The sequence below is a fragment of the Methanopyrus sp. SNP6 genome, assembly GCF_002201895.1.
GTDB lineage: Archaea > JAADCQ01 > Methanopyri > Methanopyrales > Methanopyraceae > Methanopyrus.
On record NZ_CP019436.1, the window covers coordinates 1208079 to 1421521 of the forward strand.

The following is a 213443-nucleotide window of genomic DNA, read 5'->3' on the forward strand; positions in this document are numbered from 1 at the left end:
CTCTGGCCCTCGTCTCTGCGTATGCGGTCTACCACGACTACGTCGAGGCCGAGAGATACGTGAATGCTGTCCGCGCCCGTATGGGTTGGTCTCCGTTACCACCCAAACTCCTTCCCTACTGCGATCGGTTCGACTTGGTCACATATCAACAGGGAGGTTTCGTGGCCATCAAGATCTTCGTTTACCCGCCTCTAACTACGGTACCGCGGATCCTCCCTAGGGTGAAACCGGGCGAGGACGAGTTGAGTGTGGTCCGCACCCTGGCGTTGTTCGTGTCCGACACAATGCAATACGATGTAGGGGCGGAACCTCCGGAATACTTACCGCCCGTACTCCGACGAACCCTCACGGAGCTGGAACTGTGGGGCAGATGGCGTGGAGCCTGTGGAACCGCCGCGTACATGTTCTCCTATTTATGCCGACTTTACGGGATCCCGACTCGCTTCGTACTGATAGAACCCGCTGATACGGGAACCGTGATTCCGGGGACGGGATCGGAGTGTGAGAGGTTCGTACTCCACGCGCAGGTTCAGGTCTGGGTTCACGGTCGTTGGATTACCGTGGACCCTTCGGTGGGATTGGTGGGGATCTCGGATCGACTTGTTCAGGGGCATCGAGTACGTCCCGACGGCACCGAGCTTTACACACCTAGGGTTAGGAGTTACACCGTCTGCACCCAAGGACCCCTGGTTTTCTGGGATACGCTCACCGGGCTGGTGGAGTCGATAGTCTAGTGCTTCCGCAGTACCTCCTCGTAGATCCTCCGGACTTTCTCGATGGTGTCTGCGTCTTCCGGACCCAGATCGTCGCGCACGCGCACCAGTCTCGGGAACCGAAGGGCGAATCCGGATGAGTACTTCGGGCTTTTCTGGATATCCTCGAACTCCACCTCGAAGACCACCTCAGGCTTGAACCTGACTTCGCGTCCCGATTCCTCTACTATCAAGTCCTCGAACATCTTAGTCAGTCGCTTGAGTGTCTCGTCGTCCACGCCTGTTCCGACCTTACCCACCTCCATTAGGTTCTCCTTGTTCTCGTCCCAGACGGCCAGCAGGTAGGAACCGATGAGCCCCTTCCGCTTGCCCTTACCCCAAATGCCGCCGATGACCACACAATCCAGTGTCTCGAGCACCGGCTTGACTTTCAACATCTTCTTGCCGCGGACGCCCGGGGTGTAGTTAGCATCCAGATCCTTCACCATGACTCCCTCGTGTCCTATCTCCAGGGCTCGATGGAACATCTCGGCCGCCTCCTTTGGGTCGTCCGTGATCACCTGTTCGACGAGCATCACCTCTCCCTCGCGCTCGCGTACTATTTCCTCGAGCCGACGTCGACGCTCTCGGAACGGAGTGTCGACCAACGATTCGCCGTCCACGTACAGGCAGTCGAAAAGGTGCAGCTCTACCGGAATCTCCTTGCGCACATCCTCGATGTCGTACTTCCGCTTGATCCTGTGTAGTAGCTCCTGGAATGGTCGCGGTTTTCCTGTCTCTGGGTTGATGGCCACGGCCTCGCCCTCCAGGATGAACTCGTCCGCGTCCACGCAGTCCTTCACGGCTTCCACGATGTCGGGGAGTGCGTGGGTCACGTCCTCGATCCTCCTGGTGTACACGCGTACTTCCTCTCCGTCCGAGTGCACTTGCACGCGGGCGCCATCCAGCTTGATCTCCACCGCGCCTTTTCCTCCAACCTCCGCGAGTGCTTCCCTCACATTCCTCGCCGCTTGCGCCAGCATCGGCTTTATCGGTCGCATGGGCCTCAAGTCGATTTCACGGAGACCTTCCTCACCACTCGTCATCGCCACTTTGGCTACCAGTCCCAGGTCGTTCGACAGCATGTGGGCCCTCTCGACTAATTTCCTGCTCACTCCGAAGGCCTGGGCAATGGCTTCCTCCACGGTGCTTTCCCGCACGCCCGTCCGCAGCTCACTCAGTGCCTGCCTAACCAGGTAGCGGGCCTCTTTCGGCTTCGCCTTGGCGAGCAACCCCATCATCAGCCTCATCTTCCGTTTGACGGCTCCCTCACCCTCGACCTCCGCTATCTTCTCGAAGGTCTCCCTCACCTCGCTCACCATGAGTGGTCTTGAATCGAGCAGCGTCGACGTCTTCCGACGCTTCAGCAGCTCCTCGGCGGCGAGTCCGAGATCGCCGAGCCGCTTGAACAACTCCGTGACCTCGGAGTCGGTAGATCCCGTGGCGGTCGCGATCACCTTCCGCATCAGCTTAGATCCGATTCCGAGGTCCCTCGGATCCCATCCGGGGAACACCTGGTTGGCCAGGAACAGCGTAACAATGTCGATGACGTTCTCCGGACACTGCCGTAGGAACTGGGCGATCAGGCTTATTTTGGCCTTCCTGGAACTGATCCGCTCCAGTTTCTCGAAGGCCTCCGCCAGAGACGAGTAGTAAACGTCATCGTCCGTCGCTTTGACTTTGAACTCAGCCCCGCTAGGACCGACCGCTTTGGTGGGCTCTTTCTTCCTCTCCTCCCTACGAGCACTCTTACGTTTCTCCGCTCCTTCCTTTTCCCTCTTCTCCTTCCTCCCACTCTTCTTCCTGAGAGGAGAGGATATGAAGAAGTCGAGTTTCCTGGATTTAGGGACGGGTCGAGTCACGTTCGTCACCCCCATTGACGGGTGATCGTCCTTTTAGGAATTACCCGTTTCCGCTGCGGAGGTAGTCGGGCATGGTGATGGTGGAGAGGGTGGTACAGGCTCTTCCGGGGATGGAACCCGAGGATTTCGAGGTCCTACGAGCCCTCGAGATGGAGATGCGCAGGCACGAGTGGGTCCCGTTCGATCGACTGCTCGAACGCACCGGCCTCGACGAAAAGGAGCTAGGCTACCGTCTGTCCAGACTCGATCGTTGGGATATGGTCGTCCGGACGCGACGGCAAACGGTCGGGTACCTAGGTTACCAACTGCGTCCCGAAGGGTACGACGCTCTCGCCCTCCGGGCGCTCGTGGACCAAGGCGTGCTGGAAGGACTCGGCCCGGAGATCGGGGTGGGAAAAGAGGCCGACGTGTATTTGGGCATCTCTCCCAAGGGCGCGCAGCTGGCCGTTAAGTTCAACCGAATCGGTCGTACCAGTTACACCAAGGTCAAACGGTACCGTGAGTACGTGAAGGACAAGCGCCATATCTCATGGCTTTACGTCAATAGGCTTACGGCCGAGCGCGAGTTCGAGGCGCTCTTACACTTGTACCCCGATGGTGTTTCCGTCCCTAGGCCCGTAGCTCAGAACAGGCACGTACTCGTGATGGAACGCTTTGAGGGACGGGAACTCGCGGAAACTCGGGTGGAGAACCCCGAGGCGGTCCTGAACCGGGTGCTCGAGGAGTACGAACACGCCCTCGAAGTCGGCGTGGTTCACGGGGACCTGAGTCAGTTCAACGTAGTCATCGAGGGCGACGAGGTGCTTCTCATCGACTGGGCGCACTGGGTCGAGGTATCCCACCCATCGGCCCGTGAGCTCATCGAACGTGACGTACGGAACATATGTGACTACTTTCGCCGGAAATACGGCGTTCACAGGCATCCGCGGGAGTTCTTCTGGAATTCCGGATGAGGAGGCCTACGGGGATCGAGGCGTGCCGATGAGAGGGTGGCCTGTTACCGACGGGCCATTACACGTCACGATGGGGGATAACGCTTCCAGATGAATTCGATAGGGTACAACACCCGGGTTGCTCTCGCAACCGTAAAAAGAGCTGGCTTGGGAAGCTCCGCCGGGGGCTCGCGCTCATGCCGATCGAGATCGACATGAATTCGTGTTTGCTGTGCGAAGCGTGCGTTGCAGCGTGCCCCACGGGTGCTATCCGCCGCGAAGATGGGGACATGAACTACTGCATCGTCTGCGGCGCCTGCGTGAAGGCCTGTCCCGTCGATGCCCTGGAGCTTGAGGACCTAGAACGCGAAGTGGATGGAGAGGGGGTAGAACTCAAAAGGATCGCCTGGAAGCCCGAGGAGTGCCACAAGGAAGATCCACCTCAGTGCGGTGAGGTGTGCCCGCAAGAGATCCTGCGGATCGAAGATGGCTACCCGGAGCTCCGCGGATTCTGCGTCATGTGTCTCAAGTGCATGGAAACGTGTCCCATCGACGCAATCGGTGTGAAGGGTGTCGTTGAGCCCAAGTCCGAGCCTCCAGAGCATCCAGAGGATGAGGATGTCTACGTACACCCCGAACGGTGCGTCGGGTGCACCTACTGCCTCCAGGTATGTCCGACCGACGCTATCGAGATGGTACCGACCGAAGTCGAGTTCTTCAAGGCCGAGGAGAACGAGTGGTCACCTGTCTACGTAGACCCGGACACGATGGAACTGAATCGGGGCCGGAAAGTGGCCAAAATCGACCCGGAGAAGTGCACTGGTTGTACACTGTGCGTCCAGGTATGTCCGTGGGGGGCCATTACGGCAGCGCGTGACGTACCGGTCCAGTCCCGCGAAGTTGAGAACGAAATCGATGATGACAAGTGCGTCGGATGCGGAGTATGTGCTGAAGTCTGCCCAGGTGACCTGATCGAGGTCGACGGTGTCGCCAAGGTACCGGAGAAGTGCCCAGCATGTAAGCTCTGTGAGCGTGCGTGTCCTGTCGACGCCATCTCAATTAACGTCTCCTACGAGCGCTCCGGTGAGATGGAGTGAGTTTTTTCACCCACCTCACCCGCTCCGCCCGGGGCGAACGTTGCGGGTAGGGACCTACCTGGTGGATGGTACCCCACGCCCCGCCGTATTCCTCGATGATGAAGTTCGTGTCTACGATCTTCCCGTGCTCGAATTCATCGAAGTAGCCCACAGTGACGGGCTGGACGGTCTTGACTATTCCGTGTACCCGCTATCGGAGCTCAGAATAGGTCCACCGGTCCCGCGGCCTCCTAAGATAATCTGCTTCGGACTCAATTACCGCGAGCACGTTAATGAGTTACGCGAGATAGGAATGGACGTCCCCGGTGAGCCCGTCATGACCATGAAGGCCCCCACCGCGGTGATCGGCCATCTGGATACTGTCAAGTTACCGAGGGAGGCGCGCAGGATCGATCATGAGCTCGAGCTGGCGGTGGTGATCGGAGAGCGATGTCGTAAAGTGTCTCCCGGGGAGGCTCGAGACGTCGTTTTCGGGTTCACTATCATCAACGACGTGACGGCCCGTGACATCGAGAAAAGAGAAGGCCAGTGGGTCCGGGCGAAGAGCTACGACACGTTCGCGCCTTTAGGACCGTGGATCGAAACCGAACTAGAGCCTGACGGACTCGAAATGAAGCTCCGTGTTAACGGTGAGGTGCGCCAGCGCGCTACCACGGACGACATGATCCGGGATCCGTACGAGCTGGTGTCGTTCACGTCCAGGGTGATGACGCTCGAGCCCGGAGATATCATCGCTACGGGAACGCCACCCGGTGTTGGTCCGATGGAACCACATGATAAGGTCGAGTTGGAGATCGAGCGCATCGGTAGGCTCGTACATTACGTAGAGTAGTGAATGGGTGGATCGTGAAACGAGTGGCGCCGCCTAGTGCTTCAGACACAGTTTCTTTACGAACAGATAAAGATCCGGGGGAGAACTCTCAAAGGCGTCGCGAGGATAGTTATGAGGGAGTATGACACTGCACGTAAGCCGGCAATCCTGTCATTCGTCATCGGGGTAACCTCTCGGTTGGGTCCGCTCATCATCCTGGGGGGTTGTAATCATGACCCGCGAGGACAGGGGGAAGCCTCCGGGCGTAGATGAGCTCGTAACGGACGTCCTCCGATCCAAGCACTGGCTGGCAGAGGTCCCGAAGGAGATAGCACCACCGAAGCGCAAGAAACGTGCTAAGGAATTGAGGATTTAGTGCACGACTCAGCGACTCATCGGTGAAGGCTCGAGCAGTCCTAACTTCACTAAATACTCAGGTTTCGATAGGTGTCTCCGTGCCACTGGAGGTGCCTCGTACGTCACTCCTTCGACCAGCTCTCGAGGTACCTCCACTTTGACCTTCGAGTCCTCCGGAGCCCGTTCCCCACAACCACACTTGAACCCTTTCCTCCGCCCTGCCGACTTCATCGACCTCCTACACCGTCCGCACACGGGATTACGGACCTCTTCCACGCGCTCCAGTCTCAGCACACGTAGCTTTTCCACGTTCACCGTGCGGGGGTGTTTCGGAGTCTCCGGTCTTAGTGCACCCGCCACACGGATCTCATCTCCGGGATGTAGTGCTGCCACGACTTCGGTGAGCGGCCGGGTCGGACGAAACGCCGCTATATCTACCATGGCGCCGTCCTCGTCCTCACACCCCACCACGACGTGACCTCCCGGTATTCGCCTGGGCTCCTCGACGACCGTGAGGTCCAGGACGATGTTAGAGTAGTCCTCGGCTTCGGCCAACCGATCTACGCGGACGAGGTGCGCATCCGTCGCTTGGTTCGACTCGAAAATCTCGTACTTCACCACCGGCTCTCGCGTCTCGATCATCTTCGGGGCGATCTTCAGTACGTCCGGTTCCACGGATCTCACTCCGTAGAGGACTGGACACGGCGTGTTGGGCGTTATGAGTACGTCGCCGTTTCTACCGTCCAAGTTGTCGAACGTCACTGGGAACGTCCTACGGTCGAACTTCCTGACCGAGTTTTCCTCCACACGCCGTTCCGTTCCCCAGTACTTCTCGGCACGGTACGCGATCCCCTCGAACGTGACCTCGTGATTCTTCCGGATGCGGGCGAAGCCCAGGGCCGCGATGGCACCGACAACACCTCGACCTCCTAGAACCACGTTGACATCGTCGTCGACACTCTCCCTTACCCTCCTAGGGTTTAAAATGCGTCGTACCGCTTCCCTATAGACGGATTCGCATACCCTCGGCGGCTCACCCTCGCAGACTACTAAACCCGGCCGGGTCTCCGGGTAACTCTTCCGGACTACCTTCTTAAGTGCACGTAGCACTACTGCCTCAATGTCGACGCTCCACGGTGCTTCCACCGGCAGGGCGACCGCCGCGTTACCTCTAGTCTTGAACGGCACGTTCGGATTCAATCGAACTAATAGCGGGCGACCGACGGGTTCTGCACCGGCTTCCGCCAGCTCCGCGCGGAGCAAGACGGCCGCGTGAGTGGTACATCCTCCGGCGGGTGAGTCGGTGTCATCGAGTGCCACCCAATCCATCGAACGTTCCACCCGGGGGTGATCATGTGGTCGTCGGTCAGAAGATGTTGGCGTCGGTCGTCGCCCACCTCCTGCCTTTCTTGGTGGGAGCCGTCGGGATTTACTTCATTCTCACGGCTTCGATGAAGGACGATGAGCACCTGCGTAGGTTAGGCTTTCTGATCATAGTGATCGGAGGCCCGACGTCGGTACTGGTGTCCATAGCGATAGTCGGGGGGTGACTGGGTGCGGGCCGAGCTCTGTGCGGACCTCGAGGAGGCTTTGAGGGCCGGAGGCCATGAAGTCGTCCGCATCGAAAGGGCTTGCTTTGACATCTTCGTGCGTACCCGCGATGGTCGCGCTTACATAGTAAAAGTGTTGATCAACGCCGACGGGCTGCGCCGGGAGATAGCCGAGGAGCTTAGACGCATCTCGCATTTCTTGGAGGCCGTGCCGGTAGTCGTGGCGCTCAAACGCCACACCGGCCCGCTGGAGAAAGGCGTGGTCTACCACCGGTACGAAGTCCCCGTGATCGACCCACTGACATTCGCCCGGCTCGTGGAAGGGGAGCCGCCGAAGGCCGTGGCGGACAGGGGAGGACAGTACGTCGTGATCAGTACCGACGAAGTGGATGAACTGGACGTATCTAGGGTGCGCCGTCGCCAGCTCCGGCGTGAGGGCGGTAGGATTACACTAGCACGAGCCGAGGAGGCCGACGTCGAGGTGATACCGGTGGAGCTCAAGATCCCCGAACACGTGGATACCGGACGCGATCGAATGACGCGGTTTGAGCGCCGCGTGGCGGAGCTCCTGGAACGAATGGGTGCCGAACGTACGGGGAAGGTTCGCAGGGCTCCCTTCAAGCTCCTGGCTAAGGACGGCGAGACCGTGCTAGCACGGGCGGAGGATGGTGGAGACTGGGAGTCCATAGCCCTCAGGGATGTGGCCAGTGCTACGGGGTCGATGTGTGTGATCGTGACTCGAGAGCGTCGCAAAGACACGTACGTACCTACGGTTGACATCGGGACCCTCGAGGAGATCAAGGACCTCGAGGACCTCAAGGAGTACCTCCAAGAGCGTGATCCGGAGGAGCGTGTGAGACAGCTCGTTGAGGAGGCCGGCATAACGTCCCCGAAGGAGATAGCGCAACGCACCGGGATCCGTAAGTCGGTGATACGAGAATTCCTGCGCAGGATGGGAGTCGCCGACGAGAGAAAAGTTTAAATATAAGTGCTTATTAGTACGCGGATGAGCGAAAAGGGGCCAGAAACGGGGGAGATCGCATATGGCGATGCTAGCAGGTGATGGGAGGCAGGTTCTGATCCTGCCGGAGGGTTACCAGCGGTTCGTCGGTCGAGATGCTCAGCGAATGAACATCATGGCCGCACGCGTGGTAGCCGAGACTGTTAGGACCACCCTAGGTCCGATGGGCATGGATAAGATGCTAGTCGACGAGATGGGCGACGTCGTGGTGACCAACGACGGTGTAACCATCCTGGAAGAGATGGACGTCGAGCACCCGGCCGCTAAGATGGTGGTGGAAGTCGCCAAGACGCAGGAGGATGAAGTTGGCGACGGTACGACCACTGCCGTCGTGCTCGCGGGTGAGCTGCTGCACAAGGCCGAGGACCTGCTACAGCAGGACATCCACCCGACCGTGATCGCACGCGGTTTCCGGATGGCCGTCGAGAAGGCCGAGGAGATCCTCGAGGAGATTGCCGAAGAGATCGACCCGGACGACGAGGAGACGCTCAAGAAGATCGCCAAGACCGCGATGACCGGTAAGGGCGTGGAGAAGGCCCGGGACTACCTGGCCGAGCTGGTCGTGAAGGCCGTCAAGCAGGTTGCAGAGGAGGAGGACGGAGAGATCGTCATCGACACGGACCACATCAAGCTGGAGAAGAAGGAAGGTGGCGGGCTCGAGGACACCGAGCTGGTCAAGGGCATGGTGATCGACAAGGAGCGAGTGCACCCAGGCATGCCGCGCCGTGTGGAGAACGCAAAGATCGCTCTGCTGAACTGCCCGATCGAGGTCAAGGAGACCGAGACCGATGCCGAGATCAGGATCACCGACCCGGAGCAGCTGCAAGCCTTCATCGAGGAAGAGGAGCGCATGCTGCAAGATATGGTAGACAAGATCGCAGAGACGGGCGCGAACGTTGTCTTCTGCCAGAAGGGTATCGATGATCTGGCCCAGCACTACCTGGCGAAGAAGGGCATCCTAGCGGTACGGCGTGTTAAGAAGTCCGACATGCAGAAGCTGGCCAGGGCGACCGGAGCCCGCATCGTGACGAACATCGACGACCTGAGCGAGGAGGACCTAGGTGAGGCTGAGGTCGTCGAGGAGAAGAAGGTCGCCGGCGACAAGATGATCTTCGTGGAGGGCTGCAAGGACCCGAAGGCCGTGACCATCCTGATCCGCGGTGGTACCGAGCACGTGGTCGACGAGGCCGAGAGAGCCATCGAAGACGCCGTCGGAGTTGTGGCGGCGGCCCTAGAGGACGGTAAGGTGGTAGCCGGCGGCGGTGCTCCGGAGGTCGAGGTGGCCAGGCAGCTGAGGGACTTCGCGGACGGTGTGGAGGGCCGCGAGCAGCTCGCCGTTGAGGCGTTCGCCGACGCACTGGAGATCATCCCGAGAACGCTGGCCGAAAACAGCGGACTCGACCCGATCGACGTGCTGGTGCAGCTGCGCGCCAAGCACGAGGAGGGTCAGGTGACCGCCGGTATCGACGTGTTCGAAGGTGAAGTCAAGGACATACTCGAGGAGGGTGTCGTCGAGCCGTTGCGAGTGAAGACCCAGGCACTGGCGAGCGCCACCGAGGCCGCGGAGATGATTCTGCGAATCGATGACGTCATCGCCGCCAGGGAGCTGAGCACGGAGGAAGAGGAGGAGGAAGAGGAGAGCGGTGGTAGCAGCGAGTTCTAAACTCCTCCCTCCCCGAAACGCGCCTCCACACCGAATCGTTTTGAATTACATAACGTTCTCGGAGGTGCGCTCAGCGGAACCCCTTGGCCGCACTCCACATTAAGAATAACATAATCAACATCATCGCCAATGCCAGTACTGCCACGATCAGCGCCATTTTCGGTGAGCTTCCCACGACGATCGGCACCGGACCGATCAAGATCACACCGCCCCACCCTCCCCTACCCGAAGCGTTCTTGATCGCTAACAGGAGGATAGCCAGTGCTGTCAGAACTATGCCCGCGAACGTTATCAGCACGCCGACTTTGAGGACGTCCTCGACACGCAGGGTTATCACCCCTCGGGGGGCGCGAGTGTGGGGTTGTTCGAGAAGTACGTCTCCAACTTGAACCGCCTTCTGATCCTCACAATGGTGTTCGCTACGATCTGCGTAGGATCTGTCCTCACCTTAGGGGTTAAAAAAGGCATTGACCTCAAAGGAGGTACCATGGTGATCCTGAGAACGGAGAAGGATCCCGATACCGTAACTGGCGAGGCTTCGAGAATCCTCGGAGTGTCCGACGTGGAAGCTATACGTTCCTCCCAGGGCGATGTGATCGTGCAGGTTCCTAAGTACCTGTCGGCAGATGACGTGAACAAACTCGCACGGGCCGTCGAAGGGGAGGTCGAGTCCGTCCAGACTGTCGGGCCGGCGTTGGGCCGTGTGTTCTGGGAGAGCGTCAAAGTAGCCGTGCCACTGGCGTTGGTCGCTGTCTCCATCGTCGTGTTCGCCATGTTCCGAAAACCGATGCTGAGTGCTGCCGTGTTGGGAGCACTGGCTTTAGACCTCGTCGACGCGCTCGGATTGATGGCGCTCACAGGCGTACCACTAACCCTAGCGAGCTTCGCGGGCCTCCTTATGATCATAGGTTACGCGGTTGATAGCAACATACTCCTCTCCATGTACACCGTGAAGCGTCGCAGGGTCAGGACGGTCGATCGGGCGATCGCGGACTCGTTTAAGACTGGTATCGTCATGGTGGCCACTACCGCAGCGGCCGCGTGCGCGCTGTTCTTACTATCTATGTCCGAAGCCATGTTCGAAATCGCCGCCGTCGTGATCTTCGGGCTAATTGCGGACGTCCTCAACACTTGGATCTTCAACGCTTGGGTCATCCGCGAGAAGATCGTGGGGAGGTGATCTTTGTCCGGGCTGAGATGGATGAAGGAGAACTGGAGACTACTCGTGATAATCGCCGTATGGGTCGTAGCGGCGACGTCCCTCGCAGTGAAAGGTGTGAACCTGGGTCTGGAGCTTAAAGGTGGCACCATGGTCATAGCCAAGACGGACCATCCGCTTAGTAAGAGAGAGATCGACCAGACCGTAACGGTGCTCGAAAGTCGTCTCTCTACCTTTGGCTTCAAGGGCATCAAGATCCAGCCGGTCGGACACGACCATATCATCGTGATGCTTCCGGGCACACCGCCCAAGGAGGCGGTCGAACTCATTACCAAGCCGGGACGTTTCGAGGCCAAATACAAGGGTAAAACGGTCATCACCGGCCAGGATATAGAGTCAGTGGAGTCTCCGAGGATAGAACGCGTCGAAGGCGGTTACCAATGGTCGGTCCCGTTCAGGCTGACGGCGGAGGGCGCCCGCAAGTTCGCGGAGGTGGCCAAGAACGCTCCGGGCCAGCCGATCGACATGTACCTAGACAACAAAAAGGTGTCAAGCCCGCGGATCTCCGAAGATCTGGCCATGGCTGCGGCATCCGGTCACATGGAGCGGGAGATCGAGATCGTAGGTGGTGCCAAGACTAAGGAGCAGGCGGAACGTGAAGCCAAGGAGATAATGGCGGTTCTACGTTCCGGTCAGCTTCCGGCGAAGCTCGTTCCAGAGGGTGTTTACTCCGTGTCCGCCACGTTGGGTCAGAACTTCCTCAAGATGGCGATGATCGCCGGAGCGATCGCGTTCGCGGCAGTGTCGGTGATCATCGCGCTGAGGTACAGGGACATCAGGATCTCTGGTCCGATACTGTTTACGGGATTCTCCGAGGTAGTCTTCCTCATAGGTCTTGCCTCGCTAACGGGTTTTACGATCGACCTGCCCGCGTTAGCGGGAATCATCCTATCGATAGGTAGCGGCGTGGACGATCTCATAGTGATCACCGACGAGATCGTCCGCGGTGAGCGTAGGAAGGAAGAGCTCGCACTCCGTCAACGGATCAAACGGGCTTTCAGCGTAGTACTGGCGTCGTTCGCGACGCTGGCGGCGGCGATGGCGGTATTGTTCGTCGCCGGTATGGGTCTTCTGAAGGGGTTCGCGATAATGACCATCGCCGGAGCGTTTTACGGTGTCGTCATCACCAGACCGGTGTACGCGGACCTACTGAAGAAGGTACTCGGAGTGGAGTAGGGGGGGATAGAAACGGATCCGATCGTGGATGTGAAGCTGGTAAGCAAGATCCTGGGAACCGTCATGAAAGTCGCCGCCGTGCTCCCGCTACTACCTCTCCCGATTTCGCTACTTTACGGGGAATTAGATTGCATCGCTCCTCTCCTCTTGACTTCCATCCTCATGTTCGTCTTCGGGATCACCCTCGAGCGGATCGCGAGGGTCGAGCGTCACGTCCGTCCGAGACATGCGATCGTCGCCGTGCCCATAATTTGGCTCGTTATTCCACTCTTCACATCGCTTCCTTACCGGTTCTGCGAACACATGTCGTGGCTAGACGCTTACTTCGAAAGCATGTCCGGATGGACTACGACAGGTCTCACCGTACTCCCTGACATCGATCACGCGCATCGTACGATCCTGTTCTGGAGAAGCCTCGAGCAGTGGGTAGGAGGATTAGGCATCGTCGTGTCGATTATCAGTATCCTCAGGTTCGAAACACCGAGCCTTCTGTACGTCGCCGAGGCCCGTGAGGAGCGGATCAGACCGAACGTCGTTAACACAGCGAGAGAGATGTGGAAGATTTACATTACGATCACCGCGGTGGGTTTCCTAGCCCTGTGGGCCGCGGGAATGAATCCCTTCGACGCGCTAAACCACTCCATGACCGCTGTTGCCACCGGAGGGTTCTCCACGCGGTCCGAGAGCGTCGCCGCGTGGCACTCACCGGCCGTTGAACTAATCACGGTTGTTCTCATGGTGCTCGGAGCCACCAGCTTCGTAACTCACTACAGGGTAGCCAAGACCTTCCGTACGTCCTCCATTGAACTTCCAGCGCGGATTATTAAGGCACTTCGACAGTACCTCCAAGATCGACAGTTCCTCACCATGATCGGTCTCGTCATCGCTGTCACCGCGTATGCGAGCTCGGTATCCGGCGACCGAGCGTGGGACATCGTCCGGTACTACGGGTACCAGGCGGTGTCCGCCATCACCTGCTGCGGATTTTCCAATGCGGACGTTCAATCGTTTCCCGAATACGTCAAGCTGGCCATAACCGTACTCATGATAATCGGAGGATCCACGGCCTCTACGGCAGGAGCCATCAAGATCCTGCGCTTCCTGATCATGGCGGAAGCCGTGAAGGCGGCCATAGCACGCAGGACTCAACCTATCCGAGGCATCGTCGTTCCTCGCATCGGCAGTAGGGTACTCTCTTATGATGAGATCTCCGACGCGTTCGCGATCGCCTCGGCGTACTTGTTCTTCCTACTCATAGGCACGCTGCTGCTCACGGCGTACGGGTACCCTCTGGTCGACGCCCTGTTCGAGGTCGCGTCGGCACAGGGCGGCGTCGGACTGTCCTCGGGGATCACGGCGCCCAATGCGCCGGCGTTCGTGAAAATCCTGCTTATCTTCCATATGTGGATAGGTAGATTGGAAGTCCTTCCGTGCCTAGCGGCCCTCTACTGGCTGGCTTTGATCCCGAAAAGGCTCGTCGTCAAGGGTAAGGACTGACCCTTCGCCCTCCAGGGTGAGGTTCTCCGGGGGCAGTGTCATGTACGTAGTTGTCGTGGGGGGCGGACGCGTCGGTAGGATACTGGCCGAGTTGCTGATAGCTCACGGTCATGACGTCGTCGTGATAGAAAAGGATAAAAGGAGAGCCAGGGAGCTCGCGCAGTCTGAACTGGACATCCTGGTCATCCAGGGAGACGCCACCGATCTCGACGTGTTGCAGGACGCCGAGATCGAGACCGCGGACGTCGTCGCGGCCGTGACCGATAAGGATGAGGTTAATCTCGCCGTATCCCTAATAGCTAAGGAGGAATTCGGTGTCGAGCGGGTCGTATCCCGTGTGACTGATGACAGGTTCGTGGACGTATTCCGACGCCTAGGAGTAGACGCAGTCGTAAACCCCGATCGCAGTGCCGCGCAACTTATAGAGAAGGCGATTACGAGGCCTAATCTCGTAGATATGATTATGTTCGGGCGCGGCGAGGCCGAGCTCTTGGAGTTCGAGGTAACCGAAGACTCTCAAGTATCCGGGAAGAAAATCTCGGAGATTCCGGCCGACTGCGTGATAGTAGCTATATATCGGGATGATGAGCTGGAGCTGCCCCGCGGCGACACGGAAATAAACCCTGGTGATCGGGTCCTCGTGCTCGCGCTACGTGACAAACTCAAGAAGGTCGAGAAGCTCTTCAAAGGCCGCGACGAAGGGGAGTGACTCACATGGCGTCCGTCGCTCAGGTTCTAGACCGCATCCGATCCGCCGAAACTGAGGCGCAGCGTAAGGTCGAGGAGGCTCGTGAGAAGGCCGAGAAGATCGTCGAGGAGGCCGAGAAGGAAGTCGAGGAAATCGTCAGGAAGGCTCGCGTGGAGGCCGAAGAGGAGGCCGAGAAGATCCTCCAGCAGGCGCTGAAGGAAGCCCGTGAGGAGGCTCGTAAAGTCCGCGAGGAGGGTGAGCGGGAGATCGAGAAACTTCGAAGTCAGGCCGAGGAGAGACTGGATGAAGCCGCAGATGCCGTCGTCGGGCTAGTTCTGGGGGAGTGAGTAGTGGCCATCGAACCTATGCGTGAGGTCTTCGTGTTCTGCTTGGACGAGAAAGTGTCGGACCTACTCAAGCGGGTTCAGCTCGAGGGTTGCCTCCATGTCGAGGATTTCTGGGAGGCTCACGGAGTCGAGAAGTTCTACGGTGTGAAGCGCCCGGAGGTACCTCGGGAACTGATGAAGCTCACCGACGTACTCACACGGCTCGCTAGGATCGAGGAATCGCTCCGTCGCATCCATGAGGAGGTTCGGTCCACCGGGTTACTCGACGCATTGAGACCGATGTTCAGTGCGGAGCGGCCCGAAACCGTGGAGTTCGAGCTCAAGCCGACCGAAGAGATCGTAGAGGACGCGAACGAGTTCCTCGAGGAACTGGAGTCCAAGGCCATGGAGAAACTGAATCGGCTGAACGAGCTCAAGGACGAGCTCGAGCGACTCAAGGAGGCGCGTTCCTTCCTGGAATATGTCGAGGAGGATTTCGACGTCTCCAATTTGGGAGAAGGACCGCGTGTGGTAGCTCGACTCTACACCGTACGGGCCGACTCTTGGGACGATCTAGTCCAGGAGCTCGACGGCGGACCCGCGTACGTGGGTAAGGTAGGGGAAACCGAAGACGGTGACCCCATAGCAGTGATAGCGTTCCCGAAGGGTAGCAGGATAGAGTCCGAAATCCGCAGGTTCGGAGCCATGGAAGAGGAGGTAGTGAACGAGGTTCTAGAAGGTCGTGAAGGTTCCGTTCAGATAGTCCACGAGGAGTTGGCTGAGGAGATCGAAGAAGTCAAAGACGAGCTCGAGCGAACGAAGCATGAACTCGCGGAATTCTACGAGGAGCATGGTACGGAGATCCGGGCGTGGGTGGAGCTTCTGGAGAACGAGCGCGAGCTGTTCGACGTGTTGCCTAAGCTCGCCATGACTGACAGAACCTACTTGATCTACGGCTGGGTGCCGGAGAAGGAAATCGACAGGTTCAAGGAGGTCGTGAAGGAGGCTACCGAGGGACTATGCGAGATAGTAGTACGAAAGCCATCGGACCTCGAGAACATGCCCGTACGCCTACGAAACCCGAGGTTCATCCAGCCTTTCGAAACCCTCGTGGAGATGTTCTCCCTGCCGAAGCCTACTGAGATCGATCCAACACCGATAGTGGCGGTATTCTTCCCGATATACTTCGGTTTCATCCTGACGGATGCCGCCTACGGAGCCATTCTCACGGCGCTGGCCGCAGCGATCCGTATCGGAGCGGGACGGGTCGACGAGAGCATCCGGAAGTTCTCCGAGATACTGCTGTACGCTGGTATCGTCACGATCATCCTAGGTGTACTTACCGGCGGTTACTTCGGGAACCTGTTAGGGATCAAGCCCCTATGGGTAGACCCGATGAGGGATCCGATCACGATACTCATCGTGGCGTTGGGCTTCGGAGTTCTCCATGTCGGTATCGGGTTGATACTCGGAATGTACATCTCCCTCAGAAAGCAGCGTGACATGAGATCCTTCATGCTCGACTACCTGTGCTGGTTCCTGATCCTTCTCGGCGGTTTGCTGGTGGCGGTAGCGTACAAGACGGGTGGTATTTACACGCCACTCGGATACGCCGGAACCGCCATCGCGGTAACGGGTTTCGCCCTCGTACTGGCCGGTCACAATCTCCTGGGTGTTCTGGACACTATCGGGTTCATGGGCGACATACTGTCCTACTCACGACTGCTAGCCGGGTGTCTGTCAACCGCCGGTATTGCGCTGGTGGTTAACCTGCTGGCTAAAATGGTCGAAGGACTCGGCGTGGCAGGGTATGTGATCGCAAGTATCATCCTCATCGGTGGACACGTGTTCAACATGGCAATGAACGGGCTTGGAGCCTTCGTGCACAGTCTACGATTGCACTACGTCGAGTTCTTCAGCAAGTTCTACGAAGGAGGTGGAAAGCCGTTCGAGCCGCTAGAACTCAAGGGTGAGCACGTAAAAATACGCGCTTGAGGGGGAAATCCGGATGGTGAGTACCGAACTCATGATCGCCGCCATCGGAGCGGGTCTGGCGGCCGGCGTCGCGGGTGTGGGTTCCGGTATCGGTCAGGGTATCGCCGCTGCCGCCGGTGCCGGGGCGGTAGCTGAAGACGAAGCGACGTTCGGTAAAGCGATCGTGTTCTCGGTGCTCCCGGAGACCCAAGCGATCTACGGACTACTCACCGCGATCCTGATCATGGTCGGAGTTGGATTGCTCGGAGCTGCGAAGGCCGTTACCGTGGGTGCCGCGCTGGCGGCCCTGGGTGCTGGTCTCGCCGTGGGACTCGCCGGCATATCCGGTATCGGTCAGGGTATCGCCGCGGCCAGCGGAATAGGGGCAGTACTCAAGGATGAATCCCTCTTCGGTCGAGCCATCGTCTACGCCGTATTGCCTGAAACCCAAGCCATCTACGGGCTGCTGGTGTCGATCATCATCATGGTCGGCTCCGGTCTGCTCGGAGGAGCCGGTGGCAAGGTCTCACTGGGAGCGGGACTGTCGGCGATCGGTGCTGGACTGGCTGTAGGGCTTGCCGGGACTTCTGGTATTGGTCAAGGTATCGCGGCTGCCAGTGGGATCGCGGGGGTCCTACGTAAGGAGGAGCTTTTCGGTAGGTTAATAGTCTTCTCGGTGCTCCCGGAGACCCAAGCGATCTACGGACTACTCACCGCGATCCTTATCGTCAACTTCGTCGGTCTGCTGGGAGGCTCCGCCAGCGTTTCAGTCGGTGCGGGTCTCGCGGCGATCGGTGCTGGACTGGCTGTAGGGCTTGCCGGGACTTCTGGTATTGGTCAAGGTATCGCGGCTGCCAGTGGGATCAAGTCCCTGATCGAGGAGGAAGGAGTGTTCGGTCGGGCGATCGTATTCTCGGTGTTGCCGGAGACTCAGGCCATTTACGGGCTGCTAGTAGCGATTTTAGCGCTGTTCTCATTGCTCAAGCCGGATCTAAGTCTAGCGGCGGGACTCGCGGCTTTAGGAATGGGTCTCGCAGTCGGAATCGCTGGTACTTCGGGTATCGGCCAAGGTATCGCGGCTGCCAGTGGGATCGCGGGGGTCCTACGTAAGGAGGAGCTTTTCGGTAGGTTAATAGTCTTCTCGGTGCTCCCGGAGACCCAAGCGATCTACGGACTACTCACCGCGATCCTGGCGATGTTCTTCTTGGGCTCCGGAAAGCCGACACTGGCCGCGGGACTAGCTGCCGTCGGCGCGGGTCTCGCCGTGGGCTTCGGAGGAACGTCTGGTATCGGTCAGGGTATCGCCGCGGCCAGCGGGATCAGGGCGATGATAGAGCGTGCCGAACTCTTCGTACGGGGGATGGTCCTCTCTGTACTCCCGGAGACGCGAGCCATCTACGGGCTGTTAGTAGCGATACTGGCGCTCTTCATGATGAAGTCGGGCTCCGTCGGTGCCGGCTTGGCGCTCATCGGAGCGGGTATGGCGGTAGGTCTCGTGGGTGTTTCTGGAATCGGTCAGGGCTTCACCGCGGCGACGGGCGCCTCCACCCTAGTGAAGAACGAGGGCTTCTTCGGTCGAGCTATCATCTTCTCGGTGCTCCCGGAGACCCAAGCGATCTACGGACTACTCACCGCGATCCTGATCATGATGTTCGCCGGAATACTTGGTGGATCGGGAGCTAACATCGGACTGGGAGCGGGCCTCGCCGCGGTCGGTGCCGGTTTGGCGGTCGGACTGGCGGGTAGCTCCGCGATCGGTCAGGGTATCGCCGCGGCGGGCGGTATAGGAACGTCCGCGGAGATGGAGGAACTCTTCGGCAGATCGGTGGTGTTCTCGATCCTGCCGGAGACACAGTCCATATACGGACTACTTATCGGCATCCTATTAGCAGTGTTCGCGATGAAGGCCGGTTCCCCGGTAGGCGCGGGACTCGCGGCTCTTGGGGCGGGATTGGCTGTCGGAATCGCCGGCTTTTCCGGTATCGGTCAGGGTATCGCCGCGGCAGCTGGTATTGGAGCATTGAAACAGGATCCGGGCTCGTTCGGTCGCTCGCTGATCTTCTCGATCCTGCCGGAGACGCGATCCATTTACGGGTTGTTAGTGGCGATACTAGTAATGGTCGGACTCGGCCTGATGGGAGGGGCTTTCAGCGGTAACGAGGCCGTCGGCCTAGCGGCCCTCGGCGCCGGTCTGGCCATCGGTTTAGCGGGTCTATCGGGAGTCGGTCAGGGAGTTACGGCCGCCACGGGTATCAGCAGCGTGGTGAAGGACCCAGGGATGTTCGGCCGTTCATTGCTATTCTCGGTGTTCCCTGAGACTCAGGCGATCTACGGACTGCTGATCGCCATCCTGATCATGATGTTCGCCGGCATACTCGGAGGACCCAAGAGCCCGGCCTTGGGTGTGGGACTCGCTACCCTCGGTGCCGGTCTAGCCGTCGGAATCGCTGGTACTTCGGGTATCGGTCAGGGTATCTCCGCGGCAGCGGGAGCTCGGGCGACCGCCGAAGATCCAGGTAACTTCGGCCGGTCCATCGTGTTCTCGATCCTGCCGGAGACACAGTCCATATACGGACTGTTAGCTGGGATCTTGGCTCTAACACCGGTGCTGACAGGGGCCGGAGCTCACCTGGCGGCCGCAGCCGGTCTGATCGGTATAGGTGCCGGTCTAGCCGTCGGAATCGCTGGTACTTCGGGTATCGGTCAGGGTATCGCAGCAGCAGGAGGTACCGGTGCACTCGCGGAACGTACGGAGATGTTCGCCAGGTCACTGATCCTGTCCATCTTACCGGAGACACGATCCATCTACGGACTGCTGATCGCCATCCTGAGCATGTCACTAGCTGGAGTGCTTGGAGGTGCTGGCAAGGTGAGCATAGCCGTAGGCTTCGCAGCCGTCGCCGCCGGAATTGCAGTAGGTTTCTCGGGACTATCCGGAGTCGGACAGGGTATCACGGCAGCCCGCGGTTCCGCCTCGATGGTGAGACGGGAGCAGGTGTTCGGAAAATCCCTTGTGTTCTCAGTGCTCCCGGAGACCCAAGCGATCTACGGACTACTCACCGCGATCCTGATCGTGTTCGCCGCCCTCGCGGCTTCCTAATCACCATACATTCTTCGCTAAGTTGGGGTGTCACACATGGGTGTAGAGGAGCTCGAGCGTAAGATCCTGGAAGATGCCGAGAAGGAGGCCGAAGAGATTCTAGAGGAGGCGAGACGAGACGCGGAACGTATCCGTGAAAAGGCGGAGCGTGAAGCCGAGGAGGTGCGTCGAGAGATTTTAGACCGTGCTCGGCGTGAAGCCGAGACCCGACGGAGACGCGAGATAGCACAGGCAAAGCTGGAGATCCGTCAGGAGAGGCTTCGGGTTAAGGAGGAGTACATCGAGAAGGCGATCGAGCTGGCCGAGGAGAAGATCAGGGAGCTGGCGGAGGAGGGTCGGAAGGAGTACCTAGAGTTCCTCAAGCGTTCCGCCATTGAGGCCGTGAACGCGATTTCCTCCGATGAAGTCGTGCTCCGAGCCAACGAGAACGATCTGATGCTGCTGGACGAGATGCTCTCGGAGATCCGTGACGAGACCGGTAAAGACGTCGAGCTGGGCGAGCCGGTGGAGGCCGTGGGTGGTGTGATCGCGGAGAGTAAGGACGGCTCCGAGGCGTACGACAACACCGTCGATGCTCGGATCCGTCGCCGACGCTCCGAGATAGTTAGACGAGTCTCGGAGACGCTCTTCGGGGGATAATCCTTGCTAGGACTGGCCGGCCTGCAAGATTATACCCTTCTTGCCGTCGGGATCATCGCGCTGGTCACGGTGCTCTCGATAATCTTGTCCATACCGATCACCGACGTCGTTTGGCGGTACGCCCCCTACGCTTACCCACTCCCAAGAGCCAAGGCCGTCGAGGCGGAGACACTATCAGATGAGGATTACGAGGAACTCAAGGACGCTCCGATGCGGGACCTGGTCACAAGGCTCGAGGAACTCGGAGTCGAGCCCGAAGCAGCCCGGTCGGTACTCGACGGGAACACGGCCCCCCTCGAGATAGAGCTCAAGCGCCGTGCCGTCGAGTCCGTAATGGGGAGGATCGTCGAGACCAGCCCGGAGGACGTTTCCGAGCTAGCACGGGCCCTGATGGCCAAGTACGAGCTAGAAGACATCAAGGCGGTACTGCGTGCGCGTCATGCGGGTGAGGAACCAAAATACCTCGTGGACGCGCCCGTACTGCTCGGGGAAGAAACCTGGCGAGAGCTAAAGGAAGCGCGTTCAGTTCCGGAGGTCGTAGACCATCTACGCGGAACTCCGTACGACTGCGGATTAGAGGAAGCCCTGCGTGAGTACGAGGAGTCGGGTCTCCTACTGCCGCTAGAGTTGGCCCTCGATAGGGCTTATTACGAGCATTTGTGGGATCTGGTGGTGAGCGAGAAGGTCGACGAGGAACTGGCCAGACTGGTCGGTCTTGAGATCGACCTATACAACGTGGAGGTTGCGCTTCGAGGTGCGATCCTGAACCTGGACCCGGAACGTGTGCTCGAGGCTATGGCGGAGGGCGGTTGGGAGCTAGCCGAGTGGAGGAAGCGGGAGCTGGCGGAAGCAGAAGATCCACTAGAGGTCGTTGAGAGACTCTCAGGGACCTCCCTCGGGTCGTACCTGGAGGAGGCCGCCGAGGAGTACTCAGAAGGACGTGGAGTCCAAGTCTTCGATGAAGCCCTCCGTAAAGCCCGCTATGAGCTAGCCCGAGAGATCGCGGGATCCGATCTCATCGGAGCACCGGCCGTAGTACATGCGGTGTACGAAAAGCAGCGTGAGGTCGATAACGTGATCTCCCTCGTCAACGCCAAGGTGGCGGACGTCGAGACCATGTTAGTGTAGGGGGAACTACCCGTGTACGTAGTGGCCGCCGTGGTGAACGGGTCTGTCGCCTCTGGGTTCAGACTCGTTGGTGTGCGAACGATCGACGCGGACCGTGAGGACCCTAAGGAGGCCGTGAAAAAGCTAGCTTCAGATCCTGAAGTCGGGGTAATCATTCTCACCGAAGATGTGGCCGAAAAGGTGAAGGAAGAAGTAGAGGAGATTCAACGGGAGAAGGTCTCTCGAGGTGAGGCTACTCCTATTTTCGTGACCGTCCCCGGACCGGAAGGCCCGACCGAGGAGTTCGAGATCGAGGAGATAGTTAAAAAGGCCGTAGGGGTGGAGATCGACCTCGAACGCATCGAGCGTTAGGGGGATCTTCCGTGTCCAACGGCGTGAAAGGCGAGATAGTTAAAATCGCGGGACCCGTCGTGGAAGCGGTGGGTTGTGAGGGCGCGAAGATGTACGAGGTGTTCCGGGTCGGCAACGAGGGTCTGATCGGTGAGGTCATCAACATCGAGGGCGACCGGGCTACCATACAGGTCTACGAGGAGACTACCGGTCTGCAGCCCGGTGAGCCCGTCAAGGGTACTGGAGAGCTCCTGTCCGTGGAGCTAGGCCCCGGACTGCTTACTCAGATCTTCGACGGAATCCAGCGTCCGCTGCCCGAGATCCGTAAGGAGGTTGGTGACTTCGTCGAGCGTGGTATCCTCGTGCCGGCCTTGGACCGGAAGAAAAAGTGGGAGTTCACTCCTAAGGTCAAGGAAGGAGAAAAAGTCGAAGGTGGCGACATCCTCGGAACCGTGCCGGAGACGGAGCTCATCGAGCACAAGATCATGGTTCCACTCGGAATATCCGGTGAGGTAATCGAGATCGCGGCCGACGGAGAGTACACCGTGGAGGATACCATCGCCGTCATCGAGGACGAGGAGGGTGAGGAGCACGAGGTCACAATGATGCAGGAGTGGCCCGTGCGGAAGCCGCGACCTTACAAGCGCAAGCTCGACCCAGAGGAGCCCCTGATCACGGGTCAGCGTGTCATTGATACGTTCTTCCCCGTAGCCAAAGGTGGAACCGCCGCCATTCCGGGGCCGTTCGGGAGCGGTAAGACGGTTACTCAGCAGCAGCTGGCGAAGTGGGCGGACGCCCATGTAGTGGTGTACATCGGATGCGGAGAGCGTGGTAACGAGATGACCGAGGTGCTTGAGGACTTCCCGGAGCTCGAGGACCCACGAACGGGTAGACCCCTGATGGAGCGTACGGTCCTGGTAGCGAACACGTCCAACATGCCGGTGGCGGCCCGTGAGGCCTGTATCTACACAGGTATCACAATGGCGGAGTACTACCGGGACATGGGATACGACGTGGCGCTCATGGCTGACTCCACGTCGCGGTGGGCTGAGGCGCTGCGTGAGATTTCGGGTCGACTGGAGGAAATGCCGGGTGAGGAAGGTTACCCGGCGTACCTAGCCTCCAGATTGGCCGAGTTCTACGAGCGTGCGGGTCGAGTCGTCTGTCTGGGTTCCGACGACAGAGTAGGTTCGGTCACCGTGGTAGGAGCTGTATCCCCACCGGGTGGCGACTTCTCGGAGCCCGTGACGCAGAACACGCTCCGTATCGTGAAGGTCTTCTGGGCGCTCGACTCTAAGCTGGCGGACCGTCGGCACTTCCCGGCGATCAACTGGTTGCAGTCGTACTCGCTGTACTTGGACGACGTAGAAAACTGGTGGCACGAGGAAGTCGGCAACGATTGGAGGGAACTACGCGACGAAGCCATGGAGATACTCCAGCGCGAATCAGAGCTGGAGGAGATCGTGCAGTTGGTAGGGCCTGACGCGCTACCGGAGAGCGAGCGCTTGATCCTGGAGGTAGCGAGGATGATCCGTGAGGATTTCCTGCAGCAGAACGCGTTCCACGAGGTTGACACGTACTGCCCGCCCGAGAAGCAGTACGAGATGCTCAAGACCATCCTACACTTCAAGGAGAGGGCCGAGGAGGCCGTGGACAAGGGAGTACCGGTGGACGAGATCCTCAAGCTCGACGTCATCGACGACATCGCCAGGATGAAGGTGATATCCAACGAGGAAGCGAAGGATAAGATACAGGAGATCCGGAAGAAGATCGACGAGCAGTTCGAGGAGCTTATAGAGGAGGCCTCGTGAACCCCCCCCTCCCACCTAGATCGTTACGGGGGTCGTAACGTGAGAGAGTTCCTCGTACTGTTCAACCACGCACCTACGTCACCCGACCGTGTACGGCTCAAGGATCTTCCCGGCTCCGGACGCTTCGATCTGGTGTGTCGCGTTACGACCCAATCTCTACTGTATTCCCACGGGGTTCGTACGGATACGGTGGTACATCTCCTACTGCGCGGTCCTAACGATCCCCCGAAAACCATCACCGTGACGGGTCGTCGTGTGCGCCGTTTGTACCCTGACGAGCGTACCACTGCGATCCATCTTCGGCGCGCCCTCGCGGCAGACCCGGACACCGAACCTCATCCCGGGATCTTCGTCCGCCGTGCGGACCTCCAGGACTTGCTCGATGAGATGAAAGGTGCCAAGCTCTACTATATGAGTGAGGACGGCCGGGATTTAGAGGAAGTGGAACCGGAGCCCGATGCCGTGTTCGTCCTCGGAGATCATGAAGGTCCTACGCCGGAGCAGGATCGACTGTTGAGACGGCGTGCCGATGCTGTGATATCGGTTGGGCCGATCCCCTATCACTCCGATCAATGCATCGTGATCTTGCACCGGTACCTGGACGTGAAACGGCCGCCTGAATACGCTCACAGCGTCTCTAACGTTATGTAATCCGTGACGTACCTCCATGCGCTTTCGCAAAACTCTGTCGGGGAAATTGCTAACAATCGGTGACCGGCACGGTAGTTTAGATACGGGGGCGCAGATGCGACACCTTTACCTCACGGCTCTCCCTGATCGCACCCTCTTCGCGGCTCTAGACGAAGAGTCCTTGCCGGAACGTACCTACCTCAGCCACCGCGGTGACAAGCTCAAGTTCTCTACGGAGAAGACCGAACTCAGCCGCGAGATCGAAGACGAGATTCTGTTGGAGGCCCGTAAGACGCTGGAGCGGAACGTGGGGAACATCTTGGGGGAGAAACCGAGGCTACTGCGCGTCGAAGAGAGAGAAGACTTACCCAAAGGACATGCGGTGGAGGTGTACGGTCGGGGAAGGACTAAGGAGGTCTTCGCTGGAAAGGTGAAGTTGGGAGAGAAGGTTCTACTGGCCTCGCACGGTACGGACTCCGAGGAGGCCAAAGAGGTCACGGAAGTCGCGGAACGTGTACTTAGTGATCTGCTCGGTCGCGTTATCGACCTCTACTACTCCTGAATCTTCTGTTCCACGGACCGCACTTTACCCTCCGCGGTTAGCTCCTTATCCCTGCGCTCGTCTATCTTGACAACGAACACGGCACGGTCCACCGCGCGCAATGCGGCCTTCCTAGCGATGCGGAGAGCCTCTAAAGTGTCCTCGAAGGTTTCCACCTCCACTACGGTGCCCATCGGGCCTACCTGCGGCTCGAATCAGGCTTCCTTCAGGGCTTTCACTACCTCGGCTATCTCATCGCTAACGCTCGGTGATCCGGTCCCGATCGGGTAGAACGAAATCTCCATTACTACCGCCACGGGTTCCGCCCCCTTAGCATCAGAATCGACGGGATCAATAAAGAATTGAAACTACCGGGCGGTCCCTAGCTATTCACCATGAGTACATCCTGGGGGCATCCGACGGCCGCCGAGCTCGCCGCGGAGTCGGATACGGTTCAGTCCCTAACACTTGACACTGGTTGACGATCCCGACCTAATGGTCATCGAGCTCACCATCGAGACCTTGGAAGAACTCGCCGATGAGGTCCGCTCGTTCGGTGCCGAGCCGCTCGTTGAGATGCCGGATCACTCGATACTGCTGGGCACCAGCGCGGATGAGATGGAGGAGATATTCCGGACGTCGGGATATGGGTTCACGGACGTCGGTCACGCTCTAACCGCGGAGGGTAGCCTTCGTACGTACTTGCAGCCCGATCTCCTCCGTTCACGACAACTCGGGCGACGGCGACAAGCACCTACAGTCCGGGACGAAATATTAGATTTCGAGGAGTTGCGAAGGGCACTGCACCAACGGGTGCTGTCCGTGGTGGGAATCCAGGAGAAGGAACGTGAGGTCGTGAAGACTGTTCGCGAGATCATTGAACGTCCTGAGGATTGAAACTATACGTGCGGGTGGCGGAGAAAATTGCCCCGCTAGATTTCAACAATTCTGCCTATGGCGTACGTGTCACGTACTGACACTATCTTCACTAGCACCTTATCACCCTTCTCCGCTTCTGGCACGAATATTACGAACCCATTAACCTTCGCGACACCATCACCTCGCTTCCCTGTATCCTCGATTTTCACCTCGTAGACGTCCCCAACATCCACGGGCTTGTCCTTCCCTTCCAAGCTTTCACACCTCCTTCACTTAGAACACATACTTCCCACGAATCCACATTACTTATAGTTTTCCCCAGTGTGTCTCCCGACGGCTCGGATGCGGACGCGGAACGTATTCCAACGTTAGCGCTCGCCATCCGCTACTTGGCAGCAATGGATGGGAAGACTCGATATGCCGATCCATTGTAGGATGAGCGGTCAGTCGGCTTTCTTGGCCAGACCGTCTAACGCTATCGCTTCACCGTCGATCAGAAGGAGTGGGTTCACGTCGAGTTCGGACCATCCTTTCCCCTTATACACCTCGTGGGCCGTGTTGACGACTTCGGCGAGGCGGTTAGGACCTATCTCGGAGAGTAATCGTTCACCTCCGGGCACTCTGCGGAGACTTCTCTCGACGTCCTCGCCGTCAACCGGTGGTCGCCGAACGATGTAGGCTCGAAGTTCTTCGACGAGTTTCCCTCCGAGACCGAGCAGTACGACGGTACCGAAGGTGTCGTCCTCCTTTATACCTAAGAAGGCCTCTATACCCTCGACGACGTTTAAATGCTCTTGAACGATGACACCGACTGCGTCGGACCAGCGCTCTAACAGTTCGGCCACACGTCGTTCGAGTCGCTTCTTGGATGGTACGGCCGTGTATATGGCACCGACACGGGCCCGATGCGTGACCCCAGGATGAAGGAGCTTGACTGTGTAGGGTGGATCGAACGGTACGTCGGATGCCTCCTCGGGGCGTTTGAGGACAGTGAATCGTGGCGTTTCGAGACCGCCCTCACGAAGTGCAGTGAGTACATCGTGCTCCAGAACGATCTCAGAGCTCACGACCTGATCAACTCCCCCATAACCTCGTTGAAGGCTTCACAGAACTGCTCTATGTCCTCCCGTGGAGCCGAAAACGCCACTCGGATGAACCCCTTACCGCGGCGTGGGCTGGTGTAGTAGCCCGTTCTCACGAAGATACCGTACTCGGAGTACAGTTTACCCACTACGGTTTTCGAGTCGATGTACCCGTACTCGGAGAAGTCGATCACGAGACAATTGGCGTGCGATGGATACACTGGTATCTTTATTCCGTCCCCTTCACACTCGCGCTTGATCAGACGCTGATTCCGCGTGACCTCCCTGAGCAGTCTCGGGATCCATCGATCACGAACTCTCAAGGCGGTGATGGCGGCTTCCTGAGCTATCATGTTTATCCCTAGCTTGCTCACCTTGTATTTAGATACCTGCTCCAGCAGTTTCTGCTCTCCGATCACAGCTCCGATCCGAAGGCCGGCGAGTCCGTACGTCTTGGAGAAACTGTACAAGTCGACGCAGCGTTCCGGGTCCATTTCACAGGCTACTGGCTGTTCCGGAGCGAAGTCCCTGTACGTACAGTCGTGTACTAGGAACGCGTCCGAGTCTTGGGCGAGCTCCACGAGACTCCGGAGCTCTCGATCGGACATGGAGCTGCCGAGCGGGTTGGAAGGGTTTATTACGAAAATGAGATCGAGCTCCCGGAGGTTGCCATCGAACTCCTCCATCACGGCGTCTGCAGTCATCTGATAGTTGAATTCCTCGGAATATATATCGACCTCCTGGACGTGAACTCCCTCCGCCATCATCATACTGTCAATAGTCTTGTACCCTGGATCCGGAGTTACGGCCACACCGTTGCTAGCGAACGCCCTGATGACGGCGTGGACGCCTTCGATAGCGCCGTTGGTTATCACAGCGTCGAAATCGTCGTCGAGTTCGAAGTACTCCAGGAGTCCCTCTCGAAGTCGACGGTCGCCCTGCGGGTGTGCGTACACGTTGTACGGTGCCTCCAGTGCGGCGCGCACCACCGCCCTGCGTACCTCCTCGGGCGGTCCCAGCCGGTTGGTGTTCTGGCCGAGCTCTATCACTTCGCCGGAATGTATCTTCCGGAATAGTTCGTCCGGTGAATCGGGAATCCAGTCGGCTGACACCGGCCTCACCCCGAGGACTTTAGACCGCCAGACTTTTGTGTAAATACCGAAAAGTATTGGGGGGTATCGGGATCGCGCCTTAGCGGCCGCGCCCGTGACATCCTGGAACTGGTGGTGAATAACTCCGGGATTACCGTCTCAGAGATCTCGAGACAGTTAGGACTCCATAGGAGTACGCTGGACCGATACATCAAGATCCTCAAAGATCTAGGACTCGTCGAGACTAAACCGGGGCGCGGGGGCGGTGTTTATCCGACCAAGGACGCCGTTCTTCTCGTGCGATCGGGTGGTAGAGTCACAATCGTCCGACGCGGCGGCGGTCATGCTAGGATATTGATCGAGGCAGAAGATCGGCCGGGATTACTCGCAGACGTCACCAACCGGTTGGCGAGCGCCGGCGTTAACATCTTAGAAACCGAGCTCAAGGTGGAGGATGGAATCGCCATCATGGAATTCGAAGCGGAGAACGTCGTTCATGAGGAAGTCCTTCAGGAACTCGATGGGCTGGAAGGTCTGATCCGCGTTGAAGTCGAACCGCGGGGGCGAAAGTAATCTGCCGCTCACCCCCTCCGAGGCGCTTCTGGAGATCTTAGGAGCGGCTAACGTCCTAGTTCCGAGATCGTACAAACCCGGGAGAGCTACAGGCCGCGCGGCGGTGAACAGGTTCGCACTGTACGCAGTCCGCAAGGGGCTAGGATTTGAGGCCGAAGAGAGACCCGTCAGAATCTACACCTCCTGGCGTGGGCTGTCGCTCGCGGTTCCCGGCGATGAGATTACCTCCGATTACCGGGCGACGCCGAGTGGTCAGGATGTACCTCCTGAAGAGCTCGCGGAAGCAGTACCGGACTACCCAGCCCGTCCACATTTCGTGGTAGACTACCGGTTCTGGGGTGAGCACTCCGACTTCGGCCGTACCAACCTGATACGTCAAACTGCCGTGACGGCTTCGACGCTCCGATTGTACCTTTCGGACCATCATATGAGCTTGGTCAACGTCACCCCCGAAGCCGAGGAGAGGTTCCTGAAGGCCTTTCCCTCCTTCGAGGGCGGGTTGTACGAGGACTGGGAGGACTTGATCGCCGAACTTAGTGTGGATAGAGTCATCCTCTTAGATCCCAACGCCGAAGAGGAACTCGACGAGAACGAAATACGGGAGGATACCGTCTTCGTACTTGGTGGGATCGTCGACGAGAATATGCGCGGATGGACTGCGAAGCTAGCTCCCGGCATCCCATGCGATGTCGAGCGACGTCGTATCACGCTCGGTGGTAGCATCGTCGGAGTTCCGGACAGGATCAACGCGCTCGTGGAGGCACTCTCTCGCGTAATCGTTGATGGTGAGTCACTGGAGCGGGCGATCCTACGGGTACAATCACCACGGTTCGCCAGACGACGTCTGAACATGGAACTGCGTAGGCTCGGCGAGCTCACAGGGGAGGAGTTGCGCCGGCTGCAAGAAGTGGTTAACCTCCCGAAGCGTGAGATACTGCTCGAGGCGCGCCGCCGGGGGATCGAGCTGAAGGTTGACCTGCAGGATGACTGAGCTCGGGTACGGAAAGGCCGAGAGATGCGAGATCGGGGACAAACCCGCCTGTAAGGTCGGCTTACGCGATGGGAAGCGGTTGATACACGACGCCCACCTGTCGCGACCCGAGCATTACTACTCCGTGTACCAGAGCTGCTGCAATTGGGAATGCTTGTTCTGTCATTCTTGGAAGTTCACGCAGCGTCCCGTAGGTACGTGGTGGAGCCCCGAGGACTTCGTCCGACACGCCCTGGAGTACCGCGAAACAGTCACAGTCTGGGAGCCGCGGAGTCGCGCCACGTCGTTCTACGCCATAGATCTGTGCCTGGGATGTGGTCAATGTGTGACGCTAGGTGAGAGGCCGGAGTGGTGTCCGGGCGAATTGGACCCGGATCAAGTAGTCCCCAGTCCCCAAGGGTGGGGGCCCGCGCGCAACATCGTGGCGTTCACGGGCGGTGACATCGTGTGTCGTCCCGAATTCTACGTTGAATCGATAAGGGGGCTCAAGTCCGAGACAGACGATCTCTGGGTTCTTCTCGAGACGAACGGGTTCGGATTGGTCCGAGAGAACGTGGAAGAGCTAGTCGCGGCTGGCTTAGACGCCGTCTGGCTCGATGTGAAGGCGTGGAAGGAAGACGTGCATCGAAAACTGACGGGGGCGACGAACCGCTATACCCTCGAGGCAATCGAGTTACTCGTCGAGCACGATGTGGTCCTCGAGGTGTGTACACTATACATTCCCGGCTACGTGGAGGCCGATCAGATCCTCAGAATCGCCGAGTACGTGGCGGACGTTGACCGGAACATTCCGTTCACGATCCTGGCATACTTCCCCGAGTACAAGCTCTCCGTGAGACCTCCAAAACGCTCTGAACTCGAGACAGCTGAGCGGTTGGCACGGGATGTGGCCGGACTGAAAAACGTGAAGATAGGCAACGAAGGCGTGGCCTTACCGGGTTAATTGGGAAACACGTCCCAGGAAGGAATAAACGTAATCCGCTCCCCGACGAATGTGGCCCCGACGAACGTGGGGGTGTTCGAAGGGATTGCCGAATCCGAGACCCGGTGTCCGTGCATCTGCAACGGGAAGTACCCGGCACCTGCGCTTACCGTGGACGGCATAGTACCCTATCGTGAGGGCATCGTGCTGGTACGACGTGGAAAGAAACCCTTCAAGGGCAAGCTGGCGCTGCCCGGAGGATTCGTGGAGTGCGGTGAAACGGTAGAAGAAGCGGTGGCTCGTGAGGTTAGGGAGGAAACGGGGCTCAAGGTCCGGCCTGTCGAGTTGGTGGGAGTGTACTCGGACCCAGAGCGTGATCCGCGAGGTCACGTCGTATCGGTGTGCTTCAAATGTGAGGTGGTAGGGGGTGAGTTACGAGCGGGCTCGGACGCGGCGGATGTGAAGGTCGTAGACCCTTCGGACTTAACTCCCGACGACCTCGCGTTCGACCACTACGATATGCTTCGGGACGCGGGGATCGTGCGTTGAGGAGGGGGTTGAAGATAGTAGCTTACGTAGCCGGCGGTCTGCTTCTGTGTACGGTGTCCGCGAACGCACTACTCGGCATACGTGAGCCCCCTAGGTTCGCCGAGATCGATAACCCGAGCTTCGGAGACCGAGTATTTCTTGCGATTTCAGGCCTGGTGGTGGGCATCATGGGAGTCAGTAGGGGCATCTGGGAACTGAGGAACGTCGAACGAGTTCGGGCGGCGCTCGGTCTCCTGAAGAAGGCCGAGCGTTACCTAGAGGAGGGTTCAGAGAGGATCCCGGCGAAGTACAACGCCGTGACCTACGCGCTGAGAGCTCTCAGATGTGTGAAAAACGCCGTCGGAATCCTGGAGGAGATTGAAGAGGAATTGGAGGGTCAGGAGAGAGAGCTGAAGGAAAAGGAGAAAGAGGAAGAAAAGTCGGAAAAAGAGTGGAAGAAGGAGAAAGTCGAGAATCGGGGTAGTTCCGATGTACGAACCGCTGAAAGAGGGGACGGAATCGGGGACGAGGATAGTGACGGTGGGTGTAGTCGTGGGGACGGAACCGCTGACAGTGGACGACGGGAAGAGGATCGTGGAGTGTCCGACAGTGGGGAAAGTGAAGGTTCTGGACGAGCGAGGTATGGAGATCGACGATCCGCCTGAGACAGGTGAGGTAGTGCGGGTCTTCGGTTCGATTACCGAGATCGGCGAGACCGTCAAGGTTGAGCCTCACGCGGTGCAGCGGCTGGGGATAGACCTGAAGTTGTGGAAGGACGTCCGGGAGGTTTTGAGGTAAGGGTTTATCTCTCACATCTTCGCGCCAGAGTGCATTGGGGTGCTCAAGTTGGTGGAGTTCAGAGCCTACCAGGAGGAGGCTAGATACTTCAAGTACGCGTTCAACGCGGCGGGTAAGGTGGTCGAAGAAGCCCCCTTGATCGTGACGGAGAACGGGATCGTGTCTAGGGCGATGGACGCCTCTCACATCGCTATGGCCGTGCTAGAGATGCCCTGGGAGATGTTCGACGAGTACGAACCCCCGAGCGACGAGCTGATGTACGGTCTCGACATGGAGGAGGTGACCCGGATAGTGCGGCGTGCGCGAGTTACGGACGAGATCACCTTGGAGGGTGAGGACGAGGATGAGGTGATAATAAAACTCGGATCCAGCGGCTACGAACGTGAGTTCAGGCTCCGGAGCATCGACGTCGATGACATTCCAGACGAGCCCGAGCTGGATTTCGCTGTCGAGGTTACCGTGGTGCCGGACTTCATCCAAGATGCCGTACGGGACGCGGATCTCGTCAGTGACACGGTCAAGGTCGGGGCGAAGGGTAACACGTTCTACTTCAAGGCAGAAGGAGAGCGTGGTCGCGTGATCCCGAAGGTCCAGGAAGGTGCGGAAGCGTTACTGACGTTCGAAGTCGAAGAGAATGTCGAAACCGCGTACCCGCTGGACTACTTGAAGGATATGATCCAGGCCGCTCAAGGTGCGGAGAGTGTTAGGATCAGGCTAGGTCAGGACATGCCTTTGGAACTGACATTCAGGATCGGCCCCGCAGGTGAAGGTAAGTTGACGTTTTACCTCGCGCCGAGAGTGGAGGAGTGAACTCTTCCTTCTTCTCGTCAGAATTCCGCATTGTCCGGGACAGGACCCTGGGCGGGGGTTAGCCCCCGTACAGGTACCTGTCGATGAGCGCTTTCGGGTACCCTACGTATGGTATTCTGAGAACTACCTTACCGCTGATCTCCTTGGGCCGGATTGGGCACCATGGGTCGGGCAACGGGTTGTTGTCTCCCTTGGTGATGACACCTTCCGGCGTTTTGGCTATCACCCTGTGGACAATAGGGATCGGTTTCCCCGGCAGTCGGTATACTATGACGTCTCCGACTTTGATGTCCCGGTACGGTACCCCAACGACCAGGAGCACGTCGCCGACGTTGTAGTACGGATACATACTCTCGGAGATCACTGTAACCACCGGATCGGGCGTACCCAGTACGAATCCGAGCCCGTACCTAAGGCCGTACCCCAGGGCCACTCCTAGGACCACGTAGAAGATCGCGGCTTTCCAGCCCCTGAGTTCTCTCACTTTCCTCCAGGCCCTCTTGACGTCCAACGCGGACCACCCCATGGACCACCGAGACGGGTCGAGAAATATCCACCGGACCGTGTGAAACCCTTACGTGCCGTTCCATTGCTGAAACTCTGCCACTTCAAACATATTTCATAACTGATATTAATCGAAGATAAGCTTAATATCTCTCCCGAAGCTTACCGAAGTGCGAGGGGTGATAACGTGGTCGAAGAAGATGTCGTCGAAATAACCTCGCGCTATCTGCGTAGGGATCCCGAAAAGATCGTCGAGATCTACGAGGCCCTCGGAATCGAGACGCTCTCGGATCTGGCCGCTGTCGATCCATCCACTATTTCGGACGCTTTCGGTGTGAAGGATAGTACAGCCAAGAAGATCGTCGCAGACGCCCGCGAGGAAGCCAGTAAGGGTATCATGGAGGCTAAGACCCTAGCGGATCTCCTGGAGGAAGAGAAGAAGCGTGACGTCATTCCCACGGGTATACAAGGTTTCGACGAGAGGATGGGTGGCGGACTGCCGACCGGCGTTATCGTCGGAATGTACGGACCGCCGGGTGCCGGTAAGTCACAGTTCGCCACTCAGGTGGCCGCGCACGCACTTAAGGAGGGAGAGTCGGTGCTCTACATCGACACCGAGAACGCCTTCCGACCGCAGCGTCTCTTAGAGATCGGAGGATTCAAAAAGGATGAACTGAAAGAGGTCTCCGATAGGTTCGTGCTGCGGCGCGTCATCGACGCTGCTGCGCTAAGACAGTACTTCGACGAGAAAGAGGGAGAGTTCATCAGCGAAGCTTACGAACTGACACCGAAGGTCGTAGTTATCGATTCCATATCACAGCCGTTCCGTCCGTACAGCGCCCGCGACAAGCTACCGGAGCGATCGCGTATGATCGCCCATATCTTGAACACACTGCTCAAGTACTGCACTGCTTACAACGCCCTCGGCATGGTTACCACCCACGTCCAGGCGAACCCGGATGCTTGGGGTAAGCGCTGGCAAGACGTGGCTCCAACGGTGCTCAAGCACATCGCCACGTATCGGTTCAGCATCGATTACAAGGGTAGGACTGAGCGGGTTATCACGCTCGAAGACGCCCCAGACAAGCCACCATTCGAGGTCGAAGTGGAGCTCACGGACCGTGGCTTAGTGGGTTAACCGCGCGATCCCCGGATGAGGATACAGCCGGGACCCCGAGGACCGATGCGGAGTGTGGCCGTAGCTGACGGGCCTTCACCTCCGCACACGCACTCTGAGCCCGTCGTGCGCTACGACTACCACTGGAAACACCTCTCGAGCCTCCTCCCTCATTCTTTCCGGATCTACCTTAGTGGACAGGTGCGTCAACACCAGTAGGTCGACTCCCGCCTTTCGAGCGACCTCGGCGGCCTCTAAGTGGGTCGAGTGCGAGTATCTCACAGCTTCCTCCTTGTTTTCGAAGCATGCCTCGTGTACCAACACCTGACAACCGCGGATGTTCTCGGGGTTGGCCGGACGACCGTCTCCCTTCACGTATACGGATATCTTACCGGGTTTCGTCAGTGAGTACGGGCGCTCACCGCGTAAAAGTACTTCACGCCGCTTCCATGTGGGTACCTTCCGTATATACTTCGGATCCGCCTTCCCGGGTATCTTCGGTGTTTCAATCCGATAGTCAACCGTAGGAACCTCGTGTTCCGACTCGTACACCAGCACCCGGAGGTCACCGATCTCCACCTCATCTCCCGGATTCACCTCCCGGTACTCAATCATCTCGAAGTCGGAAATGTCCAAAGTGGACTCAGAATCCGCGGCGGGACCGTAGACCTTCAACCTACGCCCGTGAAGAAGGTCCACGGTAGTCGCTAGGGGTAAGAGGCCCGCAACGTGATCGATGTGACAGTGGGTGAGCAGCACAGCGTCCACGTCGTAAATCGCGACACCTTGCTCCATAGCCTGACGCTGGGCGCCCTCCCCGCAGTCAATCAGGAGTTTGGTTCCGGAGAACTCCACCAACAGTCCCGGATGGTTCCGGTCCTTCGACGGGACAGCGCCGCCCGTTCCCAGAAAGTGCATCACCAGCTCACGGTCCACGACACATCCCCCGGACCTGAGGGGAGACAAATCGATGTTCTCCTCCAGAAGCAGCGATTGGTAAGTCGTCTCAAAGAAGTTCACTCCCTACAGGGCCCTACCGTCGCTTTCACTACCCGCTCGGTCTTTCCTCGAAACGCCTCGCCTTCCGTTAGTTCTCGTAAAATGAATTGGCCGCGTAATCTGCGTAGAGCCGTTTGGCTTCCTCGTGTTGAAGTTGAACTCTGAATCCCGAGCCTTGAGATACGTCGGCTCCATCCCGTAGGCGCGGAGGACCGTCAACTACCCGCCGACCACAACCCGGTGCTCGGATCCTAGGATGCCGGCCTGTACAGAATCCAGGCTTCTTGGGGGTAAGTTTCCACCATCGACGATCGATCGAACCCCGAAGTCTCGCTGGAAATAGCGTTGCGGTTTCTGCATGACGTCTACCGAAGGCAACATGAGTCCGCCGTTCGGCTGGTATTGAGGGTTGCCGTACCGATTCGGCCGGGGTCAATGGCTATGACCGAAGGGTTCGAGGCGCTACCGGACGACGTACAGAGAGTGGTGTACTCGAGGTTTAAGGAGCCCACTCCACCCCAACGCGTAGCGATACCCGAGATTATTGACGGGAAGAACGTCTTGGTAATAGCCCCTACCAGCTCCGGCAAGACCGAGACCGCGGTACTACCTGTATTCTCAATGGTACGTGAACTCGACGAGCCTGGAATCAAGGCGCTCTACATCACTCCGTTGCGGGCCCTTAACAGGGACATACTACGAAGGATTCGATGGTGGGGGGAAAAGCTGGGTCTCGAGGTCGCGGTGCGCCACGGCGACACCCCGCAGAGCGAGCGGAGGCGTCAGGCGGAGGACCCACCGGACGTACTGCTCACGACTCCCGAGACCCTCCAAGCTATACTACCGGGTAAGCGCATGCGTGAGCACCTCTCCCACGTACGTCACGTTATCGTGGATGAAGTTAACGAGCTCGCCATGGACAAGCGCGGTGTACAACTGACGCTCGGACTGGAACGACTCGCCGAAGTGGCGGGTGATTTCCAACGTATCGGCCTCTCCGCCGCAGTAGGCTCGCCCGACCGCGTGGGTAAGTTCCTCGTCGGTGATCGCGACGTCGAGGTGTTGGAGATCGAGGCCGAGCGTTACCTGGACGTTTCCGTAGCTCACCCGACTGGACCGCACGAGGTTAAGGAACGGCTGGAACTGATCCACGAGCTGGCGAAGGAACGTGACTCCGTCCTCGTGTTCACCAATACCAGACAGATGGCCGAGCTACTCGCAACTCGTCTGAAAACTGAGTATGATGACGTTGAGGTGGAGATACATCACAGCTCAATATCGAGAGAGAAGCGCATGGAGGTCGAAAAAAGGTTCAAAAAAGGTGAGATCGACATCCTCGTATGCACCAGCTCACTGGAGCTCGGTATCGACATAGGTCACGTGGACTTGGTGATCCAGTACGGCTCGCCGCGTCAAGTAACACGACTCACGCAGCGAGTGGGGCGCGCGGGCCGTCGGCGTAAACGGGCTGAAGGTCTCGTGATAACGTCGAACCCCGACGATCTTGCGGAAGCTGCAGTGATATGTCGTCGGGCTCTGAAGGGATCCTTGGAGCCCACTGATATCCCTGAAGGTTGCTTGGACGTCCTCGCCCACCAGCTCGTGGGGTTGTGCCTGGACGGGCACCAAGTCACCATAGATTACACGCTGGAGGTGTTCAGACGCGCTTACCCATACCGCCACCTCGACGCTGAGACGCTCCGAGAGGTGGCCGAGTTCCTGGACGATATCGAGGTGCTCCGGGTGCGCGGTGACCGAGTGTACCGGACGAAGGACGCCTGGAAGTACTACTACTCGAACTTGAGCATGATCCCCGACGAGCGACACTACAGAGTGGTTACGGAGAACGGTGGACACGTTAGCGTCCTCGACGAGCCGTTCGTCCTCGAGTATTTAAAACCCGGTATCAAATTCATCTGCGCCGGTAGACCGTGGATCGTGCAGGACGTGGATCATGACCGCTACGAGGTGTTGGTGACGCCGGCCGAGGCCGTGGAGGGCGCCATACCCTCATGGGTTGGCGAGGAGATCCCCGTCCCGTACGAGGTGGCGCGCGAGGTGGGGGAAGGGATCGGGCGGGTCGAGGCGGCGCTGGAGGAGGGGTTCACCGAGGCCGTCGAGGTTGCGGCCGAAACCTTCGGTCTAGGACGTCGAGAGGCTAAGGTACTAGCCGACCTAATCCGTAGACAGCGGGATCACTCATCGGTGCCGCTTCCAGGGAGGCCCGTCATCGAGGATCTGGGTGGGACCCTGGTTATCCACGTGTACGGTGGTACGAACCCCAACCGCACCCTGGAGAAGGTCCTCGGGACTCTGATCTCGGGACGTCTGGGGACGACGGTCAGGACGTACTCGACTCCGTACAAGATCGTGATCTCGGCGGAGAAGCGGGCGGGACTCGACGCGGACCTCCTAGTGGAGTGTTTGGAGACGCTGCCTTCCGACGAACGCGGGTTCCACACCCTCACGCTCAGAATCGTCGAGAAATCCGAGGTCTTCAAGCGTCGACTGGTGCACGTCCTGAAGCGCTTCGGTGCGATAGAGCCGGACGCCGACTACAGGGACGTCTCACCACGACGTCTACTGAAGGCGTTCAAGGGGACGCCCCCGTACTACGAGACGGTCTCAGAAGTCGAGCGGGATCTCGACACCTCCGTGGCGTTCCGACTGGTGAAGGAGTTGGAGGAGAAGGCGGAGATCGTTCGAGTGCGTGACCCTTCCCCGTTCGCTGAGCACGTGTTGGAGGGACTCGGAGAGGTGGGGCGCGTGACCTCAGGACTCCTAGCCGCGCAGGTCGAGACGCTCAAGCGGGATCTGGAACGACGCAAGCTGTGGCTCGGCTGCCCGAACTGCGGCTGGCGTGGTCGACGCTCCGTCGAGACCGTCAAGGAGGAGGGTCTCGAATGTCCCGACTGCGGCGCCACGTACCTAATCGCCGCCAAGACAGAGGAGGGTCTAGAAAAGCTGCTGAAGAACTCCGAGCGCGCCCGGCGGGTGGCCGATCTGCTTGAGTCATACGGTGTCAAGGCTCTGGAAGCCCTCGCGGTGCCTGGTGTCGGGCCCGAGGCCGCGGCCAAGGTGCTCCGATCGACCGGCGGACGTGAGCCACACTTCTATCGTGAGCTACTGCAGGAGCGCCTCCGTTACCTCCGCACCCGTCGGTTCTGGGACTAGATCGGTAGGTAAGAGAGCCCGAGGAACGTCAGCAGAAGGAAGAACAATCCCGCAATCCCGACGGTCCCGATGAAAGGTACCGGTATCCCTATAGGAGGTGACGGATCCTCCCCGCTCTCCACACCGTTCAGTGGTGTCCGCGTCTCGACGTCTCCCGTCACCGGTGTGTCGTAGCGGATTCGGGTCACACCGCCGAGATCCAGGAACGGTTTGGAAACCGCGACGGCGACGGGGTACCCTCCCAGAACGGCCTTCCACAGCTCTTCCGTGAACGCCACCAGGGAGTCGTCGGGTAGGCCGGTCAACAAGACGACCGTTAGGGTACGACCGCGCTTAGAGGACACGATAACCGTCAATGGAGAGATAGCGCCGGAGATTGCCGAGTACAACCTGTTCACGACCTCCACGGGCCCGAAGAACTCCAGGATTCCGGGGTGAAGGTTGGAAAGGAAGAGGCCGTAAGGGACCAGCAAAAGCTCCCCTACGTTGCTCGTGGACTCGTCGTCCACGACGAAGTATCGACTAGATCCCTCTTGAACGGCCCCTAGGACGAGTACCGCGTGGTACGCCGGAGGACGACTCAACAGCGAGACCACAGTTACCTCGAACACCTTCGAGACTGCATCCGGGCTCGCGATCGCCTGGAAGGCGTCGATGATGTCGAGGTTATCGTCGTCGTGTTCCCCCGTGGCCGAACTCTCGTACTGTAGTGGAGTCACGGGGTCTCCGTTCCACCATCCCATGGCGACACCTAAGTTATACAAGTCCACCGCGCACGCCTCCGCACACCAGATCCTGTCAACGCGCCCATCCCCGTCGATATCGGACCCAAAAGAGGTGTTCGGAGCATCGAACTCCGGGTCTAAGTAGTAATGACCGGAGATGAATCCTCCCACTCGAGCGTGAGCGGGCGTCATCGCGATGGATACTGCGATTATTAGCACTAGGGTGGGCAACATTCGTGTTCACCTCTCGGGTTCGAAGAGCGCCAGATAGGACGTTCTCATCCCCGAGAACAGCGTCCCTCGTCGGAGGACCTTTCCCTCCCCCCATACCATGCATATGCAGGATCGTCGCCAGCCGTCGAGCGCCTTGACAGCCACGGAGAAGGTCTCAGGCGTGACAGCGTTTAGCAGTATCGCGCGTCGCACGCGCTCGGCGAGGGCGAGGAGCACTTCTTCCAGCCGCTCGGAACCGGATACGACGGCGGCGTCCACCTTGCCCACGTCCTCCAGGACCTCTGGGGCCCACCCGCGTACTATCTCTATACGATCCCTCAGGCAGAAGTCCCGAACGTTCCGCTCCAACGATCGGATCGCTTCCTCGTTTCCTTCCACCGCGTACACGCGGCCCAGAGGTCCTACCGCCCGGGCCAGCTCGAGGGTTAGCGAGCCCGATCCCGCGCCGATCTCGAGGATTCTCTCGCCCGGTCGCGGTCGAAGTACGGCCAGTACCGTCGCTTTCATCACCGGCTTGGTGGGGCCTGGGACACCCTTTATGACCAAGTCAGAGGGGTCCACGACATTGAACACTGGAGCACCCACCCTATACGGAGTGGGCTTGGGCCCCGGGGATCCCGACCTGCTGACTCGTAAGGCGGTTAAGATTATAAAGAAGGTACCTGTCGTGATGGTGCCCTTCGTAGGCGCGGAGAGTCGAGCCGCCAGGATAGTGCGCGCCGTCGACCCGGAAGCCACAGTGGTTGGTTACTACGCACCGATGACCAGAGACCCGGAGGAACGTGATCGAGCGTACTCGAAGGCCGCTAAAACCCTGGCGAAACTGCTCGAGCGGTTTCACGAGGTGGCGGTCTGTAACCTCGGAGATCCTACCCTATACGCCACATTCTGGCACATCGTGGAGCGGATCCCGCTAGAGGACTTCGAGATAGAGCTGGTCCCTGGGATTCCCGCGGGACTCCTTTGTGCGGCCCGCATCGGCCGTCCCTTAGCGATGGAAAGTGATAAGGTCCTCATCTGCACTCGGGAACCGCCGGAAGACCTTGAAAGCACGGACACGGTGATACTCTATAAACCGACCCGGCGAGGCATCGAGAGGCTCCTCCGGAAGGGGTTCGAGGTCTACGCGTGCCGGGATCTGGGGTTCAAGGGAGAGCGAGTGGAGCGTGTAAGCGCGGCCGAGTTCGAGCCCAATTACCTGTGCACGATAGTCGCCCTCCGACCTTGAGGTGGCGGGGGCCGGGTTTTTACACGGTGACTACCCGAGAAGTTCGGGGGCGAGTGTTGCTCCGTACGGTGTGGGTAGATTACGCCAGGAAGGGCGAACCCGATGTCATCTTAGTAGGTCGGCGGGAGGACGGGAACCCGGCTACCCTCGTCGTTAAGGGGTTTCGTCCTTACTTCTACGCGGAGGTGGAGGATGGGTTCGATCCGTCCGAGGTGGAGCGTCTGAGTGGTGTAGTGGAGGTCGAAGAAGCCCTGTTGAAGCACCCCTACGGCGGCGACCGGGTGGAGCTCCTACGGATCGTCGCCACGCACCCTAAGGTCGTTCCCAAACTGCGCGAGCATGTCAAGAAGCTGGACGGCGTGAAGGAAATCTACGAAGCGGATATCCCCTTCGTACGCCGTGCCGCCGTCGACCTCAATCTGCCGCCCGCGTCCGAGGTCGACGTCTCTGACCTGGACAAGGGATCCTGGTCCGGACTTCCATCGTACTTCGCGGACGTCGAGGACGCCCGTGAGTTGGACCACCGCCCCTATCCGATCGAAGACCTCGTCGTCGCCAGCTTCGACCTCGAGGTGTTGGCGGAACCCGGAACGACGATTAAGGGAGCTTCGGGCCCTATCATCGCCATCAGCTTCGCGTACAGGACGCCTGATGGGGAGCGCCATAACTACGTGATTACCTGGAAGGGAGAAGACGAGTCGTTCGAAGTGGACGGAGTGGAAACCGAGGTCATCGTGTGCAGGTCGGAAGCCGCCGCGCTGCGGAGGTTCTTCGACGAGTTCCGCCGTGTCGATCCCGACGTAGTGTTCACCTACAACGGGGACGAGTTCGACCTGCCGTACCTGCAACATCGGGCCAGGAAGCTGGGTATCGACGTCTCTCCCCTGGCGCGGCCGGCGGGCAAGCGTGGGATCATACTGAAGCACGGGGGTGGCCGTTACGCCTCCGATATTTTCGGACGGGCTCACGTCGATCTGTACCACACGGCGAGGAAGAACCTCAAGCTGGAACGCTTCACGCTTGAGGAGGCCGTCAAGGACGTGCTCGGTGTGGAGAAGGGGGAGATGGAGCTAGCCGACATCAACGAGGCCTGGAAGCGCGGTGATCTGGACGAACTGATGAGGTATTCGGCCGAGGACGCTCACTACACCCTCGAGCTGGGACTCGAGCTGGCACAGGTCGAGCTGGAGCTCTCCTACCTGACACGACTGCCGCTGCCGGATGCGACTCGCTTCAGCTTCGGGCAGCTCGCGGAATGGAGGGCCATCTACAAAGCGCGCAAGGAGGATATCCTGATACCGAACAAGCCGACTCGAGACGAGTACAAGCGGCGGCGTCGCAAGGCGTACAAGGGAGCGATAGTGTTCGAGCCCGAGATAGGGCTCCACGAGAACGTGGTCTGCGTGGACTTCGCCAGTCTGTATCCCAACGTGATGGTCGCACACAACATCTCGCCCGACACGTTCGACTGCGACTGTTGTCCGCGCGTGACCGTCGAGGAGGTGGACAACCCCACGGACGCGACCGTGGCGCCGGACGTGGGTCATAAGTTCTGTAGTCGGCGTAAGGGTTTCTTCCCCCGGCTCGTGGAAAGACTCATCGAACGCCGGCGTGAACTCAAACGCCGTCTCCGGGAGCTCGACATTGAGTCGCATCCTCACGAGGCTAAGATCCTCGACGTACGACAGCAGGCGTACAAGGTCCTGGCCAACAGCTACTACGGCTACATGGGCTGGGCTAACGCGCGCTGGTACTGCCGTGAGTGTGCCGAGAGCGTCACTGCTTGGGGTCGCTACTACATCAGCGAGGTTCGAAGGATCGCGGAGGAGAAGTACGGGTTGAAGGTCGTGTACGGGGACACGGACTCGCTGTTCGTGAAGTTGCCTGACGCGGACTTGGAGGAAACCATCGATCGGGTGAAGGAGTTCCTGAAAGACGTCAACGGCCGCCTCTCCGTGGAACTGGAGCTGGAGGACGCCTACAAAAGGATCCTGTTCGTGACTAAGAAGAAGTACGCTGGGTACACCGAGGACGGGAAGATCGTTACGAAAGGTCTGGAAATGGTACGACGGGACTGGGCGCCCGTCGCCAGGGAGACGCAGCGTCGAGTCTTGAAGCGGATCTTAGCCGACAACGACCCTGAGGCGGCACTGAAGGAGATTCACGAAGTACTCGAGAGGCTGAAGTCAGGCGACGTCGACATCGAGGAGCTCGCGGTTACGTCCCAGCTCACGAAGAAGCCCTCAGAGTACGTTCAGAAGGGTCCCCACGTCAGGGCCGCGTTACGGCTCGCTCGGCATCTCGGAGTGGAGCCCGAACCGGGCACCATCGTGAGGTACGTCATCGTCCGCGGTCCAGGTAGTGTCAGCGACAAGGCGTATCCTGTGGAGCTGGTGCGGGAGGGGGAGAAGGAACCCGACGTCGATTACTACATCGAGCACCAGATACTGCCGGCCGTGGAGCGTATCATGCAGGCGATAGGTTATTCCCGCGGACAGATCGTCGGTGAGACGGCCTCGCAGAAGACGCTGGATCAGTTCTTCGGCTGACGGGATGACGAGAGCGCCCCTAAGTGATCCGTGATCGGCTTCACCCTGGCCGACCGTGGGTGTTCTCCTTGCGAGTGGCCATTCTGGACGGATACACGGACGAGCCGGCGGGTTTAGGTGTACCACCCTACCTCGGTACTCACCCTAGGTACGCTTACGGCGCAGCCCGGGCCGCGGGAGCCACTGAGGTGCGGTACGTACCCATCGAGCGGGTGAGGTCAGGTGACGTCGATCTGAACAGATTCGACGTCGTGGTAGGTATCTGCGGAGTGCACACGCCTGGGAAGTACCTCGGCGCCCGACCGGCGGACCTCTCCGAGATGCTTCGTATCCTCATCGAGGTCGATGCCGTCACAGTTCTAGGCGGACCCGCGGCTCAGTCCGGGCACGGTCGAGTCGGCGGTAAGCTACCCGAGACCGAGGTCGAGGGCGTGGATATAATCGCCAGAGGTGACGTCGAGGCCGTGGTGTACGATCTAGTTTCCGAGGGCTCGCCTGAAGCCGTCGATCCCGATCGGAGGAGATCGATCGAGGAACTCCGGGAATACTCCGTGAAGGGGGCACTCGCAGCCCGCGAGCACTTGGACTATCCGGACGCGGTGATCGCTGAGCTAGAAACGTACCGTGGTTGCCCACGTTTCATATCTGGTGGGTGCTCGTTCTGCACCGAGGTTCCTAGGTACGGTAAGCCCGATTTCAGACCGCCGGAGGACGTCGTCGAGGAGGTGAAGGCACTGTACAGAGTGGGTGTCCGCAGGTTCCGAGTCGGACGACAACCTTGCGTGTTCTCTTATATGGCAGAAGGGATCGGAGAGACCGAGCGACCCCGACCGAACCCCGAGGCATTAGGGAAGCTCTTCAGAGGAATCTGCACCGTCGCTCCCGACCTCGTGACACTCCACGTGGACAATGCGAACCCGGCAGTGATAGCGGAGCACCCCGTCGAATCCCGTGAGATCGCGAAGGTGCTCGTCCGCTATGGCACTCCCGGCAACGTCGTGGCATTCGGCGTCGAAACATTCGACGAGCGGGTGGCGAGGAAGAACAACTTGAACGTGGAGTCCAAAGAGGAGGTGTTCCGGGCCATCGAGGTAGTAACATCCGTAGGCGGGCACCGCGGCTGGAACGGGATGCCGTACCTCCTGCCGGGGCTCAACTTCGTGTGCGGTCTCATCGGTGAGGACAGGGAGCGTTACCGTCGCGACGAAGATGTCCTCCGAGAGATGGTGAAACGTGGTCTCCGGGTGCGCCGGATCAACGTCAGGAACGTTGTACCCTTCCCGGGTACGAAGATGGAAGAGCACGGTACGAAGTGGCTCGAGCGCAACAGAGAGCGAGTGACCGCGTTCAAGCGCTTCGTCCGGGAGGAGGTGGATCCCGTCCTGCTCCGCCGAGTGCTACCGAAGGGCACCGTCTTGAGGCGCCTCCGAGTGGAACCCAGAGAACCGGAGTTCGCGCGGCAGGTGGGCTCTTACCCCGTGGCTTGCAGGTTGCTCGCAGAGCGGAAACCCGGTGAATGGATAGACGGCTTGGTGGTGGGTCACAGGGCCCGTTCCGTCGAGGTGATCCCGATACCGATACGTCGAGAGGACGGTCCGGACGTCCTAGCGAAGTTACCAGGAGTTGGTGATAGGGAGGCCCTAGATGCGTTCCTAAAGGGTCGGAGACCGCGAGTTCCCTACGCCCTGCGATCCTGGTTCACGTTCTGAATCACCAATTCCACCCACGGAACTTCCACCTAAACCAGATGACCACAATCAAGGAAGTGACGAGTAATCCGATCACCCACTCCCATATCATCTTGTGTGATGGCGCCGGGAAGCTTTCCCTTACCATGGTCACAGGGTTCGACCTCCTGACGGCGTTCGACCCGGGAGTGGACTCTCCGCCCGCGTGTCTAGTCCTCACTAGTTCGTGAGTGAGCTCGGTCGTAACCCTTCCTCCGGAAGGTATCCGACCGTAAAAGACCTCACCAACCGTCGACACCACTGTCTTGCACATCGACTTAAAGTTCGATCCGACCACTGTGAGACCGATCCCTAGTGGGGATTTAGTGGACATCGACCGTTGTGATCTGGACAGGTTACGTCGTCCTACCAGTGCTCGGGATGCCCAACTTTCGATCGCTTTGGCCACATTTGTCGTCGTAATCTCCACCGAGGTGATCCAGTTCCCCACACTTCTGGTGGACTGCTCTGGCACATTATTATTGGAGTTCCTAGACGTAACTACCCTCGACGATGCTATCCCGTTAACAATCTTCGAAGCTATCCGTGGATTGTCCAGTGTGCGGTATGCCTTGACTATCTTCGGAATCATGTTCAAGACATCGTTGAGACCCAAGTATTCCGCCAAATTTCGGACGAACGGCACTGTAGACGGGTTAGGACTCGTGTGGTGGCATGTGGATGGACCGTATCGGGCCGTAACCCCAGCCCAAGTCCTGATCAGGACCTCAAGGGTGTTTCGGTCAGGTCTCCATAGACCTACACGTATCGCCTCCACTAGCCACGATAGTGTCGACTGTACCGCGGCCCATCCGTTCGGAGTGGTTGGCCTGTATCGTTCTAGAGCCGAAAGTACTGTCGACGCCACTTCTGTTAACAGCGTTTGAACCATCGGTCTGGCCTGAGCCATCGTCACCGCGATGCCGACGATATTCTGGACGCGCTTCATCACTTCGTGCCATCCCACATCCGGTCCGTGTGACATCAACGCCTTCCACCAGCTAGGGCTCAACAGTTCCGTTCTTACTTCGATCGCCAGTCGCTCCGCCAGTGTCTGGACGTGCGCGGTGGTCGGGTCGCGTGCGACTGTGAGAAACACCGTCGGCTCCTTCCCTCGGATCGACCTCACGTACGTAGCTATCCCGCCGATCCACGAATAGTAATCGTTCACGTCTATCACGTTGAACGCGTTTACTACCTGATCGATAACGACGTCAATAGTGCCGGCCAGGTACCTGAAGATCTCCACTGCCCTAACGGCTGCCTCATAACCTTCCAGATCCTCCATACGCAGCTCAGGTCCGCTCGAATTACCTAGAACTGAGAAGGCGTACGCCACTCTGGACTCGAACGTCCTCACGATACGCTCTGAGAACCTTTCGTCTACCGACCCCGCTTTCGATACTCCCAACCCCTCAGTGAGTTCGGACCAGCCCATCTCCACTAACCTGTTAACACCAGTCCCCTGGACGTCACCTGGGGGCTCCCCGAACACCCCAGTGGCCGCCAACGGCTCTGGTACCCCGGATCTCAGGAGTTCTAAGTAGTGCTTCCTCCGGTAATTGTACTCGATGGGTTCTTCGGCTCTGGAGACCAGCCGGAACGCGGCCGCCAATAGCTGAACTACTGGTTCGATAGAATCCAATACAGCAGTACACAGCGCCACCACATCTATCCTCGGCCTGTTGATCCACCTACCGTCGACTTTCACCTTCAACTCGCTAATCGGTATCAACCTGATTCCCAAAACCTTTCCACCGTCCGGGTCCCACACGGGTTCGACACCAAGTAGGTACAGGACTTCAGCTATACCGAGTCCGCCGGATGTCAGCTCGTGTGAGGCGAAGAGGATCACTGAAACCGTCTCGGGCCATCTGCCGTGTTCTCTGTAGTATCTGGCTAGCATGTCGTCTACCAGGCGCTTCGCGATCTCCCACGCCTCCGGCGTTGGGAGGGTATACGGGTTGAACGTTACACCGTTCCTACCGGTCGGGTAAGCTTTGGGATTCCACAGAGGTTCTCCGAAACCTCCCGTCGGGACATGGCCGCCCCTCAAGAAGTTGATCAGGCTGTCGAGCTCATATTCACCGGATTTGTACACATGAACGAACTCTCTGAATGCCTCGGCTATGAGTTTAATGATATTCTGGTCGTACTGATCCGTAGTCTTTAGTAGCCCTATTTCAGATAGAACTGATCGATACAATGCCAGCAAACTAGGTTTAAGCTGCTGCAGTATACTATCGGCTTTCGACAGTAATGACGCGTCATCTTTCAACTCTCCCTCGTCCTTGAGTTCAACCCACTGCAACAGAACGGATCGCATGAATGGGTCCGTCCATATCCTGAGGACGATCGATCGAAGAAGCTCGTACGTCCTCATCTTGACCTCATGATAAAAGTCCGGATCCTCGTCCGCCAACCTCCGAAACAGCTCGAGATCGGCCTTTGGGATCAACCCCGAGGTGACCGCTAAGTAGGGAGCGAATTTCGGAGCGAAAAGCAGCGCGGCTTGATCTACTGCTACTCCTGTCGGGAGATTCCCTCCTATCACGTGTAGACCGTAGAACACTTTCTCGTCCCGAAGTGCTAGCAGGTAATCGTGCAGGCCGTCGAGGAACTCCTCCAAGTGTCTTTTTACCCAAGATTCAGGGTCCTTCGGGGGACTCTCCCCGCGCTCCGCGAAGATAGACTTCACAACGTCCTCGAGGATCCCCAGGTCCCTCGTCTTCTTCAGGATCTTCTCCGCAATGAGTTCTCGCACGGTTTCGTCGTACACCGAGGAACTCACGTACTGCGACCACAACCTCTCCAGCTCCGCGTATCTGTGGAAGTCCCTGAAATATCCTGACGGTGGTGACGGATAAGTGATGATAACGGACCCGCCTCGGTACTTAGCCAACGTCCCCTCGCCAGGGTTACTTACGATGTAGAAGTACGCCTGGGGAACGTCCGGGAGCAGTAGGTACGTCCAGTCGGTGATCGTGAGCCCGCGGTCGTGACCCGGAAGGAACTCGAAAGTGCCGTGGGTTCCCACGTAAACTACGGCGTCCGCGTGGAAGACCTTACGTAGCCATTCGTACGTGGCGATGTACTGCCAGTGCGGAGGCAGTTCCCGGGAGTGGTACACTAGCTCGGGACTCCCCGACCAACCACGGACTGGCTGCAGGACTACCGCTACATTGCCGAACCTGAGGGCGGGGACGAGGTACCGGTGGCCATCCGTCATGATTCCAAGATTGTCGGTCACACTCTTCCATGTTCTCAGGAATCCCTCGATCATTTCCTCCACGGTAGCTCTGGCCGCTTCGTACCGATCGGGATCCAACCTGCGGACGATGTCTAGGTACGCGTTCAGCCGCTTTACGACGTCTTCCTCGAACCATTCTCGGACGTTTTCGGCCGGAATCAGTTGGTCACGGGAGACGGAGCATAGCACGAACGAGCGACCGTCGAACCTTATCACCACATTTCCATCACGCACCTCGATTTCTACATCACGTCCGTCGACGTTTAGAGACCACTCACCGTACCCTCCCTCGTACAGATCGAACATCCGTCGAAGCTCTCCCCTGGCCCACGGCCCTACGTTAGCGAGCAGCAGCACCGACCGACGTGGATCGTTAGGATCTATCGCTGAGGATAGCGCGTTGAACACCGCGACGAACACGTCCTCGAGGAACCGTGCCGTCTGCGAACTCTCTCTGTACTCCACGTAGAGTTCCCGAAAGAACCCAGTTCCTGGACCCAGATCGAAACCTTCGCCGGCCAGCCTGGCCAGGATCCGCGCGAGACTTCTCGGGACGTCTAAATACGCCGCTCCCAGCTCCGAGCGTCCAGGGGGGTAGCAATAAACGACGAGCGCTACCCTCTTCTCACGATCCGGCAGCAGCCTGAGTCGGAGCAGGTGTTCGATCAGCCTCCCGAGATCGTCCAGTGTCCCTGGTAACAGCACTGGCTCATCGTCCTTCCCGTTCAACCACAACACACGGTACCAGAAGGACCCCTCCATCTCGGAACCTAGCTGCACCTGGTAGGTCCACTCGAGTGAGGGTCCCGATTTATTGGTCACGTACTCCCCCAGCCCCATGCTGGCGTCCCCGGTGAACGGGAACACCACCTGAATCATCGGTACGTTCAACCTGATGACGGCGTACTCTGCCGGTTTCGGGAAGTTCAGTGTGAACGCACGAACACTGATCACGGCCTCCACGCGCTTGCCCTGCTTTTCCAGCTCGGAAAGTATCTCGAAGGGTTTCACGAACGACGACTCGCAGAAGACGGCGACGGTCCTGACTCCGTACCTCCTCGTGATGCCGTCTAACGCCTCCGTGAGCCGTAGGATCGCTTTCCTCCTAGGACTAACGGCGTCGATCCCGTGGGCGAGCACCAGAACTAGGTCGTTTGGAAGATGAGACGCGAACGCACTCAGATTCATCCCATGAAGGGTATCTATTACCCAACTCGGTAACTTCCGCTTGTATCCGAAGAGTACCACGGTCCCCTTGACTTCCCCGCGAGCCAGACGTTGTAACCAACTCCGGAAGGTCACGATGTCGGGGCGTGGAATCCCATCTATCCATCCGGTCCCAGGGACGTAAGCTGAGAGGACAGTCCTGGAGATCGTCCTAGGCGGTTCCACGGCGTCCGTCGGGAAGGATGGATTCGCTAGCCATAGTAGGAACGTCACAAGGGCGCGCGTATCTCCCGCCGCTAAACACAGCCAGATGTGCGCCGCGACGGCCACCTTGGACTTCACGGGCCGACCGCGGATGACGACCAACGCGCGCTCCGGATCGGACGTCGCAACCACGACCACGCGCTTCGTTGAAGCCAGGGTTTCTGCCAGCACGTCGAGGTCGTCTAGGGCCGCCCCCAGTGTCCTCTTAGACAACTCTCGGACGAAGGACGCTGGAACCGTACCCATACGCTGGATCACCAGTACATCTGCTGATACAACGTCCTTCGAGATCTCCTCCCAGTTTAAGTTTCCAATGCTTACCGGATTCTTCGGAATCCGATGAACGTGGACTTGGACTCCCAGCTCCTTACCTACTTCATCGGCGTTCGGTAGCGGTGTGGTACTCAGCACCGTTATCTCGAAGGCGGAAGCGGGGCCGGAATATAAAATTTGAATTAATACGATTGACATGAAGAATAACACAGCTAACGTGGTTCGTAAATGTTTTAACATTCCCTTGAGTACCCCTGAGCCGAAGTGAGGACTATCTAAATAGATAACCGTTTCGGTGGGGGTGGGAGGGTCTGCGCACGATATCGATGACGGCCCTTATCGTTGCCCTGATGGTGCCGACGTCCGCGTATGCGGTTAGTTGGGGAGAGATCATCGACAAATCGGTTAGGTTCTACTTCGAGATCGATAAGGTAAGGGAACTTGGTGTACCCGTTAAGGAGTTAAAAATGGTTCAGGAAGGCGATTCACTGTACTGGGAAGGTAAGTTCGGAAGATCTAAGTGGGAGACGTCAGGAGAGGTAATTTACGGCAACATGTCGGCCTTATCTGGGATATATCTTGGACTACTTAGCGGAGAAGTAACACCGAAGACGTGGCCCAAACCAGAACGATCTAGGTTTGAGAAAGGTATCACCACCGGACTAGCTAAGATTCTATCACTTCAACAAGAAGATGGTGGTTGGGGATGGAAAGTGGTTTTAACTGAAGGTAAAACTAGATTTCCATCTGGTAAGGGTCACGTCCTGCGTACTTCTCAGGTGTTAGTTCGAGTGTTAATACCGGCACTGAGGTTGAACATTAAGAACGTAAATTACGATGGTACTACCTACGACGTAGTTGAACACGCGCGTTCAGCTGTGAGGTTTCTGATCGACCAGCAGTTGGAAGACGGTGGATATAGCGCCAACAAAGAGTGGTCCACGACCGGAGATCCACTGTACACTGGATGGGCATTGCGTGCGCTGTGCGAGGCATACCGGTACAGGGACCTTCTTAAACTCGACGACGCGACCGTCCAACAGGTAAAAGAGGCGATCCGTAGGGCGGTTGACTGGTTACTCTCTCACCAGGAGAGAGAAGGTGAGCACGTCGGGCTGTGGAAGATGGAGTCTTCAGCCATCATGGGGTCCTCGTACGCACCACCTTCGGAAGCCCAGGTAGTGCTCGCGTTGATCGACGCTTACTCGATATCGGAGGAACTGGGGCTGAATAAGGCCGAGCTTAAGGAGTCGATAGACAGGGCGTTGGAGGCTATCGTGGACTGGGCGCTCAAATACAAGGACATTTCAGTAGTGGAGTTCGACGGGAAGAAGGTCTTAGGGTGGGCCTACTCGTCGACGCGACTGGAGAGTTGCGGTCCGTACCTCGGGTACACGGCCCTCATAGCGGCCACGCTGAAGTTGGCGCGGGAGTTAGGCCTTGGATCAAGAGCCGTAGATAAGATGAAATCAGTCGGAGTAACATTGGAGAACGAGGCGGAGTGGGTAGCTCACGAGTGGAGGGAGACTGACGGGATCGGATACTTCCCGTACCCGAACTCGGAGATGTTCAAGTACGTGACACCGTCGAGCCAGCTTTTCGGACTGATCTGCGCGGTGGCGTTCTCGCACCCCGAAGTGCTGTTGAAGCGCACTACGGCGGACGTCTGGAAGTTGGTGCCTAAAACGAAAACGTCGAAGGTTCCTGTGTGGCCGGTGTTGGCTTTGCTATTCGCACGACGACGCCGCTGACTCCTTCCTTTTATCCGCACTTCTCCCTAACAAGCGGCCGCTGGTAAAATAGGTCCGATAATTTCTCCAGTCACCGTGTTCACAAATTTGAATTACTATTTCTCACATACAGTGTAGAAGTTTAGTTGACGAAAATTCATATTATTTTAATTTAAAAAAATCTGTATGGGCTCCCGAGTCGGGGGTCAGGCATTGAGAACCCACGCGCTCATAGTCGGACTGCTGGTGGCACTGAGTCCAGTTACGGCCAGCGAAAGTCCTAAAATCGCCGTAGTGGTGCCGTATCACGGCAGTTACGATCCGCACTGGGTCTACATGGCTCACGAACTTCCAAGTAAAGTCCAGGAGATTTTGAGTGTGACCTACGACGAATACAAAATCCAAGTGTACCCAGGCAGTTTCGAAACCTACGACACGACCATGGTACAGCTTCAGGGCGGTAAGGAGTACGTCATTCATCAGGAGGAAGTGAACACGGGTGAGGAGGTTCTGAAGACAGAGCTCGGCTACGCTCTCAAGCAGGCTGAGGAGTTCACGAACTCCGGTAAGGATGGTCTGATCGTTGTGCTACCGGCTTTCGTGAATGAGGGAGGACAGCACCAATGCGTGGAAATCCCGGAAGTTATCGATATCGTGCTCGGAGATAAGGTACCTAAATGCGCGATCCACTACGAGCCATTCGGTATCACGGATTGGGACCGCAAAAACGACATCGGTATCGTACCGGAACTGTTCTTCATGAACATCCAAGAAGAGGCCGATAAGGACCTGGTAGGACCGAACGGACAGGGTGACCCCGAAGACGTGTTCTCGACGTACAAGGGCAAGAAACTCCTGGATTTCCTGAGAGACCACAAGGATGAGGTCGGTCTCCTCGAGTTAATGTTCGGTACTCTACGGATAGGTTACTGGGACGATTTCAAGGCGAACGCAATGTACGTGCTGCGTGGTGTCGCCGAGAGGCTCGGTGACTTCCTGGGGACGACAATTCCGGTAGGTGAGGTCGACTGGGCGTTGAGGAACCCGTTCGTAAAGGAGGGTAAGGCTTACTTCTTCGCGTTCCAGAACCCGGAGATCGGTCCGGAGAAGTGGGAGAAGTCGCGCTGGGAGATCCGGTACGAGCAGTTCCAGAAGTTGATGCAGAGTCTCTGCAAGCATGGCGTTAGGTACGTGATCGCGTTCCCGTACACCACAGTGACTGGTATCACAGATCGCAAGCTGTTCGAGGGTAACCCTGAGCACGGCCCCGAGGGTGACGAACCCGAGGCTTATGACTACTCGGAGGCTATTCTGCGGCACTTCGGTGCGGAGTTAGTGGCGGAGACTGTGGCCGATGTGAAGAAGTACACGTACGTACAAGGCGGTCGGAAGAAGACTCGAACGGTGTACATCAACACGAGAATTTACAGGATTCCAAAGGATAAGCTGGGCACTGACGCCGACATGTACGTGATTTACGTGAGGCGCGGTCTGTTGGATGCTCCGAATGCTGTGGAGAAAGTGGCCCGTGTGTACGCCAACTACATCGCCGTTCACCTGCCGACGTGGATGATGGAGTACGAGGCGGCGAAGCAAGGAGTTGGGAAGCACAATCAAGAAACTGGCGCTCAAAGGGAGAGGAAGAAACTTTCAGTGTATCCCTTGATGCTCGCTCTGGCGTTAGCGGTATGCCGACGGCTCGGGTGCCGCTAACGTTTCTCTCCCACGCCCACATCTAGGTAAATGTTACGAACACATTAACGATTTGACTGAGGGCGTCAAGGAGCTTCCGCGAGCTCGTAGGGATCATGATTCACCCTGACTTCCCGTCCCGGACCCGTCAGCTCCACCTCGGGTGCGTACCCTAGGGATTCCAAATCTTCGTACAGGGCCAGATGTCCTGAGAGGTCGCAGTATTCGGCCTCCAGTGCGCCCGCCACGTGAGCCGCCGCCTTTACGGAGATAGCACTTTCCACTTCCGTTAACACGATGATCTTGAACCCGAGCTCTCTAGCCTTGCGTCCAAGCAGCACCACGTCCAAGAAACCCACCTCTTGAACGCTCAAGGCTACCCCCTCGGCTGAGCTCAGCCCGTGGATGTCTCCTTCCGACGTCACACGGACGTAAGTGGGAACATCCGCATCGAACTCCTCCGGCGAGATCACGACTATCTCCGCATCGGACACGGACCGCACTTCCTCGAGGATCCGCTCGGAAGGTTTGTCCGTGAACTCTAGAAGTACGGTTTCGAAGTCCAGAGCGGACACCGAGGACAACCCCGCCGAGTCGGCGCGTACACGGACCACGGTGTACCCGACGGAGAGGTTGTCACGCGCCTCCCGAAGTGCCCCGTGCTTCCCGATCTCGTGGACAGAACACGCGGACTCGATGGTTCTCGGTTCTCCTCCCAGTAGTTCCGCGAGCGGGAGGCCTTGGGACCGGGCTTCGGCGTCCATCACGGCTATCTCGTGGGCTACGGTCGGGTCGAACCCGAAACCGGTCCCATAATGACCCTCCGATGAATAAACTCGGCACACGTAGCCGTCGACGCGACCGGCGGCACCGTTTAAGGTGACACGACGAGTCTCGATAGGTTTCAAGGCAAACCTGCCCCGCTGGGAGGGTGAGAGAGTTGAGCCGGGTTATAGTTGTCGGAGCCGGCAGTGCTGGACGGTCGGTGGCGCGGCTGCTGAACCACGCGGGGTACGACGTCGTAATCAACGATGTCCGCGATTGGGAAGACTTCACTACGGAGGAGCGCGAGTATCTTGAGATTCTAGAGCGCGAGGGCGTCGAAGTGGTTCTCGGGGGACACTATCGAGATCTCTTCGAGTCGGCCGATGCGGCTTTCGTATCTCCTGCGATACCCGAAGATGCCGAAGGTAGGAAGCTCGCGGAGCTGGTTCCTGAGAAGATCACCGTCGAAGATGTTGCCGGACTGTTGAGGGACCTGTTCCCCGTGCCCGCTATCGGGATCACCGGGACGAACGGGAAGACCACCACGACATGGGCGGTGGCACATCTCCTGGAAGCCTCCGGGTACGAGGTTTGGCGGTGCTCGTCTCTCGATAGACACCTCGTCATCGAGGCGATAGTGGAGGGCGTGGTAACGGGCGAGATCGAGGATTACGATGTGGCCGTCGTGGAGCTCCCGCATGGAACGATCAGACTGGCTGCCGGCATCGAGCTGGACGTCGGCGTGTTGACGAACGTCTCACCGGAGCACCTGGACGAGTTCGGAGGTTCCTTCGAGAGGTACGTCCGTCGAAAGCTCACGATAACCGAGATGAGCGAAGTACTGGTGGCCTGCTACGACTGCGAGGAGCTGCGGAAGCGCCTGAACGACGCAGTCTGGTACTCCGTGCGGGATCCCAACGCCGATTATTACGGGAGTAGGGAGAACGGACGCCTTGTGGTAAGAGGTCCTGATGTCTCGGTGGAGGCCGACTTCCACCTGATCGGTTACTACGTCGAGAACTGCACTGGGGCCGTCGCCGCCTGCCTAGAGTTCGGTGTCGATCCTGAGTGCCTCGTCGATGGTCTCGCCACGTTCGAGGGTGTTCCCGGACGCATGGAACTGCTTGGAGAACTCTCGGGCCGTGTCGCCTATATCGACGCGGCGCACAACCCAGACGGTCTGAAGGCGTCGCTTCCATCGTTCCGGGAGCTCGCGGACGAACGGGACAGAAGACTGCTCGTCAGCGTAGATAACCCAGACACTGTGACTGAGCGCGATAAGTTCGAATTCGGGCGGATAGTGGGGAAATACGCGGACTTTATGGCGGCCAGCGGGTACAACGAGACCCTGGAACGGCTCGACCGGTCGGCCGCCGAGGAGGTAGTGAAGGGTGCCGAGTCGGCAGGTTGCGAGGGGGTGGCTGTGGACTCGGTCCGAGAGGCCGCTGAGGAGGTGGCCACACGGTCCGAGGAGGGAGATGTACTGCTCCACGTAGGACCAGGAGTGGTGAACGCGTACGACCGGGTCAAGCGCGCCTTCCTGCGTGGTCTGACTTCGGTGCTGGGGGGACCTTCGGATGAAGCATGAGATCATACGGCAAGCTCTCATATACGCCTGCGAGGAGATGGGGGCCCTGCTCCGTCGTAGCGCCTTCTCCCCGAACATTCGCGAGCGGGAGGACTTCTCCTGCGCGATCTACGATGCGGACGGTGAGCTAATAGCCCAAGCGGAACACATTCCGGTGCATCTCGGATCGATGAGGTGGGCCGTACGAGCCGTCTTAGATGAATTCAAGCCCTCAGAGATGGAACCGGGAGACGCCTTCTTGCTCAACGACCCGTACTCCGGAGGTACCCATCTTCCCGACCTCACCATCGTAGCTCCCGCGTTCCACGACGAGCTCATGGCGTTCGCCGTGGTTCGTGCGCACCACGCCGACGTAGGTGGGAAGGTCCCAGGGAGCATGCCTCACGACGCCGAGGACGTATACTCGGAAGGGCTCCGAATCCCCCCGATCAAGGTCGCAGAGGACGGTGAGATCCGAGATGACGTGCTACGTCTCCTCGAGGCGAACTCCCGTGGCGGTGAGGAGCGACGATACGATCTCACCGCTCAGATCGCCGCGGCGTTTCGGGGATGTCGTCAGGTAAGGAGGATCATCGACGAGCACGGATGTGAGGCTTGGGAGAGGGCTTGCGAGTGGTGTAAGGACTACGCCGAGCGTCGAATGCGCGTCGCCATCGAGCGGGTTCCCGACGGAGAGTACACCGGGGAAGATTACCTGGAGGGTGATGGAATCTCGGAGGACCCTGTGCGTATATCCGTGACCGTGCTTGTGGAAGGGGATGAGGTGACCGTCGACTTCACTGGGACTGACGAGCAGACCCGGGGTCCCGTGAACGCGCCTCTGCCTGTCACGTACTCCGCGGTCTTTTTCGCTCTCAAGGCGGCTTTAGACCCGGAGACACCCGTTTCAGAGGGTACGTATAGACCGATCGAGGTGATAGCACCGCGCGGGACGGTAGTTAATCCCGAGCCACCGGCTCCGGTATGTGCGGGCAACGTTGAGACTTCTCAGCGAATAGTGGATGCCATCTTGGACGCACTACGCGAAGCAATCTCGAACTTACCGGCCCACTCGCACGGTTCCATGAACAACGTAGCTATCGGTGGGGCAGGGTTCGCGTACTACGAGACGGTGGGCGGTGGAGCCGGCGCGTCCCCGGACGGTGACGGGGAGAGCGCCGTGCACGTGTACATGACTAACACCGCGAGCACTCCGGTCGAGCACGTGGAGCGCGAGTACCCGATTCGGATCCTCGAGCACACGGTCCGGCGTGGGAGTGGAGGCGAAGGTAAGTACCGCGGTGGTGACGGTATCGTCAAGCGATACCTCGCCTTGGAGCGCTGTCGCGTGACCGTGATAGGTGACCGGACCATGCACCCGCCGCGCGGCGTCGACGGTGGGAAGCCGGGGAAGACCTCTGAGTACGAGGTCGAGCGATCGAACGGGAAGGTGGAGAGGCTCGGCCCGAAAGATTCGACCGTGCTCGAGCCCGGTGACATGTTGGTCGTGCGCACAGCTGGCGGTGGAGGTTACGGGAGCGGGGAGTGACACTGAGAATGGAGATCTCGGAGTTTCAGCGTCTGATGGACGAGCTGTACGGGGAGAAGGATCGGAGGCGCGGTCCCGAGCGGACGTTGCTCTGGCTCGTGGAGGAGGTCGGTGAGCTGGCGGAGGCCGTGCGCAAGAACGATCGACGGGCGGTGCGTGAGGAGTTGGCGGACGTGGTGGCGTGGACGTTCTCGCTGGCCAACGTTCTCGGGATTGACGTGGAGGAGATATTGAAGGAGAAGTACCCCGGTCGGTGTCCCAAGTGCGGTGAGACACCGTGTCGTTGCAGCGAGTGAAGGACGGTGTGCTGACCGCGGATGCGGGACTCGTCGGTGAGGATCTGGAGTTACTGTCCCCGATAACGATCGAAGTCGAGGATGGTAAGGTACGACGGATCGAGGAGGGACGCGAACACGGTGCGGACGACTTCGACGTCGTTCTGCCCGCACCGTTCAACGCACACGTCCACGCCGCTGACTGGGCGTTCCGACACGCTGGCCTCGGGATGCCGCTCGAGAAAGTCGTTGCTCCGCCCGACGGCCTGAAACATCGGCTACTCGAAAAGGTCGGGGAGAGGGAGCTCGAAGCCTCGATCCGGGACTTCCTCCGGACCTCGTTGAGGTTCGGGTGTCCTGGAGTCGCCGATTTTCGGGAGGGTGGTGTCGAGGGCCTGAAGCTGGGCCTTAAGGCGGCCAAGGGCTTCCCGACCTACGTTCCAATGGGCCGGCCGAAAGCCCTCGACGATCCTGAGAGGGTCGAGAAGGAACTTCGAGCCTTGTCAGAGCTGACGGAGTTCGTCGGGGTTCCAGATGTGCACTTGCCGGACGACGTGTTGGAGGCCGTGAGGGACTCCGGTCTCCGGGTGTACGTGCATGCGAACGAGAACTGGCGATCCGTCCGAAAGTGCATCCGTGAACACGGCGTCACCGAGATCGAGCGGGCCGTAGAGCTGCTCGAACCGGAGGGTATCGTCCACTGTGTGATCCTCACGGACCGCGACCGTGAGCTACTGGAGGGCCTGGATCCCGTCGTGGTACTCTGTCCAAGATCCAACGACTACTACAGGCTCGGGAACCCGGATCCCAGGCGATTTCGGGATCTTCGAGTGCTCCTAGGGACCGACAACGGGATGTCCGTGGAACCTGACCCGTGGGCGGAGGCTTACCACGCGTGGATTCGTACTGGCCTCTCACCGCTCAGGGCGCTTCGGGCGCTGACCGTTGAAGCCGCATCCGTCTTCGACCTGCCGATTTTGGAGGAAGGACGGCAACTCTCGGCGGTTGGGTTAAAGGGTCTCCCGCTCCCGGAAACCGTGCTCGAGTCCAGACAGCGTCTGGCCGCTCACGTCCTACAGTTGATCAAAACGTCGAGGGTCCACGTGCTGTTGGGGGTCGAGAGTTGACCAGATATGTCGTGCTCCTCGACGGATCCGAGGCGTCTTTCGAGGCGCTGGAGCACGCGCTGGAGGAGGCGGATGAGGTGATAGGAGTTTACTTAATCGACTGTCGGGCGTTCAAGGGACTGAACGAGGACATGGCGAGAGCGCTGGAGGAATTCATGCGGCAGGAGGCGGAGCTGATCCGGGAGACTGTCGAGAGGCGCGGTGGGGAGTTCGAGATAGTGCGAGGTGAGGGTCCCGAGGCCGTGATGGAGTACGCCAGGGAAGTGGGTGCGGATGCCGTGGTGGTAGGCGTGGGTCACATCCCAGGGTTTGAGGATATAACGTTCCGACGGGGGATCGAAGGGCACGTGAAGGACGTCCCCGTGATCCTGGTACCTTCACGTTAACTCCTTACCCATGTAAGGGCCGACGCGCTCGTATCCGAGCTTCCGGTAGTACTCGCGCGTTCCGATGGCGCTGATCACGATGATCTTGTCCGCATCCAGCTCGCTGGCGGCGAGCTCCTCCGCCTTCCTCATCAGTCGCTCGCCGAGACCACGATGTTGAACTGCGTCCGTGTCCCGCTCGCCGATAGGCACCGTCGGTCCGACTACCTTAAGCTCGCGTACGACGGCTGTCTCGGGGTCGATCTCCGGTCTGTGTGCTAGTTCCGTTGGCCTCCTGAGCCTCAAATAACCGAGTATAGCGTCTGCCTCCGGGTCCTCGTACATTAGGAAGTAATCCACACCTCCCTTCCACGCACGTTCTCTGATGATCCTGAGCTCGGCTCGCCTTGGATCCACCTCAACGCCTTGACGCATCTTGTGGCCCGCCTCTCGGCAACGGATACACCGGCACTCCCAGCCCTTCTCCTCTAGGTAATCTTGAACGAGTTGGCGTAAGTTCGTCTTCCGGATGCCGGCGGCGGCCAGATGGGCTGGAATATCACGCTGAACCCGCATGATGCGGCAATACTCCGGTACGTAGCGGTTTTTCGCCTCGGCGATGACTTTCACCGCGGTTTCCTCATCGTACGGCTCGTACTCGCCACGTTTCCACGCGTCGTACAGGGGCGTATCCTCGAAGACCATACACGGGTAAATCTTCAGCATGTCCGGCTTGAACCGGGGGTCCTTGAACAGCCGCTTGAACATCCTGAGGTCGCGTTCGGGGTTCGAGCCCGGAAGACCTGGCATAATGTGGTAACATACCTTCAGACCGGCGTCCTTGAGGATACGTGTCGCCTCGACGGTGTCTTTCACGGTGTGACCGCGGTCCACGCGCTTCAATATGAAGTCGTAGATAGTCTGGACTCCCACCTCAACCCTGGTAGCACCCAGCCTGAGCATGCGGTCTACATGCTCCTCCTTACAGTAGTCGGGCCTCGTTTCGAAGGTGATCCCCACGGGTCGACGTTCCGAAGTCTCTGCGCACTTCTGCGCTTCCTCGATCGTGAGCGCGTCCTTCCCGGTCATCGCGTTTAGACACTCCCGCACGAACCACTCCTGGTAACACAATGGTGTCGCGGGGAACGTACCTCCCATCACGATCAGCTCGATCTTGTCGGTTGGGTGGCCTGAGATCTCCAACTGCCGTATACGCGCCTCGACTTGCCTTCTCGGGTGGAACTCGTGCTCCTTAGCCCGACGGCCGGCCGGCTCCTTACCCGTGTAGCTCTGTGGCACGCCCTTCTCAGGTCCACCCGGACAGTACGCACAGCGGCCATGTGGACACGGATAAGGCTTCGCCATCACCGCGACGACGGCTACGCCCGAGATAGATCGGACTGGTTTCTTCACGACGATCTCTCGGAGCTCTTCGCGCTCCTCGGGGGTCGCGCGTTCTAGGATGTCCGCATCTGTAGGGAACTTCGAAAGACCGTATTCCCTGCAGACTTCGCGTTTGGCCTCCTGTAGCTCACCTTTCGTCCGGATCTCACCTGACAGCATCTTCTCCACGAGTTCGCGGCACGCTCTGTCAAAGGCATCGTCCTCGGACATGTCTCTCACCCCCGCGCGGTTCTACGGCACCGTAGTGGGCGCAACACATTTAATCGATCGTCGGGTGGAGTACGGCTGGCGCCCGGGTGGAACTAGTGAAATCCACCAGTGAAATCCGGCGTTTGTGGGGATCGCCGCGGCAGCTCAGCCTGGTTAGAGCGCCGCCTTGGTAAGGCGGTGGTCCCGGGTTCAAATCCCGGCCGCGGCTCCAGCTCGGTTCGTTATGAATTTTATAACGTTCACCGGAGCGGTGGGGCGCGGTTCCGTTAAGGTTGTGGGGAATCCCACGTGCTGTCTCCTGAGATGATGGTCCCTACCTCACTCGACCATAGGTGTGCGCTCTGATGCGTCCGCTGTCTATATCGTGATTTCGACGATGGCCTTGGATCCCTATCGGGGGTCGTTGTCCATGGTCCCTATCGGCTTAGGGTACAAGCTGGCGTACAAGGGCGCTAAACTGGGATTCTGGAAGTGGGGAACCACGGTGAAGACGGGGTTCTTCTCATTGGTACTCCACTCCTTGATCTTCGGACCTCTGGGTGTGGCGATTGTCATCGCCACACTCTTCCATGAATTAGGCCACTACCTGGCGTGCAAACTGCTCGACGTTCCCGCGTCTCCTCCGGTGTTCCTTCCTTTCGGAGGTGCGTTCGTTCAGCACGGGTGGACGGATCCGGATGAGGAGGTGTTCATCGCGGCGGCCGGGCCCTTCGGTGGGGCTCTGGCCGGAATCCCGCTCCTGGTAGTCTATCCAAAGGCAGCCGTGTGGAATGGGATGATACAGCTGTTTAACCTGCTTCCCATACCACCTCTGGATGGAAGTAAGGTGCTGCGTGGGCTTTGGATGCCCAGTCCGACAGCGTGGATCGGCGTGTTGACGGCGGTACTCGCCGCAGCCATCTCGATGGTATGCATCCTCATGGGTTTGCACGCGTAGTGTCCGCCCGGGGTAACCGACCCGTTCGAGGATACGTCCCGGTAAGGTTCGGATCCTCACTGTTTCCTCGATCGCACAGACCCGACATCCAGCCCTGAGGAACTGACGCTCGTCACGGTACCGTCCCTCGTCCAGAACCTCCGCCCGTATTTCCTCAAGGAGGTATCACGAGGTAGGTATCTTGAGCCTCTCACGTCCACAGAGGACGTCTGCGAGTGCCATCCTGGCCAGACCACGGGCCAAGTTCTCGACGGCCAGCTCGTCACGAACCCTGGCCATCTCACGTAGTCTCTCTACCAGCTCCGAAGCCGTACGCCTGGGTGAGTCCGAGTTCCGGTACCGCTTCGCGTAAGGGCATTCGGGCTCAACCTTCGGGAGACTAAGTCTGGACGTCACCTCGTGATACACGCGGACAGTCCGAAGCTCGCTCACAACGTACAACGGTCGCAGTAGTAGCGCGTCGTCCTCCTCCAGCAGGTCCGCCGGCGGGAAGGTGCCGGCGTCCTGCCTTCGGTTCACGCTCATCATTAGGGTCTCGATCGCGTCTTCGGCAGTATGACCGTAGACTACCACGTCATGTCGCTCCGCGAGGATTCTACGCCTGATCGCCGAGCAGATTTTGCACGGTGGCTTGTTCAGCTCCTCCGATAGCTCAGCCACATCTTCCTCGGTGTGGACCAGCTCGAACTCGTATCCAAGAGCCTTCGCCATTCGATTGATCTCCTTCCGATAAGGCCGCCAAACGTCCACTCCTCGGACTCTCACGTCCACCGTGACGAGCTTGGGGTTCACGTCCCACTCCCGGAGGAACGGCTCGAGCGCCAGGGCGCAGGTGAAGCTATCCTTCCCGCCGCTGAACCCTATCGCCAAGTCACCCTTTGGCTCGTCGAACGCCTTCTGAACGATCTTCAGCAGACCAGCCACGTTCCGGTATATCCTCATATAATCCTCACCGTAAATCGAGTCGGGAGCGAGAGGGCGTGCGTCCCACGATATCGTCAGCCCTTCCAGTTTGGTCACCTCCATTGCCCAGCCCCCCTCGAACCGCACGACCGCCCCGGAGCCAACCTCCATACGGTAATGCTCGCCATGACGGGAACGTCACCGTGCGAGAACAGTTACACTGCGGTAAAGCTGTACCGTACACGTCGGAACGCGCTCGAGAACGGAGCTCGACCTAACCACACTACCTCCTGTCGGAACGAATGGTTCTGACGTTTACAGGGCAGCCAGCGGGAAGAAAACGATGTGTCGACCGAGGGCCGTTGGTGGAAGTGCACCTCCTCCCGCAGCCGGTAGTCGGTATCGAGCGGGGCCTCCTCATCGAGTCGGTCGCCACCACCATCCCCATCATCGTTTCCGCGGCGCTCGGCAGCGGTCTCCTCGATCATCCTACCAGCCGGTCTCTCCCGCCTGCTCCTCATAGCTCCGGGATCGCCTGACGTCGGGTGGTGATACACCTTGTGGGAGGCCGAGAGGACGCTGGCCTTAGTATACCATGAGGAGTACCTACGGCACGAACAGTATCCCACGCACCCGGAGCGTCGTGAACGTCTCTCCTACACGGTGGACAGGTTCTGGGAGGAAGGATTGTTCGAGATCGAGGGGATCGATCTCGTCGAGCCCGAGCCCGTCGATCGCGAAGTGATCGAACTCGTCCACGATCCCGAGCACGTGGAGTTGATCAGGCGGATGAGCGAATCCGGTGGTGGTACGATCGACCCGGATACCGCCGTCGCTCCGGAGACTTACGATCAGGCTCTGCTAGCGGCCGGAGGCTCCGTTCTCGCCGTCGAGCTGGTCGTGCGGAAGGAGTACGACACGGCTTTCGCGATGGTCCGACCGCCGGGTCATCATGCCGGCCGCGCCAAGGCCGCAGGTTTCTGCTACTTCAACAACGTGGCGATCGCCGCCGAGTACGCGATACGCGAGCTGGGCGCGGATTCCGTCGCCATCCTGGATTGGGACGCCCACCACGGTGACGGGACTCAGGAGATCTTCTACGACCGTGATGACGTGCTCTACGTCTCGATACACCAGGACGGGCGTACCCTGTATCCCGGCACGGGCTTCCCGTACGAGGCGGGTGAGGGGCCGGGTGAGGGGTACACCGTGAACATCCCCGTGCTCCCGCGTTCCGGTGATCGGACGTACCGTGAAGCCTTCCAACGGATTGTGGAGCCCGTGGTGTGGGAGTTCGACCCCGATCTGATCTTGATCTCTGCGGGTCAGGACTGCCACTTCACGGACCCGATCACGGACCTCGCGATCACGGCCGAGGGATACCGTTGGATGATGGAACGGGCGACCGAGCTCGCGGAAGACCTTGGGGCTTTGGGGCCCGTCGCCGTGCTGGAAGGGGGTTACTCCGTCGAGGACGGGCTCCCGTACACCAACTTGGGCGTCGTGTGTGGTATGTCGGGTGTCCCGGCCGATCTGCGGGAGCCTATGGATCCACCGGAGGAGAACCCGCGGGGGCCGGAGAGGATTCGAAAGGTGGCCCGTGAGTACTCCAGGTACTGGACTTCTGTGAAGGCGTGAAACCTTCGGGTGGCTTCGAGGGCTTATGCCAGGCGGTATAACGTATCGAGCATGGCTCAGCTACAACCGGTGATGTCCGGCAGTTCGTAGTCGATCTCACGCGGTAACTCGCGCCGGCGCCGACGCTTACTCCGACGCTTCTTCGCCACATTTATCACCCCCTCGGGCGATGAGGACCGGTAGATAGGGTGAGGGGATGATCGGGACCGCCGTTGCCGAGCCAGGTCCTGGAAGTTAAGGTTGATGCTCGTAGGTTCCTTGACTATCCTTCCTCGAAAATCCAAGCGAACCGGATCGATCGGAGCGAGGATTTCGGATCGTTCCTAGGACGCCGGCTAGATACGGCACATCGACGCCCGTTCCGGGCGTTTACTTGCCCGGCTTGATCCTGAGGTCCCTATCCATCCCGCGGTTCTGGGTAGGACATAGCTTGAGTGGGGTATGGGGGTCGAGCGCCGGGGATGCCGACGGTCAATGGACTTCATCGCTCCGACTGAACATGCGGCTGATCACCACGTACATCGCCGGGAAACCTACAATCACCAGGGTCAGCGTCGAAAGCACTCCTATCCCTTGATAGAGGCCTATGTTCCTCATGATGCCTGTGTGGGATAGTAGCAACGAGAGGAAACCGATCGCCGAGGTCAGTCCGCTGAACAGTACACCGGGTCCTGCTCGCTCCATCGTACGGGTCCAAGCTTCCTCGACTCCGTGCTTCTTCCGCTCTTCCCTGTAACGTGAGGCCATGAACACGCAGTAATCCATCCCGATACCGAGGAGTATACACATCGTGGTTTGCATGGCCAGGAACGACGGCACTATCCGCAGTATGCCGCCCAGGAGTCCGATGGCCCATAGGATGCCCGAGCCGATGGCGACGAGCCCGAAAACCGGCGGTATCGGGCTTCGAAGAGCGATCGTCGGTATCGCCAACACGCCGATCGCCGACGCGATGGTGGACCGACGCATATCCTCGTTCACCTGCGCGTACATCTCAGCGAACGCCACCGGGAGACCCGTGGCCCCCACCTTCACGCCCTCGGGTGGGTGTTCGTGCCGAACCACGTCCATGATCTTCCGGCCTTGCACCTTCGGGTCCCCTGGTTTCAGTTGTACCTGAATCACCGCGACTTTCCCGTCCCCAGAAATAACCCCTTTCTCCATGTCCTCAACGTTCGGTTCGAGGGATGAGCGGATCGGCGCCGGCAGACGCTCTACGGTCTTCTCCATCCAGATCACGTCGGGTGCCCCGAACACGCGGGCGACCACGCCGGTGCTCTTCGCGTCTCGCTCCAACTTCTCCATGAAGCGGACCACCTTCGGATCCCGGATGTCCCGCGCTTCCACGACGATCGTGGCGAAGTGATGGCTCACATCCATGTGCTTCTCGAGTATATCCCGAGCTTTCAGGGACGGTAAATCGTGTCCTAGGAACTTCTCGATGTTGACCTCCGGCTTCACTCCGGCTGCTCCGTACCCGAGCAGGCCCGTGATGGCGAGCAGCGCGACGATCGCCGGGAGCGGATACTTAACCGGCACCGAGAGTGCCTTCCAGCCTTCCTCCTTCTCGGAGTTCCTCCTCCCGATCGGTACCGACTGAAGTAAGCTCGGTAGGACGAGCAGCGTCAGCGCGACGGCCGTGAGGATACCGGCTACGATACCGAACCCTATCTCCGAGACCATCCTGAACTCCGACAGGGTCAAGGCGGCGAAACCCGCGGACGCCGTGAGACCTGTGATCAGCACAGCTCGACCCGCGCGTCGAACCGCCGTAAGAATGGCCTCACTCTTAGCGCGTCTCTTGATATCGTACTCCTCATGGAAGCGTGTCAGCGTGAAGATCACGTAGTCTATACCGACACCGAGCATCAGTACCACGGTCAGCAGGACCGTCGCGTAGAACGGGGAGAACCCCATCCAGTACATGATCCCCAGAACCCACGCCACGGCGGATAGGATGATCGTGAGTCCAAGGATCGGAGCCCACCATCGCCGGAAGTCAACGTACAGAACTGCGGCGACGGCGGTGGATACGAGGGCGGTCACCTCGACTACATCCTTTAGGAAACTCCGATAGAAGTCGTAGTTGATGGCAGGAGAACCCGTGACGTCGGCGAACCTGACGGACTTCGGCTTGTCGCGCCCGAGTAATCGTCGAATGTCCGGCACGACCTTACGGTAGTCCGCGTCCGACTTCAGTCCCACTCTGATAATAGCGATCTTGCGGTCTTTACTGACGAACATCTCCTTCGACCGTTCCATTTCCGATATCAGAGGTCGAAGACCCTGGATATTGACGGCGGTCGGGAAGTTCGTCGGGCTCTCCCGGAGAACGTCCGGAGCTCCCCTGACGTCCTCGACGTAAGGTTTGGAGCGCAACCTGTCCTCTACACAGCGCATGTAATCGAGGACTGGTTTTCGGGTGACGTCGTCCGCTTCGACGACGATCAGCAGTGTCTTCGTTGAAGTGCCCAGCTCACGCTCCACAACGTGCTGCCATTTCATGGACTCGAACCGATCCGGTAAGTACTTCGTTTGATCTACCTCCACGTTCAGGTGGAGCGCTCCGTACGCCATGACAGCAGTCAGAGCCAGGAAGGACAGTATTATCGTCGTCCTGAACCTCAAGTCAATAACCCTCGGGCCGGGAGACCATACCGTACTTTCATCCCTTCACCCAGTCACCTCGGATGTATCAAGGTTAGTTACGGGGTCCGTGACGATTCGACCGAGAGGGAACGACCGTTACGCATCGTAACGTACCCCAACATCTACTCTACGGAGCTACAGTCTCGAGTCCATCTTCAATGTGGTAGTCTCCTTCCCCCTACGCAGTCACTCGGATTGCGGTTGGTGCGCGCGTCCCGCGTCTCTCAAGATGATCCCAGACTAAACCTTCTCAGGGGAGGATCGGTTGTCTCTCGTAGCGGCCAGAAATCCCAAAGATCCACAGAAATTGGGATCCTTCAAGGTGCGTCGGTGCGCGGCCTGCGGGCGGTTGATGCGGATAGAGCTGTCGGAGTGCAACTGCGTCCGCTGCAACGACCTCCGCGGTGAATCCCTGGAGGAAGGTCCTTACGTCGAGAACTCGGGCCCGTACTGCGATCGGTGCCGAGGCAAGGTCGAACCCACGAGTCGGTTGTCGGAGGTAGCCGTCGCGGTGTGCTTCCTCACGGATCTCAGGAACCACGATGTCCTGTACCGGGTGGCGAGTGCACTGACCGAGGTGGTCCAGAGACTCCGGGAAGAACGTCGGTTCGTGGCGGTGGGGACACCAGTCGACGATCTGTATTTCAACCTCCGTTGCGGGATGGAAGCCGGGATCGACTTCGGAATCCGTGCGCAGATGTCCTCGATTTTCACGCATATGGAGCCCGAGTACCTCGTGATCGCCCACAATCCCGTGCGTAAGCTGCGAGGTCGGCCACGGGAGCGCTTCAGGTACACACTCGAGAGTAACATCGAGGAGCTACGTCGCGTGATCGTCCTCGAAGACGTCGTACGTAATACCGACTTTAAGTCCGTATACCGGGACCTGGGCCGGGAGTACCCGGACGTGTTCGTTTTCGTGAGCTCCGAGTGGGTGGAAAAGCTCGTGGACGAGCTCCGGAAGTAGGGGGTGATCCCGACGCTTACCGGTCGCACGGACAACCCGGACCGGTTGATACGCGGTCTGGTGGAACTGGGTTGGACCGTCCGCGAGGAGGGTGACCGACTGATCGCGATCTCACCCGCGGGTCAGCAGGTGGAGGCGAATCGGGAGACCGGTGAACTCAGGATCACAGGACGGGGAGAGGGAACGGCGGCCCGGACCCTCGTCAAGTTAGCGGTCAAGCTCGGAGCCGAGGTCGAGCTCGAGGGACTAACCTTCGAAGACCGGCGCCCCTTAGTGTACGGCCCGGTACCCTCGCGCAGGCTCGGCGCATCTCTGGGCATCGACCTACCGCGTGGAGTGTGCACGCATGACTGTGAATACTGCAGTGTTGGGGTCCCGAGGCGCGTTTCACCTTACAAGCGGTTCACGGTAGACCCGATCACGGTCAGGGAGGAGTTGTCCGAGACACTGCGGCGCTGCGACCCTGATGCTGTTACCTTCGCCGGAGTGGGTGAGCCGACGCTCTGCGCGAACCTTCGGGAGATAGCCGAGGAGATCAGCCCGCTCGTGGAAGGTGTCGGGGCGGAGATGGTGCTTTTGACCAACTCGACTTGGGTTTCGGAGTGCGCGGACGTAGTGGACGTGGCCGTGGCTAGCCTCGATTGCGCCCGTGAGGACCTGTACCGGACGATCAACCGACCGCATCCGAACATGTCGTTGGAAGACCTAGTGGAGGAGCTGGGCCGGTGCGACCCCGGAGACGTGGTGGTCGAAGTGTTGCTATGTCGGGTAGGAAGGGTGACGAACGCTGACCCGGACCACCTGAAGGAGCTGGCGGGTCTACTCGGTTCCATCGGTCTCGAAAGGGTACAGCTCAACACCGTGGCGAGACCTCCGGCGCTGGGTAGGGCGGAGCCGGTGAGTCGTGAAGAGTTGCTCTCGGCCCGTCGGACCTTGGAGTTGTGCGGACTCGACGTCTCGGTCTACGAATAACTCAGGACGCACCACACGACGGCGGTCGTGGGTAACGACGCGATCAGCGATGATACGAACATCGTTTTAGCCATGCTTTCGGAGCGCCCCAGCGCGTAGGAGAGGAACAGCATTACGGGAGGGGTGAAGACGAGCGCGAGCCCGGTCCACGCGGCGAGCTCCGGGCGTCGGAGCAGGGTGGATCCCACGGATAGCGTGTACGCGGCCGCTACACCGGTACACGGTGAGGCGAGCCCCAGGTAGAGACCCGCCCGCCTGGCGACAGCACGCGCCTCGCCCTTGGAGGTCACTCGGATCGGAGGATGATCCTCAACCCGGGTAGACCGAGAAGCGCCAACGCCGGCACTAGCACTGGTCCCCACTCCAGCACGCGTTTTGTTAACACCTGCATTCCGGGAACCCCCGTGATTTAATCCACCTTATCGGTTACGTTAGTCGGGGATGGTCCGATTGAAGGTGGCGATCACGGGAACACCGGGTGTCGGGAAAACGACGGTGTGTAGGGCATTCCGTGAACTCGAGTTCGACGTGGTTCACTTGAACAGGGTCGCGCGGGAAATGGGCGCGATACTGGAGGAGGACGAGCAACGCCAGGTTAAGGTGGTGGACGTTCATGCGCTTAGACGGTACGTGGAGGAGTGGGAACCCGAGTCCGATCCGGCGTTTGTGGAGTCCCATTACGCTCATTTAATGCCGACGGACCTCGTAGTCGTCCTCCGACTTCATCCCTCTGAGTTGGAGCGACGATTGAAGGACAGGGGTTATCCTCCCGAAAAGATAGCGGAGAATCTGGAGGCGGAGTTCGTCGGTGTATGCTACGGGGAGGCCGTGGAGGTGAGGTCCGAAGGGTGCCTCATCCGACCGCCAGAAGACGTAGTTCAAGTGGACGTCACGGGCTTGAGCCTCGCCGAGGCGGCCGATCGAATCCTCGAAGCAGTGAACTACCGTCGAGGTGACGACGTGGACTGGCTTTCAGACGAAGAGGCGCAACGGACCGTCGAGCGTTACCTCAAGTACCGTTAAGGGGGGTGGGGACTTGCGCCGACGAGAGGTGTTGCGCCCGCTGAGAGAGGACGACAAATACCGCCATCCGGCGGTGTTGGACGAAGAGGTCAGAGTGATCGGGGACAACTTGGCCGACGTGACGGCTGAGATCGGTGCGTACGCCGAGATAGGTCCGTCGGTGGTAATCCGGAGGAAAGCCGCAATCTACGGGTTCTGTCGGGTGTTCGACTCGGACGTGGGTGAGCGAGTGAGCGTATCCCCATTCTCAGTTGTGCGCGCGGACGTTGGTAACGACGCGTTCATAGGCGACGGGTCCATGATAGGGGTGATCGGCGGGGATAGGGCCAGGTTGGGTTACGATTGTTTCGTCGGTATGAGGTGTGTTGTGTACGGCGGCGTGAAGGTGGGTGACGGAGCGATCGTAGGGGCGGGATCGGTCGTTGAGGAAGACGTTGAACCTTATACGGTCGTGATGGGGCGACCGGCCGAGTACGCTGGTGATACAGTCAGGATAAGCGCCAACACGTTCGTGGGCGGCGAGGAGACGTTGGCGGAGGTTCGAATGGTCACGAGAGGTTACGACACGGGTTGGGAGACGTTGGGGTGTACGGAGAGTCGCGGTGTGAACCTGACGGTCGTAACCTTCGACCGTGAAGTGTGGGAGAGGCTGATGGGACTGCTCGGGAGGTTCCGTGGCGAGGTGGACCACGGAACGTTTCGGTTCGAAAGTGCGGAGTACTTCGGGATCGCGGCGTCGTCTGAACGACCACCTCGTCGAGTGGTGGATAAAATCCGTGAACTGCTACTAGAGCGGGCCGAGCGGTTGGTGGCATGCATCTTGGATTGCCCTAAGGGGTACGGTAGAGACGTGGTAGTTCGGAGCGGCCGGATCAGCGATGAACGGGTGGCCGGTCCGTTACGCGCCCGCGGATCTAGGTACTACCGGCGCACCGAGGTGGGCTTACGTACCGTTTGAACCCGTGGCCGGTGCGTATTATATCTCCTCGATGTCGGACACCTGGGGGTCGTCCGATTTGAAGATAGCCGTCGTCGCCGTTCAGGGAGACGTAGAAGAGCACGAATCGATCCTGAAGGCGGCCGGTGAGCGAGTCGGCGAAGACGTCGAGGTGGTGTGGGCGAGGTACCCTGAAGATCTCGAGTACGTGGATGCCGTCGTGATTCCAGGAGGAGAGAGCACTACGATAGGACGTCTGATGGAGCGGCACGACCTGGTTAAGCCGCTGCTGGAGCTGTCGGAGTCGGATACTCCCATCTTAGGGACCTGCGCGGGGATGGTCCTCCTCGCGCGTGAGGTCGTTCCGCAAGCTCATCCAGGGGCTGAGGTGGAGATCGAGCAGCCTTTACTAGGTTTGATGGACGTTCGGGTGATCCGGAACGCGTTCGGCCGTCAGCGTGAATCGTTCGAAGCGGATGTCGAGATCGAGGGGTTCGAGGACAGGTTCCGTGCTGTCTTCATCCGGGCCCCCGCCGTGGACGAAGTTCTGTCCGACGACGTGAAAGTACTCGCGGAGTACGGGGATCACATCGTGGCAGTGGAGCAGGATCACCTGCTCGCCACGGCTTTCCACCCGGAGCTCACCGACGATCCGCGTCTTCACGCTTACTTCCTGGAGAAGGTGTGAGGGGAACTGACCTTGGCGTGCGGCATCGCCGGTATCGTGCTGCCCGAGCCGGGGCCCGTCGGCGCTATCCTTACGGAGATGCTGGACGCGCTGCAGCACCGGGGCCCCGACTCGGCAGGTTACGGTCTGTATTTGGACGTCGACACGGCGGTTTTCGTCCTCGAGCTGCCGGCCGAGGACGGGGAAATGGAGATGCTGGGTGAGGTCGAGCGAGCGCTGGAAGGGCGTCAACTGGAACGGGTAGAGCGGATCGCCGAAGACGCGAGTACACGGGTGTACCGACTGTTCGTGGAGGGATTCTCGACGGGACGACAGGGTCAGCGAGAGCTGGCGGAGGTAGTGGAGAGGATCGAGAACTCGGATATCACCGTATTGAGCGCGGGTCACGGCTTCGAGATCCTGAAGGACGTGGGTACGGCAGCAGAAGTCTCGGAGCAGTACGGGGTCGAGGCGATCGAAGGTACCCATGGGATCGGACATGTGAGGTTCTCGACGGAATCGGAGGTCGATAGATATCACGCTCACCCGTTTCAAAGTCACATGGTACCTAACATGGCAGTGGTTCATAATGGTCAAATCACCAACTACTACACGATCAGAGAGCAACTCGAAATTAAAGGATACCAGTTTAAGACCAACAACGACTCGGAGTGCATAGTGGTGTACGTAGCGGACAAGTTGCGGGATGGGTACTCGCTGGAGGAGGCGATGGAGGAGGCCATTCGTGACCTCGACGGGCCGTTCTGCTTTATTATCAGCACTCCGAACGCGATCGCGGTTGCGAGGGATCCGCTGGGGCTCCGTCCCGGTGTGATCGGATTCGGTAAGGACGGGGCCGTCGCCGTCGCCTCGGAGGAGGTCGCGCTGCGTCGGATCTTCGGCGACGAGCTCGAAGGTATCGAGCAGATCGAACCGGGCGAGTACGAGGTGTTCGAGGTGGGTGGCCGGAGTTGAAGGAGAAAATTATCGACTGTCGCGACAAGGAACCCCGAGACATCAACAGTGCGCTGAAAACCTACGCTCGAGAGTACGACCGGATCGTGCTCGAGAACCCCGGCGCCAAGCACTACATCGCGGCCGGACTGACCGAGGAGGTCGAGGTGATCATCAAAGGAAGTGTCGGCTATTACGTGGGCACGATGATCCACGGGCCGCGGATCCTCGTCGAGGGGAACGCGGGTTGGTACCCGGGCGATAACGTCACGAAGGGAGAGATCGTGATCGAGGGTCACGCGGGTGACGGAGTAGGTCAAGGAATGTACGGTGGTACCGTCGTCGTCCGTGGCGACGCAGGTTCACGAGTTGGTCAGATAATGAAGAACGGGACGGTGATCGTGGGCGGCGATGTGGAGATCATGATAGGCATGTACATGATGGGCGGAACGATCATCGTACTGGGCGACGCCGGTACGTACACCGGAGAGAGCATGCTCCGCGGCGAGATCTATGTGTTGGGTGAGGTCGAGGATCTGGGTAAGAACGCCGAAGCCGTCGATCCCGACGGCAAGGATATCGATCGCGTCTGGGAGCTCGTCCGCGCGTACGACTTCGACGTGACCCGTGACGACTTAAAAGCGTTGACGAAGATAGTACCCAGGTCGAAGCGCCCGTTCTACGGCCCCGAAGAGATGGAGGAGGGGTAAGAACCCGTGGCCACGACCGTTGTGTTGTGTAGCGGCGGGCTGGACTCCTCGGTTATCGCCAAGTGGGCGGTAGAGGAGCTTGGAGGGCGCGTGATATGTCTTTTCGTTGACTACGGGCAGCGGAACGCACCCTTCGAGCGGAAGGCTGCGGAACGTATAGCTAAGGCGGTGGGGGCTGAGTTCGAAACTGTCGGCACGTTCTGGCTGAGGCGCCTCTGCCCGGATAACCCCATGTTCGCCGGTGGACTGCCGCGTGAGGCCGGGACCGAAGACCTCTCGGCGAACTGGCTCCCGGCGAGGAACTGGAACCTCCTGGGGGTCACGGCAGCGCTCTGTGACCATCTGTACCTCAAGGGGGAAGACGACGAGTTCCACATCGTTTGGGGTATCAACGCTGAGGAGGCTGAACGGTTTCCGGACAACACCAAGGAGTTCGCCGACGCCGTAGCCGAGGCGCTGAAGCGTGGACTGCCATCGCGGCCGCGGCTCCACAGTCCGTTGGCCGAGTTGTACAAGCCAGGTATAGTGCGTCTGGGCTCGGAGCTCGGTGCCCCTATGGACCTCTCCGTAAGTTGCTACAACCCGATCTGGGAGGACGACACGCCGGTGCACTGCGGAGAGTGTGAGGCGTGTTACCACCGTAAGCGGGCCTTCGAGAGGGCTGGGATCGAAGATCCCACAGAGTATTCTGGAGTGACCTCGCCTCCCTCGAGACCATCGCCCTGATCGTGGCGATTCACATCGGCTACTGGACCGCCATCGCCTATGGGCTCGCCCACGGCCTTCCCGACCATGTTTATCGTGGTACCTGGCATGATACCGGTTGGACTGTGCCGGTTCGTGCGCAACCCCCGGCTGAATACGTCCGGTAAGCGCGCCGAGCAGCTAGTACGACGATACGACCCGTACCTGGGCGTGCTGGTTTTCGGATCTTACATCACAACACTAGCCACGATGGCGGTCGTGGGACTCGGTGGTGACCGGCGAGCCCACTCTCGGTCTTGATTCCATGCTCTGATGGGATACAGGTTAGACCAACATGACGTTAAGGGCGCTACAGCCGTGGTTAAAGTGGGGAAGAACTCCTCCGACGGTTCGATACACGTCGAGGTGCTACGAAGGGGGGAGTAACCGTCAGACGAGACGTACCCTCCATAGTAGTCGACAAGCATGCCCGGGACGCGATTCGGTCGGGAGCCCTCTCGGTTTTCGCGCCGGCCGTTCGGAGAGTCAGGGGACGGTTCCGACCCGGTGATGTGGTGAAGATCGAAACCGCGACCGGCGACTTCCTGGGCTACGCCTTCGCCCAGACTTCGGACCGCGACGTGCGTAGGGGTCGGGCCCCGGGCATCGTGGCTAGGATCTTCGATCGGAAGGGAGAGTATCCAGAACGCTCACCGGACGAGATCGTGCTGGAGCGTATCGAGAGCAGATATCGGTTCAGGAAGCAGTGGAAGATCGACGTGCATAGGAACCACATGAGAGTGGTGTTCTCGGAAGCCGACGATGTTCCCGGCCTCATCCTGGACAAGTTCAACGATATCGCAGTGTTTCAAACCACGTGTCCGGCCATCGAGAGGATTATCCTGAGGAATGCGGCCGAACTGCTGGAGGTATTGGATGTGGACACGCTCTACGAGAAGAACGATTCGAGAAAGCGGCGACAATTGGGTATGGGGGTGCGAAAGAGAGTGGTGTCCGGAGAGGAGCGGGTCGAGACCGTCGTGGAAGAGTACGGGGTGCGCTTCGCGGTCAACGTCGAGGAGGGTCAGAAGACGGGGTTCTACATCGACCAGGTGGAGAACCGCGCGAAGGTGCAGGAGCTGGTGGATGGAGGCAGGGTCCTCGACACCTTCACGTACGTGGGTGGGTTCGCGATTCACGCGGCGGTAGGTGGCGCTGAGGAGGTAATAGGTATCGACAAGTTTGACAGGGTGGTCCAGGCCGCGTACCGTAACGCCGATATCAACGATGTCCGGGACCGCGTGAAGTTCCTCGTAGGGGACGCGTTCGCCCTGCTCGAGAAATTCGAGCGGCAGGGGGAGAAGTTCGACGTCGTGGTCTTGGATCCGCCGGCGTTCGTCACGTCCAAGGAGCACCTGAACAGAGGACGTAGGGCGTACTTCGACGTGAATTACAAGGCCTTGGGGTTGGTCCGGGACGGTGGCCTCTTCGTGACCTGCTCGTGCAGCCACTTCTTAGAACCCTCCGACTTCGTGAGACTGGTTAACGAGGCGGCGGCCCGGCGAGGTGTGAAGCTCAGGATGCTCGGTCCGCTGCGAGGCCAACCCCCATGCCATCCGATAGTGCCAGGGAACCCCGACACCAGGTACCTCAAGGCAATGTTCTGTGTAGTAGAGCACTAGCCGATCGGTAGTGCGATGTAGAGAGCGAAGATGTATGTGGGCAAAGTGAACACGAGGAGCATCGGGTGGATAGCCCAATCGTGGGGACGCTCGTCGGCTGGTTTCGGGTCTTTCATCCACCTCAGTAGATCTAATAGCGTCTTCGTAACCACGAGTGTATATGCAATGACTAATACTAGTTCCACTTGATGCATATGATAGTACCATAATCGCATGAAATTGGGTGCGACTAGGTACAACTGGCGAGCCTTCTCTACAGCTAATGGTGTGGAAAAGTTCAGTAATTGAAGTGCATGGTACCATCGCACATCTTCAGGTACGAATACGGGAGCGTTACATACAGCGGCAGGAAGTCTGCTAAGTGCGAGGAGGAACGGGGCGACGTTGAGGAACCCGACACGCCATGATGGCAGTAACCAGACGGCGAATGGGAACACCCATAAGTAGATCCAGGAGATGTAGTAAGGGTTTCCTACTTTGGTAGTTAGGGCAAACCATAACATGAATAGGGCCGCAGAACCCCAAATAGAGTATTTTAAGTTAGATATCTTAATGGATTCTTGTAGGATTTCATGACGTTTCCAAAGCCACAAAGCTAGGGTTATAAACCCGAGAATTATAAGTGGCCCTGATAGCTTCCCTATGGTGAAGTGGTAGGGGTACACGTGCCATCTAGTTAGGAGTAATGGAATGTTTAGAGGAGTGAGGTCTTGAGGAAGTCTAAGCATATGAAACAGAAATGCTTGTTTCCAAAAGGCTTCCGGATCGTATAATATAAAGGGTGACCAAAGTAATGCAGTGGTGATTGAGGAAGTTAATAAAAATATCATTGCTGGGTGTGAACCGTACTTTTCCTTGAGAATTAGAGTGAATGGAATTACGAGTATTCCAGGTACATACTTGAAACTAGAAGCTAAAGCTAATGATACTCCAGCGGCGATGGGTCGACCACGGTGTATGCATATAGCAGTAAGTGCTAGGAAAAACGCGATAATAGTATCGAACTGGTAGCCCCACACGACCACACCCATAGGTACTGATATGATTCCCCACTGAGCTATCGGCCACTCGAACTCCCGAATTATTACCAGACATGTAAGTAAGTAGAATATGACTAAAAATACCTTAAGAGAAAATTGGAACGTCCATGGGTTAGAGTCTAAACCTAAGTTATGGATAAGATCGCGCGTGATTACGTAGAAGACTACGGCCATCGGTGGGTAGTGTACTTTCTCGCACTCCGGGTATACGTGTAGGAGGCCTTTAGACGTCGCGACGCGGTACCACTCCTCGAAATAGTGGACGTCGTACCAGTTCATCATCACTGGGGAGGATATCAGGAGGAAGACCGTCACAAGGAGTGAAACCGCTACCGCTAGGTACCGCTCGTGCCGCTCGTCACGGATTCGAAACAACTTCCGCCCTCCTTTATCCTTCAGAAATCATTTCCATCGCTTCTTTCGTGGCCTCCTTGACGACTTTAACCGACCGTCTGAACGCTTCCATCTCGTCCTCTTCGAGCTCTATTGGTACTATCTCTAGGACACCCTCCCGGCCCAGTCTGGCTGGGACCCCGATGCAGACGTCGCGAATGCCGTCGATCTCCCCATCCAGGTACGCGGAGACCGTCAGCACGCGGCGTTCGTCCTGCAGTATCGTCCGGACGAGGTTGGTGATCGCCTGTGCCGGCCCGAACTGTGATCCTCCCCAGGTCTCGATGATGCGCTGACCAGACTCCTTCACCTCTCTCACGGCCTCTTCCACATCGAAATCCTCCCACTCCGGCATCCTAGTAACCGGAATACCCCCGACACTCGTAGAACTGATTACCGGTACCATGGTGTCGCCGTGCTCACCGATTATGCGGGTGTGCACCTCACTCATATGCACGTTGAAGTGCTTGGCGATGAGGACTTTGAACCGCATAGAGTCAAGGTGAGTACCGAGGCCTATCACGCGATTCTTGGGTAGCCCGGAAACCTTCAGAGCTACATAAGTGAGCACGTCGACGGGGTTCGTAACCACGAGCACTATCGCTTCTGGATTCTCCTCTGCGACATTTTCCAGGTACTTCTTGATGATCGCGACGTTGTCCTTGGTGAGGTCGAGACGGGTCTGGCCGGGCTTCCTCGGGATTCCTGCCGTCATCACGATGACGTCCGCATCGACGTAGTCGTCGCGCTCGCACCCGATGATGATTTCGGCGTCTTTTTGTGCGGCCGCTAACGAGTCCAGGATATCTCGCCGGAGTCCGCGCAGCTTATCTACGCTTTTAGGTCTAGCGATGAGGGCGACCTCGTTTACGCAGTCCAGTAACGCGAGGCGGGCGGCCGCGGTCGAACCGACACGTCCGGTCGCACCGATCACTGCCACTTTAGACACTGTTCAGTCACCCCATGAGGAGAGCTAGGATAGCCTTCTGCACGTGCAATCGGTTTTCGGCCTGGTCGTAGATAACGCTCCGCTCCGAGTCCGCCACGTCGTCCGTGAGCTCGTACCCACGTTGTATGGGCATACAGTGCATTACGATCGCGTGTTCGGGGGCGTATGACATCAGTTTCTCGTTGACCTGGTACGATCGGAATACAGACAATCGTTTCTCCCGTTCGTCTTCGTCGCCCATGCTCACCCAAACGTCGGTGTACACGACATCGGCCTCGCGTACGGCTTCCTTAGGATCTCTAACTACCCGGATCTCCGACCCCGACTCCTCGGCGCGACGCTCCGCTTCCCGCCAGATTCTGTCCGGACACTCATACCCTTCGGGCACTGCGTGCACGAAATCCCAACCCAAAGTGGCACACACGAGGGCCAAGGACGAACAGACGTTGTTCCCGTCTCCGACGAAGACCACCGTGTGGGGACCCCGACCGAGCTTCTCCCGGATCGTGAATGCGTCCGTAAGAGCTTGACATGGGTGTTCGAGATCACTCAGGCCGTTGATGACGGGTACTTCCGAGTACCTGGCGAACTCCTCGATATCTTCGTGGCGGTGCGCTCGGATCATGACTCCGTCTAAGTATCTGCTCAACACGGCCGCCGTGTCCTTGATAGCCTCGCCTCGACCCAACTGCAGCTCTTGTTTCGTGTACGTGAAGGACTGCCCGCCCAACTGATGCATGGCCACCTCGAAGGAGACACGGGTGCGGGTGGAAGGCTTCTCGAAGATTAGGCCGAGCGTCTTGCCTTTCAGTACTGGTATTACCCTCTCGCCCGCTAGGTAGCGCTCCTTGAACTGTTCGGCCACGCGAAGAACAGTCTCGACTCCCTCCTGATTTAAATCCATGATGGAGAGTAAGTGGTCGATGTTGAGGCGCTTCAACCTCACTACTCCCCACGGATTCGCCCCATACGGCGCACCCGCTTCTCGACGGTCTCACGCCTCCCGATGTCCGACCGGTGCCGAATCCTTTCCCCGCTCACGCACTCACGGATCGCACTCTCCGCGGCTTCTTCCGCCCGATCGAGTTCATCGCTTATACCCACGATCGCCAGGGCGCGGGAGGAGGTCATCCGGATCTTTCCGTCCTCGTCAAGGTTCACGGAGGCGTAGTACGGGATCGCGTCGTACCTATGGATGCACTCCTCGTCCACCTCGATGACGTCTCCCTCCCCTTCCGACGACTCCGGGTACCCCTCGGGTACGACGTACTTGCACACAGTGGCCTTCTCGAGGAACTCGACCTCTCCCTCCATCGATCCTTCTGCGATCGACGCGTGAAGTGTTACGATGTCGCCTTCGGCGATCGGGAGGATGTTCATGGCCTCGGGATCTCCGTACCGGCAGTTGAACTCGATGACGACGGGACCTTCTGAGGTCAGCATGAACTGCCCGTACAGGACCCCCCGGTACGGCTCACCGGTTTCCTCCTTGATCGCTTCGACCGCGCGTTCCAGGATCTCGACGGAACGTTCGTAATCCTCCTTGGTCATGAACGGCAACAGACCGTCGGGACACGAGTACGAGCCCATTCCACCGGTGATAGGACCCTTATCACCCTCGTACGCGTGTGGATGATCCTGTACGGCCGGTGTGGGGATCACCTTTTCCCCGTCCGTGTAGGCCTGGATTGTGTACTCCTCACCCACGCACTTCTCCTCGATAATTACCTTGGGGATCCCACCGATATCTTCCTCGAAGATCTCCCTCACGTATTCCTTCGCCTCGTCGAGGTTCTTCAGCTGGTCGCCGACTACCTTCACTCCCTTACCGCCGGTTAGACCCGCCGGCTTGACGGCCACGGGTTTACCGAGCTCGTCGATGAAGTCGCAAGCCTCATCTGGATCCTCGAATATCCCGAACTCCGGACAGCCCGGGATGTCGTACTTCTCCATCAGCTCGCGCGCGAAGCCCTTATCCCACTCGATCCGAGCCGGACCCCGCTTTGGGCCGAACGTAGGGACACCTTCCTCCTCTAGGCGGTCTGCCACTCCCTCGGCCAGCGGGTCCTCCGGTCCCACCACTGCGAAGTCCACGTTCCAGTCCGCGGCGGCTCGAGCCACCGCTTCTACGTCGGTCGGATCTCCTACGATGTAGTCTTCGGCCAATCGGATGATGCCCGGGTTCCGGTTCCCCATGAACGCGTAAAGCTGTACGTCCTCGTCCGGAGCTCCGCAAAGCGCCTCTGCGATCGCGTGTTCTCGGGCGCCGCTACCCACGAGCAGTACTTTCAGCATCCCGCAGCCCCCGCAGGTCGTCGGCCGTCAGCACGCTCGAGAGCCTCACACCCCGCTCTTTAAGCGCTTCTTCCGCACCCTCCTGTCGATCGACCACGACTACGGCGTCCCGCACCTCTCCCCCCTCCTCCTCGATGGTTTCCAGGGCGTTCAATAGTGATCCCCCGGTCGTTGCGACATCGTCGACGAGTACGACCTCCTGTCCCCTCACGTCCCCTATAATCCGCTCTCCGATTCCGTACTCCTTCTTCCGCTTCCGAACTATCGCCATGGGTAGTCTGGCCTTCACTGAGAGCACCGAAACCAGCGGAACCGCTCCGAGCTCCGGTCCAGCTAGTACATCTCCATCCGGTAGGACCTCGAGGAGGGCGTCCGTGAGCGCGTCGAGAACTTTCGGGTGTGTGCAGGCCTCCTTGATATCCACGTAATAGTCGCTTCGCTTACCGGAGGAGAGCACGAAATCCCCGAACTTCAATGCCCCTACCTCCAACAACATCTCGGCGAGTCCCTCCCGATCCATCACCACGGCACCTCCTTCAGCTTCAGGAGGTATCCGATGACGTTGGTCAGCCAGTGGAGTGCCAGGGTCAGGATAGCCAGACTGACCAGTACCCAACCCGGTGGGTGCCACCGGTACACCAGGTAGTATAGTAGCACCGCCCCAGCGAAGAAGTCGAGCTGATCGAGAACTGGAGCCGGTGCCCCGCGTTCGAGCCCGATCCTGCGCTTCACGAAGCTGCCTACCGCGTCGCCGACCATTGCACCGAGTCCTAGGATAAACCCATCACCGGCCTTCCAAGGGTCCCCAACCACGAGCCCTTCTCCGAGTCCCACCACAGCTCCCGCCAAGACGCCCACGATAAAGCCACGGATCGTTACACCACCACCCAGCAGTCGGCGTCCGTCGGAAAGCTTTTTACCGAAATCGAGCGGTCTTCCACCGCCGAAAAGGCACGCGCTCAAGTTCGCGATGTACGCCGGTAGGATGAACCAGAGACCCTTTCCGAGTTCCAACCATGCCCCGCTTCCCATTTCAACCATCCCCTCGGGGGTCCGGTAGTGAGCGACACCCTGTACGAGACCGAGAGCCTCTGCCCCGAATGTCTCCGAGCTGTACCGGCGAGACTCGTTCGGACTGCTGAAGGTTCCGTGGAGATAGTTAAGAAGTGCCCGGAACACGGTGAGTTCCGCGAAGTCGTATGGTCCGATGCCGAGTTCTTCAAACGCGCCCTCGAATACGAGTTCAATGGTTCCGGAGTGGAGAACCCACAAACGGACAACGAGAATGGCTGTCCGTTCGACTGCGGTCTTTGCCCGTGCCACGAGAGTACTACCGCTCTCGGTATCATCGACGTCACGAACCGGTGTAACCTGAACTGTCCCGTATGTTTCGCCAACGCAGAGGCCAAAGGTTACGTGTACGAGCCGCCCCTCGAGCAGATCGAGGAGATGCTCGACTTACTACGCTCGGAGCGCCCCGTGCCGGCTCCAGCGGTGCAGTTCGCAGGTGGTGAGCCGCTAGTTCGCGAGGATATCGTCGAGATCGTCGCCGCCGCGGACGAGCGCGGCTTCCACGTACAGATCGCGACGAACGGTGTGGAGTTCGCCCGGAACCCGGAGCTCGCGGAGGATCTCCACGCCGCCGGACTGAACGTCGTGTACCTGCAGTTCGACGGGCTGAATCCCGAGATCTACGAGGAGATACGGGGTTCCAGAAAGATCCTCGAGTTGAAGAAAAAGGCGATCAAGATCCTCGAACGCGAAGGTATCTCCACGGTCCTCGTACCCACGCTGGCCCGCGGGATTAACGACGATCAGATTCGGCCCATGCTGGACTTCGCCCGAGAGTTCGAGGTCATCCGCGGGATCAACGTGCAGCCGATCTCGTTCACGGGTCGAACGCCGCGCGAGGAGCGGGAGCGTATGCGCATCACCATACCTGACTTCGTTAAGCTCGTCGAGGAACAGACGGACGGTCGTATACCAGCCGAAAGCTTCTACCCGGTCCCGATCGCGGCGAAGATAGCCCGGTTGATAGGACAACTCCACGGGGAGCGGAAGCCGGAGTTCTCCGCGTACCCCATCTGCGGAGTCGCCACTTATCTACTCGACGAAGGGGATTGGTACCACCCCATCACCGACTACGTCGACCCGGACGCGTTCATCGATGCGCTGGAAGAGGTCGCGGAGAAGGTGGGAGCGTTGGATCGAAAGCGGGATCGAGCGAAGGCCGCTTGGATCGTGACCAAGCACCTACGTCGCGTCTTCAAGAGCCTCACCGGCAAACGCAAGCTGGCCCGACTGGTCCTCGACGTCGTGACTAAGGGAACCTACGACGCCCTCGCGGACTTCCACTGGAACGCGCTGCTATTGGGCTGCATGCATTTCATGGACCCGTACAACTTCCAGACGGACCGTGTGCGACGGTGCGTGATCCACTACGCGACACCGGACGGACGGATCATACCGTTCTGCGCCTATAACTCCATACACCGTGAAGAGATCGAGCAGAAGTTCGGCGTGCCGCTAAAGGAGTGGAAGGAACGCAGGAACGGGTGACACGGTTGTCCCTCCGCGAGACAGCCGAAAGGTTGGTAGAGGCCGAGACAGTCGTCGCGCTCACCGGGGCCGGCGCATCGGCGGACTCCGGTATCCCAACGTTCCGAGGGAAGGATGGACTCTGGAACAAGTACGACCCTCGGGAACTGGCCACATCCGAGGCCTTCGCACGCGATCCGGAGAGGGTTTGGGAGTGGTACCTCTGGCGTCGTCGTAAGATCGCTGAGGCCGAACCTAACCCTACTCACACGGTCCTAGCGCTCATGGAGCGAGACGGCCTCCTCGAAGCCGTCATCACGCAGAACGTGGACGGACTCCACCAACGTGCCGGATCCCGTCGCGTGATAGAGCTCCACGGCAACATCTGGCGGGATGAGTGCGTATCTTGCGAATATCATCGGGTGAACGATCCAGAGCGCGGCGAGGGACTCGAGTACGACGAACTGCCACCTAAGTGCCCCGATTGCGGAGATCCGCTGCGCCCCGGCGTCGTCTGGTTCGGTGAGCCGCTGCCCCATGACGCGCTCGTGGAGGCGGAGAATCTCGCACGATCCTGTGACGTGATGCTCGTGATCGGAACCTCGGGCGAAGTCCGGCCCGCCGCCGATCTTCCGCTCGTGGCTAAATCCTGCGGAGCCACCTTGATAGAGATCAACCCGAGTGAGACCGCGCTCAGCTCCCACATGGACGTTATCATCCGAGAACGAGCAGCCTCTGCCATAAAAGCCCTATGGGGCGAGATCGAACGACTCTCGTGATTGTGCGTGGATTTTCTTCCGGTATAGACCCTATAGACCCTACCGGCAGGTTTCCATGTTCCTGCGCGATGATTTGTGCGATAACCACCTCGCAACTTCTGCTCTCAGATCGCCCGAAGACATCGAGGTCTGCCAGATGTGGGTACTTCTTGCCGGCAATCCGCTAGGACATGATTTCTTCGTGCTACGATCTACGGGAAGGAACCGCACGGAGTTCCGAGTTCTCCGTTGAACATCCGTAGTAGGGCGCGTGGGGAGACTCAGCCTCCCCCCGACGAGTCCGCCTACCTCGAGTACCGGCACGGTGGTGCGGTCCGAGGTCCTACGGAGATCCGAAGCGTCGCACAGATCCGTGGGAAGAGCTCGTTCCTCCCCGAAGGTCCGCAACGGTCGATCCTCGCCTCTACGGTGCTCCAATACTCCCTCGTGATCGCACTAAGTAAAGTCGCATTAAGTAACATGACAAGCAGGGACCCAAAGCGCTCACCCACCGCCTGCATCCGCTCATTCACTGCGGTCCGATCATCGCCGGGCCGTGTGGGACTCCACCTCGACACCCAACTCCCGCGCCACGAGCTTGAGCACGCGTTCGCCCCAGGCCAGCTTCTTCCTCTTCACGGGGTCTGCCCGGAAAACCCCCTCACCTTCACCGGGTCGGGAGTATTCAGTCGTTAGATCCCCGAAGTCCATCCCCACGGTGAGTACGCGCTCCGCGCCCAATCTCGCCGCCATGACCACCGCCCGATCTCCGTCCGTGAAACCCCCGAAGTTGTGCAGAAGATCACACGGTGGCTCGACTTGACACGTTCCCAGAATCCTGCCAAGAGTGGGTACAAGTTCCGCCATCTGGGTCATGTTATCCCCGTGGGCGTGTACGACCGTGATGGAACCGCACTCGCTGGACATCAGTAGGTACTCCTTCGGCCCGTCGAGATCCGTCACTACGACATCCGGTACGATTCCGAGCTCGAGGAGGGCTTTACAGGCGCCGTCGGCGGCGTAGACGACACTGTCCTCCAGCTCCTCGACTATCTCCGGCAGCTCAACTATCGAAGGACCTGCTCCCACCACGATTACTTCTTCTTCGACCGGCAGGTCCTCCGGGCGTAGGACGTGAGGATGGTCGTGGAGAAGCTCGCATAAGAACGAGGCGGCCAACAGGTCCTCGGACTCCTTATAACCTAGGTCCGCCCGGATTTCCTCGATTATCCCCTTCAGCGGATCCAACAGGGGGGAACCCCACGTGGTTGTGGTAGGTATCGTGGGTGCATCGGGTTACACCGGCGGTGAACTCCTTAGATTCCTCGCCCGACACCCGGAGGTGGAGGAGGTCCGCTACGCGACCTCCAGGAGGCTCGAGGGAGAACCCGTCTGGAAGGCACATCCGAACCTGCGGCGTGACTACCCCGACCTCGAGTTCTCGGATCCCGATCCAGTTGAAATCGGAGAAGACTGTGACGTCGTGTTCACAGCCGTCCCACACACCGCCGCCATGGAGATAGTCCCTGATCTACTGGAAGGAGGAGCCGTGGTGATCGATCTCAGCGCCGATTTCCGGTTCGATGATGTGGAGGTCTACGAGGAATGGTACGGCGTCGAACACTCGGCCCCGGAGCTGAACGCCAAGGCCGTTTACGGGCTGCCCGAGCTACACCGCGACGAAATACGGAGCGCGGACCTCATCGCCAACCCGGGATGCTACCCGACCGGTGCGATTCTGGCCGCCGCGCCGCTCGTCGAGAAAGGGTTAGTCGACGTCGTGATCTTCGACTCCAAGAGCGGTACCTCCGGGGCCGGTGCGAAACCTTCGGAGATCACTCACCATCCGGAGTGCGCCGAGGACTTAACGCCCTACAACCCGACGGATCACCGTCACTTGCCCGAAATACGACAGGAACTGGGGAAGTTAGGCGACGTCGAGGTTCACTTCACCCCACACCTAGCACCGCTCGTCCGGGGTATTGAGACCACGGCCCACGGTCTAGGGGACGTAGAAATCGAGTCGGAGGAGCTCCGGGAGCTCTACGCGGAATACTACGACGGTGAACCTTTCGTCCGTATCTGCGAGGTCGGTGAAACCCCGAGGCTCTGGGCCGTCCGTGGGACCAACTACTGCGACGTGGGTATCTTCGCGGTCGGTGATGGCAGGATCGTCGTAGCGTCGGCGATCGATAACCTCGCCAAGGGCGCGTCCGGTCAGGCAGTTCAGAACATGAACGTGAGGTTCGGGTTCGGGGAAACCTCTGGATTAGAGGAATCCGGGTATCACCCATGAACCCGCTCCCTCACGAGCTCATGGACCCTTCGACACCCTTCATCGTCTTCCTTCGGTACTAAGGCGAAGGCACAGCGCCCGTCACCGAGCCCCCAACACGCGTACTCGATCGCGTAGTACTCTCGGCCTTCAACGGCGGCGACCATCCCCTGAATCAGGCCACCTTCCAGCGCACACAGGTCTTACCAGTCTCCGGTGCTCCACAACACGAGATGCAGTCGTACACGACGACGTTATCGTAACCCATGTCCGCGACGAGCTCGTCCTCTTCGTCCTCCTGGACGTCAACTTGAACCTCACCGCACCCTATCCCTTGCAGGTACTCACACACGTCCTCCACGTCCGAGAACCCCATCCACCCGACGATCTCGTGTCCGAGTTGTTCCGCTCGCTTCCTGACCTCACCGTCCGCTTCGAGGTCCCAGATCGCCGACCTCACGATCAAGAACGCCGTACGATCGATCCTCCGGCTACACGTTTCCACCATCTGTAGAATTGTCTTTCAGCCTCATGCTAGCCCCGCGGAGTCCGAGGTGATCATGGTGATATCATTTACCTACGGGACGTTGCGCTCACACGCGTATCACCAGCCCGGGACCGACGTTCAGAAACTCGAAGCGTCGCCGGAACACGCGCTTCGCGACCTCACCGGAGCAGTGACAAGGACCTGTGCTCACTCCGAGTTCCTCGAGGCGGTCCGCCATTTTCTTCACCTCGACTTCGGTCGCACCTATCAAATGGAAATTCGACGAGTATCGTATGGACTTCGAGACCCCCTCCTCACGCACCACTCGACGAACTCATGGACCCCGGGGGTGCACACATCCCGTGATCAGGAGTCCGTTCGCGTACGAGCCCGCTCCGGTGGTAGTCCGTCCAGGACGTAAGCATCACGTCACCTATTCCTAACGACTCCTCCCGGACGAGCTCGTTCTTCACCCCAATTCGTTCGGGAGTCACGACCATGGTCACTTCCGACTCCACAGCCTGTAACCCACCGGTATGGTACCAATGGTCGTGGGGGATGACCACGCGGTCAAGCCTTCGGGTTCGTAGCCTAATACCTCAAGATTGTGCAATAAGAGGTCCGGATCGGGCCCCCCTGTGTCGAAGAGCACTCTGTGACGTCCCTCTACTAGTGCTGCGAAACTTGGACCCGACCGTAACTTCGGATTTAGTGGCGGTTCGTCAGACACCACTACCGTAACCTTCGACGAGCTACGCCTCCCCGTGAGCCGCTACCGATGATGGGCGCCGCTGCCCCAGGCCCCAGGATCGGAACTAGTTTTTTCCTTACCTTAGAGGGAAAGAAAAATGTCCTCCCGGCAGGAGACGCCGGGGGACAGTGAGATGAGAGAGGATGGGGGAGTTGCGTGAGGATATCGCCGAAGAGCTCAAGTTCCAGCCGAAAGATAGGAAACTGGCGTTCGCATTACTCAGTGCGTTCAGGACTGCTGCGCTGAGACACATGGGCGAATCGTGGGAACCGATCATCATGGAGGCCGGTAGACAGTTCCTTAAGATCGTCGAGATCGCGGAGGGTAAGGAAATAGAAAGTATTGAGGACGCTTTGAACGTCGCCGCGGAGTACGGACTAATCAGCGGTTTCGAGATGGACGAGGACAGCGTCACATTGGAGGGCGTGTTAGAGAGCCTCGGCTGGGACGAGCGAACGCGTCGCGGCGAGGCAGCCTGCGTAATGACCAAAGGGATCGTCTTGGAGGGACTCCGCCGAGAAGGCTTGGACGTGGTAGAGCTGGAGGAGGACCCGGACGGATACAGTGTCACGTTCCGGTGGAAGACTCGATAGGATATCCGCAGCCTATCTTTCGCCCCCCTTAACTTTACACCGTTCCGATTTCCATCTCACAGCTCGGGGGATTCACGCTGCGTGTGCTCCAAGTCGTAGGACCGAAGGACTCCGGTAAAACGTCGTTCTGTGAAGAGGCCGTGGAAGGATTACGTGGTAGTGGTTACAGGGTCGGGTACGTGAAGTCCGTGGGCGAACATCACCTGGACCTCCGGGATCGAGACACGGGTCGCGTTCCAGCGGACGTGCGGGTCGGTATGGCTAAAAAGGAAACAGTTCTGCTTCTCGATTTGGATATAGATTCCGTCCTCGGACTCCTCGCACTGTTGGGGTTCGACTACGTACTGATCGAGGGATTCAAGTCCCGTGAGCTCGGCGTCAGGGTGGGGTTCGGCGGCTACACGGAGGGCCCCACCGTACCCGCGGAGGAACTCGATACTCCACCTGCGGACGTGGTCGAACGTTACGCGGTGAAGTACACAGCCGATATCAACTGCGGGAAGTGCGGTCCGGGGTCCTGTAGTGATTTCAGGCGGGCGGTGGCACGAGGGAAAGAAGACCCGGACGGATGCGCCGTTCCGGAGGACGTCACTGTGCTCGTCGACGGGAAACCCCTAGGCCTCAATCTGTTCGTGGGTGACTTGGTTAAGAGCGTGGTGGAGGCACTGGTTGGGAATTTGAAAGGCGGAGATGGGGACGAAGTTATTGTAGCGATCCGTCGTTGAAATAGGGCTCCCGTCGGAACCGCACCCGTTTAATGCGCGCCGCCCGGACGCCAACCGACACGGATCGACTACGTGTCGGAATCGGATGACGATCGGTTGCGAACGGAGCGTTCGCGATGAAGAGGGCTGTACTCGCCGACCTCATATCTCTGCCACGAGTCGTGCGTGAGACGCACCCACGATACGACACTCCAACCGCTCGCCTGGTTCCGGAACTTCACCCCGAAACACCGTCTTCTTCGCGTGCTCGTCTCGTCCCCATCTCTCCATTACCATCGTCACCTCTACGGTCTCTCCGATCAGCTCGCGGTTCGCCTCTTCAGCCCACTCGAGGCGCTTACTGTGAAGGATCCGGCTCCTCCGTAGCTTCACATCCTCCGGTACCTGATCTTCAAACCGCGCCGCCTGGGTCCCTGGACGTCGGCAGAACCTGGAAGCGTGCAGGATATGCGGTCTGGTTCTCTCCAGGAACTCGAGGGTGTTACGGAAGGCCTCCTCAGTCTCCCCCGGGAACCCCACAATAACGTCCGTGATGAAGGAGAAGTACCCGAGTCGGCGCTCGAAGGCGCGGTACACCTCCAAGGCCTCTTCGACCGTATAGTTCCTGTTCATGCGACGCAACACTTCGTTGTCACCGCTCTGCACGGGCATGTGGATAGAGCGGTACAGCACGTCGTCTCGGCTCGCGAAGAGATCGGCGAGGTCGTCCGCGATAGGGTAAGCGTGACCGGGGTTGAACATACCCAGGCGAACCCGGGCTCCGTAGCGCGAGCAGAGATCGACCACGTCCTCCAGTAGATCGACGACGTTTGTCCCCCTGTCCAGTCCGTACGTCGCGGTGTCCTGTGCGGTGAGGTGAATCTCAACGGCCCCACGCTCTAGCTCCCGCCTCACACGCCTCAGAATGCGTTCCGGTGGAAAACTGCGGAGGTTCCCACGTGCGAGCTTCACGGCGCAGTACGCGCACTTATTCGGACAGCCTTCCGCGATCGGCACGATGGCGGCGAGGTTAGGTAGCTCACGTGGAGCGTCGGCCTTCCAATCGAGGTCATCGCGTTCGCCCAGGAATTCCACTCGATCGCCGCGCAGTACGGCTCGAACGGCTTCCGGTACTCGGTCGAGGTGTCGAGGACCTACGAGGGCGGCGTCTGGGCGAAGCTTGCGGGCGCGCTCTGGGTAGGCTTCCGGGAAGCATCCGGCTACGACGGTCGGCACACGCTCCAGCTCACACATCCTATTCACCATTCTGGCGTCTACGCTGTCCCGAACGATGCAGGTCAGGAGGACGACAACGTCCGCGTTCTCAGCGTCTTCGACAACCTCGAAACCTTCTCGGCGTAACAGCTCCCTCACCAATCTACCGTCGTCATGGTTGGCAGCACATCCGTACACTTCGACGGTGACTCTAATCACCGTTATCACCCCCAGCGTCTAGGTATTTCCGTGACGTACGAAACGAACGCGTTGTAAGCCACTACCCGGTAAGCCTCCCTGCTGATCCTTCGGTATATCCTAATCGAGAAGATCAGGGAAAGCCCGGCTGCCAAAGTGGCTCCCGTCAGGTAGCTCATCGGGAGAAAACCTTCCCCGAAGTACTTCCATACTAGCAGTTCCGTAGCCGGTACTGCAGATGTTACGAGCAGTGCCTCGAAGTCCCTACGGAAGGTGAGGAGCTGCGGGTAAGTGTAGACGATGATAGCTCCCGGCAAACTCCCGATTAAATACGTCGTCAGGACACTCACGCTTGGGAAATTGACTTTTAAGAACAACGCGCCGGTGGCCGTGAGCAGTAACGGTATCGCGTACTTCCTAGGCAACTTCACCGCCCCGAGTCCCATGAAGAACGACAGGGCGCCGAGAACGGCCATCGAGATGTACCCTAGAGTCCGATGCGCGGAGATGCCGATCGCGAGCATGATCGAAGCCGTGATCAGGCCGGCGAGCACGAGCGTCCAGGTGAGGCCCCGCCAGTACGCCTTCATGACGAACTCGCGGAGTGCGTACATCCCGTCCCAGTCCACGCGGTACAGGAGGTCTAGTTTCCCCTCCACGGAGTCCCAGAACCTGATCGCTGCCAGGGTACCGGCGAACAGTGGCATCATGCCGATGAACGACGGGGAGTCTAGCGGGAAGTACGGGAACCCGTACTTGGACCAAATCAAGAACTTGTCGAAGAACATCACCGAGTAATACGCGATTGCGGACATCATCATGAGCGAGTAGTCCGCGAACGCTGCAATGGCTATTTTTAGGCTTTTAGTCAGTAAGTTACTACGTGTGAATATGGAGATCCTAGAGACTCTACTCACGCCTTGTATGACATCTATAAAAGACAGTAACATTGTGAATACCAGTATAGCGGAGGCTATTAAATACGCCTGGTCCGCCTCTGTTATCATCAAAGAGACTATGAATGAAATCACGAAAAGGGTCCATGGTATTGCTACTCGACGAGCAATTAATTCCGGACGAGTCCAAGAAACGGCGGAATGGGCGGCCGTAAATATGTACGCTAATGCGGCCATAGGGGTCGCTATAGTGGCTGCTAGTGATATTTTTATGCTGAACAGCCGAGTTAGTTCGTCGTAAAGAACAATTGAACATACGGTACAAAGAATGGTCGATAATATCATGATTCCAGGTATGGGTATGAACGTTTCTAGAAACAGAGCGTCTAAAATCACGCGTGAAACAAGCACTTGAAAGGGGGCAGAAGTGAGAACAGCTGCGATTAGTGAAAGGCTTACTGGAGCTAGTTTCATCGATCCTAAAACTGTGAGTGTAGACAGCACGAAAATAACTCCGAGTACAGGGGAAGCTCCCAGGACGATTTTTATGAGCACAACTGAGTCACTGGTAGCTCCACCTATTGAGCGAATTATCGTTACTAGTGTGTCAGATATTGCACCCAATTCAGTCACCACCGGTGTATTTATAGTACTCCTGGAAGTAGTTATGACACATGCGCATTACATCGTACTGTTTGGCACGTTCGACGGCATGATGAGCCATATCGAACATCAACTCGGGATCGTAGAGTAGGCGTACTAGGTGCTTAGCGGCTTCGTCTGCGTCCTCGGACCGGAAGGTGCGACCGAAGTTCCTGTCAACTATGTACGGCACTGCGCCGACCTCGGAGGCTACTACCGGGCACCCACAGCTCATCGCCTCGAGGAGTGCCATCGGTAGTCCTTCCAAGCGGCTCGGTAAGAGGAAGACGTGGAATCTACGAAGCCATTTGACTACTTCATCTGGGTTGCAGGGACCGTGGAACCTCACGATGTCTTCCAGGCCGTATTCCTTCACGAGTTTCCTGCACTTCTCATAGTACGCTTTGTCTTCCACTGGACCTATCACGTGGAACACTACGTTATCTATGTGCTCGACTGTGCGGGCCGCGATCTCGATGAGTACGTCGATGCCTTTAACACGTTCGATTCTCGTGATCGTACCGACTTCGAGTATCTCCGGTTCGCTGTATTTCCTCTCCAGGTCGCCTGGGTAATACTTCCAGGTCTCTATCCCCGAGTAAATGACTTTGATTTTATCTTCAGGGGCTCCCTGTTTCAGTGCCAGCTCCGCGTGGTAATCCGAGATTTCTATTATCTCTTCGCACTGCTCATACGACGTGAACATCATCGAACGGAAGCATTCCTTGAAGAGCTCGCGTGCCGTCTTCCCGAACCCCTGCAGTCGCATGTCGAGCTCCCTAAGCAATATCCCGTGCTCGGTGATGATGAAGGGGACGCCTCGCACGGCCTTCGCCACCGAGCACAGGAATCCGCATACTCCCGAGTTCTGTGCGTGCGCAACGTCACAGTTCGGTAGTCGTCTAGCGCCGGCAGCCGCTCCCAGCACGAAGGAAACTACGTTCACGGCTACCCAGAACACGTCGCTGAACAGGTTATTCTCGCACTCGTCCTCGTACTGGGAAGCTAGGTAGTGAACGTATCGTGCGAGCTCGTACATTGTGGAGCTGGCGAGTACATTCGTGGGTGACTTGGAAGCTTTCCATAGCTCCTTCAACATCGGCTCCGAAAGCGGTTCGCCCTCCACCATCCTTTCGAAGACGATCTGGAGTGTTTTCGATACTGTAGACCACCTGAGGCAGTGTGCTGGCGTCATCCTATCGAGCCACCGGCGCAGCTTGTTCCCCTTAGGGACGATCTCCTGAATTACAACGTCCCGGACGTTCGCCGGAATTTCCACGACTGGTTCGGTCCTTCCCTGTCCCGTCATGCATAACACGTTGAACACAACGTCCGGTGAGTACTTGATGAGGCGATGGACCCAGGTAGTGACCCCGCCTAAAGCTACGGGATATGTAGCTTCAGTTACCACGGTGACGGTGGGTCGTCTGTACGCCTCGATTCTTCGAAATCCCGTCATAGTGGTTGGCCCTGAAACTAGATACGCGCCTCTTCCGTTTCTTACTGTCACCTCATAGCCCCGGCAATATGAGTTACTCCATTCCGGCGCACTTATCGCCAGGTGAGGAAACACACCCAGTACTCTATTCTTTGACTGGTGGAGGCATGGGACTATCTGGTTTCGACTACCGTTGTGTCGGGTGGAACGTCTTCGGGCCGGGCGATCACTCGACACGGTCGGATCTCGTCACCGAGGTCGACCGGCCAGTGGAACCCAGGGAGCACGTCTTCGGGGACGTCCACCACCTCGGCTTTCGTTCCCTCCTCGGCGTGGACCGGAGGTACCCGGGAGCTCACACACAGTTCGGCGCCCAACTGAGACAAGGTCAAGAGACCAGAAGTGGGGGGGACCGAAAAGGCCCTCTCCCCGTCGATGAGTACGCGCTGTCCGTCGAATCGGTAGTCCACGTCCTCCAACACGTCGACACCGTATTGAAACCTCGAAACGGCTCGGGGTACGTGCTCACGGAGATCCCCGGGTTCACCCTCCGTGAGATCCTTTAGGGTCCGTCGGAGCTCCTCGAGCGCCCCTCTGGAGGCAGGGTTCCCCTCGGGACGGCACGTGTAAACGACGTCGTATCCTCTTTCTTCCAACTCTTCTCCAACTTTCCGGTAACCGTCCGAAGCGTGGCATACTATCGGGAGATCTTCCACTATCTTCTCAATAAGCGCCGCCGAGCGCTCGATCTCCTCCCGACTCCACTCCCCGGTGACTCGGACGTCATAGTGGGCAGCTGGAAACGTCCTCTCCAGCGTCCTCGGCACGGCACCTAGTGGGCTGGTGATAATTATCTCGTCCACGGGGAAATTCCACGTTATCCGAGTGATACGTCGGTGCGTGGGCGATCGTGAGTAGGGTTTCCGGGCGGAGCACGGGAGCAGAACGACTGCCTCCGCCCAATCCGGTGGTTCGTACCGACGGACGCGATGGAGCCACTCGGTGACCTCCGGACGATCGAACGATAGGTCGGTAGCGCAGGCGATCTGGGTGTTCCGGTTCAGGTTCACGTATCGGGCAATGACACGTTTCCGATCACAGAATCGCAGGACTTCGGCGATCCTGGGGTGCCTCGCGGCCACGGACTCGACCAGTTCCCTCAAAGTGCCCTCACGGATCGCTTCGCGGAGTCTCAGCAGGCAGAACTGTAGCTGGGTCCAGTTTTCCCTGAGCAACTCTTCGCGGTCCTCCGTCTCCACGGTCTCGGTCGAGAAATCATCCAATAGCAACCGGTCCTCCAGCGTCAGACGTAGACACAGTGCGGCGTCGAAGAGGTCGAACCCGAGGTAGAATAGCACGGGTATCCATTCAGGATCCCGCACCGTCACGGCACGAACCGAGCCGCTCCGACGTATCTTGCTCACTACCTCCGCGAACTCCCGGGCATCTGGGATCGACTCGAGCCTGTACACCGTGATCGATCCGCCCGAAGGGGCTTCGGCAGGGTTCGTCCACGGGGACGGCAGATCGACCGGCGTGAGTCGTACGGAGTACGGCCGTGCCAGTTCCTCGAGCTCCTTCACGAGTTCTCGCACTTCTGGGACATTCTCCACAGCGATGGACAGTCGTTCGGGGATGAAGAAGGGGGCCGGGGTTTCTACGCCCTTTACCTCGAGGACGCGCGCGCAATCACACCGAATTACCCTGACTTTATCCGGCACCGACACTCAACACCTCCTTCATCTCGCGATCGATCTCTTCCAGGTCGCGTCGGGTCTTCTCAGCGGCCCCACGCGCCAGGTCGGGAGCCACTCCCAAGTACTTCTCGGGGTTCAACACCTCTTCCAACTCCTCTCCCTCGAACAGCTCACGGATGCGCTCTTCCTCCTTAACTACTTCCGCGAAGTCGCGTCCTTCTTCCCAAGCCCTCATCGCGAGCCGTCTCACGAGCTCGTGCGCCTCCTGTCGCCCCATTCCTCGCTTAACCAGTTCGACCATCAGCGCCTCCGCCATGTTAAGCCCATTCGTCAGCCGAAGGTTCTCCCGTATGTTTTCCTCGTAAACGCGTAATCCCTCCAAGTTGTGGATCGTCAGCCGCAGCATTTCGTCCAACAGCAGGAACTGTTCTGGGAGGATCACTCGCTCGCTCGCGGAGTTCGTGAGGTCCCGCTCGTGTTCGAGCGGCACGTTCTCGAGCGCTACCTGCACGTTCGACCGTAGTACCCTCGCCAGGCTACACACCCGCTCGGAACGGATTGGATTCCGCTTGTGTGGCATCGTCGAGGATCCGACCTGCTTCTTGGGATCGAACGGTTCCTCGACTTCCCGGATCTCCGTCCGCTGGAGATTCCTGATCTCGCGGCCGATCTTATCCAGCGTCGAACCGATCAGCGCGAGTAATGCGATCAACTCCGCGTAGCGATCACGCTGAATGACCTGGTTGGATACTGTCACCGGCCTGAGGTTCAGCAATTCCATCACCCTACGCTGCACCTCGGGACCCTTCTCGCCCAGTGCCGCCATCGTTCCGACGGCGCCGGACAGCTGCCCCACCAGTACCCGGTCCGCGCACTCCCGGAGTCGCTTCAGGTGTCTCACGATCTCCCGTGCCCAGATCGCGAACTTCATACCGAGCGTCGTGGGGACCGCGTGCTGACCGTGCGTACGACCCACCATTGGGAGGTCGGCGTACTCTTCGGCCCGCTCCGCTAGCACTTCCGCCAGACGATGCAGCCTGCGGTAGATTATCGATAGTGCCTCCCTCAGTACCAACGCGTGCGCGGTGTCTATCACGTCGTTACTGGTAGCGCCCAGGTGCACGTAGTCCCCTCCCACCTCGCACCGCTCCGAGAGCGCCTTCACTAGGGCCATCACGTCGTGTTTGATCTCCGCTTCGATCTCCTTGACGCGTTCCACGAACCGTCGTAGCTCTCCCTCGTCGCCGGTGATCTCCTCGACGACGCGTTCCACCTCATCCGCTGCCTCCTTCGGTACGAAGTCGAACACCTCGGAGAGCGCCCGTACCAGGGCCGCCTCCACCTCGAGCATCTTCGCTACTTTGTTCTCCTCCGAGAACACCCGGCGGAGCTCGTCCGACCCGTACCGTGACTCGATCGGATGAACAGGCAACTCAGAGCCCCCCTCCGGTCGGGACGGCTCTCCGCATCCATTCTCGTAGTCGACGGCAACCTACCCTTTCGTCATCGGGGGTAAGTTATCCCTTCACCGGCGCACCGAGACCTTCTGGGCGTGCACCCTACGGAAACCCAAAGATCTGGCGTACTCTTCCAGCTCGACCATGTCCTCGTACTTGGGAAGTGGCAGATCTCTACGCCGAAACTCCGGTCGATAGTCCAGGTAACACACCTGGATGTCCTCTCCCAGGCGCTCGTACAACCAATCCGTCAGCGCGAAGACCTCCTCCTTGTCGACCAGTTCGGGGTTGTACGGTATCCCGACACCTACGAAGACTCCCTCCAGGTATTCGTCCGCCAGGTACTTCAGGATCCGTAGCACCCTATCTACGTACTCGTCCGCTTCCTTCACGTCTATCCCGGCCACCTCTGCGAACGTCTCGGGACGGAACCCCTTCACGTCTATCCCTATATCCGTCATGCCCGCCTCGACAAGCTCGTCAACGTAGTCTGGGGAGAGGACCGTACCGTTCGTGTCGATGTGCACGCGGAGATCGGGCCCGCCGTACTCACGGCACTTCCTGACGAATTCCACGAGGAACTCTCGGTTCAGCGTCGGCTCCCCACCGGAGATCGCGACGCGGTTCACGCCGTACTCTCGGGCCGTCCCGAGCAGCAGTCGGGCCGCTTCCTCCGGCCGCATCCGCGCGCCCATCGCGGCTCCGAAGGCGATCGAGTGGTTCTGACATTGGGGGCATCTAAGGTTACAACCGTGCGCGAAGCACGCCGCCTCGACATAGCCCGGCTTGTCTTTCAGTTCGACCGGTGTCCCTACACCTCCTACGGGATGCGGCTGGAAACCGCTGACGACCCGGATCCTCCGGTCGACGTCCTCCGACTCGACTTCGTCACCCTCGGTGAGCTTGGAGTTACAGGCAGGAACCACCTCGCCGTTGATCCGGACAGCGCACGCGTAACAACCTCCCACACCGCACGGGGCATCTACTTCATGTCCTATCTCCCGGAGGGCCCCCTCCACCCACCGGGATTCAACATCTACTTCTTCCCCGTCCACCCGCACCGTGATCGGCTCTTCCTCGACCTCGACTAATCTGCGGGCGCCGTACGGGCAGGCCGGAACGCACGTACCACATCCGACACACTCACGGTTCCACACGGGATCACCGGCGGGGCAGTCTACAACCTGGGAGCAATAGCCGCAGTGCCTGCACCCGACCAGTCGGACCTTCCGGGCCAATCCATACCCTTGAATGATGAGGGGCGTAAGGGAAGAAGTTCGTTACGACAGTGCGTCCTCACCGCGCTCTCCGGTGCGCACGCGGACGGCGTCCTCGATCGGGATGACGAAAATCTTACCGTCACCGGGCCTACCCGTTCTCGCGTGCTCGCAGATGATGTCGATGACCTTCTCGACGTCCTCGTCGTCCACTACGATCTCGATCATCACCTTATCCAACAGATCGATCCGGTACTCTTCACCCCGGTACCGGTGTACGATTCCCCGCTGCCGACCACGACCCTTCACGTCGATCACGGTCATACCCGGGTAGCCGGCCTCATCCAACGCCTCCTTCACCTCGTCCAACTTCTCCGGCCTGATAACGGCCTGTATCATCTTCAACCCCATTCGCCTCCCCCAGTCCCTGGACCCGCAGGGGACGGTATATAAGGGAAGACAAGGCGCGGTTTACCGGACTTCGAATTCCGGATAAGGTGACGTAGAGAAGAGCGCGTCGTCCAAGCCCTCCCTTTCCGCCTTCTCTGACACTCTCAGACCCACGATCGCGTCGATCGCCTTGTAGACCATCAACGCCGTTACCGCTGAGTACGCAATACACACCAGTACGCCGGCGATCTGCGCCGTGAGGCTCACGCCACCGACACCTCCGAGCACCTTGGCACCGAAGATTCCGGCTGCGATACCTCCCCAGGCACCGCACACTCCGTGTACCGGGAACGCCGCGACCACGTCGTCGATGCCCTTCCGCTCCAACCAGCTGAACGCAGGCTTGATGATCAGTCCCGCCACGATACCGGTGATCAGGGCTCCTATGGGACTCATGACGTCGGCTCCCGCACAAACGGCCACGGCTCCCGCCAGGATACCGTTTGCAGTCCATAGCGGGTCGAACCGCGAAACCAGACCCGCCGACAGCAGGGCACCACACATCGCCAGCGTGGTGTTCGCGGCTACCAGCGAGCTGATCCACGACTCGTTCGTCGGGTCGTAGAGCACCGCCGAGCTACCCACGTTGAAACCGTACCAACCTACCACCAGCATCAGCGTACCAAGGAACACGTGTGGGATGTTGTGTCCCGGGATCGGTACCGGCTTACCGTCCTTGAACCTCCCGATCCTCGGACCAAGCAGCCATGCCGCGATCAGGGCGACGGTGCCTCCGAAGGCGTGAACCACGGTCGAACCGGCGAAGTCGTGGTACGGTTGGCCGAAGACCTTGGCGAACAAGCCGGTGTCGCCGCCCATCCAGCCGCCGCCCCAAGTCCACAGCACGAAAATCGGGTACACTACCGACGAGAGGACCAGTGATCCCAGCATGTAGGCCTTGAAGTCCATCCTTTCGGCGACGGATCCCGAGATGATTGTCACTGCCTTGTTGCAGAACGACCATTGGAACAGTGCGAACGCCAAAGCGTAAGGTAATATCGACTTCATCGGGTCGGCAGCCCATGCTTTGGCCGAGAATAGGTTCGACAGCCACCACCCGAGTCCCTTTGCGTACTCGGGGAACGCGATCACGAAACCCAGTAGCATGAACGCGATGGCTGTGATCCCCACATCTACCAGACACTTCATGAAAATCGAGGTTATGTTCTTGCTACGGATCTGACCTGATTCTAAGAACATGAAACCTACTTGCATCATTACGACGAGTACCATCGCCCAGATCAGGAAAAAGATCGCACCCGGTCCCTGAGCTCCCCACGTCGCGAGTACTCGGTATAAATCGCCCATGTCTGCCGGCAACGATCTCCCCCCAAGAATTTCCGGCTCTTCCCTCCGGATGGGCTTGACTATTGGATTTATCCTACGATCATTTACCGGAAAAATTGACCGGAAAGAGGGTGCCGGTGATGGACGTCATAGGGCTCGTCGTACACTACCTACTGGTGATCGCGAAGGTGGCACCTCTCGTATTCTTGGGGTTCTTTTTGGCTTCAATGATGATAATCCTCCGAGTACACGAAAGGTTAGGAAAACTGATGGGTAGGAGGCTAGCGAGGCTGGGATTGACCCCCGAAGCCGCTTCCGCGATGGCGGCCTCGCTCGTGAGTCCCAGCGCGGGATATCCCGTACTAGCCGAGTTCCGGCGTGAGGGTCGCCTGGACGATCGTGACGTGGTGTTGCTAGTCGTCGCCACCACGTTCCCTACTACGGTGGGTGAAATGTTCCTGAAAGGGCCGTTCTTTGCGGCCCTGGCAATACTCGGCCCGAAGCTAGGAACGGAGTACATGGGTGCGCTCTTCGTCACCGCGCTGCTCCAGACGCTCCCCGCCCTGATACTGTACGGAGTGCGCTCCGGCGACGGTCCCGACATCCGTCTGCCGTCGACGTCTCGTGACGACATCCCACCCTTCCGCGAGGCCGTGATCGAGGGGCTACGGCGTGCGGCCCGGAGGATGAAATACGTCCTACCCAGGATGATCGGGATCGGATTACCCATGGTGATCCTGGCGGAAGTCCTTCGGTCGTGGGTCCACGGAGGCCTCGGTCCGGTGGTGGCGATCACCCTCGCCAACGTCAGCCACTACACGGTCGGATACGCCACGGCGGCGGAGCTGGTCCACAGAGGAGTGCTCTCGGATAGCGAAGCGGTGGCGGCCCTGCTCATCGCGGGATGCGCCAACGTACTGGTGATATTCTTGAAGGCGTCGTTAGCGACGTACATATCGATCTTCGGCTCCAAGCTTGGTCTTCGGGCGTGGGCCGCGAACTTAGGATCCAGCATCGGAGCCCGGCTCCTAATGGCGTACGCGATACTGCGGTGGTCGTAGCTGGGGAGTCAACTTTATAGGACCGAACGCGGCGGCTCGGTCCGCCTGCGAAAGACACCGCCTGCGGTGATAGGGAAGAGATGCAAGCGGGGTGTTCTCGTGGCTGAGGAGAACGTAATCTACGTCGGCAACAAGCCCGTAACCAACTACGTCCTGGCGGTGATGACGCAGTTCAGTGAAGGCGCCGACGAAGTGAAACTCGTCGCTCGTGGTCGTGCGATCAGCCGTGCAGTCGACGTCGCTGAGTTCATCAGGAACAACGTCATGCCGGAGGTCGAAGTCAAGGACATCGAGATCGGCACCGAAGAGATCGAAACGGAAGAAGGTGATACCATCAGTGTGTCCACGATCGCCATCACCCTGGCTAAGCCGCCCGAATAACGCCCCTCCTTCCTCCTCCCATGAGAGTACCCGATTCACCTGATCTCCCATCCGTAAAGGACCTGATAACGCGAAGTCAGGTCACAATGGACGCCGATCAGCCCCTCAAGTTCACCCGAAGACCATACACGAACGCAAGGTGAACAGGTTGCCCGTCGCCGAGCGTGTCTCGACTCGGTCTTGGATGTCGCAAATGCTACGTTCGTGGACCTTCATCCTGGGGAATTAAGGTCTCGTAGGCCATGTCATCGTCCGTGATCATCTCATCCAGAATCATCTCATCAAGAGCCACTGTCTTCGACGCCACCCAGACCATGCTAGCCCACGATATCTCCGGGCTTCTTGATGGCGACCGCCTCGTCGGAACAATCAATGAGACCGACTTACCGGAGCTCGTGCGGTCCGAGGACGCGGCGCTTCACATGGTCAATGGTCCGATCACGGTGTAGGACGGTACCAGCCTGCTTCAAGCACGTCGACTCATGTTCGACGTGATGAGAACGCCGATCTCCGCACGGACCGACTATGGTCTGATCGACGCCGCCGAGCTCATCGCCCGGAAACGGGTCCTCGGGTCCGGTGATCAACTACCAGGACTGATCTCCTGCACCTATTTGGAGGTGGCCGGCTAATTCTTAACCTCCACCAACCGCCCGTCGGACGGGCTCACCCGGGATGGTCGAGCGCGCCGTCGGCATCGATGTAGGAGGAACTTTTACCGACTTGGTGGAGTACGACGGACGGGAGCTCCGTGTCCGGAAGGTCCTGTCGTCCCCCCGGCGGCCCGAACGGGGCTTCACGGAAGCTCTTAAAACCATCGAAGCGAGTCCGAGTATCATCCTCCACGCCACGACTATCGGAACCAACGCGTTTCTGGGTCAGAAGGGACTTGAGTTGCCAGAAGTTGCTCTTGTGACGACACTCGGGTTTCGCGACGCGATCGAGATAGGACGGCAGGTTCGTCCCCAGACCTACTCGTTGTCACCTCAAAAACCAGAACCGCTCGTACCTCGACGACTCAGGTTCGATGTCAAGGAGCGTACCTCACCCGACGGCGAGATTATAGTACCTGTCGACGAGGACGAGCTCCGCCGCATCGCCCGCCGCATCTCGGTCGAGGGCGTCGATGTGGTAGTTATCGCCTTTCTCCACGCCTACGCTAATCCGGCCAACGAGTGCAAGGCGAAAGAGATCTTGGAGGAGGAGCTCGATGATGTCGAGGTAGTATGTTCACACGAGGTATGTAACGAATACCGCGAGTACGAGCGGACTTCGACGACCCTCGTCAACGCGGTCTTACGGCCGATCGTCACGGAGTACGTCGAAAGGACTTGGGACGTCGTCCGCGACGCCGGTGCCTCTGAGTACTTCCTGATGCAGTCGGACGGGTACGCCGTGCCGGCCGAGCTCACCCTCCATACTCCGGCCAAGCTCATCGAGTCGGGTCCCGCCGCCGGAGTCGTCGCAGCCCGATACCTGGGTGAAACACTGGGCAGGGATCGCTTGGTCTCGTTCGACATGGGAGGAACGACGGCCAAGGCCGGTACGGTTGTTGAAGGTCGTTACGAGGTGACTAAGGAGTACGAGGTGGGTGGTGAGGTACACAGGGGTCGTAGGATTCGTGGTTCGGGGTATCCCGTTCTTCATCGCTTCATAGACCTGACGGAGTGTAGCGCCGGCGGCGGTACGATACTTTGGATCGACGAGGCCGGCGCGCTCCGGGTGGGACCGCTGAGCGCCGGAGCCGACCCGGGTCCGGTTTGCTACGGGAAGGGAGGTACGGACCCTACGATAACCGACGCCAACGTCGTCCTGGGACGACTCAACCGACGTGCCCTTCTCGGCGGCGAGATGCCCATCGACGCCGAGGCCGCCGATCGTGCGCTCTCGGAGCTCGCGGACGAGCTCGGGCTCGAGCCGGAGGAAGCCGCGTATCAGGCCCTGTGCCTCGTCGTCGAGGAGATGGCTCGGATCGTGCGTATAGTCACGGTGGAGCGCGGCCACGATCCCCGCGAGTTCTCGATGGTCGCTTTCGGTGGTGCAGGACCATTACACGCGGCGGAGCTGGCCGAGATCTTGGAGGTCGAGGAAGTAATAGTGCCCTTGCACCCTGGCGTGTTCTCGGCGTACGGACTCCTCGCGGCTGAGGTCGCCTGGGAACACGTTACCCCTGTCATGAGGACGCTCGAGGAGCTCGACGATGAGGAGTTGCGCGCGGTCGTGAGGAGCACAGCGGAGAATGCGGCTAAGCGCCTACCGAAGGAGCCGGACGACGTTCGGATCGTGGTGGAAGCGAGGTACCGCGGGCAGGCGCATGAGCTCGAGGTTCAGACGGGGCCGGACGTGACGACAGACGAGCTCGATGAAGCTTTCCACGAGCGGCATCGCGCCGTTCACGGGTTCCAACTCGATGCTCCAGTAGAGATCGTCAACGTCCGCGCCATCGCAGTGATTGAACGGAAACCACCCGAACCGAGTCCGCTCAAGAAAGGTGGGGAAGGGAACCCCGAGCGTGCACTCTCCGGAACCCGGGAGGTGTACTTCAAAGAGGAAGGTTACCTGGAAACTCCTGTGTTCGACAGAAACACCCTGAGAGCTGGTGATATCATCGAAGGACCGGCGGTAATCGAGCAGTACGATTCGACCACTCTCATACCGCCCGGCTGGGAGGCGCGTGTTCACGAGTCAGGCGCTATTCTGCTCCGCCGGATCGAGTGATACGAGAACATCCTGAACGTGCTCTCACACCCTCTCATCCATAACCATCGGATGCGTCGGAGTCCTGGTGGACCCGTGAGGTCATCCCCGCACCGCCGATGGAAACCGTTTCAGTGATGATGATCCTGGGTGAGGTGGTACTGTGCGTGATCTACGGCCACAGGGTGGCCGATGCTGTATCGGAAGTAAGTCAGTCTCTATCCTCGCATTGGCATGGACACGTGCGATCCATGGAGGACTTAGCTGTGAGGATCGTAGAGGAACTCGGGAGATCGCTCGGCTGGGAGTCGGAAGAAGTGCGACGATGGCAGGCGATCGTGCGGACCATCGGTGATCTCGCAAGGAGGGGGACTTATCTGAGCTTCCTTGATATTGTTACGCTCTCCATAACGATTCCGGATGGAGCCGCGGCCGGGATTTGAACCCGGGTAACGGGATATCCGCCGGGACTGTGCCTGGCTGCAGTCCCGCGCCCAGCCAGGCTAGGCTGCCGCGGCGACCATCCGAACCGTGGGGCCTGTCCACCTACCAGTTTTTAAGCCTTACCCTGGTGAGGGTGGCTCAACGCCGGGAGTTCTGTACAAGTATACCTCGGCCCATTGGCCCACGCGAACTCCCCCGCGTACGATCTCGAAGGCACGGACCCTGATCTCGTCGGGCTCGAAGCCGGCAGCTTCGGTGGCGAGCTCAGCCAATTCTTCGCGACTGTACACGCGACCCCGATCGACTTCGAACTTCTCCCCCGCGGGAGCGACGTGTCCGTACCCTCGCTCGGTATGTACGTAGACGACGGCTTCGCGGGCGCGACGGGCGACGGCGCAGCCGACGGCGTTGCAGACATCGTGGTAGGGAACCACTTCGCCGACGCCGGTTAGCTCGCGGAGGGCGGGCGCGAGGGCACCGGCCCAGAGGACGGGACCGTCGTACGTCTCGAACCTCCGAAGCAACTCCCGACGTAGAGTTTCGAGAGTATCCTCGGCTACCTCGTGGGGATCGCCAAGCTCGCGAAGAACGCGACGAGACTTGCATGGATCGCCGTCTGGCTCTGGATCGTGGTACCCGGCGACGACCAGGGCGTCGGTCAAGGTGGGTTCGGAACCGCCGTAGCAGGCCGGGGTGGCAGTGTCGTCTGTGATTCTCTCACCGGTGAGGACGACGTTGCCACCGTACGGGAGAGAGCGGACGTTGGCGGCTCGGACGGCGGTCAGGTACCCGAAGAGCTCGGCACCTTCCTCGATGGCCGGGCGCCCGTCACGGGCCTTTGTAATGTCGATGGTAGCACCACCTACGTCGGCGAGTAGGAAGTCATCGAGACCTGTGAGGTAAGCAGCACCTAGGACGCCGGCAGCTGGTCCTGAGTGAAGGACGTTGACAGGAACGCGGAGAGCCTCTTCGGGGGTCTGGAGTCCACCGTCACCACGAAGCACGCCGTCGACGCGACCAAGGGCTTCGAGAAATCGGCGGGTGATCCGTTTGACGCGGGCGCCGAGTACCGCCGTGGCGACGCGGCGTGGGAAGTTACCGTAAGGTAGGTGGTAGCCGGGGATCGTCTCGACGTAGGCATTTCGGTGAGCTTCGATAATCTTCCGCTCCAGATCCGCGTTACGATGGGAGTACTTCGCGACGACGGCTAGGGCGTAGCCCCTTTCTGGAGGCTCCACAGCGTCTGGGTCTGGTTCCTCGACGACTTCACCTCGATGGTCGACGTAACCGGGAAGAACGTCGGTACGGTCGGCTAAGTCGAGGAGGGGGTCGGGGTCTAGGCCAGGACCGGGGATAAGGACGAGGTGAACGGGGTCGGTACGACCGCGTGTAAGGGCGTTGATCGGAAGGGTGGTGCTAACACGTCGCTCGTCGGCGTCAAGCGTACGGAGAGCGCGGCGGATCGGTTCGAGGAGCTTACCGTCTCGCGGTACCTTGACGCGATCCTCGACTTCTCCATCCTCGAGGACGACGGCGTCAACGTGAGTGCTGCCGGTGTCGAGACCGAGGATGCGCATGCTCAGTCCCCCGGTGACGTCGGGAGTCTCGGTGCGTGACTGTGAGCGTAGTGTGCGTCTGGGCCGGTAGACTAATCATCGATCTGGAGCTGGAACTCCTCCCTGACTGTGCCGTAAGGACCCTCGTAGCGAACTACGAGCCGGTACTTGCCAGGTTCTTCCGGTGTGTGGAACTCAAACTCCACCCAATCGTCGGCCCAAACCTCGGGCTCGCTCAGGTCGATACGACCTAGCTCGGAGTTTTCGGCACCGTTAAGACTGAATTCTAGAGTACCCTCCCACAGAGGACCGCCGCCGCGAAGAGTGAGTAAATAAGGTCGAACGAACACTATTGCTGACGAACCGGCCGGGGCCGAGACTGGTGCGAAGATCTCGAGCGTCAGCGCTACTCCTCGGACGCGTGAGATGACGACGGTCGGAACGTACTTAAAACCCAGTCGAGCCATCATCCTTTCCCACTCCAGCCACGCGTCCTCCTCTGGATCGATGGGAGTCAATCCCCGGCCCCCTTCGACCCCGTTCGGGCGACGGCGCTGGCCCTTGGGCTCCGCCCTGTTTCTCCAAGAAAAAGCCTTGCGGACAGTCAAAGCGATCACAATCCGCGTTTGGTGTACAAATGGCCGCATGATGTTCGCACGGCAGTTCGCCCCACGGTAACTGGTCGTGCCCGCATGACGCTGCGAGAGTTATGGGGAACCCGTTCGGTCGACGGTGGATCTTGATCCGCAGTTGTTCGGCCCTATTCTCAGCGACACCGATGCAGTGTACCGACGGAGCACCCACGTCCGCGCAGCTTCCGAGGCCGATGAGAGGCACTGCGGGCGACGCACGTGCGATATGATCCAGTTCATACCGTGGATGTAGTCCATCACAACCCATCGACGAGGACGGCGAGCTGGACTGGAAGCGTCGAACTTTCGGCACTGGGGCTTCCGTCATCCGCGCGGACTTCCTCATTACCTCTATGGTACCACGGTCTATACCCCGCCGTTCGAAGCCAGCCGTGTTCCGACCTCGAGTATCGAGATCAAGGAGGCCGCCACGAGCTCCGATGGTCCGTTGCGCAGCGCGCTATGTACCCGAAGCTGCTCCCAGCTCGGATGCGTGCCTCTCGAACTCCTGTGGGCCGTGACGCGCGTCCCACGTGGCGACGAACATCAGCCCACGATTCAGAGGGCCCCCGAATCGGCTCAAGATGCGATGGTCGGCCCCGGATCCTCGTCGTGGACGTGCGGATCGGCACCACGAGTTCCGGATCATCCACGTCCACTAGACCGGCAGATCGGTCGGAGAATAGGAGTAAGTGCCTATGTTTCCCTTCCACGGTAGTCCTCACAAGATAGATACTTCGACTGCTAGGACGCGGGATTGGGAGTGTGACGGGATGTAGGAGGTCGAAGCGAGGTTGGCTCGCGGCCCCGGCTATGAGTAACTGGGTACGCACGCCACTCGACGCCTCAGCAATAAGGGACGTCCTCACCTGTCGGTAAGCCGACCTGTCGTCATCGGAATGTGCTTCCGCGGAAGTTACGGCTCCGGAAATTCGGGCGTGCGGGTGGATGGTTGTCATCACTCCACGATCCTGGTCGGCGCCTAGTGACCTTTCGATGCGGGGTGCGGCGCACGAGGTCGGACCGGCGCTTGGACTGAAGGTTAAAGTTCAAGTGAGTTTTAAGTGGCGTAAGCTGTCGCAGCCGCACTGTCGGTGAGGCGGTCATGTCAGCCGATCATCCTCCGAAGTGTCTCGACCGATGACCCTACCTCCTCCCCTCCACCGGCCGGGAGTTCCACACCACCCAAACCTAGCGCCGAGGCACGCTCGATAACCTCGTCCGCGTGTTCCACTCCGATGAGGTTCTGAATCCTCTTGATCCTCGAGTACAGACTCTTCTGAGCACCTTTCTCTTCCCATAGGGGGTCGTACTCCTTCGGCTCTATCTCGATCCATCCCACCCTCACCGTCGCTCCCGAGTTCAGGATGTTCCCAGCAAGCTCCGTCGGCCGTGACAGAACCTGTATAAATTCCGCGGCCCTCTCCACGGTGTCCACGAGTATGTCTGATATCCATTTCTCCATCTGCTTGTCCTCGATTTCTAGGGCGGCGATGACTTCCTCCAGGTGTCCGTTGAGAAGCTCCAGTTCCTCTACGGGGCCGAGCTCGAGGTCCTCCAGAGGCTCGACCAGCTCTTCGAGTGAGAGAATCCTGTTCGCGCACGTGTGGCAGAGGAGTGCGAAGATCGCCCAAACCCGAGCCGGTGATGCGAACCTCGGGACGATGTCCCCGTATTGAATCTCCAGCGACGAGAGCGCCTCGACGATGCATGGATCCGTATCTATCGCCTTGGCCACTAGCTCGGCGGCTTTCCCGAGGTCCTCGTCCTCCAGTAACCCCTCCGTACACGCTATGAGCGCGACTTCTACCATCAATGGACCCGCTACGGTTTCTAAGCAGGGTTTTTCGAGGTACCTGGGTACTGCCGACAGGAAGGCACGGCGTATCTCCAGTAGGTATCCGAGTGCGACGTCCGGTGTTTCTGTAACTTCCTTGAGGGCCACGTGAAGCTCGAACACACCGCTCAACGACCATCGGGTGACTCGCTCCACGGCATCGACTAGCGTATCGGGGTTATCCAGGACCTCTTCTAAAAGGAACCGAATCGGATGAACGTGATGGATTTCTTCCCCCCGAAGTACGCGGACGAGCGGTTCGTCCGAGCCGAGCGTCGAAATCATCACGCACCGAAAGAGCTCGAAGTCCTCGAGCACCTCACAGGGTTCCGATACCGCGGCGTGTAACTTCTCCAGCACCGACGGTTTCGGACGGATCGGGACCTCCCACCACCTCAACCGACATTCCCCGGTACTCCGGTCGACGTATTACAGTTAAGATTACAACAAAGATTACAACAATTAAGTTTACAGGAACGTTCGGTCGGGTGGTCGTGGTCTTAAGAGAGATATCATGTGCGGGGTAGGACGCTGGTACGATCCCTCGACTGGTGAAGTCAGCCTCTGGGGGCAGGCGCCTCCTCATTCCTTCGGCGTCGGGGACGTTCTTCATCCGTGGAGAATCACCTTGAACCGAGCAACCTCTCGAGTAGGTTCAGTAAACTAGACCACTTCTTGTAACCCGAGCTCTCGGGCGAGCTCCCAGAGGGCGGGTTAGATCTGAGCCTTACCACTTCGGACCCATCCCACAAGCGCCTCACGGACCGGTGGAACGAGATTTGGTCCCCTTGTAACCCGTGGGATGAGATAATCCGTCGAAAATCTTTCGGGCTTCACACTACAGTGCCATACACATGGTCTCGTATGCGAGTTCGGGATGGTTGGCTATCCCATAGCAATACTCGCGCATACCGAACGGTGGTTAGGCTCGGAAAGCTTTCAGGACTCTTCCGGTCGTCGACGCGCTCCCTGAACTCGGCGATCAAACCCACTGAGAGCGTCTGCATGGCCGATCTCAAGGCGACGAGTTCCCAGAACTCCGCGAGTGTCCCATCGTCCTTGAATAGACTGGCGGCCAGCCAGGGACACGATATCCCCACCAGAAACCTAGCTCTTCCGAGTCCTTCCACAACTTCCGTGCCACTTAAGCAGCATCCGGGATGAGGCCACGTCTCGCGGGTAGTCTCTCACACGGTCGTCGTCTGAAATCGGATTATCCTCCAGGCACCGTATACGGTCGTGGGAATGGTGACCTCGGAGAGCACCGGTAAGCCGTGCTCCGGACCTACTAGGTCTTCACTCAGACGTTCCCAGCGGCCGGAGATGAGCTCCCACGTGGCGGCTCCGAACGCGGTCAGGTTCATGACGGCTACCACCGTACCGGGAGCCCGCGGTCCCCATAGCGGCCGGGGCAGGACTATAGGACATAAACCGCCAATAGCCCCACTTAGGACGTATACGGAGGCACACTGAGTGGCTTCCACTACATCCAACGCTGCCGCGCCTATATCGACGCTGCGTCGCGTGGTGTAAGGTACGCGGCCGTACTCCCACCCTCATGGCGCGATATCGGTTAAGACCTTCCCTCAGTGATCCGGGGTCCTCGTTTGCAGTCCTCTAAGTGGAGCGTGTGGGTTCACTTCATTCTCCTCTTCCTGAGCTCCTCGATAGAGTCGTTGAGGAGGTCGTCAAGTGCGTCGTCACCCACTAACTCACCCGCTTCCCCCGTATCCAAATCGTACAACCGCTTGACCGCTCCGCTCGCTTCCTCCTCCATGAACTCACGAACACGCTCCACGACCGACTCGTGTACGTCCTCCTGTGGACCCGGTTCCCAGAGTGGGTCGTACTCGCTCGGTTGTATCTCGACTTCGTCCAAACGGATCACGGCACCCGCTCCTGGCATCTTCACCGCCAGCTCCTCCCATCGGGAAAGGGTGTTCGCGAGCTCCAACGCATGTTCCACGCTGTCCACTAGAATCGAGCTCACCCAGCGCAGAACCTCCTCGTCGTCGATCCTCAACCCGCCTACCACTTCGTGAAGTACTTCCCGCACCGAGTACTCTATTTCATCTATCGGCCCTGGTTTGAGCTTTTTCAGCGGTTCCACCAGTTCCTCCGGTGGGACGGCACGGTTCACGCATGTGTGACATAGCAGTGCGAAGGTCACCCAAACTCGAGTCGGCGACGCGAACCTCGGGACCAAGCTCTCGTACCGTACCCCCAACTCCGGAAGGAGCTCTAAAACCCGCTCGTCCACACCCACTCCGTCAGCCACGTACTCGGATGCTTCCTTCAGATCTTCACGTTCCAAGAGTCCTCCCGCGCACGCCATGAGCGCGACTTCTACCGATAGTGGTTCCAGCACGCCCTTCAGACCCGGGTCCTCCAGGTATTTCGTGGTCTTCCGCGCGAAGAACCGCCGTAGCTGAAGTAAATGTAGGAAGACTATTTCCGCAGGATCGACGGTGCTCCTCAGTACCTCCCAGAGCCCAGATACGTCGCTTATCGCACAGTGTATCAGCCGCTTCGCGGTTTCCGCCAGCGTACTCGGGGTATCCAATACCTTTAGGAGAAACCGGACAGGATGTGTCTCCTCGATCCCCTCACCCCTCAGCAGTCTTGCGAGACCCTCACGGGACCCGAGCGTCGAGAGCACTACCCGTCGGAAAATCTCGAAGTCCCCGAGGGCCTCGCAGGGCTTCGGCATCGCCACGTGTAGCTTCTCCAATGCGGATTCTTCCGGTTGGAACGGGTCGTTCCGATCCAACACGGTCCCCCGTAGACCTATGGTAGCACGTTCAGCTTACAAAGCTTCGAAAGCCCCGCCTCCCGAGGCTGAACTCGATCGCCGGAGACACCACCTGGAATCGGAAGAGTGGGAGTACCGGCCTCCAATCGCTGATTAGCGGTTATAGCATCGAAGTCTCGGGACAACTCGGACTTAAGACTGTTGAAACAGATTGAAAGACTTGGGTACGATCTCGGTCCCCAGGACCCGGTTCAGGAGCGGGTCGGAGACCGACTCGGAGCTAAACTCGGGAACCCCTGAACTTTTCCGTCACCTTACGGGTTCCTAATCTAGGGTGATGGGATTAACCTCCGGAAAGTACCGTCACGCCGTGAGAGAGTCACATCGTGGAGTCCAGGACCGCCGGATCATCGAAGGGTTTAACCTCCCGTGGGAGCGGCGTGTATAGGGGTCTCCGAAGTGCTCGGTACCGTACTCCTGGCTACTATCGCTTGGACGATCCAGGACCACGATCAACCCTTCGCCACGTACTGGCAGGAGGTGGATTTTTGGGAAATCCTGGAGCGACACCCGCGCACGCTTGTCGTCGATCCTTACTGCGGTCCCGAGGATAGACCTTGGACCGAGGATGAGCTCCGTGTCCTGCGAGAGCATGGCGTGAAGCCCGTCGCGTACTTGTCGCTCGCCATGGTCGGTGAGCACCAGACGGACTTGTACCATCTCGCGGAGGAAAAGGGGCTCCTCGGTCCGTGGGACCCGTACTGGGAAGGTGACCGTGCGGTTCGGTTCTGGGAGCGTACTTGGCTCGACGTCCTCTGCACTAAGCTCGAAGAACTGCGACATCTAGGTTATGAAGGGGTGTTCATCGACGTTGTGGATCCGTGGACTCTGGACTGGTACGTTAAGTGGTTCTGTCGCGAGACCGGTGAGGACGCGGAGAAACTGCGTGAGCTAACTTACGATGCACTCGAAGAACTCGTTCAGGTGGCACTACACCTCGGCCTCGAAGTCTACGTGAACGCCGGGGGCGCAATCTTCGACCTTGAACTCGCCGAGCTCAAGGAACGTTACGGGTTCAAGGTCGTCGTTGAGGACGTGATCACCGACGACGAAGGTAATCTCGTCCAGGACGACGTATTCCGTGATTACCTGCGCGCCCTCGCACACTTAGGCTCGGGTGCGTACGTGATCGAGTACGACCTGATGGTGACGCCCGAGGTGAACGAGCGGCTCGAAGAACTCTTCGCGGAGACGGAAGTGGAGGCGGTGTACGTGACCTCTCTCGACCACGATCGACTCGGGATCGATATAGTCCCAGTCAAGGCCCCGGTGAACCCGTCGGACACCTCGAGGGAGGAGAAAGTGTCGTACACGCGGGAGAACGAGGAAGGCGTGGAGAAAACCACCATAGAGGAGCTCGTGGAAGAGGGTAAGAAGAGACTGCCGGTGATCCCGATAGTTCTATCGGCGCGTCGACGATGCCTATCACATGAGTAACACCACGGCTCCTTCCACTTCACGAAAAATCCCCCCTCCGAAGCGCGGTACGTCTCGGAACTCGACGGCTTACCAATGTGCCTCGAGGAGACGCGAGATGGGTCGCACTGTGACACGGTCCTGGGGTTCGGGCATGTGGTCGCCGGGGGCTCCGGTCCGTCGGCTCACCGGCTCGTTGTGTTTGGTTCTCGTAGAAAAGGCTACTACCGTGCCCACGTTCCCAGGCGCGCTGTACGTTCTGGACCCACCCAGTGAACCGGGACGACTCCGTGAGGGTCCCGAGCTCACCGACGAAGAGGGAAGATCCGTCGTCCCGTTCGTGGCCCTCGTCGAGCCGCCGCTACGAGAAGTCATCCGGGTCGAAGGGATAACTCTCCAAGTACACCCGGACGCCGCCGTTCACGTGGACCCTGATCAACCGGTCGTACTAACAGGATACGCGTGCGACAATCGCTACACAGTCACCGCCTCCCTTCCGTTTCGCTCCTTCCTCGTAGCACTGGATCACGCCCGCCATGGACCACCTGATCCCTACGAACTTTTCGAGGCTTTTGCGATCCTGTACGATCCGATTCAGGCAGCTGCCTTCACTCTGAACGCCCGTGGTCATGCACTCTTGATCGACGAGCACGGGGTGAACGAACATAGTGTACTCTACACGACCCCGCCGGGTCACCCCGGGCCCGACTGCGTCTCATCCCGGTACGCGCGGCCGAGTGACTTGCAGGGGACTCCGAAGCACGTCACCGGCAACGAGCCACCCATCCTCCCACGCGACAGTTACCTCGATCTACTCGCCAGGACTCAGTTGATCACCGGTGTTCCGGAACTCGGACGCGTCGACTTCCGTATGCTCGAGAGCGTGCACGAGTACGTTAGGCCACTCCTTACCACGATCCACCTAGCACACCATTGGGAAACGAGACAGGTTCACGAAGAAATCGGACGCCTCGTCGCCGATGTTCTCAGGGAACATCTTCACAGAGAAGTCGCCGATGTTCACAAGCGGGCGGTGCGCGCCCTCGGGTCCAGATATCCAACTCCGGCTTACACGCCCGACGCCCGTGTCCGCTGGGCTCGTCAGCTCGCCGGGCTAGCCTGACCGCGTCCTCACGAAGGTGCAGGATTTCGCCCGTCTCGTCGCCCACCATCGGCTCGTTAACCGTCTTTGGACGTTAGCCGATACCGTAACGCTTCTCGGATACGAGAAGTGCGTGGATCTCGTCGAGATGGCATACAGCTACACTGAACACGACCTCCCAGGACACGAGATCGAGAGGCTTCTCCGGCCCTGGATCGACGTACTTCGAGACCCCCACTATCGACGTTTGGAGCGAGGAACCTCACCGCCACCCAAGTTGCGGCTCGTCGAACCCGAGAGGCCCGAGGACTTGCTCGTGTGTTACGATCGTCTGCTGTGATCCGGCTACCGGAGGCTCGGGCCGGATCGTGGGAAGGGGATCTAGAAAACCTTTACCGATAGAGTTCCGATAGAGCTGGTGTGCTCCCGACACCGTCAGGGCCGTCGACGCTCGTGAGCGGTCCCTTGCGACACGTCCGTCCGCCAAACCTGGCTTCCTTAATACCCCCTCCTCATACGGTGCAATGCGAACCATCGTAAGATAGTTGGACATTAGACCGAAATCTCCAGTATTAAACTTCTTCTAAGGCTTTCAGTAAATTCTCCGCCTCAACTGACTTCGTCTTCCCTAACACTCTCTCAATGGCTTTATCCTCGTCTTTGATAGTATAGATGGCACGTCCAGAGACCCGGTTCGACTCTATTAATCCTTCTTTTTTGAGTCTACTTGCTAAGGAATAGATCTTGTGTTTGGTCACGTTATCGTAACCTAACTCACGGAGAACTTTTACGATTTCATCACATGTCATTCCCATATTAAATTCCATACATGCCACACATATAGTCGCTAAGACAGCATCAGTTAATGATAACTTACCGCTTTTTAACGCTTCTTTGACCTCTATTAGTCTCTCATCTTCTGATAAGTGGGTGGCCCCCTATAACTCCAGATTCCGACGCGGAGCCACCTATCCTCGTAATGTCGCTGTGGGATGTTCCATATATAAATCCCGCGGAATGTCTGTTGGCTATTTGTAATGGGTTGGAAAATAACGGGATAAAGTGTGTGATTGTGTGGTCGAACGTTTTCTCGACGGAGTGTAACATCTGCTTACTATTCCATCAAACCTTCATGATGGGGTAGGTTACCGTCAATGTTGTAGGATCGAGGGAAGCTCGGCCCTGCCCAGTCCTGTCATCCCCTAGTGGGTCGACGTTACAACCCTTCCCCATCGCCGGCGGATACGTATACTCGCGTAGATAGAGTTTAATCGATTCCACCCATCGTTTCGTCCGTCGTAACGGCGGGGGAGGGGGAGGGTTCGGTGCGTTGTACGCGTTGCGGCGAGCGGAGCGCCGAGTACAAGCGTCCGTACGCGGGTGACGCGGTCTGCGGTCGGTGTTTGATTGGACTGGTTCGGGATAGGGTGTTCCGCGAGATCAGACGGTGGAAGTGGTTCCGACCGGGACAGCGGATCGTAGTGGCCCTTTCTGGTGGTAAGGACAGTTCCCTAGCCCTGCGGCTCGTGACTGAGTACGTGGAACCGTTGCCGGACATCGAGGTGATCGCGTTAACGGTGGATGAGGGAATCCCGAAGTTCCGGGAAGCGTGTATATGGGCGGCGGAGCGGGTCGCAGACGAGCTCGAGGTGGAGCACGAGGTTGTCTCGTTCGAGGAGGAGTACGGGTTCGCGCTGGAGGAGGTCGTGGAAGATGTGGACGTACCCGCGTGCACGTTGTGTGGCGTCCTGCGGCGACGATTGCTGAACAGGCGGGCTCGGGAATTAGGGGCGGATGTCGTGGTGACAGGTCACAACCTGGACGACGAGGCGCAGGCAGCCCTGATGAACTTCGTGAAGGCCGACCTGGCGCAGCTGGCGCGGTTACACCCGGAGGTGAGGCCGGAGGACGGCCTGATCGTGCCTCGGGTGAAGCCGCTGCGAAGAGTGCCGGAGCGTGAGGTGCGATGGGTGGCGGAGGAACTCGGTCTACCGTTCCACGCCGACCCGTGCCCGTACGCGCACTCCTCGGTGCGATCGTTTTTCAGGGAAATACTCGACGAGATGGAAGAGAGAATACCGGACGTGAAGTTCGGGTTGGTGCGGGCGTTGGACAGGGCTGGTCCGGTATTGGCTGAGGAGTTTCTGGAGGATAGACTCGGGCGTTGCGAGCGATGTGGCGAGCCGGCAGCTGGAGATATCTGCAAGGCGTGTGAACTGCTAGAACGAGTTGGGTTAGTCTGATAACGCTAGCTCGATGCTCTCGATCAGGTCGCGCTCGAGACGGCGGTGGGTTCGGAAATGACGGTTGGGGTCCTGAACGACGGTGTACCACCAGTAGAGGCCGAAAATGCCGGCTGTTAGTATGGTGAGCACGGAGTACAGGAAGGTATTGCGGCGGGGTACAACGTAGAACGTCTCGAGCTCAAACGGTGGCTCGTACGGGTTCATGTCGAGTAGATGTGCGATACTCTCGAGGAAATCCCGCTCTCGGACCGAGTGTTCGTGGAAGTCTCTGTTCAGGAAGTGGTAGATGTAGAGAGCCACGAGCCACCCTATGGGCGGGACTAGGGTGAGGAGTGCGTAGATCACGGGGTTCCGGTGCTCGGTGCGGAGACGCATCTCCTCGAGTTCTGATCTCAGGATATCGACGTCGTACCCCACTCCGGCGAGGAGCTCCGTGAGGTATCGTAGGAACCCCATGGACCTCATCAAGTGCTCGTTCCTACGCTTGATCATGAGGTACACCATGTATACGGCAATCGGGTACCCGACGAGCATCTCAAAGAAGCCCAAGACGGCCAGGAACGCCCCGACAGCGTATCCTTGGAACGTTATAGCTACTACGATAGTGGACAATCCCAGAAACGTGAGTACCTGCGGGAAGAAAGCGAACCACACCGGTACTATCCTGTCCTCTTCGCCGTAAACCGTGCTGTGTCCTCGGAGACCCTGGAGCGCTATCTCTGGGTCCACGGTTCATTCCCCGACCCCGTTCTCGTCATTACCATCATAACGCTTCCGAAGACCCCCGACTAAGCGGGCTCGGGTCAGCGGGGCGGATTCCCGGTCGACCTCCCGGCGTACGTCCTCCCACTCGGGTTTCGCGTGATGCACGTCCTCGAACCGCGAGACCTTGACGCGGATCCCGTCGACGTCCACGACCCTCCGGTCGGCCGTGACGCGCGTGCACCGGTACACGCGGGCTCCTAACGTACCCGTCCAACGGAAGAGCTCCCGGAAGACTTCTCGTTCGATCCCTGGCCGATCCTCCGTCACGACTCGGATCACGAACCTCGGACGCCCTTTCTTCCCGAACCCGTGGAGGATCTCCACGTCACGCACACCTTCGAGCTGTAGCACGGCCTCGATCAGCTCACCGACCGCTTCCCCGTCGACGTCGTCCACGGAAGTTTCGACGATCCGAACGTGCTCGTCGGATCCCCCGGGCTCGCAGATGAGCGCCCGGAGGACGTTCGGACGGTCTGGTAAGTCCCTGGCACCGGCCCCGAACCCCTGTCGCTTCACCATGTAAGGAGGTGACGGATCCGGGAGGAGCTCGTCGATCGTTCTGAGTAGAGCGGCGCCCGTGGGTGTGAGGAGCTCCCCCTCCCCCTCCCGGACTATCCCCACGTCCCATCCGGACAGTACTTCGACAACCGCCGGAGCTGGGACGGGAAGACGGCCGTGCTCCGCTTCTACAGTTCCGGAACCCACGTTCGGGGGGAGGACCTCGGAGGCTTTGGGATTAAGATCCTCGAGGAGCGCGGCCGTCCCGACGAGGTCCACGACGGTGTCGGACGAGCCGAGCTCATGAAGATGGTAGAGGTCACCGTGAACGCGTTCTTCGGCCCTCAGCAGGTACTTCAGGGCGAGTTCAGGAAGCTCGCGCCAGCGATCCTCGAGTACGTTCTCGGCGACCGTTTTCACGGATTCTCGGAGCTCGTCCGGATCGCGGAGATCTCCCTCAGCATCGACCTCCACCCTGACGGCGCGGACTCCGCGCTTCCGGATCTCGTGGACGTGCACGTCGACCTCGTGGCCTAGGGAGGAGACCTCGTGCACGACCTCCTCGAGACGGTTCGGGTCCGCGCCGACGGCGATCAGAGCTCCCAGGACCATGTCCCCTGAGGCACCGGCCACCTGCGGGTCGAGTGTGAGGATCACCGGGAACACCCCGCGCCGCAGATCATAACGTTGTAAACCGCTCGGTAACCTATCACGGTGGGGGTATCCGGAGTGAAAGAGGTGCGCCTCTTTGTGGATCCTGAAAACGTAGGACGCGTCATGAACGCGATGGCGGACGTCGGTGTGACGGGTTTCTACGCGATCGAATACCGGGGTGTGGCCCCGGATCGATGGGCCGGTTTCGAGATCCGTGAGGATCCCGAGGGTGCGATCAAAGCGCTAAACGACCTGTCGGAGCGGGCGGTGATGATCGTGACGGTGGTCCCGGAGGAGTGCGTCGAGAAGTTGAAGGACGCCGTCGCGGAGCGCCTGGCGGGTGAGCGATACACGACGATAGTAACCGACGTGGAGGAGATCCACGTGGAGGGGCGTTAGTGGAACGCACGCTTCACGGCATCGACGACACGTTTCGCCTTCCAAATGGCTCCTCTCGCCTTGACCACGCAGGTCCCCACGACCTCGCCTTCCTCGGCCGCACACCTCGCCTCCACAAGGCCCTTGAATGGTACTTCCCAGTGCTCTAGGATCTCGGCGAGTGCACCGCGGACCGCGTGACAAATCGGTTCCTTGAACGGCATTCCCGCGCACTCCAGGCACTTTTCGACGATGAACCTGTCACCTTCGAGGGAGTACGAAGATCCGCTTATCCCTTCGACGTACCCGATGAGCTCGTCTGGGTCTTCTGGATCTAACGCGTTGATGAACGCGCGGGCGTACAACCGACCCGCACGGAAGAACATGGGTCGGGGCTACGTCGCCGAGGGCGCACCTCAGGAGACCCTCAGAGACTATCTTGAACGCCGCAACCTCGACGGCGTCACGACCGTCGGCGCTCATGACGATCTCGATGTCCTCCGCCGTCATCTGGTCGACTTCGGTATAGAAACCACCGACCTCACCCCGCTCGCCTAGGATGAACTCGCATCGCCTGTCGCCTCGCACGCCACTTGCGCTACGGACACTACTTCACCCAATTCGTGTTCCGCCGCCCGTGAGATGAAGCCCCGTAGGAAGTTGCAGACCGCTCCCTCGGCGTTCACGTATCCGAGGCATTCTGGGCAGCTTTCGATGGCCACGTAATCTCGGTCCAAGTCGTAGTCCGCTCCGGTAAGCTCACAGAAGATGTGGAGGGCGTTCTCGAGTGTTTCAGCACCGAAGGAGCCTGCGAGCATCCTACCAGCTCTGAACACAGAGGCGCAGCTCCGTTCGCCCCCGAGCGAGTAGAGGGCCATCATCACCATCTTATTCGTCGCCAGAAGCTCCTCCGCGGTGAACACCGAGCCGGCCTCCTCCGCACGTTCCCGCAAACTCTCTGGACTGAATCCGTCGTCTATCATGCTGCGAGTATCCCCCCTGTGTGCCGCGGCGCGATCCCTCTGAAACGGTGAAATTTCCACCGAGCCGGACCGACCGCGCGACAGCTGTGAGCTTTCCAGGAAAAGACTTACCTCTTCCGGGATGGGGAGAACCCTTGGGGTGGAGGCACGCCAGTGACGTGAGGCCGGCTTTCTTACCTACCTCCGACCGATCACCACGGTCTTCTCCTCCGTGAACCTCCGGATCGCCTGCGGTACACCTTCCCTGCCCACGCCGCTCGCCTTCACTCCACCGAACGGCATGTAGTCGGCCCGGTAGATGGTGGACTCGTTGACGATCACACCACCCGTCTCGAGCTCCCTCGCGGCCTTCACGGCCCTGTCCAGACGTTCCGTAAACACGGCGGCGTGCAACCCGTAGTCGGTCGAGTTCGCGATCCGGATCGCCTCCTCGAAGTCCTCCGCCCGGATGACCGGGAGGACGGGTCCGAACGTTTCCTCCCGGGCCACGAGTGCGTCCTCCGGCACATCGGCCAGCACTGTCGGCGGGAAGAGCCTACCCTCCGGCTCGCCGCCTGTCAGGATCCTCGCTCCCCGCCCCACGGCGTCCTCGACGTGTTGTCGGACCTTCCCCACTGCACCGTCGTCGATGAGCGGTCCCACATCCGTGTCCTCGTCGAGCGGGTCTCCCACCTTCAGCGACTCCGCCACTTCGACGGCGGCCTCCAGAAACTCCTCGTACACGTCTTCCACCACTATCGCCCTCTCGACCGCGATGCAGACTTGGCCCGCGTGGTAGCAAGCCCCGCGGACCGCCGCCTCGGCGGCCACCTCCACGTCCGCAGTCTCGTCCACGATCACCGGGTCGTTGCCGCCCAGCTCCAGTGTGATCCTGGGAATCGAGGAGATCTCACGCAGGCGCTTTCCAACCGACCGGCTCCCCGTGAACGAGAGCGCGTCGAAATCCGCCCGAGCGAGTTCCTCACCGAGCTCGGGCCCAGGACCGACCACGACCTGCAGCGCCAGCGGTTCCACGCCCGCATCGAGCAGGATCTCGGCCAGTCTGAGCGAGGAGAGCGGGGTCACGGTCGCGGGCTTGTGTACCACTGAACACCGGGCGGCGAGGGCCGGTCCGAGCTTATGTGTCGGCAGTAGGAGCGGGAAGTTGTACGGAGTGATCGACAGTACCACGCCGACCGGCTCACGGACTGTGAGAATCAGCTCGGCCGTCCGACCGCGCTGCGTGTCGCCCGGTAGCGTCTCACCGTACAACCGCTCCGCTTCGGCCGCGCTCAGTCGTAGGACCTCCCGCGTCCGGTAGACCTCGTACCGCGCGTCCCGGATCGGTTTGCCGCCCTCGAGCGAGATCAGCTCCGCCAGCTCGTCCTCGTACTTCTTCAGAAGGTGTGCGGCCTCCGCCAATGCCTCGCGTACTTCGTACGTGGGTCGATCTCTCCACCGCCGTTGGCCTTCTTTGGCGTCCTTCAATAGCGCCTCGACGTCCACTTCCGGAGCGAGGATGCGGCCTACTTCCGAACCGTCGTACGGGTTCTCCACTACGATCTCTCGGTCGCCTTCGACCCACTCTCCCCCGATCAGGCACCCGTACTCCAACGAGGACCCCGCCGCTCAGGCCGGATCCACGCCTTAGAAGCGGATCGGTCTCGATCGACGGCTCGACTCCGCCGCTAAATCGAGCAACTTCGGGAGTGTCTCCCAGCCTACGTCCGAAAACGTTACCGCGACTCGTTGCAGTTCGACTCGTTCCCGTGCGTGGCGCGCGAACATCACGGCAACGGGGAAATGGAGCCCGTCACGCGTCCGCTTCACCTGGAGTATCAGTCGGAACCGGGCCCGTGCGAGCCTGTTGTAAACGTCTTCCACACGACCCAGTACCTCGTATAGGTCCCCCGTGGGACCGACCGCGATGAGGAAGTAACCGTCCCGGAACGCCGCGAACTTCGGTGGTCGGTTCGACACGTCCCCGAACCTCGCTTCCACCCACCTCAACGCAGCGTCCGTTCGCGAGAGCACGTCCCCGGGACGACGTGGTTCCCGACCCTCCCATAAGAGCGAACCCGCGCAGAGGTCCGATTGTGCGCCGACTCCTCCAAGCAGTGATAGGAGCTCTAGCGCCCAACCCAGACACTCAGACGCGAATTCCACGGGATCGTCCGAGTAACGACCCAGAATCGACCAGGGTAATTCTCGATTCTCGATCCTTACCTCCAACTCGAACACCGAGCCGGCCGAGTATCTAGGGAGCTCGTCCCCGATCAGCCGAAACTCCACCGCAGGGAAGACCGTTTCACCCTTTACCGTCCCACCGAACAGTGCGGTCTCCACCAGGCGTACTTCTTCTCGCCCCAAACACCGCCCCAGAAGCGCTCGAAGGTACCGACGCAGATCTTCCCGGAGATCGACCACGACCGACTCGCCAGTACGGGATATGACGGGGCTGACGGCCCGCAACCGTACAGTCCCTGACAACCCCGCCACCCTATATCACGTTTGTTACGTTCCTGAAAGTAAAGGACCCTAGACGCGGGTCTGACGCCGTCCCGGTAATGCGTTCTGACGGTACCTAGAACTCCCACTTATCTCTTATCATCCACGCGTCCCTCGGTGGGCGCAGTGGCTAAGTGGACCGACCTATCTAACTAAGCTTTAGGAAAAGTTTCCGGTACCTGGAGGCGTTTCGTTAGTGATCAGGGACTAAATTCGGTATTCATTGGGTAATGGTGTGGGACGCCGAGCTACGTGCGGCCTCGTGCCGTTGGGTGATAAATCTCGGCAGTTAGTTCTGATCACTGATACCTTTCACTGAACCGTCTAAGCCTCAGACTACGTCTCAACCGGAGTGGGGAGGGCAGCACCGGCAGTCCGCGTTTCGACTCCCTCTTTTTCAGCCCCTGAAGCTCCCGTTCTAACGACTCGATCCGACGTTCCAGGTCTTGTTGTTTCTCGTTCAGCCGACCCACCATCTCGGCGTGAAGTGCTAGTATCTCCCGATAAACGGTGTCAAGAGATTTCCGCTCTTTGAGGAGGATCCAACGGGACGAGCTCGGGTCACTGTACTTCAGATAGTCCTCGAGGAGTGCCTCGTCCCAAACCCACTTCACGGCACGGTATAGATCCTCCAGGATGGAATCATTGATGACACCGTTCACGGTGAGGTCCCAGAGGGCTGGGTCTAAAACCCACCACCGTGATACCGTATCCAGCCACTCCCACACGATCTCCGACCTATCCGGGTACAGATCGACGAGTTCCCACCAATGATGGTGGCTGGTCGCGTGCAAGATGCTGGAGTAATCGGGCTCCGGAAGTGCGACGAGTTCAATGTTGGTGCCCTTCTGGATAGCGTCGACCACCTCGCGAGGGTCGCTGAGTTCGAACGTTACCGCGATACCTTGGTATTCGAAGTTGAAGGATCCACTTCCGACCTCCGAGAGGAAGTTCTCGAACTCACTGCGGACGTTGGCGTCCGCGAGCTCCCAGGGATGTACGAGTATCCATAGGACCAGATGCACGTCGCCGGCAGTACTTATGGCACCGCCGTCGATGAGATTTCTAACTGCGTTCTGGAGGAGCTCTCGAACTGTCGTCCCGCGATCCTCCGCCCCTTGCACCAGGTCCGATACGTAGCTCAAGGCGGGTACGTAGTATATCTTATCCCCACAAACGTTGAAGTACCCTACCAGCATGTGTCTGGCTATAGGATCCAGTCGATCCCATGTTGGATCGTGATCGGGATTGATCGCCGTGATATCAACGCCACAAACCATCACCCGTATCTCGAGCTTATGGCAGGCGTACAGGGTGTTGGCGTCGAATGTCCACGAAGGGACCGATAGAACTTGAGAGACGTTGCTTCCCACTCGGTTCCTGAGGAATCGTAGGTTGAACTCTAGTTCCCAGTATTGAAGGCTGAGCGGGAGACCTCCTAGGGCGTGAGATGTTGAGTGTAATCCGACCAGGCTGATCGTACCCCGCCCGGCGTACTCCCGGATCAAATCCGTGATACCCGGCGCCGCATCCTCACAGACGTTGTAGTGGAACACCGCGACTTTGATGCCTCTCCCCTCGCACCACGAGAGGAACTCTTTCAGTGCGGTGACATGGTCTTTGGACCACGCATCACTGTCGATGTAGGGAACTACGTGCACGTATACCGTAGCGGTGGAGGGCGACAGCATACTGCCGATGATGAACACCAACGATGGGAGCATCGCCGGGCCCCGGTACATACCCGAAGGACCCAGGGTTAACACGTGTTGTCTGAAGTCATGCAAATCTTCTTCATGGATTATCAAGCTTCGTAGATGCTCCCGCAGATGGCGTAACTCACTGAGTTCGAAAAGTACGGAGAAGGAGGAGTTGAGAAGTTGCTGCGACTCATCGTGTGACGGAAGAACCATGCGAGGCCTCATCTGTACCTGTGTACCTCACGATCCCAATCGTGTGCCGCCCAATAGGTGTATTCGTAATAAGTCCCTCCCTCGGTCCAACGTACGCTCACGATGGACTTCCGAGCTGTCTCGAAGGAGATTCCTAGGACGAACGGGCCACTGTATCGGTGGATCCGAACGCGTTCACCCAGGAGCGCGTGCGCACCTTCGGATAGGGGACCGCCCTCCAAGAACGTGGAGTCCTCGGTCACGGGAACTCCGTCTTCACTGGGTACTAGTAGAAGTACTTCCGCGAACTTAGGGCACTGAACGTGGAGGTACCCATCATTCCACCGGATCCGAACACCTGTGAACCATCGAGAAAGTCCGGATTGGACATCGGTTTCTCCCATCGTCTCCCTCCAACTGTCACCCTTCCGCACGAACACTGCTCCCTCATCCAGTTCAGGTGTGGTTAAGAATGCCCTAGTGACGTTCCACTGGACAACGACTCCCGTGTGGCCTGACGTCAGACACATTGGGCCGTCGTCGACGAATCCTGCCACGATGATCGTGGAAAGTACAATCAGGAGGAGTCCAAGTAATTCGTTCAATTCGATTCCCTCCTCTTGCCGGATAGTGCCGTCATTGTCATCACACATCCCAGAAGGTCATGATAGATCTAACAACACAATTCGGGGCTCATCCGTCAACCAACATTTGGTTACGTTCCACAAAGCGAACCGTGCCGACAACTTCGGGTGTGTTGGGTGACAACGAACATCGACCCTCAGCACGTGTTGACTGGATAGAACATAACTTATCACACTCATGCTTGCGATTTAGGATGTTCTGCATAGGAGCCACCGTATCGATTCCAAAGTTCGCAGCGTTCTAAAGGATTAACAGTGAAAGAAGGGTTAGTCGTGTCGGCGTCGTATAATTGGGACTATCGGTAAGATCGGAGAATGATTCGTACCCTCCCATGAACTTGGAGATGTTCTAGTACCACCTTCAGTTGAAGTCGGTATCCGTTTTCGCTCCTCCCTAAGCCGACCTCGTTTCTCAGTACTCTCTTCTCTTCTTTCCTTAGTAGTTTCTCCCCCACTCATTAACAGTTACATTAGATTTGTGTATATGCCCCTGGTTACCTCCGTAGGGTTTCTGTTTAGCAGTAACAGTGTTACGGACGTAGCTAGTTCTAGACTCACGCCTCTCCTCCTTAGCGGGGGGCGAACTAGCCCGCTGCATTACAACCGTAACATCTGCCTTAGTAGTGGCTTTAAACCGTATTTTCGTGCTAGTATCTAAGCAGTATGCCACCATAATAATCCTATACTTACCACCCTTACCTATGCAAAATCTAACTGATCCCACCGGTTGGACGTCTTTATTCTGAACTATTTTCTCGACGACTTTGTCACTTTTATCTCGTAGTTCTATTTCAATGCTTTCTATCTTCACATTACTGGTACCAATGTTATAATTAACTATCAGCGTTGCCCTTCCTCCGGATTCAAACCGCACGTCTACACTTATCTTAGGTGCAGTCAGGAATAACGTGCCGGTCTTTTTAGTCAATTTACCACTAACATTCGCTTTAGGTACCGGAATGGGAATATCTAAGATCATCTTCCCTTGACCTTGCACTTTCGCCTCTAATATGAATCGTACAAAGCTAGCCTGTTTATCACTCCCGAGTCTAATTGTGATGCCACTTTTGAGATTATTTAATTTAGAATGAACTTCTGTAATAGTATTCCCGTTTTCGTCATCAACAGCAATGTCGACTTTATCGGTTATTATATTTAACCCTACTGGAACTATTTCACCTTTAACTACAAGATCTGTGTGGTTTTTACACTCAAGTATTACTTTCCCACGTACTATTCCTATGAACGGACGCCACCAGTTTTTGTTCAAGAATACTGCGCTTACCTCACCGCACGAGCATCTAAACATTACTATAGTTTTGTATTGCTCATTTTGTTTAACAAGGATAGGATGAGCTTGTCCATATAGGTAATCGTATAACAACTCTATTTTATTCATCCAGGCTGTCAGAAATGATTCAACTACATTCTTATTATTACTCATTATTTTCACAATCTGTAACTTGTTAAGCGAGCTAAGTAATGTATCTCTAACCAGTAGTTTCACGTTTTCATCTGTAACTTTTTGCAACCTCGAGCTTACTAAGCTTAAAAGATTTAGGCACTTTTCCCATAGTTTTTCAACGTCACTGTCGTCAATTTTAACATCTTCATATGTTGAAATTTTTTCCATATCTGTCACTTCTATTTTAATATCAAAAACCGGTTCGTAGGTAGGCTTGTCTCCTACAGTTTCGCGTATTTTCTTATGGTTTATTATTATTTCATTTATTAACTCTATACACCTAGACGGCGTGTTAAGTTCAAAATGTACTAACATGTTGTCTAAAATGAAATCAAGTTCTTTATTGTTAATCCATTCAATAAATTCTTTAAGTAAGTCTACAACTTTCTTGTCTGTGTTACTTACTTCCTCAACAAGCTGCCACGGGTGGACTAGTATAAATATAACCAGTGTTCCGTACCCATAAATGAATCCGTCATCAAGTAGTTCTTTAATTGCTTTTTTGAATTCACTTCTCGTAACATCTTTTAGAGTCTCGTTATTTTGGACTTTATTTGCTAAATTTTCGATCAAATCCTTGAAGTCTATTGTTGGGCAAACAACGCAAACATTTTGGCCGTTAATTGTTATTAGTCTCTTAATAACTAGTGCGTCCGCTAGCCAACCGATGTCCTTGCTCTTCCACGGTGGTAGTCCTTGTCCCTGTTGTCCTTTCGGTTGTAAGTCCCAACTCCGACACCCAGAAATTATCCAGACTCCGTACATTCGGCAAAATTTTATCAGATTACCATCGATAGCCCATCTCACCTTCTTATTATTCTTGTTGTCCTCATTTATCCACTCCTCTATCGGTAGAACTACATTGTCCAAGTACGGCTTCAGACCTTGTTCCTCGAAAAGCTCGTATGAATAATCAGTTTTCAATTTTATTACATTTAGAGGTAAACCGGCTATTCCGTGAGTTCCAACGAAATCAATGGATTTCCCGAGGTGTTTCTTTATCACGCATAAGATCTTCATTCGAGCCTAGTAGTGATCTTTCTAAGTCACGTTCCGGGGAGTAAAAGACGGCTACTTTCACACCATTTTCCTCACACCAGCTTAGGAAGTCATCGTAGGCTTGGATTTGGTTCTTGTCGTATGCGTCGCTGTCAATACATAACGCCACGTTCACACATAGAGACTGAGTTGGCTGCGGTGTAATTAAATTTAAGAACGTTAAAAGAACAGTAGCGGTGGCAATGCGTTGACTCACTCGAAACCTGCTAATTATGTAAGTTTCCATGCGGTTATCCCCGCAGTAGCTTATTACCTGAGGATCCGCGTGATGTTCCCAAACACCCTCGAGGCATTATTTTTTATTAGTTTTTTCCTCTTTCCGGAGTGTTAGGTCCCCGGCTAGGCAGTACTAACGGGTACCACTTCGGCAGTGCGATCGCGACTAACCGTGCTGCACCGGCTCTCTCCGGCTAGCTTAGCTCTTGTGGTCATCGATTCACTCCAAGCAATGTTGTGCCTGCGTGTTTGAATTACTTTGGACTTCGGAGTATCAAAGGGACGCTCGCCAGTGGTATTGTACCGGAGACGTAGAACACGTAATCCAACGAGACGTCCGCCATCAGTCCTGGTAGTGAGCCTATTATTCTACCTAGGGACATGATCGATCCCCACCATCCCATTCCAAGTCCTCGTCTTTCTCCCGAGATCACAGCCACCAGTTTGAGTGACGACGGTTGGGCCAGCGAGTACCCGAGCCCTCCAACGCACAGTAGGGCCACCGCGACGGGAACGCTCTTCACGGTAGGCAACGCCAACACTCCGGTGGCGGCGAGCACACACCCGGACGCGGCCAGGACGACCGGATTGTACCGGTCGGCCAACCACCCGCAAGGTGTCTGCATGATCACAGCCACGGCGTTACGGACCGCCAGTACCAGTCCGATCTGTGCCGGGTCCGCGCCGAGCTTCTTCAGGAATAGTGGGACGAACGATTCAATCGTGGGCTGTACGGCCGCGGTCGCGAACGCCGGTAGCGAGGCTCGGAAGAGCTCCCGGTCGACTTCTAGTGACCCCTTCAACGCCTCCGTGAGCGGGACTTTCTCCCGGAACGCTTGAACGTCGGGAAGACGTACAGCCATCGGAACGACGAACAGTGCCGGTAGTGCCAGGATGGCGAAGGCCAAGGGTCCGACGCTCCGGTAAAGGTAACCCCCTAAAGGAGGTGCCAGGATCATCGGGAGCTGGGTGACCGTGTTGAAGATCCCCAAGGAGCGTCCGCTGTCCGCAACGATGTACAGGAGCGGAGGCCAGAGCGCGCCCATGCCGAGACCCAGCGAAATCCGGCTAACCAACAGTGTCCCTGGATGCGGAAGTAGGATCAGGAGGTCGGACAGTGCGTATCCAAGTGCACCGATCGGTGCGAGCCTCCTGGGACCGTACGCGTCCGTCAGGGACCCTCCGACGGGTCTGGCTAGGAGCTGCGTGACGTTGTGTACTAGGTTCATGACGCCGACGAACGAGCCGGGGTAACCGGAGTCCACTACGTAAAGAGGTAGGATCGGTAGGACGGAGGTCAAGGACACTGCGCACGCGACTCCCACGACGTGTGCGATCAATCGACACACCCCGTGTTACGGGCGAAGCCGGTCTGGGCACTCTGCTACCGTGTCCATACGTGGTTCGTCAGTCTGTGTTTCGCACGCAATGCCAGGTTGGGATGCTATACATACATAAAAGTGTAATCCGAACGGGTGGCGACGGTGCGGTAATCCCGATGTTACCGTTCATCGTCACGGTCGTCCGGAGGTGCCGACGCGACTACGGTCGTTTCGACACCTAAAGTGGTAGGTCCGCCGCAGATGACGTCGAAACTATAACGATTCCACTTTTTCTGCAGGGAGCTCGAACTTGATTTTCGGCAAGTGAATACCGGTTTTCTGGCCTTCTGGGCCTTGACGATACCAGAAACTTTTAAGTACTATGAGCTCGCTACACGTTTGTGGGAGACCCGGTGGTGGGGTGAAGATGACTCCGCCCGTACGGCACAATCGTTACAATCATCGTAACGTTCCTGCCGGGACTAGTTGAGAAGCACCGATTGGTATCCGTCCGCGGGTGTCGGCAATGGACGGTCCGATCATCGGGGATATCACCGCTCACCCGTCTCCTCATCCCGTACGCGCACGTTGGGTATCTCATGGGGACCTTCCACACCGGTTTCGTGCCAACCTCCAGTTTCCGGCGGGCAGCACCGTCCTCCGATAGGTACTTCGGTCGTCCACTTCCGGTACTAAGCCAGATGGAGGCCCGGTAGTTCCAGCATCTCGAAACGCACAAGTGTTTCGTCGTCCTCCGACCGACCCGGGGGCCTTTGAGGCTTGCTGCGGTCGCATCCGGACTGCTGGTACTCCTCTCCCAGCCGGCAAGCTGCTTGAAGGTGGCTGTGTTCGCGGTCGATGACGTGGAACCCACGTGCCTCAAAGCCATCGAGAAGGTGCTTAAAGACGCTGGCGTATCATTCGACGAGGTCAATGAGAAGGACATAGTCGACGGGACCATCGTCGGGAAGTACGACGTCTTGATCTTATCAGGTGGCGCGTATTCCGAGCGCGTCGTGCATCATCCCGGATTCATCGAGGGACTCAAGGAGTTCGCGAGGGCGGGAGGCAAGATCGTAGGTATCTGCGCGGGCGCGATCACACTGGTGAAGGGAGGACTGGTCAGAGCTAGGGTAGAAGAGGCGGGTCTCGGAGTCGGCAGGGTGGCGTTGAAATTGAAGCGCTGTTCGCTCACGGAGGAGTTGCCCGACCACCTCGACGTTACGTACATCAACGGACCTGTGATGCGGTCCCAAGGGGCCGAGGTAGTGGCCCGGTACGCTGGAGGTATCGTGGGTCGTGGGGACGCGATCCTCGTGGACCGTTACGGTAAGGGAGAGGTGATCGCGATCGGACCGCACCCATGTCACGACGAGAGTGGGAACGTGAACACCCGGGGCGCCAAGCTGCTGCTCAACGCCTTAGGAGTGAAGAAGCGGATCGAGCCCGGGAAGGTCGAGGGTGAGGGATGGCTCCCGACGCCGGTTCCGGTAGCGGCGGTGATCTTGGGATCGGTGGCGGCCTTGGTGGTCCGCGGGCTGATCTGTGGATCCTAACGCTAACGGTTACCTCACCAGATGCCGACCTGAATCAAGAACTCTAGAATTTGGTGATGTCAATATGACCGTTGGCGGGAGTTCAAGTTAGTAACGATATTCCTCGGCGCACACACCGGGATTTCATTCTCTGGAGATTACGATCTTGCATCCACTATCACCTAACCTGCGGTACTCCGTAACCTCGCCATCGAAGACGTACTCCAGGAGACCTACCACCACGCACACAACGTCTCTCACTTCACCCTCGAGCAGCTCCCGTACGGAGCAGAACGGGCACGTCGGGATACGCACGGTCACCCTACTCCCTCCTCCTCGATCTCCACATCCTCTCCGAAGATCAAGCATAGCTGCTCCTCGGGAGTTTCGTAACCCATATCCTGGAGCTTCCGCGCCAGCGTCCTGGAGAAGCACCGAATAAAGGCGTCACGACCCTTGCCGAGAACGACCCACGAGGACTCCTCCAGGGAAGCTATGGCGGCAGTCAGGAGATCTATGGGTTCTTCTTTCATCCCCCCGAGCTGGGGCCGGTGCGGCACTAAAAAAGCCTAAGGTCTTGTTGGCAAGTGTCCACGTGCACTCTACGTGTGCCCACTTAAGCTCGGTCAGTCATCGGGTGGTGAGTACCTAGATACACCCACATATACCTGAGTCGTCCCGTGGATGTGTTAATGTGTTCTCACGGAGGACGACAGGACCGAAAGAGATGATAAAGAGACGACACGCGAGGGACATCTAAGGGCCGACGTTGTCTTATGTTCGATGTTTTTTCCAACAGTTGCCGTCATTTTATAATAGTGTTGACATCTCTAGTCTAATCTCCGATCCGTGTGTAATCCTACGCAGAACGAGAGCTAGCACTCCTAGTGTGAACCCTACGACCCCCACCGAGTACAGCCATGTCGGGAATGAGAAATGCAGAATTACCCGTGGCAGAGATGAATTTACTAAGATAACCATCGTTCCGCCAGGTCCAATGAATATCCTTCCATTCCGTGCATGCCATGCCGGAAAATGCTTTACTTTAATTAAGACCCATCTATAACCTCGTGCATCCACATCAATCGTACACCAGTTAACTTTCGCAGGTAGTGGTGATGGATTAGTTCTAAACTTCTCAAGTATTTTAGAGTATAAACAGCACTCACGCTTACCAGGAAGTGGTGGAATACAACTACGCGGGATTATTGTTACTGGGTGTAGTCGTGCCGCTACCATTGGTAAGTCTATTCCGACCACTCTAATTATCCCAGCACCTGCTTTAATGTCCTTGAACCATCTTCCGTCTACCATATACACTTTCGGCAACTTCCTCGACTGTCGCACAGGTAAATTCCATTGATTACCGACGTTAGAATACCTAGGATGTAGCCTAATGTTTACCTTTATTAATTTTATTTTGAGTACTTTAGACAACTTTTTGGTAGTCCTACTATCCAGTTGTGATGGTAGTATTAAAATAACTTACCTACCTTCGCTCGCTAGCCTCACCGCCAGTTTGACATCTTTGTAAGATTTCGGTCTAACTATTATCTTGTGGAAACATACTGAGATCTTTTGGTTTCTGTACTGTGGCAAAAATGTACTCGTATCCATACTTAGGTACAATGTTGAGGGCAGTAGTGTAGTCTCGTACTAATGATCGTATGTCGTTATAGTTCGGGTCGTACACTCCGATAGGATCTACAGCTTCCGCATCAGACACTTTACTGTTCTCTAACACCAGCACATGTCTTGCTCGATATACTAGTGCCATTCCGGCACGACGACTGACCTCAGAAACTTGAGGCGTTGTGGTCACTAAGTATTGAATGTTGGCTAATCGACATACTGTTCTTACAAATTCCTTGTCATACCACTAGAATACCTCCCATTCTGATCTTTCGGTCAGTGCGTGGAAGTACGGATCACCTTGTGCGAAGTATACAGTGAACCTAGATCCAACTCGTATGGAACCATGTGGGGATAGATTGGCTTCGTTATACATCCTAAGCAGCGGTCCCACTCCTATCCTTACCATGGGGTCCTTCATACGATGCTTAGAAATCCAAACAGATACTATTTTGGTCCCCGGTATTTCCATAACATGAATAGTCAAAATATGGTTCCACGATGTCAAGATCGTAGTTACCACAGATAACATGGCTAAAAGATACTCTCCCTTATAGCCGTGCTCCAGTAAATAACATGCAGGTAATGCCGTCAGGGGCGTTAGAAGCGCACACGTGAATCTATCTAGAAGTATATTTTTATCCAGTGGCAGCTTGGTTATTATTCGGTTATACAAGTGATTGCCAGCCCATACGCAATCATCCAGCATATAAAAACGATTCGCATCCACGACTCTCGACGTGCTTTCCATAAACCTAACACTCCTAACGTGAGTAGAAATATTCCAGGAAACATAATCCCCAGATCTCCTTTTGAATCCAAAGCTCATGGTAAGCTTATATACACTGTAAGAAAATAATATAGAGGCTGCTAGTAATCCCAAAGCGAATGCGTGTGGTCCGTCGGTCAGCCTAGCTAATGGAGCTATTAAATAGTAAGGTAAAAAACAGTAGAAGGTGGGGTATGGGAACCACATGTGCCAATAATAACATAGGTTTGACGGAGTGCGCCCTATCAGGATCTCCCATGCGTACTCTGCCCCGAACGCGTGTGCGGGTGCGTCTCTCGGGGCCAGTGGTTTCAACAGCACCGGTCCTGACGCCATCATCGCGGCTACTAGTGGTATCAACCACCTGGTCCGGACAGACTGCATCAACTATCTCCTCTGGTCAACTAGGACTACCGTATGGGAACCCCGGATGTAGCGCCGGTACGTTAATTTCCTTTATCCTCCGTGTGGCGTGATCGTCCGGCAAGATATAGGTCCGGATGGCCACTCCACACTGAACGAACCGGCCGGTGGGCGCGTCTTTGACATAGGTCAGTTCGGAGTCGCGCGTGTTAGAGGAGCCAGTCCCTAACGTAATGAAACAGCGCTGAAACGGTCGATCTGAGGACGTTCTTACCGATCCTGAAGCCCGCGTCCTTAGCTATCTTCAGGAACCGGAGATCGTCGAGGTAGAACCTCACGTACGCCTTCCTGAGTAATTTCTTCAGTTCTTTCCTCGAGAGGTACAGCGTCCTCATCACAGGGTGTAGCGTGGTGTATTTAGACCAGTCCTTGGTTTCTATCAGGCCTTTCCTCTCAGCCAGGTCGTAGAGTGGTGTCCCTGGGTACGGAGTGCACACCGTGAACTGGGCGTAGTCCGGCTTCAAGTCGATGGCGAACCGGATGGTCCTCTTGATGTCATCCCGATCCTCCCACGGGAACCCGAGTATGAACGAGAACAAGACCCCGAGCCCGTACCTGGCGGTTACTTTCCTACACGCGTACACGTCGCCCGTGGTGATCTGTTTATTGATCTTCCTTAGCGTCTCGTCACTCGCGGATTCGGCGCCCACGTACACGTACCGACATCCGTACTCCTGGAGCGCTTTCGCCATTTCCGGTGTCATAAGGTTGGCCCGGGTCCCGCAGTCCCAAGGTACGTCGATTCCCTCCTTCCGTAATTTCTCCCCGATCTCCTCTACCCTGGAGACCGTGATCGCGAACACGTCATCCACGAACTCTATACGCTCCACGCCTTTTTCCTCCACCAGGTACTCTATTTCACGGACCACGTGGTCCGCGCTCCTGGCCCTCCATTCCCTCCCTAATAACCTAGAAGAAGCGCAGAACGCGCACTGGAACGGGCAACCTCGACTCGTGATCACCGGGGCGTACGGCTCGTCGGGATCAGGAGCGTACAACGAGATATCGATCTTGTCGTACGCCGGTAAGGGGAGCGAGTCTAGGTCCTCGATGGGTCTCCGGTCGTCGTTTCGTATCAATTTACCGCGCTCGTCTAGGTACGAAATGCCCGGCACATCCGACAGGTCAGGATCCTCCCAGCCGTCCACGTGGTCCAACAGGTCGGCGGTCGTGAGCTCACCTTCTCCCCTCACCACGGCGTCCGCGTGACTCTCCCGAAGGGCCTCTCCGTCCATGAACGTCGGATGCGGACCGCCTAGAAACACGAACACACCCTTTTCCTTGACGCGCCTGGCGATCTCGTACGCGTACGGGGCGGCGGGCGTCGTGACGGTGATCCCTACGGCGTCGTACCCTGAGGCCATCTTCACCACTTCCTCGATGTCCAACCCCTCGGCTGGGCAATCCACGATATCGGCCGAGAACCCCTCTCGCTCCAGGTAAGCTGATAAGTACAGTAGCCCGACGGGAAACGCCGTAGCACCTAGGACTTTCCTGATGTCGTCGTTATACGGGGGTTGAACCAGTAAGACCTTCAACGCTTAGGACTCCCCTGGAGGGTTCAGGCGGTCAGTGAATCCTAGACGATCCCTTGAACGTTTCGCGTTCGCATAAACGCGACTCGTAACCCCAGATCATGGTTTACGAATAAATACGATGCACGACTGCGGTCACCCCGCCCATCACGCGGTACCCTACTCGACTGAATTAGTCGAGCGTACGGAAAGTTGAATGCCGTTAGCGGGACATTGGGTTAGACCCCGCACGACCGGTTACGGGTACGTACGCGTCAAGGGATTTCTTCTCGCTCGGTGGGTCCGGGGACGGTAGTGTGCCACGTCGGGCGTCACCCGAGGGAACCAGTACGTACCTACCTATCGACGATCCTACAGGTTGATGTTTTCGAAACATTAGCTCAGTTTAGCCCAGGTGAGTTAACGTTAGTTTAGTAGAACTTGCACGAGAAATGCATATTATCGGGTTGTACGCTCGGTAACAGACACCGGGGACCATGTTGGGCAAGCCTGAGGTCACCATTGTAACGGAGGGAACGTATCCCATCACTCTCGGCGGGGTCACCACCTGGGTACAGCGTCTCATCGAGCACTCCTCAAACGTCAGGTTCAACGTGCTCTGTCTGGCGCCCTCAGGGAAGGCGGAACCTGTCGTTGATATCCCGGAGAACGTCCGGGACGTGGTCGTTCGAGAGCTGGTACCGAGGCGAGTTGGGAAGCGCCGCTGGGTGGCCCGCGTGTTCCCCGTCCACAGGATACGGTGGCTACTTGGGCGACGGGGTGAGCGGGCTCCTGAGGGCTTCCGCGTCCTGGAGCGAGCCTTCGAGTACATATTGGAGGGCGAGCCACTGGAGGGGGAGATGCTAGAACGGTTGTATGAGGTCTCGGAGAACCCAGTGAGAGTGTTAGAGGGGCCCACGGTTTACACGCTGGCTCAGTACGTGGAGGACCAGTTGGGTTCGGATGAGCGGTTCAGCGACTTGTACTGGGCGGTGGCGAACGTCTGCTCATTCGTCATGGGGGCGGCCTCTGGCGCCCGCCACATGCCAGAGTGTGACGTGGCTCACCCTCAGAACTGCGGCGTGTGCGGCTTCCTGTGCGCCGTCAGGAAGGTTGTCAAGGGAACTCCGTACATCATCACGGAGCACGGCGTCCTGGTCCGAGAGCTGGACACTCGCCTCGAGGGGCTCGGGGATACAGTCCGGGAGCTGTACCGGAGATGCTTCGAGTCGATGATCAAAACCTCTTACCAGTACTGCGACGAGGTCCTTGCGATCTCCGATTACCACCGGGAACACGCCGTGGAGCAGGGTGTGCCGGAGGACCGTGTCGACGTGATCTACTCTGGGATCGAGACCTGGAAGTTCCCACCACCCTCGGACGTAGAGAAGAAATTCTGCGAGGCGGACAAGTTCCACGTGGGGACGGTCGCCCGGGTCGAACCCATCAAAGGGATCGACGTGTTCGTCCGGATGGCGGCGAAGGTGGTCGAGGAGGTAGGGAAGAACCGGGTCCGATTCCACGTGGTGGGCCCATCGACGACCGGGAGCACTACGAGAGGTGTCAGGAGATCATCGAGCGGCAAGGGCTAGAGCAGGTCGTGAGGTTCCACGGGTCTCGACCTCCGGAGGAAATCCTGCGGTTCTACCACAAGTTCCACGTGTTCGTGCTCTCGAGCAGGTCCGAAGGGCTCCCAATGGCCCTTCTCGAAGCGATGAGCGCCGGATGTCCCGTGGTGGCGTCTGAGGTAGGTGCGGTCCCCTACATCGTCGAGGAGGAGATAGGGCGGACGTTCCCTTCGGAGGATCACGAGGCCGGAGCGCGGGTCCTCCTGGAACTGCTCCAGGACCCGGAGGCCCTCCTCCAAATGTCTTACACGGCGACTAGGAAGGCTCGGAAGTTCGACATCACCCGGATGTGTGATGAGTACGCGCGACGATACGTGAAGTACGCGACCGGTCCTGGGTGAGGTCGAATGGGGTTCCTGTCGGATGCCATCGACAAGACCATTCGGGACGTGAAGAGGGGAAGGGCGGACCTCAAATCTGTCGTTAGATCGGCGCTACTCTTCACCCCCGTTTGGAGCGTCATCACGCTGTTGGCGCTGTTAGAGTCGATGTCCATGAACGATCTACCCGAGCTCGGCTTCAGCCTAATCGTGGGTTTGCTCTCGTCATCACCTTTCCAGGTCCTGGGTTCGCGAATGGTGGCGGACGCTAGGTACCTACGGGTGCTGTCCCCCGTCATCGGCGTTCTCGCGCTGGTGGCGGTTGTCTACCCGCCCGTGCCGTGCCTTCTGAGCTGGTTGCTCTCGGCATCTTTCGGCGTGAAGCTCTCGCACGACGTCGTCCTGGCTGCCGAGTTGACGGGTATCGTTTACACCCTGACCTGCATGGTAGCGGCCAGCTGTGAGGAGTGCCGGTGGAGGTCCGTCCTGCAGATCGTGATCTCGTGGATGGCGTTCTCGGTGTCGTTCGCGGTCCTCTCGGCGCTAACTTCCGACGTCCTGAGGTCGTTCGTGCTGTCCCTCCTGGCGGTCGCCCTGACGGTGAGCCTCGTCGCGAACGCGCGGAAGCACCTCGAGAACAATCCCGAAATCACCAAGGAGTATCTGGTAGGGTGCCTGGTCGTGGCCGTCGCTGCGGCGCTGGACTACTTCGTAATCATGCTATCCTCGATCGCGTACTACGCCATGATGTTCCTCGACAAGATCGTCATCTGGTGCTGGCGGGGGTTCCCGTACCCACCACTTGACGTCCCGGCGTTCGTGGGGATGGTCCCCTTACTGGCCGGTACGTTCGCGGCCGGGATCTTCTGGACCGACGTCGGGAACGATCTGGATATGATCTACAGAGTCGAATCGAGGGAGCTCGAGGAGATAGGGCGTCGGATGTTCTTCCGGTTCCTCAAAGGTACCTGGATAGCCCTCGCACTCTCAGGCGTCCTGGCACTGGTGCCCGCCTCGTTCGTGAAACCACGGTTCCATCACTGGATGTCGGAGGGCGCCATGTACCTCCTCGAACAGGCCCTGAAGGCGTCGTCCACCCTGATCCACACACTGAGCCACGCCCCAGTCCCGACGTTCGGGATCCTTGCAACGTTGATGAAGTGGATCGAATGGAAACTTGCCGGTGCGAACCCGGACCTCCTGATCCTATACCTGTTGGGGAGCGTCCCGGGGGCGCTGGTGGTCTACACGTACCCGCAATTGATCATGTTCCGCCGAGAGATCGAGGCGACGGTGGCGCTATCCCTCGTCTCCGTCGCGGAGATCCTGGCGTGGCATCGATGGGGTGTGGAGTGGCTCGCCCTCGGCTACCTGATTGGGACTTGCATCTCTGCGACCGTATGCGCGCTGACCGCGGTCCGCATGTGGCTCAACCTGCACATGGAGGCGTACCGGGTGCTCTCCTACAACAACTTCGTTTCCTACGTGATCGAAATCCGGCGACGCGGGATCGAAGAGGTCCGCCCACGGGGTCTGTAAACGGTCCGGGGAGCAGGACAACGGTCCGCCCGGCAGGTCGCGTTCGTGTCCTGGGTACTCCCACGGTCGTAGTTGTTCGGCCCCATCCGAGTGGTCGGTTTCCCGATTCACCTGAACATCGCGAAAAGAGTCTCCATCACCGCACCTCGGCCGTGGTCTTCCCGCATGGAGGGGGTTAAAGATCCTCTTACCGGTTCTGCCGGGCTGGCCCTGCAGGCCTCGGCGTGAGACGGACTACTCATACCCAATCACTCCCGGTTCAGGACCCTTCGAACTCTCACTAACTCCCCTTCGCATCCGATCTTTCTCGGTGGACGCCGTCACTACGGGGCACGAGCTTGCCGTTCCACGTTCCAGAGGTGATTGACTTCGAAGCTGTTCTCTCAGATCCCGGTACCGCCGGTGGTTCTGCAGAGGCGCCGGGTCCGCGCCTAAAGACCCCCCTCGCCGCTCCCGCTTCCGTTGCTACCTTCCTTGTTTCCTTATCCTCTTTTCCACTACCGCTAAGCGTCCCTTCCCATGATGCGACGTTACGCCGGCCCGTCTCCGTCCCAGTCTAGTCAGTAGTCTGATGAGTTTCGCATAAGTCATCCATGAAGGCCTTGGTGAGAGCCGCGAACTTCCGTATCAACTCCGCCTCCGGATCACTGTGATGGCGCGCCGCCCGGGCCACCGCCAGGGGCAGCGCGACCGGCGATTTGGAATCCTAGTAGGATCTCGACCGGCGATCCGGCCACGCGTTCGCACTCTTCCGAGACGTTTTTCCCAGAATCAGGTAAGGTTCCGGGACTCTCACCCGACGTCCGTCTCCGTCGGACGCGACACCGATCGGTGAGAATATTTACGTACGATCATCGACTGGTACTCGTATTGACATCACATTATTCGTGTATGATCTACGCATCATCGTCGGATGATAGCAACACGATTTCAGCTCGCGGGCCCGCTCCGTGATGACGAGCACGTCCACGTCGGAACCGCCCGTGACCATTCCCTTGACCACGCTGTCGAGAGCGATCACCTCGGCCCGCGGGTCCACCCGCTCCCGGATCACCCCTTGCGATCCGGCTGATCCAGTACTTCCATCTCCGAACGTACTCCAGGAAGAGCCGGTACTGCCTCCGGAGGTGTCCCACGTACCACTCCGGGACGTCCTCCTGGGTCACGGGGCGATCCCACGTGGGATCGTACGAGGAGGCGTGATAGCTGCGTGATCATGCCGGTGAAGCGCTCAAGCTTGCGAGGTTCATCCTGGAGTAGGGTATGTGCAGGTAGACCGCGTTCCACGCCGAGTAGGCTGTGCAATTGGGTATCAAGGCAACACTGGCGTTCTGCTGTTCGACGCGTACACGGACGCTCGTTACCTGGTAGAGTTCCCCTACGACACCGAAGAGGACGCGAAACGGTTCGTTGAAGTTGCCGATCTCGGGTACTCTCCGCGCTCGAGGAGGTCCTTCGGGGGGCACGGGTTCGAGGTGCGATGTTAAACACATTTGTTTCATTTTACTTTATCCAGTTTCGATCCTCCTTACGCGATCATCCGTCATGGGGTACCGTGCGTTGATGACACCAGTACTGTAGCCGTCACCGTGGCCTTCGACCTCCGAGTGGGTAATATCCTCGTCGACCGTTGAGAGAACGGACATGGCGTCGATCGAAAGGCTGAGGAACGAAGCCGCTCGAAGGAGGCGTCTTGCGTACGGGCTTAGGACTCGGGCTTCGCGTGAGGTCCCGAGCTGCCAGAGGGTGATTCGCTGGTACGGTTCATCGATCTGGGTGATCCGGTTGACGGCCAGAGTGCGAGGGGGAGCTCCAGAAGGTGATGAGGTAGTACCCAGAACATCGAGTCCCTGTTCCCGGAGAGGAGATCGTGGGGCCGGTCACAGCGGAACACTAATCGGTGGGCCGTGCCCGGCACTACAACAGCTCCGTATGATCACGGACACCTACGTGGCACGCGGAGAGGCCATCCGTCTACCCTCCTGAGAAGGGAAACCGGTTGCGTCTTCCGATTCCTTACGACCGAGCCACCCGGTTCGTTACGGCGTTCGTCCTGTCCTTCTCCTGCGCGGCTACGGCTTTTACGGCACTATGGAACGTCACCGTCGGCCTCTCGGTAGCGTCCTAGTATCATCCCTAACCGCGGCCTGGCTCCTGGCCCCGACGCACGTGGTGGTATGCGAACGCCGTATCACGATCGTCTCCACGGGACGACGCGTCACCCCGGCCGTGAAAGGAACGGTGGGCACGATCGATCTCCAGGTGTCCGACTTCTGGGTTTCGGGGGCGTCTTCGGCTACGTCGGCCTCTACTGGGTGAAGGGCGTGGGCCGATGTTATGTGTACTCGCGCCGACAGTCGCGCCTGGCCGTCCTGGAGACGGACCGGGGGACCGTCTTGGTGGGTGCCGAACCGACAGAGGAGCTGCTGGATGCCTTGACCCGATGACGTCCGAAACGGGACGCTACGTCACGTCCAGCGATCGATCGACACGTGTACGATAGCGCCCAGTGGAGCCGGGGACGGTCGCATCACGCCTCTTAACTCCGGTCTCTGAGGGGGGTGGGGATGACGACTCCTTTAGTCCCTGAACGGTGATGATCGGTGCCGCTGTTCGACCGGGAACATCGGTGAGGAACCCTTCGGGCGCTGACGGGTGATGAGGGGCAGGCGTTCCCGAGCCACCCATTACCACATCCGAGAGAGGAGTTCGGATCACCACTCGGCGAGCCGGTGCCGGTCCAAAAGAGATCGCCGTCGGTATGTGCCATCCTCATCATCGATAGGCGCCCCTCGGCCTCCTCATCCGCGTTCCCCCGCCGGGTCTCGGCCCGTTACCCGGAGGTCATCGGAGCCTCCCCGCAGAGCCACTCCGCATCGGCCCGATCTACCGTGTCCCGATCGCATCGACCGAGTTCTGACCTACGGTCCGGCCCGCGCCGTTTCACGACCGAGGAACCGACAGCACCGGGACACGGTGACACCGCGTGTGTGATGGAAAGTCCCACTATCCTTAATTACCTCATGTTCGAACGGCTTAGTACGGGGGAACTGAGGTTTGCTGGCTGCCATTCTTGGTCTGCTGGCGATCCTGTCACCCGCCGCGGCGGCAGGCACGTTGGACGTGAAAGACGTCGACTACCCTAGTCAGGTAGACGTGTGTTCGAGGTTGTCGGTCAAGTTCAAGATCGTCGACGCGTCGACGGGCCAGCCGGTACCTGATGCTTCAGTTTTGATCAGGATAGCGGGTGAGGAACACAAGGATTCTCCGCCCGAGGAGTGGACCAAGGGTCACTATGTGAAGACCACTTCTGGTTCTGATGGTAGCGTGACTGCCCAGCTCACCGCGCCGGGTAAGGAGGGCACGTTCTACATCTGGGTCAAGGTCGAGAAGGAGGGCTACGAGCCTCTGGTGAAGTGCCTGGGAGAGCTGAAGGTCACGGGTACGTCGACGTGCGAGCACGAGGGCGAGCAACACCAACATCGGGGTGAGTACGGCGGGAACCCAGCCGACGTACCGGTCTCGCCACTAGTGGTCGTCGGAGCGCTCTGCGCGCTGGTACTGGTCGGTGCGACGAGGCGGTGAACGCCCTCCCGCCGCCTCGAACCACCTCAGCCCCGCGACTTTCGGTCGTTACTTCCGAAGTGAAACGGTCTTCATCGGTTCCCGGGGTCCGTGGGTGGAACCTCGGAATTACGAATTCTCAAACGACGACCGTCGACCGTTCCAGGTGGACCGTGGTGGTTGTTAACGTTGGGGAACCAAACGTTGGGAAACCATCGGTCGGTACGAGGCCGATCGCGCCTTATCACTTTCCTCGTTACCGGATATCGAAGTTTATAATAGCCTCGCACGCGCCGGTACGCTCGGGTAATACCAATGTCCGGGCTGGAGGAACATCTCGAGAGGTGGTTCAGGAACGAGAGCGAGGCCGTGACCGTGTATCGTACGCTAGCCGGACTGGCGGAGGAGGCGGGCATGTCCGAGGTCGCCGAGACGTTCAGGAAGATCGCGGACGAGGAGCTGAGACACGCTGCGATCGTAGCCCGGATCGCCGGGAAGTTGAGCAAGGACATCAAGTCGGAGGTCGAGCGACTGGCGGAGAGGGAGGCGCAGGCCGCCGAGCTCAGGAGGAACGTGATCGAGGAGTACGGGGACGAAATGAGTGAGGACGTACGGGCGTACCTGATAAGCACCGCGCACGACGAGGAGCGACACGCGAAGATGCTGAGGAACCTGTTAGAACGTCCGGAGTGAGGGGTCGGTAACACCGACCCTCGTCACCAGTCGGCGTTCCTCGGTCTCCTCATTCCTCTTTTACTGATCCCGACCGTCGGCTCAGCCAGGCGAGATAAGGTTAGTGAGGATATTTAAGCAACGCCGCCCCCTCCCTCGCGATACCCGGACCTCAGAATCTTAACGGACGCCGACGGATCGAAGTGAACGTGGAAACAATTTGGTTTCAAAATCGAATGACATGTACCGAAGCGTGGGCTCGCCGTCGTGAAGGTCGATCTCGTCGTGACGGCTCGAATCCGAGATTGAGCAAGGAGAGTCGAAGATGTTCCAGTGTCGACGTGGGCGAGATTGAGGTGTTAAATCCGCCCTTGAGACGGTATCGCCCCAGATCGCCGATGAATGCAGCCGTGAACACAGACCGTGAGCTCACAAGCCGACCCCCCGGACTTGGAGTCGGCTGACTTACCACATCGTTGGCCTCAGCTCCCGTTACCCCCGGTCATCGGGAGGTCCTCGTCCCGGCGCCATTCCTCATCGGCCGGGCTCCCTCCTGGGTGAGAAGGAGTGACAGTCGGGACACCATTCACGGGAAAACAACGTAACTGCGAGTCCAGCCGCCGAGCGCCACGAGCGCATGGTGCGCTGCCGCGCCGACCAGGGTCGCGAGGGATAGGTTCGCCGCGACGGAGAGCGCGGTGTATCTCAAGGAACCGGTTTCCGAGTAGACCGCACCTATCGTGGCGGCGCACGGGATGTACAGCGCGCTCACCAGGGTGAGCACGTAGGCGTTCTCGGGTGTGGGGTGCGCGTGCAGCATGGCGAGGGTGGAGATGACGATCTCCTTCGCAACGATCCCGTTGAGGGGTGCCACGGCTCCCTTCCAGTCCAGCCCTAGGAGGGCTACCGTCACCGGCTCGAGGGACTTACCGACGAGCTCGATCGCGCTTCCACCGGTCCCTAACGGTTTCGGGTACCGGGTGGCGGTCCAGAGCAGGACCGAGGCCGCCAAGATGATCGTACCGGCCTTCTGGAGGAACTCGTTCGAGCGTAGCCAAGTAACGGTGAGCACCGTGCGTAGGTGTGGCTTACGGAGGCGTGGGAGCTCGATCACGTGCCCGCGGTGGGGCTCCGGCTTACCGAAGAGGAGGCGGTGTAGGACGTAGGACGTGACTGCGAACAGAGAGAGGGCGACGACGTAGATGGAGACGGCGGCCGGCACGCGCCAGGGGTCCGGTAGCTTCGCCGTTAGGAACGTAATCACCTCAAGGCGAGCACCGCATGGGATCATCGGTACGACGATTGCGGTCAGTAGACGGGCCCGTTCATCCTCGATGATCCGGCTCGCCGTGATCCCTGGCACATTGCAGGAAAGGGACAGGACTGCGGGGAACACGGTCTTGCCGTGGAGACCGAGGCGGGCGAGCAGACCGGACGCTAAAGCGGCGAGGCGGGCCGTGTAGCCGACGTCCTCGAGCACGGTGAGGAGCAGTAACATGACGAACACGTACGGATACATGGCGAGAACTGTTCCCACGCCGGGGATCACGCCCTCGGCGAAGACGTCGGACCACGGTGCTGGCAGACCCCGGGCGAACCAGACGAGGTGGTCGAACGCCCCCTCCACGAGCTCGGAGATGGGGTCACCCAGGAAGAACGACAACGCGAACACCGTCCCGAGCACGCCCAGGGCGAAGAGGGTGCCCCACACAGGGTGTGTGAGGACGCGGTCGATCCGGTCCTGACGGGAGAGCGAAGGCCGACCCGTCACGCAGCTCCGGGCGATCCGCGTGGCGAGCTCGTCTCGGGCCTGTGAGATCAGGACGGCCGGGTCGTGGGAGGTCCGCTCGGCGATACGTTTCTTGACTTCTTTAACCCGTTTTAGAAGTTCGGGATCGCGTTTTTCGAGTTCCTGGAGGAGTTCGGGGTCCCCCTCGAGAAGCTTGAGGATGGCCCAGCGCGGTGGGTACTCACGGAGCTTCCCACCGACCTCCGGGGCGAGCTTCTTCACGGCCCTCTCGACCTCGCGAGGGTATCGGAGGGATATGGGATTCGGCTCGACCCTTCCCTGTACGACGTCCGCGATCGCGCGCTTGAGGCGCTCGATCCCGTACCCTCGCTTCGCGGAGAGGCCGACCACAGGAGCTCCTAGTTCGCGCTCCAGTCGCTTCAGGTCGATGCCGATGCCCGTACGCTCCGCTTCGTCGAGCATGTTCACGGCCAGGATGACGTGGTGGTACCCGAGCTCTGCGATCTCGAGGAACACGCGAACGGCTCCGGCCACGTTGAGCGCGTCCCCGACGACGACCACGGCATCCGGCTTACCGTCGGTCCGGCCGAGCAGGTAGTCGCGGGCGACGCGCTGGTCTTCGGAGAAAGCCGTGAGGCTGTACGTGCCCGGTAGGTCGATGAGACGGTACCGCTTCCCTCGGAACTCGTACGTGCACGTCTTCCTCTCGACAGTGACCCCTGGCCAGTTCCCGACCTCCAGGTTCGCGCGGCAGACACGGGACATTATGGTGGTCTTACCCACGTTCGGTGGTCCCGCCAGCGCTACCGTCCTCATCGCCTCACCCCTGTTCCTCCTCGACGATCACTTTGGCCGCAAGGCCGCGACCCAGGGAGTACTTCGCACCGCCGACGCGCACGATCACGGGACCCGGACCGGACTTCACGACCTCGACGCGTGCTCCGGGCCGGATCCCGAGCTCGTACAGCATAGCGGCCGCTCCCTTACCGGCGGCCACGTCTACGACGCGGACCGTCCTCCCCTCTGGCACCTCCAGCAGCGTCCTCACGGCACCACCCACCGTTGGTATTTAATTGCTAGGCGTGCCTAACATTATAATACTTCCGCCCACCTGGCCGCGTGGTACAGTGCCCTCGCGGCGCGCTCGGGTGAGGGGAACGTAGGCACTCCACCCTCCTCTAGAACCCTGATCCCAAGTGCCACGGAGTGTCGTCCCATCCAGACACCGATTACCGGTCCTGGGAACTCCTCGGCGAACTCCACGACCGCCCGTGCGGTTTTCACGGGCTCCGTCACGCTCTGCGGCGTGAGGATAACCATCACGGCCCCGTACCGGTCGGAATCAGCGAACTCCTCCAGCGCGACCCGGTAACGCTCCGCGTTCGCGTCACCCAACACGTCGACGGGGTTACCCGTGGCCGCCTCCGGTGGCAGTACCGAAGGGTCTCCCGCGGGCTCCGGGAGCTCGAAGCCCAGCTCGTGCAGGGCGTCCGTCGCCAGGATCCCGCCGCCCCCGGCGTTCGTCACGATCAGCACGCGGTCCGAAGTCGGGGGACCTGCCTTTGCCAGTAGCTTCGCCGCATCGAACGCCTCCTCGAACCCTCTCACGAAGATACCACCCTCCCCCTCGATGAGTCCCTCGTAGACCTCTCCCGATCCCGCCAGTGAACCGGTGTGGGTGCCGACCGCCTCGGCCCCGGCCTCCGTTCTGCCGCCCTTGAGCACGATCACTGGCTTACGCCCGGAGCACTCGGACAGCGCGTCCAGGAATCGCGACCCGTCCTTGACGCCCTCCAGGTACAGCACGACCACGTCGGTATCGTCGTCCTCCGCCAGGTACTCGAGGAAATCGTGGAAGTCCAGGTCGGCCGCGTTACCCAGGCTCACGAACTTGCTGAATCCCACGCCTACGGCCCCGACGTCCCCGGAAGAGAACCAGTCGATTACCGAGGTCGCGAGGGCCCCGCTCTGCGTCACGAACGCGATGTTGCCCGGAGGAGGGGACTCCGCCGAGAAGGACGCGTTCAACCCGATCTTCGCGTTGATGATCCCGAGGCAGTTGGGGCCTACCAGCCGGACGCCGACCTTCCGGGCGGTCCTAACCAGCTCCCGCTCGAGGTCTTCGTTGCCAGCCTCGGAGAAGCCCGCGGAGATCACCACGCAGTACGGTACTCCTGCTTCCCCGGCCTCGCGTACCACTTCCGGGACGACTGGAGCGGGGACCGCGATCACCGCGAGGTCAACCCGTTTGGGGAGCTCGAGGAGCGACGGGTAGCAGCGTCGACCTAGGAGCTCGTCGGCGTGGGGGTTCACCGGGTACACCGGCCCGTCGAAGTCGCGTAGCAAGTTCCGGAAGACACCGTGACCTACTTTCGAGGGATCTCGGGAAGCGCCGACCACGGCGACTGCCTCCGGGTGGAAGAGCCGGTTCAACGGTTCACTCCCCTAACAGCACGCGGATAGCGTCCAGTACGGTGAGTACGCCGACGACTTCCCCATCCTCAACCACTACCGCACGGTCCTCACCGACGGCCGCCATCAGGTCCAGTGCGGTCTCGAGATCCTCGTCGGGGTTCACGGTCACGGCCTTCCGGGTGACCTCGCCCGCGGTCAGCTCTCTCCACTCGCCCGAGGCCAGGGCGCGGACAACGTCGACCGACGTCACGATCCCGATCAATCGACTACCCTCTTCGACGACGGGCACCCCGTGGATCGACTCGGACGCGAACGTCCGGAGCACGCGCTCCAGGGGCTCGTCCGGCCTCACGACCACGACGTCCTCGGTCATCGCGTCCCGGACCGTGGGCACGGCCTTTCCATCCCCAAAGTTTTATTACCGCGTTAGATCACCCTAATCGCGGCGTTAGGAGGGCCTAAGGGGGAAAGGCATGGCGAGCCGACGATATAGGTACATCGGCCCGTGCAGGTGCGGATTAGGTCCACACGCGTTCTACGAGGACACGGAAACGGGAGAGATAAAGCACGTCTGGCAGGTATTGGGTGAAGGAGGTACGCCGGCACCGGCGTGGCCCGGTGGTTGGTGGAGGGGAGGCTGGCGCGGTGGTCCCGGTTGGGGAGGTGGTTGGTGGTGGCTAGCAACGGCGGACGAGGAGACCAGGAAGGAGGTACTGGAGGCGATACGCGAGGCTTTCGGGGAAGACTTCGCCAAGGCCGTAGAGAAGCTCGCGGAAAGCGTGCCGAAGGGCTCGGAAAGCGGGAAAACGGTGGAGGAGCTGCGGAAGAAGCTCGAGGAACTCGAGAAGCGGCTGCGAGAGGTGGAAGGGGAGAAGTAACCAAGGAGAGAAGTAACCCGGGCGGAGACACCTCAGGCGGTGTTCGTGCACGACGCTTCGGAGTGCGAGGGATGTGGTGAGTGCATGCGAGCCTGTCCCACCGGTGTTCTCCTCGTTTCCGTCGGGTACGTCGAGGTGGACGCCTCCAAGTGCCGTGCCTGCGGAGCGTGCGACCGAGCCTGTCCGGCGAGTGCGCTCCGGATGGAACCCAAGAGGGGGTGATCGGGCTTGATCCGACGCGACGTGAAGGTCTTCCGGTGTTCCAGGTGCGGTGAGATCATCGAGGTGCCGTACGGTGCTCCCAAGCCCTCGAGCTGTCCGAACTGCGGAGCCCCAGCCGTGTTCATCCACAGGCTGAACCCCGGACCTGGTACTTGGGGAGGCTACGCCGGTCTCGGACGCGGTATGGGCCGTGGCGGTCCCGGCCGCGGAGGTCACGGTGGTCCGGGGCGAGGGGGTCCCAGGTAAGTGCGTGTGGCCGTAATGGTGGAGGGTGATGGGGTGTCCACTCGGTTCGCCCGAGCCCCGGAGATCCGCGTGTACGAGGTGAAGGATGACGACGTCGAGCTCGTAGAGTCCAAGGGTAACCCGGTCGCGAACGTCCCGCGCGGGGCCGGTAGGCAGATCCTCACGGTCCTCACGGAAATGAACGTCGAAGCCACGGTCGCCGCGCGTTATGGTCCCAACGCACTCCAAGGTCTCAAGGCCCAAGGGATAAAGGCTTACGTAGCGGAACCTGGGACCGATCCGGAAGAGGCGGCCCTGAAGGCCGCCCGCGGCGAGTTATCCGAGGAGTGATCCTGGAATGTGGCTGGCTATCACGGGCGGTAAGGGAGGAGTCGGCAAGACCACGGTCGCTGCCCACGTCCACAGGATCCTGGGTTGGGACGCCCTAGACCTGGACGTCACCACCCCCAACCTCCATCTCTACCTCGACTGCGAGGAGATCGATCGGTCCGACGTGTACATTCCGTGCCCGAAGCTTGAGGACGAAGACGAGTGCGATCTCTGCGGGACGTGCGCGCGGGCCTGTGCGCCTGGTGCCCTCGTGGTCGGGCGTTCGTGGGATCTGGACCCCCATCTGTGTCATGGCTGTGGACTATGCGTCGAGAGCTGTCCCAACGGCGCCCTAGCGTACGACTGCGTCCGGATCGGTGAGGTGAGGAGATACCAGGTGTCCGTAACCGGGGCGATTCTAACCTCCGGAACGCTCGACGTGGGTGATCGACGGTCCCGACACCTGGTTCGAACCCTTCTGGAGGGTGCGGACGACGGAAAGGACCTTATCCTCGATACGCCGGCCGGTGCAGGTAAGGACGTGTACGACGCGCTCAAGGCCGCTGACGCCGCGATCGCCGTGACGCAGCCGACCCCGGCGGCCGCGACCTGAGACGTCTGATGCGCATCGCCGACCGCGCCGGGACCGATGTAGTCATCCTGATCAACAGGTCCGACCTGTCGGATCTCTGGAGATGTAGGATCGAGGAGGAGGTCCGAGCCCATGTCGTCGAGGCCCCTACCGTGGACGATCCGCTCCGATCGGGGGTTTTAGGGAGGCGGTGGAGCTTTGCCTGGATGAGGTCGTGTAACCGGGGGGTGCCGCGTTGGATCCTGAGTTCAGGGTCGTCGTCTTGGGAGGGAAGGGCGGCGTGGGGAAGACGGTTTTCTCGATCGCCCTGGCGGCGGAGCTAGGGGTACCGCTGGTGGATGCCGACGTGACCGAACCCGACGTACCCGCGTACCTGGAACTGGAAGTCGAGGAAGCATTGGGAGAGATCATGGCCCGTTACGCGGTCAGAACCGACGATTGCGTCGGATGCGGGAGGTGCTCGGAAGTCTGCCCTTGGAACGCCGTCGAGGATCCCACGGCCTGCGACGGGTGCGGGATTTGCGCGATCGCCTGTCCCGAGGACGCGATCGAGTTCGAGTCGGAGGTTCTCGGTGAGATAGTCAGGTCGCGCAACCCGGACTTGGACCTCGAGGTGATCCATCCGGAGTCCGAGCCCTGGGTACCCGAGCTGGCGCACTTGATCCACAGGATGGTCCCTCGACGCCCGTGCGTGATCGACTGTCCGGCTGGGCTGGGATGTCCCGTGGTCGCGGCCCTCTCCCACGCCGACGTCGCGGTACTGGTAACAGCTCCGGACCCCGCGGCCCGTCACGACTTCGAGCGCGCCAGGATCCTGGTCGAGAGGTTCCGAATACCCGCCGTTACCGTCCTGAACCGGTCGGACGGATCGGACGGTGACTTCGACGTGATCGTCCCGGAGTCAGAGGACGTGCTGGACGCAGCGCTGCGAAGAGACGCGCGGGCGCTGTACCGGGCGCTCCGACCCTACGCGCGGGAGGTCGTCGAGGAGATCCGGTCCGAGGTATCGTTTCAGGACGCGTAACGGCGACCCTGAGGCCTTAAACCCTGGAACCCCGCGTGACCCCCAATGGGGACGACCACCCTGCCGGTGAGGGAACCTTCCCGCGGGGAGTTGGAGGAGTACCGGGAGGTGCTCGAGGAGCTGACCGGCTCGGACCTCGGGATCGCAGACCGGGAGGTGACCGTGGAGCGCATCCGAGGACCGGTCCGGGCCGACCGCGTCTTCGTTGACGGTCGTCCGGTGCTCACGGTCACGTTCGACCCGTGGACAGCCTCCTGTGTATACACGCTGACCCCCCACGGCGCGAGGGAGGCGGAGGAGATAACCGGGGAGCGCCCGGAACGCCGCCGCCTGGCCCGTCGCGACCCGTACGGCCTCCTGGATTTCGAGTCGACCGGAACGAAACGGGACCTGAGGAAGGCGGTGATCCGCGCCTTGGAGGAATGCGACGTGGACGTCCTGGAGATGGAAACCGCCACGGAACGCGTGAACGGCGTCGAGCTGACGGGTCTGGCCGTGTACACGGCTCGGGAGTTCCTCTACGTGGACGTCGTCCCACCTGACCCCGCAGGACGTCCGAACCCGGTGAACGCCGTCGCCCGGATACTACATGCGTTCGGTGGCGAAGAGACGCGCCCATGGACGCACCCTGAGTACAGGTTCCTCGGCGTTCGCAGGGTTCGCGACGGTAAGGTCGCGCGGTGCCGCCTGGGCCGCGAGTTGATCGAGTTCGAAGCCAGGATCACGCGGACGGGTCTGGTATTCCTGTCCGCTCGGGGTGACTGACGCGTGTACAAACAACGGTTCGTGCTAGACACTACGGCGTTCACCGACCAGGGCGTGGTGGATGAGCTCGGAGAAGGTGACCTATGCGAGGCGGTGACTCGTATACTGGACTTGATCGGTAGGGCTCGGATGGAACTGGCCATCAGCTGCTACATCCCGTACCCCACGGTGTACAGGGAGCTAAAGGGGTTCCTGGAGCGGAACGGGTGTCCGGAGTTGTTGTCCAGGATCGACACGTGGATCGTAAAGAAGACCCCGAACCGGTACGATGTCAAGGTCCCGGCTCGGTTGTTCATGGCCTATGTGAAGGATATGAGGGAGCGGCTGGACCGTGGGAGGAAACGGGCCGAGAAGGCCATCTGGGAGGCGGCCCTGGAGGCGTACGAGATCATGTTACGTGAGGAGGCGGACGTGCCTAAGGAGCGGATCATCCGGGAGGTGATTGGGGAAACGGTGCGACGCTTCCGGCGGAAGTATCGTCAGACGGTGCGCCACGGGACGCTGGACAGCGCGCCGGATCTGGACGTGCTCCTGCTCGCGAAGGAATTGGACGCGGCCGTGGTGGCGAGTGACGAGGGTATCGAGCGGTGGGCCCGGGAGCTCGGGCTGCGTTTCATGCCCGCGGGTTCGTTCCCAGATATGATCGAGGAATACCTGGAAATGTCGAAGGAGGTGGAAGGATGATCTCGTTCCGGCTACGTCCGGTGTTCGGAGTGCCAGGGGACGACGTGGCCCGACCGTACCTGAGACTCGCGGAGAGTGACGAGCTGGTCCGGACCACGCGGGAGGACGCGGCCGTGTACGCGGCGATCGGGGCCGCCGAGGTTTCGGGCGAGCCTGCGGCTGCCCTGGCGACTCGAGGCCCTGGGGTGGCGGTCGCGCTGGCGGGGCTGGCGTGCGCGCTGGCCGATCGCGTGCCCGTGCTCTGCGCAACCGGGGAGATCACCGAACGCGGGTTCCAGTCGCTTGTACCCTCGATGGCGTCGGACGGCGCGGAACTCACGGTGACGGACGACCCGGGGGAAGCCGCGCGGACCCTAGCCCGCTCGGAGCCTGTACTGTACGTCGATCCGGGATTCGACCCGGACGAAGTCTCCTCGGAGCTTGAGGGGATCGAACCCGCCGAGCCGGATCCCGAGGACGTGGAGCGCGTCCGTGGGCTCCTGGAGGGCGAGCGCGTGGCGATCCTGGTGGGAAGGGGTTGTTACCGCGCGCAGTGCGGGGAGCTAGTGGAGCGGTTATGTGGGATCCTGGAGGCGCCGGTCGTGGAGACTATGCGCGGCCGAGGCGTGGTACCTGAGTACCATCCTCGTAATGTCGGGGTCGTGGGTCTCAGGGGCTGGGCGAACGACGTGATAGAGGAAGCCGACGTCGTGCTCGCACTGGGGGCCCGACTGTCGGAGCGGACGCGCGCGAACCTCGACTGGCCCACCACGGTCGCGATAGGTTTCGAGGTGAAGGACGCGGACGAGGTCGTGGAGTGTGACGTGCGGGCCTTCGTGGAAGCGCTGCTCGAGGATCCTCCGAGGACGGAACCATGGGACCCGAAGCCGAGTGAGCCGCCGGGCTTCGACCTCGAGCTGTACCGGGTCGTGAAAGCCGCCCTGAAGGGCTGGATCGGACCGGCTACGGTGGACTCGGGTCAGATTACCCCCACCGCGCTGTTGGCCGCTCGGGTTTCCTCCCCGTCCGAGGTGATCTACTCCGGGTCGTTCTGTCCTATGGGGTTCGCGATCCCGGCTGCGCTAGGGGCTTCGGCCCGAGTCCCCGAGATGGTGCTCGCCCTGACCGGAGACGGAGGGTTCATGGCCTCCTTCCAGGAGCTGGAGACGGCGGTCAGGGAGGACCTCCAGATCGCGGTGCTCGTCACCCGCAATGGGGAGCTCGGGTTTACCCGGCAGGTGATGGAAGAAAAGGAAGGTAGGGCGGCCAAGATGGGGCTGGACGCCGACGTTCCGAGTATAGCCGAGTCCTTGGGCGTCGAGGTCGAAGTGATCGGGAAACCGGACCCCGATGAGGTGAAAAGAACCCTCAGGGACGTGGAGATGAGTGGAGAAACCACCGTGGTGGTCGTCGAGCTCCCGCACGAGGACGTCCCGATGCCAGGGTCGGGATGAGGAGAACCCCGGTCACCGAGTAGATGAGGAGGGACAGGCGCCCCGACCAGTCGGGACGACGCCCGGATCCGATCTTGGTCCTGACGATGATGAGTACGGGGCCCGTAAGGTGATCGATGGTCGGACATCCGCCTGCCGAGTCGGGCGGTGGTCCGTTGCTCCGCCGCGGTAAGAGCGCCGAGGAGATCGCGACCTCGATCCTGCGGAAGGAAGGCTTCGAGGTCGTGGCTAGGAACTACCGGGTGGAGCTGGAGAACGAGCTGGTCGCTGAGATCGACATCGTGGCGGAGAAGGATGGGGAGCGGTACGCCGTCGAGGTGAAGGCCGGAACGGTGGGCGTGGACGCGGTGAGGCAAGCGTACGTGGCGGCGGAGCTCACGGGTTATCGGCCGCTCGTGATGGGGAGGCGGGTACACCCGTCAGCGGAGGCGCTCGCGGACCACCTCGGGGTTGAGGTACGGGAGTTCTCCGAGTTCGTGGAGGTCGAGCCGGTGGACGAGCTGGGAGCGGTAGTGTCGGACTTACTTCAGGATAAGATGTTGGGACTACTCTCCGCCGCCTCGAACGTGTCGTGGGAGGATCTCTACGTAGCCTTCCAGGGCGACCTAAGGCGGGTTACGGAGCTGGTCCGGGTTCGGGACCGCTCCCAGGCCGAAGATCTGGTTGAGGCGCTGGCCTTCCTGAAGCTCATGGCCTCGGACACCGTGGGGGCCGTCAAAGGGGTCGAAGGGGACGAATTCCTGCTGGAGCTGGACCCCAGGGTGAGGGTCCCGGACGGTACGACGCTCGTCGTGTTGAACCGGTGGGGATCCCCGGCGTTCGTCGTCGCCGAGCCGGTGAGCGTAGGGACGCACCGGGCGAGGATGCGCTCGTGGGAGGGGGAAGTCGAGACGGGTGAGCGCGTGGTCTACCTGGGCGAGGTGGAGGGCTGAACCGTGCCGAGTTGTCGGGCCCGCTTGAGGATGCTCTCGAGGGGCGGATCGTCCACCTCCTGAACCTCCTCCGGGCTCCCCAACTCCCACCTATCGGCGAGCTCGTCGAAGGCCGCCTCCGCGGCCCGCTGAGCGTCGCGGTTCCATCCCCAAGGCAGCGGGATCAGCACGGGGTACACACGCCCATCGTCGTACAACACGACGGCCGTGTCGTAGTGGTGACCGCACCAGGCTCCCTCCTCGAGTAGGACCCGGTGGAACGTGTCGTTGGCTTCGGCCGCCTCCAGCACCCCTTCGGGATCGGGATCCCGTAGGTAATCCCGCACTCCGCACCCGCTCTCGTTCTTCCACCACTCGAACCTGGGAAAATGGAGATCAACCTCACGTAGGGCCGCCACCACATGACCTTTGTCGAAGCCCAGATCGAGGAGGGGTCGGTACTCGACGGCCTGTCCGTGGTGCGTGATCGCGTCGAGTCGGGCCCTGTGCGGGGCTTCGCCGAAGTTCGCGCCTCCGAGTATTACGGAATCCGGAAACGCCTGGGCCGCGACTTCGAACCGGAGCCGGCCGCAGAGCTGGCAGAGTTCGCGCTTGGATCCGACCGGAGGTGGCACGTCGAGGTGGTACAGGTAGACAGGGGTCTCATAGCGGCTGTCGAGTTCGGAGGCGACTAGATACGCCCGCGCGTGGACGAGCTCGCGTGGCATCCCGGGATAGAATCCGACGGTGTAACAGACGAGCTCCACCCCGTACTCCTCGCAGGCTCGGGCGGCTGCCGCCGCACACAGGGTACTGTCCATACCCTCGAGTCCCACGCACACCCGGGCGGCTTCGGTCTCATAGAGTATTTCCCGGACCGCGTGGACTACCTCTCGGAACAGTCCTTCTTCGTGCCGTTGGTAGGGATACACAGCGTCCCACGCAGGGGCCTCCGTGACGGACGGGACCTCTCGGAGCAGCTCCAGGAGCTTCCGCTCCGGTTCGATCTCATAAACCTCGATCTCGGGCATCGGGAGAGCCCCGGTGGATACCCTTTATTGTTCTACAATTTTCGACTGAGGAAGCGTAACTGTAAAGGTACGAGGCCCCCCTGTGCCCGGGTGTCGGCAGATGGTCTCATCCCACCTGGCCGGTCGGTCCGGCGGTGTCCCGGGCCGTTGGGCCGGGCCCTCATCGGTGGCGCGAAGCGCTTCCTAGGGGCCCGGGTCGCGGGCGTACGGGGGCCTGAGACGTTGGCTCTGCTCGAGGTTAAAGACCTGCGGGTGGAATCCAAGGACGGGACGGAGATCGTTCGAGGTGCCTCCCTGACTGTCGACGAGGGCGAGATCGTCGACCTGATCGGTCCCAACGGGTCGGGGAAGAGCACGCTGGCGAAGACCATCGTGGGATGCTCCGGGTACGAGGTAGTCGAAGGTGAGGTCCGGTTCAAGGGCCGGGATATCACCGACCTCCCAATGTACGAGCGGGCGAGGATGGGACTGACGATGTCCTGGCAGGAGCCCGCGAGGTTCGAGGGCCTGACCGTGGGTGAATACCTGTCCGTCTGCACCGACGACGAGGACTGGGCGCGACGGTGTCTCCGGATCGTCGGCCTCGACCCTGAAGAATACTGGGATCGCGAGTGTGGTGAAAACCTGAGCGGGGGCGAGCGGAAGCGCGTCGAGCTGGCGGCGGTGATGGCGATGAGGCCGAACCTGGTGATCCTGGACGAGCCGGACGCGGGACTGGATATGTCGTCGATGGAGGATTTGGCGAAGGTCATCGAGACTATGAGGGAAGAAGGTTCCGCAGTGCTGTTGATCACGCACAACCGCGACTTGGCGGAGCAGGTCGGCGACAGGGCCTACCTGATGATGGACGGTAAGATCGTCGATGAAGGAGACCCAAGGGACGTGGTGCTCAAGTGCCTGATGTGCGGGGGTGGCTTGGTGTGCGGGGCGGAGTGAGCCCCAAGGAGGTGTTCAAGCCCACAGGTTACCACGCGGGCCCGGACACGCCACGGATCGTGATCATCGAGAACAAGGTCGTGAACGTTCAGGGTGCGGAAGGCCTCGAGCTCAACGCCGAGGAGGAAGACGACACCGTCGTCGCCGAGCTCGTGGTGAAAGAGGGATACGAGTTCGACGAGCCCATCCACATGTGCGTGGGGGTCCCGTGGCCGGAGGGAGTCCAGCGAATCGTGACGAGGCTGATCGTGGAGCCCGAAGCGAAGATACGGCTGATGTCCCACTGTTCGTTCCCGAGGGCACGTGACGTCGTACATGAGATGGAAGCTGAGTTCGAGATCGGTGAGTGCGCGGACGTGAAGGTCACTGACGTACACTATCACGGGGAAGGAGGCGTACGGCTGAAGGCCGAGTACGACGTGTCCGTGGGACCCGAGGCGTCCTTCACGACCGAATTCAAGCTCACGGAAGGACGGGTCGGCGAGCTGGAGTGGGGGATGGACGCTCACGTCGAGGAGCGGGCTACTATGGAGGGAGTTGCGAGACTAAGGGCCGTCGAGGAGGATCGCGTCCGGGCGGTGGAGAGCGTCCGGTTGATCGGGGAGGACGCGCGGACACTCCTGGACTTCAAGGCGGCCGCGATCAACGGCGCGTTCATCGAGCTGGTCGGTGAGATTTCAGGGGAGGCGGACGGCGCCCGCGGCCACGTCGAGTGCTCGGAGATCATTAAAGGGGGCGGAAAGGTCGTCAGTGTTCCCAAGCTGCGGGTAGTCCACCCCGGTGCCAGGTTGACGCACGAGGCCGCCCTCGGTACCGTGGAGAAGAAGGAAGTTGAGACCCTGATGTCCCGAGGTCTCTCGGAGGAAGAAGCCGTCGAACTACTCGTGAACGCGATGTTAAGGGGTTGATCGTCGTGGCCGTCGAGAAAGGTGACTTCGTAAAGATCCACTACACTGGACGCATGAGGGACTCCGACGAGGTGATCGACACCACGCGGAAGGAGGTCGCGGAGGAGCACGGTCTGAACGTCAAGCCCGGTCCGGTGGTGATCGTGGTCGGGGCCGGGATGGTGTGGGAACCAGTCGAGGAGGCGCTGATGGGCTCGGAACCGGGGGACGAGCTGGAGGTCGAGGTACCTCCGGAGAAGGCCTTCGGAGAGCGTGACCCTTCGCTGGTCCGGACGTACCGTAAGTCCGAGTTCGAAGGGAGTGTGAAGCCCGGGGACACCGTCGTGAGTCCCGACGGTCGGCGCGGTCGCGTGCTCAGCGTCGACGGTGGACGGGTAAGGGTCGACTTCAATCACCCGCTGGCGGGCAAAACGCTGACCTACGAGGTGGAGGTTGTAGACGTACTGAAGGACACGATGGAGCGGGCTGAGGGCCTGCTGGAGACGATGGTACCGTCCGTCGACGCGGAGCTGGAGCTGGACGGTAACACACTGCGAGTCAGGGTAGAGGGCGGCGACACCGCCAGCCCGGCGTGGGCACGGGCGAAGCAGAGGTTCGCGAAGTTGATGATGGAATACGACGACGCCGTGGAAGAGGTTGTGTTCGAGGAACGTTTCACTGAATGACGCCCGTATCCTCGGCCGCCCTCTCCGCAGCCTTTCGCGTTAGCCCTTTATCCCCTAAGATGGTGTACCGGTTCGGACGTATCTCGTGCGCCATGCAGAGCGCCTCGATGATCTCCTCGTCGCTCACCCCTAGGTCCTCGGCCGTGGTGGGCGCGCCCGCCGTTTCGAGCGTCTCACGGATTTCCCGCCAGTTGCCCCCGTGGAGGTACTCCATGATGATGGTGCCGACACCGCACTGCTCGCCGTGAAGTGCCGGACGTTCCGCTATCACGTCCAGGGCATGGCTGAAGAGGTGCTCCGACCCACTGCACGGTCTAGAGGAGCCCGCGATACTCATAGCCACCCCGCCGCTGATGAGCGCCTGAACCAGCTTCTTGATGCCTTCCGGTAGGAGATTACCGATAGGCTTCGCGTTCTTCATCACGATCCGGGCCGCCATCAGCGATAGGGAAGACGCGTACTCGCTGTAGGGCTCGTTCCTGAGCCGGTGCGCCAGTCGCCAGTCCTTTACAGCCGTCACGTTGGAGACGACATCCCCGACCCCGGCGCGGATGAGGCGCTCCGGGGCCTTTCGGATGACTTCTATGTCCGCCAGGATGGCCAGGGGTGCCTGGGCGGGCTCGGAGTACGGTCGTCCCTTCCGTCGGATGGAGGCGAACGGTGACGCGATACCATCGTGGGAAGCGGAAGTGGGAACGCTGATGAACGGGATATCCCGACGGTACGATGCTACCTTCGCCACGTCGATGACCTTACCGCCGCCCACCGCGGCCACCACGTCCGCGTCGATCTCGTCCAGCGCCTCCAAAGCTTTTTTCACGTCGTCCCCGGTCGACCCCTCGACGATCACCGGTGATGTTTGGTACCCGGCTTCCTCGAGGTAGTCGACGACCTCGTTCCCCGCGATCTTCATGGTAGTTCGTCCGGAGAACACCGCGACGACTCCGTTCGGTATTCCGACGCTACGTAGGACCTTCGGAACTTCGGGGAGTACGTTCGAACCCACGACGACCTCTCTCGGGAGCTGCATGCGTTTCTTGGGAACGCTCAACTTCCGTCGACCCCCAGAGGGGTGATCGATTGGAGTTCTCGGAGTGGTACGCGGAGGTCCTGCGCAGCGCGGAGATAATGGACGTGAGGTACCCCGTTAAGGGTATGTACGTGTGGTTACCATACGGGTTCGAGATCCGACAACGGGTAGTCGAGAAGCTGAGGCGAAAGCTGAGGGAGACCGGGCACGAGGAGGTGCTGTTCCCGACGCTGATTCCGGAGACCCAGCTGAAGAAGGAATCCGAGCACATAGCAGGGTTCGAGGACGAGGTGTACTGGGTGACTCACGGGGGACTCAAAGAACTCGACGAGAAGCTGGCGCTGCGACCGACCAGCGAGACCGCGATCTACCCGATGTTCGCGCTGTGGATCAGGTCGCACGCCGACCTACCGCTTAAGATATTCCAGGTCGTGAACACCTTCCGGTATGAGACAAAGCACACCCGACCGCTGATCCGGATGCGGGAGATCACCACGTTCAAGGAGGCTCACACTGCCCACGCGACCGAGGAAGAGGCGGAGGAGCAGGTCAAGGAGGCGGTGGAAATATACTCGTCGTTCTTCGATGAGCTCGGGATTCCGTACATCGCGTCGGTGCGGCCGGAGTGGGACAAGTTCCCGGGCGCCGAGTACACAGTGGCCTTCGACACGCTGATGCCGGACGGTCGGACGCTGCAGATCGGTACCGTCCACATGCTCGGTCAAAACTTCGCGAAGACATTCGAGGTCACCTACGAGACGGAGGAAGGCGACCAGGAGTACGTGTACATGACCTGCTACGGTATATCGGACCGAGTGGTGGCCTCGATGATAGCCATACACGGGGACGAGCGTGGCCTGGTGCTGCCGCCGGACGTGGCACCGTATCAGGTAGTAGTGGTCCCTATCCTGAAGAAGGGAGTTCGGCGGAAGATCCTGGAACGTGCTGTGGAGGTCGAGGAGATGTTGCGGGAGGAGGAAGTCCGGGTCAAGGTAGACGACCGCGACATGAGTCCGGGACGTAAGTTCCACTACTGGGAGCTGAAGGGTGTCCCGTTGCGTATCGAGCTCGGAGCCCGGGAACTCAAGGAGGGGACCGCGGTAGTCTTCCGTAGGGACGAGCTCGATCGTGAGACGTACGCGTTCGAAGAACTGCCCGAGGTCGTTCCCGATCTGATGGAGGAGATCGCGATGAGGCTGCGGAAGCGGGCCCGCGAGAAGTTCGAAAATGGTATATTCCGAACGGACTCCCCTGAGGAGGCACGAAGACTGGTTGGTAAGGGGATCGTCGAGACCGGTTGGTGTGGTTCCAAGCGCTGTGGTATGCGTATGGAGGAGGAATTCGGTGGAGACGTTCTCGGTACTCCATACCCCGAAGAAGACACCGAATTCGAAAGGTGTCCGATCTGTGGTGAAACAGCCGAGTACACCGTCCGTATCGCGAAAACGTACTGAAACTGGGATCAGGGGTTGTCTGGTTTTGCAGTTGAGTGACGTGATGAAGGAGCTGGACCAGCTCACCAAGGGAACCACGACAGTCGGCGTATTGGCCGATAAAGGAGTCGTGTTGGCCGCCGACCGGCGAGCCGTAATGGGCAACCTGATCGCGGGCAAGCAGGTGAAGAAGATCTTCCGCATCCACGACTACATCGGCGTGACCACGGCCGGCTCGGTGGCCGACGCCCAGAAAATAGTCGACCTCATGCGGGCGGAGGCCAGACTGTACGAGCTGAGGCATAACCGGACGATCAGCGCCAGAGCGCTGGCTAACATGACCTCGCACGTACTGCACTCAAGCCTCAAGGCGTTTCGCCCGTACCTCGTGCAGCTGATCGTCGGCGGGTTCAACGACGACGACCCGACGCTGTACAACCTGGACCCCAGCGGATCTATCATCGAGGAGGACTATACGGCCACGGGTTCCGGCTCTCCGACGGCCTACGGTGTGCTCGAGGCCGAGTACGAGGAAAGGATGTCTTTGGACGACGCGATCGAGGTAGCAGTCCGTGCCGTGAAATCCGCGCTCGAACGTGATACTGGCACCGGTGAGGGGGTGACTGTGGTAACCATCACCCGGGAGGAGGGGTACCGAGAGTTACCAGAAGAGGAGGTGGAGAAGCTCCTCTCGTAATCCTCATCCTCTCCCTCGGGCAATCGAGCCCGGTGATCACCGGTGAAGCCAGGGGCGGATGCGTTGAGCGAGCGAAGAAGCGGCGAAAAGACGTTGGAAGAAGTCAAAAAGAAGGTCATGGAGAGAGTCGAGGAAGTGCTGCCATCGGACATCGTCGTGACCGACATAGACTTCGAAGGTCCCGAGGTCGTCCTGTACACTAACTCGCCGCACTCTTTCGTCAAGGACGATTCGGACCTGGTCACGAAATTGGCTAAAGCCCTGAGGAAACGCGTCAAGATCAGGCCAAATCCCGCCGCGCTCTCCCCGGCTAAGGAGGCCAAGAAGGTCATCCTGAAGATCATCCCCGAGGAGGCCGGGGTCAGCGAACGGGATCTGCTGTTCCTGGACACCGGGGAGGTAGTGATCTTCTCTAAGAAACCCGGACTGGTGATAGGCAAGCGCGGGAAGAACGTGCACAGGATCTCCCGGGATACAGGTTGGGTACCTCGGATCTACAGGCAGCCACCAATCCCGTCGAAGACAGTGAACACGACGCGACGATTGATACTCTCGGACGACTCGCGCCGTAAGTTCCTGAGGAACGTCAGCGCCCGGATCTTCTGCGGTCGAACGCGGAGCCGCGGCATCGAATCACGCTGGGCCCGGGTCAGCGCTCTGGGAGGCTTCCAGGAAGTCGGACGATCCTCGCTGTTCCTGCATACCGAGGAGAGTCGCGTGCTTCTGGACTGCGGCGTGAACGTGGCCGCTAACGGTACGGACGCTTACCCGCACTTCAACGTCCCGGAGTTCCGTATGGACGACCTCGACGCGATCGTGATCACGCACGCGCACCTTGACCACTGCGGCTTCCTTCCGTACTTCTACCGACACAAGGTCATCGAGACCCGGGTCCCGGTCTACTGCACGCCACCGACCCGCGACCTCATGTACCTACTGTTGACGGACTATATCAAGGTCCTTGAGAAGCGTGGCCAGGAGCCACCGTATACCGAAAAGGACGTCAAAAAGGTCATCAAGCGCACGATCACGATAGACTACAGGGAACCCACAGACATCACACCCGACATGAGCATCACATTCTACAACGCCGGTCACATCCTGGGATCGGCCTCCGTGCACGTGTTCCTTCAGGATAAAGGTCACAACTTCGTGTACACGGGCGACATCAACCCGACCACGTCCAGGTTGCTCGAAGGCGCGGATAACAGGTTCAAGCGAGTCGACTCGATGGTCGTCGAAGCCACCTATGGAGACTCGCGGCACGGGAGCCGTCGCAAGGAGGAGAACCGGTTCAGGAAGATCGTGCGGAACACGCTGAAGAAGGGTGGTAAAGTGCTCATACCGTCCTTCGCCGTCGGACGCGCTCAGGAGGTCATGCTCGTTCTGGAGGACATGTACCGTAAGGACGAGCTCGAGGGTCCGGTGTACCTGGACGGCATGATCTACGAGGCGACTGCCATCCACACGGCGTACCCGGAGTACCTCAACCGCCGCCTGCAGCACAGAATACTACACGAGGACGACGACCCGTTCACCTCTGAAATCTTCGAACCCGTGGAGGGGTCGGACCACCGTCAGGCGATCATAGAGGACGGCGAACCTGCGGTAATCCTCTCTACCTCCGGTATGCTTGAAGGGGGCCCGATCTTGGAGTACCTGCGCGAGCTCTCCGACGATTCCAAGAACACGCTAATCTTCGTGGGTTACCAGGCCGAGGGCACGCTCGGAAGGCAGATCCAAGAGGGTGCTAAGGAGGTTCCGCTACCCACTCCTACGGGCAAGACGGAGACCTTACGGATCGAGCTCCGCGTCGAGACCGTGAGCGGGTTCAGTGGACACGGCGACAAGATCGAGATCACCAAATACGTGCAATCTATACACCCGTCACCGCCGTCGAAGGTCTTCACGAACCACGGCGAGCCGCGCGCGTGTAAGTACTTCTCCAACCACCTACGCCGCAAGATCAGGAAGGTCTTTTCCATGGCGCCCGAGAACCTGGAGTGCTTCCGTCTCACTTAGGGGGTACGGCGAGTTGTCCGAGATGACCTACAAGGACGCAGGGGTGGACATCGACAAGGAGGCGCTAGCTGTCCGGGCGATCCGAGACGTGCTGGAGAAATACAAAGTGGAACCGGAGGGCTGCCGGGAAGTCGAGGGAATCGGACACTACGCCGCCGTGCTCGAGGTGCACGGGGAGCTGCTGACGCTCAACGTTGATGGCGTGGGATCCAAGGTCCTCGTCGCCCAGCTGGTCGGACGGTATGACACCGTCGGCATCGACGCGATCGCCATGAACGCAAACGACGCGGTGTGCCTTGGGGCGCGACCGCTGGCCTTCCTCGACTATCTGGCTATGGAGGACCCCGACCCTGACATCTGCGCGGAGATCGCGGAAGGACTCGGTAAAGGGGCTCGGGAGGCAGGCGCTCCGATTGTCGGAGGAGAGCTGGCGACGCTCCCGGAGGTGATCCGCGGGGAGGAGGAAGGGCGTGGGTTCGACCTCGTGGTCGCCTGTCTGGGTAGGGTCGAAAGTGACCCGATCACGGGGGAGGACGTGGAACCCGGCGACGCGATCGTGGGATTGCGGAGCTCCGGGATCCACAGCAACGGCTTAACGTTGGCTAGGAAGGTTCTCCTCTCGGAGTACGACGTGCACGACGAACTCCCGCACGGTAAGACCGTGGCCGAGGAGCTTCTCGAACCGACGCGCATCTACGTCCGGCCCATTATGGAGGTACTCCGGGACTACGAGGTGCGTGGGATCGCCCACATCACCGGGGGTGGTGTAGAGAACCTGAAGCGGCTCCGAGACGACGTGCGCTACGTGCTAGACGATCCGTTCGAGCCTCATCCTGTGTTCGAGATAATCAGGGAGCTGGGGAACGTACCGGTCGACGAGATGTACCGTACGTTCAACATGGGGATGGGGATGGCGTTGATCGTCCCGGATGAGGAGGCCGAAGACGTCGTCGACGCGGTGTCGAAGCACGTGGAGTCGAAGATCGTGGGACGCGTGGAGGAGGGACGTGGGGTGGTCGTTTACGCGGACGGGCACGAGGTGAAACTCTGACAAAACCCAGATTACGCGTTCAGTACGACGATCCCAAGTTCTTCGGCCTTATCGAGGATCTCCTGGCGCTTCCTCTTCCCCACCCGGCTGGCGATGCGCGCGGCCTGACACTTCGGGTCGATCTTCTCCAAGTCCTTCGGGTTGTACACCAGCACCTCCTCGTACCCGGACGGGTGCAGGCCGCGGACTTTCTTCGGGGAGCCGTACCCCGGATTCGGCATCTTCGGCCTGCTCTTGAGCTTCCTACGCATCTTGCTGTGACGGCCCTTCGGTCGGCGCCACTTCTCACCCAGCCGCTTGTACCGGTGCCACTCCTGTCGGCGGAACTTCGGCTTCTTCCGCTTGAGTTCCTCCCGGAGCTTGAGCATGCGCTTCTCCTCCTTGGAGAGGTTCGGGTTCCGTACCAATGCACCTCACCCTTACACGACCTTCTTGCCGTCCTTCTCGACGATGTAAATACCGTCCTGGAACACACGCGGATCCCGATCCTTGATGTATGTGGCCTGCTCCAGGTTCGCGGCGGTCTGTCCGACGGCCTCCTTATCGATACCGCGTACGATGATGTCCTGGCCCTGTACGATGACCTCGGTGTTCTTCGGGTCGACGATCTCGGCGACGCGCGGCACGTTCTCACCCATGAAGTTCTCGATGTAGACCTTACCCTCCTTCTGGTCCACCTTGACCTCTGGCGGGAAGTGCGAGTACACCAGCTTTAGCTTGTATTCGTGGCCCTCGGTGACGCCCTTCTGCATGTTCTTGATGTAGGCCTTGATCATGCCCAGGATGGCCTTCTGACGCCGGTTAGACTTCGTGGCGGCGATCACGACCTCGTCGTCCTCGACCCAGAGGTACACGTCTGGGTAGTAAAACTCCTTCGTGACTTCTCCTTTCGGACCCTTGACGGTGACCTCGTACCTCCGGTCCTCGCGCTGGGAGATCTCGATCTCGACGTCGTCCTTGATTTTGACGCGTTCCTCCATTACGACGACGCCGGGAATGGCGTCTTTCGCAGGTTCTAGCTTAGCCTCCGCCACAGTCCAGTCCCCCTCAATACACGTACGCGAGCAACCGTCCTCCGATGCCTTTCTCTTTCGCCTCGTAGTGGCTCATGACGCCCTCGGGGGTGGTCACGATCAGGAGGCCGAAGTCTCGGGCCGGCAGGTAGCGCTGCTCCCAGTACTCCCACTCGTCCTTCTTGACCGGGTGTCTGGGCTTGATTACACCGCAGTCGTTGATCCTGCCGACCAGCTTGACTAGGAACTTCCCGGAGCGACCGTCGTCGATGAACTCGAAGCTACCGATGTAACCGTACTCCTGCATCACTTTCAGCACACGACCGATGAGCTTGGACGCTGGCTCGATCACGCACTCCTTGTTACCTACCATCTCGTTGTTCTTGATCGTGGCCATCGCGTCCGCGAGTGGGTCCATCATGGCCAAGCGATACCAACCCCCCTCAGTTGTACTTCTTAAACCCCATCTTTTCAGCCACTTCTCGGAAACACTGCCTGCACAGCATGATACCGTACTTTTGTATGACTCCGTGCGTATCACCGCAGCGCCGGCACCGGCGTGCGCCCTTGCCGAACTCCCTCCTCGCCATTCCGGGTCACCCCCTCAGGGCAGGACCTCCACGTCGAACTCCTCCTCCATGAAGACTATGCCCTCCTCCTTAGTCAGCCGGTGCCGGCGCGGGACGGGGCGACGACAGCGACGCCTCCTCATCACTCGGAAGCCCGGGCGCTCCAGGGTCACGGCGATGTCCATACCGAAGATGCCTATCTCCGGATCGTACTCGACGCCCTCAAGGGCGATGTGCTCCTCCAGACCGAAGCACACGTTACCGAACTCGTCGAACTGCGACTCGTGGAGCTCCCTGTCGACGGCGTCCAGTGTCCAGTCGAGGAACTCGATCGCCCGCTCTCGTCGCAGGTCCACCTTCACTCCGATAGGCTGGCCGCGTCGGATCCCGAAGCTCGGGTTCGTCTGCTTGGCCCTGGTATAGACGGGCTTCTGTCCGGTGAGCTCCTGGAGGAGCTCGTAGGCCTTCTGCAGCCGATCCCCGGACTCGCCGACGCCTATGTTCACGGTGACCTTGCCCACGTGCGGCTTCCGCATCGGGTTGCTCTCCCAGTCCTCCAGGATCTTACGCCGGATCTCCTCGTCGACGACGGCCAACTGGGGATCCCCCTACTCCTCCTTCCTCACGGTGACTATCGGCTCGTCCTTACCGATCGCAATGAGCCGGCCCTTCGTGGTCTGGAATCTGTCTCCCTCCGGGTTCTCGACGGTGACGAGGTCTTCTTGCGGACCCTCGAAGGTTTGGATCTCGACGACATGACCTACCTCGCCCGAGTGTCGGCCGGTCATCGCGTACACCCAGACGTCCTCCTCGAACGGGATGTGGTCCACGACCTCCCATCTCTCACCGCTGTCCGGTTCCGGGAGCTCGAGCACGAGGCTGTCTCCCACGCTGTAGACGTCCTCCTTCGGATCCGTCGGGTCCTCGATCTCGACGAGCCAGTTCTTGCCGTCGTGCATCGTGATCTGGAGGTTACCTCCCTTCACGTAGGTCTTGTTCTTGATTCGGCAGACTTTCACCCTGGCCTCTTCCTCTGAGATCGGGACGACGTCCAGGCGGTGGTGCTCGTTCATGACCACGCGGTACCTATCTCCGGTACGCGGGATCTCTACCACGTCCATGATGCCCACCGGAAACTTCGGCTCCTTCCTCACCACGCCGTCAACGTAGATTTCACCGCGCGTGATGATCTTCCGGGCTTCCCGCGCGTAGTCGGCGTATCCCAGCATGTCGCGTACCAGGATCAGCAGCGGCACGCTCGTGTCCATGGTGTGCGGTCCAGGGTACGGCCTCGGTGCGAACTTACCACCTTCCTTCCTAGGGATCGGCCAGGCGTACGGGGCTGCGAGGCGCTTCACGTGACGCTTCGGACCGCTACGCGCGCGACCCAAGCGGGTTCACCCCCCTTACTCCTCGGACTCTTCCTCCTCCGTTTCTTCCTCTTTCTCCTCCTTCTCCTCTTCGGGTACGGACTCGACCTCAGGAGTACCGCCGGAGCGCTCTATGATCTTACGCCGCATCGGGTCGTCCAAGTTCGGCTCGATTATCATCACGTTGGAGGGGTGAATCGGATAGTACACCTCCTCTCCGTTCGCCCGCTCGATCGTGGCGCCCTCCACGTAGATACGTAGGCGTTTCAAGTCCACCTCGACGACCTCGCCCTCGTGATCCTTGAAGTCACCTCGCATGATCCTGACCACGTCTCCCTTTCGGACCGGCAGGCTCCGTCGGTTGAACTTCTTCCTGAGCTCCGGGTGGAGCGTAGCGCTCATGAGCTTCTGGCGCTTGTGCAGCGGGGCGTTGAAGAAGGCTTTACGCTGTTTCCTCGGCTGACTGGACTTCGTCCAGCGCAAGTGTGACGTCCCCCTAAACTATGATACTCGCGATGCTACCGATCCTGGGCCAGCGCTCCGCGGCCTCCTTGGCCACGGGGCCCCTGATCTCGGAGCCTCGCGGGGCGCCGTCCGGCGTCACGATGACGGCCGCGTTATCCTCGAACTTCACTCGAGTTCCGTCGGGACGACGGTACTCCTTGCGCTGACGTACGATGACGGCGTTCACGACCTCCTTCCGCATGTCCGGAGTACCTTCCTTCACCGAGCACACTACCATGTCGCCGATCCCGGCGTTCGGTAGCCTCCTACGGACACCCTTGTAACCCTTCACGGCGATGATCTGGAGCTCCCTGGCGCCAGTGTTGTCCGCGCAGGTCAGTCGTGCGCCCACGGGTAGCGCGGCACGCGGGGACTTCGCCTTGATCGCCTTCACGGCGGCTCACCCCTACCTCTACTGTGCACGTTCGAGGACCTCGACCACGACAAAACTCTTCGTCTTGCTCAGGGGACGGCACTCCGCGATCCGGACCTTGTCACCTTCCCGGGCGTCTATGCAGGGCGGGTTGTGGGCCGGGATCCTGGAGCGTCTACGCTCCCAACGCTCGTACTTCCGATCGTACCGGTAGTACTCGCGCTCCACGATCACCGTCTTGTCCATTCGGTCGCTCACTACGACACCCTCGAGGACCATCCCACGGACCCTCAGGTTACCGTGGAACGGGCAGTTCGGATCGTCGCACTCCCTCCGCGGTGGCTTGACGCCGAGCCCGATGTCTTTCACCATTCGATACTCCCCCGTCAATCCAGGTAGTCCTCAGGATCGAACCTACCGCGCGCGATCTCCGCGTATTTGATCCGCTTAGAAAGCCTTTCCTCCGGACGACCCACGAGCAGGGCACCGTCAACGCGTACCCTCTCGCCCGACGGAAGCTTGAACTCGAGCAGCACCCGATCTTTCACTATAACCTTTTCACCGGACTCCGTCTTCAATACCAGGGTGTTCTTCGTTTCGTCTACGATTCTGCCTTCCAGGCCCTCGTACGGAGGTCCTAGCGACTTCACCACTCGGCACTTCAGGCCGATGAGCTCGTGTCGGACGATGTTGCGTGGGGTGATCGGCAATGTCCGGAATCCCCGAGGTTAAGGTCTTCCGGTCCGCGACATGTCAGGACCTCCTGAGGCTCGCGATGGAGAGCGCGAGGAAGCTGGAGCCGGTTTCCGGGGACAGCGTCAGGTACGACGCGGACTCCCGGGTGTTGAAGCTCACGGAGGACCCGACATACCTGGATGTACGATCCGGAGAGGCCGGCAGGAAGCTCGGTGGGGAAGAACCCGTGATGATCACATTCAACGACCCGGCCGTGGCCGAGACCGAGAGGTGCTGCTTCCGGGACAAAATCGAGCTCGCCTCGGAGCTGGCCGAGCTGCTGATCGAGGGGCGCAGCAGGGAGTTCGCACGCAGGGTTAAGGGATTACCCGAGGTGGCCCTCGTGGAGCTCGGAGGCGATCCCAGGTACGAGCCGGTCTCCCTACGCTCTCCACTCACTCGGTAGCCACGCGCTTCGCGATCGCCTCGGCCACCCCCTCCGTGGTCTCGGAACCTCCGAGATCTGGGGTCCTCACGCCCTCACGCAGTACTTCCTCAACAGCACGCTCGATGGCACGGGCCTCCTCCCCATAACCGAGGTAATCCAGCATCATGGCGGCCGAGAGGATCGCAGCTACCGGGTTCGCGATCCCCTTGCCTGCGATGTCGGGTGCCGATCCGTGTACGGGCTCGAAGAGGGCCGCGTCGTCCCCTAGGTTCGCGCTGGGCGCTAGGCCGAGGCTCCCCATCAGGCCCGCAGCCAGGTCGGAGAGGATATCCCCGAACAGGTTGGAGGTGAGGATCACGTCGAAGCGGTTCGGCTCACGCACCAACTTATAAGCCGCCGCGTCCACGTACTCGTCGTCCCACTCCAGACCGCGGCGCTCCACGGTTTCCGCCGCGACGCGCTTGAACGTCCCGCACGTGAGCTTCAGCACGTTGGCTTTGTGAACTATGGTCACGCGGCCGGAGCGTTCCTCGGCTAAGTCGCATGCGATCTTGGCGACCCTACATGTACCTTCCTCGGAGATCTTACGTAGGGCTACGGTGACACCGTCGTGTACCTCGCACTCACACCCGGTGTAGAGGCCCTCGGTGTTCTCCCTGACGATCATTAGATCGAACTCCGTGTCGACCGGTCTCGGTACGGGCCAGGAACGGGCCGGGCGGACGTTGGCGTATAGCTCGAGCTCCTTCCGCAGCGTCACGATGGGGCTCTCGGCTTCCGGACCCTCCGGGGTCGTGCACGCGCCGAAGAGAACGGCGTCCGCCTCGCGGCAGCGCTCGACCGTCTCGTCCTCGATCGTGATCCCTCGTTTCTTCCACAGCGAGTACCCGGCCTGTTCCTCCACGATCTCCAATTCGTCGCCCAGGACCGCCCTAACGACTTTCAGGGCCGCGTCGATGACCTCCGGTCCGATCCCGTCCCCTGGAATGACCACGACGGTCGGCGACGCGTTCACCCCCGTCGGGCCTCGGAAAGGCCAATCCTCGTCACCGATCTCGCAGAGCCGGCCTCGTCATCGGCCATCATCGCGGGAACTTGGGCGGTATCCGACCGTCCCTGCGGAACATGGTCGGTCGGTAGTCCGATACGTCCATGACCGGGGCCCTGCCGAGTAGTCCGCCCATCTCGAACTCGTCCCCGGGCTCCTTGCCCGGCGCTGGGATGATCCTGACCGCCGTCGGCTTGCCCGTAGCCACGCCGATCGCCGCCTCGTCAGCGATGATACCCGCGATGGTCTCGACCGGGGTGTCTCCGGGCACGACAACCATGTCGATCCCAACGGAGCACACCGCGGTCATGGCCTCAAGCTTCTCGAGGGTGAGGACTTCCTCCGCCGCTCGGGCCATCCCCGCGTCCTCGCTCACCGGGATGAACGCCTCGCTGTAACCGCCGTGTCTCGAGGTCGCGGCCGCTCCACCCTTCTTGATCGCGTCCATCAGCAGGTACAGCGCGGCCGTGCTTCCGGGACAACCGCACGATTCTAGGCCAATCCTCTCCAGGATCTCCGCGACACTGTCGCCGTCCTCTGGGGTCGGGGCCAGCGACAGGTCCACGGCCCCGAACTCCACCCCTAGTCGCTCCGCCACCCGATGGCCCACCAACTCGCCCACTCGGGTGATCTTGAACGCTGTCCGCTTGATCTCGTCGTGCAGCGTCCGGAAGTCGGCGTCCTTCAACTCCTCGACGACTGCTCGGACGACGCCCGGTCCCGAGATCCCCACGTTGACGCACGCCTCGGGTTGTCCGACCCCGTGGAATGCTCCGGCCATGAACGGCGTGTTCTCGGGAGCGTTGGTCAGCGCCACGAGTCTGGCACAACCGTGCCCCTCGGTGCGTTCCGCGGTCTCCTTGACGGCCTCCGCGGTCCTGTACACCGCGTCCATGTTAATCCCGTAGCGCTCGTCCGCGACCACGACCGACGCGCAGAGCCGCTCCGTCTCCTCGATGGCTTCCGGGATAGTGTCCAGTACGGCCTCGTCAGCCTCCGTGAACCCGTCGTAAACGAGCGCCGTGTACCCACCGAGGTAGTCGACACCAACCTCCTCCGCCGCCTCGTCCAACGCCTCCGCGATGGTCAGGACGGCCTCGCGCCCCTCCTTCCGGATGGCAGACGCGGCCACGAGTGAGCATGGTGTGACGGCGATTCGCTTGTTCACCACAGGCACTCCAAGCTCGTCCTCCACCTCCTCTACGACCTCCACGAGGTCACCGGCGACCTCGACGATCTTCTCGCGAACGCCCCGCGCCAGCTCCTCCGGATCCGGGTGGGCGCAGTCCAGGAGGTTGATCCCAAGTGTCACCGCTCGGACATCGAGGTTCCGCATCCGGATCATCTCGATGGTCTCGATGACCTCCTCCACGTCCAGACTGGACATGAGGCCTACACCCGGTGCATCGCGCGGTACACGTCCTCATGCTGAACGATCACGTCGACACCGAGCTCTTCGCCAGCCTTTTGAAGCTCCTTCCTCAGCTCACCCACACTCACGTCGGCCTCTGAGAGGTCGACGAGCATGACCATCGCGAACAGGTCACGTAGTACCGTCTGGGAGATGTCCTCGATGTTCGCGTTGTGTTCGGCCAGAACGCTCGAGATTCCGGCTACGATACCTGGTCGGTCCGCACCGATCACGGTCACCACCGCGCGGGTCAACTCGATGCCCCCAGGAGCGTGATCGCGACCGTCAGAAAGGTTTTCCTCGAAGGGCCCGAGGACCGGGACGGAGTGCGGACGCCGCTTCGACGTCGAACTGCGGAACGGGCCTTCCGACAGCTCGTGGAAGTACCCGACCCGCGACGTCAGATACCGGTAATCGCCTTCCGACTCCGAATTCCGAACAGAGATTTAACTTCGGGCAGTCTCGGTGGTGGAGGGGGTGCGGGAGATCGAGTTATTGACCGCCGTCCTGGCCGGCGTGGTGCAGGGTATCACGGAATGGTTACCGATCAGCAGCGAAGGTCAGGCGACAATGACGATGATGAAGGTACTAGGTATCCCACCCTCGACCGCGATGGACCTGGCGCTCTGGCTCCACGCCGGCACATTGCTCGCCGTGCTGTTACGGTTCGGAGTCCCGTACTGGATGACGGTGAAGGACCTACTGACGGGCGGACCGTGGCGGCGACCGGGACTGTTCTTGATCGTTGCCACGGTTTGTACGGCCGTCGTCGGGCTCCCTGTCTACAAGGCATTGAAGGGTATCTTCTCGGCCGCCACGGGAGACGCGATCCAGATGGCTATCGGAGGTGCCCTGATCGTCACGGGACTCCCCCTTCGGATATCGCCCGAAGGACTGAGGGACCGCAGAGATGTCAACGTCGTGGACGCCATCACCGTGGGCTTGGGGCAGGGGTTCTCGGTGATCCCCGGGATCAGCCGATCAGGTACGACGATGGCGCTCCTGCTCTGGCGTAAGTTCGACGGTAGAGAGGCAGTATGGTTGTCGTTCTACCTGGCCGGTCCGGCGATGTTAGGCGCGACGGCTCTGGAGCTTAAGGAGGGGCTGAGCGCGGCCACGAAGATGGGCACGACGTGGATGGTGACGGCGATAGTGGTGTCCTTCGTCGTGAGCTTGATCTGTATGGAGGCGCTGCTGCGGGTGGCGAGGCGTCTCGACTTCTCGAAGGTGTGCCTGCTATTGGGTGGGATCGCGCTCTTAGTGCCGCTAGCGGCCAAGATGATCTGAGAGGGGTGATGAAAATCGGGGTCCGGGAGTTGGCCGCCGTGGCGGTCGGAGGCGCGTTGGGGGCTGTCTGTCGCTACTTGCTGTCAGGTCTCGTGCCGCAGGTGCGTGGGTTCCCTGTGGGGACGGTCCTCGTGAATACCCTCGGGTCGTTCATCTTCGGATTCCTAGCCTGGTTGATGATGTTCGGCTCGCTCTCCCCCAAGATCCGAGCGCTCGCGATGGTGGGGTTTTGCGGGAGCCTAACCACGCTGAGCACGATGGCGTACGAGACCGTGGAGCTGCTAAAAGCCTCACCGGTACTCTCCATTCTCTACTTAACAGCTAACATCGTGTTCGGGATCGCGGCCATGATCGGTGGTATGGCGGCGGCGCACGTGGTATGGTCGGGGAGGGCGTGAGGTTGGTCAGGGAGATCGAGGAGCCGGTGAGACTGAAGGTGTACCTGCTCGAGGGGGACAGAGTCGATGGAGTGCCGGCGGTAGACTGGATCCTCGAACGCGTACGCGAGCTTGGACTGAGAGGAGCCACCGTATACCGCTGCTTCGCGGGCTGCGGCCGTCGCGGGCACTCAGAGGCGCGTATCCTCAGGACGTCGATGAACCTGCCCGTGGTCGTCGAGGTGGTGGACAGTCTGGAGAAGGTCGAGCGCCTTCTGGAGCTCCTCAAAGAGCGTCTCGACGTGGGCGTCGTAACCCTGGAGCGGTTAGAGGTCGCGTACGACCTGGAGGGGTGAGCACGTGCAGAGTCCGTACGTACGCGAGGCCGTGAGGGAGATGAACCTGCCGGACGAGGTTATAATCTACGACACGACGCTGAGGGATGGTGAGCAGACTCCGGGTGTCAGCTTCACGCCCGAGCAGAAGCTGGAGATCGCACACCTACTGGACGAACTGGGTGTGCAGCAGATCGAGGCCGGGTTCCCGGTGGTGTCCGAGGGTGAGCGGGACGCCGTGCGCATGGTAGCTTCCGAGGGATTGGACGCAGACGTACTGTGCCTGGCTAGGACGCTACGGGGTGACGTGGACGCGGCGCTGGATTGCGATGTGGATGGTGTCATCACCTTCATCGCGACCTCCGAGCTGCACCTGAAGTACAAGCTCCGGATGTCGAGGGAGGAGGTGCTCGAGCGGATCGCCGACACGGTCGAGTACGCGAAGGACCACGGGCTGTGGGTGGCGTTCTCCGCGGAGGACGGGACAAGGACGGAGTTCGAGTTCCTGAAGAGAGTGTACCGGACTGCGGAAGAGTGCGGGGCGGACCGCGTCCACGCGACGGACACCGTCGGCGTCATGATCCCTGCGGCGATGCGCCTTTTCGTGACGAAGATCCGCGAGATCGTGAACCTACCCATCGGCGTGCACTGCCACGACGACTTCGGTATGGCCGTGGCCAACTCGTTGGCCGCCGTCGAGGTGGGGGCACAGGCGATCTCCACCACCGTGAACGGGATCGGTGAGCGCGCGGGCAACGCGGCCCTCGAAGAGGTTATCATGGCACTCAAGAAGCTGTACGGGATCGACCCGGGGTTCAACATCGAGGTACTTGCGGAACTCTCGAGGAAGGTCTCGGAGTACTCCGGTATCGACGTGCCCCCGAACAAAGCCGTCGTGGGCGAGAACGCCTTCAGGCACGAGTCCGGGATCCACGTGGCCGCGGTCCTGGAGGAGCCGCGCACTTACGAACCTATGGATCCCAACGAGGTTGGTATGGACCGGAAGATCGTCCTCGGTAAGCACACCGGACGTAAGGCGGTGGTCGCGAAGTTGGAGGAGCTGGGCGTGGAACCGGAGGAGGAGATCGTCGAGGAGGTCCTCAGGAGGATCAAAGCTCTCGGGGACCGGCGGGTCAGGGTCACCGACTCCAAGCTCGAGGAGGTCGTCCGGAACGTGCTGGGATCGAGAGGTGACCGAGACGATCCAGGTAATCGATGAGTCCCCAGGCTTCCTCCGCGTACTCCAGGAACGCGTCCGCCTTATCGGGCCAGGACCCCTCGATCGACGCCGAAGGGTTCGCGGCGAGCCATCTCAGGGCAAGTTTCACCAGCCCGTCCTGTCTGTCGTCCCCGGTGGGCGCTATCCGTAACCCCGAGACGCGCCGTCCCGACCTCTCCAACGGTTCCATCGGCAGCGCGCACCTGCCCACCGGTCCGAGGAGGTCGCACACTAGACATGTCACGTAAAGGTCTTCTTCGTACAGGTAACGGCGACCCGACTCAAGGATCCTGCCAGCCGCCTCTAGGTCCCACATCGAGAGGTAGCCCCGCGGCCGGTACTTACCGACGTCTCGCGGATGACAGTAAGGAGGTCCCCCGATAGGACATGCGAAGGCCGGGTGACCGACTTCCCGCAGTACCACCTCGCACAACGCCCGACGGAGGAGCTTCCTGCAATCCTCCTGCCGAGATCGTATCACTATCAACCCAGCCTACCCCCCGAAGGGGGAGCGGACGTGGCGTCCGTCGCGGAGAGGATCCTCTCGGAGAGGGTCGGAGAACATGTCGAAGCCGGCGAGGCCGTGTACGTGGAACCCGACGTGATCATGTTGCACGACGGGTCCGGAGCGACCGCCCTCAGGACGCTGCGAGAGCTCGGTGTGGAACGCGTCGAGAGTCCGGAGAAAGTCGTTCTAATCTTCGATCACTCCGTACCTCCCAGCTCGGTGGAGGCGGCGAACTGCCAGAACGAGCTCCTCGAGTTCGCCCGACGCCATGGGATCGAGCACGTCCACGTGGACGAGGGTGTATGCCATCAGGTGCTCGTCGAGGAGGGGTACGCTGGACCCGGTCGGGTGATTTTCGGCGGCGACTCCCATACCCCGACCGCGGGAGCCGTTTCCGCCCTCGCGTTCGGGTTCGGAGGAACGGACATGGCCTTCGCCCTCCTCTACGGCGAGCTCTGGATTCGGGTCCCAAGGACCGTGCGAGTGCACGTCGAGGGCGAGCTGAAGGAACCCACCACCGCCAAGGACCTGGCCCTGACCGTGGTCGGCGAGTTGGGTGCAGGGTACGCGGACTACGCGGTCCTCGAGTACACGGGGTTCCCAGAGCGCATGCCGCTCGGCGACCGTATGTGCCTGTGTAACCTGGCCACGGAGGCCGGTGCGAAGTCCGCGTACGTACCACCGGAAGGGGGTCCCGAGGAACTCCGACCTGGGGACGCGGACGAGGTGATCGAGCTGGACGCCTCCGAGGTCGAGCCAGTGGTCTCGGTCCCGCACCGCGTCGATGACGTGCGACCCGTGGGCGACGTCCAAGGTGTGGAGGTGACCAGGGTGTTCGTGGGATCCTGCACCAACGGTCGCTACAAAGACGTGAAGACTTTCACCGAGATCCTGGAGGAACTCGGCGGTCCCCACCCCGATGTGCGGATCGTAGTCGTACCGGCGTCTCGCCGAGTGCTCGAGCGCATGACGGAGACTGGGATAACCCTGAAACTGATCCGTATGGGCGTCACGATCGCCCCACCCGGCTGCGGGCCCTGCTTAGGTGAACACCTCGGAGTGCTCGGAGACGACGACATCTGCGTCTCCACGGCGAACCGGAACTTCCCTGGTAGGATGGGATCCCGGGGGGCCGAGATATACCTGGCGAGTCCCGTGACGGCCGCAGTCGCAGCGGCGGAGGGAGAGCTGGTAGACCCACAAGACGTCCTAAGGTGAGCTTCTTGAGCGAACGGATGAACAAGCTAGCGTACAGACTCCTCGACATCACGGTACACGTCGTGATGATCCTCATCCTCGCCATCACCCTCTTCATCTTCGGGGTAGGCGTGTACGACATTGTGAAGACTTTCCTCACCAGTCCTTACCAGGTTCGTTTCCGCATGACTTTCGGACTCATCGTGGAGTGTGTGTTCGATGTGCTCCTGCTCCTTGAGGTCTATCAGAGCGTACTCGAAACTCTCAGTCACCGACGCGTGCCGCTGCGGTACGTTGTAGACATCACCATCATCATGATACTTCGGGAGACGTTCCTGAAATACTACCGAGGAGTCATACAGCCTGTCGAGCTGCTCTCGGTGACCGCTATGTTGACAGTACTCGTCGTGTCACGCGTCGTCGTACTCAAGTACTCACCCGACTACTTCGAAGCTCATTTCAAGGAAATACGGGGGCAAGAGCGTGAAGTGGAGCGGTAGGGGACACGTGTTCGGAGACGACGTCGACACCGATCAGATCATCCCCGGACGTTACCTGAGGAGGGTCTCTTACGATGAGCTCGGCCGCTACGCCATGACCGGTGTTGACCCGGAGTTCCCCGAGAAGGTCCGTGAGGGCGACGTGATCGTGGCCGGGAAGAACTTCGGCTGCGGTTCCTCCCGCGAACAAGCCGTCATGGCACTCCAGCAGGCTGGGGTCACCTGTGTGGTAGCGAGGTCCTTCTCCCGTATCTTCTACCGGAACGCGATCAACCGCGGGCTACCCACAGTCGAGGCCGAGAAGGATCCTACCGAGGTGGTGGAGGATGGCGACCGGGTCACCGTAGACTTGGACGAGCTGGTTCTCCGGGTCGGGTCAGAGGAGGTACCGCTGCGCGAGCCCCCCAAGTTCGCGCTACGAGCCTGGGAACAGGGGGGTTTATTGGAGATGGCCAGAAGGAACCCGAATAAGCCGCCCTGGAGGGACTGACTCGTGCTAGCGTACTGATCGGAAATCGCCGACGTTTCCGTAGCCCGCGGGAATGTTACGACGACCGGAACGTTCGGGGCTCTAAAATGAGAGATCTTCTGAAAATCGTAAGTTGGTTGCGCGCACGACGCGTGGTGGAGGTGGGTCACGGGAGGAACCTCCGATACCTCAAGGAACTGATGAGGCTCGGAATTGACGCGTATGGGGTAGAGATCGATATACAGCACGTCCGACGGGCGTTGAATGAAGGAATACCTTCGGTCAACGCGGACGCTATCAAGGAGTCAAGATGGATACTGCGGACACTACGTCCTGATCTGGTGTACGCCGTGCGACCGCCGGTGGAACTGGCGGTGGGACTGATAGAGCGGTACCCGACGGTCGCACTGAAGATGATGGAGGAGGAACGGTACGAGTTGCCGGAATCGCTAGTACGGGTCGGAGGTTGGCTTCTACACTGTGTTCGATTTTCACACTTTCGAGAAAAACCGAAAAAGCCTTGAACGGCCCGGTGGAGGGGCGGCGCGGAGGCGAGTTCCGCCATTTTCGGGGGAGTGCTCAGTGAGTTTCGATGATCTCCTGGAAACTCCCGTCGACAGGAGGACGTTCTTGAAGCTTGCGTTCACAGGCGTGTTGTCCGTCCTGGTGTCGGAGGAACCTGTTCGGGCGCTGATTAAATCCGTCCCGAGGTCCGTGGCCATGGTTTTCGGAGGGTCGTGTGGAGGTTGTACCACGACGTTGGTCGAGATCGGTATTGATCTCAAGGCGCTCGCCAACGCAGATCCCGTGTTCGGAACTCTCAGGCGCTCATTGATCTACTGTCCCAGTTTCACAGATCGATCATTGGATGATTTTCTCCGACTGAGCAGTGTAGACGTTACGCTGATCACGGGAAGTGTAGGGCCCACAATCCACGATTTCGAGACAGTTGTGGAACACGCACGTGAAATCTCCAATACGGTGATAGCAGTGGGTAACTGCGCGTGGACGGCCGGAGTGAACCGTCTGAGTCCGTACGGGTTGAGACCTGTATCCGACGCGGTTGTGGTGGACGAGTACGTGCCGGGGTGCCCTCCCAGGCCTGAGCACATCTGGTACGCCATGACCGGCGGAGCCATCGGTGAGCCACCATCTTCGACGGAGCTGGGAGGTAGTCGCTCCGAACCGGGGTTCAAGACCGTATGTAGGACGTGTGTGTGGCGTAGGACGAGGAAGATTGCGAACACCTTAGCCGAACCCGGATGTAGGGGAGCTATCGGCTGCAAAGGGGGCTGAAACCCCAAACTGCGCGGCCTCGAAAAGCACCGCCGGTGTTTCACCGTGCACGGCGACGGGCGACCTGTGCATCGGGTGTTACTCGGATCAGTTCCCTAAGCTGCCGTTCTACGAGTACCTGGCCCGAGTGCCGTCGAAGCCCGTGACCACAACGGAGAAGGGTCCCTCTACCATCCCCGTACCGTTCGTCGGTATCCCGGCTTACCATAGTATTGCCGAGTTCTTCAGGAACTTGCTCCAATGATTGGGGGAATGACGGGTGGGTAAAGTGGAAGTGCGCCCACTGACACGGGTCGAGCATCACTGTGAACTCCTACTGCTGGAGGAGAACGGTGTGGTAGTCGGGAGGAACATCGAGCGGGACGGGAAGCTGAATCACTTCGACCCTGAAGGCAGGTACCCGAAGTATGTGGTCACCGACCTCCGTGGGATCCAGGAAATCGCGAAAGGGAAGGAGCCGGAGGACGTTCCGAAGCTCGTCTCCCGCGTCTGTGGTCCATGTTCCTTAGCCCATTGTTTAGCCTCCGTTCAGGCTGTCGAGGACGCATACGACACAGTCCTCCCTACCACCGCCTGGAAGGTTAGGCGGTTCCTATGTGCAATTCACACAATTCAAGACCATCTACTGTGGTCGCTACTGATCTCGAGGGACTTCCTACCCGACACCGTGGTCGACGACCTCTACGACCAATTCGTGAAGTATCACGGCGACGCGCAGGCGTTGGTGGCGGTCTTTACGGGTAAGCCGGTGCATCCCGCCTCCGTGTGCGTGGGTGGCTACACGGGAGACGTAGAGAAGCTGTCGAGCCTCTACTCGACCGTGAGGAGCAGGTTGGAGTCGATGCAGTCCTTCCTCGAGTCGGTAATACCGACCTTCTGGAAGTACCTGAGCGCGTATCTGCCGGACGACGTCGGCGATCGTCCCGCTCACATGATCAGCTCGGGTACTCCGTTCTATTCCGGTCTAACCTCAGGATACGTCCACCCGTACCTTGCGACGTCCGGAGGTGTACTGATAGCCGACACCAAGGACCAGGGGAGCGTGGAGCGTGCCCGACTGGTGCCGTTCTACCACGATAGGGTGGGTAAAATAAAGCTGGCTCGGGGGTCGAACCTGAACGAGCGATGCTACTCCTACTCCGAAGTCGGATATTACGAGTGGAACGGTACCAAGTACGCGTGCGAGGCGGGACCGTTAGCCAGGTTAGCGGTAGCTTACAAAGCTGGGGATGAAAACGTCAGGTGGTTCCTGGACTCTTGGAGTGAGAAGCTTGACGTGGAAGTGTGGGGACTCTTGAAACCGTGTGCCCGTAACAGGAACATGGCGAGAATACTGGAGGCGTTGCTCCTGACGCGTCTGGCCTTGCACTGGATAGACGACCTCCCAACCACGGGCTCCACGTACAAGGATCCCTCGCGCCGCTCCGGGTGCTTTGGCACCGGTGTCATCGAGGCTCCGAGGGGAACCCTGATCCACAAGGTGTCCATCGGGTCGGACGGCAAGGTGGTAGGTTACGAGATAATCACGCCGACAAACCTCAACCACGCGCCGATCGAGGAGTCCATGGTCGGGGAAAGAGTGTACATCGACGAGAAACTGGCGGCCGTGAAGCGTCAGGTGTCCGAATCCGAGCGCCTGCTGCTCGGGGATGCGTGTAGGGCGGCTCGGAGCTTCAACCCGTGCAACTCCTGTGCGTCCCACACAATCGTGAAGGTGGTGAAGAAGAGGGGTGGACGAACTCCCGGATACCGGTACATCAGGCCGGCACTCTACAAAGAAGAAGCCTGTGTGGTACGGTATATGTTGCCCTGTTCGTACCTACTCTTCCTCATCGGGGCAGCTTTTTCATACATAGTGTTTTGAAGGTCTCTATAAGGGTGTTGTACTCGTTTGCCCCCGGAGTAGGTGCCGAACCCTTCATGTCGCTTGAAGAGTTCGTATCCTTCGTGGTAACCGTGATCTTCATCATGGGAATCGTGTTTCAGCTTCCCTTGATAACTTACTTAGCCGCACGCTCAGGGCTGATAGATCCCGAGACGCTCAAGAGGCGCAGGAAAGAGGTGTGTGGCGGTACTGACGATAGCAGGCGTAGTCACCCCAGACCCTACCCCGTGTACGCAAGTGCTGGTATCGGTCCCCGTACTGCTCCTCTACGAGGTAGGGGTGCTAACCGCGAAAAAGGAGGTGAAAAGAGGATGATAGGAGGGTTGGGTACCTCGGAACTGCTGTTGATCCTGGCGGTGATATTGCTCCTGTTCGGCCCGAAGAAGCTTCCAGAACTGGCACGTGCGATAGGGGAGGCGGTAGGGGAGTACAGGCGAGCGCAGCGGCGCGTCGAGTGGGAGTTGGAGGCTGAGGAGCGTCGAAAGGAGAAGCGGGATGACTAATCGGACCTAAGAAGTACGCGTTCCACCTCGGGGAGCTCGTCCGGGGTGTTGACGTTCAGGAGTTCGGCGTCGTCCCGGGGTGGTACGACCCGGAAGGTCAGACCGCACTCCCGGAGAACCGGGTTCAGGTTGAGAGCGTTGGGACCGCGGACGTCGGCGGCGAGTTCTTCAATCGTTTCTAGGAACTCGAGGACGGCGTCCTTCCGGAGGGCGAGCGGCGGCCCGTGACCTAGGAGATCGTCGCCGGAGATCTCCTCGTCCGGGGCGCCACGATCGAGTACAGAGGCCCCGTGTTCGGCGGCGGTCTCGGCGAGACGACGCATGGTCTCGGCCGTGACGGTGGGCTGATCGCCGGCGAGGATAAGACTTACGTCGGCGTCGGAGCGTCGGAGGAGGTTGGCTGTAGTACAGGCCATGGGGACGTCGACGGGGTCGTTGAGGACGGGGCGTGCGGGTACGGTCGCGTGCCGCCGGACGACGTCCCAGACGAGTCCTGCGTCGTAACCGAGACCGACGAGGAGCTCGTCGACGACGCTGGAGGCCCGCTCGACGACCCAGGCGACCATGGGCTTACCGGCGACTGGGTACACGAGCTTACTCACGGGCTCCTCACCGCGCTCCTCGAGGGCCTCGCGGAAGCGGGTGGAACGTCCGGCCGCGAGCACACACGCGGCGACCCTCAAGGTCCTCACCCGTGGAGTTCGACGACGTCACCGTCCTCCAGGACGTGATCACGCCCGACCATCATACCGTCTTTTTTGACGGACTTACCCCAGACGCGGGCGTACTTGAGGTTCTTAGCTAGGTCGGAGTGTATCTCTCGGGCGACGTCCTCGACCGTAGCGCCTTTAGTTAGGACTATTGGCGGCTTCTGCGGTTTCCCACCGGGTTTCTTCGTGTAGACCCGAATGATGCCGAGCGTATCGTAGAGGCGACGCTTGAACTCGTCCAGGTTGATGCCCTTCTCGGCGGAGACGGGGACGACGGGGAGGTCGAACTCCAGGTCATCGACGCGTTCCACGAGCCGCTCGTACGATTCCTTTGAACCCGGCGCGTCGCCCTTATTGGCGACCAGGAGGGCCGGCTTGTATTCGATGCGCTTGTCGAGGGCGTCCGCAACATCTTCGAGGGTGATACCGTCCTCCTCGATGATGACGACGGCGCTGTGGATCCCGGCATCGTGGAGGAGCTCCTTGACGTCGTTCGGGTCGCAGTCGAGGCGATCCTCGCCGCGTATCTCGATACCGCCGGTGACGCGTTCCTCGATGGTGACGGCGGGCGGGTCCTGGTTGAGCTTGATGGCCGCCGACTCGAGCTCGCGGAGTACCGTCTCGAGTTGTTCGACGGGGTCTTCGGTGAGGTCTATAATCAGACAGAGCGCGTCGGCGTTGCGGATGACACCGACGAACTTGGAGCCGTCACCGCGGGTGAACCCCTCGTAGATCGGCGGGATCTCAACCAGTTGTATCTGAACGTCCTTGTATTCCATCATACCGGGCACGGGCTCCTTGGTCGTGTAAGGATAGGGGGCGGTGTCGGGGTCGGCGTTGGTGAGCTCGCGGAGGAGTGTGGACTTACCGGCGTTGGGGGGTCCGACGAGGGCGACTTGGGCCGCACCCTCCTTCTTCACGTTGTAATCGGGCCCACCACCCGACTTCTGCTGACGGCGCTTCTCGACCTCCTCGCGGAGCTTGGCTAGTCTACGCTTGAGTAGGGCACGAAGGTTCTCGGTTCCCTTGTGCTTGGGGACGACGGCGAGCATTTCCTCGGTGATCCTAAGCTTCTCCTCAGGGGAGCTGGCCTTCCGGTACTTCTCCTCGAGCTCGTGGTACTCGAGGGGTAGGTTGGCGGGCACACAGTCACCCCCGCACGAAGGCGCTGACACCGTCGAGGACCATCTGAACGCCGATCGCCGCGAGCAGGACCCCCATGACGCGCGTAAGGACTCGGATGCCGGAGCGACCGAGGAACCGGGCGAGACGCTCCGCGGCTCGGAAGATCACCAAGGTGAGGAGCATGACGATGAGGCAGGCCAGCATCGTCTCGAGGCGACCATGACGGTGGAGCATGATGATCACAGTGACGATTGCGCCGGGACCCGCGAGGAGGGGCGTTCCAAGGGGGACGTAAGCCACGTCGATGCGTGACTCCGGTTCTATGCGGAAGCCCGTGGGATCTCCCTCGACCATACCGAAGGATGCGCGGAGTAAGAGGACACCGCCGGCTATCATGAGTGCCTCGACGGAGATCCCGAGGTAATCGAGCGTTGCTTTACCGGCGACCGCGAAGCCGAGGATGAGCACGGCGGCGAATGCGACGGCTCTATGGACGACGCGTACGCGATCCCGTGGTCGGAGTTCCGAAGTGACCGCGAGGAGCGCCGGCACGTTCCCGATGGGGTCGACGACCACGAAGAGCTCGATTACACCCTTGAGCACGCTGTACGGGTCCAAGACCTTCAACCCCAGCCATAAGCGTTTAACTTACGCGCCTCTGGGTTGGCCGGGGGGGTCTCCGGTTGCGCAGTGGTGATATCAAGGAGGGCGTAGAACGGACGCCGCACCGGGCGCTGCTTCGTGCGTGCGGACTCACTGACGAGGAGATTGACCGACCGTTCGTCGCAGTAGTGAACACGTACTCGGAGGTCGTCCCGGGACACATGCACTTGGACAAGGTGGCGGAGGCCGTCAAAGCCGGGATCCGCATGGCCGGCGGGGTACCGTTCGAGGTCGAGACGATCGCCCTGTGCGACGGTATCGCGATGAACACTCCCGGTATGAAATATTCCCTCCCGAGCCGTGAGCTCGTGGCCGATACTATCGAGACCGTGATCGAGGCGCACCGGTTCGACGGGTTCGTGGCGATCGTCTCGTGCGATAAGATGGTGCCTGGAGCGTTGATGGTGGCGGCGCGGCTGGACCTACCCGCGGCGGTCGTGACCGGGGGCCCGATGGAACCCGGGCGCGTGGACGGCGAGCGGGTCGACCTGATCGATGCGTTCGAGGCGGTGGGAGCGTACGAGAAGGGGAAGATCTCGGAGGAAGAACTCGAGGAGCTGGAGCGGCGCGCGTGTCCTGGACCCGGATCCTGTGCTGGGATGTTCACGGCGAACACGATGGCGTGCATGACCGAGGTGCTGGGAATGTCTGAGTTCAACTGCGCTGCGACCCCGGCGACGGAGGCGGAGAAGCTGCGGGTCGCGAAGCTTACGGGCATGCGGATCGTGGAGGCGATCAGGGAGGGGATCACAGCACGGGACGTGCTCACGCGGGAGGCCTTCCTGGACGCGATCCGTGTCGATATGGCGCTGGGTGGGAGCACTAACACCGTGCTGCATCTGCTCGCGATCGCGCGTGAGGCCGACGTCGAGCTCTCACTCGACGACTTCGACGAGCTGAGTAGGGAGACGCCGCATCTATGCGCAATGCGTCCGGGTGGCCCCTACACGATGCGGGATTTGTACGAAGCGGGTGGCGTCCCCGCGGTCATGAAGGAACTGGCGGACGACCTGCACCTGGACAGGATCGACTTCGCAGGTCGATCGATGCGAGAACGGGTCGAACTGGCCGAGGTGAAGGATCGCGAGGTGATCAGGCCGAAGGAGGATCCCGTGCGTGAGGAAGGTGGTATCGTCGTCCTGTACGGGAACCTCGCCCCGAAGGGAGCGGTTATCAAGACGGCGGCGCTCTCGGAGGAAATGTACGAGCACGAGGGTCCGGCGGTGGTGTTCGACTCGGAGGAGGAAGCGACGGAGGCTATATTGAACGGCGATATCGACTCGGGTGACGTGGTCGTGATCAGGTACGAAGGTCCCGCCGGCGGTCCCGGAATGCGTGAGATGCTCACACCTACGGCGGCACTGTGCGGGATGGGACTGGACGACTCCGTGGCGCTCGTGACGGATGGGAGGTTCTCCGGCGGTACGCGAGGTCCGTGCGTGGGGCACGTGTCACCGGAGGCGTACCGGGGCGGACCGATCGCGGTCGTGGAGGATGGAGATACAGTCCGACTCGACGTGCGGGAGCGACGGCTCGAGGTGGACGTCGAGGACGAGGAACTGGAGGCCAGGTTGGAGGAGTGGGAGCCCCCGGAGGACGAAGTCACGGGGTACTTGAGGAGGTACAGGGAGCTCGTCCGCGGAGCCGATGAAGGGGCCGTACTGCGGTGACTCTCGGAGAGCGGACAGGTCGGGGCCGTTCGATCGCCGAGCGCAGCCTCGAGCGGTGGATCGAGAAGCTCGGTGAGCCCGAGAACTTGGAGGACCTTCTCTCCCTCCGCATATCTCATGCCACGTGGGATCCGTTCGTGTCGGAGACCCTGAGGATCGAGCCCTCGGAAGAAGCCGTCGTGGAGGGTTTGGAGTCCGCTGAAGTAGTGGCGGTGGACGTGGGTATGGTGGCGGCCGGAATCCGTCGATCGGTAGATCGCATCGGGTTGGAAACCGTCATCGCCTCGGAGGTCGGCGAGCGGGTCCACGAGGACACTGTAACCGGGGATGGCATGCGTCGGATCCTGGAGGACCACCGGAACGTGGCGGTCGTCGTCGGGAACGCCCCGACGGCCGCGGAAAAGGTCGCCGAGTACCCGGAGTCGATCGCTGTATCGGTCCTGTTCCCGGTGGGGATCGGTGCGATAGAGACGAAGCGAGCCGCGGTGGACGCCGGGGTTCCGGTAGTAACGAACGTCTCAGTCCGCGGTGGAACACCGCTCGCGGTAGCGGCGTTCAACGCCCTGGTGGACTACGTCACCGGAAACGCTCTTTGATCGTGTCGTCGTCCCTGGCCACTTGCTTCTTCATCTCTTCCCTGTATTCCTCCAAGAAGGACCTGGTGTCCTCGTTCTCCAGCGCCAGGATCTGCAAGGCTAATAGAGCCGCGTTCTCCCCACGATCCACGCCGACGACCGCCACCGGTACGCCCGGAGGCATCTGCACGGTCGAGAGGAGCGCGTCCAGGCCACCCAGTTTCGCCTCCACCGGCACAGCGATCACGGGCTTCAGGGTCTTGGCGGCGATCACACCAGGTAGATGAGCTGCCAGACCCGCGATCGCAATGTACACCTTCACGTCGGGCTCGTACTCCTCGATCAGATCGTCGATACGCTCCGGAGTCCGGTGAGCGGAGGTCACCCGCACGTCGTAATCGACGCCGGCTCGGTCGAGAACCTTAGCGGCCTTCTCGGCAACGTCCCGATCGCTCCTACTTCCCAGAACGATCAGAACGTCGACCATTCCCGGTCACCCCGTACTCATGAGCATCTTCAGGACCTTTGGCCCCAGATAGTAGGAAATCCAGTTGCGGACTGTCTCGGACTGGGCTACGTATCCCAGGAATAAGAACCGTAGGAAACGACCCATCACGACTGCGGTTATAAACAGTCGCAGGTCCATCTCCACCAGGCCGGCGCCGATCGTGAACGGCTTGAACGGGACGAACTGCAGGAGACCGGCCAGGAAGACGGCGGCCCAGGCGGAGAACCTGTGCTCGGTCAGTTTGGACTCGGCCCTCGTCAGGTTGGCCTCGCCCACCATCCTGACGGCGATCGGTCGTCCTCCGAAGTAACCGATCGCGTACCCGAGCAGGCTACCTGCGATCGAGGAGAGAGTCACGAGAGTCGCCAGAACCCACGGGTTCATCCGCATCGCGAACGGGAAGACGAACGGTTCTGGCGGGACAGGGAGCACGCTGCACTCCAGGGCGGTAATCACGAGCATCCCTGGTAGGCCCATGGCCCGCTCGAAGTCCATGAAGTAAGCCACGAGCGTCTCCGTGATCGACATCCGACTACGCCCCGAACTTCTCGATGCGGTCGGCCAGGTCACGGAGCACGTTCAGCAGGTGGGGCCCCGAGAAGCGCCCGAGGCACCCTCGTGCCGCCGAGATCTCGTCGTACCTTTCCACGGGGTCGCGTCGCGTGTCCGCGGTCCAGATAACCACTGGCACGGGATCCGCCGTGTGATCACCGACGACCACCGGCGTCGAGTGGTCGGCGGTCAGGCACACCACAGTCTCCTCCGGGTCTACCCCCTCCAGGAGCGTTCCTACCAGCTCCCGGTCCATCCGTTCGATCATCTCGACCTTGCCGCGGGCGTCACCGTCGTGCCCGGCCTCGTCCACAGCGTTGAAGTTGACGAGCACGAAGTCGTGGTCGTCCAGGGCCTCCAATGCTAGCTCGGCCTTCCTCTTCAGGTCGGTGTCCTTACGACCCGTGATCGCGTCGTCCTCGGGCACGTCCATCCCCAGCATCCGGCCGATCCCCTTGATCAGGGACGCACCCGCGACCACGGCCCCGCTCATATTGTAGCGGTCCGAGAACGGCTTGACTTCCTCGAGTTGACCGGCTCCGCGAGGGAGGATCACGTTCGCCGGCGGCTTACCGCGTCGCTCCCTCTTTCGGTTGATCGGGTGGTCCTTCAGCACCTCGTACGCCTTGCGGACGAACTCGTTGACTATATCCGCCGTCCGAGCCGCCGCTGGATCGTCCGAGGTCGGCTTCACGTCCTTCACGGGCTCGCCGGCGCGCTTAGGGTCCGCGTCCGTGATCTCGGCGGAGAGATCGTCGCCTCGCAGCACCAGGACGGCCCTATGACCGACAGCCTCCTTGAACTCGAACTCTACCGGCAGGTCGACCTCTTCATTGATCGTCTCGGCCAGCTCCCGCGTGCCCTCGTCCTCGTTTATCCTGCCGGCTCTGCGGTCCACGACGACCAGCTCGTCGTCCCGTTCCTCGGCCGTCGCGAAGTTGCAGCGGAAGGCCACGTCTTTCGGTCTCACCTCGACACCGGCACCCAGGGCTTCCAGTGGGCCGCGTCCTGGGTAGACCTCGAACGGGTCGTAACCGAGTAGGGCGAGGTGCGCGGTGTCGCTACCCGGACGTACTCCGGGCCGGATCGGGTCGAGCAGACCCACTGACCCCTCCCTCGCGAGCCGGTCCATGTTCGGAGTGTCGGCGGCCTGAAGCGTGGTCTTTCCGTCGAGCTCAGATACAGCTCGATCCGCCATTCCGTCTCCTACGATCACCAGGATCTTCCTCTCCAATCCGGTCACCCTCAGCCGCTCCCGTGGTCGTCACGGAACGCTCGGCGTGCTGTAGGTACATCATCGGATCATCGTGAAGTTCGAGGAGTGTGGACTTCCGACCGCCGACTCTCGGACTTACCTTTTACGCGGTTGGATCCAGGTGCGGGGCCGGAGCCTCGGATCACTACCCTCGAACACCGACGACGGCGTCGACGGGGAACGCACGCAGTTCAACCGTGGCGACACGGTCACCGGATGATCGTGAGATCGGGTGGCGGCGCCACCTCCACGTTCAGACCACGGAACTCCTCCCGCACGCGGCGCGCCAGCTCCTGGACACCGGGCAATTCGCTGTACTCGTGGCCCAGCTCGACCACGGTGATCCCCTCCTTGAGGAGCTCGGCCCGCGCGTGGTACTTGATCTCACCCGTGATCACCGCGTCGACCCCGCACCGCAGGCACTCCGTCACGAGTCCGTCCGGCGCGGCCCCTGGCACCACGAGCACCCGACCAACACCCTCCCATTCCCCGTGGACCGTGGTCAACGGTGAGAGGTTCCGGAGCGCGTTGAGCAATTCCTCCTCCGATCCGGGCACCCTGCACAGACGCCCGAACCCGTCGCACGCCTCGCATTCGACGCGCAGGTTCAGACGACGGGCGAGCGTGTCGGCCACGCCGCCTTCGGCCCGGTCCAGATTGGTGTGGGCCGCGTAGAACACGGCGTCAGTCTCCAGGACCGCCCGGAGCACCCGGTACCAGCGACCGCTGATCCTCCTAGGGAGTCGGAACAGGAGCGGGTGGTGGGTTAGCACCAGGTCCGCGTCTCCGGCTCGCTCGAGCGCGTGGGTGGCGTCCAGGGCGACCATGACTCGCTCCGCCTCACTGTCCAGACCGCCGGGAGGACAGACCTGAATCCCGGGATTATCCCAATCCTCGGCCAGGTCCGGCGGGGCCAGCTCCTCCACGAAATCGATCACCTCCTGGACCGTCGCCAAGACCGAACGCCCCGGGCGAGCGGGTCGATGGTCGATAGAAACCTAACCCATAACCAGGCGGTCCTGTGCGTGGCGACAGCGATCATGATACCGATTAGGGCCCCTCCGATCACATCGTGCGGCCAGTGCACGCCGAGGACCACCCGAGAGCATCCCACGAGTGCTGCCCAGGTCCAGAGGATCGCGGTGAGCGCGTCCCGACGCTCCAGGTGGTAAGCGGCCGCGAGGGCGAAGGAACGGGAGGTATGCCCGCTGGGGAAACTCCCGTAGGGCTCGTCAGGGTTCGTGAGTGGTGAGACCACGTGAAGGACGAAGGGTCTCGGCTCACCGATCAGCCCTTTAAGAACGACCGTGATCAGGATCGTACCGACGACGGCTGTGGCCAGCACGTAAGAGGTACGGCGGTCCCGAAGGTACGTCCAGCCGAGGATGATGAGGGTGACCATGAACGAGGTCTCGGAGAGGAAACGCATCCAAGGGTAGAGCAGCCCGTGGCTTTCCCTCAGGATTCCGGCCTCGATCCCGAGAAGGTCCGGTACCAACCCGATCCCTCGGCGCACGACCGGGGGTCGTATGCATAAGTTTTGCCGCAGTACTTTAATAGTTAAGCATCACATATGATGCAGGGCGTTTTGCGAGTCACGGTCCGGCTGCCGGGTCCCGTACACCGGCGGATCCGGAGGGAACACGGGAGCGTGGCCGGTTACGTCCGTAAGTGTTTGGAAGACGAGCTTACGCGGGTAACGCTACGGGAGCTGGCCGATATGGGTAACGGTCGTCGCCTATCGACATCGTTGGAGCTTCCCGAAGACCTCGTGAGGGAGCTGGATGAAGTCGCGGACCGGCTCGGGATCTCCAGGAACGAGCTCGTGATGTGCCTCGTGTTGCGGGAGTTCTTGAACGAGATGACCGCACGTAGGATCGTACGATCGGACGTGGTAGGCGCCCTGCGCGAGCTCCTCGACGCGCTGAAGGAGGGGTAGGAACTTGACCTCGTCGGTCGTCGTGGAGGGGTTGACGAAGATTTACGAGACCGAGACACGCGGTGAGATCGTTGCGCTCGACGGCTTCGATATGGAGGTGGAGGAGGGCGAGATTCACGGCATCCTGGGTCGGAGCGGGGCCGGTAAGAGCACGCTTATCAGGATACTACGCGGGGTCGAGCGGTTCGACGAGGGTCGAGTCGAGGTGTGCGGGATCGAGCTCACTCACGACTCCCCCAAGTCGCGGTTCACCGAGGTGAAGCGGATTACGGCGATCCACCCGCAGCGCGAATTCGGCCTGTGGCCCGAGACCGCTGCCGAGAACGTGATGCGTAAGCTCTACTGGAAGCGCCGCGGTGCCGAAGAACTCCCCCCGAAGGACTCCTCCGAGTACGAGGAGCTCTACGAGGAGGCCCTCGAGTACCTGAGGATCGTCGGGCTTGAGCACAAGGCCGACCATTACGCGCCCGTGTTGTCCGGAGGTGAGAAGCAGCGCCTGCTCCTCGCGCGTCAGCTCGCGAAGGACCCCGAGGTGCTTCTCCTCGACGAGCCTGCGGCCATGGCGTGTCCCGGCACTAAGCAGCAGCTGCTCGACGCGGTGAGGAACGCGAACGAGGAGAAGGGGATCACCGTGATAGTTGTATCCCACTTGACCGAGATCATCGAGTACTTGTGCGACTCCGCGACTCTCCTCGAGGACGGGCGAGACGTCCTACACGGGAGTCCGCGTGAGGCCGTCGACAGGCTCACCCGAGGTATGCCCGAGCCTGAGCGGGCGCCGGAGCCACGGGATGAGGTCGTCGTCCGCGTGCGGGACCTCGAGAAGCGGTACGCTCTAGTCCGCTGCGGTGAGACCTTCCACATGCGCGGGATCGAGCTCGAGGTGAGACGTGGCGAGATCCTCGCGGTCGTCGGACCGAGCGGTGCGGGTAAGACGGTGCTCCTCCGCATGATAGCCGGGCTCGAGTTTCCCGACTCGGGCGACATTGAGGTCCGCGTCAACGGCGACTGGGTCAGCATGACCGACCTCGGCTACGGCAGGATGGAGGTCCGCCGCCGCGTCGGAATCGTCCATCAGGAGTTCGGTTACGTCCACCACGCCACCGTCCGGGACCTGTTCGCCGGTCGCTTGGGAGTTAAGAGTTCCACCGTCCTCGAGCAAGCCAGGCGCCGCGCGGAGGAGCTCGGGCTCGGAGAGGAGGCTCTCGACGTGCTCTACGCGCTGACCGACCTACCCCGAAAGGAGGCCGAGGCGAAGCTCAAGGAGCTCGACCTCAATCCCGACATCCTCGACGAGCTTTTCCCCAAGTTCCCTTCCGACGAGGTCGAGAGGTTCGCCCGTCCGGTGTTCGAGGAATTCGACCTCCCCATGGAGGTCTTAGACATGAAGTTCGGCGAGCTATCAGGTGGACAGCAAGTACGTGTCGCCATCGCCCTCGAGCTCGCCACCGAACCAGAGGTGCTCCTCCTCGACGAGCCCTTCGGAGATCTAGATCCCGTCACGCTCCGCAGCGTCGCTAACTCCATCAAGCGTATCGTCGACCGCGAGAAGATCGCTACGATCCTCGTCAGCCACGACGTCAGGTTCGTCGAGGAGACGGCCAATCGCGTCGTCCTCGTCGACGATGGTGAGATCGTCATGGAGGGCGACCCGAAGGAGGTCTGCCGAGAGTTCATTGAGCTCAGTGAGGCCCGGTTCCTGAAGGGATGATCCATCTCCATCCTCAACGACTGATGAACTATCCTCTTAGACGACAGACGACGTCGTGATCCCTGAGACGAATCTGGTAATGCTGTGATGGGGGTGAACCACCTGAACCGCTGGGTGGCACCTGTGGTGGTAGGCCTCTTGGGACTGGCTATCCTCGGGCTTGTGACGACACCACGCCGGAAACCCCACGAGAATCCGCGCCTGGTACGCAGGTAACGACCGCGTGTACGTGGCCGTGGTGGACGCCAGGACCGGCGACGCCCTGCCGGGTGCCACGGTACGGATGTACGTCCGAGAGGGAGGACGTTGGCGGGTCATCACCGAGGAGGTCTGAGGGTGAACGGGGACGGCGGAATTCGACGTGTCCAACGTACACTCAGACCTGAGGTTCGTGTTCCAGGGCGGAGGTGGATACGCCCCGTCCGAGAAGATAGTAACCGCCCAGGCGCTGGAGAGGGCCAGAAGGGAATACGGGGGTCAGCCCATACCCCTGTGACCCGCGGGGTAAACCCGGGCCGGGAACCCCGTCGGGGAGGGGGCGGGGACGCCCCGCCTTCTGGACGATGAATCGTTCCGGGTGAAGTGGTAGCTCACTGGCCGCTCTTGGTCCAGGAGAGTGATTCCCCGAGCAGCGGTCCTAGCGTCACGTCCCAGAGCCACTTCCGGAAGGGGACGAGTGCGACTCCTATGCCGTCGTGCTTGACGGAAGTTATGTACACGCACGTGGCTCGTGCTCCATCGAACAGTCTCTCGGCGGCCCTACGGACGTTGGGGTTGTCGGGATCGAGCCCGTACTCGATCACGTATACCGGTCCTTGGAACCGGGACAGTGCCCGTAGGTTGCTCTCAAGCTCGCTCCGTGAGTACAGCCTCCCGGAACCGTCCGAGATCACACTCTCGACGACTAACGCGAACCCAAGCTCTGACTGCAACCTGGCCATATCATCCCCCTCGAATGCCCACGCACCCGCGTTGACCATAACGTGAAGACCGAGACCGTGAGCCGTTCGTGTGATCCATTTCACGGCGTTCAGCTCGTCCTTCCTGAGATCACCGTGCGGATTGACTCGATCGTACCACCGCACGTACCAGCTATGTGAGTGTGCATCCACGACGTCCAGGAACACGCCTTCGAAGCCCAACTCCTTGAACCTGACCAACTCGGAGCGGAGGACATTCCTCCACGCCGGTTCCCAGAACTTGACGGCGTAGTCCCCTGGCCACTCGGGATCGTCGACACCCAGCAGACTCCGCCTTTCGGCCTCGCGGTACATGGTCGGATGGTACTCTGCGACCACACACACTGGGAGATAAGCGATAGGTTTCACCCCTGCGTTTTCGACCTTCTGGAGCTCTTCCTTCGTCCACGGGCGTCCATTAAGGCCGCACCACGGGTCGAGGACGAGGACTCTCGGCCGCTTCTGCAGTACCTCGTTCATCTTCACGTCCTGGTAGTACGTGGCGAAGGGTATGCCGGTGCTTTCTACCATTACCTCCCCCACGATCCACTGGGATAAGACGGGTACCCACGCTAGGAGTACCGTCAATAAGATAAGGTACGTCCTCAAGGTGCAACCCCCATATCACACCGCCACGGTCGGTCGGGCCCCTCTCCTCATCCTTGGGTCGGCTCTGCGGGACCTCTTCATCCCGGATCCCGCGATGCGAATGGATTGCGGAACTCGCCCTGGCCGCACCACCAGTACACGTCGGCCCGTTTATAGCGACTTCTCGAGGGGAACGCCGTGAGCGGTTACCGCGCTATCCCATACAGGCTACGCTACCTAGAGTATGTCATCGGTGAGAGGGCCTAGCCCAGGACCGTTCGTGCTTCGTGCGAGCGTTTCACCGCGAGCTGACCGTTAGTGGTGTCGTCCCTAGACGTTCGGCGCGAGCCCACCGGATCGTTCTGAGGTTGTGTAATGGTGTCATTTGGTAAAAACTGAGTACGAAATCGAATTAGCTCTGGTCGACGGGGTGGTTCAGGACGCGATCATAAGAGGGACCACCTACTATCCCTCTCATCGGACTCTAGCTCCAGGTCGATATCTTCAACCGCTATCTCAGCCGCTCGTTCTGCCCGCTGGAGCAAGTCCGAGATGTCGTCCTCGGGTTCCACCTTTTCGACTTCGCCGCGTAGCCTTTCGAGCTCCATCCTTAGCATGTATATCTCGTGTCGGAGGGCCCGGAGCTCCTCGATCAACTCCCGGACGAGTTCGGCCTCACTCACGGAAGCCTCGCCCCTTTAGGGCGGAAGAGGGGGCTATTTCTAGTTTTGTTTCCTACAGGAGCCGTCGGTTGGTGGATGATCCGCGGGGATCCTTGGGTATGTTCACCGCCGGACCCCTCCGATGTGAGGATCGCTTCGACCGGTCCGACAGCCCGATGAAAGGGTTGGATCGAACGGGACCGGGCTACCGCCTCCACGGCTCTTTTTTCCAGTGTATCCGGGTCGTCCCGTGGTTAACGATCTCGTGTGTTCATCGTCTGGCCGCTAATCTCGCGAGTGTGTCGCGCGCTTTCCGGGAGCATCGGGACCTCGTCGGGAGACGCTGCCGGTCCGTGAAGGGTATGGATATGGGCTCCAGAACGGTTTTAACTCCAGGTTGACGGTGTCGGGGACGGCCGCGCGGAGGATGACGGCCTTGTGTGTCAACGGGACCCTGGAGCTCCCCGATCGGCAGCGTGAAAGAGTGTTGCTTGAGGCTGAATCTCGGGGAGCGGTTAAAAGAGTTGGGGTTGCAGATCGGTAGGCTACCGAAGTACGGGTTCGGGAGCGTAGCCGGTCGTGGGTCGTCGACCGAAGGGTGTGCGCTGCGCGGAGGATGGGGAATTGCGATTGGAAACCGTGGACTGCCGGGAAGGTAAGTTGGCCGACGCGACCGAGGTGTTCCTGGTCTGAACTCCTCGACGAGCTCGCCAGCTATACGGTCCGACCCACGTCCAGTGCGGAGCTAGAGCGAGCTTAGGAGAAGCTCGAAGGGGAGATCGTTCCCAAGGACTACCTTGAGGTGCTCCGGGCGTTGTCGGGCGGACACCCCGGGGCGGTGATCGGGAGAGCCGTGAAGAACGTGGGTCTCGGGACCGCGGTTGCTCGAGCTGCTCGTCTTGAGGCTTCGGGAGACGTGGACGGGAAGGGAAACGGAAGCACGTCAACTCGAGGCTCCTACGGAGGTCCATGGGTAAAGCCACATCGGAGGGGGGATTAGAGGAGAAAGTCTCACCCGGATGCGCCTTCGTGTTCGAGCGACGATGGTAACGTATCGTGTCGTGCTACCGTCGTTTCCGGATTCTATCGAGATGTCGATCTCGGCTCGCGTTGAGAACTTTGAGAGTCCATCGGAGCCCGTAGATCTCACCCGAAACGCGCCGTTCGTTCTGGGGTGGTGGAATCCGACGGACGGTATGAAGCCCTGTGTTCATGTGGGAAGAGTCCGGTTCTTCTACTTCCGACGGTATACGGGCGCTTTCGGGTGGTGTGCGGTTTAATCGTAGCACTCTATCGGCGTACAATGGTACTATCGTACGTCGAGTTAGGCGGTGCACGGGCTTCGGACAAACCTTAAGGCGTAGGAACACATGTTCGGAAGTGATTGAAAGACGAACATTGGGGGATAATCATGCGTACCATCGCCCTGCTGATCGCAGCGCTGGCGATCCTAGGTGCTGCGTCCGCGACGACGTACTATTGTCCGGTTACCGGTCGGTACTTCGACGACTCCACAGCCCCAGGGAAGCACTGTGGCAACTTCGTGGATGAAAACGGTGATGGGTACTGCGACAACCTACGGGTTCTGAGCGGAGAAACGAGTGCAGAGACGAGTGAGTCTGGAGAAGTCTCGACGAGTAGCACGTCGGAACAGCAATCTTCCGCCACGAATGCGACCTCATCAACAGCTCCTGTGGGCCTTGTCGCCGTGATCGCAGGTCTTGTAATCGCGGCGGTGCTGCTGCGGCGCCTCTAGCCCACACGCCCTTTCAGTTTATCTCTTGGCAAGGGGTCTCAAGACATGCTGAAGACATTCGGGTCCAGGGCGGCGATCATGATGGTTATTCTGGCCTATATCCTGATGGTTCCCTCACACTTGACGTGGGCCGGGAAGCCCGCCGAAGACGCCAAAGAGGCGATGGCGGAGAAGAAGAACGATCAGAACGATCAAGGGATTCAACAGGAACAGCGATCGGTGGGAGGGGGCAAGGGCCCGGAGGGAGAGTCTCCCGGCTCGACAGGTGGAGGGTCGGCCGGCAGCGGCTCGTCCGGTAGTTTCGTTTGCACGGGCAACTGCGCGGCGTGTCCGAACCCGTGTCACTGAGCTCCGCTCTTCTTCCGAACCGTAAATTGTCCGTTATCCGCCTATTTATCCGACCCGTGAACGTCCGTCTAACACCGGACGTGTAGGGGAGGATGTCGGGTATGGAGATCCGAAAGCTGAGAGTGGCGGCCCAGCTCATCTCCGCCGGTGTGGCTGCCGTCGGTGTAGCGTTCGGGCTCAAGGTTGTGGTACCCGGAATCGCGGCGGGCTGCGCCGGTATCATCGACACGGGCACCGTGCTCTTGATCCTGCCGGTCGTGGCGGCCGGGCTCGTGGCCCTGACGCAGCTAACGGCGATCGCACTGGTGGGTTGGATCGTGCCGGCGATCCTCGTCGGAGGCTCCATTTGCGGTTGGATCTGTCCCTTGGGGCTTGTCCAAGACGCGCTCGAGGGTCTCGGTAGTAGACTAGGCCTGATCGTGCACCGCCCGCCCGGTCATGAGGTGCTCCTATACCTGAGGTACGTAATCCTGGTTGCCACTCTGGTGCTCGGACCATTTGCCACATATAAGCTCTGGTACAAGGTCTGCCCGATGCACTACCTATCCTACATCCTGCTGGGACGGCAAGAGATCGGCCTTTACTCGGCGCTCAAGATGTCAGCAGCGTTCGGTATACTGGGAGCGTCCGTGTTCGTTCCACGGTTCGTATGCCGTTACATCTGTCCGGTCGGTGTCCTCCTGCGCCTGGCGAACGGCTGGAGTCTACTCGATCCGCTCCTTAAGGACAAAACGGAACTCGTTCGAAAGGGTTGCAAAGGCTGCAAGGTCTGCACGGTATGTCCCAAAGCCCTCGACCCGGCCGAAGCGTTCCCAAACGATTTCGACTGCATGAGGTGTGGGAGATGCCTGAACTGTCCTATCCATCTGAGGATGGTCGGTGAAGGCTGACGCTAGGACGAGGGAACCCACTCGTCACCTCCGACCTCGTCTTCTGTCTGATGGGGGTCGCGGTCGAACTTCACCTGGTCTGAGGAAGGGTCCGAGACAGAGGTCCGCTCCGGATCGTTTTGTAACTCGTAACGACCCACTGGTTGAATTGAGGAGATCGGCGGCGTCGTAGCGGGTCATAGTCTTCTGGACAGATTTCACGCCTCCGATCGAGACCGTCGGGTCCACCTTGAGACAGGATCGAAGCCGAGTCGGACGACCAGGTCCGGATCTACGGGGGAAGGTCGTAGGATGGGGCGAGGGGAGCGCCGAGCTCGAGCTCACCACACCCGACGTTCGGTGTAAACCGACTGAAGATCGAGGAATCCGACGCCGAGTGGAGTTAAAGTGGAACGACCGTAGGTTGTTGTTAGATTCCGGAAAAGCACAACCCCTAACGGGGGGATACCCTTCGCGTGTAAACCTGAACGGGCTGGAGATCGAGGTCACCGAAGGGAGCTTCGTGAACGAGGTATATCACTGGTTTCGGAAGGAAGGATTAGCCGCAGTCGCTCAGGTGAGGATCCCTGGGGTTAGAGGTCGTGTAGATCTACTGGTCGTGGATCGCAGGCCCGTAGTCGTGAATGTGGGGTTCCCAGGCGTCGAAATCACGGACGAGGACCTGCGTAGGGCGCTCCGGTACGTCCGAGCGATCATCGAACGGAACTCGGACTTGGAGCCGGCGGCTGTCGTAACGAACATGAGGGAAGCGTGGTACCGGGACGACCCGATAGGTGAGTGGAAGAAGGAGGAACTGGAAGACCCGATGTCCGACCTAGTCGTGCTGGTTCGGAAGCTCGTGCGTACCGGGATCGAGACGGAGGAGCGTAGATCGGAAAAACCGGGGGACACCGAAAGGATGTTGCCGTGATCACGTCGTTCACAGCCCTCGGTGTGAGTCATCGACGACAGTCTCGATTGCACTCGATCGTCCCGAGGCGTCTCGGTCAGATAGCCACCTCCTATGGGTTACGTCAGGCAGTACTTGAATTAGAGTGGCGGCACGGTCTGGGGTGGACCGCGCTAGGAGGTTATACGCGTGGAAACTCCCCCTCCGATCCCTCAACTGCCGTCGGGCAATTACCTTTCAACACTATTGTCCTTTCCACGAGTTCCCAGACGACGGTAGCTCAACGGGCTCGAACCGACCTTCCTCCACGCTAGTGGACTGGGGTCCACGAGTCACAGTAGGTTTCCCGTGTCACCGACGCGGTGTTTACAATTCTACAATCTACATACGCACCAGGGACGTGTCGATAGTCGATACTTCACTTATCTCACCCGTTTCGGGTCGTAGTACTGGTCCGTGGGTCCGGTGACAGGCGGTTACTCGGATAATGGAGTGAACCCGCGTCGTGGCAGGATCGAAGCCTTGGGTCGGAACACTCGACCAAAGTTCGTGGGTGTATGGGCCCCCGTGCACCGAAGAGGCTTAAAGTCGAACCGTCGACGCCCAGGAGGGAGTTCGATGGCTGTCGAATGGGAGTTCGTGAGGGCTATGGAGTGTGCGATAACCTTGGCCACGGTTAGGCTGTTCGGAGAGCGTGGGAACGCGACTCGTCGAGTCATGGCAAGGATAATGTGCTCCACGAAGATCTACCTGACGATCCACGGGAGGCGCTGATCGAGCTACTGGAACCGTTTGCGGAGGTGGAGTTGGAGGAAGACGAACTTCGGGTGGAGGGCTGTCGTCTGTGCTACTCGAGCTTGATCCGAGACGTGGCGGATCCAGAGGAACTCGAAATTATACGCCAGGTCCCGCCATGTCCGTTCGTACTACTGTTCAATGAGCTCGCGAAACGGAAGGGATGGGACGTACGGATGAAACCCGAGGTTACTCCGTTGTCCGGTGAGACGGAGCCAGGGTCTTGCGTCCAACGGTTGATCTCCGACCGGTCAGGGACGGAGTGATGACGGTCGTCCCCTGCCGGTTCCACGGTTTCTCGCTCCCAGTTATTGCAGTGATACAAGCACTTCGAAGTGAATCGGTCCCATCGTGCCGTACACGTACATGAAAACACATGTGATACACGTCCCGGCGTACGTTCCCGTCCGTCAAAGGACGGCAATGTCGGGTGGTAACGCCTAAGCTTCCTGGCGCCGTCTCAAAGACCTATAGTACTGCAAGGAAAACGGGTGAATCAGCCGGGCCCGTATCTCGGTGGTTCGTGGTGGGTGTGAACACGCACCGGGCGGTGGCCACCCTGAGCTTGCAAGTTTCGCGGTGGAGAGTTGTGGTAGTCACGCCATGGAATCGTGAACATCTTCCGAGTCACTCTCCCGCCGACCCGTCATGCGCTCGACGATGTCCGGGAGCTCCCGACGTAGGGTGTGGTAAACCCGCGTCAACGGGATCTCGGCCGGGCATGCCGTCTCGCACGCCCCGCACTCCACGCAGTACAAGGCGACGCATTGGGCCACGTGAGCGTGCCAGAACTGGTTAGGAGGTATTCTACCCCGACCCGAGAACTCCCAACAACCCTCCTCGCACGCCGAGCATACTGGACACACCTCTCGGCAGCTCCGGCACTTGACGCACCGGTCGAGGGCTTCCAAAGCCTCCGTCAAGGAACCTTTGTCCAGTGTCTCGCTCCTCCAGTACTCGGCCATCTTCCGCATTATCCCGTCGATCTTCTCCCTGGTCCGCATCGACTCGTCCGGTGCTTCCCTGATTTCCACCCTACCGTCCTCCCGAGCCCCCGCTAACAGCCCGGCACCCACTTCCGTCTTAACCTCGACGAAAGTCCACTCGCCGCGGAGATCCTGTGGGACTCCCCAGTTACCGCAGGCCAGGTCGACGCTCTTAGGCACGTTTTCGTCGCACCTTCGGCAGTTCTCCCTGCGTCCGGAACCACTTCCCTCCAATACGTCGATCGGGACGGAGACCTCGGTACCGTCCTCCGTTTCCAGGATGAGGCGCCCCTTGACGATCTCTTCTCGTTCGACGTTCGAGGGATCGACACCGTGCTCTTCCAAGATCTCCAGCACGACCCACGGTTCAAAGGTTCCACCGCAGTTGAGGCCTATCCGGTACACCCTGTTCAGGTCCACGAGGTCCCTCTCGGCGAGCCTCTCGAGGGCTCTGGCGTCGCAAGGTCTACAGGTGACCGTGACACGCAGCGTTGGGTCCTCCCGGTGCAGTTCCGCCACGATCCTGGCCAACTGGACCGGCGCGCAGTGGTACGAACCCGAAGGGACCTCGGACGGATCGTCCACGACCACTGGCCGTCCGTCCAGTACGTCGGCACCGCGCTCCACGCAGACGGCGACGTCCGACAAGCCTTCTTCCAGAGCGTACCTCAGGAGCTCCGTGACGGCGCCACCACACGCGGCTACCTCTACGGTCTCAGGGTCCGAAGACCTGACGAGGTAGCATCCGCCGACTTCAACGTCGAGACGGGGCATCGAGAACCCCCTTAGGAGTCCGTGGAGGCTGGTCTGATGCGAGCTGGGACGCGCTTGTACTCCGGGATACCGGACTCCGGGTCGCGGACGTTGTGGGGTGTTAGGACGTTCTCTCCGAAGTGGAACGGCGTGAAGATCACGCCCTTCCTGACCCGATCGGTGACTTCGGCGCGGCACTTCCACTCCCCGTACGGTGTCTCGACGACCACTGGATCGCCGTTTCGCACGCCGAACTCCTCCGCGTCCTCCGGATGAACCTCGACGAACGGTTCCGGGACTTCCCTACACAGGAGCCGCGACCGCCGGGTGACCGTCCTGGTGTGGAAGTGCGCGAACACGCGGCCCGTGGTGAGAATCAGCGGGTACTCATCGTCGACGTCGCGGTCCGGTTCCTCGTACTCCAGGTCCTCGGGTGCTGGGAACTTGGCTTTCCCGTCCTCGGTGGCGAACTTCTCGGTGTGGAGGACCGGTGTGCCTGGATGATCTTTGCTAGGGCAGGGCCAGTGGATCCCACCCGGCCGCTTTCGCAGTCGATCGTACGTGATCCCGCGGTACTGGGGGACGACACGGCGGATCTCCTCGAAGACCTCCCGGGGAGACGAGTGGTCGAAACCCTCAAGACCCAGCCGGCGTGCCACTTCCTCGAGTATCCACCAGTCGGGCCGGGCCTCACCCGGTGGCTCCACGGCCTTCTCCGCGAGCTGGACGCGGCGATCGGTCGCCGTGAACGTACCCGTACGCTCCGCCCAGCCAGCCGCCGGCATCACGATGTCCGCCAACTCCGCAGTCTCCGTCAGGAACAGGTCCTGAACTACCAGGAACTCGAGGCTCTCGAGCTTCTCGATCGCGTGGTGGATGTTCGGCTCCGAGACAGCGGGGTTCTCGCCGACGACGTACATGACGGTGACTTCGTTCGTGTCGAAGGCCTCCGTGAGCTTGAGGCCGGGTTCGTCCGGTACCTCAAAACCCCAAATTTTCGATATTTCATTCGCTGTTTCCGCGTTGATCGGCCGGTACCCGGGGAACAGGGTCGCCAGGGCGCCTACGTCGCACGCTCCTTGGACGTTGTTCTGTCCTCGGAGAGGGTTGACGCCCGTGCCCTGCCTTCCCACGTTGCCCGTCAAGAGGGCGAGCGCGCACAACGCGCGGACGGTTCGGGTGGCGATATCGTGATGCGTGATCCCCATGCAGTAGAGGACGCATCCGCGGTCCGCCTCGGCGTAGCGCACGGCGGCCTCACGTACGTCTCCGGGATCCACACCGGCGATCCCACGAACGTCCTCTTCCGAGACTGCCTCGAGGACGTATTCTCTGAACGTCTCGAACCCGGTGGTCCTCTCCTCGATGAACGTCCCGTCGTACATACCTTCCTCGACGATCACTTTGGCCATGTAGAGGAACACGATCAGGTCGGTCCGCGGCTTTACCTGCAGGTGTATATCGGCCAGCTCCGCGATCTGCGTACGCCTCGGGTCCAGGACGATGAGGTCCGCGTCGTTCTTCTCGATGCTCTGAAGGATCCGGCGGTACACGATCGGGTGTTGCTCCGACGTGTTCGAACCCGCGACCAGGTAGCAGTCGGCCTCGGTCAGGTCCGGGATCGAGTTAGTCATCGCTCCGGAACCCATGAGCTCGGACAGTGCGACCACCGTAGGAGCGTGTCATAGGCGCGCGCAGTGATCCACGTTGTTCGTTCCAATGGCTCGTGCGAGCTTCTGCGCCACGTAGTTGTCCTCATTCGTGGCCTTCGCCGAAGTGACGAAGTACACCTCCTCTGGTTCGTGTGTCGAGAGGACTTCGGCTACCTCCTCGAGCGCCCTGTTCCAGGAGATCCTGCGTGGCTCGCCCGACTCGCTCATCTTGACCGGTCGTTCCAATCGATCCCTCCGCACGGCCTCGGGCAGCTCCCAGAGCTTAACACACTGTCTACCTTCGTTCACGGGGTGTCGCCTCCAAGGTTCGAGGAACTTGATCTCCTCGCCGTCGGTGCCCACGAGGACGCCGCACCCGCACCCGCAGAAGGGGCACACCTGTGGGACGAACCGCATCCGGACCACGGGTTCTCACCCCCTTCGGTAGCGGAGAACCGGGAGTGGGGACCGGGGTTTCGGCCGCGGTCCCCGGGCCCGAACCCCCGCGTGGGGGCCCTTCGGGTCGACGGTCCCCTCGTTCGGGGTTCCCGCCGACCTACATCGGGACGGGCCCGGATTCCCCCCGCGGCTTACTCCCCCGGCCCCCGACCGGTCGCCGACGGCGAGCTGATATAAAACCTAAGAGTCCGCGACGCCCGATTCGGAGGGCCAGGAGGCGGCGCCCGAATTAGCGTACTGTTTTTTAACTTACCGACCAGTGTCTGTGTTCGCAAGTTCTCAATCTCCGCATGACCTGAGTACGAGTACCGGGCCGATCCCGACACGACGATGGGGCATGATCGCCGTCGAACTTTCATGAGCACTCATATAGTCCAGAATTTATGTTACTTTTGACGTAATTCGCACTATGTTACAGTCGCGTAGCTCATCAAGATCTCGACACGGCTTCATACCGTTCGACGCGCGTACCACGATGGGGATGGGATCCCGCCGAGGCTCGTCGTCATTCTCGCTATCGTCGTGCTCGTCGCAGTGACAAGCATCGTCGCGGAGAGATACCCGGCCGTGGAAGTGCGGGAAGCGAGCCCTGACCCTCGAATGAGGGTAAGCGTCCGCCCGAAAGCTGGTACGTGGTCCGAGACGGCGAGGTTCGACCTGAGATGGAACTTCCAGAGAGTCACTGACGAGCTTTACGTGTACCGAAGGATCTGTGCATGATTCACCGTGGTCGCGAAGAGTCGACTGTGAGGTACTTTACAGGACGTATTAGCGTCGGTAAGGGAATTATGGACAGGTTCGGACATGTGGAAATGTCAATCTGGATCTCATGATGTCGGAGTTTACCTCTATCTGGACGGTGAGGAGGTGAGGCGATGCGGGTCTGTTGTGAGGACGGTGATCGAGTGAGGGCATGTCCTGTCGGGAGATCACGGCGAGCAAGAACATCACTTGGAAGAACACGACAACTGGAGGAAAGACGAGGAAGAGCTCGTACATCAACCTTCGAAAGAGTGACTTTCCACAGCCCGGGAATCGCTCGAGAGCAAGTATGAACATTCAACTTCCGGTAACTCAGGTTCAAGCGTCTGAGACGTTTACCGGGACTTCCACCTAGCTCACGAAAGCGGGCTCACCTCGGAAGGAGGTGTTCTCAATGCACAACACTCCGAGCGGGTCACGGCCAGTGAAACCATCTCCGAGCGCTCCCGTCGGCGCCAAGGGCGAAGTACGAAGAGCCGCGATAGTGACTATCGCGATGAGATATGGCCTCGGGATCATAGCCATTCCTCACCGGGTTCAGTCCGGACAGGTATCCATCGTCGACACCCGTCGTAGTTCCCGTAGTTCTTGGGACTTTAAGTGTTTCCGAATCTAGAAGTATGTATCATAAAATTAGAGTTTGGTTTCTAGTTTCTAAATTGTTCAACGCGAGCGTGGTCCGCACGTGAGTGTGGGTTCGCCACCCAAGATAAGATGGGTTAGTCGACTGTCGTCGAGCTGCCGTGCGAGATCTCGTACTACCTCTTCGACGACGGTGCCCGAGCCGTGCACAGGCGTACGAATCCACGACTCCGAGTCGCATGGGGGTCGCTCCTGATTTTCGTTGGATTGTAGCGTTCAATCCGAGTGTTAAGGAGCATAAGAGCTTTCGAAGGAGGCGCGTCTCGGGAGGCCGGACGCGCTTACCCACCCTCCTTGAGGCGGCGGGCGAGCTCCACTTCCGGATGATCAAAGGATAGCTCGGCAACGTCACACACAATCCGCCACGCGTTCGGCCCGACGTAGCCACCTTCCCACGACCCTTCCTCGAACTCCAGTAGGAGCCTATGGAATTTGTCTATGGGGTCCCATCCACTCGGGTTATTCCGATCGTTGTAGGCTTCGAGGTACGCGGTTCCGTCCAGCAGCTTGAGGGCCGGTGGAAGCACGTCAAGGCGACACTCCTGGGCGAGCTTCAGGACCTCGTGCTTGGGAGCCTCATCGTACCCCCAGCGTCTTCGGTACTCGACGTAGAAGCGATCGTACTGCGGGATGAAGGTGCTGAAAATGTAAAAGAGCACGGTCGAGACTAGTAGCGTGATCGCCGCGACCGTGACCGTCGGCACGGAGAGGTAGAACGCCGTTAAAGCTGCGAGGGACGTCACGATGGAGGCCATTCGGACGGTGTTCCCGGCGCGCCACGCCCACTTGAGAGCCAATATTCCCCGACCCACCGCCGCGAGGTAGAACGGTATCGCGACGAACGCCGGGATCGGCACCCCATACAAGGGCCATCGGCCCCGTCGATTCGGTGGCGTTCGTGAAACCACGAACTTCACGGGAAGTTCGACCGGTGTGGACTTTCCGTCTTTCGGTCGCTTCAGAGGGTGCGGTTCCGGTGTAAGAACGATGTGGCCCGAGCTCCTCGGTGGGGCTTCGGTCCGTGCCCACGGTCCCGTCGCGCACTGTTCGACATCAGATCGGCAAGGATACGGACTCATCGCACTCGTCCGGGCTCGGGCCAGAAGCGACCGAGCCCACCGGAGGTATTTTCGGACGGCGCGATCCGGCCCGGGTCGGTGGCGGGATGAGGATTCAACCTGGCGCTCGCGGACTTGTGACGACGGTGGGGGTCACCGACCGCTAACGAACTCACCTCTACCGGTCTTCCTCGCATACGATCGGCTACGTGCCCGTCGACTTCACCCACCTCGGAACCACACGAGCCCCATGATATAGTCCCGTCGAGGAGGGTCCTGACGTCCATGTCGGGATGAACAAGTCGAGACGAGCGTCCAACCCACGGACCACCGACCCATCCTCATCCCAGAGGATCCATCCGACCTGTTATGAGCTCGACGTACCTCGTGAAAGAGCTCTACGGCGACCGAGGAGAGAATCCAGAGTAGAGGATCGTGCGATCCTCGACCCGCGATCTCGTCCGAATCTGAGTCGAGAACGGTCCATGGAACGTCTCGACACACCTTCCACTTCTGGTGGTGCCAAGTGATTCCTGACGTGTCAACGTGGTGTGAGGGTCGCTACTTTGCCGATCTCCTCACGGGACACGGTCGGATCATCGTGAGAACGGGGGACCGGGACGACGGGCCTCGGACACCCCGTCCCTCGTCACGGTTCAGCCTCGGGGTAGGTTCCTCATCGGTCCGACTGGAGACGTCCCGACGTGCGGCGTCTGAGCTTATCACAGCTACCGAGGCCGGTGGCAGGAACCGGTAGCTGCTTTCACGTTGTGCTAACCTCCGGGTGTCTTAACGCACGAAGTCATCCGGGCGAGGGTGGGTCCTGACGGTCACGTGATGCCCTGTTGGGTGTGCATTTGGACGGGGACGGTGTCCCCGGGATTATCAGCGGGACCCTCACAGTGGCGGGGGGACACCCCGCCCTCGGACCCGCCGGGACGACCCGGGTTCCGTCCCCCTTCGGTTCCCGAACGGTTGAGCTTAATACCTACGCGGGCATCGGAGCCGATACGTTCGAGATTCCGCACGCCCGGGCTCACCTCCGTCTTCATCTATGTATAACCTTCCTGCGCTGGTCCCGGTATTGACCGCGTTGGCGGCCATCGCGATAGTATTGACCTGGAAACGCGTTTCCACGTCCTTCGATTCCGACAGGCTCAGATACGGCCTGCGCATCCCCCATCTGGAGTGCGAGAAAGGAGTCCCGAGAACGTCGTCGCGGACGGTACGCAAGCTCGGCGAGCTCCCAGTCATAGTGATCGTAGGCTCGATTGGTGGCGTCCCGCTGAATGAGCTCCGAGTAGAACCGCCATCTTCCGAGGTAATCTCACGATGTGGTCCTCGTTTTAGAGGAAGAAGTGTGAGACGTCGCCGTCCGGGCGCGAATCGGGACCGTAGCTACGTTCCCCTTTCACCCGGTGATCGTGCTTCAGAGGGTTGAACAGGCGGCTCTAGCGATGTACCTAGAAGCCACTGGTGAGCCGCGACGGAACGGGTAGGAACGTTCTGCACACGGAAGGATCGTGAGATGTCTCACACGGTGCCCGGCGGATGGAAACTCGCGACGGATCGGCGTTTCGGGACAACCTTATTAACGCTTCCGAACACTATCGACTGTCGAACGTTAGAACGGACTGGGGTGAGCTCGGATGCCGCCCTTCGGCTACATGTTCTGTCCCATGGGATGCCCTATGTGCGGTTACGGAGGATCGATGATGGGGTTCGAATGGATGCTGTGGCCGGTGTTCGCGGCCCTGAAGCTGACCGTCGGTTTGGCCGTGCTGGGACTGATAGCGTACGTGGTGCTGCGCCTGCTGGGTCTGCGACCGGCCGACGTGGTGCGAGAGCTGAAGCGGGATTACAGGGACCTCAAGACTGAGCTGAAGCGAGGGTAAGCACACCCTCTTCACCTCCCATTCGAAACTACGTGAACAGCAACGGATGCGATCCCACAGTTACCTCTTCCGAGTTTAGGGAGCCGTTTCCCGAAATCCTCACAGTGTTCCCGTCCGACTGAGCCGGTATCGGAAAACTCTCTCAGCCGTGTAGTCTCAGGATTCTCGTTTTAACTCCTTTTGATTTGACTTTATTCGATACCTTCACGTGGACGCCCGCATCTCCACGGGTAGTACAAGAGTGTGACCGGCACCGGAGATTCCGAGGTCGTGCCGAGCGTACGGGCGGAGGCAGGCGTTACATCGGCACGAGTTCTCCGACGTGTGGGAGTTAAAACTCGATGTCGGTTCGTGAGGTGACTACGTCGCTGGCTGATGTTCTCGTCGCCTTCGCAGGAGTTTCAGGATCAGGTATAGACCAAAGGCCATCAGTAGTAGGACTAGCAGTCCTACGGCGATGATCGCCAGAAGCCCTAGTTTCAGCAGGCTTCCCAGCGGGCCGGCCTTGTGTCCGTAGAGATGGTATCCGTGGTAGTAATGGTGTCCGTACCCAGGGTAACCGTAGTAGTGGTAGATAATCACTTTTTTCCTACCGAACAGTGCGGTCAAGTCAAGGTTCAAGTATGCACCCCCCTACGCGCTCGAGCGCGTACAATCATGGCGCAAAGTTATAGATGTCGGTTTCGACCGAGTGGCGCAGGAACCAGTATGCGGAAGGATGTTGTTCCCGATGGTCCTGGCGACGCGTGATCACTGGGGGAGGGTCAGAACTTCGGGGGGTAAGAGTGCCACCCATGACCTCATTAGAAAGCGAACTTCGCGAAGCCCTCAGGGGGCGCAGACTTCGCAAGAAGTGGGCTGTGGCGGCGGTCGTGTACTTGGCCTGGAAAATGTATGGGAAGCACATATCCGCAGGTGACATCCGTGACGTGCTCGAGTCAGTGGGTTACGAGATCAGCGAGCACGCCGTCCACGCGTACATGTCCGGTCTCAGGGAGCTCATCGGGAGGCGGAGATCCGGTCGTAGGACTTTGTACATCGTGAAGAACGAGGAGGAGATGCGACGCAAGCTTTGGGAGGCGCTCAGGAGCAGCATGGAACGGATATCGAATGAAGAAAAGGAGACGCTGATAGAGTCCATACTTGGGAGAGATCGCAAGAGAAGGGATCCCGAAGTCGAGAACCTCGTCCTCATTTGGAGAAAACCAACGGCTGAGTATAGGAGGAGAATAACTAACAGCGTGTATCCCGGGAACAGGCTCCGGAAGATCCCTAGTACCTTCGGGACGTTCAGGGGTGTCTGGGGATTCGGCCCCGGCGAGAAGGTGTGGGAAAGTCTCGGTGAGGGAGACGTGCTTCTCTTCAGGGACGATAGGGGCGAGGACCGCTACCGGTACTGTGGCGTGGTTGCAAGCAAGTGCAATGATCCTAAAGTCTCCACGATCCTATGGGGAGACGATAGATGGGAGAGGTTGGTCATGCTGGCGGAGGTCCGGCTTGTGTCGTTGCCGGCGAGTGAGCTGAACGAGCTGCTCGGATACCGACCAGAGTTCCGGCCCAGGGGCGCGATGAGGGTGGACCCGGATCGCGTGAGTAGGCTCGTGGAAAGACACATAAGTGTGCTCGAATTCCTGAGAGAGTACGAGGAGTGAGCGACCGTGAAATTAACCTAAGGTTATCGACGAAAGAGTAATTAGAATCCGGACCTCGTTTGTGTTAGTGGATGTTCGTTTGAGTTCGTGGTGGGGCTCCCTACCGGTCGGGGGTGAACCCGAGTTATGCCGGCCAAGGTCGTGAAAGACCACGTCGTACCACTGGAACTGGAGGAGATGGACGAGAAGGATGATGTCGATAAGGACCTCCCGAGAGGACGGAATATACTGGAGAGGATCGTCAGGGTGGTCGCGATGGCGATCCTCCGGGGATACTCCGTGGAAGATGTGACTAAGATCGTCCGGAAAGCCTTGAGCTTGAAGCCCGTGGATAAGGCCTTGGATCTCCTTGAGACTGTTTTCTCGTTGGAACCCTGTGGGGTTGGGGTGCAGGGAACTCGCACGTTCATGGAATTCTATAGGGAACGCAAGGTGGCCGACGTGGAGGTATAACGCGTATACAACGACTCGCGCCCTCGCTCCTCAGACCGCCTCTTTACCAAATATTGTTTTAACATCTCGCGGACTCGGGAGACCTGCCGCCTTAGCACGCGTGATATTCACGAGATTTCGACGCGAGATTCCACCCCAAAGCCCGCCGTTTGTAAGGATCGTCGAGGGGACGCGGTTAGGTGGGGGCTTTCGGGTGGTCTTCGTCCTTCGATGACGAGAAAGATGTCGGTTCAGTTAAGTCCGCCTTCATCATCCTGGAGTCAGAACCGAGGGCGTTCCACATCACTGGATCACTACCTCATGAGGGATCGAAGTTCGAGTCTCTCCCGCCTGTCCCGGAGTGTTGATCTCGGGTTAACGTTCCAGAATCCCGCCGATAGTCGAGCTCACGGAGGTGTCGTCGGTATCGTTTCGATTTCCATGACGATATGTGGGGGAGGAGAAGCGTCCTGACTCACGGGCGGCGCCCGAAAATCGCCAGCGCAACCAACGCCGTCGCCGTCACTATCGGCGGAACTGGAACTTTCCCTAGAACGCCCTTCGCCGTCTCGTACACTTCTTTCGCCGTCTGCGCAGCTGTGACTACGTCGTTCAGGTGCTGCTCAACGAAGTTAAGCGCGTCCCGCGCGGTATCGATCATCCGCTCCAGTTCCTCCTTACTGCTGAAGAACTCGAGCAGCTGTCGTGCCATCTCATCACCTGCTTCCGCGAGCTCCTTCAGCTCGCTCCTGTTTATATCGAAGAAAGCCTGCGCGTTCACCTGTACCGTCGCGTTCACGTCGATCCTCGCTTTGGTGTCGACGTTCACACGCTCCGGGATGGCGGCCTCCGTCATCCATACTATCGTTTGGGAATCCCTCTTCCACTCCTTCGGGTCGACCACACCATCCACGCGGTCGCAGACGGCTTTAACCCACTCCGTGGTGAGATGCCGCTCCTCGGTGTGCGTACCTTCCGTGGTTACCACCTTGATCCCAACGTACCTCGCTTCGATCTCGCTCCATTTCGGCACTACCATCTCGCCTCTCGGATGACGCCCCATCGGGTTCAGACAGTACGCCGCGAACACTTCATCTAGGCCGTTCGGGAACTTGACCAGTGACCCGCACACCTCTACTTTCTTCATCGGTACGGGCACCAGGAATGGTTGCGTCTTGAACTCTCCAGAACTTGCTAGATCGTCCTTTTCCACCATGACTAGGTAGAGATATTCCTTCCCGGGTACCACTGCATATTCTCCTGCATCCACCTGCGTACCGGGGCTCACTTCGACGCGTACTTCGAACGTCCCCGACACCTCGCCCTTGATAGGATACTCCGCCGCCGCGGTACTCAACACCGCGAGGAACGCGGTCAGGACGGCGACCGTGACCCTCAACGTTGGTGGACCCCAGTCCGCCCCCCGCACCCCCTATAAGGATAACCGTTTCGGGACACGCCGTCACGTATCGACGAGTGCGACACGTCGTCGGTCAGTGATCGGGATCCGATTCGACGGGACTTCCCGGTTCATCACCGTTCGAGACCGGATTTCGGACACCCTTCGACCGACACGACCCTCATCGTCTACGCCCACGCGTTAGAACGGCACGACCTACTTTCTCGTCGATACCGGGCGACCGACTGCGCACCACCCACGCCGACGACCGCCCGATTCCATCGACTATAGAGCACCGACGGCGTCGAAGGTGCCGGTTCCTCAAGGATTGACGACAGTATCCCGACGGCTCGTCGGTAGGAGGGGGGCGATGTAAGCGCTCACGAGATCCAAACCTGCTAAGTACGTGTTTTGATCCTCCATGAGAGAGGATCGCACGCGAGCGATTCAGCGGAATCGGCCCCGCCCTCTAAACTAATAACATAAGGTGTCATCTCCCGGGTGTAGGGATCGAGGTTGGTGCGTCGTGACATCTATTTGGCGTTCATGGTAGGCTTCAGGAGGCTCTCTTCGAAACGCACGGCGAGATGGCCCTAGCGTTGAACCGGATTGCCGGTCTACGGATGCTCGAGTTGCTCGAAGAAGATGGACTTCTGGAGGTATCGGGGGAGAACAAGAACTCCCTCTCCGAAGACATCGAGGAGGCCTTAAGGCACGCGGACGACGCTGAAGTGCGTGTTGAAGGGTCCGAAGACGAGCTCGAAGTTGTGATCGAGTCGTGTCCGTTCGAGGAGGTACGCCGTGAGCTCCTGGATCGGGATAAAGTGCCTGTAGTGTGTCCTTACGTTGCGACCATCCTGGAGCTCGCAAAGATGACTTTCGGCGCCAAGTATCAACTCGTTGAGATGAACGTCGATGAGGATCTGTGCGCGTTCACGCTGAAGCGTGTATAGGCCACAAACCCAGATCACCCTGTAGGTGACTAGAGTACGGAATCGCCAGACTCGCTGAGATCCCACGCCATTTTCGCGTGCCCACCCACATGTTCCCGTTTTTGATACCGCTGCGGTCGTATCGGAATAGTACGTCTTTAGTTCCCGTAAAGAATATGTCATCCATCGCGTTAACCGACGCGTCCCGGCCGCTTTACGGGGGAAGGAACGCATGTTCACCCCGTTTAAAGCTGGGGTCGGAATGTCGAAATCCAGCCCGGAAGAAGCGCTGGAAGAGGCCGCCGAGGATCTCGACAGGATCGACGTCGTTCTCTGCACCTTCTCGCCTAGACACGACCCCACACGAGGTCCGTGAGGCGCTCGTAGAGTACCTGAACGGTGACTGCCTGATCCTAGGTCTCTCGTCCGCCGGTAATATCACCACGGACGGGTTCAGCGACGGATCGGTGGCTATACTAGCGATGGAGCTGTCCAAGCTCATGGCCTTCGGAATGGCGATCGGCACGGGCCTCTCGAAGGACCCGTACCGAGTCGCGAGGGAGACCGTGACTAGGGCAGTTGGGAGCGTGAAAGTAGACGTCTCCGCATCGCTCGCCCCGGTGGCAACGGGACTCGTAACCGGTAACATGGACGTGGTTCGACACTCTCTAGTCGACGTTTTACTCTTCGCCGACGGTCTATGCTGCTTTAACAATCCGGAGGCGTCAATGGGTGTGCTCAATGGTGTGATGGACTGTCTTGGTACGGTACCAAGAATCATCGGCGGAATGACCGCGGACGAGTACGAGTTCGAACACACGTACGTCTTCGATAATTCTGACGTGTACGAGGACGCGTTGGCGGTACTGGTCTTGTACTCATCAGTGAAGCGTGGGCACGCGGTCGATCACGGTTTCGTCCCGTTATCTGATCCGATGATCATCGAGATTGAGGGTGTAGATGTGATCGAGATGAACGGCGAGCCAGCCTTGGATGTCTACATCGACATCGTGGGAGAGAAGCCCGAGATGGAAACCCTCCTGAAGCACCCGTTGGGGATCATAGACCCAGGACCGCGTCCGTACTACCTAGTCAGGACGCCGATCGACGCGGATGTGGAGAGAAAAGCCATGAAACTGGTGTCGCCCCTCCCGAACGGCGTCGCCGCCCGGATCATGGAGCCAGGCGACGTTGAGGGATCGCTCAAGATGGCGGTACAGAGGGAGCTGGAGGACGCCGGCTCGCCAAAGGAGCTAGAGGTCGTGTTCGTGTTCAACTGCGCGGCTCGACATCTGATCGTCGACACTGACGACGCTGTGCGCCTTCTTCGAGACTTGGTAGGCGAGGACGTGACTATATTCGGATTCAACTGTTTCGGCGAGTACGGGATGACACCGTCCGGTAAGTTAGTCCAGCACAACCAGACAGTCGCGACGTACGTGCTCGGGAGTGAGGTCGTGAGTTGATCCAAGAGCGCGTGAGCTGTCGACGTGTAAGTCTTCGGTGACTTGAGTTCTTTGGTGATGATATCGTAATCAATGGGGAAGAGTATAAGGTCCAGATCCTAAGACCGCGCTCGATGGTGAGCCGATATAACGAAGGTACCGAACCGTTAGTCTCTACGGTGACGGCCCGTACGACGTGATGGTGGTGATCGTGCTGACACCGAAGGACGACTCCGTCCGTCGTGTGGACTATAGGATAAAGGGATCGTCCGGGGGATGAGGGACGAGCGGGTTAGGTGACCGTCGATGGTGTCTCTACACCAGACTAGGTACCTGACAGGATACATCATGAACGTGAAGGTCACGAACCGTGATGGAGTGCACGTAGCCCGAGGTGACGGTGAGTGCCTCACCGACAGAGAAGATACCGTACGAACCGGTACCTGTTTCTGGCTGAGGACTGTGCCCGAGTTTCAGGTAGTAACTAATCGACGGCGAGACTAGTCCCTCGGGACGAAGTCGATCGTCTGGGACGAGGTGAGAATAGTTCGAAAAACCCGTGTCGGTGGGTCGAAGATCCACGATTGACTACGAACGAAGTAACCTTATGAACCGACGACGCGCCGACGACTAGGGGGAGCGCCTTGCGAAAGGTCGTCGGAGCCCTGCTCGTGGCCCTGGCGACCCTACTGGCGCTCTCCGGGACGACGACGCTGGGAGCTCCGCCATGGGTCAACCCAGAGGAGCCGGAACCCGCACCCGGTAACGGTGTTCCATGGCTGAATCTCACGGACAACCAACTCAGGAAGCTGGAGGCTCTTGGTGTGCCAGTGAGGTACTTCGACGGGAAACCCGCCGTAAGGGTCCGGTTCGCACGGATCAACGCGCCGGAGATATTCCACCCGTCGAGCGAGGAGGAGTACCGGCTCGGGCTGAAGGCTAGAGAGTTCGTGGAAAAGAAAATCCGTGATTCCGGCGGCTACGTGAAGTGCCGGGCGTACGGTCTAGGAAAGTACCATCGTATCATCGCAGACGTCTACCCAGACGACGAAGAGATAACCCTCTCAGAGATGCTAGTCGAAAAGGGGACTCGCCGAGTACCGCAAGTACCCGAAGCCAGACCCGCTCCCGAGATGGTTCCCCAGGGGGTTCAAAGCCCACGTGGCGAAGGTGGTAGACGGGGACACAATCTACGTCTATGCGAAGAACGAGGAGGAGGGACCGGCCCAGTTCGAAGAGAGTAAGATCACGAAGGGGACAGTCGTGGGAGAGTACAAGACCGGGACTCCGACCGTGCCGGCAGTACTCGCCGCGATCTCCGCGGTGATCGGAGTCGGGCTATTAGTCTCAGCCCGACGATGAGGTCACGCTCATACCCTACGCCAGCCTTCCCAGTACAGTGGTAATTGCAGAAAGGTTCGGGTACTCCACAAGGTCGTGAACGGCATCGCGAATGGAAGTGGGGCCACTACGGGCGGTTTCCGAGTACTCTTAGGCACTATGAATGCCTCCGCGTTGAGAATTTAGCTAGCGTCTTCTATATCTATAGCCTACGGTGAGCATGAAGGTACGAAGGAAGCGGGGCAATAGCGAACACTGTCATCGCCTATCTCAACCCGATCACTGCACTTATTACAACTCCTCCTACAGCAGATAGTATCGGCCTTAGTAGGCTTGTCCAGTCATCTAATGATATTCCCGAATCGTGAATCGAGTGTAGCAACGTTTCTATTAATAACGGTAGATCCTTCGATTTACTCATAGCTTCCTCTTTAAAAGTCAATTTGTAAGTCAATTCCATTACTTCATAACACTCATCAATTAACAATTTCAGGATGCGTGGAGGAAGAATCGATGGTCTAGTAACTTTAATAATAATCAAGCGTTTCAAGGGTTCCCAGATCACTGGAATACCAATCCCTACACTCACATCATTCCAAACCTTAGAAGCTATCTTATCATTACCCAACAAAATCTCAGCCAATAACTTCGAAACACGATCCGCTACATGGTGACCTATTAACGGTAGTAGTTCAAGTACGATACCACGAATTGGTTCACGAACCGTATTTGATATTATAAACTTCCACAAGTGTTTTAGTAACATTAAGCAAGCCAGTGATGTCATCAAGTACGGCACGCTAGTAATAACGTACGCGCTCGGTAATAACCACGGGCGTAATAATAATCTAACCGGTTTCAACTTGATTAACCCTGACTCTTCCAACAAGTCCTTGAACTCGAACGCCTTAGCACAAAGCCCGAAATAATCCCACGAGGAGTAAGAATCATACAGAGAAATAATTGAGTCCAGGAAATTAACAAACTCGTACAATCTAGGATTACACTCCTTAAACTCTTCAATGATACTTTCTCTACCAACTACCATGATTACTTTACCACTATCCATGTCATATAATATGTTTATTCCAACATACTTTTCAAGCCCCCAAGCTCCTCATCAACTCTACTGGCCAAGTTCTTCAGCTTCTCTAACTCCTCGCTCGACGGTGAACTCTTCCAAACCCTACCACTCGACAAGTCACAGTATAACTTGAAAAACTCCTTACTAGAACTCCTATAAACGTAGAATATTACAATATCATCCTGATGATCAACGCCTAGGATGAAATCAGGTTGATATAGTCCCTCCTTCAGATATTCCCCAAAGTCAATCCCTACCGCTTGACTGGTAATAATGTTTTCTGGAATTGGGATTGTAGTAGTGTTATGCGGATGGTAAAATACATACACTTTGCGGTTCTTTATTATAAGTAAATTAGCAGGAGTACAACAATCGTGTTCTATATCGGGTACAATTGGAATACCACTAGATTCTCCTACTAACTCGATATAAGCGTAAGTATGGTCCGGGTTTAGTCTTATAGTGTCGATTGTCTCACCGTCTATTGTAACCGATAGTTTGTCACCCTCGAGCTTGAACCCAACTGACTCATTGGATATTATAACCTC

The 213443-nt window shown here is 59.5% G+C and carries 209 protein-coding genes, 2 tRNA genes and 2 pseudogenes (1 of these 213 only partly in view); 121 read left to right on the plus strand and 92 right to left on the minus strand.

Features of this window, described 5'->3' with window-relative positions; translation table 11 throughout:
- A protein-coding gene (locus BW921_RS06680) for a transglutaminase-like domain-containing protein (protein WP_148689092.1) crosses the window boundary here: on the plus strand, positions 1-734 show its 3' portion. The gene continues 55 nt to the left of window position 1, outside the view; only the last 734 of its 789 coding nucleotides appear in the window; its start codon lies beyond the left edge, outside the window; the stop codon is at positions 732-734.
- Here the strand turns inward: BW921_RS06680 and BW921_RS06685 are convergent.
- Positions 731-2614 carry an ATP-dependent DNA ligase gene (locus BW921_RS06685; protein ID WP_236953737.1) on the minus strand — a complete coding sequence of 628 codons (1884 nt, stop codon included), beginning with the start codon at positions 2612-2614 and terminating at the stop codon, positions 731-733. The genes BW921_RS06680 and BW921_RS06685 overlap by 4 nt on opposite strands.
- Before the next feature lie 71 nt (positions 2615-2685).
- On the opposite strand from BW921_RS06685, the gene BW921_RS06690 reads away from it, so the two are divergent.
- From BW921_RS06690 to BW921_RS07825, 4 genes are all read left to right on the plus strand, one after another.
- Complete coding sequence (locus BW921_RS06690; RefSeq protein WP_148689093.1) at positions 2686-3567, plus strand: serine/threonine-protein kinase RIO2; 882 nt, start codon at positions 2686-2688, stop codon at positions 3565-3567.
- 176 nt (positions 3568-3743) lie between these two features.
- Complete coding sequence (locus BW921_RS06695) at positions 3744-4643, plus strand: 4Fe-4S binding protein (RefSeq protein ID WP_148689094.1); 900 nt, start codon at positions 3744-3746, stop codon at positions 4641-4643.
- A gap of 40 nt (positions 4644-4683) precedes the next feature.
- Entirely contained in the window at positions 4684-5475 is a 792-nt protein-coding gene (locus BW921_RS06700; RefSeq protein WP_148689095.1) for a fumarylacetoacetate hydrolase family protein, read from the plus strand.
- Positions 5476-5686: 211 nt separating this feature from the next.
- Complete coding sequence (locus BW921_RS07825; RefSeq protein WP_157666112.1) at positions 5687-5830, plus strand: hypothetical protein; 144 nt, start codon at positions 5687-5689, stop codon at positions 5828-5830.
- An 8-nt stretch (positions 5831-5838) separates the two neighbouring features.
- On the opposite strand, the gene BW921_RS06705 is transcribed toward BW921_RS07825, so the two are convergent.
- The gene (locus BW921_RS06705) at positions 5839-7140 is read right to left on the minus strand and encodes a tRNA(Ile)(2)-agmatinylcytidine synthase (RefSeq protein WP_148689096.1); all 1302 of its coding nucleotides are present in this window, start codon (positions 7138-7140) and stop codon (positions 5839-5841) included.
- A gap of 26 nt (positions 7141-7166) precedes the next feature.
- Here BW921_RS06705 and BW921_RS06710 point away from each other — a divergent pair, with 26 nt between their 5' ends.
- The 3 genes from BW921_RS06710 to thsB all read left to right on the plus strand — a co-directional run bounded on the left by BW921_RS06710 (position 7167) and on the right by thsB (position 10045).
- Positions 7167-7361 (plus strand): hypothetical protein, encoded by a 195-nt coding sequence (locus BW921_RS06710; protein ID WP_088336117.1) that lies wholly within the window; start codon positions 7167-7169, stop codon positions 7359-7361.
- A 4-nt stretch (positions 7362-7365) separates the two neighbouring features.
- Positions 7366-8343 (plus strand): hypothetical protein, encoded by a 978-nt coding sequence (locus BW921_RS06715; protein WP_148689097.1) that lies wholly within the window; start codon positions 7366-7368, stop codon positions 8341-8343.
- A 61-nt stretch (positions 8344-8404) separates the two neighbouring features.
- Positions 8405-10045, plus strand: coding sequence for a thermosome subunit beta (thsB, locus tag BW921_RS06720; protein ID WP_148689098.1), 1641 nt, complete (start codon positions 8405-8407; stop codon positions 10043-10045).
- Positions 10046-10115: 70 nt separating this feature from the next.
- On the opposite strand, the gene BW921_RS06725 is transcribed toward thsB, so the two are convergent.
- Complete coding sequence (locus tag BW921_RS06725) at positions 10116-10382, minus strand: DUF131 domain-containing protein (RefSeq protein ID WP_148689099.1); 267 nt, start codon at positions 10380-10382, stop codon at positions 10116-10118.
- Positions 10383-10400: 18 nt separating this feature from the next.
- Here BW921_RS06725 and BW921_RS06730 point away from each other — a divergent pair, with 18 nt between their 5' ends.
- From BW921_RS06730 to BW921_RS06805, 13 genes are all read left to right on the plus strand, one after another.
- Positions 10401-11225 (plus strand): protein translocase subunit SecF, encoded by an 825-nt coding sequence (locus tag BW921_RS06730; RefSeq protein ID WP_148689100.1) that lies wholly within the window; start codon positions 10401-10403, stop codon positions 11223-11225.
- A 3-nt stretch (positions 11226-11228) separates the two neighbouring features.
- Positions 11229-12440 carry a preprotein translocase subunit SecD gene (locus tag BW921_RS06735; RefSeq protein WP_148689101.1) on the plus strand — a complete coding sequence of 404 codons (1212 nt, stop codon included), beginning with the start codon at positions 11229-11231 and terminating at the stop codon, positions 12438-12440.
- 24 nt (positions 12441-12464) lie between these two features.
- Positions 12465-13937 carry a TrkH family potassium uptake protein gene (locus BW921_RS06740; RefSeq protein ID WP_148689102.1) on the plus strand — a complete coding sequence of 491 codons (1473 nt, stop codon included), beginning with the start codon at positions 12465-12467 and terminating at the stop codon, positions 13935-13937.
- A gap of 40 nt (positions 13938-13977) precedes the next feature.
- On the plus strand, positions 13978-14646 hold the full coding sequence (locus BW921_RS06745; RefSeq protein ID WP_088336124.1) for a TrkA family potassium uptake protein: 669 nt from the start codon (positions 13978-13980) through the stop codon (positions 14644-14646).
- A gap of 5 nt (positions 14647-14651) precedes the next feature.
- Positions 14652-14972 (plus strand): ATP synthase archaeal subunit H, encoded by a 321-nt coding sequence (gene ahaH, locus BW921_RS06750; protein WP_088336125.1) that lies wholly within the window; start codon positions 14652-14654, stop codon positions 14970-14972.
- 3 nt (positions 14973-14975) lie between these two features.
- Positions 14976-16946, plus strand: a complete 1971-nt coding sequence (locus BW921_RS06755; RefSeq protein ID WP_148689103.1) for a V-type ATP synthase subunit I — start codon at positions 14976-14978, stop codon at positions 16944-16946.
- 13 nt (positions 16947-16959) lie between these two features.
- Positions 16960-20025 carry a hypothetical protein gene (locus BW921_RS07915; protein ID WP_210400451.1) on the plus strand — a complete coding sequence of 1022 codons (3066 nt, stop codon included), beginning with the start codon at positions 16960-16962 and terminating at the stop codon, positions 20023-20025.
- A 36-nt stretch (positions 20026-20061) separates the two neighbouring features.
- The gene (locus BW921_RS06780; RefSeq protein ID WP_148689104.1) at positions 20062-20664 is read left to right on the plus strand and encodes a V-type ATP synthase subunit E; all 603 of its coding nucleotides are present in this window, start codon (positions 20062-20064) and stop codon (positions 20662-20664) included.
- A 3-nt stretch (positions 20665-20667) separates the two neighbouring features.
- Complete coding sequence (locus BW921_RS06785) at positions 20668-21792, plus strand: V-type ATPase subunit (protein WP_148689105.1); 1125 nt, start codon at positions 20668-20670, stop codon at positions 21790-21792.
- A gap of 12 nt (positions 21793-21804) precedes the next feature.
- Positions 21805-22143: a V-type ATP synthase subunit F gene (locus BW921_RS06790; RefSeq protein WP_011019384.1), complete on the plus strand. Its 339-nt coding sequence runs from the start codon at positions 21805-21807 to the stop codon at positions 22141-22143.
- A gap of 11 nt (positions 22144-22154) precedes the next feature.
- On the plus strand, positions 22155-23933 hold the full coding sequence (locus BW921_RS06795; RefSeq protein ID WP_148689106.1) for an ATP synthase subunit A: 1779 nt from the start codon (positions 22155-22157) through the stop codon (positions 23931-23933).
- A 39-nt stretch (positions 23934-23972) separates the two neighbouring features.
- Positions 23973-24584, plus strand: a complete 612-nt coding sequence (gene trmY, locus BW921_RS06800) for a tRNA (pseudouridine(54)-N(1))-methyltransferase TrmY (protein ID WP_148689107.1) — start codon at positions 23973-23975, stop codon at positions 24582-24584.
- Positions 24585-24678: 94 nt separating this feature from the next.
- The gene (locus BW921_RS06805; RefSeq protein ID WP_148689108.1) at positions 24679-25125 is read left to right on the plus strand and encodes a hypothetical protein; all 447 of its coding nucleotides are present in this window, start codon (positions 24679-24681) and stop codon (positions 25123-25125) included.
- Here the strand turns inward: BW921_RS06805 and BW921_RS06810 are convergent.
- Positions 25116-25301, minus strand: a pseudogene (locus tag BW921_RS06810) (thiamine-binding protein); the annotation flags it as partial. The gene BW921_RS06805 and the pseudogene BW921_RS06810 overlap by 10 nt on opposite strands.
- Positions 25302-25572: 271 nt before the next feature.
- On the opposite strand from BW921_RS06810, the gene BW921_RS06815 reads away from it, so the two are divergent.
- On the plus strand, positions 25573-26001 hold the full coding sequence (locus BW921_RS06815; RefSeq protein WP_148689110.1) for a hypothetical protein: 429 nt from the start codon (positions 25573-25575) through the stop codon (positions 25999-26001).
- 35 nt (positions 26002-26036) lie between these two features.
- Here BW921_RS06815 and BW921_RS06820 read toward each other — a convergent pair whose 3' ends face one another.
- The 3 genes from BW921_RS06820 to BW921_RS06830 form a co-directional block, all read right to left on the minus strand.
- A complete protein-coding gene (locus BW921_RS06820; RefSeq protein WP_148689111.1) occupies positions 26037-26237 on the minus strand; it encodes a TRAM domain-containing protein in 201 nt (66 codons plus the stop codon).
- Between the two features lie 189 nt (positions 26238-26426).
- A complete protein-coding gene (locus BW921_RS06825) occupies positions 26427-27050 on the minus strand; it encodes an acetate--CoA ligase family protein (RefSeq protein WP_148689112.1) in 624 nt (207 codons plus the stop codon).
- Entirely contained in the window at positions 27047-28177 is a 1131-nt protein-coding gene (locus BW921_RS06830; RefSeq protein ID WP_168168828.1) for a pyridoxal phosphate-dependent aminotransferase, read from the minus strand. Before BW921_RS06830 ends, BW921_RS06825 begins: the two co-directional genes overlap by 4 nt.
- A 93-nt stretch (positions 28178-28270) precedes the next feature.
- Here BW921_RS06830 and BW921_RS08035 point away from each other — a divergent pair.
- From BW921_RS08035 to pcn, 7 genes and pseudogenes are all read left to right on the plus strand, one after another.
- Positions 28271-28729 (plus strand): annotated as a pseudogene (locus tag BW921_RS08035) (HTH domain-containing protein); the annotation flags it as partial.
- Positions 28701-29720, plus strand: a complete 1020-nt coding sequence (locus BW921_RS06840) for a hypothetical protein (RefSeq protein ID WP_148689115.1) — start codon at positions 28701-28703, stop codon at positions 29718-29720. The pseudogene BW921_RS08035 and the gene BW921_RS06840, both read left to right, overlap by 29 nt.
- Positions 29701-30663: a radical SAM protein gene (locus BW921_RS06845; protein WP_236953738.1), complete on the plus strand. Its 963-nt coding sequence runs from the start codon at positions 29701-29703 to the stop codon at positions 30661-30663. Before BW921_RS06840 ends, BW921_RS06845 begins: the two co-directional genes overlap by 20 nt.
- Positions 30664-30735: 72 nt before the next feature.
- Entirely contained in the window at positions 30736-31191 is a 456-nt protein-coding gene (locus BW921_RS06850; RefSeq protein ID WP_210400452.1) for an NUDIX hydrolase, read from the plus strand.
- The gene (locus BW921_RS06855) at positions 31188-31835 is read left to right on the plus strand and encodes a hypothetical protein (RefSeq protein WP_148689116.1); all 648 of its coding nucleotides are present in this window, start codon (positions 31188-31190) and stop codon (positions 31833-31835) included. Before BW921_RS06850 ends, BW921_RS06855 begins: the two co-directional genes overlap by 4 nt.
- Positions 31789-31968, plus strand: coding sequence for a hypothetical protein (locus BW921_RS06860; protein WP_148689117.1), 180 nt, complete (start codon positions 31789-31791; stop codon positions 31966-31968). Before BW921_RS06855 ends, BW921_RS06860 begins: the two co-directional genes overlap by 47 nt.
- A gap of 51 nt (positions 31969-32019) precedes the next feature.
- Positions 32020-32778 carry a proliferating cell nuclear antigen (pcna) gene (gene pcn, locus BW921_RS06865; protein WP_236953828.1) on the plus strand — a complete coding sequence of 253 codons (759 nt, stop codon included), beginning with the start codon at positions 32020-32022 and terminating at the stop codon, positions 32776-32778.
- Positions 32779-32836: 58 nt separating this feature from the next.
- Here the strand turns inward: pcn and BW921_RS06870 are convergent, their stop codons facing one another.
- Entirely contained in the window at positions 32837-33289 is a 453-nt protein-coding gene (locus BW921_RS06870) for a signal peptidase I (RefSeq protein ID WP_168168831.1), read from the minus strand.
- A gap of 180 nt (positions 33290-33469) precedes the next feature.
- On the opposite strand from BW921_RS06870, the gene BW921_RS06875 reads away from it, so the two are divergent.
- Complete coding sequence (locus BW921_RS06875) at positions 33470-34420, plus strand: ATPase domain-containing protein (protein WP_148689120.1); 951 nt, start codon at positions 33470-33472, stop codon at positions 34418-34420.
- A gap of 75 nt (positions 34421-34495) precedes the next feature.
- Here BW921_RS06875 and BW921_RS06880 read toward each other — a convergent pair whose 3' ends face one another.
- Complete coding sequence (locus BW921_RS06880; RefSeq protein ID WP_148689121.1) at positions 34496-35335, minus strand: MBL fold metallo-hydrolase; 840 nt, start codon at positions 35333-35335, stop codon at positions 34496-34498.
- 504 nt (positions 35336-35839) lie between these two features.
- Between BW921_RS06880 and BW921_RS06885 the strand changes: the two genes are divergently transcribed.
- A complete protein-coding gene (locus tag BW921_RS06885; RefSeq protein WP_168168832.1) occupies positions 35840-38572 on the plus strand; it encodes a DEAD/DEAH box helicase in 2733 nt (910 codons plus the stop codon).
- On the opposite strand, the gene BW921_RS06890 is transcribed toward BW921_RS06885, so the two are convergent.
- The gene (locus BW921_RS06890; protein WP_148689123.1) at positions 38569-39528 is read right to left on the minus strand and encodes a hypothetical protein; all 960 of its coding nucleotides are present in this window, start codon (positions 39526-39528) and stop codon (positions 38569-38571) included. The genes BW921_RS06885 and BW921_RS06890 overlap by 4 nt on opposite strands.
- A gap of 9 nt (positions 39529-39537) precedes the next feature.
- Entirely contained in the window at positions 39538-40092 is a 555-nt protein-coding gene (cbiT, locus tag BW921_RS06895) for a precorrin-6Y C5,15-methyltransferase (decarboxylating) subunit CbiT (protein WP_269466713.1), read from the minus strand.
- 4 nt (positions 40093-40096) lie between these two features.
- On the opposite strand from cbiT, the gene BW921_RS06900 reads away from it, so the two are divergent.
- From BW921_RS06900 to BW921_RS06910, 3 genes are all read left to right on the plus strand, one after another.
- The gene (locus tag BW921_RS06900; protein ID WP_168168835.1) at positions 40097-40759 is read left to right on the plus strand and encodes a precorrin-2 C(20)-methyltransferase; all 663 of its coding nucleotides are present in this window, start codon (positions 40097-40099) and stop codon (positions 40757-40759) included.
- 56 nt (positions 40760-40815) lie between these two features.
- A complete protein-coding gene (locus tag BW921_RS06905; RefSeq protein ID WP_168168836.1) occupies positions 40816-43308 on the plus strand; it encodes a DNA-directed DNA polymerase in 2493 nt (830 codons plus the stop codon).
- Positions 43309-43382: 74 nt separating this feature from the next.
- Positions 43383-45017: a radical SAM protein gene (locus BW921_RS06910; RefSeq protein ID WP_236953829.1), complete on the plus strand. Its 1635-nt coding sequence runs from the start codon at positions 43383-43385 to the stop codon at positions 45015-45017.
- A gap of 1 nt (position 45018) precedes the next feature.
- Here the strand turns inward: BW921_RS06910 and BW921_RS06915 are convergent, their stop codons facing one another.
- Complete coding sequence (locus BW921_RS06915) at positions 45019-50127, minus strand: cobaltochelatase subunit CobN (RefSeq protein WP_210400453.1); 5109 nt, start codon at positions 50125-50127, stop codon at positions 45019-45021.
- A 188-nt stretch (positions 50128-50315) separates the two neighbouring features.
- On the opposite strand from BW921_RS06915, the gene BW921_RS06920 reads away from it, so the two are divergent.
- Positions 50316-51740 (plus strand): prenyltransferase/squalene oxidase repeat-containing protein, encoded by a 1425-nt coding sequence (locus BW921_RS06920; RefSeq protein WP_148689129.1) that lies wholly within the window; start codon positions 50316-50318, stop codon positions 51738-51740.
- A gap of 192 nt (positions 51741-51932) precedes the next feature.
- Positions 51933-53432, plus strand: a complete 1500-nt coding sequence (locus BW921_RS06925; RefSeq protein ID WP_148689130.1) for a hypothetical protein — start codon at positions 51933-51935, stop codon at positions 53430-53432.
- Positions 53433-53497: 65 nt separating this feature from the next.
- On the opposite strand, the gene BW921_RS06930 is transcribed toward BW921_RS06925, so the two are convergent.
- Positions 53498-54319, minus strand: a complete 822-nt coding sequence (locus BW921_RS06930) for a mandelate racemase/muconate lactonizing enzyme family protein (RefSeq protein WP_148689131.1) — start codon at positions 54317-54319, stop codon at positions 53498-53500.
- A gap of 32 nt (positions 54320-54351) precedes the next feature.
- Between BW921_RS06930 and BW921_RS06935 the strand changes: the two genes are divergently transcribed.
- From BW921_RS06935 to BW921_RS06955, 5 genes are read left to right on the plus strand one after another with little or no spacing between them, the layout of a single operon-like run.
- Positions 54352-55764: a Mur ligase family protein gene (locus BW921_RS06935; RefSeq protein WP_168168838.1), complete on the plus strand. Its 1413-nt coding sequence runs from the start codon at positions 54352-54354 to the stop codon at positions 55762-55764.
- Complete coding sequence (locus BW921_RS06940; RefSeq protein ID WP_148689133.1) at positions 55754-57292, plus strand: hydantoinase B/oxoprolinase family protein; 1539 nt, start codon at positions 55754-55756, stop codon at positions 57290-57292. The genes BW921_RS06935 and BW921_RS06940 overlap by 11 nt, the downstream gene beginning before the upstream one ends.
- Positions 57293-57300: 8 nt before the next feature.
- A complete protein-coding gene (locus tag BW921_RS06945) occupies positions 57301-57588 on the plus strand; it encodes a MazG nucleotide pyrophosphohydrolase domain-containing protein (protein WP_148689336.1) in 288 nt (95 codons plus the stop codon).
- Entirely contained in the window at positions 57570-58694 is a 1125-nt protein-coding gene (locus BW921_RS06950; protein ID WP_148689134.1) for an amidohydrolase family protein, read from the plus strand. Before BW921_RS06945 ends, BW921_RS06950 begins: the two co-directional genes overlap by 19 nt.
- Positions 58691-59080: a universal stress protein gene (locus BW921_RS06955; protein ID WP_157666121.1), complete on the plus strand. Its 390-nt coding sequence runs from the start codon at positions 58691-58693 to the stop codon at positions 59078-59080. The genes BW921_RS06950 and BW921_RS06955 overlap by 4 nt, the downstream gene beginning before the upstream one ends.
- Here BW921_RS06955 and BW921_RS06960 read toward each other — a convergent pair.
- Entirely contained in the window at positions 59072-60673 is a 1602-nt protein-coding gene (locus BW921_RS06960; RefSeq protein WP_148689136.1) for a tRNA uridine(34) 5-carboxymethylaminomethyl modification radical SAM/GNAT enzyme Elp3, read from the minus strand. The genes BW921_RS06955 and BW921_RS06960 overlap by 9 nt on opposite strands.
- A gap of 133 nt (positions 60674-60806) precedes the next feature.
- On the opposite strand from BW921_RS06960, the gene BW921_RS06965 reads away from it, so the two are divergent.
- Positions 60807-60884, plus strand: a tRNA-Thr gene (locus tag BW921_RS06965).
- Between the two features lie 198 nt (positions 60885-61082).
- On the plus strand, positions 61083-61610 hold the full coding sequence (locus BW921_RS06970; protein ID WP_148689137.1) for a site-2 protease family protein: 528 nt from the start codon (positions 61083-61085) through the stop codon (positions 61608-61610).
- A gap of 165 nt (positions 61611-61775) precedes the next feature.
- Here BW921_RS06970 and BW921_RS06975 read toward each other — a convergent pair whose 3' ends face one another.
- On the minus strand, positions 61776-62636 hold the full coding sequence (locus BW921_RS06975) for an ATP-binding protein (RefSeq protein WP_168168839.1): 861 nt from the start codon (positions 62634-62636) through the stop codon (positions 61776-61778).
- 435 nt (positions 62637-63071) lie between these two features.
- Here BW921_RS06975 and BW921_RS06980 point away from each other — a divergent pair, with 435 nt between their 5' ends.
- A complete protein-coding gene (locus tag BW921_RS06980; RefSeq protein ID WP_236953740.1) occupies positions 63072-64151 on the plus strand; it encodes a histone deacetylase in 1080 nt (359 codons plus the stop codon).
- A gap of 471 nt (positions 64152-64622) precedes the next feature.
- Here the strand turns inward: BW921_RS06980 and BW921_RS06985 are convergent, their stop codons facing one another.
- On the minus strand, positions 64623-66779 hold the full coding sequence (locus BW921_RS06985) for a hydrophobe/amphiphile efflux-3 (HAE3) family transporter (RefSeq protein WP_168168840.1): 2157 nt from the start codon (positions 66777-66779) through the stop codon (positions 64623-64625).
- Positions 66780-67065: 286 nt separating this feature from the next.
- Between BW921_RS06985 and BW921_RS06990 the strand changes: the two genes are divergently transcribed.
- Both BW921_RS06990 and BW921_RS06995 read left to right on the plus strand, forming a co-directional pair.
- Positions 67066-67767, plus strand: a complete 702-nt coding sequence (locus BW921_RS06990) for a hypothetical protein (RefSeq protein ID WP_148689140.1) — start codon at positions 67066-67068, stop codon at positions 67765-67767.
- Between the two features lie 3 nt (positions 67768-67770).
- Positions 67771-68739 carry a radical SAM protein gene (locus BW921_RS06995; protein WP_148689141.1) on the plus strand — a complete coding sequence of 323 codons (969 nt, stop codon included), beginning with the start codon at positions 67771-67773 and terminating at the stop codon, positions 68737-68739.
- On the opposite strand, the gene BW921_RS07000 is transcribed toward BW921_RS06995, so the two are convergent.
- On the minus strand, positions 68730-69029 hold the full coding sequence (locus BW921_RS07000; RefSeq protein ID WP_148689142.1) for a hypothetical protein: 300 nt from the start codon (positions 69027-69029) through the stop codon (positions 68730-68732). The two genes, BW921_RS06995 and BW921_RS07000, sit on opposite strands and share 10 nt — an antisense overlap.
- 166 nt (positions 69030-69195) lie before the next feature.
- On the opposite strand from BW921_RS07000, the gene BW921_RS07005 reads away from it, so the two are divergent.
- The 7 genes from BW921_RS07005 to BW921_RS07040 all read left to right on the plus strand — a co-directional run bounded on the left by BW921_RS07005 (position 69196) and on the right by BW921_RS07040 (position 75396).
- A complete protein-coding gene (locus tag BW921_RS07005) occupies positions 69196-69762 on the plus strand; it encodes an adenylate kinase family protein (RefSeq protein WP_236953830.1) in 567 nt (188 codons plus the stop codon).
- 13 nt (positions 69763-69775) lie between these two features.
- A complete protein-coding gene (locus tag BW921_RS08020; RefSeq protein ID WP_088336169.1) occupies positions 69776-70720 on the plus strand; it encodes a DapH/DapD/GlmU-related protein in 945 nt (314 codons plus the stop codon).
- Positions 70721-70751: 31 nt separating this feature from the next.
- Positions 70752-71387 (plus strand): pyridoxal 5'-phosphate synthase glutaminase subunit PdxT, encoded by a 636-nt coding sequence (gene pdxT, locus BW921_RS07015; RefSeq protein WP_148689338.1) that lies wholly within the window; start codon positions 70752-70754, stop codon positions 71385-71387.
- 12 nt (positions 71388-71399) lie between these two features.
- Positions 71400-72341: a class II glutamine amidotransferase gene (locus BW921_RS07020; protein WP_210400454.1), complete on the plus strand. Its 942-nt coding sequence runs from the start codon at positions 71400-71402 to the stop codon at positions 72339-72341.
- On the plus strand, positions 72338-73030 hold the full coding sequence (locus BW921_RS07025) for a GXGXG domain-containing protein (protein WP_148689144.1): 693 nt from the start codon (positions 72338-72340) through the stop codon (positions 73028-73030). The genes BW921_RS07020 and BW921_RS07025 overlap by 4 nt, the downstream gene beginning before the upstream one ends.
- Positions 73031-73036: 6 nt before the next feature.
- A complete protein-coding gene (locus BW921_RS07030) occupies positions 73037-73756 on the plus strand; it encodes a 7-cyano-7-deazaguanine synthase (protein WP_148689145.1) in 720 nt (239 codons plus the stop codon).
- Positions 73757-74184: 428 nt separating this feature from the next.
- Complete coding sequence (locus tag BW921_RS07040; RefSeq protein ID WP_257789223.1) at positions 74185-75396, plus strand: class I SAM-dependent rRNA methyltransferase; 1212 nt, start codon at positions 74185-74187, stop codon at positions 75394-75396.
- Here BW921_RS07040 and BW921_RS07045 read toward each other — a convergent pair.
- The 6 genes from BW921_RS07045 to BW921_RS07070 all read right to left on the minus strand — a co-directional run bounded on the left by BW921_RS07045 (position 75393) and on the right by BW921_RS07070 (position 81105).
- A complete protein-coding gene (locus tag BW921_RS07045; protein WP_148689148.1) occupies positions 75393-76751 on the minus strand; it encodes a glycosyltransferase family 87 protein in 1359 nt (452 codons plus the stop codon). The genes BW921_RS07040 and BW921_RS07045 overlap by 4 nt on opposite strands.
- A 73-nt stretch (positions 76752-76824) precedes the next feature.
- Entirely contained in the window at positions 76825-77778 is a 954-nt protein-coding gene (locus BW921_RS07050) for a malate dehydrogenase (protein ID WP_148689149.1), read from the minus strand.
- Positions 77779-77785: 7 nt separating this feature from the next.
- Complete coding sequence (gene argF, locus BW921_RS07055) at positions 77786-78724, minus strand: ornithine carbamoyltransferase (RefSeq protein ID WP_210400455.1); 939 nt, start codon at positions 78722-78724, stop codon at positions 77786-77788.
- Positions 78724-80070: a phosphoribosylamine--glycine ligase gene (gene purD, locus BW921_RS07060; RefSeq protein WP_168168876.1), complete on the minus strand. Its 1347-nt coding sequence runs from the start codon at positions 80068-80070 to the stop codon at positions 78724-78726. Before purD ends, argF begins: the two co-directional genes overlap by 1 nt.
- A complete protein-coding gene (pyrE, locus tag BW921_RS07065) occupies positions 80048-80593 on the minus strand; it encodes an orotate phosphoribosyltransferase (protein ID WP_236953832.1) in 546 nt (181 codons plus the stop codon). Before pyrE ends, purD begins: the two co-directional genes overlap by 23 nt.
- Positions 80593-81105, minus strand: coding sequence for a CDP-2,3-bis-(O-geranylgeranyl)-sn-glycerol synthase (locus tag BW921_RS07070; protein ID WP_148689152.1), 513 nt, complete (start codon positions 81103-81105; stop codon positions 80593-80595). The genes pyrE and BW921_RS07070 overlap by 1 nt, the downstream gene beginning before the upstream one ends.
- Positions 81106-81132: 27 nt before the next feature.
- On the opposite strand from BW921_RS07070, the gene tes reads away from it, so the two are divergent.
- Both tes and BW921_RS07080 read left to right on the plus strand, forming a co-directional pair.
- A complete protein-coding gene (tes, locus tag BW921_RS07075) occupies positions 81133-82632 on the plus strand; it encodes a tetraether lipid synthase Tes (protein ID WP_210400456.1) in 1500 nt (499 codons plus the stop codon).
- 5 nt (positions 82633-82637) lie between these two features.
- The gene (locus tag BW921_RS07080; RefSeq protein ID WP_148689153.1) at positions 82638-83390 is read left to right on the plus strand and encodes an NAD-dependent deacylase; all 753 of its coding nucleotides are present in this window, start codon (positions 82638-82640) and stop codon (positions 83388-83390) included.
- 522 nt (positions 83391-83912) lie between these two features.
- Here the strand turns inward: BW921_RS07080 and BW921_RS07085 are convergent.
- Positions 83913-84617 (minus strand): 6-hydroxymethylpterin diphosphokinase MptE-like protein, encoded by a 705-nt coding sequence (locus BW921_RS07085; protein WP_168168842.1) that lies wholly within the window; start codon positions 84615-84617, stop codon positions 83913-83915.
- Between the two features lie 16 nt (positions 84618-84633).
- On the opposite strand from BW921_RS07085, the gene argC reads away from it, so the two are divergent.
- Entirely contained in the window at positions 84634-85665 is a 1032-nt protein-coding gene (argC, locus tag BW921_RS07090; RefSeq protein ID WP_148689155.1) for an N-acetyl-gamma-glutamyl-phosphate reductase, read from the plus strand.
- On the opposite strand, the gene BW921_RS07830 is transcribed toward argC, so the two are convergent.
- The 3 genes from BW921_RS07830 to BW921_RS07835 all read right to left on the minus strand — a co-directional run bounded on the left by BW921_RS07830 (position 85656) and on the right by BW921_RS07835 (position 86456).
- The gene (locus BW921_RS07830) at positions 85656-85811 is read right to left on the minus strand and encodes a hypothetical protein (RefSeq protein WP_168168843.1); all 156 of its coding nucleotides are present in this window, start codon (positions 85809-85811) and stop codon (positions 85656-85658) included. The two genes, argC and BW921_RS07830, sit on opposite strands and share 10 nt — an antisense overlap.
- A gap of 8 nt (positions 85812-85819) precedes the next feature.
- Positions 85820-86104 (minus strand): hypothetical protein, encoded by a 285-nt coding sequence (locus BW921_RS07095; protein WP_168168844.1) that lies wholly within the window; start codon positions 86102-86104, stop codon positions 85820-85822.
- Positions 86105-86237: 133 nt separating this feature from the next.
- On the minus strand, positions 86238-86456 hold the full coding sequence (locus BW921_RS07835) for a hypothetical protein (protein WP_168168845.1): 219 nt from the start codon (positions 86454-86456) through the stop codon (positions 86238-86240).
- A gap of 578 nt (positions 86457-87034) precedes the next feature.
- On the opposite strand from BW921_RS07835, the gene BW921_RS07100 reads away from it, so the two are divergent.
- Positions 87035-87475 (plus strand): hypothetical protein, encoded by a 441-nt coding sequence (locus BW921_RS07100; RefSeq protein ID WP_148689157.1) that lies wholly within the window; start codon positions 87035-87037, stop codon positions 87473-87475.
- A gap of 83 nt (positions 87476-87558) precedes the next feature.
- Entirely contained in the window at positions 87559-88200 is a 642-nt protein-coding gene (locus BW921_RS07105; RefSeq protein WP_148689158.1) for a molybdopterin-guanine dinucleotide biosynthesis protein MobB, read from the plus strand.
- Positions 88201-88341: 141 nt separating this feature from the next.
- Here the strand turns inward: BW921_RS07105 and BW921_RS07110 are convergent, their stop codons facing one another.
- From BW921_RS07110 to BW921_RS07145, 8 genes are all read right to left on the minus strand, one after another.
- Positions 88342-89613, minus strand: a complete 1272-nt coding sequence (locus BW921_RS07110; protein ID WP_168168846.1) for a tRNA (N(6)-L-threonylcarbamoyladenosine(37)-C(2))-methylthiotransferase — start codon at positions 89611-89613, stop codon at positions 88342-88344.
- Positions 89614-89618: 5 nt separating this feature from the next.
- The gene (locus BW921_RS07115; RefSeq protein WP_148689160.1) at positions 89619-90599 is read right to left on the minus strand and encodes a hypothetical protein; all 981 of its coding nucleotides are present in this window, start codon (positions 90597-90599) and stop codon (positions 89619-89621) included.
- A 514-nt stretch (positions 90600-91113) separates the two neighbouring features.
- On the minus strand, positions 91114-92640 hold the full coding sequence (gene pelF, locus BW921_RS07120) for a GT4 family glycosyltransferase PelF (RefSeq protein ID WP_236953742.1): 1527 nt from the start codon (positions 92638-92640) through the stop codon (positions 91114-91116).
- 101 nt (positions 92641-92741) lie between these two features.
- A complete protein-coding gene (locus tag BW921_RS07125) occupies positions 92742-94289 on the minus strand; it encodes a DUF5591 domain-containing protein (protein ID WP_148689161.1) in 1548 nt (515 codons plus the stop codon).
- On the minus strand, positions 94279-95697 hold the full coding sequence (purB, locus tag BW921_RS07130) for an adenylosuccinate lyase (protein ID WP_148689162.1): 1419 nt from the start codon (positions 95695-95697) through the stop codon (positions 94279-94281). Before purB ends, BW921_RS07125 begins: the two co-directional genes overlap by 11 nt.
- Before the next feature lie 93 nt (positions 95698-95790).
- Complete coding sequence (locus tag BW921_RS07135) at positions 95791-96960, minus strand: radical SAM protein (protein ID WP_148689163.1); 1170 nt, start codon at positions 96958-96960, stop codon at positions 95791-95793.
- A gap of 42 nt (positions 96961-97002) precedes the next feature.
- Positions 97003-97344 (minus strand): P-II family nitrogen regulator, encoded by a 342-nt coding sequence (locus BW921_RS07140; RefSeq protein WP_148689343.1) that lies wholly within the window; start codon positions 97342-97344, stop codon positions 97003-97005.
- Positions 97345-97410: 66 nt separating this feature from the next.
- Entirely contained in the window at positions 97411-98709 is a 1299-nt protein-coding gene (locus BW921_RS07145) for an ammonium transporter (RefSeq protein WP_148689164.1), read from the minus strand.
- Between the two features lie 107 nt (positions 98710-98816).
- Between BW921_RS07145 and BW921_RS07150 the strand changes: the two genes are divergently transcribed.
- The 3 genes from BW921_RS07150 (at position 98817) to BW921_RS07165 (ending at position 102836) form a co-directional block, all read left to right on the plus strand.
- On the plus strand, positions 98817-99737 hold the full coding sequence (locus tag BW921_RS07150) for a nucleoside recognition domain-containing protein (protein ID WP_168168848.1): 921 nt from the start codon (positions 98817-98819) through the stop codon (positions 99735-99737).
- 99 nt (positions 99738-99836) lie between these two features.
- A complete protein-coding gene (albA, locus tag BW921_RS07155) occupies positions 99837-100118 on the plus strand; it encodes a DNA-binding protein Alba (RefSeq protein WP_088336194.1) in 282 nt (93 codons plus the stop codon).
- Positions 100119-100793: 675 nt separating this feature from the next.
- Complete coding sequence (locus BW921_RS07165) at positions 100794-102836, plus strand: hydantoinase/oxoprolinase family protein (RefSeq protein ID WP_148689167.1); 2043 nt, start codon at positions 100794-100796, stop codon at positions 102834-102836.
- A 400-nt stretch (positions 102837-103236) separates the two neighbouring features.
- Here BW921_RS07165 and BW921_RS07170 read toward each other — a convergent pair.
- The 7 genes from BW921_RS07170 to BW921_RS07195 form a co-directional block, all read right to left on the minus strand.
- Positions 103237-103333: transfer RNA gene (locus tag BW921_RS07170), tRNA-Cys, on the minus strand.
- Positions 103334-103378: 45 nt separating this feature from the next.
- The gene (locus tag BW921_RS07175; protein ID WP_148689168.1) at positions 103379-104836 is read right to left on the minus strand and encodes a hydantoinase/oxoprolinase family protein; all 1458 of its coding nucleotides are present in this window, start codon (positions 104834-104836) and stop codon (positions 103379-103381) included.
- 71 nt (positions 104837-104907) lie between these two features.
- Positions 104908-105333, minus strand: a complete 426-nt coding sequence (locus BW921_RS07180; protein WP_148689169.1) for a hypothetical protein — start codon at positions 105331-105333, stop codon at positions 104908-104910.
- Positions 105334-106555: 1222 nt separating this feature from the next.
- The gene (locus BW921_RS07185; protein WP_148689170.1) at positions 106556-107683 is read right to left on the minus strand and encodes a hypothetical protein; all 1128 of its coding nucleotides are present in this window, start codon (positions 107681-107683) and stop codon (positions 106556-106558) included.
- Positions 107684-108117: 434 nt separating this feature from the next.
- The gene (locus BW921_RS07190; protein ID WP_148689171.1) at positions 108118-108414 is read right to left on the minus strand and encodes a hypothetical protein; all 297 of its coding nucleotides are present in this window, start codon (positions 108412-108414) and stop codon (positions 108118-108120) included.
- 57 nt (positions 108415-108471) lie between these two features.
- Positions 108472-108648, minus strand: coding sequence for a hypothetical protein (locus tag BW921_RS07840; RefSeq protein WP_168168849.1), 177 nt, complete (start codon positions 108646-108648; stop codon positions 108472-108474).
- A 272-nt stretch (positions 108649-108920) separates the two neighbouring features.
- The gene (locus BW921_RS07195) at positions 108921-110054 is read right to left on the minus strand and encodes a hypothetical protein (protein ID WP_148689172.1); all 1134 of its coding nucleotides are present in this window, start codon (positions 110052-110054) and stop codon (positions 108921-108923) included.
- Between the two features lie 411 nt (positions 110055-110465).
- On the opposite strand from BW921_RS07195, the gene BW921_RS07200 reads away from it, so the two are divergent.
- From BW921_RS07200 to BW921_RS07215, 4 genes are all read left to right on the plus strand, one after another.
- Positions 110466-111533, plus strand: a complete 1068-nt coding sequence (locus tag BW921_RS07200) for an endo alpha-1,4 polygalactosaminidase (RefSeq protein WP_236953743.1) — start codon at positions 110466-110468, stop codon at positions 111531-111533.
- 133 nt (positions 111534-111666) lie between these two features.
- The gene (locus tag BW921_RS07205) at positions 111667-112635 is read left to right on the plus strand and encodes a hypothetical protein (protein ID WP_168168850.1); all 969 of its coding nucleotides are present in this window, start codon (positions 111667-111669) and stop codon (positions 112633-112635) included.
- A 16-nt stretch (positions 112636-112651) separates the two neighbouring features.
- A complete protein-coding gene (locus tag BW921_RS07210) occupies positions 112652-112954 on the plus strand; it encodes a hypothetical protein (protein ID WP_148689174.1) in 303 nt (100 codons plus the stop codon).
- Positions 112955-113939: 985 nt separating this feature from the next.
- Positions 113940-114857 carry a TIGR00269 family protein gene (locus BW921_RS07215; protein WP_168168851.1) on the plus strand — a complete coding sequence of 306 codons (918 nt, stop codon included), beginning with the start codon at positions 113940-113942 and terminating at the stop codon, positions 114855-114857.
- On the opposite strand, the gene BW921_RS07220 is transcribed toward BW921_RS07215, so the two are convergent.
- Positions 114849-115589 (minus strand): DUF4234 domain-containing protein, encoded by a 741-nt coding sequence (locus BW921_RS07220; RefSeq protein WP_148689176.1) that lies wholly within the window; start codon positions 115587-115589, stop codon positions 114849-114851. The two genes, BW921_RS07215 and BW921_RS07220, sit on opposite strands and share 9 nt — an antisense overlap.
- A 3-nt stretch (positions 115590-115592) precedes the next feature.
- Positions 115593-116780, minus strand: coding sequence for a nickel pincer cofactor biosynthesis protein LarC (gene larC, locus BW921_RS07225; protein ID WP_148689177.1), 1188 nt, complete (start codon positions 116778-116780; stop codon positions 115593-115595).
- A 72-nt stretch (positions 116781-116852) separates the two neighbouring features.
- On the opposite strand from larC, the gene BW921_RS07230 reads away from it, so the two are divergent.
- A complete protein-coding gene (locus BW921_RS07230) occupies positions 116853-117176 on the plus strand; it encodes an MJ1244 family protein (RefSeq protein WP_148689178.1) in 324 nt (107 codons plus the stop codon).
- On the opposite strand, the gene BW921_RS07235 is transcribed toward BW921_RS07230, so the two are convergent.
- The 8 genes from BW921_RS07235 to BW921_RS07275 form a co-directional block, all read right to left on the minus strand.
- On the minus strand, positions 117173-117520 hold the full coding sequence (locus BW921_RS07235; protein WP_148689179.1) for a hypothetical protein: 348 nt from the start codon (positions 117518-117520) through the stop codon (positions 117173-117175). The two genes, BW921_RS07230 and BW921_RS07235, sit on opposite strands and share 4 nt — an antisense overlap.
- A 189-nt stretch (positions 117521-117709) precedes the next feature.
- On the minus strand, positions 117710-118138 hold the full coding sequence (locus BW921_RS07245) for a V4R domain-containing protein (RefSeq protein WP_148689181.1): 429 nt from the start codon (positions 118136-118138) through the stop codon (positions 117710-117712).
- 177 nt (positions 118139-118315) lie between these two features.
- Positions 118316-119731, minus strand: coding sequence for an aldehyde dehydrogenase family protein (locus BW921_RS07250; protein WP_148689182.1), 1416 nt, complete (start codon positions 119729-119731; stop codon positions 118316-118318).
- 33 nt (positions 119732-119764) lie between these two features.
- Positions 119765-120607: a hypothetical protein gene (locus BW921_RS07255; RefSeq protein WP_148689183.1), complete on the minus strand. Its 843-nt coding sequence runs from the start codon at positions 120605-120607 to the stop codon at positions 119765-119767.
- A 317-nt stretch (positions 120608-120924) separates the two neighbouring features.
- Positions 120925-122349 (minus strand): hypothetical protein, encoded by a 1425-nt coding sequence (locus tag BW921_RS07260; protein ID WP_168168853.1) that lies wholly within the window; start codon positions 122347-122349, stop codon positions 120925-120927.
- Between the two features lie 197 nt (positions 122350-122546).
- Entirely contained in the window at positions 122547-123122 is a 576-nt protein-coding gene (locus BW921_RS07265) for a hypothetical protein (protein WP_148689185.1), read from the minus strand.
- Between the two features lie 475 nt (positions 123123-123597).
- Positions 123598-125631: a hypothetical protein gene (locus tag BW921_RS07270; protein WP_148689186.1), complete on the minus strand. Its 2034-nt coding sequence runs from the start codon at positions 125629-125631 to the stop codon at positions 123598-123600.
- Between the two features lie 524 nt (positions 125632-126155).
- Positions 126156-127241: an MFS transporter gene (locus BW921_RS07275; RefSeq protein WP_168168854.1), complete on the minus strand. Its 1086-nt coding sequence runs from the start codon at positions 127239-127241 to the stop codon at positions 126156-126158.
- Between the two features lie 755 nt (positions 127242-127996).
- Here BW921_RS07275 and BW921_RS07280 point away from each other — a divergent pair.
- Positions 127997-128779 (plus strand): DJ-1/PfpI family protein, encoded by a 783-nt coding sequence (locus tag BW921_RS07280; protein ID WP_148689188.1) that lies wholly within the window; start codon positions 127997-127999, stop codon positions 128777-128779.
- A gap of 123 nt (positions 128780-128902) precedes the next feature.
- On the opposite strand, the gene BW921_RS07845 is transcribed toward BW921_RS07280, so the two are convergent.
- From BW921_RS07845 to BW921_RS07295, 3 genes are all read right to left on the minus strand, one after another.
- Positions 128903-129079, minus strand: a complete 177-nt coding sequence (locus tag BW921_RS07845) for a hypothetical protein (protein ID WP_168168855.1) — start codon at positions 129077-129079, stop codon at positions 128903-128905.
- Positions 129076-129291 carry a hypothetical protein gene (locus tag BW921_RS07285; RefSeq protein WP_148689189.1) on the minus strand — a complete coding sequence of 72 codons (216 nt, stop codon included), beginning with the start codon at positions 129289-129291 and terminating at the stop codon, positions 129076-129078. Before BW921_RS07285 ends, BW921_RS07845 begins: the two co-directional genes overlap by 4 nt.
- Positions 129292-131731: 2440 nt before the next feature.
- Positions 131732-133120: a B12-binding domain-containing radical SAM protein gene (locus BW921_RS07295; RefSeq protein WP_148689191.1), complete on the minus strand. Its 1389-nt coding sequence runs from the start codon at positions 133118-133120 to the stop codon at positions 131732-131734.
- A 473-nt stretch (positions 133121-133593) separates the two neighbouring features.
- Here BW921_RS07295 and BW921_RS07300 point away from each other — a divergent pair, with 473 nt between their 5' ends.
- From BW921_RS07300 to BW921_RS07305, 3 genes are read left to right on the plus strand one after another with little or no spacing between them, the layout of a single operon-like run.
- The gene (locus BW921_RS07300) at positions 133594-134688 is read left to right on the plus strand and encodes a DUF3492 domain-containing protein (RefSeq protein ID WP_236953744.1); all 1095 of its coding nucleotides are present in this window, start codon (positions 133594-133596) and stop codon (positions 134686-134688) included.
- An 8-nt stretch (positions 134689-134696) separates the two neighbouring features.
- Positions 134697-135065 carry a glycosyltransferase family 4 protein gene (locus tag BW921_RS07965; RefSeq protein WP_236953745.1) on the plus strand — a complete coding sequence of 123 codons (369 nt, stop codon included), beginning with the start codon at positions 134697-134699 and terminating at the stop codon, positions 135063-135065.
- Positions 135066-135071: 6 nt separating this feature from the next.
- Positions 135072-136583: a hypothetical protein gene (locus tag BW921_RS07305; RefSeq protein ID WP_148689192.1), complete on the plus strand. Its 1512-nt coding sequence runs from the start codon at positions 135072-135074 to the stop codon at positions 136581-136583.
- 841 nt (positions 136584-137424) lie between these two features.
- Here the strand turns inward: BW921_RS07305 and BW921_RS07310 are convergent.
- A complete protein-coding gene (locus BW921_RS07310) occupies positions 137425-137637 on the minus strand; it encodes a hypothetical protein (protein WP_148689193.1) in 213 nt (70 codons plus the stop codon).
- 211 nt (positions 137638-137848) lie between these two features.
- Between BW921_RS07310 and BW921_RS07315 the strand changes: the two genes are divergently transcribed.
- The 4 genes from BW921_RS07315 (at position 137849) to BW921_RS07330 (ending at position 140840) form a co-directional block, all read left to right on the plus strand.
- Positions 137849-138070, plus strand: a complete 222-nt coding sequence (locus tag BW921_RS07315) for a HEPN domain-containing protein (protein ID WP_148689194.1) — start codon at positions 137849-137851, stop codon at positions 138068-138070.
- Positions 138071-138760: 690 nt separating this feature from the next.
- Positions 138761-139030 (plus strand): PH domain-containing protein, encoded by a 270-nt coding sequence (locus tag BW921_RS08080; protein ID WP_148689195.1) that lies wholly within the window; start codon positions 138761-138763, stop codon positions 139028-139030.
- Positions 139031-139640: 610 nt separating this feature from the next.
- Positions 139641-140168 (plus strand): hypothetical protein, encoded by a 528-nt coding sequence (locus tag BW921_RS07325; RefSeq protein ID WP_148689196.1) that lies wholly within the window; start codon positions 139641-139643, stop codon positions 140166-140168.
- Between the two features lie 294 nt (positions 140169-140462).
- Entirely contained in the window at positions 140463-140840 is a 378-nt protein-coding gene (locus tag BW921_RS07330) for a ferritin family protein (protein ID WP_148689197.1), read from the plus strand.
- 565 nt (positions 140841-141405) lie between these two features.
- On the opposite strand, the gene feoB is transcribed toward BW921_RS07330, so the two are convergent.
- Genes feoB through BW921_RS07350 form a run of 4 tightly spaced genes read right to left on the minus strand, consistent with a single transcriptional unit; the run spans position 141406 to position 145378 of the window.
- A complete protein-coding gene (feoB, locus tag BW921_RS07335; RefSeq protein ID WP_148689198.1) occupies positions 141406-143385 on the minus strand; it encodes a ferrous iron transport protein B in 1980 nt (659 codons plus the stop codon).
- Positions 143386-143389: 4 nt separating this feature from the next.
- The gene (locus tag BW921_RS07340; protein ID WP_232452872.1) at positions 143390-143617 is read right to left on the minus strand and encodes a ferrous iron transport protein A; all 228 of its coding nucleotides are present in this window, start codon (positions 143615-143617) and stop codon (positions 143390-143392) included.
- A gap of 44 nt (positions 143618-143661) precedes the next feature.
- Complete coding sequence (locus BW921_RS07345; protein WP_148689199.1) at positions 143662-145002, minus strand: acetate--CoA ligase family protein; 1341 nt, start codon at positions 145000-145002, stop codon at positions 143662-143664.
- Positions 145003-145006: 4 nt separating this feature from the next.
- Complete coding sequence (locus BW921_RS07350) at positions 145007-145378, minus strand: CBS domain-containing protein (RefSeq protein WP_088336229.1); 372 nt, start codon at positions 145376-145378, stop codon at positions 145007-145009.
- 79 nt (positions 145379-145457) lie between these two features.
- On the opposite strand from BW921_RS07350, the gene BW921_RS07355 reads away from it, so the two are divergent.
- From BW921_RS07355 to BW921_RS07400, 10 genes are all read left to right on the plus strand, one after another.
- Positions 145458-145862: a hypothetical protein gene (locus tag BW921_RS07355; protein ID WP_148689200.1), complete on the plus strand. Its 405-nt coding sequence runs from the start codon at positions 145458-145460 to the stop codon at positions 145860-145862.
- Positions 145863-145901: 39 nt separating this feature from the next.
- Positions 145902-146084, plus strand: coding sequence for a 4Fe-4S binding protein (locus BW921_RS07360; protein WP_148689201.1), 183 nt, complete (start codon positions 145902-145904; stop codon positions 146082-146084).
- A 6-nt stretch (positions 146085-146090) separates the two neighbouring features.
- Positions 146091-146330 carry a hypothetical protein gene (locus tag BW921_RS07365; RefSeq protein ID WP_210400457.1) on the plus strand — a complete coding sequence of 80 codons (240 nt, stop codon included), beginning with the start codon at positions 146091-146093 and terminating at the stop codon, positions 146328-146330.
- A complete protein-coding gene (locus BW921_RS07370) occupies positions 146331-146660 on the plus strand; it encodes a NifB/NifX family molybdenum-iron cluster-binding protein (RefSeq protein ID WP_148689202.1) in 330 nt (109 codons plus the stop codon). It abuts the gene before it with no gap.
- A gap of 7 nt (positions 146661-146667) precedes the next feature.
- Positions 146668-147252 (plus strand): 4Fe-4S binding protein, encoded by a 585-nt coding sequence (locus tag BW921_RS07375; RefSeq protein WP_148689203.1) that lies wholly within the window; start codon positions 146668-146670, stop codon positions 147250-147252.
- 214 nt (positions 147253-147466) lie between these two features.
- The gene (locus tag BW921_RS07380; RefSeq protein ID WP_148689204.1) at positions 147467-148255 is read left to right on the plus strand and encodes a 4Fe-4S binding protein; all 789 of its coding nucleotides are present in this window, start codon (positions 147467-147469) and stop codon (positions 148253-148255) included.
- 90 nt (positions 148256-148345) lie between these two features.
- A complete protein-coding gene (locus BW921_RS07385) occupies positions 148346-149020 on the plus strand; it encodes a hypothetical protein (RefSeq protein WP_148689205.1) in 675 nt (224 codons plus the stop codon).
- A 3-nt stretch (positions 149021-149023) separates the two neighbouring features.
- Positions 149024-149704: an RNA ligase partner protein gene (locus BW921_RS07390; RefSeq protein ID WP_148689206.1), complete on the plus strand. Its 681-nt coding sequence runs from the start codon at positions 149024-149026 to the stop codon at positions 149702-149704.
- The gene (locus BW921_RS07395; RefSeq protein ID WP_148689207.1) at positions 149701-151137 is read left to right on the plus strand and encodes a thiamine pyrophosphate-dependent enzyme; all 1437 of its coding nucleotides are present in this window, start codon (positions 149701-149703) and stop codon (positions 151135-151137) included. Before BW921_RS07390 ends, BW921_RS07395 begins: the two co-directional genes overlap by 4 nt.
- A gap of 116 nt (positions 151138-151253) precedes the next feature.
- The gene (locus tag BW921_RS07400) at positions 151254-152069 is read left to right on the plus strand and encodes a YraN family protein (RefSeq protein WP_148689208.1); all 816 of its coding nucleotides are present in this window, start codon (positions 151254-151256) and stop codon (positions 152067-152069) included.
- On the opposite strand, the gene BW921_RS07850 is transcribed toward BW921_RS07400, so the two are convergent.
- Positions 152045-153079: a hypothetical protein gene (locus BW921_RS07850; RefSeq protein WP_168168857.1), complete on the minus strand. Its 1035-nt coding sequence runs from the start codon at positions 153077-153079 to the stop codon at positions 152045-152047. The genes BW921_RS07400 and BW921_RS07850 overlap by 25 nt on opposite strands.
- Before the next feature lie 222 nt (positions 153080-153301).
- On the opposite strand from BW921_RS07850, the gene BW921_RS07855 reads away from it, so the two are divergent.
- Genes BW921_RS07855 through BW921_RS07415 form a run of 3 tightly spaced genes read left to right on the plus strand, consistent with a single transcriptional unit; the run spans position 153302 to position 155588 of the window.
- Positions 153302-154015: an ABC transporter ATP-binding protein gene (locus BW921_RS07855; protein ID WP_168168858.1), complete on the plus strand. Its 714-nt coding sequence runs from the start codon at positions 153302-153304 to the stop codon at positions 154013-154015.
- The gene (locus BW921_RS07410; protein WP_148689210.1) at positions 154000-154923 is read left to right on the plus strand and encodes a SufD family Fe-S cluster assembly protein; all 924 of its coding nucleotides are present in this window, start codon (positions 154000-154002) and stop codon (positions 154921-154923) included. Before BW921_RS07855 ends, BW921_RS07410 begins: the two co-directional genes overlap by 16 nt.
- Before the next feature lie 5 nt (positions 154924-154928).
- The gene (locus tag BW921_RS07415; RefSeq protein WP_148689211.1) at positions 154929-155588 is read left to right on the plus strand and encodes a peptidylprolyl isomerase; all 660 of its coding nucleotides are present in this window, start codon (positions 154929-154931) and stop codon (positions 155586-155588) included.
- Here the strand turns inward: BW921_RS07415 and BW921_RS07420 are convergent.
- Positions 155578-156639, minus strand: a complete 1062-nt coding sequence (locus tag BW921_RS07420) for an NAD(P)-dependent glycerol-1-phosphate dehydrogenase (protein WP_198324594.1) — start codon at positions 156637-156639, stop codon at positions 155578-155580. The two genes, BW921_RS07415 and BW921_RS07420, sit on opposite strands and share 11 nt — an antisense overlap.
- A gap of 77 nt (positions 156640-156716) precedes the next feature.
- Here BW921_RS07420 and proS point away from each other — a divergent pair, with 77 nt between their 5' ends.
- From proS to purM, 4 genes are all read left to right on the plus strand, one after another.
- On the plus strand, positions 156717-158072 hold the full coding sequence (proS, locus tag BW921_RS07425) for a proline--tRNA ligase (RefSeq protein WP_343224375.1): 1356 nt from the start codon (positions 156717-156719) through the stop codon (positions 158070-158072).
- A 43-nt stretch (positions 158073-158115) separates the two neighbouring features.
- Positions 158116-158748, plus strand: a complete 633-nt coding sequence (gene psmB / locus BW921_RS07430; RefSeq protein ID WP_088336527.1) for an archaeal proteasome endopeptidase complex subunit beta — start codon at positions 158116-158118, stop codon at positions 158746-158748.
- Positions 158749-158811: 63 nt separating this feature from the next.
- Positions 158812-160770: a beta-CASP ribonuclease aCPSF1 gene (locus BW921_RS07435; RefSeq protein ID WP_148689213.1), complete on the plus strand. Its 1959-nt coding sequence runs from the start codon at positions 158812-158814 to the stop codon at positions 160768-160770.
- Between the two features lie 22 nt (positions 160771-160792).
- Positions 160793-161821, plus strand: coding sequence for a phosphoribosylformylglycinamidine cyclo-ligase (gene purM, locus BW921_RS07440; protein ID WP_148689346.1), 1029 nt, complete (start codon positions 160793-160795; stop codon positions 161819-161821).
- 11 nt (positions 161822-161832) lie between these two features.
- On the opposite strand, the gene BW921_RS07445 is transcribed toward purM, so the two are convergent.
- The 10 genes from BW921_RS07445 to BW921_RS07490 are packed head-to-tail and all read right to left on the minus strand — an operon-like array spanning position 161833 to position 166360.
- Positions 161833-162228: a 50S ribosomal protein L32e gene (locus tag BW921_RS07445; protein ID WP_148689214.1), complete on the minus strand. Its 396-nt coding sequence runs from the start codon at positions 162226-162228 to the stop codon at positions 161833-161835.
- A gap of 12 nt (positions 162229-162240) precedes the next feature.
- A complete protein-coding gene (locus BW921_RS07450; RefSeq protein WP_394338951.1) occupies positions 162241-162819 on the minus strand; it encodes a 50S ribosomal protein L6 in 579 nt (192 codons plus the stop codon).
- A gap of 49 nt (positions 162820-162868) precedes the next feature.
- Positions 162869-163261, minus strand: a complete 393-nt coding sequence (locus BW921_RS07455) for a 30S ribosomal protein S8 (RefSeq protein WP_148689215.1) — start codon at positions 163259-163261, stop codon at positions 162869-162871.
- Between the two features lie 16 nt (positions 163262-163277).
- A complete protein-coding gene (locus tag BW921_RS07460) occupies positions 163278-163424 on the minus strand; it encodes a 30S ribosomal protein S14 (protein ID WP_011019590.1) in 147 nt (48 codons plus the stop codon).
- A 14-nt stretch (positions 163425-163438) separates the two neighbouring features.
- The gene (locus tag BW921_RS07465; protein WP_148689216.1) at positions 163439-163999 is read right to left on the minus strand and encodes a 50S ribosomal protein L5; all 561 of its coding nucleotides are present in this window, start codon (positions 163997-163999) and stop codon (positions 163439-163441) included.
- 12 nt (positions 164000-164011) lie between these two features.
- The gene (locus BW921_RS07470) at positions 164012-164794 is read right to left on the minus strand and encodes a 30S ribosomal protein S4e (protein ID WP_148689217.1); all 783 of its coding nucleotides are present in this window, start codon (positions 164792-164794) and stop codon (positions 164012-164014) included.
- Between the two features lie 15 nt (positions 164795-164809).
- Positions 164810-165256, minus strand: coding sequence for a 50S ribosomal protein L24 (rplX, locus tag BW921_RS07475; RefSeq protein ID WP_148689218.1), 447 nt, complete (start codon positions 165254-165256; stop codon positions 164810-164812).
- A gap of 13 nt (positions 165257-165269) precedes the next feature.
- Complete coding sequence (locus tag BW921_RS07480; protein WP_148689219.1) at positions 165270-165671, minus strand: 50S ribosomal protein L14; 402 nt, start codon at positions 165669-165671, stop codon at positions 165270-165272.
- An 18-nt stretch (positions 165672-165689) separates the two neighbouring features.
- Entirely contained in the window at positions 165690-166022 is a 333-nt protein-coding gene (locus BW921_RS07485) for a 30S ribosomal protein S17 (RefSeq protein ID WP_148689220.1), read from the minus strand.
- 14 nt (positions 166023-166036) lie between these two features.
- Positions 166037-166360, minus strand: coding sequence for a ribonuclease P protein component 1 (locus tag BW921_RS07490; protein ID WP_148689221.1), 324 nt, complete (start codon positions 166358-166360; stop codon positions 166037-166039).
- Here BW921_RS07490 and BW921_RS07495 point away from each other — a divergent pair.
- A complete protein-coding gene (locus BW921_RS07495) occupies positions 166360-166791 on the plus strand; it encodes a hypothetical protein (RefSeq protein ID WP_148689222.1) in 432 nt (143 codons plus the stop codon). The genes BW921_RS07490 and BW921_RS07495 overlap by 1 nt on opposite strands.
- On the opposite strand, the gene BW921_RS07500 is transcribed toward BW921_RS07495, so the two are convergent.
- From BW921_RS07500 to BW921_RS07510, 3 genes are all read right to left on the minus strand, one after another.
- Complete coding sequence (locus BW921_RS07500) at positions 166781-167788, minus strand: isocitrate/isopropylmalate dehydrogenase family protein (protein WP_148689223.1); 1008 nt, start codon at positions 167786-167788, stop codon at positions 166781-166783. The genes BW921_RS07495 and BW921_RS07500 overlap by 11 nt on opposite strands.
- A gap of 67 nt (positions 167789-167855) precedes the next feature.
- Positions 167856-169208: a PFL family protein gene (locus BW921_RS07505; RefSeq protein ID WP_148689224.1), complete on the minus strand. Its 1353-nt coding sequence runs from the start codon at positions 169206-169208 to the stop codon at positions 167856-167858.
- 5 nt (positions 169209-169213) lie between these two features.
- Positions 169214-169486, minus strand: coding sequence for an ACT domain-containing protein (locus tag BW921_RS07510; protein WP_088336255.1), 273 nt, complete (start codon positions 169484-169486; stop codon positions 169214-169216).
- Positions 169487-169709: 223 nt separating this feature from the next.
- On the opposite strand from BW921_RS07510, the gene BW921_RS07515 reads away from it, so the two are divergent.
- Genes BW921_RS07515 through BW921_RS07530 form a run of 4 tightly spaced genes read left to right on the plus strand, consistent with a single transcriptional unit; the run spans position 169710 to position 172450 of the window.
- Entirely contained in the window at positions 169710-170519 is an 810-nt protein-coding gene (locus BW921_RS07515; RefSeq protein WP_168168859.1) for an undecaprenyl-diphosphate phosphatase, read from the plus strand.
- Between the two features lie 38 nt (positions 170520-170557).
- On the plus strand, positions 170558-170917 hold the full coding sequence (locus BW921_RS07520) for a CrcB family protein (RefSeq protein ID WP_236953834.1): 360 nt from the start codon (positions 170558-170560) through the stop codon (positions 170915-170917).
- 2 nt (positions 170918-170919) lie between these two features.
- Complete coding sequence (locus tag BW921_RS07525; protein ID WP_168168860.1) at positions 170920-171252, plus strand: DUF190 domain-containing protein; 333 nt, start codon at positions 170920-170922, stop codon at positions 171250-171252.
- 4 nt (positions 171253-171256) lie between these two features.
- Complete coding sequence (locus BW921_RS07530; protein WP_148689227.1) at positions 171257-172450, plus strand: homocitrate synthase family protein; 1194 nt, start codon at positions 171257-171259, stop codon at positions 172448-172450.
- Here the strand turns inward: BW921_RS07530 and BW921_RS07535 are convergent.
- On the minus strand, positions 172371-172937 hold the full coding sequence (locus BW921_RS07535) for a hypothetical protein (protein WP_236953746.1): 567 nt from the start codon (positions 172935-172937) through the stop codon (positions 172371-172373). The two genes, BW921_RS07530 and BW921_RS07535, sit on opposite strands and share 80 nt — an antisense overlap.
- 30 nt (positions 172938-172967) lie before the next feature.
- On the opposite strand from BW921_RS07535, the gene BW921_RS07540 reads away from it, so the two are divergent.
- The 7 genes from BW921_RS07540 to BW921_RS07980 all read left to right on the plus strand — a co-directional run bounded on the left by BW921_RS07540 (position 172968) and on the right by BW921_RS07980 (position 178808).
- Positions 172968-174176 (plus strand): 3-isopropylmalate dehydratase/homoaconitate hydratase family large subunit, encoded by a 1209-nt coding sequence (locus BW921_RS07540; RefSeq protein WP_236953747.1) that lies wholly within the window; start codon positions 172968-172970, stop codon positions 174174-174176.
- Positions 174177-174181: 5 nt separating this feature from the next.
- A complete protein-coding gene (locus tag BW921_RS07545) occupies positions 174182-174655 on the plus strand; it encodes a phosphate-starvation-inducible PsiE family protein (protein ID WP_148689230.1) in 474 nt (157 codons plus the stop codon).
- Entirely contained in the window at positions 174639-175145 is a 507-nt protein-coding gene (locus BW921_RS07550) for a 3-isopropylmalate dehydratase (protein ID WP_148689231.1), read from the plus strand. Before BW921_RS07545 ends, BW921_RS07550 begins: the two co-directional genes overlap by 17 nt.
- An 86-nt stretch (positions 175146-175231) precedes the next feature.
- The gene (locus tag BW921_RS07555; protein WP_148689232.1) at positions 175232-175648 is read left to right on the plus strand and encodes a UPF0146 family protein; all 417 of its coding nucleotides are present in this window, start codon (positions 175232-175234) and stop codon (positions 175646-175648) included.
- A 58-nt stretch (positions 175649-175706) separates the two neighbouring features.
- On the plus strand, positions 175707-176420 hold the full coding sequence (locus tag BW921_RS07560) for a hypothetical protein (RefSeq protein ID WP_148689233.1): 714 nt from the start codon (positions 175707-175709) through the stop codon (positions 176418-176420).
- A gap of 259 nt (positions 176421-176679) precedes the next feature.
- A complete protein-coding gene (locus BW921_RS07565; protein WP_148689234.1) occupies positions 176680-178284 on the plus strand; it encodes a twin-arginine translocase subunit TatC in 1605 nt (534 codons plus the stop codon).
- Positions 178281-178808 (plus strand): twin-arginine translocase subunit TatC, encoded by a 528-nt coding sequence (locus BW921_RS07980; RefSeq protein ID WP_250638224.1) that lies wholly within the window; start codon positions 178281-178283, stop codon positions 178806-178808. Before BW921_RS07565 ends, BW921_RS07980 begins: the two co-directional genes overlap by 4 nt.
- Here the strand turns inward: BW921_RS07980 and BW921_RS07575 are convergent.
- The 3 genes from BW921_RS07575 to BW921_RS07585 are packed head-to-tail and all read right to left on the minus strand — an operon-like array spanning position 178805 to position 181261.
- The gene (locus tag BW921_RS07575; RefSeq protein ID WP_168168861.1) at positions 178805-179491 is read right to left on the minus strand and encodes an NTP transferase domain-containing protein; all 687 of its coding nucleotides are present in this window, start codon (positions 179489-179491) and stop codon (positions 178805-178807) included. The two genes, BW921_RS07980 and BW921_RS07575, sit on opposite strands and share 4 nt — an antisense overlap.
- A gap of 5 nt (positions 179492-179496) precedes the next feature.
- Positions 179497-180663 (minus strand): GTP-binding protein, encoded by a 1167-nt coding sequence (locus tag BW921_RS07580; RefSeq protein ID WP_148689237.1) that lies wholly within the window; start codon positions 180661-180663, stop codon positions 179497-179499.
- Positions 180664-180667: 4 nt separating this feature from the next.
- The gene (locus BW921_RS07585) at positions 180668-181261 is read right to left on the minus strand and encodes a MarC family protein (RefSeq protein ID WP_168168862.1); all 594 of its coding nucleotides are present in this window, start codon (positions 181259-181261) and stop codon (positions 180668-180670) included.
- A 65-nt stretch (positions 181262-181326) separates the two neighbouring features.
- Here BW921_RS07585 and ilvD point away from each other — a divergent pair, with 65 nt between their 5' ends.
- Both ilvD and BW921_RS07595 read left to right on the plus strand, forming a co-directional pair.
- Entirely contained in the window at positions 181327-182976 is a 1650-nt protein-coding gene (gene ilvD, locus BW921_RS07590) for a dihydroxy-acid dehydratase (protein ID WP_148689239.1), read from the plus strand.
- Positions 182973-183572, plus strand: a complete 600-nt coding sequence (locus BW921_RS07595; RefSeq protein ID WP_148689240.1) for a precorrin-8X methylmutase — start codon at positions 182973-182975, stop codon at positions 183570-183572. The genes ilvD and BW921_RS07595 overlap by 4 nt, the downstream gene beginning before the upstream one ends.
- Here the strand turns inward: BW921_RS07595 and purE are convergent.
- From purE to BW921_RS07620, 5 genes are all read right to left on the minus strand, one after another.
- On the minus strand, positions 183553-184038 hold the full coding sequence (gene purE / locus BW921_RS07600; RefSeq protein ID WP_148689241.1) for a 5-(carboxyamino)imidazole ribonucleotide mutase: 486 nt from the start codon (positions 184036-184038) through the stop codon (positions 183553-183555). The genes BW921_RS07595 and purE overlap by 20 nt on opposite strands.
- A gap of 6 nt (positions 184039-184044) precedes the next feature.
- On the minus strand, positions 184045-184587 hold the full coding sequence (locus BW921_RS07605; protein WP_088336272.1) for a YqaA family protein: 543 nt from the start codon (positions 184585-184587) through the stop codon (positions 184045-184047).
- Positions 184588-184591: 4 nt separating this feature from the next.
- Positions 184592-185860, minus strand: coding sequence for a 2,3-bisphosphoglycerate-independent phosphoglycerate mutase (locus tag BW921_RS07610; RefSeq protein ID WP_148689242.1), 1269 nt, complete (start codon positions 185858-185860; stop codon positions 184592-184594).
- Between the two features lie 215 nt (positions 185861-186075).
- The gene (locus BW921_RS07615) at positions 186076-186822 is read right to left on the minus strand and encodes a Nif3-like dinuclear metal center hexameric protein (RefSeq protein WP_168168863.1); all 747 of its coding nucleotides are present in this window, start codon (positions 186820-186822) and stop codon (positions 186076-186078) included.
- Entirely contained in the window at positions 186801-187364 is a 564-nt protein-coding gene (locus tag BW921_RS07620; protein ID WP_148689244.1) for a phosphatase PAP2 family protein, read from the minus strand. The genes BW921_RS07615 and BW921_RS07620 overlap by 22 nt, the downstream gene beginning before the upstream one ends.
- A 90-nt stretch (positions 187365-187454) precedes the next feature.
- On the opposite strand from BW921_RS07620, the gene BW921_RS07625 reads away from it, so the two are divergent.
- The 3 genes from BW921_RS07625 (at position 187455) to BW921_RS08005 (ending at position 190012) form a co-directional block, all read left to right on the plus strand.
- Positions 187455-187805, plus strand: a complete 351-nt coding sequence (locus BW921_RS07625) for a ribbon-helix-helix protein, CopG family (RefSeq protein ID WP_157666146.1) — start codon at positions 187455-187457, stop codon at positions 187803-187805.
- Positions 187806-187809: 4 nt separating this feature from the next.
- Positions 187810-189516 (plus strand): ATP-binding cassette domain-containing protein, encoded by a 1707-nt coding sequence (locus BW921_RS07630; protein ID WP_148689246.1) that lies wholly within the window; start codon positions 187810-187812, stop codon positions 189514-189516.
- 361 nt (positions 189517-189877) lie between these two features.
- Positions 189878-190012: a hypothetical protein gene (locus tag BW921_RS08005; RefSeq protein ID WP_257789214.1), complete on the plus strand. Its 135-nt coding sequence runs from the start codon at positions 189878-189880 to the stop codon at positions 190010-190012.
- A gap of 94 nt (positions 190013-190106) precedes the next feature.
- On the opposite strand, the gene BW921_RS07635 is transcribed toward BW921_RS08005, so the two are convergent.
- Both BW921_RS07635 and BW921_RS07640 read right to left on the minus strand, forming a co-directional pair.
- Complete coding sequence (locus BW921_RS07635) at positions 190107-191084, minus strand: endo alpha-1,4 polygalactosaminidase (RefSeq protein WP_148689247.1); 978 nt, start codon at positions 191082-191084, stop codon at positions 190107-190109.
- A gap of 425 nt (positions 191085-191509) precedes the next feature.
- Positions 191510-191746 (minus strand): hypothetical protein, encoded by a 237-nt coding sequence (locus BW921_RS07640; RefSeq protein WP_148689248.1) that lies wholly within the window; start codon positions 191744-191746, stop codon positions 191510-191512.
- Positions 191747-193136: 1390 nt separating this feature from the next.
- Here BW921_RS07640 and BW921_RS07645 point away from each other — a divergent pair.
- From BW921_RS07645 to BW921_RS07665, 6 genes are all read left to right on the plus strand, one after another.
- A complete protein-coding gene (locus tag BW921_RS07645) occupies positions 193137-193481 on the plus strand; it encodes a hypothetical protein (protein WP_148689249.1) in 345 nt (114 codons plus the stop codon).
- 45 nt (positions 193482-193526) lie between these two features.
- Complete coding sequence (locus BW921_RS07650) at positions 193527-193829, plus strand: hypothetical protein (protein ID WP_148689250.1); 303 nt, start codon at positions 193527-193529, stop codon at positions 193827-193829.
- A gap of 92 nt (positions 193830-193921) precedes the next feature.
- Positions 193922-194719 (plus strand): 4Fe-4S binding protein, encoded by a 798-nt coding sequence (locus BW921_RS07655; RefSeq protein ID WP_148689251.1) that lies wholly within the window; start codon positions 193922-193924, stop codon positions 194717-194719.
- 229 nt (positions 194720-194948) lie between these two features.
- Positions 194949-195629 carry a hypothetical protein gene (locus tag BW921_RS07660; protein WP_148689252.1) on the plus strand — a complete coding sequence of 227 codons (681 nt, stop codon included), beginning with the start codon at positions 194949-194951 and terminating at the stop codon, positions 195627-195629.
- Between the two features lie 597 nt (positions 195630-196226).
- On the plus strand, positions 196227-196382 hold the full coding sequence (locus BW921_RS07870) for a hypothetical protein (protein WP_168168864.1): 156 nt from the start codon (positions 196227-196229) through the stop codon (positions 196380-196382).
- On the plus strand, positions 196340-196669 hold the full coding sequence (locus tag BW921_RS07665) for a hypothetical protein (protein ID WP_148689253.1): 330 nt from the start codon (positions 196340-196342) through the stop codon (positions 196667-196669). The genes BW921_RS07870 and BW921_RS07665 overlap by 43 nt, the downstream gene beginning before the upstream one ends.
- Positions 196670-196999: 330 nt before the next feature.
- Here BW921_RS07665 and BW921_RS07670 read toward each other — a convergent pair whose 3' ends face one another.
- The 3 genes from BW921_RS07670 to BW921_RS07690 form a co-directional block, all read right to left on the minus strand.
- Positions 197000-198163 carry a Coenzyme F420 hydrogenase/dehydrogenase, beta subunit C-terminal domain gene (locus BW921_RS07670; RefSeq protein WP_148689254.1) on the minus strand — a complete coding sequence of 388 codons (1164 nt, stop codon included), beginning with the start codon at positions 198161-198163 and terminating at the stop codon, positions 197000-197002.
- 11 nt (positions 198164-198174) lie between these two features.
- Positions 198175-200211 (minus strand): formate dehydrogenase subunit alpha, encoded by a 2037-nt coding sequence (gene fdhF / locus BW921_RS07675; protein ID WP_236953835.1) that lies wholly within the window; start codon positions 200209-200211, stop codon positions 198175-198177.
- 1727 nt (positions 200212-201938) lie between these two features.
- Positions 201939-202523: a hypothetical protein gene (locus tag BW921_RS07690; protein WP_148689258.1), complete on the minus strand. Its 585-nt coding sequence runs from the start codon at positions 202521-202523 to the stop codon at positions 201939-201941.
- 1841 nt (positions 202524-204364) lie between these two features.
- Here BW921_RS07690 and BW921_RS07695 point away from each other — a divergent pair.
- Positions 204365-204610, plus strand: coding sequence for a hypothetical protein (locus tag BW921_RS07695; protein ID WP_148689259.1), 246 nt, complete (start codon positions 204365-204367; stop codon positions 204608-204610).
- A gap of 360 nt (positions 204611-204970) precedes the next feature.
- Here BW921_RS07695 and BW921_RS07700 read toward each other — a convergent pair whose 3' ends face one another.
- Entirely contained in the window at positions 204971-205231 is a 261-nt protein-coding gene (locus BW921_RS07700; protein WP_148689260.1) for a hypothetical protein, read from the minus strand.
- 164 nt (positions 205232-205395) lie between these two features.
- Here BW921_RS07700 and BW921_RS07705 point away from each other — a divergent pair, with 164 nt between their 5' ends.
- Positions 205396-206262: a hypothetical protein gene (locus BW921_RS07705; RefSeq protein ID WP_210400460.1), complete on the plus strand. Its 867-nt coding sequence runs from the start codon at positions 205396-205398 to the stop codon at positions 206260-206262.
- Between the two features lie 126 nt (positions 206263-206388).
- Positions 206389-206715, plus strand: a complete 327-nt coding sequence (locus BW921_RS07710; protein WP_148689262.1) for a hypothetical protein — start codon at positions 206389-206391, stop codon at positions 206713-206715.
- Between the two features lie 454 nt (positions 206716-207169).
- Here the strand turns inward: BW921_RS07710 and BW921_RS07715 are convergent, their stop codons facing one another.
- Positions 207170-208093: a hypothetical protein gene (locus tag BW921_RS07715; protein WP_148689263.1), complete on the minus strand. Its 924-nt coding sequence runs from the start codon at positions 208091-208093 to the stop codon at positions 207170-207172.
- A gap of 599 nt (positions 208094-208692) precedes the next feature.
- Between BW921_RS07715 and BW921_RS07720 the strand changes: the two genes are divergently transcribed.
- From BW921_RS07720 to BW921_RS07730, 4 genes are all read left to right on the plus strand, one after another.
- Positions 208693-209046: a hypothetical protein gene (locus tag BW921_RS07720; protein WP_168168866.1), complete on the plus strand. Its 354-nt coding sequence runs from the start codon at positions 208693-208695 to the stop codon at positions 209044-209046.
- Positions 209047-209257: 211 nt separating this feature from the next.
- Positions 209258-209401, plus strand: a complete 144-nt coding sequence (locus BW921_RS07970; RefSeq protein ID WP_236953851.1) for a hypothetical protein — start codon at positions 209258-209260, stop codon at positions 209399-209401.
- A 34-nt stretch (positions 209402-209435) separates the two neighbouring features.
- On the plus strand, positions 209436-210491 hold the full coding sequence (locus BW921_RS07725; protein WP_236953836.1) for an FIST signal transduction protein: 1056 nt from the start codon (positions 209436-209438) through the stop codon (positions 210489-210491).
- Positions 210492-211114: 623 nt separating this feature from the next.
- A complete protein-coding gene (locus BW921_RS07730) occupies positions 211115-211714 on the plus strand; it encodes a thermonuclease family protein (protein ID WP_148689266.1) in 600 nt (199 codons plus the stop codon).
- 1180 nt (positions 211715-212894) lie between these two features.
- Here BW921_RS07730 and BW921_RS07875 read toward each other — a convergent pair.
- Positions 212895-213443, minus strand: a 549-nt coding sequence (locus BW921_RS07875; protein ID WP_168168868.1) for a hypothetical protein, incomplete at its 5' end; no start/stop codon positions are given.

Coding starts and splice junctions, on each gene's coding strand:
- proS (WP_343224375.1), top strand. CDS start 156,717: ATGGACGTGAGGTACCCCGTTAAGGGTATGTACGTGTGGTTACCATAC.
- BW921_RS07915 (WP_210400451.1), top strand. CDS start 16,960: ATGGTGAGTACCGAACTCATGATCGCCGCCATCGGAGCGGGTCTGGCG.
- BW921_RS07505 (WP_148689224.1), bottom strand. CDS start 169,208: ATGTCCAGTCTGGACGTGGAGGAGGTCATCGAGACCATCGAGATGATC.
- BW921_RS07605 (WP_088336272.1), bottom strand. CDS start 184,587: ATGTCGATCACGGAGACGCTCGTGGCTTACTTCATGGACTTCGAGCGG.
- BW921_RS06780 (WP_148689104.1), top strand. CDS start 20,062: ATGGGTGTAGAGGAGCTCGAGCGTAAGATCCTGGAAGATGCCGAGAAG.
- BW921_RS07670 (WP_148689254.1), bottom strand. CDS start 198,163: ATGCCCCGTCTCGACGTTGAAGTCGGCGGATGCTACCTCGTCAGGTCT.
- BW921_RS07645 (WP_148689249.1), top strand. CDS start 193,137: ATGCGTACCATCGCCCTGCTGATCGCAGCGCTGGCGATCCTAGGTGCT.
- BW921_RS06745 (WP_088336124.1), top strand. CDS start 13,978: ATGTACGTAGTTGTCGTGGGGGGCGGACGCGTCGGTAGGATACTGGCC.
- BW921_RS07485 (WP_148689220.1), bottom strand. CDS start 166,022: ATGGTGAAAGACATCGGGCTCGGCGTCAAGCCACCGCGGAGGGAGTGC.
- BW921_RS07305 (WP_148689192.1), top strand. CDS start 135,072: ATGGGGTTCCTGTCGGATGCCATCGACAAGACCATTCGGGACGTGAAG.
- BW921_RS07330 (WP_148689197.1), top strand. CDS start 140,463: ATGTCCGGGCTGGAGGAACATCTCGAGAGGTGGTTCAGGAACGAGAGC.
- BW921_RS07650 (WP_148689250.1), top strand. CDS start 193,527: ATGCTGAAGACATTCGGGTCCAGGGCGGCGATCATGATGGTTATTCTG.
- BW921_RS06960 (WP_148689136.1), bottom strand. CDS start 60,673: ATGTCCGAGGACGATGCCTTTGACAGAGCGTGCCGCGAACTCGTGGAG.
- BW921_RS07165 (WP_148689167.1), top strand. CDS start 100,794: ATGGTCGAGCGCGCCGTCGGCATCGATGTAGGAGGAACTTTTACCGAC.
- BW921_RS07355 (WP_148689200.1), top strand. CDS start 145,458: ATGGCGAGCCGACGATATAGGTACATCGGCCCGTGCAGGTGCGGATTA.
- BW921_RS07260 (WP_168168853.1), bottom strand. CDS start 122,349: ATGCTCCCATCGTTGGTGTTCATCATCGGCAGTATGCTGTCGCCCTCC.
- BW921_RS07830 (WP_168168843.1), bottom strand. CDS start 85,811: ATGGTCGCCGCCGTTGAAGGCCGAGAGTACTACGCGATCGAGTACGCG.
- BW921_RS07115 (WP_148689160.1), bottom strand. CDS start 90,599: ATGATAACAGAGGCGGACCAGGCGTATTTAATAGCCTCCGCTATACTG.
- BW921_RS07285 (WP_148689189.1), bottom strand. CDS start 129,291: ATGAAAGAAGAACCCATAGATCTCCTGACTGCCGCCATAGCTTCCCTG.
- BW921_RS07400 (WP_148689208.1), top strand. CDS start 151,254: ATGGTCGGACATCCGCCTGCCGAGTCGGGCGGTGGTCCGTTGCTCCGC.
- BW921_RS06695 (WP_148689094.1), top strand. CDS start 3,744: ATGCCGATCGAGATCGACATGAATTCGTGTTTGCTGTGCGAAGCGTGC.
- purE (WP_148689241.1), bottom strand. CDS start 184,038: ATGGTCGACGTTCTGATCGTTCTGGGAAGTAGGAGCGATCGGGACGTT.
- BW921_RS07825 (WP_157666112.1), top strand. CDS start 5,687: ATGACCCGCGAGGACAGGGGGAAGCCTCCGGGCGTAGATGAGCTCGTA.
- BW921_RS07070 (WP_148689152.1), bottom strand. CDS start 81,105: ATGGGAAGCGGGGCATGGTTGGAACTCGGAAAGGGTCTCTGGTTCATC.
- BW921_RS07245 (WP_148689181.1), bottom strand. CDS start 118,138: ATGATAGACGACGGATTCAGTCCAGAGAGTTTGCGGGAACGTGCGGAG.
- BW921_RS07375 (WP_148689203.1), top strand. CDS start 146,668: ATGTGGCTGGCTATCACGGGCGGTAAGGGAGGAGTCGGCAAGACCACG.
- BW921_RS07175 (WP_148689168.1), bottom strand. CDS start 104,836: ATGCGCATCCTCGGTCTCGACACCGGCAGCACTCACGTTGACGCCGTC.
- BW921_RS07840 (WP_168168849.1), bottom strand. CDS start 108,648: ATGAACCTGACCGCGTTCGGAGCCGCCACGTGGGAGCTCATCTCCGGC.
- BW921_RS06885 (WP_168168832.1), top strand. CDS start 35,840: ATGACCGAAGGGTTCGAGGCGCTACCGGACGACGTACAGAGAGTGGTG.
- BW921_RS06805 (WP_148689108.1), top strand. CDS start 24,679: ATGCGACACCTTTACCTCACGGCTCTCCCTGATCGCACCCTCTTCGCG.
- BW921_RS06690 (WP_148689093.1), top strand. CDS start 2,686: ATGGTGATGGTGGAGAGGGTGGTACAGGCTCTTCCGGGGATGGAACCC.
- BW921_RS08080 (WP_148689195.1), top strand. CDS start 138,761: ATGCGAACGCCGTATCACGATCGTCTCCACGGGACGACGCGTCACCCC.
- BW921_RS07970 (WP_236953851.1), top strand. CDS start 209,258: ATGTTCACCCCGTTTAAAGCTGGGGTCGGAATGTCGAAATCCAGCCCG.
- BW921_RS07460 (WP_011019590.1), bottom strand. CDS start 163,424: ATGGCGAGGAGGGAGTTCGGCAAGGGCGCACGCCGGTGCCGGCGCTGC.
- BW921_RS07870 (WP_168168864.1), top strand. CDS start 196,227: ATGGCTGTCGAATGGGAGTTCGTGAGGGCTATGGAGTGTGCGATAACC.
- pyrE (WP_236953832.1), bottom strand. CDS start 80,593: ATGGATCGGGAGGGACTCGCCGAGATGTTGTTGGAGGTAGGGGCATTG.
- BW921_RS07300 (WP_236953744.1), top strand. CDS start 133,594: ATGTTGGGCAAGCCTGAGGTCACCATTGTAACGGAGGGAACGTATCCC.
- feoB (WP_148689198.1), bottom strand. CDS start 143,385: ATGAGGACGGTAGCGCTGGCGGGACCACCGAACGTGGGTAAGACCACC.
- BW921_RS06970 (WP_148689137.1), top strand. CDS start 61,083: ATGGTCCCTATCGGCTTAGGGTACAAGCTGGCGTACAAGGGCGCTAAA.
- thsB (WP_148689098.1), top strand. CDS start 8,405: ATGGCGATGCTAGCAGGTGATGGGAGGCAGGTTCTGATCCTGCCGGAG.
- BW921_RS06940 (WP_148689133.1), top strand. CDS start 55,754: ATGAAGCATGAGATCATACGGCAAGCTCTCATATACGCCTGCGAGGAG.
- ahaH (WP_088336125.1), top strand. CDS start 14,652: ATGGCGTCCGTCGCTCAGGTTCTAGACCGCATCCGATCCGCCGAAACT.
- BW921_RS07495 (WP_148689222.1), top strand. CDS start 166,360: ATGTCCGGAATCCCCGAGGTTAAGGTCTTCCGGTCCGCGACATGTCAG.
- BW921_RS07555 (WP_148689232.1), top strand. CDS start 175,232: ATGAGAGATCTTCTGAAAATCGTAAGTTGGTTGCGCGCACGACGCGTG.
- pdxT (WP_148689338.1), top strand. CDS start 70,752: ATGTCGGACACCTGGGGGTCGTCCGATTTGAAGATAGCCGTCGTCGCC.
- BW921_RS06705 (WP_148689096.1), bottom strand. CDS start 7,140: ATGGATTGGGTGGCACTCGATGACACCGACTCACCCGCCGGAGGATGT.
- BW921_RS06920 (WP_148689129.1), top strand. CDS start 50,316: ATGACGGCCCTTATCGTTGCCCTGATGGTGCCGACGTCCGCGTATGCG.
- purM (WP_148689346.1), top strand. CDS start 160,793: ATGACCTACAAGGACGCAGGGGTGGACATCGACAAGGAGGCGCTAGCT.
- psmB (WP_088336527.1), top strand. CDS start 158,116: ATGAAGGAGCTGGACCAGCTCACCAAGGGAACCACGACAGTCGGCGTA.
- BW921_RS07850 (WP_168168857.1), bottom strand. CDS start 153,079: ATGCCCGAGATCGAGGTTTATGAGATCGAACCGGAGCGGAAGCTCCTG.
- BW921_RS07395 (WP_148689207.1), top strand. CDS start 149,701: ATGATCTCGTTCCGGCTACGTCCGGTGTTCGGAGTGCCAGGGGACGAC.
- BW921_RS07205 (WP_168168850.1), top strand. CDS start 111,667: ATGTGGTCGCCGGGGGCTCCGGTCCGTCGGCTCACCGGCTCGTTGTGT.
- BW921_RS06945 (WP_148689336.1), top strand. CDS start 57,301: ATGGAGATCTCGGAGTTTCAGCGTCTGATGGACGAGCTGTACGGGGAG.
- BW921_RS07150 (WP_168168848.1), top strand. CDS start 98,817: ATGGACGTCATAGGGCTCGTCGTACACTACCTACTGGTGATCGCGAAG.
- BW921_RS07655 (WP_148689251.1), top strand. CDS start 193,922: ATGTCGGGTATGGAGATCCGAAAGCTGAGAGTGGCGGCCCAGCTCATC.
- BW921_RS07695 (WP_148689259.1), top strand. CDS start 204,365: ATGCCGCCCTTCGGCTACATGTTCTGTCCCATGGGATGCCCTATGTGC.
- BW921_RS07710 (WP_148689262.1), top strand. CDS start 206,389: ATGCCGGCCAAGGTCGTGAAAGACCACGTCGTACCACTGGAACTGGAG.
- BW921_RS06975 (WP_168168839.1), bottom strand. CDS start 62,636: ATGGAGGTGACCAAACTGGAAGGGCTGACGATATCGTGGGACGCACGC.